Annotated in this window: 205 protein-coding genes, 1 pseudogene and 1 riboswitch (2 of these 207 cut by a window edge); of the genes and pseudogenes, 128 read left to right on the top strand and 78 right to left on the bottom strand. The window is 60.9% G+C overall.

Features of this window, described 5'->3' with window-relative positions:
* From AC1RO0_RS15685 to AC1RO0_RS15745, 13 genes are all read right to left on the bottom strand, one after another.
* Positions 1 to 41, bottom strand: partial view of a condensation domain-containing protein gene (locus AC1RO0_RS15685; RefSeq protein WP_498593814.1) — the 5' portion only. 1381 nt of this gene lie to the left of the window's left edge; 41 of the gene's 1422 nt are visible here — the first part of the coding sequence; it begins with the start codon at positions 39 to 41; its stop codon lies off the left edge, out of view.
* 126 nt (positions 42 to 167) lie between these two features.
* Complete coding sequence (locus AC1RO0_RS15690; RefSeq protein ID WP_498593815.1) at positions 168 to 1208, bottom strand: sulfotransferase; 1041 nt, start codon at positions 1206 to 1208, stop codon at positions 168 to 170.
* Between the two features lie 131 nt (positions 1209 to 1339).
* A complete protein-coding gene (locus AC1RO0_RS15695; protein ID WP_498593816.1) occupies positions 1340 to 2086 on the bottom strand; it encodes a TfuA-like protein in 747 nt (248 codons plus the stop codon).
* A complete protein-coding gene (locus tag AC1RO0_RS15700; RefSeq protein ID WP_498593817.1) occupies positions 2083 to 3336 on the bottom strand; it encodes a YcaO-like family protein in 1254 nt (417 codons plus the stop codon). The genes AC1RO0_RS15695 and AC1RO0_RS15700 overlap by 4 nt, the downstream gene beginning before the upstream one ends.
* Positions 3337 to 3669: 333 nt before the next feature.
* Positions 3670 to 5655, bottom strand: coding sequence for an AfsR/SARP family transcriptional regulator (locus AC1RO0_RS15705; protein ID WP_498594033.1), 1986 nt, complete (start codon positions 5653 to 5655; stop codon positions 3670 to 3672).
* A 708-nt stretch (positions 5656 to 6363) separates the two neighbouring features.
* Positions 6364 to 6801 (bottom strand): TadE/TadG family type IV pilus assembly protein, encoded by a 438-nt coding sequence (locus AC1RO0_RS15710; RefSeq protein WP_498593818.1) that lies wholly within the window; start codon positions 6799 to 6801, stop codon positions 6364 to 6366.
* Positions 6798 to 7397, bottom strand: a complete 600-nt coding sequence (locus AC1RO0_RS15715; RefSeq protein WP_498593819.1) for a TadE/TadG family type IV pilus assembly protein — start codon at positions 7395 to 7397, stop codon at positions 6798 to 6800. Before AC1RO0_RS15715 ends, AC1RO0_RS15710 begins: the two co-directional genes overlap by 4 nt.
* Positions 7394 to 9343, bottom strand: coding sequence for a TadE/TadG family type IV pilus assembly protein (locus AC1RO0_RS15720; protein ID WP_498593820.1), 1950 nt, complete (start codon positions 9341 to 9343; stop codon positions 7394 to 7396). The genes AC1RO0_RS15715 and AC1RO0_RS15720 overlap by 4 nt, the downstream gene beginning before the upstream one ends.
* A gap of 638 nt (positions 9344 to 9981) precedes the next feature.
* Entirely contained in the window at positions 9982 to 10566 is a 585-nt protein-coding gene (locus AC1RO0_RS15725) for a hypothetical protein (protein WP_498594034.1), read from the bottom strand.
* Between the two features lie 152 nt (positions 10567 to 10718).
* Positions 10719 to 11285, bottom strand: a complete 567-nt coding sequence (locus AC1RO0_RS15730) for a hypothetical protein (protein ID WP_498593821.1) — start codon at positions 11283 to 11285, stop codon at positions 10719 to 10721.
* A 358-nt stretch (positions 11286 to 11643) separates the two neighbouring features.
* The gene (locus tag AC1RO0_RS15735) at positions 11644 to 12312 is read right to left on the bottom strand and encodes a hypothetical protein (protein ID WP_498593822.1); all 669 of its coding nucleotides are present in this window, start codon (positions 12310 to 12312) and stop codon (positions 11644 to 11646) included.
* 182 nt (positions 12313 to 12494) lie between these two features.
* Entirely contained in the window at positions 12495 to 12845 is a 351-nt protein-coding gene (locus tag AC1RO0_RS15740; protein ID WP_498593823.1) for a helix-turn-helix domain-containing protein, read from the bottom strand.
* Between the two features lie 334 nt (positions 12846 to 13179).
* A complete protein-coding gene (locus AC1RO0_RS15745; RefSeq protein ID WP_498593824.1) occupies positions 13180 to 14082 on the bottom strand; it encodes a LysR family transcriptional regulator ArgP in 903 nt (300 codons plus the stop codon).
* 99 nt (positions 14083 to 14181) lie between these two features.
* Here AC1RO0_RS15745 and AC1RO0_RS15750 point away from each other — a divergent pair, with 99 nt between their 5' ends.
* Positions 14182 to 14790, top strand: a complete 609-nt coding sequence (locus AC1RO0_RS15750; RefSeq protein WP_498593825.1) for a LysE/ArgO family amino acid transporter — start codon at positions 14182 to 14184, stop codon at positions 14788 to 14790.
* Positions 14791 to 14868: 78 nt separating this feature from the next.
* Here AC1RO0_RS15750 and AC1RO0_RS15755 read toward each other — a convergent pair whose 3' ends face one another.
* Complete coding sequence (locus AC1RO0_RS15755) at positions 14869 to 15783, bottom strand: LysR family transcriptional regulator (RefSeq protein WP_498593826.1); 915 nt, start codon at positions 15781 to 15783, stop codon at positions 14869 to 14871.
* 145 nt (positions 15784 to 15928) lie between these two features.
* Between AC1RO0_RS15755 and AC1RO0_RS15760 the strand changes: the two genes are divergently transcribed.
* From AC1RO0_RS15760 to AC1RO0_RS15775, 4 genes are all read left to right on the top strand, one after another.
* Entirely contained in the window at positions 15929 to 16771 is an 843-nt protein-coding gene (locus AC1RO0_RS15760; RefSeq protein WP_498593827.1) for a DODA-type extradiol aromatic ring-opening family dioxygenase, read from the top strand.
* Positions 16772 to 16817: 46 nt separating this feature from the next.
* Positions 16818 to 17240, top strand: coding sequence for a DoxX family protein (locus AC1RO0_RS15765; RefSeq protein WP_498593828.1), 423 nt, complete (start codon positions 16818 to 16820; stop codon positions 17238 to 17240).
* A 98-nt stretch (positions 17241 to 17338) separates the two neighbouring features.
* Positions 17339 to 17953, top strand: coding sequence for an FMN-dependent NADH-azoreductase (locus AC1RO0_RS15770; protein ID WP_498593829.1), 615 nt, complete (start codon positions 17339 to 17341; stop codon positions 17951 to 17953).
* Between the two features lie 203 nt (positions 17954 to 18156).
* A complete protein-coding gene (locus AC1RO0_RS15775) occupies positions 18157 to 19800 on the top strand; it encodes a Na+/H+ antiporter (RefSeq protein ID WP_498593830.1) in 1644 nt (547 codons plus the stop codon).
* 103 nt (positions 19801 to 19903) lie between these two features.
* Here the strand turns inward: AC1RO0_RS15775 and AC1RO0_RS15780 are convergent, their stop codons facing one another.
* Together AC1RO0_RS15780 and AC1RO0_RS15785 are read right to left on the bottom strand one after the other, a co-directional pair.
* Positions 19904 to 20482, bottom strand: a complete 579-nt coding sequence (locus AC1RO0_RS15780) for a flavodoxin (RefSeq protein WP_498593831.1) — start codon at positions 20480 to 20482, stop codon at positions 19904 to 19906.
* Between the two features lie 78 nt (positions 20483 to 20560).
* A complete protein-coding gene (locus AC1RO0_RS15785; protein WP_498593832.1) occupies positions 20561 to 20782 on the bottom strand; it encodes a hypothetical protein in 222 nt (73 codons plus the stop codon).
* 498 nt (positions 20783 to 21280) lie between these two features.
* Here AC1RO0_RS15785 and AC1RO0_RS15790 point away from each other — a divergent pair, with 498 nt between their 5' ends.
* The 4 genes from AC1RO0_RS15790 to AC1RO0_RS15805 all read left to right on the top strand — a co-directional run bounded on the left by AC1RO0_RS15790 (position 21281) and on the right by AC1RO0_RS15805 (position 28029).
* Complete coding sequence (locus tag AC1RO0_RS15790; protein ID WP_498593833.1) at positions 21281 to 22492, top strand: efflux RND transporter periplasmic adaptor subunit; 1212 nt, start codon at positions 21281 to 21283, stop codon at positions 22490 to 22492.
* Between the two features lie 9 nt (positions 22493 to 22501).
* Entirely contained in the window at positions 22502 to 25657 is a 3156-nt protein-coding gene (locus AC1RO0_RS15795) for a multidrug efflux RND transporter permease subunit (protein WP_498593834.1), read from the top strand.
* A gap of 153 nt (positions 25658 to 25810) precedes the next feature.
* Complete coding sequence (locus AC1RO0_RS15800) at positions 25811 to 26536, top strand: response regulator (RefSeq protein WP_498593835.1); 726 nt, start codon at positions 25811 to 25813, stop codon at positions 26534 to 26536.
* Entirely contained in the window at positions 26533 to 28029 is a 1497-nt protein-coding gene (locus tag AC1RO0_RS15805; protein WP_498593836.1) for an ATP-binding protein, read from the top strand. The genes AC1RO0_RS15800 and AC1RO0_RS15805 overlap by 4 nt, the downstream gene beginning before the upstream one ends.
* 65 nt (positions 28030 to 28094) lie before the next feature.
* Here AC1RO0_RS15805 and AC1RO0_RS15810 read toward each other — a convergent pair whose 3' ends face one another.
* The 7 genes from AC1RO0_RS15810 to AC1RO0_RS15840 form a co-directional block, all read right to left on the bottom strand.
* The gene (locus AC1RO0_RS15810; protein WP_498593837.1) at positions 28095 to 28709 is read right to left on the bottom strand and encodes a thiamine phosphate synthase; all 615 of its coding nucleotides are present in this window, start codon (positions 28707 to 28709) and stop codon (positions 28095 to 28097) included.
* On the bottom strand, positions 28706 to 29479 hold the full coding sequence (locus AC1RO0_RS15815; RefSeq protein WP_498593838.1) for a thiazole synthase: 774 nt from the start codon (positions 29477 to 29479) through the stop codon (positions 28706 to 28708). Before AC1RO0_RS15815 ends, AC1RO0_RS15810 begins: the two co-directional genes overlap by 4 nt.
* A 3-nt stretch (positions 29480 to 29482) precedes the next feature.
* Positions 29483 to 29680 carry a sulfur carrier protein ThiS gene (gene thiS / locus AC1RO0_RS15820; protein WP_498593839.1) on the bottom strand — a complete coding sequence of 66 codons (198 nt, stop codon included), beginning with the start codon at positions 29678 to 29680 and terminating at the stop codon, positions 29483 to 29485.
* Positions 29677 to 30651: a glycine oxidase ThiO gene (gene thiO, locus AC1RO0_RS15825; RefSeq protein ID WP_498593840.1), complete on the bottom strand. Its 975-nt coding sequence runs from the start codon at positions 30649 to 30651 to the stop codon at positions 29677 to 29679. Before thiO ends, thiS begins: the two co-directional genes overlap by 4 nt.
* Before the next feature lies 1 nt (position 30652).
* A complete protein-coding gene (gene thiC / locus AC1RO0_RS15830) occupies positions 30653 to 32479 on the bottom strand; it encodes a phosphomethylpyrimidine synthase ThiC (RefSeq protein WP_498593841.1) in 1827 nt (608 codons plus the stop codon).
* Positions 32480 to 32572: 93 nt separating this feature from the next.
* Positions 32573 to 32704: riboswitch (TPP riboswitch) on the bottom strand.
* 96 nt (positions 32705 to 32800) lie between these two features.
* A complete protein-coding gene (locus AC1RO0_RS15835) occupies positions 32801 to 33823 on the bottom strand; it encodes a LacI family DNA-binding transcriptional regulator (protein WP_498594035.1) in 1023 nt (340 codons plus the stop codon).
* A 55-nt stretch (positions 33824 to 33878) separates the two neighbouring features.
* The gene (locus tag AC1RO0_RS15840; RefSeq protein WP_498593842.1) at positions 33879 to 34199 is read right to left on the bottom strand and encodes an EthD domain-containing protein; all 321 of its coding nucleotides are present in this window, start codon (positions 34197 to 34199) and stop codon (positions 33879 to 33881) included.
* A 327-nt stretch (positions 34200 to 34526) separates the two neighbouring features.
* Between AC1RO0_RS15840 and AC1RO0_RS15845 the strand changes: the two genes are divergently transcribed.
* From AC1RO0_RS15845 to AC1RO0_RS15865, 5 genes are all read left to right on the top strand, one after another.
* Positions 34527 to 35330: a transporter substrate-binding domain-containing protein gene (locus AC1RO0_RS15845; protein ID WP_498593843.1), complete on the top strand. Its 804-nt coding sequence runs from the start codon at positions 34527 to 34529 to the stop codon at positions 35328 to 35330.
* A gap of 70 nt (positions 35331 to 35400) precedes the next feature.
* Positions 35401 to 36105 (top strand): amino acid ABC transporter permease, encoded by a 705-nt coding sequence (locus AC1RO0_RS15850; protein WP_498593844.1) that lies wholly within the window; start codon positions 35401 to 35403, stop codon positions 36103 to 36105.
* Entirely contained in the window at positions 36102 to 36761 is a 660-nt protein-coding gene (locus AC1RO0_RS15855) for an amino acid ABC transporter permease (RefSeq protein WP_007689255.1), read from the top strand. The genes AC1RO0_RS15850 and AC1RO0_RS15855 overlap by 4 nt, the downstream gene beginning before the upstream one ends.
* On the top strand, positions 36742 to 37473 hold the full coding sequence (locus AC1RO0_RS15860) for an amino acid ABC transporter ATP-binding protein (protein ID WP_153363315.1): 732 nt from the start codon (positions 36742 to 36744) through the stop codon (positions 37471 to 37473). Before AC1RO0_RS15855 ends, AC1RO0_RS15860 begins: the two co-directional genes overlap by 20 nt.
* Positions 37474 to 37499: 26 nt before the next feature.
* Positions 37500 to 38435: a 2-hydroxyacid dehydrogenase gene (locus AC1RO0_RS15865; RefSeq protein WP_498593845.1), complete on the top strand. Its 936-nt coding sequence runs from the start codon at positions 37500 to 37502 to the stop codon at positions 38433 to 38435.
* Between the two features lie 74 nt (positions 38436 to 38509).
* On the opposite strand, the gene AC1RO0_RS15870 is transcribed toward AC1RO0_RS15865, so the two are convergent.
* Positions 38510 to 39400: an alpha/beta hydrolase family protein gene (locus AC1RO0_RS15870; protein WP_498593846.1), complete on the bottom strand. Its 891-nt coding sequence runs from the start codon at positions 39398 to 39400 to the stop codon at positions 38510 to 38512.
* A gap of 95 nt (positions 39401 to 39495) precedes the next feature.
* Positions 39496 to 40413, bottom strand: coding sequence for a LysR substrate-binding domain-containing protein (locus tag AC1RO0_RS15875; RefSeq protein WP_498593847.1), 918 nt, complete (start codon positions 40411 to 40413; stop codon positions 39496 to 39498).
* Between the two features lie 265 nt (positions 40414 to 40678).
* Between AC1RO0_RS15875 and AC1RO0_RS15880 the strand changes: the two genes are divergently transcribed.
* The 5 genes from AC1RO0_RS15880 (at position 40679) to AC1RO0_RS15900 (ending at position 45605) form a co-directional block, all read left to right on the top strand.
* Positions 40679 to 41518 (top strand): transporter substrate-binding domain-containing protein, encoded by an 840-nt coding sequence (locus AC1RO0_RS15880; protein WP_498593848.1) that lies wholly within the window; start codon positions 40679 to 40681, stop codon positions 41516 to 41518.
* Positions 41519 to 41585: 67 nt separating this feature from the next.
* The gene (locus AC1RO0_RS15885) at positions 41586 to 42248 is read left to right on the top strand and encodes an amino acid ABC transporter permease (protein ID WP_498593849.1); all 663 of its coding nucleotides are present in this window, start codon (positions 41586 to 41588) and stop codon (positions 42246 to 42248) included.
* Entirely contained in the window at positions 42245 to 43024 is a 780-nt protein-coding gene (locus AC1RO0_RS15890) for an amino acid ABC transporter ATP-binding protein (RefSeq protein WP_498593850.1), read from the top strand. Before AC1RO0_RS15885 ends, AC1RO0_RS15890 begins: the two co-directional genes overlap by 4 nt.
* A 75-nt stretch (positions 43025 to 43099) precedes the next feature.
* A complete protein-coding gene (locus AC1RO0_RS15895) occupies positions 43100 to 44221 on the top strand; it encodes an enolase C-terminal domain-like protein (protein ID WP_498593851.1) in 1122 nt (373 codons plus the stop codon).
* A gap of 109 nt (positions 44222 to 44330) precedes the next feature.
* Positions 44331 to 45605 carry an NAD(P)/FAD-dependent oxidoreductase gene (locus tag AC1RO0_RS15900; protein ID WP_498593852.1) on the top strand — a complete coding sequence of 425 codons (1275 nt, stop codon included), beginning with the start codon at positions 44331 to 44333 and terminating at the stop codon, positions 45603 to 45605.
* A 9-nt stretch (positions 45606 to 45614) separates the two neighbouring features.
* Here the strand turns inward: AC1RO0_RS15900 and AC1RO0_RS15905 are convergent, their stop codons facing one another.
* On the bottom strand, positions 45615 to 46046 hold the full coding sequence (locus tag AC1RO0_RS15905; RefSeq protein ID WP_047459850.1) for an Lrp/AsnC family transcriptional regulator: 432 nt from the start codon (positions 46044 to 46046) through the stop codon (positions 45615 to 45617).
* A gap of 127 nt (positions 46047 to 46173) precedes the next feature.
* Here AC1RO0_RS15905 and AC1RO0_RS15910 point away from each other — a divergent pair, with 127 nt between their 5' ends.
* Positions 46174 to 47277, top strand: a complete 1104-nt coding sequence (locus tag AC1RO0_RS15910) for a saccharopine dehydrogenase family protein (RefSeq protein WP_498593853.1) — start codon at positions 46174 to 46176, stop codon at positions 47275 to 47277.
* Positions 47278 to 47395: 118 nt separating this feature from the next.
* On the opposite strand, the gene AC1RO0_RS15915 is transcribed toward AC1RO0_RS15910, so the two are convergent.
* Complete coding sequence (locus AC1RO0_RS15915; RefSeq protein WP_498593854.1) at positions 47396 to 48172, bottom strand: transporter substrate-binding domain-containing protein; 777 nt, start codon at positions 48170 to 48172, stop codon at positions 47396 to 47398.
* A gap of 256 nt (positions 48173 to 48428) precedes the next feature.
* Here AC1RO0_RS15915 and AC1RO0_RS15920 point away from each other — a divergent pair, with 256 nt between their 5' ends.
* The 3 genes from AC1RO0_RS15920 (at position 48429) to AC1RO0_RS15930 (ending at position 51501) form a co-directional block, all read left to right on the top strand.
* The gene (locus AC1RO0_RS15920; RefSeq protein WP_498593855.1) at positions 48429 to 49424 is read left to right on the top strand and encodes an aldo/keto reductase; all 996 of its coding nucleotides are present in this window, start codon (positions 48429 to 48431) and stop codon (positions 49422 to 49424) included.
* A gap of 80 nt (positions 49425 to 49504) precedes the next feature.
* Positions 49505 to 50245 carry an SDR family oxidoreductase gene (locus tag AC1RO0_RS15925; RefSeq protein WP_498593856.1) on the top strand — a complete coding sequence of 247 codons (741 nt, stop codon included), beginning with the start codon at positions 49505 to 49507 and terminating at the stop codon, positions 50243 to 50245.
* Entirely contained in the window at positions 50245 to 51501 is a 1257-nt protein-coding gene (locus tag AC1RO0_RS15930; RefSeq protein WP_498593857.1) for a multidrug effflux MFS transporter, read from the top strand. Before AC1RO0_RS15925 ends, AC1RO0_RS15930 begins: the two co-directional genes overlap by 1 nt.
* A gap of 84 nt (positions 51502 to 51585) precedes the next feature.
* Here AC1RO0_RS15930 and AC1RO0_RS15935 read toward each other — a convergent pair whose 3' ends face one another.
* Entirely contained in the window at positions 51586 to 51975 is a 390-nt protein-coding gene (locus AC1RO0_RS15935; protein ID WP_498593858.1) for a (R)-mandelonitrile lyase, read from the bottom strand.
* Between the two features lie 137 nt (positions 51976 to 52112).
* Between AC1RO0_RS15935 and AC1RO0_RS15940 the strand changes: the two genes are divergently transcribed.
* The gene (locus tag AC1RO0_RS15940) at positions 52113 to 53018 is read left to right on the top strand and encodes a LysR family transcriptional regulator (protein WP_498593859.1); all 906 of its coding nucleotides are present in this window, start codon (positions 52113 to 52115) and stop codon (positions 53016 to 53018) included.
* A 21-nt stretch (positions 53019 to 53039) separates the two neighbouring features.
* Here AC1RO0_RS15940 and AC1RO0_RS15945 read toward each other — a convergent pair.
* The 4 genes and pseudogenes from AC1RO0_RS15945 to paoA all read right to left on the bottom strand — a co-directional run bounded on the left by AC1RO0_RS15945 (position 53040) and on the right by paoA (position 57817).
* Positions 53040 to 53826: pseudogene (locus AC1RO0_RS15945) on the bottom strand (carboxymuconolactone decarboxylase family protein).
* Between the two features lie 209 nt (positions 53827 to 54035).
* Positions 54036 to 56231 carry an aldehyde oxidoreductase molybdenum-binding subunit PaoC gene (paoC, locus tag AC1RO0_RS15950; protein WP_498593860.1) on the bottom strand — a complete coding sequence of 732 codons (2196 nt, stop codon included), beginning with the start codon at positions 56229 to 56231 and terminating at the stop codon, positions 54036 to 54038.
* 3 nt (positions 56232 to 56234) lie between these two features.
* Positions 56235 to 57185 carry an FAD binding domain-containing protein gene (locus AC1RO0_RS15955; protein WP_498593861.1) on the bottom strand — a complete coding sequence of 317 codons (951 nt, stop codon included), beginning with the start codon at positions 57183 to 57185 and terminating at the stop codon, positions 56235 to 56237.
* On the bottom strand, positions 57182 to 57817 hold the full coding sequence (paoA, locus tag AC1RO0_RS15960) for an aldehyde dehydrogenase iron-sulfur subunit PaoA (protein ID WP_498593862.1): 636 nt from the start codon (positions 57815 to 57817) through the stop codon (positions 57182 to 57184). The genes AC1RO0_RS15955 and paoA overlap by 4 nt, the downstream gene beginning before the upstream one ends.
* A gap of 352 nt (positions 57818 to 58169) precedes the next feature.
* On the opposite strand from paoA, the gene AC1RO0_RS15965 reads away from it, so the two are divergent.
* The gene (locus tag AC1RO0_RS15965) at positions 58170 to 59369 is read left to right on the top strand and encodes an MFS transporter (protein ID WP_498593863.1); all 1200 of its coding nucleotides are present in this window, start codon (positions 58170 to 58172) and stop codon (positions 59367 to 59369) included.
* 54 nt (positions 59370 to 59423) lie between these two features.
* Here AC1RO0_RS15965 and AC1RO0_RS15970 read toward each other — a convergent pair whose 3' ends face one another.
* Positions 59424 to 60176, bottom strand: a complete 753-nt coding sequence (locus AC1RO0_RS15970; RefSeq protein WP_498593864.1) for a Crp/Fnr family transcriptional regulator — start codon at positions 60174 to 60176, stop codon at positions 59424 to 59426.
* A 1345-nt stretch (positions 60177 to 61521) separates the two neighbouring features.
* On the opposite strand from AC1RO0_RS15970, the gene AC1RO0_RS15975 reads away from it, so the two are divergent.
* The 3 genes from AC1RO0_RS15975 (at position 61522) to AC1RO0_RS15985 (ending at position 64603) form a co-directional block, all read left to right on the top strand.
* Positions 61522 to 63405 carry an MFS transporter gene (locus tag AC1RO0_RS15975; protein ID WP_498593865.1) on the top strand — a complete coding sequence of 628 codons (1884 nt, stop codon included), beginning with the start codon at positions 61522 to 61524 and terminating at the stop codon, positions 63403 to 63405.
* A gap of 80 nt (positions 63406 to 63485) precedes the next feature.
* On the top strand, positions 63486 to 63620 hold the full coding sequence (locus AC1RO0_RS15980; RefSeq protein ID WP_498593866.1) for a hypothetical protein: 135 nt from the start codon (positions 63486 to 63488) through the stop codon (positions 63618 to 63620).
* A 206-nt stretch (positions 63621 to 63826) separates the two neighbouring features.
* Entirely contained in the window at positions 63827 to 64603 is a 777-nt protein-coding gene (locus AC1RO0_RS15985) for a hypothetical protein (RefSeq protein ID WP_498593867.1), read from the top strand.
* 116 nt (positions 64604 to 64719) lie between these two features.
* Here the strand turns inward: AC1RO0_RS15985 and AC1RO0_RS15990 are convergent, their stop codons facing one another.
* Both AC1RO0_RS15990 and AC1RO0_RS15995 read right to left on the bottom strand, forming a co-directional pair.
* A complete protein-coding gene (locus tag AC1RO0_RS15990) occupies positions 64720 to 65115 on the bottom strand; it encodes a hypothetical protein (protein ID WP_498593868.1) in 396 nt (131 codons plus the stop codon).
* 460 nt (positions 65116 to 65575) lie between these two features.
* Positions 65576 to 66391 (bottom strand): hypothetical protein, encoded by an 816-nt coding sequence (locus AC1RO0_RS15995; RefSeq protein ID WP_498593869.1) that lies wholly within the window; start codon positions 66389 to 66391, stop codon positions 65576 to 65578.
* Positions 66392 to 66797: 406 nt separating this feature from the next.
* Between AC1RO0_RS15995 and AC1RO0_RS16000 the strand changes: the two genes are divergently transcribed.
* Entirely contained in the window at positions 66798 to 66938 is a 141-nt protein-coding gene (locus AC1RO0_RS16000; RefSeq protein WP_498593870.1) for a hypothetical protein, read from the top strand.
* A gap of 32 nt (positions 66939 to 66970) precedes the next feature.
* Here the strand turns inward: AC1RO0_RS16000 and AC1RO0_RS16005 are convergent, their stop codons facing one another.
* Together AC1RO0_RS16005 and pepT are read right to left on the bottom strand one after the other, a co-directional pair.
* Positions 66971 to 67465 (bottom strand): GNAT family N-acetyltransferase, encoded by a 495-nt coding sequence (locus AC1RO0_RS16005; RefSeq protein ID WP_498593871.1) that lies wholly within the window; start codon positions 67463 to 67465, stop codon positions 66971 to 66973.
* Between the two features lie 11 nt (positions 67466 to 67476).
* The gene (pepT, locus tag AC1RO0_RS16010; protein ID WP_498593872.1) at positions 67477 to 68709 is read right to left on the bottom strand and encodes a peptidase T; all 1233 of its coding nucleotides are present in this window, start codon (positions 68707 to 68709) and stop codon (positions 67477 to 67479) included.
* Positions 68710 to 69039: 330 nt separating this feature from the next.
* Between pepT and AC1RO0_RS16015 the strand changes: the two genes are divergently transcribed.
* The 3 genes from AC1RO0_RS16015 (at position 69040) to AC1RO0_RS16025 (ending at position 72710) form a co-directional block, all read left to right on the top strand.
* Complete coding sequence (locus tag AC1RO0_RS16015; RefSeq protein WP_498593873.1) at positions 69040 to 71172, top strand: peptidase domain-containing ABC transporter; 2133 nt, start codon at positions 69040 to 69042, stop codon at positions 71170 to 71172.
* Positions 71169 to 72407: an HlyD family secretion protein gene (locus AC1RO0_RS16020; RefSeq protein WP_498593874.1), complete on the top strand. Its 1239-nt coding sequence runs from the start codon at positions 71169 to 71171 to the stop codon at positions 72405 to 72407. Before AC1RO0_RS16015 ends, AC1RO0_RS16020 begins: the two co-directional genes overlap by 4 nt.
* Before the next feature lie 63 nt (positions 72408 to 72470).
* Entirely contained in the window at positions 72471 to 72710 is a 240-nt protein-coding gene (locus tag AC1RO0_RS16025) for a Blp family class II bacteriocin (protein WP_498593875.1), read from the top strand.
* Positions 72711 to 72822: 112 nt separating this feature from the next.
* Here AC1RO0_RS16025 and derI read toward each other — a convergent pair whose 3' ends face one another.
* From derI to AC1RO0_RS16060, 7 genes are all read right to left on the bottom strand, one after another.
* Positions 72823 to 73278 carry a D-erythrulose-4-phosphate isomerase gene (gene derI, locus AC1RO0_RS16030; protein WP_498593876.1) on the bottom strand — a complete coding sequence of 152 codons (456 nt, stop codon included), beginning with the start codon at positions 73276 to 73278 and terminating at the stop codon, positions 72823 to 72825.
* A complete protein-coding gene (locus tag AC1RO0_RS16035; protein WP_498593877.1) occupies positions 73275 to 74060 on the bottom strand; it encodes a triose-phosphate isomerase in 786 nt (261 codons plus the stop codon). Before AC1RO0_RS16035 ends, derI begins: the two co-directional genes overlap by 4 nt.
* Before the next feature lie 8 nt (positions 74061 to 74068).
* A complete protein-coding gene (locus AC1RO0_RS16040) occupies positions 74069 to 74833 on the bottom strand; it encodes a DeoR/GlpR family DNA-binding transcription regulator (RefSeq protein WP_498593878.1) in 765 nt (254 codons plus the stop codon).
* Between the two features lie 115 nt (positions 74834 to 74948).
* Positions 74949 to 75887: a sugar-binding transcriptional regulator gene (locus AC1RO0_RS16045; protein WP_498593879.1), complete on the bottom strand. Its 939-nt coding sequence runs from the start codon at positions 75885 to 75887 to the stop codon at positions 74949 to 74951.
* A 62-nt stretch (positions 75888 to 75949) separates the two neighbouring features.
* Positions 75950 to 76882 (bottom strand): sugar phosphate isomerase/epimerase family protein, encoded by a 933-nt coding sequence (locus AC1RO0_RS16050; RefSeq protein WP_498593880.1) that lies wholly within the window; start codon positions 76880 to 76882, stop codon positions 75950 to 75952.
* A gap of 29 nt (positions 76883 to 76911) precedes the next feature.
* Positions 76912 to 78423, bottom strand: a complete 1512-nt coding sequence (locus tag AC1RO0_RS16055; RefSeq protein ID WP_498593881.1) for a glycerol-3-phosphate dehydrogenase — start codon at positions 78421 to 78423, stop codon at positions 76912 to 76914.
* A 67-nt stretch (positions 78424 to 78490) separates the two neighbouring features.
* Positions 78491 to 80041: an FGGY-family carbohydrate kinase gene (locus AC1RO0_RS16060; protein WP_498593882.1), complete on the bottom strand. Its 1551-nt coding sequence runs from the start codon at positions 80039 to 80041 to the stop codon at positions 78491 to 78493.
* Between the two features lie 913 nt (positions 80042 to 80954).
* On the opposite strand from AC1RO0_RS16060, the gene AC1RO0_RS16065 reads away from it, so the two are divergent.
* The 7 genes from AC1RO0_RS16065 (at position 80955) to AC1RO0_RS16095 (ending at position 89616) form a co-directional block, all read left to right on the top strand.
* Complete coding sequence (locus AC1RO0_RS16065; protein WP_498593883.1) at positions 80955 to 81611, top strand: DUF2291 domain-containing protein; 657 nt, start codon at positions 80955 to 80957, stop codon at positions 81609 to 81611.
* A complete protein-coding gene (locus tag AC1RO0_RS16070) occupies positions 81608 to 83152 on the top strand; it encodes a sugar ABC transporter ATP-binding protein (RefSeq protein WP_498593884.1) in 1545 nt (514 codons plus the stop codon). Before AC1RO0_RS16065 ends, AC1RO0_RS16070 begins: the two co-directional genes overlap by 4 nt.
* A 22-nt stretch (positions 83153 to 83174) precedes the next feature.
* A complete protein-coding gene (locus AC1RO0_RS16075; protein ID WP_007689332.1) occupies positions 83175 to 84227 on the top strand; it encodes an ABC transporter permease in 1053 nt (350 codons plus the stop codon).
* 114 nt (positions 84228 to 84341) lie between these two features.
* Entirely contained in the window at positions 84342 to 85289 is a 948-nt protein-coding gene (locus AC1RO0_RS16080; RefSeq protein WP_153363358.1) for a D-ribose ABC transporter substrate-binding protein, read from the top strand.
* 148 nt (positions 85290 to 85437) lie between these two features.
* Positions 85438 to 86280 (top strand): DeoR/GlpR family DNA-binding transcription regulator, encoded by an 843-nt coding sequence (locus AC1RO0_RS16085; protein ID WP_498593885.1) that lies wholly within the window; start codon positions 85438 to 85440, stop codon positions 86278 to 86280.
* Between the two features lie 43 nt (positions 86281 to 86323).
* On the top strand, positions 86324 to 87853 hold the full coding sequence (locus AC1RO0_RS16090; RefSeq protein WP_498593886.1) for an FGGY-family carbohydrate kinase: 1530 nt from the start codon (positions 86324 to 86326) through the stop codon (positions 87851 to 87853).
* Between the two features lie 23 nt (positions 87854 to 87876).
* Entirely contained in the window at positions 87877 to 89616 is a 1740-nt protein-coding gene (locus tag AC1RO0_RS16095) for a glycerol-3-phosphate dehydrogenase/oxidase (protein ID WP_498594036.1), read from the top strand.
* Between the two features lie 30 nt (positions 89617 to 89646).
* On the opposite strand, the gene fba is transcribed toward AC1RO0_RS16095, so the two are convergent.
* Positions 89647 to 90711: a class II fructose-bisphosphate aldolase gene (gene fba, locus AC1RO0_RS16100; protein WP_498593887.1), complete on the bottom strand. Its 1065-nt coding sequence runs from the start codon at positions 90709 to 90711 to the stop codon at positions 89647 to 89649.
* 405 nt (positions 90712 to 91116) lie between these two features.
* On the opposite strand from fba, the gene accB reads away from it, so the two are divergent.
* Genes accB through AC1RO0_RS16135 form a run of 7 tightly spaced genes read left to right on the top strand, consistent with a single transcriptional unit; the run spans position 91117 to position 97146 of the window.
* Positions 91117 to 91560: an acetyl-CoA carboxylase biotin carboxyl carrier protein gene (accB, locus tag AC1RO0_RS16105; protein ID WP_498593888.1), complete on the top strand. Its 444-nt coding sequence runs from the start codon at positions 91117 to 91119 to the stop codon at positions 91558 to 91560.
* Positions 91560 to 92933 (top strand): acetyl-CoA carboxylase biotin carboxylase subunit, encoded by a 1374-nt coding sequence (gene accC / locus AC1RO0_RS16110; RefSeq protein ID WP_498593889.1) that lies wholly within the window; start codon positions 91560 to 91562, stop codon positions 92931 to 92933. Before accB ends, accC begins: the two co-directional genes overlap by 1 nt.
* Positions 92933 to 93385: a hypothetical protein gene (locus AC1RO0_RS16115; protein WP_498593890.1), complete on the top strand. Its 453-nt coding sequence runs from the start codon at positions 92933 to 92935 to the stop codon at positions 93383 to 93385. Before accC ends, AC1RO0_RS16115 begins: the two co-directional genes overlap by 1 nt.
* Positions 93382 to 94092, top strand: a complete 711-nt coding sequence (gene pxpB / locus AC1RO0_RS16120) for a 5-oxoprolinase subunit PxpB (RefSeq protein ID WP_498593891.1) — start codon at positions 93382 to 93384, stop codon at positions 94090 to 94092. The genes AC1RO0_RS16115 and pxpB overlap by 4 nt, the downstream gene beginning before the upstream one ends.
* The gene (locus tag AC1RO0_RS16125; RefSeq protein ID WP_498593892.1) at positions 94089 to 95087 is read left to right on the top strand and encodes a 5-oxoprolinase subunit C family protein; all 999 of its coding nucleotides are present in this window, start codon (positions 94089 to 94091) and stop codon (positions 95085 to 95087) included. The genes pxpB and AC1RO0_RS16125 overlap by 4 nt, the downstream gene beginning before the upstream one ends.
* Positions 95088 to 95124: 37 nt before the next feature.
* Positions 95125 to 95892 (top strand): 5-oxoprolinase subunit PxpA, encoded by a 768-nt coding sequence (locus tag AC1RO0_RS16130; RefSeq protein ID WP_498593893.1) that lies wholly within the window; start codon positions 95125 to 95127, stop codon positions 95890 to 95892.
* Positions 95893 to 95943: 51 nt separating this feature from the next.
* Complete coding sequence (locus tag AC1RO0_RS16135; RefSeq protein WP_498593894.1) at positions 95944 to 97146, top strand: pyridoxal phosphate-dependent aminotransferase; 1203 nt, start codon at positions 95944 to 95946, stop codon at positions 97144 to 97146.
* A 49-nt stretch (positions 97147 to 97195) separates the two neighbouring features.
* On the opposite strand, the gene nac is transcribed toward AC1RO0_RS16135, so the two are convergent.
* Positions 97196 to 98101: a nitrogen assimilation transcriptional regulator NAC gene (gene nac, locus AC1RO0_RS16140; RefSeq protein ID WP_498593895.1), complete on the bottom strand. Its 906-nt coding sequence runs from the start codon at positions 98099 to 98101 to the stop codon at positions 97196 to 97198.
* 279 nt (positions 98102 to 98380) lie between these two features.
* On the opposite strand from nac, the gene AC1RO0_RS16145 reads away from it, so the two are divergent.
* The 6 genes from AC1RO0_RS16145 (at position 98381) to AC1RO0_RS16170 (ending at position 103049) form a co-directional block, all read left to right on the top strand.
* On the top strand, positions 98381 to 99139 hold the full coding sequence (locus AC1RO0_RS16145; RefSeq protein WP_498593896.1) for an SDR family oxidoreductase: 759 nt from the start codon (positions 98381 to 98383) through the stop codon (positions 99137 to 99139).
* Between the two features lie 4 nt (positions 99140 to 99143).
* Positions 99144 to 99851 (top strand): amino acid ABC transporter permease, encoded by a 708-nt coding sequence (locus AC1RO0_RS16150; protein ID WP_498593897.1) that lies wholly within the window; start codon positions 99144 to 99146, stop codon positions 99849 to 99851.
* On the top strand, positions 99848 to 100606 hold the full coding sequence (locus AC1RO0_RS16155) for an amino acid ABC transporter permease (protein WP_498593898.1): 759 nt from the start codon (positions 99848 to 99850) through the stop codon (positions 100604 to 100606). Before AC1RO0_RS16150 ends, AC1RO0_RS16155 begins: the two co-directional genes overlap by 4 nt.
* On the top strand, positions 100603 to 101367 hold the full coding sequence (locus AC1RO0_RS16160) for an amino acid ABC transporter ATP-binding protein (protein ID WP_498593899.1): 765 nt from the start codon (positions 100603 to 100605) through the stop codon (positions 101365 to 101367). Before AC1RO0_RS16155 ends, AC1RO0_RS16160 begins: the two co-directional genes overlap by 4 nt.
* Positions 101368 to 101396: 29 nt before the next feature.
* The gene (locus AC1RO0_RS16165; protein ID WP_498593900.1) at positions 101397 to 102233 is read left to right on the top strand and encodes an ABC transporter substrate-binding protein; all 837 of its coding nucleotides are present in this window, start codon (positions 101397 to 101399) and stop codon (positions 102231 to 102233) included.
* A 141-nt stretch (positions 102234 to 102374) separates the two neighbouring features.
* A complete protein-coding gene (locus AC1RO0_RS16170; protein ID WP_498593901.1) occupies positions 102375 to 103049 on the top strand; it encodes a 4-carboxy-4-hydroxy-2-oxoadipate aldolase/oxaloacetate decarboxylase in 675 nt (224 codons plus the stop codon).
* Between the two features lie 68 nt (positions 103050 to 103117).
* On the opposite strand, the gene AC1RO0_RS16175 is transcribed toward AC1RO0_RS16170, so the two are convergent.
* A complete protein-coding gene (locus AC1RO0_RS16175; RefSeq protein ID WP_498593902.1) occupies positions 103118 to 104026 on the bottom strand; it encodes a LysR family transcriptional regulator in 909 nt (302 codons plus the stop codon).
* 260 nt (positions 104027 to 104286) lie between these two features.
* Here AC1RO0_RS16175 and AC1RO0_RS16180 point away from each other — a divergent pair, with 260 nt between their 5' ends.
* From AC1RO0_RS16180 to AC1RO0_RS16200, 5 genes are read left to right on the top strand one after another with little or no spacing between them, the layout of a single operon-like run.
* Positions 104287 to 105087, top strand: coding sequence for a 5-oxoprolinase subunit PxpA (locus tag AC1RO0_RS16180; protein ID WP_498593903.1), 801 nt, complete (start codon positions 104287 to 104289; stop codon positions 105085 to 105087).
* On the top strand, positions 105080 to 105322 hold the full coding sequence (locus AC1RO0_RS16185) for an acetyl-CoA carboxylase (RefSeq protein ID WP_498593904.1): 243 nt from the start codon (positions 105080 to 105082) through the stop codon (positions 105320 to 105322). Before AC1RO0_RS16180 ends, AC1RO0_RS16185 begins: the two co-directional genes overlap by 8 nt.
* Positions 105319 to 106704 (top strand): acetyl-CoA carboxylase biotin carboxylase subunit, encoded by a 1386-nt coding sequence (locus tag AC1RO0_RS16190; RefSeq protein ID WP_498593905.1) that lies wholly within the window; start codon positions 105319 to 105321, stop codon positions 106702 to 106704. Before AC1RO0_RS16185 ends, AC1RO0_RS16190 begins: the two co-directional genes overlap by 4 nt.
* Complete coding sequence (locus tag AC1RO0_RS16195) at positions 106704 to 107579, top strand: 5-oxoprolinase subunit B family protein (protein WP_498593906.1); 876 nt, start codon at positions 106704 to 106706, stop codon at positions 107577 to 107579. Before AC1RO0_RS16190 ends, AC1RO0_RS16195 begins: the two co-directional genes overlap by 1 nt.
* The gene (locus AC1RO0_RS16200; protein ID WP_498593907.1) at positions 107569 to 108540 is read left to right on the top strand and encodes a 5-oxoprolinase subunit C family protein; all 972 of its coding nucleotides are present in this window, start codon (positions 107569 to 107571) and stop codon (positions 108538 to 108540) included. Before AC1RO0_RS16195 ends, AC1RO0_RS16200 begins: the two co-directional genes overlap by 11 nt.
* Before the next feature lie 74 nt (positions 108541 to 108614).
* Here AC1RO0_RS16200 and AC1RO0_RS16205 read toward each other — a convergent pair whose 3' ends face one another.
* Positions 108615 to 109625, bottom strand: coding sequence for a GntR family transcriptional regulator (locus AC1RO0_RS16205; RefSeq protein ID WP_498594037.1), 1011 nt, complete (start codon positions 109623 to 109625; stop codon positions 108615 to 108617).
* Between the two features lie 560 nt (positions 109626 to 110185).
* Here AC1RO0_RS16205 and AC1RO0_RS16210 point away from each other — a divergent pair.
* From AC1RO0_RS16210 to AC1RO0_RS16355, 30 genes are all read left to right on the top strand, one after another.
* Complete coding sequence (locus AC1RO0_RS16210; protein WP_498593908.1) at positions 110186 to 111259, top strand: ABC transporter ATP-binding protein; 1074 nt, start codon at positions 110186 to 110188, stop codon at positions 111257 to 111259.
* Between the two features lie 48 nt (positions 111260 to 111307).
* Positions 111308 to 112207 carry an ABC transporter permease gene (locus AC1RO0_RS16215; protein ID WP_498593909.1) on the top strand — a complete coding sequence of 300 codons (900 nt, stop codon included), beginning with the start codon at positions 111308 to 111310 and terminating at the stop codon, positions 112205 to 112207.
* Between the two features lie 2 nt (positions 112208 to 112209).
* Positions 112210 to 113055: an ABC transporter permease gene (locus AC1RO0_RS16220; protein WP_498593910.1), complete on the top strand. Its 846-nt coding sequence runs from the start codon at positions 112210 to 112212 to the stop codon at positions 113053 to 113055.
* Positions 113055 to 113795, top strand: coding sequence for an SDR family NAD(P)-dependent oxidoreductase (locus tag AC1RO0_RS16225; RefSeq protein ID WP_498594038.1), 741 nt, complete (start codon positions 113055 to 113057; stop codon positions 113793 to 113795). Before AC1RO0_RS16220 ends, AC1RO0_RS16225 begins: the two co-directional genes overlap by 1 nt.
* Before the next feature lie 13 nt (positions 113796 to 113808).
* A complete protein-coding gene (locus AC1RO0_RS16230) occupies positions 113809 to 114576 on the top strand; it encodes an SDR family NAD(P)-dependent oxidoreductase (RefSeq protein ID WP_498593911.1) in 768 nt (255 codons plus the stop codon).
* Between the two features lie 105 nt (positions 114577 to 114681).
* The gene (locus AC1RO0_RS16235; RefSeq protein WP_498593912.1) at positions 114682 to 115917 is read left to right on the top strand and encodes an ABC transporter substrate-binding protein; all 1236 of its coding nucleotides are present in this window, start codon (positions 114682 to 114684) and stop codon (positions 115915 to 115917) included.
* Between the two features lie 86 nt (positions 115918 to 116003).
* Entirely contained in the window at positions 116004 to 117113 is a 1110-nt protein-coding gene (locus tag AC1RO0_RS16240) for an ABC transporter ATP-binding protein (RefSeq protein ID WP_498593913.1), read from the top strand.
* A gap of 30 nt (positions 117114 to 117143) precedes the next feature.
* Positions 117144 to 118025 carry a polysaccharide deacetylase family protein gene (locus AC1RO0_RS16245; protein ID WP_007689414.1) on the top strand — a complete coding sequence of 294 codons (882 nt, stop codon included), beginning with the start codon at positions 117144 to 117146 and terminating at the stop codon, positions 118023 to 118025.
* Positions 118026 to 118060: 35 nt separating this feature from the next.
* Entirely contained in the window at positions 118061 to 118393 is a 333-nt protein-coding gene (locus AC1RO0_RS16250; protein ID WP_498593914.1) for a hypothetical protein, read from the top strand.
* Positions 118383 to 119435 carry a CobW family GTP-binding protein gene (locus tag AC1RO0_RS16255; RefSeq protein ID WP_498593915.1) on the top strand — a complete coding sequence of 351 codons (1053 nt, stop codon included), beginning with the start codon at positions 118383 to 118385 and terminating at the stop codon, positions 119433 to 119435. The genes AC1RO0_RS16250 and AC1RO0_RS16255 overlap by 11 nt, the downstream gene beginning before the upstream one ends.
* 16 nt (positions 119436 to 119451) lie before the next feature.
* Positions 119452 to 120672, top strand: coding sequence for an ABC transporter substrate-binding protein (locus tag AC1RO0_RS16260; protein WP_498593916.1), 1221 nt, complete (start codon positions 119452 to 119454; stop codon positions 120670 to 120672).
* Positions 120673 to 120685: 13 nt separating this feature from the next.
* On the top strand, positions 120686 to 122056 hold the full coding sequence (locus AC1RO0_RS16265; protein ID WP_498593917.1) for an amidase: 1371 nt from the start codon (positions 120686 to 120688) through the stop codon (positions 122054 to 122056).
* A 138-nt stretch (positions 122057 to 122194) separates the two neighbouring features.
* Positions 122195 to 124888: a LuxR C-terminal-related transcriptional regulator gene (locus AC1RO0_RS16270; RefSeq protein ID WP_498593918.1), complete on the top strand. Its 2694-nt coding sequence runs from the start codon at positions 122195 to 122197 to the stop codon at positions 124886 to 124888.
* 120 nt (positions 124889 to 125008) lie between these two features.
* Positions 125009 to 126703 carry a hydantoinase B/oxoprolinase family protein gene (locus tag AC1RO0_RS16275; protein ID WP_498593919.1) on the top strand — a complete coding sequence of 565 codons (1695 nt, stop codon included), beginning with the start codon at positions 125009 to 125011 and terminating at the stop codon, positions 126701 to 126703.
* Entirely contained in the window at positions 126700 to 128763 is a 2064-nt protein-coding gene (locus AC1RO0_RS16280; protein WP_498593920.1) for a hydantoinase/oxoprolinase family protein, read from the top strand. Before AC1RO0_RS16275 ends, AC1RO0_RS16280 begins: the two co-directional genes overlap by 4 nt.
* Positions 128763 to 129848, top strand: coding sequence for an ABC transporter ATP-binding protein (locus tag AC1RO0_RS16285; protein ID WP_498593921.1), 1086 nt, complete (start codon positions 128763 to 128765; stop codon positions 129846 to 129848). Before AC1RO0_RS16280 ends, AC1RO0_RS16285 begins: the two co-directional genes overlap by 1 nt.
* 64 nt (positions 129849 to 129912) lie before the next feature.
* On the top strand, positions 129913 to 131091 hold the full coding sequence (locus AC1RO0_RS16290; RefSeq protein ID WP_498593922.1) for an ABC transporter substrate-binding protein: 1179 nt from the start codon (positions 129913 to 129915) through the stop codon (positions 131089 to 131091).
* Between the two features lie 62 nt (positions 131092 to 131153).
* Entirely contained in the window at positions 131154 to 132023 is an 870-nt protein-coding gene (locus AC1RO0_RS16295; protein ID WP_498593923.1) for an ABC transporter permease, read from the top strand.
* On the top strand, positions 132020 to 132838 hold the full coding sequence (locus AC1RO0_RS16300; RefSeq protein WP_498593924.1) for an ABC transporter permease: 819 nt from the start codon (positions 132020 to 132022) through the stop codon (positions 132836 to 132838). Before AC1RO0_RS16295 ends, AC1RO0_RS16300 begins: the two co-directional genes overlap by 4 nt.
* Before the next feature lie 321 nt (positions 132839 to 133159).
* Entirely contained in the window at positions 133160 to 134638 is a 1479-nt protein-coding gene (locus AC1RO0_RS16305; protein WP_498593925.1) for a sugar ABC transporter ATP-binding protein, read from the top strand.
* A gap of 56 nt (positions 134639 to 134694) precedes the next feature.
* Entirely contained in the window at positions 134695 to 135699 is a 1005-nt protein-coding gene (locus tag AC1RO0_RS16310) for an ABC transporter permease (protein ID WP_498593926.1), read from the top strand.
* A gap of 85 nt (positions 135700 to 135784) precedes the next feature.
* Entirely contained in the window at positions 135785 to 136774 is a 990-nt protein-coding gene (locus AC1RO0_RS16315) for a substrate-binding domain-containing protein (RefSeq protein WP_498593927.1), read from the top strand.
* Positions 136775 to 136834: 60 nt separating this feature from the next.
* Positions 136835 to 137608: an SDR family oxidoreductase gene (locus tag AC1RO0_RS16320; RefSeq protein ID WP_498593928.1), complete on the top strand. Its 774-nt coding sequence runs from the start codon at positions 136835 to 136837 to the stop codon at positions 137606 to 137608.
* 33 nt (positions 137609 to 137641) lie between these two features.
* Positions 137642 to 138634 (top strand): dihydroxyacetone kinase subunit DhaK, encoded by a 993-nt coding sequence (locus AC1RO0_RS16325; protein ID WP_498593929.1) that lies wholly within the window; start codon positions 137642 to 137644, stop codon positions 138632 to 138634.
* Between the two features lie 13 nt (positions 138635 to 138647).
* Positions 138648 to 139289: a dihydroxyacetone kinase subunit DhaL gene (gene dhaL / locus AC1RO0_RS16330; protein WP_498593930.1), complete on the top strand. Its 642-nt coding sequence runs from the start codon at positions 138648 to 138650 to the stop codon at positions 139287 to 139289.
* A 166-nt stretch (positions 139290 to 139455) separates the two neighbouring features.
* Positions 139456 to 141552 carry a bifunctional sugar-binding transcriptional regulator/dihydroxyacetone kinase subunit DhaK gene (locus tag AC1RO0_RS16335; RefSeq protein WP_498593931.1) on the top strand — a complete coding sequence of 699 codons (2097 nt, stop codon included), beginning with the start codon at positions 139456 to 139458 and terminating at the stop codon, positions 141550 to 141552.
* Between the two features lie 58 nt (positions 141553 to 141610).
* Positions 141611 to 142258, top strand: a complete 648-nt coding sequence (gene dhaL / locus AC1RO0_RS16340) for a dihydroxyacetone kinase subunit DhaL (RefSeq protein ID WP_498593932.1) — start codon at positions 141611 to 141613, stop codon at positions 142256 to 142258.
* Positions 142259 to 142561: 303 nt separating this feature from the next.
* Positions 142562 to 143656, top strand: coding sequence for a patatin-like phospholipase family protein (locus AC1RO0_RS16345; protein ID WP_498593933.1), 1095 nt, complete (start codon positions 142562 to 142564; stop codon positions 143654 to 143656).
* Positions 143657 to 143793: 137 nt separating this feature from the next.
* A complete protein-coding gene (locus AC1RO0_RS16350; protein WP_498593934.1) occupies positions 143794 to 144258 on the top strand; it encodes a DUF1801 domain-containing protein in 465 nt (154 codons plus the stop codon).
* A 259-nt stretch (positions 144259 to 144517) separates the two neighbouring features.
* Positions 144518 to 146053 (top strand): glycosyltransferase family 39 protein, encoded by a 1536-nt coding sequence (locus tag AC1RO0_RS16355; RefSeq protein WP_498593935.1) that lies wholly within the window; start codon positions 144518 to 144520, stop codon positions 146051 to 146053.
* Between the two features lie 69 nt (positions 146054 to 146122).
* On the opposite strand, the gene AC1RO0_RS16360 is transcribed toward AC1RO0_RS16355, so the two are convergent.
* The 4 genes from AC1RO0_RS16360 to AC1RO0_RS16375 form a co-directional block, all read right to left on the bottom strand.
* Positions 146123 to 146725: a 2-hydroxychromene-2-carboxylate isomerase gene (locus AC1RO0_RS16360; protein ID WP_498593936.1), complete on the bottom strand. Its 603-nt coding sequence runs from the start codon at positions 146723 to 146725 to the stop codon at positions 146123 to 146125.
* A complete protein-coding gene (locus AC1RO0_RS16365) occupies positions 146722 to 147306 on the bottom strand; it encodes a TetR/AcrR family transcriptional regulator (protein ID WP_498593937.1) in 585 nt (194 codons plus the stop codon). The genes AC1RO0_RS16360 and AC1RO0_RS16365 overlap by 4 nt, the downstream gene beginning before the upstream one ends.
* A gap of 14 nt (positions 147307 to 147320) precedes the next feature.
* Complete coding sequence (locus AC1RO0_RS16370; protein WP_498593938.1) at positions 147321 to 148508, bottom strand: acyl-CoA dehydrogenase family protein; 1188 nt, start codon at positions 148506 to 148508, stop codon at positions 147321 to 147323.
* A gap of 63 nt (positions 148509 to 148571) precedes the next feature.
* The gene (locus tag AC1RO0_RS16375; RefSeq protein WP_498593939.1) at positions 148572 to 149672 is read right to left on the bottom strand and encodes an LLM class flavin-dependent oxidoreductase; all 1101 of its coding nucleotides are present in this window, start codon (positions 149670 to 149672) and stop codon (positions 148572 to 148574) included.
* A 446-nt stretch (positions 149673 to 150118) separates the two neighbouring features.
* Here AC1RO0_RS16375 and AC1RO0_RS16380 point away from each other — a divergent pair, with 446 nt between their 5' ends.
* From AC1RO0_RS16380 to AC1RO0_RS16400, 5 genes are all read left to right on the top strand, one after another.
* Positions 150119 to 151075, top strand: a complete 957-nt coding sequence (locus AC1RO0_RS16380; protein ID WP_498593940.1) for an ABC transporter substrate-binding protein — start codon at positions 150119 to 150121, stop codon at positions 151073 to 151075.
* Complete coding sequence (locus tag AC1RO0_RS16385; protein WP_498593941.1) at positions 151072 to 151878, top strand: ABC transporter permease; 807 nt, start codon at positions 151072 to 151074, stop codon at positions 151876 to 151878. Before AC1RO0_RS16380 ends, AC1RO0_RS16385 begins: the two co-directional genes overlap by 4 nt.
* Before the next feature lie 114 nt (positions 151879 to 151992).
* Positions 151993 to 152832, top strand: coding sequence for an ABC transporter ATP-binding protein (locus AC1RO0_RS16390; RefSeq protein ID WP_498593942.1), 840 nt, complete (start codon positions 151993 to 151995; stop codon positions 152830 to 152832).
* A 105-nt stretch (positions 152833 to 152937) separates the two neighbouring features.
* On the top strand, positions 152938 to 154755 hold the full coding sequence (locus AC1RO0_RS16395; RefSeq protein ID WP_498593943.1) for a sensor histidine kinase: 1818 nt from the start codon (positions 152938 to 152940) through the stop codon (positions 154753 to 154755).
* Positions 154752 to 156104 carry a sigma-54-dependent transcriptional regulator gene (locus tag AC1RO0_RS16400; protein ID WP_498593944.1) on the top strand — a complete coding sequence of 451 codons (1353 nt, stop codon included), beginning with the start codon at positions 154752 to 154754 and terminating at the stop codon, positions 156102 to 156104. The genes AC1RO0_RS16395 and AC1RO0_RS16400 overlap by 4 nt, the downstream gene beginning before the upstream one ends.
* A 26-nt stretch (positions 156105 to 156130) precedes the next feature.
* Here the strand turns inward: AC1RO0_RS16400 and AC1RO0_RS16405 are convergent, their stop codons facing one another.
* On the bottom strand, positions 156131 to 157201 hold the full coding sequence (locus tag AC1RO0_RS16405) for a LacI family DNA-binding transcriptional regulator (protein WP_498593945.1): 1071 nt from the start codon (positions 157199 to 157201) through the stop codon (positions 156131 to 156133).
* Positions 157202 to 157375: 174 nt separating this feature from the next.
* Here AC1RO0_RS16405 and AC1RO0_RS16410 point away from each other — a divergent pair, with 174 nt between their 5' ends.
* The 3 genes from AC1RO0_RS16410 to AC1RO0_RS16420 are packed head-to-tail and all read left to right on the top strand — an operon-like array spanning position 157376 to position 160698.
* Positions 157376 to 158734 (top strand): MFS transporter, encoded by a 1359-nt coding sequence (locus AC1RO0_RS16410; RefSeq protein WP_498593946.1) that lies wholly within the window; start codon positions 157376 to 157378, stop codon positions 158732 to 158734.
* 37 nt (positions 158735 to 158771) lie between these two features.
* A complete protein-coding gene (locus tag AC1RO0_RS16415) occupies positions 158772 to 159764 on the top strand; it encodes a phosphoglycerate dehydrogenase (RefSeq protein ID WP_498593947.1) in 993 nt (330 codons plus the stop codon).
* Between the two features lie 4 nt (positions 159765 to 159768).
* The gene (locus AC1RO0_RS16420; RefSeq protein ID WP_498593948.1) at positions 159769 to 160698 is read left to right on the top strand and encodes a dihydrodipicolinate synthase family protein; all 930 of its coding nucleotides are present in this window, start codon (positions 159769 to 159771) and stop codon (positions 160696 to 160698) included.
* A gap of 88 nt (positions 160699 to 160786) precedes the next feature.
* Here the strand turns inward: AC1RO0_RS16420 and AC1RO0_RS16425 are convergent, their stop codons facing one another.
* The gene (locus AC1RO0_RS16425) at positions 160787 to 161680 is read right to left on the bottom strand and encodes an SDR family oxidoreductase (protein WP_498593949.1); all 894 of its coding nucleotides are present in this window, start codon (positions 161678 to 161680) and stop codon (positions 160787 to 160789) included.
* Between the two features lie 124 nt (positions 161681 to 161804).
* On the opposite strand from AC1RO0_RS16425, the gene AC1RO0_RS16430 reads away from it, so the two are divergent.
* Positions 161805 to 162779: an AraC family transcriptional regulator gene (locus AC1RO0_RS16430; protein ID WP_498593950.1), complete on the top strand. Its 975-nt coding sequence runs from the start codon at positions 161805 to 161807 to the stop codon at positions 162777 to 162779.
* Positions 162780 to 162784: 5 nt separating this feature from the next.
* Here the strand turns inward: AC1RO0_RS16430 and AC1RO0_RS16435 are convergent, their stop codons facing one another.
* From AC1RO0_RS16435 to AC1RO0_RS16450, 4 genes are all read right to left on the bottom strand, one after another.
* A complete protein-coding gene (locus tag AC1RO0_RS16435; RefSeq protein WP_498593951.1) occupies positions 162785 to 163243 on the bottom strand; it encodes a GNAT family N-acetyltransferase in 459 nt (152 codons plus the stop codon).
* Positions 163244 to 163373: 130 nt separating this feature from the next.
* Positions 163374 to 164642 (bottom strand): glycerate kinase type-2 family protein, encoded by a 1269-nt coding sequence (locus AC1RO0_RS16440; protein ID WP_498593952.1) that lies wholly within the window; start codon positions 164640 to 164642, stop codon positions 163374 to 163376.
* A gap of 11 nt (positions 164643 to 164653) precedes the next feature.
* Positions 164654 to 165727: a tartrate dehydrogenase gene (locus AC1RO0_RS16445; protein ID WP_007690526.1), complete on the bottom strand. Its 1074-nt coding sequence runs from the start codon at positions 165725 to 165727 to the stop codon at positions 164654 to 164656.
* A gap of 24 nt (positions 165728 to 165751) precedes the next feature.
* Positions 165752 to 167062, bottom strand: a complete 1311-nt coding sequence (locus AC1RO0_RS16450; RefSeq protein ID WP_498593953.1) for an MFS transporter — start codon at positions 167060 to 167062, stop codon at positions 165752 to 165754.
* A gap of 124 nt (positions 167063 to 167186) precedes the next feature.
* Between AC1RO0_RS16450 and AC1RO0_RS16455 the strand changes: the two genes are divergently transcribed.
* The 23 genes from AC1RO0_RS16455 to AC1RO0_RS16565 all read left to right on the top strand — a co-directional run bounded on the left by AC1RO0_RS16455 (position 167187) and on the right by AC1RO0_RS16565 (position 195631).
* Positions 167187 to 168101, top strand: coding sequence for a LysR family transcriptional regulator (locus AC1RO0_RS16455; protein ID WP_498593954.1), 915 nt, complete (start codon positions 167187 to 167189; stop codon positions 168099 to 168101).
* Between the two features lie 223 nt (positions 168102 to 168324).
* Complete coding sequence (locus AC1RO0_RS16460) at positions 168325 to 168828, top strand: RNA polymerase sigma factor (protein WP_498593955.1); 504 nt, start codon at positions 168325 to 168327, stop codon at positions 168826 to 168828.
* Between the two features lie 94 nt (positions 168829 to 168922).
* The gene (locus tag AC1RO0_RS16465) at positions 168923 to 169876 is read left to right on the top strand and encodes a FecR family protein (RefSeq protein ID WP_498593956.1); all 954 of its coding nucleotides are present in this window, start codon (positions 168923 to 168925) and stop codon (positions 169874 to 169876) included.
* 127 nt (positions 169877 to 170003) lie between these two features.
* The gene (locus AC1RO0_RS16470) at positions 170004 to 172397 is read left to right on the top strand and encodes a TonB-dependent siderophore receptor (protein WP_498594039.1); all 2394 of its coding nucleotides are present in this window, start codon (positions 170004 to 170006) and stop codon (positions 172395 to 172397) included.
* Positions 172397 to 173656 (top strand): MFS transporter, encoded by a 1260-nt coding sequence (locus AC1RO0_RS16475; protein ID WP_498593957.1) that lies wholly within the window; start codon positions 172397 to 172399, stop codon positions 173654 to 173656. The genes AC1RO0_RS16470 and AC1RO0_RS16475 overlap by 1 nt, the downstream gene beginning before the upstream one ends.
* Before the next feature lie 20 nt (positions 173657 to 173676).
* Positions 173677 to 174750, top strand: a complete 1074-nt coding sequence (locus AC1RO0_RS16480; protein WP_498593958.1) for a siderophore-interacting protein — start codon at positions 173677 to 173679, stop codon at positions 174748 to 174750.
* Between the two features lie 163 nt (positions 174751 to 174913).
* Positions 174914 to 176116 (top strand): M20 aminoacylase family protein, encoded by a 1203-nt coding sequence (locus tag AC1RO0_RS16485; RefSeq protein ID WP_498593959.1) that lies wholly within the window; start codon positions 174914 to 174916, stop codon positions 176114 to 176116.
* A 194-nt stretch (positions 176117 to 176310) separates the two neighbouring features.
* Entirely contained in the window at positions 176311 to 177945 is a 1635-nt protein-coding gene (locus AC1RO0_RS16490; protein WP_498593960.1) for a TIGR04028 family ABC transporter substrate-binding protein, read from the top strand.
* 60 nt (positions 177946 to 178005) lie between these two features.
* Positions 178006 to 178950, top strand: coding sequence for an ABC transporter permease (locus tag AC1RO0_RS16495; RefSeq protein ID WP_498593961.1), 945 nt, complete (start codon positions 178006 to 178008; stop codon positions 178948 to 178950).
* Entirely contained in the window at positions 178947 to 179861 is a 915-nt protein-coding gene (locus tag AC1RO0_RS16500; protein WP_498593962.1) for an ABC transporter permease, read from the top strand. Before AC1RO0_RS16495 ends, AC1RO0_RS16500 begins: the two co-directional genes overlap by 4 nt.
* On the top strand, positions 179858 to 181543 hold the full coding sequence (locus AC1RO0_RS16505; protein WP_498593963.1) for a dipeptide ABC transporter ATP-binding protein: 1686 nt from the start codon (positions 179858 to 179860) through the stop codon (positions 181541 to 181543). The genes AC1RO0_RS16500 and AC1RO0_RS16505 overlap by 4 nt, the downstream gene beginning before the upstream one ends.
* Positions 181544 to 181547: 4 nt before the next feature.
* The gene (locus AC1RO0_RS16510; protein WP_498593964.1) at positions 181548 to 182597 is read left to right on the top strand and encodes a putative FMN-dependent luciferase-like monooxygenase; all 1050 of its coding nucleotides are present in this window, start codon (positions 181548 to 181550) and stop codon (positions 182595 to 182597) included.
* Positions 182598 to 182627: 30 nt separating this feature from the next.
* Positions 182628 to 183236 (top strand): CMD domain protein, encoded by a 609-nt coding sequence (locus tag AC1RO0_RS16515; RefSeq protein WP_498593965.1) that lies wholly within the window; start codon positions 182628 to 182630, stop codon positions 183234 to 183236.
* Positions 183237 to 183258: 22 nt separating this feature from the next.
* Complete coding sequence (locus tag AC1RO0_RS16520; protein WP_498593966.1) at positions 183259 to 183861, top strand: alkylhydroperoxidase domain protein; 603 nt, start codon at positions 183259 to 183261, stop codon at positions 183859 to 183861.
* Between the two features lie 318 nt (positions 183862 to 184179).
* A complete protein-coding gene (locus AC1RO0_RS16525) occupies positions 184180 to 185184 on the top strand; it encodes an MsnO8 family LLM class oxidoreductase (RefSeq protein WP_498593967.1) in 1005 nt (334 codons plus the stop codon).
* Between the two features lie 99 nt (positions 185185 to 185283).
* A complete protein-coding gene (locus tag AC1RO0_RS16530) occupies positions 185284 to 185847 on the top strand; it encodes a GNAT family N-acetyltransferase (RefSeq protein WP_498593968.1) in 564 nt (187 codons plus the stop codon).
* 47 nt (positions 185848 to 185894) lie between these two features.
* Positions 185895 to 187529 carry an ABC transporter substrate-binding protein gene (locus AC1RO0_RS16535; protein ID WP_498593969.1) on the top strand — a complete coding sequence of 545 codons (1635 nt, stop codon included), beginning with the start codon at positions 185895 to 185897 and terminating at the stop codon, positions 187527 to 187529.
* Positions 187530 to 187584: 55 nt separating this feature from the next.
* Complete coding sequence (locus tag AC1RO0_RS16540; RefSeq protein WP_498593970.1) at positions 187585 to 189210, top strand: ABC transporter substrate-binding protein; 1626 nt, start codon at positions 187585 to 187587, stop codon at positions 189208 to 189210.
* 56 nt (positions 189211 to 189266) lie between these two features.
* Positions 189267 to 190268 carry an ABC transporter permease gene (locus AC1RO0_RS16545; RefSeq protein ID WP_498593971.1) on the top strand — a complete coding sequence of 334 codons (1002 nt, stop codon included), beginning with the start codon at positions 189267 to 189269 and terminating at the stop codon, positions 190266 to 190268.
* 10 nt (positions 190269 to 190278) lie between these two features.
* Complete coding sequence (locus tag AC1RO0_RS16550; RefSeq protein ID WP_498593972.1) at positions 190279 to 191151, top strand: ABC transporter permease; 873 nt, start codon at positions 190279 to 190281, stop codon at positions 191149 to 191151.
* Positions 191148 to 192830 carry a dipeptide ABC transporter ATP-binding protein gene (locus AC1RO0_RS16555; RefSeq protein WP_498593973.1) on the top strand — a complete coding sequence of 561 codons (1683 nt, stop codon included), beginning with the start codon at positions 191148 to 191150 and terminating at the stop codon, positions 192828 to 192830. Before AC1RO0_RS16550 ends, AC1RO0_RS16555 begins: the two co-directional genes overlap by 4 nt.
* Before the next feature lie 63 nt (positions 192831 to 192893).
* Positions 192894 to 194246, top strand: a complete 1353-nt coding sequence (locus AC1RO0_RS16560; RefSeq protein WP_498593974.1) for an LLM class flavin-dependent oxidoreductase — start codon at positions 192894 to 192896, stop codon at positions 194244 to 194246.
* A 47-nt stretch (positions 194247 to 194293) separates the two neighbouring features.
* Positions 194294 to 195631, top strand: a complete 1338-nt coding sequence (locus AC1RO0_RS16565) for an NtaA/DmoA family FMN-dependent monooxygenase (protein WP_498593975.1) — start codon at positions 194294 to 194296, stop codon at positions 195629 to 195631.
* A gap of 30 nt (positions 195632 to 195661) precedes the next feature.
* On the opposite strand, the gene AC1RO0_RS16570 is transcribed toward AC1RO0_RS16565, so the two are convergent.
* Genes AC1RO0_RS16570 through AC1RO0_RS16585 form a run of 4 tightly spaced genes read right to left on the bottom strand, consistent with a single transcriptional unit; the run spans position 195662 to position 200249 of the window.
* Complete coding sequence (locus AC1RO0_RS16570; protein ID WP_498593976.1) at positions 195662 to 196609, bottom strand: Csu type fimbrial protein; 948 nt, start codon at positions 196607 to 196609, stop codon at positions 195662 to 195664.
* A gap of 15 nt (positions 196610 to 196624) precedes the next feature.
* A complete protein-coding gene (locus tag AC1RO0_RS16575; protein WP_498593977.1) occupies positions 196625 to 199039 on the bottom strand; it encodes a fimbria/pilus outer membrane usher protein in 2415 nt (804 codons plus the stop codon).
* Positions 199011 to 199730, bottom strand: coding sequence for a fimbrial biogenesis chaperone (locus tag AC1RO0_RS16580; RefSeq protein ID WP_498593978.1), 720 nt, complete (start codon positions 199728 to 199730; stop codon positions 199011 to 199013). Before AC1RO0_RS16580 ends, AC1RO0_RS16575 begins: the two co-directional genes overlap by 29 nt.
* 21 nt (positions 199731 to 199751) lie before the next feature.
* Complete coding sequence (locus tag AC1RO0_RS16585) at positions 199752 to 200249, bottom strand: Csu type fimbrial protein (protein ID WP_498593979.1); 498 nt, start codon at positions 200247 to 200249, stop codon at positions 199752 to 199754.
* A gap of 494 nt (positions 200250 to 200743) precedes the next feature.
* Between AC1RO0_RS16585 and AC1RO0_RS16590 the strand changes: the two genes are divergently transcribed.
* Positions 200744 to 203305, top strand: a complete 2562-nt coding sequence (locus AC1RO0_RS16590) for a GcvT family protein (protein ID WP_498593980.1) — start codon at positions 200744 to 200746, stop codon at positions 203303 to 203305.
* A gap of 111 nt (positions 203306 to 203416) precedes the next feature.
* Here the strand turns inward: AC1RO0_RS16590 and AC1RO0_RS16595 are convergent, their stop codons facing one another.
* The 5 genes from AC1RO0_RS16595 to AC1RO0_RS16615 form a co-directional block, all read right to left on the bottom strand.
* The gene (locus AC1RO0_RS16595; protein ID WP_498593981.1) at positions 203417 to 203917 is read right to left on the bottom strand and encodes a GNAT family N-acetyltransferase; all 501 of its coding nucleotides are present in this window, start codon (positions 203915 to 203917) and stop codon (positions 203417 to 203419) included.
* Positions 203918 to 203936: 19 nt separating this feature from the next.
* A complete protein-coding gene (locus AC1RO0_RS16600) occupies positions 203937 to 204830 on the bottom strand; it encodes a carbohydrate ABC transporter permease (RefSeq protein ID WP_498593982.1) in 894 nt (297 codons plus the stop codon).
* 5 nt (positions 204831 to 204835) lie between these two features.
* Positions 204836 to 205726 carry a carbohydrate ABC transporter permease gene (locus tag AC1RO0_RS16605; protein ID WP_498593983.1) on the bottom strand — a complete coding sequence of 297 codons (891 nt, stop codon included), beginning with the start codon at positions 205724 to 205726 and terminating at the stop codon, positions 204836 to 204838.
* Positions 205723 to 206823, bottom strand: coding sequence for an ABC transporter ATP-binding protein (locus AC1RO0_RS16610; RefSeq protein WP_498593984.1), 1101 nt, complete (start codon positions 206821 to 206823; stop codon positions 205723 to 205725). Before AC1RO0_RS16610 ends, AC1RO0_RS16605 begins: the two co-directional genes overlap by 4 nt.
* Before the next feature lie 113 nt (positions 206824 to 206936).
* A complete protein-coding gene (locus AC1RO0_RS16615; protein WP_498593985.1) occupies positions 206937 to 208193 on the bottom strand; it encodes an ABC transporter substrate-binding protein in 1257 nt (418 codons plus the stop codon).
* A 207-nt stretch (positions 208194 to 208400) separates the two neighbouring features.
* Here AC1RO0_RS16615 and AC1RO0_RS16620 point away from each other — a divergent pair, with 207 nt between their 5' ends.
* The gene (locus tag AC1RO0_RS16620) at positions 208401 to 209153 is read left to right on the top strand and encodes a GntR family transcriptional regulator (RefSeq protein WP_034522229.1); all 753 of its coding nucleotides are present in this window, start codon (positions 208401 to 208403) and stop codon (positions 209151 to 209153) included.
* Positions 209154 to 209200: 47 nt separating this feature from the next.
* Here AC1RO0_RS16620 and AC1RO0_RS16625 read toward each other — a convergent pair whose 3' ends face one another.
* The 6 genes from AC1RO0_RS16625 to AC1RO0_RS16650 all read right to left on the bottom strand — a co-directional run bounded on the left by AC1RO0_RS16625 (position 209201) and on the right by AC1RO0_RS16650 (position 217597).
* Entirely contained in the window at positions 209201 to 210232 is a 1032-nt protein-coding gene (locus AC1RO0_RS16625) for a glycoside hydrolase family 25 protein (RefSeq protein ID WP_498593986.1), read from the bottom strand.
* A 180-nt stretch (positions 210233 to 210412) separates the two neighbouring features.
* Entirely contained in the window at positions 210413 to 211600 is a 1188-nt protein-coding gene (locus tag AC1RO0_RS16630; protein WP_007690404.1) for a galactarate dehydratase, read from the bottom strand.
* A gap of 80 nt (positions 211601 to 211680) precedes the next feature.
* Positions 211681 to 213402: an ABC transporter ATP-binding protein gene (locus AC1RO0_RS16635; RefSeq protein ID WP_498593987.1), complete on the bottom strand. Its 1722-nt coding sequence runs from the start codon at positions 213400 to 213402 to the stop codon at positions 211681 to 211683.
* A 7-nt stretch (positions 213403 to 213409) separates the two neighbouring features.
* Positions 213410 to 214531, bottom strand: a complete 1122-nt coding sequence (locus tag AC1RO0_RS16640) for an ABC transporter permease (RefSeq protein ID WP_498593988.1) — start codon at positions 214529 to 214531, stop codon at positions 213410 to 213412.
* A gap of 9 nt (positions 214532 to 214540) precedes the next feature.
* A complete protein-coding gene (locus tag AC1RO0_RS16645) occupies positions 214541 to 215527 on the bottom strand; it encodes an ABC transporter permease (protein WP_498593989.1) in 987 nt (328 codons plus the stop codon).
* Positions 215528 to 215656: 129 nt separating this feature from the next.
* Positions 215657 to 217597, bottom strand: coding sequence for an ABC transporter substrate-binding protein (locus AC1RO0_RS16650; protein WP_498593990.1), 1941 nt, complete (start codon positions 217595 to 217597; stop codon positions 215657 to 215659).
* Between the two features lie 212 nt (positions 217598 to 217809).
* On the opposite strand from AC1RO0_RS16650, the gene AC1RO0_RS16655 reads away from it, so the two are divergent.
* From AC1RO0_RS16655 to AC1RO0_RS16685, 7 genes are all read left to right on the top strand, one after another.
* Complete coding sequence (locus AC1RO0_RS16655; protein WP_498593991.1) at positions 217810 to 218523, top strand: FadR/GntR family transcriptional regulator; 714 nt, start codon at positions 217810 to 217812, stop codon at positions 218521 to 218523.
* 98 nt (positions 218524 to 218621) lie between these two features.
* Positions 218622 to 219521, top strand: coding sequence for a dihydrodipicolinate synthase family protein (locus AC1RO0_RS16660; protein WP_498593992.1), 900 nt, complete (start codon positions 218622 to 218624; stop codon positions 219519 to 219521).
* Between the two features lie 78 nt (positions 219522 to 219599).
* Positions 219600 to 221186 carry an ABC transporter substrate-binding protein gene (locus AC1RO0_RS16665; RefSeq protein ID WP_498593993.1) on the top strand — a complete coding sequence of 529 codons (1587 nt, stop codon included), beginning with the start codon at positions 219600 to 219602 and terminating at the stop codon, positions 221184 to 221186.
* Positions 221187 to 222290 (top strand): ABC transporter permease, encoded by a 1104-nt coding sequence (locus AC1RO0_RS16670; RefSeq protein WP_498593994.1) that lies wholly within the window; start codon positions 221187 to 221189, stop codon positions 222288 to 222290. It begins immediately after the preceding gene.
* Positions 222291 to 222295: 5 nt separating this feature from the next.
* The gene (locus AC1RO0_RS16675) at positions 222296 to 223231 is read left to right on the top strand and encodes an ABC transporter permease (protein WP_498593995.1); all 936 of its coding nucleotides are present in this window, start codon (positions 222296 to 222298) and stop codon (positions 223229 to 223231) included.
* A complete protein-coding gene (locus AC1RO0_RS16680; protein ID WP_498593996.1) occupies positions 223228 to 224085 on the top strand; it encodes an ABC transporter ATP-binding protein in 858 nt (285 codons plus the stop codon). Before AC1RO0_RS16675 ends, AC1RO0_RS16680 begins: the two co-directional genes overlap by 4 nt.
* On the top strand, positions 224082 to 224840 hold the full coding sequence (locus AC1RO0_RS16685; RefSeq protein WP_498593997.1) for an ABC transporter ATP-binding protein: 759 nt from the start codon (positions 224082 to 224084) through the stop codon (positions 224838 to 224840). The genes AC1RO0_RS16680 and AC1RO0_RS16685 overlap by 4 nt, the downstream gene beginning before the upstream one ends.
* Before the next feature lie 56 nt (positions 224841 to 224896).
* Here AC1RO0_RS16685 and AC1RO0_RS16690 read toward each other — a convergent pair whose 3' ends face one another.
* The 5 genes in view from AC1RO0_RS16690 to AC1RO0_RS16710 are tightly spaced (at most 38 nt apart) and all read right to left on the bottom strand, a layout consistent with a single transcriptional unit that may run on beyond the window.
* Complete coding sequence (locus AC1RO0_RS16690) at positions 224897 to 225685, bottom strand: inositol monophosphatase family protein (protein WP_498594040.1); 789 nt, start codon at positions 225683 to 225685, stop codon at positions 224897 to 224899.
* Entirely contained in the window at positions 225685 to 226557 is an 873-nt protein-coding gene (locus tag AC1RO0_RS16695; protein WP_498593998.1) for a glycerophosphodiester phosphodiesterase family protein, read from the bottom strand. Before AC1RO0_RS16695 ends, AC1RO0_RS16690 begins: the two co-directional genes overlap by 1 nt.
* A 38-nt stretch (positions 226558 to 226595) precedes the next feature.
* Positions 226596 to 227459, bottom strand: coding sequence for an ABC transporter permease (locus AC1RO0_RS16700; RefSeq protein ID WP_498593999.1), 864 nt, complete (start codon positions 227457 to 227459; stop codon positions 226596 to 226598).
* Positions 227459 to 228313 (bottom strand): ABC transporter permease, encoded by an 855-nt coding sequence (locus AC1RO0_RS16705; RefSeq protein ID WP_498594000.1) that lies wholly within the window; start codon positions 228311 to 228313, stop codon positions 227459 to 227461. Before AC1RO0_RS16705 ends, AC1RO0_RS16700 begins: the two co-directional genes overlap by 1 nt.
* Positions 228313 to 228317 carry the 3' portion of an ABC transporter ATP-binding protein gene (locus tag AC1RO0_RS16710; protein ID WP_498594001.1) on the bottom strand. 1036 nt of this gene lie beyond the right edge of the window, so the window shows 5 of its 1041 coding nt (coding positions 1037-1041); its start codon lies off the right edge, out of view; its stop codon occupies positions 228313 to 228315. The genes AC1RO0_RS16705 and AC1RO0_RS16710 overlap by 1 nt, the downstream gene beginning before the upstream one ends.

Consider the following 228317-nt stretch of genomic DNA (forward strand, 5'->3'; position numbering starts at 1 on the left):
CCCGGAGACAGACCGAGTGATGGCATGTCAATGAACTTCATGATGCGTCGCGCCTAATCTGCGAGAAACGGAAACGGTGGGTATGGAGGAAGGAGGCCGTCTGGCCCGCGGGAAGAAGGTAGAAGCCGTTGGGGGGTGTCTTCGGGGTGTTTCGTAAGGCTCCCATGTCACCCCGCTCTCCGGGAGGCCGGCCTCGACAGCTCGTAGCCCAATTGTTCCAGCTCCTTCCCGGCGATCCGCTCGAATTCCTCGATTTCTCCGGGTGTGAGATCTTCCAGGTACCGTCCGCTACGTCCGGTATACAGCGGCTTACCCGCGGCTTCCGCGGCGGGATGGCCCCAGGGGTTGTCGAACAGCGCGTGTGCGTGCTCCGCGTGGTGCAAGACCGCCTCGTTCCATGGCAGGCCGAGGTGGTCCAGCATACGCTCGATGATCTCGCGGGGACGGGTGACCAGATCTTCATACCGCACTTCCAGATAGCGGCCGTCAGGCGCGGCCTGGCGGGGTCGGGTGACGACATCCAGCCAGCCGTGCGCGGCCTCCGCGACGGTCCGGTAACCCCAATCGGGGACGGTCTTGAAATGTGAGGCAGTCAGGTCGCGGCCGTCGCGGATGATGTGGATGAAATGGGCTTGTGGCCAGATTGCAGCGTAGGTGCCGATGTCCTGAATCTTCCGCTGAAGCTTCAGGCCCCATCGTCGAGCTCCCGTCTGTTCACGCCGGAATTCGCCGATGGCGTTAATGAGCAGGCAGCGGTCCTCGAGGGTGGAGAGATCGGTACCGCGCTCGGCCATCAGGCTGGTTACCACGCTCCGCACATTGTCGCGATCGAGACCGAAACGCTCGCACTGCACGACGAAGTGACCGCCATCGAACCACTCCGGGTCAACGGTGTCTTTCGTCTTACCGGCGAGCCGTGGATCGCCGAGGTCCATCATGTCGCACACCGCAAGCATGTGCGGGCCGAGGTTGACGGGTTCGGTGAAGTCGATTTCGGGTCCGACGACGAGATCGGGGTGCGAGTCGAGCAGAATGCTGAGCAAAGTGGTGCCGGAGCGGTTTTCACCGCCGAGCAGGATAGGGTCGGTGGCGATAGATCCGGATGCCGCCGTGAATTCGTTGGTTAAATTCGATTTGATCTCGCGGCCCTTACAGTCCGATCGTCCGTTTTCGGTATCCAAAGTCGAGCGTGTTACTGTGTGAGACATGTGCGTACCCGATCAAGTGTTTCGAGAGCTTCGACAATTCCCGCTATAGTCACGGCGGTGGTGGAGGCTTCACCGCTGTGGTTCTCGAATTTGGCCTTGGGGTTGCGTGCCGTCAGAGCGACAGCGCAAACTCAAGCATGGTGAATGACCTGCTGTTCTTGGCGAGTTTCGAGCCGCAATTTTTCCCAATGCGACGTGGCTGAAAATGTCCAGGGAATCTCTTGTGCGCCCACTTCGGCCGTATCGAGCCACTCGACCACAAGGCTTGCGTCCTTCTGCTTGAGTTGGACCTTGCAATGTTCGATGGTCTTTAAAAGCCAGCTTTTCCGTTGCTCATCCAGAAAGGCGCAGGCCGCCACGATTGAGCGATAGGTGCGCCGTGAATAGTGGATATAGCCGGCCGTCAGGAGCAACTTCTCCCGCTCGATAGCGGATATGAGATCCAATGACGACAGGTGCTCGAAGGTGGCCTCATAGTCCACCCGCGGAACAGACAGTGGCAGCCAGTCCAACTCGTCGGGGCCATGAATGAGCGCCACGGCTTCGTCGTCTGTTAAACTTCCCTCCGAATAGCGCGCAAAGATCTTGCCAATGCCGATCATGCCGAAGGTTTCACATTCTGCAGCCCGCAGTGCACCCATGCTGGCACCGCCGCCAACGACGACGCCCCTACTCAGGGCGAAGAGAATCTCTTTGTGCCAAACTGACGCTCTGTCGTCGAAATAACCGTCGATGAGACCAATAGCTTTTGCGCCCTGATCCACTGCCTGAAGTATGCAACCGCGCTCTGCCGGTGGCGCAAAGACCAGATGCGGAAAGCGCTTTTGAAGAATGCTTCGACTGCCGCTGAGGCTTGGACCCGCGAATACGATCTTCAATGGCGGGTCCCCCGCAAGGTCGCCGCAGCTCTTGAGCCGAGTTGAACGTATTGGCCGTGAAAGTCCACTTCGAGACCCGGGATAATCATCCGGATCACGGAGACGGGTAACGTCTCGTCTTGCAGCGGAATTGCAATGATCTGCCCGACACCCCTGGCTTTGATGCTGTCGACCATGCCGTGGGCCATTTCATCGATCGAGAATGGTCGTGGGATGGGATGACTGTGCGGCATGCCGCGTTGTTCCGCCAACCCAATCACGTCAAGCGTTGCGCGCCCTGGCGCAGCCTGCTCGTAGACCTTCGAGGAAAAATCGTCGCGGCTGCCGGCAATAGCGGTCAGTCGACTTTGCGCTGCTTCCATGATTGCTTTGAGCGCGGCTCTCACGGGGTCTGGATGGCATCCGCACCCGCAACAAATCTGGCTCTGACGCACCTTAGCCTGCTTTCCCGCAGACCTCGAAAATAACACGGCAAGAAACGCCGGAACGCCTATGTCTGTCGTCATGTCGATCAGCACAAGGCGCATATCTGCAGCCCTTATCCGTGCCAGGACGATATTGAAAACCGCATCGTCCATGCTGAGCGGATCCACGAGGCGCTCATATAGTTCGTCGATGGACCTGAGTTGAGCCAGCGTCCACGCGTCTCGTTCGACCAGCTCGCAAACGCCGTGTAATATTGCCTCCGCAACACTATTGCCTGATGCCAAGCCGTCGCTGGATTGCTCGAAGCCGGGAGAGTTCAGCCTATGATCCATGCCGACAAGCGCCCAGGGAACATAGATGCGTGAACTTGTCAGGAGGTCAAATCCCTCCACCCAAGACAGCGGCTTATGTCCCACGTCTTCGGGGCTGCACCGCGCGGTCGATGACAAATCGATACAGGGAGCGCCGCAGTTGGCCATTTCGGCGACGGTCGCCGTAACGAACGTGTCGGGCTGGATCTCTGCGAGCCTTGTTTCGAGCGCTTCCATCGCCGCCGAAACCATGGCTGCCTCGTTGTCGAGGCCTTTGCCCTGAAACACGGAAAGCGTGTAGCTGTTGGGACGCGTCGCAAAAGCAACGGGGATCTCGAGAGTGTCGAGGCCGGTCAGTAGACCGACGCGGGTAATGCCAAGACCGGGAAAATGCGGTCTGATCGCCTCCAATGTTTCCGTCGGAGCCACGCGCCGGTCGTAGTAGTTGCTGCAATTGCGGTCACTTCGCCGCCACTCGGCAGCAAGCCGTTCTATTGCTCTCGATGCAATCATGTTGAGAACCTGAGAAGTGTGGGGGAGACAGACATCAATTGGTACGGAATGGCTCGACTTTGATAAGAGCCATGGGCGACATCGCGGAGCCGCTTATCGCAACCGCATCGCGTGAACAATTTCGGCGAGCGCGTTTACAGTTGTATCCGGGAGATGGGATCCAAGAGTCTTTTGGCCTGCTTCGGAAAAGCGAAGCGGGCGGCTCTCAACGGAAATCTTTGTTGTTTGTTTCTCGGAAATACTCATTATTTCTCCAGCCTATCCAAAAGGTTGACGACGGGAGAAGGTCATCATGGTGGGCGTTATACAATCGTTACATAAGAGACTACAAACTTAAGCAAGGCCGGCCAGATGCAGCCCCTGGATCAGGAGCTCAGTGCGGGCGGGATCCCGATCCGGAACAAAATGGCGTATGTCTTCACTGCGAAAGCTGGGGAAGTTCTCGCGCACGACCGCAGCGTATTGCGCGGCCATAGCATGATCCTCGGCCATGGCATGACTTGCTGCAAGAAGGCGGGCAGTTGCTTCCTTCGTCTTGACGGGTTCAAGGGTTTGGATTGCTCTTTCGAATTCACCACGGACGTAGTGAATAGAGCCGAGAATCCAATAGTAATATTCTGGTGGCAGGGGATTCAGGCGGAAGGCCTCGTGGCTCAATGTCAGAGCCATGTCGAGATCCCCACTGTGGGAAAGAGCGTCGGAATAGTCGATCAAGACATCCGCGTCGCTTGGGTTTAGCTCTTCTGCCTGCCGAAAATACTCAAGACTCTCGTCGAATCTGCGGCGGTAAAGCGCGATGAAGCCTAGTTCTCGAAACGCCCGTCCGCTGCCGGGATCCACCGTTCTTGCCATTTGCGCGGATTGGTTGGCAATATCGAGCAGTTCGCTCTCTTTCATACCACGGACGAGCCACTCCATTGCCAGTGAGCGGGAGATTCCCGCATGCGCCGGAGAGAAGCGATCCCAGCGCTTTACTGATGACTTGAACCATCTGCGTGCCTGCCGTAAATGCGGCAAATCAGTCGTGCTAAGATACCGCTTGCCTTCGAGATACAAGCGATATGCCGATGGAGCGACTTCATCTACTGGCACGCCGAGCTCATGCAGTTCGATTGAGTCGGTAACTGATTTGGAGATGCGCTTGGCAAGCTGATTGAATGACGCACTCATCCTTTGTACGTCGAGCGGTAGATCAATTGCCCATAGGACCTCGGACGTGCGTATTCTCGTCAGCCGGCACGTTGCAAAGATCTCGTCATCTTGCCCCTGGATGGTTACGTACACCGAATAGTCGAAATGCATTTCTTCCGGAAGATCTGCAGTATAGTTTGGGGTCAGCGACCGGTGTGCCATTTCGATGCTGGTGTGAGCTGCTATCACCTTGAATACCCGCTGGTGACTTAATCCTACGGTCACGTCCTCCAAGAGGGCTTTCCCGAGCCGTGATATCAATGGGTCATCGAGGATAGCATCGGGTGGTAGGATAATGACGCGTGGCTGTTCACTAAGCGTGAAATCGTAGCTTTCTAGCCGCTGTGCATCCGCCGTCTGAACCGTTGGTCCATCTTGTGAAATTCCGAGACTACGCGCCAATTGGATTGTCGGCTGATCGGGTTCTATGTGAAAATCTGCGCTCAGTTGACGTTTGCAACGCAGGTATACTTTTCGGGCAGCGGCGAGATCGCCTAACCCTGCATAAGCTGCCATGAGAGCACGCCAACCAATTTCGTTGGCAGAATCGATCTCCACCAATCTCTCTGCAAGAGCAGTAGTCTCATGTGGCTTGAGCGTATCAGGTCGCATGAGCAACTGCTCGATAGCAAGAGCCCTCGTCTCGTCCAACCTTTGGCGCTGGAAAGTCAACCACTCCTCGGCGTCCGCCGTGGGCGCCGAAATGCCCTCGAGGAATGCACTGTAAAACGCGCGCCAGTCCTCTTTTTTGAGTGGCGCTTCCCAGTGGGCCATCGCCAGTAGATCGATGTCCCATGCTTCCTTATTCAGCACTATATGAGCACCGCTGGTCGTCATGACTGGCGGAAGACCATTGAAATCCAACGCGTGGAGCCGATTGATCAACTGACGGAGATTGCCGGCCCTCTTAACAGAATCGGCGCTATTCCAGAGCATCTGCCGCGCGATTTCCCGTTCGATCCGGCAATCTGGAGCGAACGCAATCAGTCCTGCGAGTAAAAAGGCTTTCTCCGGAAACGCGATCTCACGGTTTCCGACCCTCAGCATTGGGCGACCTAAAAGATTAAGGCTTCCCTTCGAAAATGGCACTTGCTGTTCTACGAGTATCAAGGAAGGGGTAGTCAGCACCAAGGCGTCTCCCGATTTCGAGACCTCAAAAGGCACCGAGCGCCAAGCCGGTACAACGCACCCTTGGCACCATCATATTCGATGACGGTGGTAGGGTAGGATAGCAACACAGCCTCGAACTTCGGGTGCGTGTCATCGACTTTTCCACGCAACAGAGAATATTGCCTTGCAAAGGTTGTTGTCTTCCGCAGCCTTTCGCAATGCCGTCCGTCTGCTTCAACTCATTGAGGAAAAGCCTGCAAACCGGATATGGGCATTTCACTTGATCCATTTTGTCAGCCTCGGCTAAGGTCGGTCACGGCTTGGATATCGCTACTCTGGATCGTGCCAACCAAGCCGCAATGAATTCAATAGGGAATATCACAGCCTGGCCGTATCAGTTGGGTCGATCCTGTCCTGCGCTATCCATTTTACGCTGAAAAAATGCGCTATGCGCAGCTGATTGCCGCACACTTTGGTTGCTGGAAATCCAGCTGTTGCAACTAATGATTGCGATGTGGATTTGCGTGACTGGCCTGTCCTCTGGGAGATGTGAATCGGCCCTTTAATTGCGGGTATGTTGATTCCGCCGTGACCTAACGAGTTGGATATGCGGCGATGCATGGGGCAGCGGCGTTGCCGCTGCCCTGGTCTGAACCCGGAAAACTCTAGCCTCAGCTGGTCCAGAAGCCTGGGGCGGTTCAGTGCCGCTTGCACCGCGCCCTGGCGTCAATGGTTTGTGTAGCATGCCTGAGCTACGAGATCGGTTCCGCCGGCCAGTGACGTCAGGAGACCCGGTAGCGCTGTCGTAAACTGATGGGTGAGATTGACCTGGGAAAAGCCCGCCAGGCCATAGCAGCTTGCGTTGCGATCGAGCGCGATTGAGGCGGCGTCGAGATTTACGAACCAGCCCGCAGCCTTGGTCTCTGCAAACGTGATCGCCTTGGAGGCGCTGTAAACTCCCCCGTCTTCGCATTCAAGCTGCGGGATACCCATACATCGGGCGGTCGCAATTGCTGTTTCGTGGAGAGCGTGGCTTGTCCAGAACAGGCGACCGAACTCTATGATGCCAAACAGCATCAACAAGAACACCGGCATGACCAGTGCGAATTCCACGGCGCTGGCGCCAGATTGGGACTGCCAGAGTTTCCGGACTCGGTCGATCATTTTGTCTGAACCACCGCACTGGCGTAGATGAAGCCGTCGTTGACGATACCGTAGCCGGAAAACAAAGGCGCATAGGATTGCTTCGCGGCAATCACCACGTATTTGCCTGCATTGGCACCATCAGGACAGGACGAACTGCAGGTCTGTTGAGAACCCCAGTCGAAGGCCGATGCCGCCCCGGTTGGGCAGTAACAGGCACCCGTCGAACCTGGCGTGCCATCGATCTTTATCGCGGCGCCGTCATAGTCGGCTTGTACACCATTGTTGACCATGATCGAGGCGCTTGCATCACCGGAATTGTATTGGCCGGCAATCATAAGGGCTATGTTCTTGGCCAATTGATTGTCGTTCGTCCCGTCGATCTGGTCGGCATGGACGATTGCATAGCTTGCACCGTTGGAAATAGCCGCCTCCAACTGGAACCGCGCAAAGATCAATGCGCCGATATCGAAACTGACCGCCATGATGAGTATGAAGATCGGAGCCAGCACTGCGAACTCAATGGCGGCGTTGCCTCTTGCGTCCTGCCTCAGGGCATCTGACTGGCGAGCCGTCTCATGAATGGCTTTTTGCAAAGCGAGCTGAACAAGTCTCATTGGATCAAGGCCACCTTACCGCTGCCGGTTGACAGAGTGCATTCTGACATGGTCTGGGAACCACCGGACAACGAAATACTGGCGCCAATCAATTGAAGGCAGCCGCCCGGCACATTGCCAAGGGAGCCGCCACCGCCGAAATCGATTTTCCCGTTCGGAAAGTAGAATGCGCCGGAGATCTTACCCGTGCCGCCCGAGGTGATCTCCGCGCCAGTGGTATTGCTCGACGACTGCGGGCCGATGACTGCCAGGTTGGCATAGGCGCCGGATTGGGGCGCCGTAAGAGTAATGGCATTGCCGCCGGTCAGACAGAATGATTTTCCATTGCATTCCCAGTCGGAGGGTGTGGCGACACCTGAAATGATGATCGTCACATCTTTTCCGGAAACCGCGATGGAATCGCCGCAACTCGCGCCGCCCGTGTTGACCGAGAAATATCCATCGACCGTATAGACGCCGGCTCCAAGCCTGGCACCTCCCGCCAAGTTGACGTTGCCGGAAATGTCATGCTGCGCGCTGGCGGGAATGGTAATGCAACTGCCACCGCCGCCACCGTTTATGCTGCCGTTCACACGGAAGCTGGCTGTTCCCGAATTCGCGTCCGCCATGTAAGTGACCGATCCACCGCCGACCCCGATGCCATTACTGCCGCTGGACTTGCCGATCGTATAGCTATTGGTCGTACCTGCTCCGAGTTTCAAGGTAGCGCCGTCGCCTGTATAGAGACCCGCATCCAGTACAAAAGTGCTAGGTCCACCGATGGTGAGCTTCCCGGAGCTGCAGAGACTGTAGCGCGCATCGCCGCAAGTCTGGTCACCCACACCGAAATGGAAGGTACCGGCTCCAAACGTCAGGTCTGCGCCATAGACACCCTTTGCAACATTGAAAGTGCCATCTCCAAAGACCAGCTTGGTGCCGAAATCATTCTGAATGCTGCCGGAGAAGCTGTAGGTTGTGTTCTTGCTTCCAGCGGTGTTGAAATTAACCTGCACATTGCCGTGCACCAGGAGCGAACCGATACCGATCTTCGAACCTGAACAGGTGATGTCCCATTTGGTCGTCCAATACTGATTATAGTTGGCAGGATCATAGCTGCACCCGACGGCCCCAATTGCCGCCGCGGTGGCTCCCGGTGAGGTGTTGCCACCAAATTCGATGTCTGGGCCATTGCCTGTCGAGACCTTGCTTGGCCATGATGCCCCGCGAATTGTGTCGAAGCGACTGCTCAGTGCATCCACTCCGGCGTTGCCATCGAGAGGGTCGCTGGTGTACTGCTTGGTAACCGGCGCCGGGCTGCCGTCCGCCTGCACGATGTTCGTCGACCACGGGCAAGGCTGTGAGGAGCCCTCATAGTAAGTCGCGCTTTTGGCCGTGATCTTCGTGCCGCAGGGGGCAACCAGATTGCTGTTGGAGGCCACGTAGCAATTGCTGGCGTTGGCTTGGACGCCGCCTGACAACGTTACCCCCGATGCCGATTTGTCTAGGGCAATGATGCAACCGCTCTCGGTCGCACCTAACGATGAATAGGCTTCGGTGGCGATACTGAGCTTTGAAGCGGCACCCAGAATAGGCGCCAGGAGCAGCGTGTTTGTGGTCGTCACATCGACATGAACGGCCTGAACCCGCGAATCTTTCGGGGACGTGGTCAACGATACGACGACGTTTGCGGCGTCGACACCATTGAGTTTTGCCACGCGCAGAGCCGCGTCCTTCATCTGATCCTCGGAGTTTGCATTGCTGTAGGCGAGCGCTCCGGCGTAGGAGGCGAGATCTGCCGTTCGCTGGTTCTGATCCCGCACCAGCAGCCCATAGCCGTATTCGATCGACAATGCGGCGAAGCCGATGACAACGGGTAAGCAAAAGGCAGTCATGATGGCAATGCCACCTTTATGATCATTACAAAACAGCCTGAGATAGCGCAGGAAAACTCTGATTGATCGGTTCAATGTCTTCCCTTTACAAATCGCGAGCAGCAGATCGGATGCTTCCCGCGTTCAAAAATCCTTCGCTTGCTCATCCTGACTTGCATCAGTCAACAGATGGCCAGCAGGCCGCCAAGCGGCGGACGCATCAGAGTAAATTGTCAATGCGAGACCATGCAGAAGCTGTCCGCTGTTTTGCAGGAGCGGTCAGTCGGTGCACGTACCGACGCAGTATGGAATTACCGGTGGGATCATCCCACTCATGCGAACGGTAACGAACGCATTTGCCCCACCGAATCTTAGATATGGGGAGCAAGACTCCACTACATCGCGATGAGGCTCGTCATGGCATGAGCCAAAAGACCGCCTGTTCATCAATAGAATCTTAATAGTCAGGGGATGTACACGCTATCCTGCGCAGAACGGACGTAGTCGGCCTAATTTGGATATTTGATCTGGCCGGGCGGGAGGTGTTTACCGCTCATGCCTTCGCCCGTAGCTTCAACATGGCCACAACCCTGGTAACGGGGTCGCGCACGGACTTTGCTCCAACGGGTCGGTTTCAGCCGAATTGGCATGGGGAGACTGGTTAAGCCGACATCGGAGGGCACAACCCCTCGCAAATGGTTTCCACAGGCTACCGCCAACGTTCTGCGGCGTCTTCAGCGCGACGAGATTGCCATCACAAGCCAATCGTCGTCCCTGATTGGGGCTTGCATCGCGCGCGCATCGTCCAGCGCCTTGCTTTTGTTGAGCAGGCTTCGTGCCTCATGCGCCGCCTCGTTGGCTCTCGAGGGTGGACCGAGCGCCAGCTTGTCGAGTTTCGCACTCAGCTCCGATGCGTTGCCTGGAGGTGTCCAACCACCCGTCATGTGGAACCCGCTTGGCTTCCATTCGAGGGGAGAGCTGGCGTAGTGAAGCAGCATCCTCTCAATCGTCTGCCGAAGGATGAGAAGATCGCTGTCTTCGGCCGTCCAGCCAAGCGCCGGCAGATGCTTTTTCAGCAGGAAATAGTTATTGTTGTTGGGTGCACTTAATGTGGGCAGAGGAATGAAGCCCTCGGCAAGCACCATCAACGCGGCAAGCCCGGGGCTGATAGTTTGCGGCCGCAGGGAGAGCTGTCCGTAGTTGTCCAGAGCTAAACGAAAAGCGGCGTGGATGTCTTTGCGTTCTGTCAGCAGCGGATACCCATTTATCGCCATGGCTGAAAGCTTTGTCCGGTCGCCGGCTTCCCATGCCGCCAGCACGTCCGAAATCTTCTGCCTGAAGGCTGGAGTGACGGCACAACGAAAGGCGTGATGAACTCCCGTATCGAATTCTCCCGAAAAAACCGCCGGACCAAGAATGCCGGCGGTAAAAGATGCTGTGCCTACAAAATTAGTTTTTTCTAAAGTTAAGTCTATTGGGCACTGCAATCGTTCCGAGTGCCGTTGATGACGGTAACACCAGAGCCTCGCGTGTTGGCGAGGCTTTGGAAAGCTGCGGCCGCTACTCTGCCTGCCTCCGCATTCGTCGTTATCGGACCTTGGATCTGTGTCTTTGCAATACTCCAGTGATTGGGGGGGATATTGTCGAAGGTGATCTTCCAGGGGAACGCCGTTGGATTGTAGCCACTAACTCCATTGATTGGAAAATTGACGTTCCCGACTGGAACCCCGAAGCTGACCGCTGGATTGAACAGATCGCCGAGATCCACTTTGACGAAGCAATGCTCAGTAGGCCGGCCGAGGCGCGCAGCAGCGTCATCGGCATAGTGGAAGAACGATAGAGTCGGGAGATTCGGTGGAGCCAGAGCAGGGCCTGCACTAACGCCGAAGTTCGCCGAAGTCCAAATGACGATTCCCGTTCCATTTGCATCAACGCCGCGATAGACGGAATAGGCATGCGCCGAACTTGTCGCGTAGAGGGCAGCGAGGCTGGTAAGCGTCGCAGCAAGGATGCGGCTGCGTAGTTTGGTAATTTGCATAGCGGTTCTCCTTTTCACGAGAGGGGGACGAACGTTCCCCGCGGCATGCGGGGAGCGCTGACCGGCGACGCATGCCGCCGGACCTGCTGTGGCGGTGAGCGCATTCGCGCCGTGCGCCGTGTCTGTGAGTGCTCGGGGAGGCGCGCTGAGGCCGCCTCCGGGCATTTGAGCGAACGGCGCGTCGGCGCCCTGCACCATGGTCCTACGCTGGATGTTTCCGGCGTCGGGATCAGGTGCTGCTCGAGTGGATGGGGGTCCAGGCTGTCCGCCGCCCTGTTGGGGGGGCGGCGGACATCATGTGGCTTATGCGGGTGAAGGGGTGTTGGGGCGGCGCTTCACCGGCATGACCACATGAGGCTTATCCGAGTTCAACGCTCCACCTGCCGGTCGAATCGAGTTCGACGTCGCAGACGGTGTAACCGCCGGTAAAGTCGCAGCCAGCGGCAGACCTGCTCGACTGTGTGAAGTTCATGACGTTGCCAGGCGTATACCAACCGGTCTGGACGTAATATTTGAGGATCGGCTGGCAATCGGTGTGGCTGTTCGGATTTGCCTGGACGAAGTTGGAAAGCACGATGCCACCATTGACGGCGACGGCTGAGCCGACATTGTAGTAGGGCGGCGAGCCGGCGATGGGTGTGTTGATGCGGAAGGCGCCTGTCTGCACGTCTTCCTCATATTTCGCTCTGGAAAGACCAAGCGGAGTGACCGTCGCGTCCGTCGAGTTGTTCGGCGAGTTGCCTGACGACCTCGGTGTAAGATCGACGGCGCGGCTGGCGGATGCGTAGCCGGAGGCGGATCCGACTTGTGGCAGCGTGTGGGCCTGCTGGATGCCGGCATAATATTGCAGATTGACCTCGAAGGTCAGGATTGCGCCGGTATCGTCATGGTTGCCGAGGGACAGCGAATAGAGGCTGTTCGAATAGACCGGCCCGCCGCCGGTGTAGATGGCCGGCTCCTGGAAGAAATAGAAATTCTGAGTCTGTTTCTGGTAGTTCTTCACGTTGATGGTCAGCAATGTAGACATGGTCAACAATCCTTTTGCGTTGAGAGTGAAGCAAGGGTTCCGGTTGCGGCGAAAGCTGTGCTGGTCTGGCTTTTCTGTGCCGGCGCCGTGACCAAAACCCTGATTAGAAAGATCTTTTGTATTGGATTCTTAATCAACCTAAAGCTGTTGACCTGAGGTTGATAAGCGCAGAGGAATTACGCTCAGCGTAATGGCTGTTCCGGAGGAATGGCTTCAAGCAGGTCGAGGAGGCGGGATCGGATGGTCGCGGGCCGGCTGCGCAGCGCCAGCACCCATTGCAGTTCGGTTACGGAGATCGTGCTATCCCTGTGCCAGTCCATGGTGCCGCGCCCGAGCAGGAGCCAGTCGAGGGAAACATCGAGCAGGCGGGCCAGCGCAGTGGCGCTTTCCAAAGAGGTGTGACCGCCATTCTGCCAGCGTGAAACGGCGGCGACTGACACGTTGAGCTCGGCGGCGAGGGCATGCACTTTCCGGATCTTACGTTGAGATATTGCCTGTCGAATACGTCTGCCGCGAGCGGGGTCATGAGCCATGTGGATTCTTCCTATGGTTGGGTTGGAAACGGCCCAGCCATAGGGAATTTTAGATGTATCAAATATTAGATACATCTTATGGTTAGTGGAGGCACAACGGTGGGGCGTCAGGTATTTCTCTGCCCGGTACGACGACGTCAAACTGTTGATTTTGATCCGTGCTGGAACACAAGAGAGAGCGTGCGAAGACGCGCCTTGAAGCGGCAGCGATCGGCGGCCCAGGGCTGTTTTCGCGACCGCGAATCAAAAAATGATCCTGTTTGGGTTCATGCGACTTGATCTCGCGGCTAAGGTGAATCCGCCACAAATGGAAACGGGTGATGAGACCCGTTGATCAAGGACCCAGCAGATGATGCTTGGCGACCGTCGTGACTTCGCGCGTCAGGTCAAGCAGCCGGTCAGCGGCAAGGCGGTTCATCTGCCAATAGAGGGGGACGTCCAATGGCGTCTCCGGGATAAGCTCGACCAGCCGTCCGGACGCCAGGTGCTCACGCACGAGGGCCGTCGGGTTCATGCCCCATGCCATGCCGGAAAGGCTGGCTTCGATAAAGCCCTGCGTCGACGGCAGCCAATGGGCCGGAGGGCTGAGGTCTTCCCCGAACACCTGACGCATCCACCGGCTCTGGAGCCTGTCCTTTTGGTTGAAGGTCAGGGCGGGCGCGTTGCCAATGGCCTGCGCCGTGACGCCCTGCGGGAAATGCCGGGCAATGAAATCCGGGCTTGCGGTTGCATGATAGCGCAGCGCACCGAGAGACATGCGCCGGCAGCCCTGAACCGGCTTTTCCAGACTGGTGACCGCAGCGACCACCTGACCTCGCCGTAGCCATTCGGCGGTATGGTCCTCGTCATCGATCGCGATGTTCAGCAGATATGGCGAGCGGCTGGCAAAGTTCGACATGGCCGTCAGGAACCATGTTCCGAGACTGTCGGCATTGGTCGCGATGTGCAGCGTCATCCTCGGTTCGGATTCCGTCGGATCGAGGAGGGCGGGCAGATGATCGAACAGCTCGGTTTCAAGCATGCCGACATTTTCCATGTGCCGGCAGAGCCATTCTCCCTTTTCGGTCGCGGTGCAGGGATTGCCCCGTACGATCAGGACGATACCGAGGCGCTCCTCAAGCTGTTTCACGCGCTGCGAGACGGCCGAGGGCGTCACGTTGAGAAGGCCTGCTGCTTTCTCGAAACTGCCTGTTTGAACGACCGCCGAAACGGCGCGGAGAGCGGAATAGTCGAGCATGGATTAGTTTTGCTTAATTGGAGTTAGAAACATTAACTACCCTAAATAGTCGAGATGCGATAGCGGACGGCTCTTGATCTCCAGGGAGCATTTCAAAGCATGAACTTTCCGGTTTTTGGAACAGGCCTGATGATGGGGCTCAGCTTGATCGTCGCGATCGGTGCGCAGAACGCCTTCGTGCTCCGTCAGGGGCTGCGCAACGAGCACATATTCGCCGTCTGCTTCGCATGTGCAGTGTCGGATGCCATGCTGATCACGCTGGGCGTGAGCAGTTTCCGGCAGATCGCCGCCTTGCTGCCCTGGCTCGATCCGGTCATGCGCTATGGAGGAGCGGCGTTCCTGATCTGGTACGGTGCGAAAAGCCTCTATTCCGCGTTTCGCTCGTCAGGCGCGCTGGGAGTTCAGGAGGCGGGTGCATCGAACTTTCGGGCGACCCTCCTCACCTGCCTTGCTCTCACCTGGCTCAATCCGCACGTCTATCTCGATACGGTCATGCTGCTCGGCACCATCTCGACCCGCTTTCCGGGGTATGAGGTCTCCTTCGCGGCGGGCGCTGTCACCGGTTCGTTTCTGTTCTTCTTCTCGCTCGGTTACGGCGCGACCTGGCTGCGGCCGATCTTTTCGAGGCCGGCATCCTGGCGGATCCTGGAGACGCTGATTACGCTGACAATGTGGATGATTGCCTTCAATCTGTTGAGGCGGATGTAACCGCGCTCTCCAGTGAGCATGTGGCAAGATAGGATCGGCGGCAGCAGCTTGTCACAAATCCTGCCTATAATTATCCGGCTAATTATTGCCGCTTGCTGATCGGCAGAGGTTTTTGCGCGAGGCCAGGAAATCGATGAAGGTGCGGACCTTGGCGGACAAATATTTCCTGCTGGGATAAACGGCGTGGAGGGTGGCGCTGAATGTGACCGTATCGGGCAGGACCAATTCCAGTCGGCCTTCGGCAAGGTCGGTTTGCGTCATCCATACAGGCAGAAAGACAAGGCCCATGCCCTCCAGCGCCGCCAGATGCAGCATATTCTCGTTTTCACTTTGCATGACGGGTCGGAAATTCACCGTCTCCGGCCCCTTCGGCCCATTGAACGTCAAGCTGCCGTTGGCGTTTATGCCGCTATAGAGCAGCAGCGAGTGGCCATTGAGATCGGCCAGTTCGACCGGGCGGCCAGTGCGCGACAGATAGGCGGGAGCGCCCACAAGATGAAAGCCGACCTCCATCAATGGGCGTGCGATGAGGCTGGGGTCTAGCCGCTCGGGTGTCGTCGCCCGCAGCGCGAGATCGAAGCCTTCGTCCACGAGATTGACGATCCGGCCGCTGAGATCCATGTCGAAGCGCACATCGGGATAGCGCTGGTGATATTCGGCAATCGTGCGTGCGATGAGTGTATTTGCGATCCAGACGGGAGCGCTGAGCTTCAAGGTTCCGCGCGGCGTGACCGTGACGTTGCTGACGGCTGCTTCCACCTCGTCCAGACCGTCGAGCATCTGTCTCGTCTGATTGAAATAGAGCATGCCGGTTTCGGTCATGCTGACATGACGGCTGGTTCGGTTCAGCAGCCGGGTTCCGAGGCGGTTTTCCAGGTGCATCACATGCTTGCTCGCCATCGCTGGCGAGAGACCAAGACGATCCGCGGCAGCCGTGAAGCTCTTAAGCTCCGCCACCGTACAGAAGACCTGCAGGCTCGTTAACGTATCCATCGATCATCAACATAGAGGAAATGTTGTTTCAATGTAAGGTGCATTGATCAACCTGTGTGAAAAGCTCACTTTCGGTGACGAACAGGAAAAAACCTTCCCGTCGGCTTCACGCCCGTATCACAGGCGTGCTTCGCAAGGATAGACTATGACCACCGAGCTTCGCCTTCCGACCTATTTCGTCAGTCATGGCGGCGGTCCTTGGCCGTATATCACCGACGATTTCCGCCGTAATTTCGACAGGCTCGAGCAATCGCTGATCGAGATGCGGGCGGAGCTCGACAACGCGCCCAGGGCGATCCTCGTGGTCTCCGGTCATTGGGAAGAGCCGGGCTTCACCATCTCATCCGGTGCCAGGCCGGGCATGGTCTACGACTACCACGGTTTTCCGGACTATCTCTATCAGATCAAATATGACGCCCCCGGTTCGCCCGAGCTTGCAAAGCGCGTGCAGGATCTTCTGCAGGCACGCGGGCTCAAGGCGGGGCTTGATCCGGCTCGCGGCTTCGATCACGGCACGTTCAGCATCATGAAGCCGCTCTACCCGGACGAGGATATTCCGGTCGTTCAGCTTTCACTGGATGCCAGCTACGATCCGGCGCTGCATCTTGAGGCCGGGCGGGCGCTGGCGCCATTGCGCGACGAGGGCGTGCTGATCATCGGCAGCGGCCTCAGCTATCACAACCTGCGGGAAATGCGGGGCAATAACGGTCATGAGCCGTCCCGCCGTTTCGACGCTTGGCTCCAGCAGACGCTGGTTCATTCCTTGCCGCATGAGCGCGCCGAGCGGCTGCTCGAATGGGAGAAAGCTCCTTTTGCCCGTGCCGCGCATCCACGCGAGGACCATCTCATCCCGCTGATGGTCGCGGTAGGTGCCGCCCGGGACGAACCCGGTGCCGTAACTTACCACCAGACGGATTTCGCGGGCGGGCTCACCGCATCCAGCTTCCGCTTCGGCAATGTGCCGGGAGCGGCATCCAAAGCGCGCTGAAACCACCACCGCTTGACCCTTTCAATGCTTATCCAGGAGAAATACCATGCCTAACACGGCCAAATGGACACCTCACATCCTCGCTATTTTGCGGATCGTGACCGCACTGCTCTTTCTTGAGCATGCGACGATGAAATTCTTCCAGTTCCCGGCAGCGATCCCGGGCGTGCCCTATCCGCTGCCCGCCATCATGCTTGTCGCCGGCGCGATCGAGATCGTGACCGGACTGTTGATGACGGCCGGATACTACACCCGCATCGCCGCCTTCGTCGCTGCGGGCGAGATGGCGGCTGCCTATTGGATGGCCCACGCGCCACAGAGCTTCTGGCCGGCGCTCAATATGGGCGAGCCCGCCATCATGTTCTGCTTCATCTTCCTTTATCTCGCCTTTGCCGGTGCAGGCAGCTGGGCGCTCGACAATGTCCTGCGCCCGTCCACGAAAGAGGTGCTGCTCGCCAAAGGCGCGTGACCTCCAATCAATGCGCTCCCCTAACCCGGGGAGCGAAACCGTTCATCGTCAAATCGATCAGACACGCGCTCCGATGGGAGCCTTTAAAGGACGCCTCGATGAAACTGTTACACATAGATTCCAGTGTTCTCGGTGATAACTCCGTCAGCCGCATTCTCTCGGCCGAGATTGTCGCCCGCCAGAAGGCACTGCGCCCTTCGATTGATGTCATCTATCGCGATCTGGCCTTGGATGTTGCGAGCCACCTTTCAGGCGGTCACATCGCCGCCCGACACGGTGCGCCGATAGAAGAACAGGGCCTGCGTGGAGACATTGCCAAAGGCGACGAATATCTGACCGAGCTCCTCGGCGCCGATATTATTGTCATCGGAGCCCCGATGTATAATTTTTCGGTCTCTTCGCAATTGAAGGTTTGGATCGACCGTATTGTCGTCGCGGGTCGTACGTTCACCTACAACGATACCGGTGAGGTTCAGGCCCTGGTCTCCCCGTCGAAGAAGATCTTCATTGCCTCCACACGCGGCAGTGCCTATGCGCCGGGTTCGCCTTATGCCGCATTTGAACATCATGAAAGCTACCTCAAGGGCGTTCTTGCCTTTCTCGGACTGCATGATGTGACCATCGTTCGGGCAGAAGGCCTGGCCTTCGGCCCTGAAGCCAGGGATGCTGCTATTTCCCAGGCTCGCGGCGAGATTTCGTCAATCTCGGCCTAGGCATTCGAGCTCGGCAATCATCCTCAAGCACGAAAATTCCTACGCAAATAGGCTGCCCGGTTGGGCAGCCTATTTGCGTTCCTCGCCCGTCCAACAAGAGACAGACTTCAATTTTCGACGGATATGTTCTCAATTATGCGCCGGAATTGATTCTATCCGGTATTCTGATTGAACGCGCCTACGACCCACGACAAGGACATGTGATGCAAGGAATAACGATCGCGCTGGCGCTTTTGGCCATGGTGGTGGTCAGCGGGACGGTGACCCGGATTCTGCCGATCGCGGTACCTTTGCCGCTGATCCAGATCGGACTGGGGATGCTGGTCGCCGTCGTGACGGGCCGGGCGGTCGAGCTGGACCCGTCGATCTTCTTCCTGCTCTTCTTGCCGCCCCTGTTGTTTCTGGACGGCTGGCGCATCCCGAAGGAGGGGTTGCTGCACGACAAAGGCGTCATTCTCGAATTGGCGCTCGGCCTTGTGCTTTTCACGGTTCTTGGGGTCGGCATCTTCATTCACTGGATGATCCCTTCCATGCCTCTGCCCGTCGCTTTCGCGCTGGCGGCAATCCTGTCGCCCACCGATCCCATTGCCGTTTCAGCGATATCGGCGCGCGTTCCGATCCCGAAGCGATTGATGCACATCCTGGAAGGCGAATCCCTCCTCAATGATGCATCGGGCCTTGTCTGCATGCGTTTCGCCGTGGCCGCCGCGGTGACAGGAGCCTTCTCCGTCGGCGAAGCGGTCACGACATTTCTGTGGCTGGCGCTGGGCGGGATCGCCATCGGTGTCGGCCTGACATGGGCTGTCACGCGTGCGCGCGACCTTGTTTCGCGCAAACTCGGTGAGGATACCGGCTCCCATATCCTGATCAGCCTGCTGATACCGTTCTGCGCCTATCTCGCCGCGGAGCATTTTCATTGTTCGGGCATTCTGGCCGCCGTCGCCGCGGGGATTACCATGAGCTATGTCGAGCGCCGCGGCAGGGCGCTCGCCGTGACCCGGGTTCGGACGCAGACCGTCTGGGATACGATCCAGTTCGCGATGAACGGCATGGTCTTCGTGCTTCTTGGACAGCAGTTTCCAAACATCGCCTCCAGCGCGGCGAAAGTCGTGGGCGAGACCGGTCATGGTCACACGATCTGGCTGATCATCTATGTTGTCGCCATCACGGCGGCGCTTGTGATCATGCGGTTGACCTGGGTCTGGATTTCCCTTCGTTTCACGCTTTTTCGCGCGGCAAGGCGAGGGGAAACCATAAGGACACCGAGCTGGAGGCTCGTGGTTGCGACATCGCTTGCCGGCGTTCGCGGCGCCATAACCCTTGCCGGTATCCTGACGCTGCCTTTGGCACTGGACGATGGCAGCGCGTTTCCGGCGCGCGAGCTTGCGATCTTCCTAGCCGCAGGCGTCATCATCACTTCCCTGGTCCTGGCGAGCGTTTTTCTTCCGTTTCTGCTGAAGAATCTCGATCTGCCGCCCGAGCCCACACATCGGCAAGAGGAGGACGCGGCACGGATCGCTGCGGCAGAGGCGGCCATCAAGGCGATCCAGACGGCCCAGCACCGAATGGGCGCAGGGCAGAGCGATGCCGATTTCTACTCGGAAGTCGGGGCAAGGCTCATGGAGTTTTACCGCGAACGCATCGACGGGCGCTCCAAGACGGGCGATGAGGCCGAGCAAGCGCAGAGAATGGAGGATATCGAACGCGCCCTTCGCCTATCGGGGCTTCGTGCCGAACGAGATGCGATTTTCGGGATGGCACGCGCGAGAAAGCTTCCCGAGGCGACAGCCAAGACACTGGTTCGCGAGATAGACCTGCTTGAGGCACGTTTGGTATCCAGCACGTAGTCGCTTTCGGCCGGGCACCCACCATCGCCTTACATTTATCATCTGCGCTGCTTCACCGAAGCGATCGCCCGCGGCGACTTTCCTGATACGCAGCCTATGCCGTTTACAACGTCTTTGCTCCGCCCTTTGACCCGGTTCGGATACCCCAGGAATCGATCGCGTCGCCAGCCCGTCCGCTTGCAAGATCAAATTCGTTGACCATCAGGCCCGGCAGAAAGAGTGCGTTGTGCGCCTGAGCCGCGAAGTTGCTCTCATAGTGTGAAGGGGTGAGTGCATAGGTGGCGAAGAGGCCGACGCTCCGGCCGCGAAAGTCCGTCCGCTCGAGAAAGCTCATGACGGGAGCCGCGACCGTGTTCCACCACACCGGGCCGCCGACGAGGATCAGATCATAATCCGATACGTCGTAGGGATCGCCGAGCAATGCGGGAAGCGTGCCGGTTTCAAGCTCGTATCTCGATCGCTCCGCCGCCTTGCGGATATCGGAGGGGTAGGGATCTGCCATTTTGATCTCAAGAAGCTGGGTGCCAGCTTGCGCCCGGAGCTTCTCCGCAACCGATCTGGTGTTCCCCGTATAGGAATAATAGGCGAGCAATATCCTGCGGGGTTCTGCTGCGAAGCTCCAGCTTGGAACGACCGCTATTGCGGCCATCGAGGTGAGCATAGTACGGCGAGACAGCTGCATGCGCTTACTTCCTTTTCAGAGGTTCGTCGTGAGCTTTAGAACACGAGCCGCATCGATCGAACGTCGTTGAACACCGGCTCACGCCCTTGCGGATTGTGGTTCGCGATGAAGATGCGAGGGCATCGTCTCGTTGAGGAGGAGTGCGAGATTTGCGGGATCGCTTTCACCTTCGTCCGCAAATCTCATGAGTTCCCGCGCGGCGATGATCGCGGGCTGGTCGGAAAGCCGCAGATCATGGCGGGAGCAGAAGTCTTCCAGCACTCTGCGCAATATTGCGATTTGCGATAGCTCGATGGCCAATTTCCTGTCCTCCTGTTGGTTTCGACATTGCCGAACGTGCAGTGAATTTCAAACCGGAAGATAGGCCAGGCATGTCGCAGCTTTGTGCCGAAGATGTAGACGCATGTCGCGGAGCATGACGTGGCTCGGCCAAGGCATGAAGACAGGCTCATCCTGACAATGCCCTGAGCGATGCGGCGACAAGCACCATGTTTTCAGGGGCTCGGCTCCGCTTTGGCCCTTGCCGTCACGGTGCGCGGCTCTTGCTGCGTCGCAGCATCGGCGCACGCGGCAGATGCGATAAAGCTGCGACAGCTTGTTACAAATTGGCCCGTGCCGGGCACATCCTTGCGACAGCCGCCGTGTAGTTTGTCGCCTCCAAAGTCCCCAAGACGCCGACGGAGTTGAGCACGATGGTTCCGACCTCACACCCTTTGAAATGCAATGTATCGGCCGCGATCGCCGATGTTCGCCGGCTATCGCCGGTCGCCATCCTGTCCATCTGATATGGAGTTCCATATGCGCATGCTACTCGCCCGCTTGGCTGCCGCTTCTATAACGACCTTGAGCCTGACCGCGTGCGAGCGGGGCGAGGCTTCCGCTCCGCAGACCCCGCCGCCGCCAGCCGTCGGCTTCATCACGGTCGCCCCCGAGGCGCTGCCGATGACCACCGAGCTTCCCGGCCGGGTGACCGCCACGAGGGTGGCGGAAGTCAGGCCGCGCGTTACGGGCATCGTCACCGAACAGGTCTTTCAGCAGGGTGCGACGGTAAACCAGGGCGACGTTCTCTATAGAATAGACCCGGCGCCCTTCAAGGCCCAGGTCGACAGCGCCGAAGCCACCCTGCGCAGGGCGAAGGCGGTGCAACTGGATGCGCGACAGACTGCCGAGCGGCAGGAACAGCTCCGCAAGTCGAACGTCACCAGCCGGCAGGACTATGATTCCGCCGTCGCCCGGCTGGCGCAGGCCGATGCGGATGTCGCCGTCGCAGAGGCAGGGCTCGTCTCGGCCAAGCTTAACCTGCAATATTCCAATGTGACGGCACCGATCTCCGGCCGGATCGGGCGCGCTATGATCACCGAGGGCGCGCTGGTCTCGGCCAATAGCTCCGAGAACCTGGCGACGATCCAGCAGTTGAACCCGATCTATGCCGACTTTACGCAACCGGCATCCGATCTCATCCGTCTCCGCAAGGCTTTTGCCAATGGCAGCCTGACCGCGGGGTCCAACGAGGCTCGCGTCGGGTTGCGCCTCGATGACGGGACGGAATACCCGCATCCCGGGCGGCTCCTGTTCTCGGAGGCGGCCGTCGATGCGACCACCGGGCAAGTCACCCTTCGGGGCGAGTTTCCAAATCCCGACGGTGAACTGCTGCCCGGCATGTATGTGCGCGTCGAGGTCGCACAAGGGACCCGGAACGCGGGCCTTGCGGTCCCGCAACAGGCTGTCCAGAGGGACGCGGCCGGCAATGCAAGCCTTTTCGTCATCGCGAATGAAAACAAGCTTGAGCAGCGCAGCGTTGCGGTCGGCCGCGCGGTCGGCCAGCGCTGGATCATAGACCAGGGCATTCAAGCCGGAGACCGTGTCGTTGTCGACGGCTTCCAGCGGGCACGCGCCGGCGCAACGGTCGCGCCTCAGCCCTGGACCGATCCCGCCGTCGCCACCGCGAAACCGACAGCGGAAACGGCCGAGCGCGCGGCCGCCCAAGCCAACTTGCCCCTGCAACGATAAGGTGCCTCCATGGCCAATTTCTTCATTGACCGCCCGATCTTTGCCTGGGTCGTGGCAATCTTCATCACGCTTGCGGGCATTCTTACCCTGCCGCTCATGCCGATCGCGCGCTATCCGCAGGTCGCGCCGCCGCAGATCACGGTTTCGACCAACTATCCCGGCGCCACGCCGGAGGACATTTACCAGTCGGTCACCCGCCCCATCGAGGAAGAACTGAATGGCGTGCCCGGGCTTCTCTATTTCGAATCCGTGTCGGAAGCATCCGGGCGCATCGCACTCAACGTCACCTTCGAGACAGGCACGAATGTCGGCGAGGCGCAGGTCGAGGTGCAGAACCGCATTGCCCGCGTCGAGCCGCGCCTGCCGAGCGCGGTGACACAGCAGGGTATCAGGGTGGATCGGGCCGGTACCTCGTTCTTGATGATGGTCGTGCTGCGCTCGGAGGACGGGAGGACCGATGCCGTCGGTCTCGGCGACTATCTCAGCCGAAACGTCATCGGGGAATTGCGGCGCGTTCCGGGTGTCGGCAATGCGCAACTCTTCGCCACGCAGCGATCCATGCGCGTCTGGATGGACCCGGACAGGATGCTCGGCCTGAACCTGACCGCGGCGGATATCACCAATGCGATCACCGCGCAGAATGCACAGGTCACGGCGGGGCGAGTCGGCGCCGGCCCGAATTTGCCCGGCCAGCAGACATCGGCCATCGTCAATGTCCAGGGGCAGTTGCGGTCGCCGCAGGAGTTCGGCGAGATCATTCTTCGCGCCAATCCGGACGGTTCCGCAGTACGGCTGCGCGACGTTGCGCGGGTCGAAGTCGGCGGAGAGAATTATAATTTCGCGAGCCGCCTCAACGGTCAGCCAAGCGCGAATGTCGGGATACAGTTGACGCCGACCGGCAATGCGCTTGCCACGGCCGAGCAGGTCCGCGCGACCATGGAGGATCTCTCCCGTTATTTCCCGCCTGGCCTCAGCTATGAGGTGTCCTACGACACCACGCCTTTCGTCGAGGTCTCCATCGAGAAGGTCGTGCATACGCTGCTGGAGGCGATTGTCCTCGTCTTCATCGTCATGTTCCTCTTCCTGCAGAACATCCGCTACACCATCATTCCGACGCTCGTCGTACCGGTCGCGCTTCTCGGCGCCTGTGCGGTGATGTACGCCGCCGGCTTCTCGATCAACGTGCTCACCATGTTTGCCATGGTGCTGGCGATCGGCATTCTCGTCGATGACGCCATCGTCGTGGTCGAGAACGTCGAGCGCATCATGGCCGAGGAAAAATTGTCGCCGAAGGATGCGACGAAAAAGGCGATGTCGCAGATCACCGGGGCGATCATCGGCATTACCCTTGTCCTGACCGCCGTCTTCATTCCGATGGCGTTTTTCCCCGGCGCCGTCGGGGTCATCTATCAGCAGTTCAGCCTGACCATGGTCGTCTCCATCCTGTTTTCGGGCCTGCTGGCGCTGACTTTCACGCCGGCGCTCTGCGCATCCTTCCTGAAGCCGGTCTCCCACGGGCACGAACGCAGGACCTTCTTCTTCCGCTGGTTCAATCGTGGCTTCGACAGCCTGACGCGGCGATATTCGGTCGGCGTCGGGGCGACGGTCAGGCGTGCAGGCCGTTTCATGCTCATCTATCTTGCCCTGCTTGGCGGGCTCGGCTGGGCTTACCTGCAATTGCCGAACTCATTTCTGCCGAACGAGGACCAGGGCTATCTGATCGCCGAACTGCAGGCGCCTGCCGAAGCGAGCACCGACAGGACACGCGAGGCGATCAGGCAGATGGAAGGCATCCTTGGGGAGGAAGCTGCCATCAGGAACGTCGTCGCCGTCTCGGGCTTTTCCTATTCCGGTTCTGGACAAAATGCCGGTCTTGCCTTCATCACGCTGAAAGATTGGAGCGAGCGCGGCCCGAGCGATTCCGCCGCCGCGATCGCCGCGCGCGTGAATGCGAAATTCGCCTCGATCCGCGATGCCTCGGTGCGTGCGCTCTCGCCGCCGCCGATCCAGGGGCTCGGCACCTCGAACGGATTTGCCTATCGCCTTCAGGACCGATCGGGCGCAGGGCAGACGGCGCTTGCCGCCGCCTCGGCGCAATTGCTGAATGCGGCCCGGGCAAGTCCCGTTCTTGCCGGGGTGCGTGTCGAAGGACTGCCGGATGCAGCGCAGATCAACCTGATGATCGACCGGGAAAAGGCAAACGCCTTCGGCGTCGGCTTCAGTGACATCAATGCCACGCTGTCGGCGAATTTCGGGTCGTCCTATATCAACGATTATCCGAATGCCGGCCGCATGCAGCGTGTGACCGTGCAGGCGGATGCCGTGCAGCGCATGCAGACCCAGGATCTGCTGAGGCTGAACGTCAGGAACAGTCACGGCAGCATGGTTCCGCTATCCGCCTTCGCATCGATCGACTGGGTTCGCGGTCCGTCGCAGGTGGTCGGCTACAATGGCTATCCCTCGATCCGCATCGGCGGGCAGGCGGCGGCCGGATATTCCTCGGGAGACGCCATCGCCGAAATGGGGCGGCTGTCGCAGCAACTGCCGGCGGGCTTCGGCTTCGAATGGACGGGGCAATCCTTCCAGGAAATCCAGTCGGGATCGCAGGCGCCTTTCCTGATCGGTCTCAGCGTTCTCTTCGTCTTCCTCCTGCTGGCGGCCCTCTACGAAAGCTGGTCGATCCCCCTTTCGGTTATGCTCGTCGTGCCGCTCGGCGTGCTCGGCTCGGTCCTGGCGGTGATGCTGCGCGGGCTGCCGAACGATATCTATTTCCTCGTCGGCCTTATCGCCATCATCGGCCTTTCGGCCAAGAACGCCATCCTCATCGTCGAATTCGCGAAGGACCTCGTCGCCGAGGGATACTCGGTGCGGGAGGCCGCGATCGAGGCTGCACGGATGAGATTCCGGCCGATCCTGATGACCTCGCTTGCCTTCACATTGGGTGTCGTGCCGCTGGCGATCGCAACGGGCGCAAGCGCGGCGAGCCAAAACGCCATCGGTACCGGGGTTCTTGGAGGCATGATCTCCGCAACCCTGCTCGCCATCTTCTTCGTGCCGGTGTTTTTCACCTTCGTCGTCGGCTTTCTCCGCAAGCCGGAGAAGAGCCCGCATCCGCGTGAGCCGGAGCTTACCAATGTGGTCGGTTCCGGCGTTCATGAAACTTGATCGCAATGCCTATCGAGTGGCGCCGCCCGTTCCGGTTGGAACGGGCGCCGCGCTGGCCGCAACCGGGCGGTCGTTGTGAAACTTTGATACACTTTTTTCGATGCGGACGGGCCTGAGCTTTTGTAAAGTGGCTCAACATGGTGGAAACTGTATATGCAAAAAGCTGCGCATATCGCTGTTGTCGATGACCACGCGGACATAAGAGACCTTGTCGGCCAGTATCTTGAGCAGCAGGGCTACAGGGTAAGCGTGGCCGACAGCGGCGTCGCACTCCGGCGGATTCTTGAGCGCAGTTCGGTCGATCTCGTCGTTCTCGACGTCATGATGCCCGGCGAGGATGGCCTCTCCGTCTGCCGCCACCTGCGGGCGACGATGGATGTTCCGATCATATTCCTCACGGCGATGACCGAGGACACCGATCGCATCATCGGTCTCGAACTCGGCGCCGACGATTATCTCGTGAAGCCGTTCAATCCGCGCGAGCTGCTGGCCCGGATCAGGGCTGTCCTGCGCCGGGCAAACAGCGTGCCGCAGCAGCAGCGGGAAACGCTGAAAAAAGCAAAGGTCGTCCGCGTCGGGCAGTGGCGCGTCAATATGGGCCGGCAGGAGCTTTCTGGAGACGATGGTGTCGGCATTCCGCTCAGCACGGCCGAGTTCAGGCTTTTGAGAGTGTTCCTCGAACGTCCCGGGCTGGTTCTCAGCCGCGAGCAGCTTCTTGACCTCACTGTCGGGAAGACGGCCGATATTTTCGACAGAAGCATCGACAATCAGGTGAGCCGGCTGCGTAAGAAGATCGAGCCGGACCCGAAAAATCCGTCGGTCATCAAGACGCATTGGGGTGGCGGTTACAGCCTGTCGGTGGATGTGGGGTTCGAATGATCTACTGGTGGAGGAGAAGCCTTGCCGCGCAGTTCATAGGGTTCACGTTGCTTGCGCTCGTGGTCTCGCAGGCCCTGACATTCGTGATCTCCTGGGATGAGCGAACCAAGGCGCTGCATGCGGCGATGAAAAGCGAGTTCTTCAGCAGGTGCGCCTCGGTTACGCGGCTGATGGAATCCGTGCCCGAGCCGCTGCGCAACCAGGCTCTTTTCGCCAGCGAGACCAGCTATTCCCGCTTTTGGCTCTCCTCAGAAGAGCCGACCGATGCTAATGCATGGCGAGCACGCGCGGCAGCGGAACTGACCCGCCCGATCGAAAACTTCATCGATCTCACTGGAAAGTATGGTGTTCGCTCGAACCCCAAGGCCAGCAGCCTGATGTCCAAAGAGGTGATCGCGGCAGATGCGTCCATCAGATGGACCACACCGCCGCCGGTTCTGTGGAACTCGCCGCAACCTGCCAAGTTCGTCTATTTCGGCGATCACAACGGATATGGGCTGGCGATCAAACTTGGAGATGGCGTTTGGTTGAACACGGCTTTCTACAAGCCCGATATCGACCAGTGGTGGAGTGTGAAATCGCTCACGTCCCTGGCGACAACCGCGCTCATTCTGTCGCTGATCGGGGTGTTCATCGCCAGCCGGATCGCACGCCCGCTGAGACGTCTCGCGCTCTCGGCTGAGGCTTTGGGCAGGGGTGAAAACCTCCCGCCTTTGCCAGAAACCGGCCCCGACGACATCAGGCGCACTGCCGAGGCATTCAACAAAATGCAGGAGCGTCTTCATCGCTTTGTCGATGATCGCACCCGGATGCTGGCGGCGATCGGCCACGATCTCAGGACGCCGCTGACTTCGCTGCGGCTCAGGACCGAATTCGTCAAGGACGCCGACATCCAGCAGAAGATGCTGTCGACGATCGATGAGCTTCAAAGCATGACGGAGGCCGCCATTTCCTTCGCACGCGGCGAATCCACGGCGGAGGAAACGCGGGCCATCGAACTGGAGGCGCTGGTCGGTAGCATCTGCGACGACCTCGCCGACCTTGGTCTGCCGGTGGAATATATCGAGGGACCGAAGACGACCTACCGGTGCCGGCCGGACGGGCTGCGCCGCGCAGTCCGCAACCTCACTGAAAATGCGGCGCGCTACGGCGGCCATGCGAAGGTCTATATCCACCATTCAGCCACCACCATCGACATCGTTGTGGAAGACAATGGTCCGGGCATTCCCGAGAGCATGACGGAGAAGGTATTCGCGCCCTTCTTCCGCCTGGAGGCGTCCAGAAGCCGGGACACCGGCGGTGTTGGGCTGGGCCTGTCGATCGCTCGCGCCATTGCAAGGCAGCACGGCGGAGACATCCAGCTCACTCCCAATGATCCCGGCCTCAAGGCGGTTATCTCTCTGCCGCAAGAAGGCCATGTGCAAACACCCGCAAGGGTAAGCCGGCGAAAGAGGCGGTCGGGACCGTTCAAGCTCGCCAGTCAGGAAGGATAGGCGCAAGCGCGCAAGTGCTTCTTGAGGGATGGCTTGCTTTGACAGGTGGAGCTGCCGATATCTGTTTATTGATCGGTGGCATAGATGCGGGTCGCGGCGATCCATTCCAGAGTTCGCGCCTCGGGATCGGCGTTCAGCGTGATGTCGGTCACGACGGCGGCACTGTCGGCGCCGTGCTGGAATACGCCCGCGATGCGATCCAGGTTCAGCCCGCCGATGGCGACGAGCGGCAGCGATCCGATACTGTCTCTCCATGCGCGCAGCCGGTCGAGGCCCTGCGGCGCCCATGGCATTTTCTTGAGGATGGTCGGATAGATCGGGCCGAGCGCGATATAGTCCGGGCTGGCGGCAAGGGCTGTCGCCAGTTCGGCCTCGTCATGGGTCGATAACCCGAGCTTGAGGCCCGCTTTGCGGATGGCGCTGAGATCAGCGAGGGCCAGGTCTTCCTGTCCGAGATGGATGAAGTCGCACCCTTCTTCGATGGCAAGCTGCCAGTAGTCATTGATAATGAGCTGGCATTGATGCGCCGAGCAGATCGCCTTCGCTTTTCGGATTTCGGCGCGTATCTCGGTCGGCGTGCGATCCTTGACGCGCAGCTGCACCAGCTTGACGCCGAGCGGCACCAGCCGGGCGATCCAGTCGGCGCTGTCGACGATGAGATAGAAAGGGTCGAGCCTCATGCGAACACTGCCTTTCCGATCACCGGCGTCGATGGCACCGCCATGTCGCGCGGCTCCAGCATGCCGGCGCCAAAGGCCTGCCGACCTGCATCGATCGCCTTGGCAAAGGCGCGGGCCATGGCGACCGGGTCGCGGGCGCCAGCGACAGCAGTGTTCAAGAGCACCGCATCGAAGCCGAGCTCCATGACCGTTGTCGCATGCGACGGTCGGCCGATGCCGGCATCGACGATCAGCGGCACATCGGGGAAATGCGCTCGCATGGCCCGAAGGGCGGACAGATTGAGCGGCCCGGCGGCAGAGCCGATCGGCGCGCACCAGGGCATCAGGACCTTGCAGCCTGCCTCCAGCAGCCTCTCGGCCACCACCAGATCATCGGTCGTATAGGGAAAGACGTCGAACCCTTCGCTGGAAAGAATGCGTGCGGCTTCTACGAGCCCGAACACATCCGGCTGTAGCGTGTCGTGATTGCCGATGACTTCGAGCTTGATCCAGTTGGTCTGGAACACCTCGCGCGCCATCTTGGCCGTCAGCACCGCCTCGGAAACACCATGGCAGCCGGCGGTATTCGGAAGCACGCGGACGCCGAGCGCGCGGATCATTTCGAAGAACGCGCCGCCATTGCGCCCGCCGGCGGTCTCACGGCGCAGCGACACCGTTACGATCTCCGTTGCCGATTGTCTGACGGCCTCGGCGAGAATGGCGGGAGAGGGGTAGCGCGCGGTGCCCAAGAGAAGGCGTGACGCGACCTCGGTTCCATAAAGGGTCAGCATGGGTCAGCCTCCTTGCATCGGGGTCAGAATTTCGATCCTGTCATTGTCATCGAGGGCGTGGTCGGCGCGATCCTCGCGATGAACGAGTTCGCCGTTGACGGCGGTTGCAAGCCAGTCGCCCTCATAGTCCAGCGTGACCAGCAGCTCGGAAAGCGTCGTGACAGTGATGGTCTGGGGCTCGCCATTGACGATCAGTCTCATGGGGCATGCGCTCCTATGGTGGTTCGGGAGAAGACGAGATCTGCGGCCTCAGCGGCCATGACCGGTGCCAGCAGGAAACCGTGGCGATAAAGGCCGTTGAGGATGATCGCGTTTCCCTCACGCCTGACACGCGGAAAATTATCGGGGAAGGCCGGGCGGATACCGGCGCCGGTCTCAATGACGGTGGCATCCGCGAAAGCCGGGTGCAGCGCATAGGCTGCGTTCAGCAATTCCATCAACGAACGCGCCGCGATCGGCCCGTCGAACTCGGTCTCGATCATCGTCGCGCCGACCATGAAAAGGCCGCCGCCGCGCGGGACGATATAGACGGGAATGCGCGGATGCAGCAGGCGAACGGGCCGGGTGAGTTCGACCTCATCGGTCTGAAGGTAGAGCATTTCGCCTCGCACACCGCGCAGGTCTGGGGTCTGTGCGATGCGCGCGCTGCCGGTGCAATCGACAATATCGTCGAAACTCTGTTCGCTTGCAGTCTCGCTGACGAAGGTAACGCCCTGCCTGCCAAGCTTTTCCTGCAGTGCTCTCAACACTCGCCGGGGATCGAGATGGGCTTCGCGCGCAAAGAACAGGCCTTGCCGGAAGCGCCCGGCAAGCGCCGGTTCGAGCACGGAAACCTCGCCTTCCTCCACCCATTCATAACCCGTTGTGCGGCTGGAGAAGCGCTTCAACTCTCCATGATCGCGCGCCGGCGCCACCACCAGTGTCCCGCTTCTGTGTACCTCTCCAGGCAGGATCGAGTCCCACCGGTCGGCGGCATCGAACCCGCGGGTCAGCACGGCCTCTTCGGCGCTTTCACGCTCGCACCAGGGCGCCAGCATGCCGCCCGCAAGCCAGGATGCGGCATGGCCGAACCCTGGACGCGGGTCGAAGACCGTGACGTCGGCACCACGGGCATGGAGTTCATGCGCGACCGTGAGGCCGGCGACGCCGGCCCCTTTGACGAGGATACGCATCTCAGCCGGCCGAAGGCTCGGCGGCATCGACGGGCATGTAGAGATCGCCGCCCTCGCGGTATTTTGCCGCCATCGCCTCCAGGCCTTCCTTCTGTGCCTCGGCGCGGATGTCGTGCGAAATCCGCATCGAGCAGAATTTCGGGCCGCACATGGAGCAGAAATGCGCGACCTTATGTGCCTCCTTCGGCAGCGTTTCGTCGTGGAAGCTGCGGGCGGTTTCCGGGTCCAGCGAGAGGTTGAACTGATCCTCCCAGCGGAATTCGAAACGAGCGCGGGAGAGCGCGTCGTCGCGCAGCTGCGCGGCCGGATGTCCCTTGGCAAGGTCGGCGGCGTGGGCGGCGATCTTGTAGGTGATGACGCCGGTCTTGACGTCGTTGCGATCCGGAAGACCCAGATGCTCCTTCGGGGTGACGTAGCAGAGCATCGCCGTGCCGAACCAGCCAATCATCGCCGCACCGATGCCTGAGGTGATGTGGTCGTAGCCGGGCGCGATGTCGGTCGTGAGCGGCCCGAGCGTATAGAAGGGCGCTTCGCCGCAGACGGCGAGCTGCTTGTCCATGTTTTCCTTGATCTTGTGCATCGGCACATGGCCGGGGCCTTCGATCATCACCTGGCAATCCCTAGCCCAGGCGATTTTGGTCAGCTCGCCAAGTGTTTCCAGCTCGGCGAACTGGGCGGCATCATTGGCATCGGCGATCGAGCCGGGGCGCAGGCCATCGCCGAGCGAGAAGGAAACGTCATAGGCGCGGCAGATGTCGCAGATCTCCTCAAAATGCTCGTAGAGGAAGCTTTCGCGGTGATGATGGAGACACCACTTGGCCATGATCGAGCCGCCGCGCGAGACGATGCCGGTGACGCGGTTGACGGTGAGCGGGATGTAGTGAAGCCGCACCCCGGCATGGATGGTGAAATAGTCGACGCCCTGTTCGGCTTGCTCGATCAGCGTATCGCGATAGACCTCCCAGGTGAGGTTTTCGGCAATGCCCTCAACCTTTTCCAGCGCCTGGTAGAGCGGCACGGTGCCGATCGGCAGCGGCGAGTTGCGGATGATCCATTCACGGATATTGTGGATGTTGCGGCCGGTCGAAAGGTCCATGACGGTATCGGCACCCCAGCGCGCCGCCCAGACCATTTTCTCGACCTCTTCGGCCATCGACGAGGTGACGGCCGAGTTGCCGATATTGGCGTTGATCTTCACCAGGAAATTGCGGCCGATGATCATCGGTTCGGCTTCCGGGTGATTGATGTTGGCCGGGATGATTGCCCGTCCCGCCGCCACTTCCTGGCGGACGAATTCCGCCGTTACATGGTCCGGAATATGGGCGCCGAAGCTCTCGCCGTCGCGGACCATGGCTTCCGCCTGCGCCTTGCGGCCAAGGTTTTCGCGGATGGCGATGAACTCCATCTCGGACGTAATGATGCCGGCGCGCGCATAGGCGAGCTGGGTGACGGCCTTGCCGTCCTTGGCGCGCAATGGCTGGCGTAGCGAGGGAAATTCGGGCGTCAGCCTCTCGCCGCTGGCAAAGCCATTGTCTTCCGGGCGGACATGGCGGCCCTGATAGGCTTCGACATCGCCACGGGCGAGCACCCAGTCACGGCGCAGATCGGCAAGGCCCTGCTCGATACGGATATCGGCGCCCTCGATCGTGTAGGGGCCGGAGGAATCATAGACGATGACGGGCGGCTCGCCCGATGTCGGGTGGAGGCTGATTTCGCGCATCGGCACGCGGATATCGGGGTGGATGTCTCCGGGAATGTAGATCTTCCGGGATGCCGGTAACGGGCCGGTGGTGACTGTCGGGGTTACATTCTTTGCGGCGATATTCATGGTTTGAGGCTCCAAGTTGCGATTGGAGACCCAGTCCTTAGCCGGAATGATGAAAAGACTCCGGCTCGGATTCCACGCGTGAATCCATAAGCCTTTCGAGCGCTTGCACCGTCCCTACGCCAGTATGAACTGGATCAGGTTCAACGGGTCACTGCGCCACAATCGGCAAAGCCGAGTTGTCCAGCAGTATCTCAGCCCCTTGACGGGACCCCCCTGGTGAATGTCTTGAAGGCTATGCTCTCGGTTCGGGTGATGTCAACCCCGCAGGTGAGGTGATGACACCGACGCTTGGCTGCGAGACGATCCGGCCAACTGGCAAGGCTATGTTTTCGGCGCGCTCGTCGTTTCACGGGTCACGAGCTCGAAGCCGACATTCAGGCGGCTTTCCATCGGTTGCCCGGCGGCGCCGTCCGGCTCCAGGATGGATAGCAGCAACTCCCCGGTCTTTCGGCCGATCATCGCGGCATCGACGCGGATGGTCGACAGTGCCGGTACGCATTGGTGGGCAATATCGAAATCGCCGAAGCCGAGAATGGAAAGGTCGTCCGGAACGGCAATCTTGCGGCGATGACATTCCATCAGCGCGCCGACGGCGGAAATGTCGGAAACCGCAAAGATGGCCTGAACGTCGGGCGCTCGTTGGAGAAGCGTGCTCAGCGCCCCCGCCCCATGATCGTAGGACGAGGGCGCGGCATTCTGGCGAATGATGTAATCATCTGAAAGATCTGCTTCGCGAAGGGCCGAGGCAAATCCCAGCAGGCGGCTTTCGCCGCGAAAGTCGGTGGCGTCTGCCGTGACGGCCGATCCGATGGCGCCGATGCGGCGATGGCCGAGAGAGATGAGATGCCGGGCGGCCAGGCGCCCGACCTCGTAGTTGGAAAAGCCGACCGCATGGTCAACCGGGTGTTCCGATACGTCCCAGATTTCGACGATCGGAATGCCCGCCCGCAGCAGCATCTCGTTGGTCGCCTTGGTGTGGACCGCGCTGGCGATGACGATGGCGTCCGGACGTCGCGCCAGCATTGCGCGAACGATGCGCTCTTCCTCCGTCAGGCTATACATGGTGTAGCCGATCAGGAGCTGATAGTCGGCGGCGCGGAGCGCACCCGCAAGGCCCTGCGCGGTGTCGGCGAAATTCGCGTTGGTCAGCGTCGGCAGGATCGCGGTGATGAAGTTGGTCCGGCGCGAGGAAAGTGAGCTGGCGGTCCGGTCCGGCACATAACCGAGTTGCTCGATCGCCGTCATCACGCGGTTGCGCGTCGGTTCGGCGACCAGCGTCGGGTCAGTCAGCACGCGCGACACGGTCATCTTCGAAACGCCGGCGAGCCGCGAGACGTCGCTCATGGTCGCCTTGCGGGAAAAATCTGAAGGATGCGCCACGGTTTCCCCTGTTTTCGGCTCACGCAATCCGCTGGTAGACGAGATGGTAGAACCGGCCATCGCACATGCTCATCATCTCGTCGGTGATGACGCGGCCCTCCAGGCGAACGGGTGAGGCGAGCGCCTCTTCCACGGCTTCCATCGACGGATAATCGATTTCCTGGACCATGATGATCGGCGCGGCTCCGGGGTCGCTGCGCCCGGTTCGCATCACACGCACGGCCTGGGCATTCGGCATGCGCTTCCACACGGGTAGCAGCTTTTCCTCGACGATGCGAAAGAATTCCTCTTCGCGGCCGGCATGGATTGCGCCCTCGAAAATCGCGGACCGTGTGAACATGAATCTTCCTCCCTTGAAGCTCTGTCGAAATTGCAGTGTCGTATCCGACTTGCAATGATACCGGTAACATGTTCTATTGCAACCACCAACCGAAATGGTGTGAACCGGATCGGGAGTGGCGGAAGAATACGAACGTTATCGTTTTGAATTCTGTGGGAGCGGAACAATCGGTCCAAAACTATTGGTTTTGGCAGGATAGTTTTCTCATCCATTTTCCCTATGTTACCGCAAACATAGGTGCCGCGAACAAGGTAGTGGTTTCTGTCGCGAGAGCTCCGGGGAGTGGGCCGCGGCGGAGTGTGACAAAGCACCAGATGGAGGAGCATCATGAACATTTCGAAATCCCTGCGTGGGATCGTGGCAGCAGTTGGTATTGTGGCCACTGGGCTGCTGGCGACGACACAGGCGCATGCGACGACGCTGAACGACATCATCTCGCGCGGCAAGGTGCGCATCGGCGTTTTGACCGGCGCGCCGCCGATGGGCATGATCGATGAAAAGGGCAATCCGAGCGGTTATGACGTCGACGTCGCCAATCTGATTGCCGGCTATCTCTCGCTGCCGGTGGAACTGGTTCCGCTGACGCCGCCGTCGCGCATTCCGGCGCTTCAGACCGGCAAGGTGGACTTCCTCGTCGCAACGCTGGCGCCGACCGGCGAGCGGGCGAAGACGGTAATGTTCACCCAGCCCTACAGCGCCTTCAACATGGATATCATTTCCGGTCCGGACCAGAAATTCGCCAAGTTGTCCGATCTCGAAGGCAAGCGCGTGGCGGTGAACCGTGGTTCGTCGCAGGAAACGGCGCTGCGCAAGGCGGCGGTTCCCGGTCTCGAAATCGTTGTCTATGAGGACGATTCCACCAGCGCGCAGGCGCTGATCGCCGGCCAGACCGACGCGGCGGCCGTGCCGTCCACGGTTGGCGAAGCGATCATCAAGCAGCGCCCGGATGCGGGTCTGCAGGTGGGCTTCACCTTCTTCCAGCAGGGCAACTCCATGGCGACGAAGATCGATGATTTCGAACTGCGCCAGTGGCTGAATACCTCGATCTATCTCATGAAGGTCTCCGGTGATCTCGACAAGATCTCGGTGAAGTGGACCGGCCGTCCGATGGCGCAGCTTCCGTCCTTCTGATCGGGTTTGCGTCCGAGCCTGCCGGCGGAGCATTCGCCGGCGGGCCGCGAAACCTCAACGGAGGTCCTCCATGTCCTATACATTTCAATTCAGCGCGCTCGCGCAATATCAGGGTGAATTCCTGAGCGGTCTCTGGTTGACCGTCAGGCTTTCGGTTCTGTCGATCATCCTCGGCTCCGCCTTCGGCATCGTGCTTGCCTCTCTGCGTTCCGTTCGGGGCAGGTGGGTGCGGTTTCTGGTCGACGCCTATGTCGAGGTCATCCGCAACACGCCCTTCCTGGTCCAGCTTTTCATCGTCTATTTCGGGCTGCCTGGCATCGGCCTCAGGGTCGGCGCCGATACCGCGGCGCTGATCGGCATGACCATCAATCTCGCGGCCTATTCGACGGAAATCATCCGGGCGGGTATCGAGGCGGTGCACAAGTCGCAGATCGAGGCGGGCGAGGCGCTCGGCTTCACGCGGTTCCAGATCTATCGCCATGTCATCATCGTGCCGGCCGTTGCCAAGGTCTATCCGGCGCTGTGCAGCCAGTTCGTGCTGATGATGCTGGCATCGAGCATCTGCTCGGCGATCTCGACCCATGAACTGGCCGCCTCGGCTGCTTTCGTGGAATCGCAGACCTACCGGTCCTTCGAGGTCTATATCGTCGTCACGCTGATGTATCTGGCGCTGGCGCTTGTGCTGCGCGCCGGCCTCGCGCTCGTCGGAATGTGGCTCTTCGGCCGCCGCGTCGCGCGTCGCACGATCACGGCCCTGCCGGAGGTACAGGCATGACACTCAGAACATTCGGCATCAACGAATTCACCTTCCTGCTGCAATCGCTGCAATGGACTGTCGTTCTGACGATCATTGCGCTGATCGGTGGCGGGCTCCTTGGCTTTGCCGTCGCGCTCGCCCGCACGTCGTCGATCAAGGCTGTGCGCATTGCCGCAGGCACCTATATCCAGGTGATCCAGGGCATTCCGGTCCTGATGATCCTCTTCCTGTCCTATTATGGGCTGAGCCTTGCCGGCTTCGAATTGCCGCCGCTGATTGCCGCGGGCGCGTCGATGACGATCTATGCCTCCGGCTATCTGGCGGAGATCTGGCGGGGCTGCATCCAGGCCGTGCCCAAGCAGCAATGGGAGGCGTCCGAATCGCTCGCCATGACCCGGTTGCAGCAATATCGCTACGTCATCCTGCCGCAGGCGGTGCGGATTTCCCTGCCGCCGACCGTGGGCTTTGCCGTGCAGGTGGTCAAGAACACCTCGATCACCTCGATCATCGGCTTCGTCGAACTCGCCCGTGCCGGGCAGCTCATCAACAATGCGACGTTCCAGCCGTTCCGCGTCTTCATCGCCGTTGCGGCCCTCTATTTCGTCGTCTGCTACCCATTGTCCCAGCTGTCGCGTTGGCTGGAAAGGAGGCTTCATGCCGGAAGTAATCGTTGAAAATGTTCACAAGAGCTTCGGTGCGCTCGAAGTTCTCAAAGGCGTGTCGCTGAGCGTGGGACGAGGCGAGGTCTTCGCGCTGATCGGCCGCTCTGGCTCCGGAAAGAGCACGCTGCTGCGCTGCATGAACGGGCTGGAGAAGATCAATTCCGGTCGGATCGAGATCGCCGGCCACGCGCTTGGCGGCGATGCCAAGTCGCTTCGGGATCTCAGAACCGATGTCGGCATCGTCTTCCAGAGCTACAATCTCTTTCCGCACCTGACGGTTGGCGAAAACATCATGCTGGCGCCGCGCATCGTTAAGGACGTCAAGAAGGCGGCAACTCGCGAGATCGCCCGTGAAGTGCTGCAACTCGTCGGCCTGTCGGAAAAGTTCGATGCCTATCCCGATCAGCTCTCCGGCGGCCAGCAGCAGCGCGTGGCCATCGCCCGCTCGCTTGCCATGCGGCCGAAGGTGATGCTCTTCGACGAGGTGACCTCCGCGCTCGACCCCGAACTGACCGAGGAAGTGCTGCTGGTCATGGAGCGACTGGCGCGCGACGGCATGACCATGATCCTCGTCACCCACGAAATGAGCTTTGCCCGGCGCGTCGCGACTCAAACCATCTTCATGCACAAGGGCACGATCTGGGAGCAGGGACCATCGGCGGAACTGTTCGCCAACCCGCAAACGCCGGAACTGCGCCAGTTCGTGAAATCCGACGTGAAATGACCCTCGTTCAAAGTTTGAGTCGACCCATGCCCGTAGACATTTTGCAACTCTGCCCGCTGACGCCCTTTCTCGAAGCGGAGTTGGTCAAACGATTTGCCGTCCACCGCCTCTTCGAGATGGAGGACAAGGCAGGCTTCCTGGCGGCCAATGGCGATAGCATTCGCGCCGTCGTCACCGGCGGTCACCTCGGTATTCCTACCGATCTGGCCGCTGCCCTTCCAAAGCTCGAAATCGTCGCGATCAACGGCGTCGGCTTCGACAAGGTCGATTTGGCCGAGGCAAGGCGGCGGGGTATTCGCGTCTCCAACACGCCGGATGTGCTGACGGCCGATGTCGCGGATCTGGCGCTCGGTTTGATCCTTGCTTTTGGCCGGCAATTGCCGCGTGCCGACGCCTATGTCCGGGCCGGCAAATGGCTTTCGTCGGATATGGGGCTTTCGACGCGGGTCGCCGGCCGCCGATACGGCATTTTCGGGCTCGGCCGCATCGGCATGGCGATTGCGAGGCGCCTCGAGGGTTTCGACGCCCGCATTTCCTATTCTGCCCGCTCGAGGCGGGATGTACCCTACGACTATCATGAGACGCTCGCAGCGCTTGCCGCAAATTGCGATGTCCTGATCCTTACGGCCGCCGCCACGGCCGAAACCAGGCATATCGTCAATGCCGAGGTGCTTGATGCCCTCGGGCCGAACGGCACGCTCGTCAACGTGGCACGCGGCTCGCTGGTCGATGAACAGGCGCTGGTCATTGCCTTGCGGGATCGGCGGATCGGTGGCGCGGCGCTTGACGTCTTCGAGGACGAACCGCTCGTGCCGGAGGAACTGTTCGACATGGACAACGTGCTGCTGGCGCCGCACCTCGGCAGCGCCACGCACGAGACCCGGCGGGCAATGGCCGATCTGGTACTTGCCAATCTCGACGCCCATTTCGCCGGCACATCGCTGCCGACAGCTGTCGTCTGAAGAGCTGAAGCTGGATCTCGATGGAGCAAAGATGAGCGGACGCAACGCCGCTCATCTGACCCGATGATCCCCCATCAGGGATTGAATTTCTTCAGCCATTCCAGCGTTGCCGGAACCAGGTGGCTATCGATCGTCTCCGGCCCGGTAAAGGCGTTGAAGACGTGATCCATGTCGAAAATGTCCAGACGCTCTTCGCCGTCGTGATAGTCGAGAAGGACTTGGCCGGATGCCGGCTGAGGTGTGACCGTCGTATCCTTGCTGCCAACAATGACTTGCAGCGGGCCGGGGTAATGCGCGATTGCCGCGATCGTGCTGGTGGTCGGCATTTCTTTGAAGAAGGACGCCTTCAGCGTGGTGTCGACGCCCCACGGCAATCTGGCGGTGATCTCCGTGTCCGGCGGGCTGGTCAATCCTTTCGCGACATTGTCCGCGCCGAGGACGTTGCCATAGGTGTAAAGCGGCGTCACCACCGGCGCCCATAAGGTCACGGATTTGACGTCCGGTCGCGCCCTCGCCACATGGGCACCCACAAGGCCGCCCTGGCTCCAGCCGATGATCGAGATCCTGGAGCCGTCGACCTCGTCGCTGGCCTTCAGCCAGTCCACCGCCGCGATACCGTCCTTGATCTGGCCAGAGAAGGTGGTATCCGCCCATTTGCCGTCGCTCCTCCCGGACCCGCGAAAATCGATCCGCAGGCTTGCATAGCCGCTTTCGGCAAGAAGCCGGGCGCTGCGCGAAAACACCCCGTCCTTGGTGTCCTTGATCGCCAGTTCGTCGCGCGAGCCACCAAAGCCGTGGAACATGACGACGACGGGCGCTTTGGGATTGTTATCGATCGTCGATAGGGTGCCGATCACCTTTTGCCCGTCGACGCTAAAGGAAACCTTCGTCTCGGCGGCGGAAGCGAAACTGGCGATGGTGACCACAGTCAAGCACACGAGCCCAAATTTGCTCGCCTTCGTCATTCCAAACATCTTAAATCCTCAGCGGCCACGGTGTTGCAAATACCCATGGAGACTAGAGAAAAAGGCAGTGCGGTCAAGGACAGGCCGGGGCGTTCTTACGCCGAAGTGCCGCCCGTCACCTGGCGGCTTTTCCGGCTCTCGTGCAACAGCCAGTCCCGGAATGCGATGACGCTGTGCTTTTGCGACTTACGCTCCGAATAGACGGCCCAATAGGATTCGCTGGAGCGAACCGGCTTTCCGAGCGGCAGATGCAGCTCACCGCTTTCCAGTTCCCGCTCGACATATTGCACCGGCACGACCGCTAGACCGAGACCGCTGACGGCTGCGCTGATCAGCATCTCGCTATGGGCAAAGCGGACCCCCTGGATAGCGCCGCTGTAGCTCAGATTGGCGGCCCGCAGCCAGTTGAGCCAGAGGCTGGGTCTGCTGGCATTCTGAAGCGTGGGAAACCGGGCGAAATCGAGCCAGTCGAGTTTCGTCGTCGCCGGGATCAGCTTCGGGGAGGCAACGACGGCAAGCTCCTCGGGGAACAGCAATGAGGCGCGTGCATTCCGCCAGGAGCCGACGCCGCGCAGGATGGCGATATCGATCCGGCTATGATCGAAATCGAGCTTTGGATCGACCAGCATGATCTCGATCGGCATATCGGGATTTCCCTGCACAAAACCTTCGAGCCGGGGTGCGAGCCACCGCGCGGCGAGAGTGGGATAGGCACCGATCATCAGCGATGCATCCGCCTTGCGCCCGCGCACGACGTCGATGGAGACCTCCTCGAGCTTGTTGAGCGTCTGTTCGATCTCCTGAAAATATTTGGCGCCCGGATCGGTCAGCACCAGCCGCGATCCGGAGCGTTCAAACAACCGGACGCCGAGATAGTGCTCCAGACTATGAACTTGACGGCTGACGCCGCTCTGGGTGATGGCAAGTTCCTCCCCCGCCTTCGTAAAGCTCATGTGGCGAGCCGCTGCCTCGAAGGCCTGCAGGGCTGATAATGAAGGAAGGAAGCGACGCATGTTTCACTGGCTCGCAGAATTTCGTCATGACAAATAGTCATGACGAACCTATTTTTTCAAGTTTTACATTCCGTAGCCGCATCCGTCATTAATGGTCGGTTGAATACGCAACGTGAGGGCTGAATGCTCGCGGCAAAGGCAAGGCTTCGCCAGCCGGAAATCTCGACTGACGGAAAAGCAGACGGGATGAAAACCGCCTTACAGCCGCAGCAAAACCTGCTCACATCGGGACGGCAACAACCACAAAAACGAAAAAGGGAACTTCATGATAACGCGTAGAGCATTTGGAAAACTCATTGGCGTAACTGCGATCGGCGCTTCGGCCGGTTTGGCTTCACTTCCGGCACGCGCGCAGACGGCAAGTTCGCTTGAGCGCGTCAAGGCCTCGGGCGTGCTGCGCATAGGCGGCATTGCCGATGGCGCTCCTTATTATCAAAAGGGTCTCGCCGACGGTCAATGGCGCGGTTTCTATGTCGATATCTGCCAGAAGCTGGCCGACGACCTCGGTCTGAAGCTGTCGATCCTCGAGACCACCTGGGGCAATTCCGTCCTCGATCTGCAGGCGGACAAGAGCGACGTGTTCTTCGGCCTGAACCCGACGCCCGAGCGCCAGAAGGTCATCGATTTCTCAGGCCCGGTGTTCAAGAACTCCTTCACGCTGATTGCCAAGAAATCCGTCACGGCCAAGACCTGGGATGAATTCAACAACCCGGAGATGCGAATTGGCGTCGATGCTGGCTCCTCGCATGATGCGGCGGTCACGCGGCACGCGCCCAATGCGCAGATTTCGCGCCTGAAGACTGCCAGCGACGTGACCGCCGCCCTTCAGGCAGGCCGCATCGATGCGCAGTGCCTCGTCATGGTCCTGGCGCTGACGCTGCGGGCCAAAAATCCCGCAATTGGCGAACTCGTCGTCCCGACCCCTGTGGATTTCACCACGTCGAATGCCGGCTTCCGTCGCGAGGAAGATCAGTCCTGGCGTCAGTTCGTCGATCACTGGATCAGCGAGCACCGCGACAACGGCTTCATCAAAGCAGCAATCATCCGCAACATGGCACTGGTGGGCGTGACGGAAAGCAGTTTCCCGGCTGGGTTCGAAATCTGACGCGTCACCATCGCGGCCCGTAGGGCATGTCTCTGCGGGCTCCTTATTCTAAACGCGGGATTTCTCCATGTATGAATGGGATTTTTCCATACTCTGGGGCTACCGATGGGTGCTGCTTCAGGGGCTCGGCGTCACGGTCGGTTTCACGGTTGCGATCATCGTGGGAGGACTGTTGATCGGCCTGATCGCTGCGATGTGCCTTCTGTCGCGCTTTCGGCTGATAAGAGGCGTCTCGCTCGCTTTCATCGAGGTCTTTCGCTGTACTCCGATCCTCGTTCAGCTCATCTGGTTTTACTATGCGCTGCCGATCCTTGCCGGAATCGAGATGACACCGATAACGGCCTCGTTGCTTGGCCTCTCGTGCTACGGCGGTTCGTTCTATGCCGAGATTATCCGCGGCGGTATCGTCTCCATCGATCCGGGTCAGTCGGAAGCGGCGGCGGCGCTCGGAATGACGCCCGGGCTCGCCATGCGGCGTATCATCTTGCCGCAGGCGCTCAAGCGCATGGTGCCGGCGTTGATGAACCAGTCGATCATGCAGTTCAAGAACACGTCGCTCGTCTCCGTGCTTGCCGTGCCGGACCTGGTCTATCAGGGCCAGATGATCGCGCATGACAGCTACCGCCCGCTTGAATCCTACACGGCCATCGCCGTCGCCTACTTCGTGATCCTGTTCCCGCTGACCCTCTACGTGCGTCACCGCGAAAGAAAATTCGGAGCCAATCGATGAGCGACAATGTGCCAAAGATCGAAGTCACGGCTCTTCGCAAGAGCTTCGGCCCGCTGGAGGTCCTCAAGAACATCAACTTCAGTGTCGAGGCCGGTCGGGTCGTCGCACTGATCGGTCCCTCGGGATCGGGAAAATCCACGTTGTTGCGCTGTATCAACCTTCTGGTCGTCCCGGACGATGGCGCCATCAGGGTCGGCAACACATCCTTCTTTTTCGGACAGGGACATCAGCCGCCACGGACGAAAGCGCTGGCTGATTTCCGGTCGCGTACCGGCATGGTGTTCCAGAACTTCAACCTCTTTCCCCACATGACGGTCCTGCAGAACGTCATGGAAGCGCCGGTCCATGTCCGCAAGCTTGACCATGGCACTGCCCGCAGCCTTGCCATGGCGCAGCTGGAGAAAGTCGGGCTCGCGGATCGTGCCGATCAGATGCCGAACACGCTCTCGGGAGGGCAGAAGCAACGGGTTGCCATCGCACGCGCGCTGGCGATGGAGCCTGAGGTGATGCTGTTCGACGAGGCGACCTCGGCTTTGGATCCTGAACTCGTCAGAGAAGTTCTCTCGACGATACAGAAGCTTGCCGCCGACGGTATGACGATGGTGATCGTCACTCACGAGATTGCTTTTGCTCGCGAGGTTGCGGACCGCCTTGTCTTCATGCGCGACGGTGTTGTCGTCGAGGATGGCCCGGCGCGGGAAACGATCGATTCCCCAAAGATGGAGGCGACCAGAGCCTTCCTCAGTCATTTCCACCAGGGCAACGCATCGCATTAAGCCCCGATCCGCCACGCTGACCTCAGCCGGCAAAGGCTACACTGTCGCGGATCAAACAGAATTCGGAGACCGGAAATGGAACGCATCGAGCACCTGAACGTCTACCTCATCGAAAGCCCCATCAAGATGGCGCGGCTTCAAGGGGTGGGGAATATCAAGGGCACCGTCAAGCGGGTGCTGGTCAAACTCACCTCGTCCTCGGGCACCACAGGCTGGGGCGAAGCTGCCCCATGGGAGGTTTTCACCGGCACGGCAGAAGGCGCTTTTGCCGCCATCGACATCTATCTGCGTTCCCTGGTCATCGGCGCGCCTGTCAAGGAAATCCGCAAGCTGACGATTGCGATGGACCGGGCGCTCGTCGGTCATGGCGAGGCCAAGCTTGCGATTGAGACCGCCATGTTCGACATCCTGGGCAAATCCAGCGGCCTGTCGATCGCCGACCTTCTCGGTGGTCGCGTCCGCGATGAGATCCCGCTCTCCTTTTCCATCGCCGATCCGGATTTCGAGGCCGACATGGTCCGGATGCACGAGATGGTGCCGAACGGGAATACCATCTTCAAGGTCAAGACCGGGGTAAAGCCGCACGCCGAAGACATGGCACATCTGGAGGCCATGCGCGACGCCTTTGGCGACGGCATCGACCTGCGGCTCGACTACAATCAGGCGCTCCAACCCTTCGGCGCGATTTCCATTCTGCGCGACGTCGATCGGTTTCGTCCCACCTTCATCGAACAGCCGGTGCCGCGCGATTGCCTGCAGGCAATGACCTCTTTCGCCGATGCGCTCGACACGCCGATCCTGGCCGACGAGAGCTGTTTTAATCCCCGTGACCTGATGGAGATCATCCGCTTGGGCGCGGCCGATGCGATCTCGGTGAAGTTGATGAAGGCGGGTGGCATTCTCAAGTCTCAGGCGCTGATGGCGATTGCAGACACCGCGCATATACCAGGCTATGGCGGCACGCTCTGGGAAGGAGGCGTCGCCTTGGCGGCCGGCACCCAGTTCATAGCGGCGACACCGGGCGTTTCGCTGGGTTGCGAATTCTACATGCCGCATCACGTCCTGACGGAGGATGTTCTGGAGGAGCGTATCGCGAACCGCAACGGGTGCGTAATCGTACCCGACGGTCCTGGCCTCGGCATCAGCGTCAGCGACGCATCGCTGCGCGGCAATGCCCGCATTCTTGCCGAGCGATAAGAGGGTTACGCCCCGTCTCCCATCAAGCTCAGTGTACGCCCCTGAGATCGGCTGACCTGGCCGGAGAGAGGGGACGTTACAAGCACCGCTGTAACATCAGGAAACCAGAATGCCGAACACCGCCCCAAAGCACATCGCCGTCATCGGATGTGGCATCGTTGGCGCCTGCAGCGCGCTTGCGCTGCTGAAGGACGGGCATCGTGTGACGATCATCGAACCGGGCGAGCCGGGTGACAGGCAGGCGGCGAGCTATGGCAACGGCGCCTTCCTCAGCCCGGCCTCGATCATCCCCATGTCGGTTCCTGGCCTCTGGAAGAAAGTGCCGGTTTACCTCCTCGACCCCGAGGGGCCGTTGACCATCCGCTGGAAGCATCTTCTCCCCCTTGCGCCGTGGCTGCTGCAATTCCTCAGCGCCGGCTCAACGCTTGCCAAGGTACAAAGGACGGCGAAAATCCTGTCCTCGCTGTTGTCGGACGCGCCGATGCGCCATCGCGCCATCGCGGCCGATTGCGGGCAGGCGGATATGATCCGCCAGGACGGCCTGCTCTATGTCTATCCCGACCGGGCAAGTTTTGAGGCCGACGCTTTCGCCTGGCGGCTACGGCGCGACAATGGCGTTGCATGGCGGGAACTCTCGGGCGAGGAACTGCATGCTTTTGAGCCCTCCCTCAACCGACGCTATACGTTTGCCGCGCTCGTCGAGGCCGGTGGGCATTGCGTGGACCCCGGTGCCTATGTTTCGTTGTTGGTGCAGCGCGCGCTTGGCGAAGGTGCTCAGCGGGTGAAGGCAGGCGCAACCGGCTTCCGGATAAAGGATGGTCGCCTGACGGCGGTCGACACCGATGCCGGCCCAATCGAATGCGACGGCGCCGTCATCGCGGCTGGAATTCGCTCGAAGGCGTTGGCGAGAATGGTCGGCGACCGCATCCCGCTTGAAAGCGAGCGGGGCTATCATGTCGAGGTTGTCGATCCGAAAGCGGGTCCGCGCATTCCGATCATGCCGAGTGACGGCAAGATGGCCAATACCATGATGCCTGGCCGGTTGCGGGCATCGGGGCAGGTGGAGCTGGCAAGCGTCGATGCCGCGCCCGACTGGAGGCGGGCGGATATCCTGCTGCGGCAGCTTCTCAGCACCTATCCGGATCTCGGGAACAATCCGGAGGATCTGACCGTGCTGCGCTGGCAGGGCAACCGCCCCTCGACCCCCGACGGCTTGCCCGTTATCTCGCGTTCGAGCGCGACGGCCGACATCGTGCATGCCTTCGGCCATGGCCATGTCGGCCTCGCGGCCGGCCCGAAAACCGGAGAGTTGGTGGCCGCCTCGTTTTCCAGACGGCCGCTACCAATCGACATCGGGCCTTTCGCGGCATCACGCTTCCGATAGGCCTTGTCGTCAGCGGTCGATCCGCGTCGATAAGATGATCGACGACAGTGTTTTTTCGACGCCATCCATCTCGCCGATCCTGTCGATCACCTTGTCCAGTTCGCTGATCGACGCGGCGGCGATAATCGCGATCAGATCGAAGCTGCCGCTGACGGAATAGACCGACCTGACGTGAGGGATCGCCTGGAGTTCCTGCGTCACGCGGCCGAGCATTTTCGCCGTCAATGTGATCAGCACATGCGCCTTCACGAGGCCGCTTTCATAGCCATCCGATAGACGAACACCGTAGCCGGCGATCACGCCATCGCGCTCAAGGCGCTCGATTTTCGTCTGCACCGTCGTGCGCGACAGCCCGAGCTTGCGGGCGAGCGTGGCGGTTGGAATCCGGGCGTTTTCGCTGAGGAAGGACAGGAGCTGCCGGTCTTTTTCCGATAAGGTCATTCTGATCAAATCCAACGGCATTTAGTACAAAATTGCCGTTCATTTCTATCATTACAGCGCTGTGAATCAACCAAGCTGTCGAGAATAAAAAAACTATAAAAATTACGATCACTGTTTGGGGACTGATATGAAAAACATCGTTGTTATCGGCGCTGGTAAGATCGGATCGACGATTGCCCGCCTGCTTGTTCATTCCGGCGAATACCATGTAACGGTTGTTGATCGCAGCGAGGACCATCTTGCGCAGATCGAAACCAGTGCCGCGCTGCGGGTGGCCAAAGTCGATATCGCGGACGCTTCGGCGCTCACTACGGTTCTTTCCGGCAGCTTCGCTGTTCTTAGCGCCGCGCCGTTTCATCTGACGATAGCCATCGCGGAAGCGGCAGCAAAGGCTGGCGTTCACTATCTCGATCTGACCGAGGATGTCGCGTCGACCAGACGGGTGAAGGCCATCGCCCAAACCGCGAACACCGCCTTCATTCCGCAATGCGGGCTCGCGCCGGGATTTATCTCGATCGTCGCCAATGATCTCGCCAGCCGCTTCGACAGCCTCGATAGCGTCCGCCTGCGCGTCGGCGCGCTGCCGCAATATCCGTCCAACGCTCTGAACTACAATCTGACCTGGAGCACCGACGGCGTCATCAACGAATATATCGAGCCCTGCGAGGCGATTGTCGAGGGGAAGCTCGTTCAGGTTCCGGCGATGGAAGAGCGGGAAGAATTCTCGCTGGATGGTGTCACCTACGAGGCCTTCAACACATCCGGTGGGCTCGGCACCCTTTGCGAAACATTGGAGGGCAAGGTCAGGACGCTGAACTATCGCACGATCCGTTATCCCGGCCATGCGGCGATCATGAAAGCGCTTCTGAACGACCTCGGCCTGCGTCATCGCCGCGAAGTCCTAAAGGACATCCTCGAACATTCGCTACCATCAACCCTGCAGGACGTCGTCATCATCTTCGTCACCGTTTCCGGCTGGAGAAACGGCCGTCTGGTGCAGGAAACCTATGCGAACAAGGTCTATAGCGCGGTGGTTGCCGGCCGCCCGATGAGCGCCATCCAGATCACCACTGCGTCGAGCATTTGCGCCGTGCTCGATATGCTTAGCCACGGACATCTGCCCAATCGCGGTTTTGTCCGTCAGGAGGATATTGGGCTCGACCTGTTCCTGAAGAGCCAGTTCGGCCATTATTACGAACAGGCGGCGGATACGCGGAAGATGGCAAGCTGATTTGATCAGGGATCGTCGGCCGTTACTCTCCGGGCGATTGCAAAGGCAAGACAAATAGTCTTGCCTTTGCAGCATGTTTTCATAGCGCAAAGTATGGCTTGAGCCACCCCGAGCGTTTCTATTGGATCGCGGCGTCGAGCTTCTTCTTCCAGTCGCCGCTGTCCAGTTGCTTGCGCATAAATGCGTCCACGGCTGCCTTCAATGCCGGGTCCTTGCGCAACAGATAGGCATTGTCGAAATGGGTGAAGGGCTCCTTGACCGCAACCGGGCACAGCACGCCGGGATGCAGCTTGGATTGAATATCCACCTCTATGCCGTCGGTGATCATGACGTCGGCCTTATTCGCCGCGATCTCGTCGAAGATCGCCTTGTTGTCCGCAAACTCCTCGATCGGCGCCTTGGAGAAGTGCTCATGGGCGAACTTGTCGTTGGTGCCGCCCGGATTGACAATCACGCGGACCGAAGGCTGGTCGATCGCTTCCAGCGTCGCATATTTGTCCTTGTCTTCGCAGCGGGCGATCGGGCGTTTGCCGTCGCTGACGTTGGGCACGGAGAAGTCACCGACTTCGGCGCGCGCGGGGTTGACCGTAATGCCGCCCAGCGCGACGTCGAACTTGCCGGCCTTGAAATCGTCCAGCATGGTCTTCCATGTCGTCATGACGAATTCCGGCTTGACGTTGAGGCTTGTGGCCAGATCCTTGCCCATGGCGATATCAGCGCCGGTCAAGGTGCCGTCCGCGCCCTTGTAGCTGAAGGGCTTGTAGTCGCCCGTCGTACCGATCTTGATCACGCCCGCCTTCTGGATTTCCGCCAGCGCGCCGTCTTCGGCTAGCGCCATGCTCGCCGTCAAATTCAACGCCGCGAACATAGCCGCCAGGAAATACGCTCTCTTCATTGTTCTCTCTTTCTCTGCATGCTCGAACATGCGTGACGGAAGCAAGAATCGTTCCGAACGGGACAGAGAATAAACCCGTTCCCACGCATCACGACAATCTACCGGCGTCGCCTGTCTGATGCACCTCGCCGGCATTCATGAACCACAGACATAACTTCATGCCAATTCCGCCGTCTAATCGGGATGCATGGCGTCGTCTATTTTCTCTTCATCATAAAACCGAACGCTCACGACGGGTGGGCCAAGAGGAAATACCATGAAGAAGCGTATACTCGGCAAAAGCGGCCTGGAAGTCTCCGCCATCAGCTTCGGCTGCATGGGTCTGAACTTCGGCTACGGTCATGCACTGGGCAAGGAGGAGGGCGTCACGCTGATCCGCCAGGCGGTCGAGCGCGGTGTCACCTTCTTCGATACCGCGGAGATCTATGGTCCGTTCACCAACGAGGAGATGGTCGGGGAGGCGCTGGCGCCGGTTCGCGATCAGGTGGTGATCGCAACGAAATTCGGCTTCGCGATCGATCCGGAGACCAGGAAGTCGAACGGCCTGGACAGCCGGCCGGAAAACATCCGCAAGGTGGCGGAAGCCTCCCTCAAGCGGCTGGGTGTCGAAGTCATCGATCTTCTCTATCAGCATCGCGTCGACCCCAATGTACCGATCGAGGATGTGGCCGGCGCCGTCAAGGACCTGATCGCCGAGGGCAAGGTCAAGCATTTCGGCCTGTCGGAACCCGGTGCGCAGACGGTTCGCCGCGCGCATGCCGTACAGCCGATCACGGCGCTGCAGAACGAATATTCGCTCTGGACGCGCGGCCCGGAAACCAACGGTATCCTTCAGGCCTGCGAAGAGCTCGGCATCGGCCTGGTCGCCTACAGCCCGCTCGGCAAGGGCTTCCTGACCGGAGCAATGGGCAAGGACACCAAGCTTAGCGAGAACGACTTTCGCAAGCTCCTGCCGCGCTTCACGCCGGAGGCAATGGAGAAGAACCAGGCGCTGATCGACCTGCTCAAGAGCATCGCCGAAGCAAAGAGCGCGACGACTGCCCAGATCGCCCTTGCCTGGCTGCTGGCGCAGAAGCCCTGGATCGTACCGATCCCCGGCACCACCAAGCTGCACCGGCTGGAAGAAAACCTCGCCGCTGCCGACATCGAGCTAACGCCAGATGATCTGGCGCAGATCCAGCTCGCGGCCGCCGAGATCGGTGTCGAGGGCGAGCGCTATCCCGAGCATCTGCTGAAGACCGTCGGTCTCTGAGACGCCAGGAATTCCTATTGTGATCCGAGCCCGTGCGCCTGTCGCGCGGGCTCCGTCCTTTTCAAGAGTGGAGAATAGTCATGTCGCAGAATATCGACGGCAAGGTCATCGTCATCACCGGCGCAAGCAGCGGTCTCGGCGAGGCGACTGCACGGCATTTGGCAGCCGAGGGCGCCAAGCTCATCCTCGGCGCGCGCCGGCTCGACAGGCTGCAGGTGCTTGCCAGGGAACTGAAGCTGGCCCCAGAAGCCGCTGTCCAGACGGATGTTGCCGACCGCGAGCAGGTCAAGCGCCTCGTCGATGCGGCGGTCGCCGCGCATGGCCGGGTCGACGTCATCATCAACAATGCCGGCCTGATGCCGCACTCGCCGCTGGAGCGCGGCAAGGTGGACGATTGGGACCGGATGATCGATGTCAATCTCAAGGGCGTGCTCTATGGTATCGCCGCGGCACTTCCGTATATGAAGGCGCAGAAGAGTGGGCACATCATCAATGTGTCCTCAGTCGCCGGCCATAAGGTTCGCCCCGGCAGCGCCGTCTATGCCGCCGCCAAGGCAGCGGTGCGTATGCTGTCCGAAGGACTGCGCCAGGAGGTGAAGCCCTACAATATCCGCACCACGATCATCTCGCCGGGCGCCGTCCAATCGGAATTGCCGCAGAGCATTACCGAGGCCGACGTCGCCAAGGGCATTCAGGATTTCTACGAGAGCTACGCCATTCCCGCCGAAAGCTTCGCGCGCATGGTGGCCTTCGCCATCAGCCAGCCAGACGAGGTCGACGTGAACGAGATCCTCTTCCGGCCGACGGCACAGGAGGTCTGATGTCGAACCAGGCAAATACCAGCCGGAAATTGGATGCGGCACCCGCTGAGACCGGCCCCACGACGCCATCCAGGGCGGCAAGCCACGGATGGCGTGTGCTCGCGGTTCTGAGCGCGCTGATGGGCTTCGCATCGATCTCGACGGATCTCTATCTCCCGGCCATGCCGGCGATGGGCCGGGATCTCGGCGCCGACACAGGCGCTATCGAACTGACGATCTCCGGTTTCCTCATCGGCTTCAGCCTCGGGCAGCTTCTCTGGGGTCCGGTCGGCGACCGTTACGGCCGTCGCCTACCGGTGGCGATCGGGCTCGTGCTGTTCGTCATCGGTTCGGCCGGATGCGCCATGGCCGGCAGCGCCTCGGCGATGATCTGCTGGCGTGTCGTGCAGGCGGTCGGGGCCTGTGCCGGGGTCGTGCTGTCGCGGGCGATGGTGCGCGATCTCTACGAAGGCAGCCGTGCGGCGCAGATGCTGTCGACGCTGATGACCGTGATGGCGATCGCGCCCCTGCTGGGGCCGGTTGTGGGTGGACAGATCCTTGCGTTTGCCGGATGGCGGGCAATCTTCTGGACACTGGTGGGTGTCGGCCTGTTGACCCTTACGGCGCTGTTCACGCTGCCGGAGACATTGCCGGTCGAGCGGCGTAACCTCCAGCCGCTCGGGCGCGCGATTATGGGATATGGCACGCTTCTGCGTCATCGCCGCCTGCTAGGCTATGCGGGCACCGGCGGCTTCCTCTATGGCGGCATCTACGCCTATATTGCCGGCACACCCTTCGCCTATATCACCTATCATCATGTGCCGGCCGGACTCTATGGATTGCTGTTCGCCATCGGCATTGTCGGGATCATGATCGCCAATATCGTGAATTCGCGGCTGGTGTCCCGCTTCGGCGGCGATCGCCTGCTGATCCGTGGCGCCGCCGCCGCCGCGCTTTCCGGCGTCGTGCTTGCCGTGGCGGCATGGACGGACTGGGGTGGGCTCTGGGGCCTGGTCGTGCCACTCTTCCTGTTCGTTTCGGCGACCGGTTTTATCGTCGCCAACTCGATTGCCGGCGCGCTGACCGATTTTCCAGAGCGTGCCGGCACCGTGTCCGCGCTGGTGGGCGCGCTCCATTACGGCAGCGGCATCTTCGGCTCGGCCCTGGTCGGCACCTTTGCCGACGGTACGCCCTGGCCGATGGGCTGGGTGATCGCCCTTGCCGGGATTGGAAGCTTCGTTTGCGCACGGTCGCTTGCCTCCAACCGGAAGGTTTGATCCGCGCTATCGAGTGAAAAAAATCAGCCGCGGGCGCTACTGCACCCGCGGCTGATCTCATTCATGCGTTGTCGAATTGTGCCGTCAGTCGCCATACTGTCCGTCGGTGACCTTCTCCATCCAGTCGGTGGCCTTGCCATCCAGCATTTCGACGATGGCGACATGCGACATCGCGCAATCGGGTGCGGCGCCGTGCCAGTGCTTTTCGCCAGGCTCGAACCAGACGATATCGCCGGGGCGGATCTCCTCGACCGGCCCGCCTTCCCGCTGTACCCGGCCGAGGCCGGACACCACCAGCAGCGTCTGGCCGAGCGGATGTGTGTGCCAAGCGGTTCGCGCGCCCGGTTCGAAGGTGACGGTTCCTCCGCTCAGATTGCCGCTGCCGCTGAACGGGGCGTCGACGCGTACCGTCCCGGTGAAATAGTCCTCGGGTCCCTTTCGCGAGGGCTGCGCGCCGCTGTGTTTGATCTGCATTTTTAGTCTCCTTGCAATGAGGCGGCAGGCCGTGTCGATGGCCGCTAGCCTCCAAAAATCGCAAAGCTAATCTAGTCGTGGGACATTCCGACAATTAGCCACTATAAGTCGCATGTAGTCATGTCTGGAGTTCATGAATGCGACGCGAGGAACTGGTCGATCTCAATGCCTTTCTGATCGTGGCCGAGGAGCGGAGCTTTACCCGCGCCGCTGCGAAACTCGGCACCTCCCAATCCGCCTTGAGCCATACCATCCGGCGGCTGGAAGCGCGGGTCGGCGTGCGCCTGTTGACCCGCACCACCCGAAGCCTTGCGCCGACCGAGGCCGGGGAGCGGCTGCTTGCCACGTTAAAGCCGGCGCTCGACAGCATTGGCACGGAACTCTCCTCGCTCGGCGAATTGCGCGAGAAGCCGGCCGGTACGATCCGCATCACCACCTCCGAACATGCGGCCAACACCGTCCTGTGGCCGGCGCTTGAGAAATTTCTGCCGGATTATCCGGATATCCATGTCGAGCTGAGCATCGATTCCGGGCTCACCGATATCGTGACGGAACGGTTCGATGCCGGGGTTCGTCTGGGTGAGGCGCTTGCCAAGGATATGATCGCGACACGCATCAGCCCCGATGTCCGCATGATCGTGGTCGGCTCGCCCGCCTATTTCGAGCAGAGAAAAATCCCGCTTGTGCCGCAGGATCTGGCTGAGCATCGTTGCATCAACCTACGCCTGCGCAGTGCCGGCGGTCTTTACGCCTGGGAATTGGAGAAAGATGGACGCGAGGTGCGGGTGCGTGTCGATGGACAGCTCGTCTTCAACAACAGCAACATGATCGCCCGCGCCGCCGTCGCCGGCTTCGGTCTGGCCTTCGTCATGGAGGACCATGTCAGAGAACATCTCGCCGACGGCAGCCTGATGTGCGTGCTGGAGGACTGGTGCTCGTCCTTTCCCGGCTATCACCTCTATTACCCGAGCCGGCGCCAGCCCTCGGCCGCCTTCGCACTGCTGGTGGACGCATTGCGCTATCGGGATCGAGGGCCGGCTTAATCCGGACGTTTCTTCTCCGGCTCAGCTTCCGCGTTCTTCGAACACTTTCCTCACGACCGGTGCCGCCGACATAGCGTTCGGCCAGCCGGAATAAAAGGCCAGATGCGTGACCACGCCGGAAATTTCCTGCTTCGTCAGGCCATTGTTCATGCCGATATTGGTGTGGCCCGTGAGCTGGGCGACGCGGCCGGTGGCGACCAGGGCGCTGATGGTGACGAGGCTGCGGTCACGCGGTGCGAGCGCCGGGCGTAGCCACAGGTCCTTGAACAGGACGTCGGTCGTGTATCCGGCCAGATCCTTGAAGTCCGGCCCCAGTGCTTGATCGACCATCGCGGACCCGCCGTGCTTCCGCCTCTTCGTTCAGGGAGAGGGTGGCGTCCTGGGCGGGCGGAAGCTGGTCGGCGCCGATGCCGTGGCTCTGGAAGACATGCCTGGCGACCTTGAGCGCCGACATCGCATTCGGCCAGCCGGTATAGAAGGCGAGATGGGTGATGGTCTCGGAAATCTCGGCCGGCTTCACGCCGTTCTCCAAGGCCGTATCCATATATTGCGGCAGCTCGCCCGATTGGCCGGTGGCAATGAGCGCGGCCACTGTAACGAGGCTCCGGTCGCGCAGGTTGAGATCCGTGCGCTTCCACAGATCGGCGGCAAGCCGTTCTCTAGCATAATGTTCCAGGGCGGGAGAGACGGCTTTCATCTCCTCGATCGATGTCGTCGGCATGTCGAACCTATTCGTTGATTGTTCTGATTGGGCCAAGGCCAGTGCAGGCAGTCCCATGATGACGGCGGTGGCGATAAGATGCTTCATCGACAAGTCCTTTCGTTGGGTATCCGGATATCCTGCTCCGTCCGTTCCGCCGAGCAGTATAGCGGGCGCCCGATCCCGCGATTATATCACCCGGACCGCATGGGCTTATGCGACCAGTTCATGAGTGGGCCAACAGCCTCACGGCCGCCGGTCTGCTGTTGGAGCAGGACAGGCAGCGGAAGCTTTCCGCCGCCTGTCTGAAGGGTCGGTCAGCTCATCTCGGGCAGGTCGTGGATGAGTTTGTCGAGCGTAATGGGATAGTGACGCACCCTGACGCCGGTTGCATTGTAGATGCCGTTGGCGATGGCGGCGGCGACGCCGCAAAGGCCGAGTTCGCCGACGCCTTTTGCCTTCATCGGCGATGACATCGGGTCGGTCTCGTCGAGGAAGATGACGTCCTGATGCGGAATGTCGGCATGGACAGGCACCTCGTAGCCCGCGAGATCATGGTTGACGAAGAAGCCCCTTGTCGTGTCGACGGCGAGTTCCTCGGTCAGTGCCCCGCCGACGCCCATCGTCATCGCGCCGATCACCTGGCTGCGCGCCGTGATCGGATTGAGGATGCGCCCCGCCGCGCAGACGGCCAGCATGCGCCGGACGCGTGTCTCGCCGGTCGCCATGTCGACGCCGACCTCGACGAAGTGGGCGCCGAAGGTCGACTGCTGGTGTGTCTTGTCGAGATCGCCGTATTCGATGCTGTCCTCGCCGACCAGCCCGTCTCCGGCGGCCTCGGTGAGCGGAACGGATCGGTTGCCCGAGCGGACCTGTTCGTCGGCAAAGACGACATCGGCCGAATTGAAGCCCAGCTTCTGGGCTACGGCCTCGCGCAGCTTCACGCAGGCCGCATAGACGCCCGAGGTGGAGTTGTTGGCGCCCCATTGCCCGCCGGAACCGGCCGAGACGGGGAAGGAGGAGTCTCCCAGCCGGACCTCGACCTTGTGCATGGGCAGGCCCATCATCTCGGCAGCCGTCTGGGCGATGATGGTGTAGGTTCCCGTGCCGATGTCGGTCATGTCGGTCTCAACGGTGACGACACCGCGTTTGTCGAGCCGGACGCGCGCGCCTGACTTCATCAGCAGGTTGTTGCGGAACCCGACGGCGACACCCATTCCCATGAGCCAGCGTCCGTCGCGCCGGCTGCCGGGCCTCGCATTGCGGTCGTTCCATCCAAAGCGGTCGGCGCCGGTTTGCAGGCATTCGATAAGTCGACGTTGCGAGAAGGGTCGCTCAGGGTTTTCCGGATCGACCTGAGTGTCGTTGAGGATGCGGAACTGGACCGGATCGAGGCCGAGCTTCTCCGCCATCTCGTCCATGGCGATTTCGAGCGCCATCAGGCCCGGCGCCTCGCCCGGCGCGCGCATGGCGTTGCCTTCGGGGAGGTTGAGAATGGAAAGGCGCGTCGCCGTCATCCGGTTGGCACCGGCATAGAGCAGCCGCGTCTGCTGCACGGCATTCTCAGGCCCGCCGCCCTCCAGATTGGCGGACCAGCCCTCATGGCCGATCGCGGTGATCTTGCCGTCCGGCGTTGCGCCGATCCGGATCCTCTGGATGGTTGCCGGCCGATGTGTGGTGTTGTTGAACATGAATGGCCGCGTCAGGGCCACCTTGACCGGACGGCGAGCGGCACGCGCGCCAAGCGCGGCAAGGATTGCATCCGTGCGGACGAACAGCTTGCCGCCGAAACCGCCGCCGATGAAGGGCGAGATCAGGCGAACCCTGTCCGGTGCGATGCCGAGCGTCGTCGCCACGTCACCCTTGCTCCAGTTGATCATCTGGTTCGAGGTCCATAGCGTCAGGTCGTCGCCGTTCCAGGCCGCGATCGAGGCATGTGGCTCCATCATCGCATGCGCGTGGTCGGGTGTGGCGTAGGTTTCGTCCAGCTTGACGGGGGCTGCTGCAAAGGCGCCGGCAAAGTCGCCGACGGCGGTATCGGGTGTGCCCCGGTCCGGTGTCCCCGCCCTGTCCTTTGCCCCGGCAAGCGCGTAGGAAGCATTTTCGGCGGCGTAGCCTATGCGGACGAGCTGTGCCGCCGCGCGGGCCTGTTCGAAGGTCTCGGCGACGACGAGGGCAACGGCCTGATGGTAGTGTTCGATATCAGGTCCGCCCAGCAATTTGGCGGTGTTGAAACGGCCCTTGCCGAGCTTGCCGGCATTGGCCGCCGTCACGATGGCAATGACGCCGGGTGCCGCGCGCGCTTCGGCGAGATCGTAGGATGTGATCCGCCCCTTGGCGATGGACGAACCGACGACATAACCATAGGCCTGGTTGGGCACGACGTCGTGTTGCTCATAGGCGTACCGGGCCGTGCCGGTCGTTTTCAGCTGTCCATCGATGCGCTCGATTGGCTGGCCGACCACCTTGAGCTGGTCGATCGGATTTGTGGTTGCTGGTGTGTCGAATCTCATCTCTTATCCCCTTGCTTCGGCAAGAACAGCGCCGAGCGTGCGCTCGACGAGCGTAACCTTGAAGGCGTTCTGTTCGGTGGGATGTGCGCCGGCGAGCAGCGTATCCGTGACTGCTCTTGCGCCTTTCGGAAGATCGGCTTCGGCCGCTTCGACGCGCCAGGGCTTATGCGCGATGCCGCCGACGGCGACGCGGCCAGTTCCATCCGGCTGCACGATCGCGCCGATCGAGACCAGCGCGAAGGCGTAGGAGGCGCGGTCGCGGACCTTGCGGTAGATGTGCTTGCCGCCGACGGGCTTGGGGAGCGTCACGGCGGTGATCAGCTCGCCGGGTTCGAGTGCCGTTTCCACATGCGGGGTGTCTTCCGGAAGACGATGGAAATCGACGATCGGGATGCGGCGTGTGGCGCCATCGGGCCGCACGGTTTCGACGGTCGCGTCTAGGGCGCGCATGGCGATTGCCATGTCGCTCGGATGCGTGGCGATGCAGGCGTCGCTGACGCCGATCACCGCATGCTGGCGGCTGAAGCCGCCAATGGCCGCGCAGCCGCTGCCGGGCTGGCGTTTGTTGCACGGCTGGTTGGTGTCGTAGAAATAGGGACAGCGCGTGCGCTGAAGCAGGTTGCCCGCGGTCGTCGCCTTGTTGCGCAATTGGCCGGAGGCACCTGCAAGCAGGGCGCGCGACAGGAGGCCGTAGTCGCGGCGGACCCGTTCGTCGGACGCCAGATCCGTGTTGCGCACCAGCGCACCGATCCGAAGCCCGCCCTCGGGCGTTGCCTCGATCTTGTCGAGCGCCAGGCCGTTGACGTCGATCAGATGCGTCGGCGTCTCGATTTGCAACTTCATCAGATCGAGTAGGTTGGTGCCGCCGGCGATAAATTTGGCACCCCTAGTACCTGCTGCCGCCTTTGCGGCTGCCTCCACCGAGGAGGCGCGTTCGTAGCTGAAGGCTTTCATGCTTGTCTCCCCGCAACTTCGCTGATGGCATCGAGAATGTTGGAATAGGCGCCGCATCGACAGATATTGCCGCTCATGCGCTCGCGGATCTCGTCGGGGCTCACCCTGGCCTCGATGGTCAGGTCGCCGCTGACATGGCTCGGCACGTTGGCCTTGATCTCTTCGAGCACCGCGACGGCCGAACAGATTTGGCCCGGTGTGCAATAACCACACTGGAAGCCGTCATGCTTGACGAAGGCTGCTTGCATAGGATGGAGGTCGCCGGGCCTGCCCAGCCCCTCGATGGTGGTGATGGTGTCGCCCTCGTGCATGACAGCGAGTGTCAGACAGGAGTTGATGCGTCGGCCGTCGACAATGACGGTGCAGGCGCCGCACTGGCCGTGGTCGCAGCCTTTCTTGGTGCCGGTCAGATGCAGATGTTCTCGCAAGGCGTCCAGCAGGCTCGTGCGCGTGTCGATATCGAGGTCGCGAACCTCGCCGTTCACGGTGAACGAGACCTTGGAGGAGAAGGGCGTTTCCGGGGTGGGCGTCTGAGCGCCCGCCACAGACGGTGCAGCGGTGATCGCCACGGACGCGGCAGTCGCCACCAGCAGGTCGCGTCGGGAGATTTCGAGGTCGACAGGATTGTGCATATCAAGCTCCATGTCATGATGAGGTGAAGCGCATAAAGCGCGGCTCATGCGGCAAACGCTGTTGCAACAGCTTCGACACTTGTCGGGCACACCCGCTCGGCCCAAGGGACCTGAACGGACTACTGACCCGACTTAAGAAGTAGGGTGCGGTAGCCCCGTCGATTAGGGATCGATTTCTGATAAGGCCTATGAACTGAGTTCATGAATGGACGGCATGTCGAAAAAATTGGCCCGTACGAGAAAAATTGAGAGGGAGATGTCGAAATCGGGTGGGGTCGAACGTCATTAGATCATAGTCGGTACGGCGATGGCCGAGTCGAGGGTTGATCTCGTGGGCAGGGGAGTTGAGCGGATGGGCATTTCCTATCGTTGGGTGATCGTGGGCGCCGGTGCGCTGATGACCTGTGTCGCACTCGGCGCGATGTTTTCGTTGGCGATTTTCCAGGTGCCGATCGTGGCCGCCACCAATTGGTCGCATGCCGGCATCGCGAGCGCCATGACCCTCAATTTCCTGGTGATGGGGCTGGGCGGTTTCATGTGGGGAGCGGCGAGCGATCGTTTCGGCCCTCGCATCGTTGTCCTGATCGGAGCGGTATTGCTGGGGCTGGCGCTCGTGCTTGCGAGCCGGGCGACATCGCTCCTGCAGTTTCAGTTGACCTACGGTATTCTCGTCGGGCTGGCCGCCAGCGCCTTCTTCGCGCCGATGATCGCGACCACGACGGCATGGTTCGATGAAAATCGCGGCCTCGCCGTGTCGCTGGTCTCCGCCGGCATGGGTGTCGCGCCAATGACGATCTCGCCCTTCGCCCGCTGGCTGATTTCCGCCTATGACTGGCATACGGCGATGATGCTGATCGGCATTCTTGCCTGGATATTGCTGATACCGGCGGCGCTTCTGGTGCGAGGGCCGCCGATGGTAGCAGACAATCCATCCGTCGATGCCGCCGCCGATGGCCCGAGCGTGCCGCTCGGACAGGTATTTCGCTCGCCGCAGTTTCTTGTTCTCGGCGGCACCTTCTTTGCCTGTTGTGCCGCCCATTCGGGGCCGATCTTCCATATGGTGAGCTACGCGACGATCTGCGGTGTCGCGCCGATGGCGGCGGTCAGCATCTACAGCGTCGAAGGGCTGGCGGGGCTCGGTGGCCGGCTTCTCTATGGCACGCTCGCCGACCGGATCGGCGTCAAGCCGGTGCTGGTCGCTGGGTTGCTGGTACAGGCCGCGGCGCTCGCAACCTATCTTCTCGTCAGCCAGCTCGGCGAATTCTATGCGCTCGCCGTCATCTTTGGCAGCGCCTATGGCGGGGTCATGCCGCTTTACGCGGTGCTGGCGCGCGAATATTTCGGGCCTCGCGTCATCGGCACCGTCTTCGGCGCGGCGACAATGCTGTCGAGCATCGGCATGGCGTTCGGCCCGCTGGCCGGCGGCTGGATCTTCGATACGTTCGGGAATTATTCCTGGCTATTCATCGGGTCGTCGATGGTCGGACTTGGGGCCGTGGCCATCGCGCTCGCCTTTCCGCCGATGCAGCGTCTCAGGCTTCGTCCGGCGTGATTACGGATCAGAAAAGCGGGAAGAGGCGCGCAGGGCGGCCCTTCTGCCGCTTCGCTATTGCAGGTACGACGAATCAAAATCAGCCAGACGCTCCAGTCGTTTGGAGTCGAGGAGTTCGACCCATCCTTCATGAAATCTCATCGCGTTCAGCTCGCGTAATTGCCTGAGAACGCGATTGAAATGAACTGCGGTCAAACCCAGTGCGTCGGCGATCAGCGATTGGGTTAGGGGACATTGATATGCCGTCTTCGTGCCCAGGCCCACGAGGTTCAATCGCGAGCTCAGCTCAAGGAAAAAATGGGCCACCCTGTCGATGGGTCTCCGCCGGCCGACGTCAACCAGATGCTGGACGAGAATGGCCTCGTCCCGCAACGTGGACCAGAGTATCGACATGGCGAGGTGGCCGTTGCCGTGAAATGCTTCGGCCAGCTCTTCGAGATTTATCTCTCCGACCTCGACGCGCGTTATGGCGCAAAGGCTGTCATCGCAATTGGGAAGCAGAATTCGTCGGATGCCTATGAGGTCGCCGGGGACATGGAAATTGATGACCTGCCGTGTTCCATTGCGCATCAGCTTGTAGGAGCAGGCCCAGCCCGCGCAGAGGATATAGGCACTTTGGAGTGATTGCCCCTCATGGGTGATGTCACTTCCTTTCGCAAAGACGCGCTTGTGGATTTCGAGCGAGGCGAGAGCCGCCTTGTCTTCAGGCAAGAGGGCGATATGCGTCTCAAGCTTACGCGCAATCGGGCTTGTCAGGAGAGGGGGAGATTTCGGTTTGGCCCCGAGCAGAGATAGATCATGTGGCATGGACGATGCCTTTTAGGTTCGCGATTGATCGAGATCGATGCACACACCCTTCGACGACATATCGTACAGAAGCACTCCGCTCACAAGTTTAGCCGGATTAACAAATGGTAAGGGAAGCAGGAATCCTTACATCCCCAATGGCGTTGATTCATCAATATTTATAAGGTGTTGGAGATCCGTTCGTCTCTTTCACGCTATCTCGCCGATCGCGCACTTCTTAGTGAAACAGACGTGATCGGACATATTGATTGAGATCATATCGAGGTCACCCGAAACGCGTCATGACTGAGGCGTGCGAGAGTTTCTACAAACCGGCACACTTTTGGAAACATGGAACCATGCCGGTTCAAGAAGACCGGCAACAGCTCCTAGTGGAGATTGAGATGTTCAAAACGCCCAAACCAACGATCGTATTCGCTCTCTTGGGAACGACCCTTGCGACTCTTGCTGTTTCAACCGCTCCTGTCTTTGCCGCGACCACCTGTGCGGGAGACCTTAAGCTCACCAGAACGGAATTGGACGGAACCCCGGCCAGCGTCCAAAAGGCTGAAGCCATGGGGCTCTATTCCTCGGCGATCAACGCACGCTCCAATGGCCAGGACAGACAATGCGTGGGAGACCTCAATAGGGCCTCCGCGGTGCTTGCCTCGGCCGCCCCTAACTGGGTCTGGACTGATGCCGGTAGCGTTGGCGTGAATCCGGCATCCACTTCAAGTGAGGGTGATCACCATGGCGGACATAACCACGGCCACAGGGCTCGCTAGGTTCACATCGTGAAATGCGTGCAAACCCATCGGACGCAGCCTGTGGCGCGAGTTGCCGAAATGTCGATTGGCCACTGGTTTGAAATTGGTGTTTGCGGATCATGTCGGCCACTTCGATGCCATCCAGTATTGTTGATACAGATTGGATGGCATTGAGGCCCTTGCAGGCGATCAAGGGCGAATATTTCACAACTCATCCGTTCAGCGTCGCATGGTCAATGGCAACGCTGCGCTCGGCCATAAACCTGGCCATGCCACCAGATCCCACAGTGTGATTGCTGCCCGGTGAACATCACGATGGAGCTTGAACCCCGCTTCGGGGTAATCCTGTCGTCTTTTGGCACCTTACACACAATTTTAGACGGTGGACGCAAGTTGCAGCCATTGCATTTTTCAATTTTTAGCCAACACTTCCCCTGCATCGGATGCATGACCTCTCGGGGAGGAAATCTGGAGGGCATCCATCGGCGCAGGTTTCCCGCGCCAGAAGGGCCGGGAGACCCACGCGCAATGTGAGTGTTTGGGGGCCATGACGCGGGCATTGTCCGTCATGTGCTAGGTGCAACTGGGAGGAATTAGGAATGGTAGCCACGTCCGTGGATCAGACTTCTGGTCGAGCGATGACCAGGGAAGAGAAGAAGGTGATCTTCGCCTCTTCGCTCGGAACTGTTTTCGAATGGTATGACTTCTATCTCTATGGTTCCCTGGCCGTCTTCATCGGCGCGACCTTTTTCAGTGAATATCCGGAGGCGACCCGCAATATTTTCGCATTGCTCGCCTTCGCGGCAGGCTTCCTCGTTCGGCCCTTTGGCGCGCTGGTCTTTGGACGGATCGGCGACCTCGTCGGCCGCAAATATACGTTTCTTGTCACTATCCTGATCATGGGCCTGTCGACCTTCCTGGTCGGTATTCTGCCCGGCTCGGCCAGTTGGGGCTTCGCCGCCCCGGTCATTCTGATTGCGCTGCGTATGCTGCAAGGCCTCGCCCTTGGCGGCGAATATGGCGGTGCGGCGACCTATGTCGCCGAACATGCGCCCAACGACCGGCGCGGTTTTTACACATCCTGGATCCAGACGACGGCAACGCTCGGGCTGTTCCTGTCGCTGATCGTGATCCTGGTGGTGCAGAACTGGCTCGGCAAGGAAGCCTTTGCTGCCTGGGGATGGCGCATTCCCTTTATCCTGTCCTTCGTGCTCCTTGGCATTTCCGTCTGGATCCGGCTATCCCTCAGTGAATCGCCGGCTTTCAAGAAGATGAAGGAAGAGGGCAAAGGCTCCAAGGCGCCGCTGTCGGAGGCCTTTGGACAATGGAAGAACGCCCGGATCGCGCTGCTGGCACTTCTCGGTCTCACCGCCGGCCAGGCCGTCGTCTGGTATGCGGGCCAGTTCTATTCGCTGTTCTTCCTGCAAAACGTGCTGAAGGTCGATGGTCAGTCGGTCAACATCATGATCGCCATCGCGCTCCTGATCGGCAGCGGTTTCTTCGTGTTCTTCGGCTGGCTCTCCGACAAGATCGGCCGCAAGCCGATCATCATGGCCGGTCTCGCCCTGGCGATCCTCACCTATTTTCCGCTGTTCAAGGCATTGACCTACGCCGCAAATCCGGCGCTTGCCCAGGCGGAGCAAACCATCCGTGCCACTGTCACGGCGGCACCCGGCGATTGTACCTTCCAGTTCAACCCGGTCGGCACGGCGAAGTTCAACAACTCCTGCGATATTGCGACCTCGTTCCTGTCCAAGACCTCGGTTCCCTACGCAGTCGTTGATGGTCCCGCCGGCCAGCCGGCGACGGTCAAGGTTGGCGACACCACCGTGACTTCCTATGACGCTGTCGCTGCCGGGGCGACTGCCGCGGCAAAGAGCGCCGCCTTTGCGCATGACCTGAACCTTGCCCTGCAGAAGGCCGGGTTCCCGCTGGCGCGCGATCCGGCCAAGGTGCCGGACGCCAAGCTGGACGGCTTTATCGCCGCAAACCCCGAGCTCAGCCTGAACGCGGCAACGGTCCGGGCCGGTGAGAAGACGGTGACTCCGGTTGCCGATCTGATCAAGGCGAAGCTGCTCACGGCGGAACAGGCCGCCGGCGCGACCGATATGCCGGTCTACACGGTGCCGAACGGCGGCGCCTTCAAGATGGTTGCCGATCCCGCCGCGATCAACTGGCCGCTCACCATCGCCATTTTGACCATTCTCGTCATCTACGTGACCATGGTCTATGGCCCGATTGCCGCAATCCTGGTCGAGATGTTCCCGACCCGCATCCGCTATACCGGCATGTCCTTGCCCTATCATATCGGCAACGGCTGGTTCGGCGGCCTGTTGCCGGCAACGGTCTTTGCGATGAGTGCCGCCAAGGGCGATATCTATTACGGCCTCTGGTATCCGATCGCGATTGCCGCGATGACGCTGGTCATCGGTCTTATCTTCATCCGTGACACCAAGGGCGTCGATCTCAACGCCATCAAGTAAACTGCGGAAGGCAAGCCCGGCGCGAGCGATCGCGCCGGGCTTTTTCTTTTGGTGTTTCGATTTCCTGATGGCGCTGTCTCATGTTCGCCCACTCGCCGGGCGAGCCGGCACTGAAGCCGCGTGCCGGCACCGGGATCCTGACTGTGCGGTATGGAACCGGCGGCATCCAAAGACGGATCGGCCGCTACCGTCGCATTCTCGTCGTCACATTTTGAAATAACATTTCCCATAAATTGCACTGGTCGGAAATATTCAGACACAATTAGGGGTTAGCTATCATCTCGTCATTTCAGAGCAGGAGCCACTGAAACGACACGGTTCACCCATAGCCGGTGACGATCGATATCAATTTTGTCGCGGAGCCTGATCTTCCATGCCTTTCCCGTATTTCTGGCGGCAAAAACAGCTAAAGCATGTCGTCGTGACGACCTTTCATGAAAAGGGGTATCGCGACTACGGCAAGAAGTGCATCGAGACATTTCTCAAATATTGGCCCAAGGACATCTCGCTCGTGGTCTACGCCGAGAATGTGCACATCGAGGAAAAGGATGAGCGGCTCCAGGTTTTCGACCATAATGAGAGCCTGCCGCGCTTGCTCGAATTTCGGAAAGACTTTGGCGAGAACCCGCTGGCCAACGGAGTCCGTCTGTCTACGAATAGCCTGGAACGTGATTTCCGGTGGGATGCCGTTCGCTTTTCCAACAAGGTCTTTGCCGTTACCGATGCAATCCAGCGATACCGGACCGAGGCGGATCAGCTGATATGGCTTGATGCCGATACGGTCACGCACAGCGAAATTCCGCGCAGCCTGATCGATAAAATTGCCCCGAGGGGCAATCAGCTCGCTGCCTATCTGAACCGTAAAATATATCCGGAATGCGGATGGGTCGGATACAATCTGCGCCACCGCGAAATATTGACCTTCGTCGAGCGCTTCGAAAGCACCTATTCGTCCGGCTATTTCCTGGCGCTAAAGGAAAGCCACGACAGTTTCGTCTTCTGGAAGATCGTCCAGCAGATGGAGCAGGATAAGGAAGCAAGTTTCAAGTTTCTGGGCTCGAGCCGAACCAAGTCCCACGTTTTCATTAACAGCGTCCTTGGAGGTTACATGGATCATCTCAAGGGAGACAGGAAAGCTGCAGGGAAAAGCCGCAAGAGCGATCTGTCCTGGCGCCGGCGCGAGGCGTGGTGGAGCTGATAGGGCGCGATACGGCCCAAGCTTAAACTTGTTTTTTTGCCACGTATCGCATGAGAAATATCATGGGTAAGGAATAACTTACCCATTATCCGATCCCCGTAACGCGGCGTCAATCGTCAGACATAGGCGGCTCGAGCGCCGAAATCCGTATTCTCATCGAAATTCGTCGTGCCGATGCGATCGCTTTCGCCAGACAGCGGTGATTGCGCATTGCTCTGCGACGAACTGGAACCGGAGGCCGTGTTGGCCTTTGCGGTTTGGCTGGTGGTGCTCGACTGGCTGCTTGAGGATTTCTGCAGCTTGGCTAGTTTGGCCTCAAGAGCGGTCAGATCCTTTTGAAGCGTGGCCGCTTCGTCGGGGTCTTTCGTGCTGGCGAGTTCCGCCTTCTTTGCCGCGATTTCGACCTGTATTTTCGCGGCGTCGTCTGAAGTCGACGAGCTCGATGATGTTGATGTGGTGGACGATGTGCCAAACAGGGATGAGGCCGTGGAGGAGGATATTGCGGTAACCATTTTTGACGTTGCCCATTGTTGTGTCGTGCGGATGTACAATTGTGGCAGCGGCTAGATTAAGCGGTCGTAAATGGCCTTTTGCGCATGACCCGAAGTCAATGGTAGAATAGCAGTGTGATGACCCCGAAATGCGGGCGGCTTTATTGTGATTTCCGACGATAAAAGTCTATGAAATCATAACGCTAAGATTTCTGGCGGCGAAGCACGCAATATTTCCCTTGGGGAGGCGGTTTGCGCCTGGAAATGTCGCGACAAGAAATTCCTTGATAATACCTTTGTTTAGCAATGTTCGGAAATGTCTGCGGCGGGATCTGGTGCCGATTTGCTGCGGAGGATTGCTATGCCGTCACTGTCAGCGTCTTGCCGGGAGCACCCGCTGCTGGCCTGAGGGGAAGCAGCGGGCGTCGTTGGTAATGGTCCGCCCTTGGCGGGATGGACCGGATGTCAGCCGCACAAGGCTTCATAAGCCGCCTGCGCTCGCTGTGCTGCGCAGGAGTTTGCAGAGACTGACAAGACCGGCATCGAAATTGCCGGAAGCCGTCACCTGACGACAGGCTATGAGCATGCGCCTCTGCTCGGCGTTGGACATGGTGCGGAACGCCGCAAGCGTGCTTCTGCTCGATCCGATACCCTGGCCGCTGCCCGATCCGGAGCCGCCAAGGCCGCCGTTTCCGCCGCCAACGCTGCCGATACCGCCAGATCCACCGGAGCCGCTAGACCCTCCAGAGGATCCACCCGAGCCGCCGGAACCGCCTGTTCCGCCGCCTCCGGTCCCGCCGCCACCGCTGCCGGAGCCGCCGCCGATACCAACGCCGACACCCACGCTCGCGCCGCCACCGCCGAGCGACACGCCGGCACCGGCATTGATCCCGCCGGAACCACCGACAGACGCGCCCACGCCGGCATTGACGCCACTGGTGGTATTTGCAGACGCGCCGAGACCGGCGTTAACACCATTGGTGCCACCAACCGATACTCCCGCTCCGGCGTTGACGCCGCGGCTGGTCGATGCAGAGGCGCCGACACCGGCATTCACGCCATTACTGCCGCCGACAGATGCGCCTGCGCCCGCATTGAGTCCGCTTGAATTCAAGCCAAGACCTGCTCCTGCATTGATGCCGCCGACGGAAACGCCAAGGCCCACGCCGAGCCCGCGTCCGCTTGTGGATTGGCCTCTGCCATGATCCGTACCGCCACCAGGCTCCGCATAGGCTGTCGAGGCCAATAGTAGGAATGCGGATGCGACGACCGCTATCCGTGAAGATTGTATTCTCATGACTTGTCTCCGTTTCAGTTCAGGCCAGCAAAGCGGGCCAGTTTCTGATGTCGGAGCGCGCGCACCGTAGAGTTGGAATGAACGGACGAGTTCTAGAGCCTTTCCTCCCAAGACTGCACATTAGGATAGTCTTAATTTTTAACTCGGCAATAAAAATTTCACGGATGGCTTGTAGAGTACAAGCGATGCTGGCAATAGGCCGGGCGATTTTGAATATTGTAGTCGGAGACAGTCTACCGATCGCAAATAGGACCGGTGCTTCTTTAGTTGAAAAGATCACTAAGGAAACTTGAAGACAGATCTATGTATTCTTGCTGATCGATCACCGCTCTATCGAAGGTAAGCAACGCGCTGCTCCGCAGACCGGTTATCTATGCCAAGGACATCGACGAGACGGCAAAGCTTTATGAGAAGCAATCATGCCTTGCCCATGCCGAAGACGCTGATCTTCGGCAGCTGGGCTCTGCCCGATCCCGATGCGGGCCGTTCCATCGCGTGGGACAATCCCGCAGGTCCGGTGAATGCGATAGGGCGGGCGATCGCTTGAGGTTCGCGCGGCGCCTGGGAAGAGACGCTTAACTAATGTCCGAATGCCGGCGCAAATTGCAGCGCTCCGCTCGGGATGGGGCCTCGAAGAACGAACCTCTGAACGTATTTCGTATCCAGGTCCTGATAGGTAAGCCGCCCATCGCTTTCGAAGCCCGCGCGGCTGTAGATATCGGGATTGCCGACGAGCACGCATCCGCTTGCGCCCATTCCGTCCAGAAGTTCCAGCCCCTTGGCGATCAGCGCCTTGCCGATGCCTTGGCGCTGTCTTTCGGGTGCGACCGATATCGGGCCTAGCCCGAACCAACCGTTATCTACGCCATCGATCATCACCCGCGAAAAGGCGACATGGCCCAGAATCTTGCCGTCTTCCTCGGCGACCAGCGAGATCGTCAGGTCGCCGGCCGCACGAAGCGCCCGGAGAATACCCGCCTCGGTATCGTCGCTGAACGGCATCGGCTTGAATGCGGTCCATGTCAGATCATGGATCGCGTCTACATCTGCCGGTGCTTCGTGTCGGATAAGCATCTGCATCAATCCTAAGTGCGTTCCGCCCAGATTTTAGAGAGTTCGACGATCGTCTTGATGGCCTTTTCCATGTCCTGCCGGCTGATCCATTCGAGCGGCGAGTGGAAGGCGTGCCCGCCCGCGAAGATATTGGCGCAGGGCAGGCCCATGAAGGATAGTCGCGAACCGTCGGTGCCGCCGCGAATGCTGCCGCGCACCGGCGTCATGCCGGCACGCCTGACGGCCTCCATGGCATAATCGACGATCTCCGGATGCCGGTCGAGGATGGTCTTCATGTTGCGGTATTGCTGCTTGACCTTGAACGTATAGGAGGAGCCGGGATAGCCGGCCATCACGTCCTTGACGATCGCCTCGAGCATGACTTCCTTGGTCGTCAGCCCCTCGTCGTTGAAGTCACGGATGATGAAGCTGAGGGACGCCTTTTCCATCGAGCCGGTCACGCCGGTCGGATGAATGAAACCGTCACGGCCTGCCGTCGTTTCCGGCGCCGTATCCTTGGGCAGCCGGTCGATGATGGCACCGGCGATCTTGATGGCGTTTTCCATCTTGTCCTTGGCGAAGCCGGGATGGATGGCCACGCCCTGGATGGAAATCTCGACGCCATCGGCGGAGAAGGTTTCGTCCTCGACATGGCCGGCCGTTTCGCCATCCATGGTGTAGGCGAAAGCGGCGCCGAGCTTTGCCAGATCCACCTTGTCGACCCCGCGGCCGATCTCCTCGTCGGTGGTGAACAGGAGCTTGATGGTTCCGTGCTTGATGTCGGGATTGTCGAGAAGGAACTGCGCCGCCGTCACGATCTCGGCCAGCCCGGCCTTGTCGTCGGCGCCGAGCAACGTCGTGCCGTCGGAGGTGATGATGTCGTTGCCCATCTGGTTGTTGAGTTCCGGATTGTCGCTGACACGGATGATCTGCTGCGGGTCGCCCGGAAGCTGGATGTCGCCGCCGCTATAGTTGCGCACGATCTGCGGCTTCACGTTCGTTCCCGTGAAGTCGGGTGCGGTGTCCATGTGCGAGCAAAAGCAGATAGCCGGGACCGGCTTGTCGACGTTGGATGGAATGGTCGCATAGACATAGCCGTGCTCGTCGAGATGCACGTCAGCGAGACCGATCGCCAGCAAATCCTCCACCAGGATACGACCGAGGTTCTTCTGCTTCTCAGTGGAAGGCTGGGTCGATGAAGTGGCGTCGGATTGGGTGTCGATAACGACATAACGAAGGAAGCGATCGGTGACAGTGTCGGTCATGAGCTCGGGTCCAATATGTGGGCGTCGGTTATCGACAGCTATAGCCTCCGACAGCGTCATCGTTAATCCATTTTCGCTTTGAGACTGCGTTTTGTCTGCGTGGCGGGCAGCCAGCGGCGCATCCGCCTTGTCAGAGCATGAGCTCGATACTCGTCCAAATGTGGCCGGTTCGCGGCGCGTTGTAACATCTCTCAACATAACGAGACCCAACACAATAATTGGATCTGGCATGTATTTCCTCGCGTCGGGTTCGATGGCCGCGCCGCAAATCATGGACGCCGCGATTGAACGCCGGCGACAACGTCGGTACCTCCAGCGAGGGATAGCCAATTGCTTCTGACAGCCCTTCAAAATCGCTCGCGGATCGAGCCTCTTCTGCAGTCTGAAGCTGCCGAATGCGGACTTGCCTGCCTGGCGATGGTGGCGGGCTATCACGGCCATCGCGTGACACTGTCCGAGCTCAGGCGACGCCATGCCGTGTCTTCGAAGGGCACGACGCTGAAGAGCCTCATCTCGGTTGCCGACGATCTCGGCTTTACCAGCCGGCCCCTGAAGCTGGAGATGGAGGACATCGGCAAGCTGAAGATGCCCTGCATCCTGCACTGGGACATGTCGCACTATGTCGTCTTAAGCCGGGTAACGCCAAGCCGGATCGAGGTGCATGATCCGGCCAGCGGCCAGCGGCGCTTGTCTCATGCCGAAGCATCGAGGCACTTTACCGGCGTGGCGCTGGAGCTGACGCCGGCTGCCACCTTCCGCAAACGCAAGGTGGTCGAGCGGGTGCGTCTGGCCGATCTGTGGTCGAGGAGCGCCGGCTTCATTCCGAGCCTGTTGCAGATCCTGACGCTCTCCGCCCTGTTGCAGTTCTTCGCCCTGCTGTCCCCGCTCGTCAACCAGATGATCGTCGACGAAGCCATCTCCAAGGGCGATCTCAGTCTTCTGAACGTGATCGTCATCGGTGCCGGATTGCTGCTGCTGATCCAGAGCGCCACGACGCTGTTGCGCGGTTACGTGCAGATGCATTTCAGCACTCTTCTGACCTTCCAAATGCGCGGCAACCTGTTGCGCCATGCGCTGCGCCTGCCGGTGCCGTGGTTCGAAAAGCGGCGTCTCGGCGATATTCTGTCCCGCTTCAACTCCCTGCAGCCGGTGCAGGACCTTCTGACAGGCGGCCTTGTCTCCGGCGCCCTGGACGGGCTTATGGCCATCGTCACCCTGGCGGTGATGCTGATCTATGCGCCATATCTGGCAAGCGTGGTACTGGTCTCGCTGACGCTCATCATCTGCATCCGGCTCGGCACTTTCCCCTGGCTGCGAAGCCTGACCAATGAGGGCATCCAGTACCAGGCCAAGGTGGACGGCGTCTTCCTCGAAACCATTCGCGGCGCCCGCGCCTTCAAACTGTTCGGCCGAGAGCTTGAGCGCCACGGTGTCTGGCAGAACGCCTATGCCGATAGCATCAACAACAATGTGCGGCTCCAGAAAGTCAGCCTCAAGGGTTCGGCCGGCCTCTCCTTCCTGACGGGAGCGGAGATGCTGCTGGTATTCTATCTGGGCGCCGGCGCTATCATCCGCGGAGAGATGACGCTCGGCATGCTGCTGGCGTTCCTGTCCTATCGCGGCCAGTTCAGCACGGCCGCCCTGTCGCTCGTCGATCAATATTTCAAATTCCGCATGACGGGCCTGCATCTGGAGCGCCTGGCGGATGCCGTGCACCAGGATCCCGAGCCGGATCTGGACGCCAAGGCGCACAAGGATCGTCTGCTTGCCGGAGCGCTCGATGTGCGCAATCTTTCCTTCCGTTATGCCGAGCGCGAAGCCTGGGTGCTGAAGGATGTGTCCTTGAGCATCGAGCCGGGGCAGTCCGTGGTATTTGTCGGGCCTTCGGGCGGCGGCAAGTCCACACTCCTGAAGCTGCTGATGGGCCTCTACCCGCCGGGCGAAGGTGAAGTGCTCGTGGACGGTCTTCCGTTCAACGCTCTGGGCATGCGAGCCTATCGCGCGCGGATCGGCGTGGTGATGCAGGACGACCAGCTCTTCGCCGGCACGATCGCCGACAATATCGCCTTCTTCGATCCCGACATGGATCTGGCGCGCGTCGAAGCGGTTGCCGGCCTCGTCGGCCTTCACGACGAAATCCTGCGCATGCCGATGGGCTACATGACCCTGGTGGGCGATCTCGGATCGACCCTGTCGGGAGGTCAGCAACAGCGTGCACTGCTGGCGCGGGCGCTCTACAGAAAACCCTCCATATTGTTCCTCGATGAGGGGACGGCCAATCTTGACGTCCTTGCAGAGCGTCGCGTCATGCAGGCGCTGAGCAGGCTCGGTATTACCCAGGTGATGGTCGCCCATCGTCCTGGAGCCATCGAGGGCGCGGCGCGTGTCTTCGCCGTGGAGAACGCTCATGTGCGTGAGCTTATGCGCGATGTACCGGCACAGCCTTTGCAGGTGGTGCCATGAGCGACGCATTGTTCCGCACCGAAGCCATAGAACATCGCCGACGGCTCCGTGGCGAGGTAATGATCGCACAGCCGGTGAGCCACGGTGTCATGACGGCGATCCTCGGTGTCTTCGTGGTCGTCGGCGCGACCTATCTCATGACTGGCACCTATGCTCGCAAGGAGACCGTGCAGGGCTATATTGCCCCGACCGGCGGCCTGGCGCAGCTCTACGCCACCAAGGGCGGTATCGTGACCAGGGTGCTCGTCCACGAAGGAGACGTTGTCACCCAGGGCCAGCCGATGGTGGAACTGTCGCTGGAAACGACCGGTGCCGACGGTCAGGTCGGAGAAAAGCTGCGCTTGGAGACGCAAGCCCGTATCCAGTCGATCGACACGCAGATCACGGCGGCGAAAGCCCGCTTCGACGAGGAGGGGCGGCGTCTGTCGGCCCGCGTCGAAGGGCTTGGCGGAGAGCTGGCGAGCCAGGAACAGCGTCTGGAATCGGAACGCCGCCTGCAAGCGCTGCAAACCGACGATGCCGGCCGTTATGCGCAGATGCAGATCAAGGGCAGCGGCACGCGCTTCGAGCTGTCGCGCCGACAGCAGCAGATCCTCGCGCAGGAAAGCGTCATCCACGAGCTGGAGCGGCAGAAAGAGCAGCGGCAGGGCGACCTCAACGATGCCCGGTCGCAACTGGCAGGCCTGCCGGCCGAGCGGGATGACAAGCTGGCGCAATTGCAAGGCCTTCGCAGCGAGCTGGAGCAGTCCCTCGCGCAACTGCAGGTCAACCGCGCCTACGTCATGGTCGCGCCGGTGGCCGGCCGGGTCGCTGCGTTGCAGGCGCAGCCGGGGCAGACGGCGGTGGCGCAGTCGCCGCTTGCGGCCCTGGTGCCGGCCGGCAGCAATCTCGAGGCCAACCTGCTGGTGCCGCCGCGCGCGGCCGGCCTGATCCAGCCGGGGCAGGAGGTTCGGCTCAGGGTCGACGCCTTCCCGTATCAGCGCTTCGGCGTGGTGTCGGGCCATGTCGTGCAGGTGTCCCGCGCCACCTATCGCGAGGGCGAGCTTCTGGCTCCCATCGCATTCAAAGATCCCGTCTACCGCGTGACCGTCAGCCTGGAGCGCACCAGCATCGCCGCCTACGGCGAAGAGCGCCCGCTGACCCCCGGTATGACCCTCATCGGCGATGTCATTACGGATCGCCGGCACTTCACCGACTGGGTATTGGACCCCTTAAAGGCCATAGGCAGTCGGTGACAACAAGAAGAGGGGAGGACCATCCCGGTCAATCCCTCGCCCCTAACCCAATAGGAGACTAACATGAGCAACATCACTGAAATCAACACCGACATGCTCGATCTCGTCAGCGGCGGCGCTTCCACGGTCGCTTCGACGGTCACCATTGCCGCCAATGGCGCCGTCAGCGGCAGCTACACCTTCGGCAGCCGCTCGGGCACCTTCTCGGCAACGCTGCCGGCAGAAGTCGTGCAGAAGGCTGGGACGTTCTCGTTCAGCAACGCCTCCGGCTCGTTCAGCTTTGACAGCTCGTTCGCCGGCTAATCCGATCTAGTCGGATGTGAATTCCGGCAGCCGGTTTCCGGCTGCCGGTCTTTTATTTCAAAGGTCGCCAATCTCGCGACCGGAGCAACCACTTGCGGTTCGCTCTCAAACCTCAGCGCGCGTTATACTTCGCGTCGACGTCGTTGATGGCGTCCACATTGCCGGCCGAGCGGCCCCCAGCATCGAAGGTCTGCCCAAGGAAGGCGTCGGCGATCGCTTTGGCAAGTTCGGTGCCGATAACGCGAGCGCCCATGGTGATGATCTGGGCATTGTTGGAGAGCGCGGCGCGCTCTGCCGAATAGGTATCATGGGTCAGGGCCGCGCGAATGCCCGGCACCTTGTTGGCCGAGATGCTGACGCCGATGCCGGTGCCGCAGACGAGGATGGCCTTGTCATAGGTGCCGTCGATGACGCCCGAGGCGACGCGGTCGGCAAGATTTGCATAGAATGCGTCCGGCCCGGCATCGGTGCGCGAAACCTCGTACACGTCGTAGCGGTCCTTCAGATGATCGGCGAGAACCTTTGCCAGGCCTTCGCCCGCGCTGTCTCCTGCGATGGCAAGTTTCATTTCGTGTCTCCTCTAAGTTTGGCGGCGCATTTGGCGAGAATGTCGAGGTAACCTTCGACGTTCCAGGCCGAACGGCCGATGAAAAGCCCGTCGATATGCGGGCATGAGATGAGTTCTTCGCAATTGTCCGGATTGACCGATCCGCCGTAGAGGCAGGGGATCCGGCGACCAAGCACGCTTTCGGCAACCGCAATGATCTCGGCCTGGCGTGCATCGGCATAGGAGGGTTCAGCGGGAATGCCTTTTTCGCCGATGGCCCAGACGGGTTCGTAGGCGAGCAGGATTTGTGCCTGTTTCTGCGAGCCGGTGAGCTTGGAGAGGGCGCCGATAACCTGATCGCTCAGGATTTCCGCGGCGCGGCCGCTTTCCCGGTCGCTCAGCGTCTCGCCGATGCAGATGAGCGGGACGAGGCCGTGGCGGACGGCCGCCTCGGTTTTCAGGCCGACGGTCTCATTGGTCTCGCCGAAATGTTCGCGGCGCTCGGAGTGGCCAAGCTCGACGATATCGAGATTGCAATCCTTGAGCATGAGGGGAGAAATTTCGCCCGTCCATGCCCCCTGATCGGCCCAGTGCATGTTCTGCGCGCCGACCTTGACCGAGGTCTCCGACAGGATCGCCTTGACCTCGCGACCGGCGGTGAAAGGCGGGATGATGAAACGCTGGATCGCAGGATCGCGCAGGGCGTCCGCGTCCCGCAACGCTTCGGCGAAGCTGCGGGCTTCCGCCAGCGTCTTGTTCATTTTCCAGCTGGTTCCAATCCAGTAGCGCGGTGTTGCTGTCATTTCAAATCCTAGGTCGAGGCAATGGTGAGAGTGATGCCGTCACGGCTCAATTGGTCGAGAATGGCGGCGTCGGGCGCGCGGTCGGTGATGACGGCGTCAAAATCTGAGAGATCGGCCATCACATGCAGGGCGGTGTGGCCGATGCGCTGGTGGCTAACCAGCAGGCAGGTCTTGGCGGCCGACGCGATCATCGCCCGTTTCGTTCGCACGATGTTGTCGTCCATATGATAGACGAGCCCGCCGGACACGGCCGGCGTCGAGACGAAGGCGATATCGGCGCGCAGGCGAAACAGCGCCTCTTCCGTCACCACGCCCAGAAAGGCATTGAACTTGGCGGAATAGATACCGCCGAGCGCGATGAGGGTAATGCCGCTTTCGTTTTTCAGCCGGTCGATGATGGCAGCATTGTTGGTGATCAGCGTCAGGGGCCGCTTCTGGAGCAGCATTTCCCCGAGGACGGCCGCCATCGAGCCATCATTGACCATGACCGTCATACCGGGCTCGACAAGCTCGAGGGCGGCGCGCGCCATGGCGAGCTTTTCCTCATGCCCCTGGCGTTCGCGGAAGCGGAAGTCGCTTTCGAATTGGGTGCCTGCATCGATCGTCGCACCGCCGCGAACCTTGCGCAACACGCCAGCCTGTTCGAGATCGTCCAGATCGCGGTGAATGGTCATTTTCGACACGACGAAACGATCGGCCAGATCGTCAAGGTCGACGGTCTTCTGCTCCACCAGCAGGTTGATGATCGATTGTTGACGCTCTTCCCGTTTCACTTTGCGCTCCGGTCCTGGGCAGGATTGAACGTATCAAACTTAACATTAATGTCACATAATTCAACATCAATATTGTTATGTTGAGATGAAATTATGTTTCTTGATTGCGATGAGTTCAGCTCTTCAGCAGCGCTTGCGCCGTTCGCTCGTCGGTGATCAGCCCATAAAGACAGTGGCTGTTGAGGACCGCGCGGATGGCGTCCACCTTCGGTAACCCGCCAGACAGGGCGACAAGCTTTTCCTTCTTCGATCGCGGTAAAGAGGCGGAAAGAGTTCTGGCCGACAGCATCGTTTCCAGGATGCGTCCGTCGGCATCGAAGAAATGCCCGAGGATTTCGCCGGCCCCGCCCATGGCAGCGATCTCCTTGATCTCGCGCGGCTCCACCATGCCCGACAGGACGAGCTGGGCGTCGATGTCGACTGTGCCGAGGCCGACGAGCTTGAGTTCGGCATTGTTGGCGAGGTCGAAGACTTCCTTCACGCCGCGTTGGGCCAGCAGTACGTCGCGGTCTTCCCTTGTGTTGGCGAAGAACGGCACCGGCATCACATAGGCCTGCGTGCCCGTCTTTTCGGCGATGCGATGCATGACGTCATAAGGGTTGGCCGCGTAGTTTCGCGTCAGCCCGCCGAGCAGCGAAACGAAGCGCACGCCCTTGGCATTGACGCGTGACATGTGATGAACGGCGGAAGACAGCGTTCGACCGTGCCCAAGACCGATGATCTTGTGCTTGCCGCTCTCGATTTCCCGCCGCAGGAAGCTGGCACCGGCCTGTCCCAGGGCACGAAAGTCGAAACCCTCCTCGCCGAGATCGGGCGCGACCTCGCAATATTGCAGGCCGAACCTTGCCGCAAGCTTCGTCTCGAGCTCGACGCATTCGACGATATCGCCATCAATCGTGACCTTGACGACGCCGTCGGCGACAGCCCTTGCGATCAGTCGATGCGCCTTGACCGAGGGCACGCCCAGGCGCTTGGCCACTTCCGACTGCGTAAAGCCGCCGGCATAGTGTAGCCAGGCTGCGCGCACCGCAAGCGACTCATCCGCATCCGCCATCAATGGTTCCCTTTCCACTTGGTCATGCATTTACCGCAAGACAGCTTGATCGGCGCTTGCGGCTAGATATGCAAGTCGTCAATCCCGGTATCGATGTGCGGCGCCCAGAAGGCGATGCTTTCGGCAATCTGCGAGACGACCTGACGGTCGTTGGGTTCGCGCTCCTTGAATGACAGTTCGAGGCAGATTTCATTGTCCCGAGCGCCGCCCTCGGCAAAGGCTGCGAGCAGGGGATCGGGGTGGATGCGGCCCTTGGCGTTGAACTCCGCCGTAAACGGCCGGTGACCGCCCTTGTCCATCAGGCTCTGCTTGATGTGAATGATCGGGGAAATCTTCGGAACCGCGCGTGCCCAGGCATAGGGATCGAAGTCATTGGGATTTGCCGAGGTGACGTCGCCATGATCGATATCCGCCATCATCCACATCGGCACGGCGAGATTGGCCGCCGTCAGGCGGGATTGCAGCTTGAGGCATGCGTCGATGGTCTCGCCGAATTCGCGGCCAATGCTCATCGGCTCCCAGAAGACGTAGGAAAGGCCGGCGGACTTGGCGTGCTCGGCCACCTCGGCCCAACAATCGATGGCAATCTTGATCAGGTCTTCGCGCCGGATCGGATCGTCGTAATCCTTGTAGGTGAAGATGGCGAATTGCGTACCGACCGAATGCCCGCCGAGATCGGCGGTGATGTCGGCAAAGGTTTTGAACCAGTCGACATAATAGCGCCGGACGTCGGCATCGGGGTGGCCGAAGTGGTTCAGGCGTCCGTAAGGCCCGGTCATGCCGGATGTCACGCGAACGCCGGTGCGCTGAAGCGCTGCCTGCATCGTCCGGGTGAGGCGACGGATGACGGACGCCTGCCAGCTCGGGTTGATGAACTCATGCGTCAGCTGCAGGTCACGGATTTTCAGGTCCCGCGCCACCGTTTCGATCAGGTCGTCAGGGTCGGCGAAGCGGTTCACCAGCGGATTGGTGTTGAGGGAAAGCGTCAACGGCATATGGGTCTGCTCCTTCAAGGGCGGATAGGTCAGGCGGCAAGCGCCAATTCGCTCTCGAACCAGGCCGAGAAATTCGCTTTTTCCTGCGCCGTCATATGCAGGCCTTCCTTGGTGCGCCGCATGAGAACGTCGTCCGCCGACTGCGCCCATTCCGAAGCTGCGAGATAACGGGCCTCGGCCTCATAGAGATTGCCGCCGAAATGACGCCCGAGGTCGGCAAGCGACGTGGCGTTGCCAACGACCAGTTCGGTTCGCGCGCCGTAAAGGTGGCCGTAATGGTTCACGAGCTGGCGCGGCATCCACTGATAGGCGCTGCGCAGGCTGTCGGAAAAGGCGATATAGTCGGCATTCGGAATATCACCGCCCGGTAGTGCCGCCGCGCGCGTCCAGTCGCTACCCATCTTCGGGAAGAACTTGGCGAGCTTCTGCAAGGCGTGCTCGGACAGTTTGCGAAATGTGGTGATCTTGCCGCCGAAGACGTTGAGGAGGGGCGCACCACCGGTCTCGTCGAGATCGAAGACATAGTCGCGAGTGACCGCCGAGGGGTTGCCCTGGCCGTCATCGAACAGTGGGCGAACGCCAGAGAAGCTTTCGATCACGTCGGAGCGGCGCAGCTTCTCCTTGAAGTAGCGGTTTACGGCGGAAATCAGATAGTCGATCTCCTGCTCGTCAGCCTTTACCTCCTCCGGTTTGCCGTCATAGGGAATGTCGGTCGTGCCGATCAGGGCCATATCGCCCTCATAGGGATTGATGAAGATGACACGCTTGTCGTGGTTCTGGACCAGATAGGCCTGCTGCCCGCTCCAGAATTTCGGAACGATGATGTGGCTGCCCTTGACGAGCCTGACATTGCGGCGGCTGTTGGAGCCGGCAACGCGGCCGATGATGTCGTTGACCCAGGGGCCGGCGGCATTCACCAGCACCCGCGCCCGCACAGTGCGCAGCTCGCCGGATCGCTGGTCGCGCATCTGGACGACCCAACAGCCCTCGTCACGTCGCGCGCTGACGCAGGCCGTGCGTGTCAGGATCTGCGCGCCCTTGCTGGCGGCGTCGAGCGCGTTCAGCAGGACAAGCCGGGCATCGTCGACCCAGCAGTCCGAATATTCGAAGCCTTTGGTATATTGGTCGAGGATGGGCGCGCCTTCCGGATCGCGGCGAAGGTCGAGCGAGCGCGTGCCAGGCAGCCGCTTGCGACCGCCGAGGTGATCGTAGAGGAAGAGGCCGAGGCGGACGAGCCAGGCCGGGCGATCCGTCGGGCTGTGCGGCAGCACGAAGCGCATCGGCCAGATGATGTGGCTTGCGGAATTCAGCAGCACTTCCCGCTCGATCAACGCTTCGCGGACCAGGCGGAATTCGTAATATTCGAGATAGCGCAGGCCGCCATGCACCAGTTTCCCGGAGCGCGACGAGGTCCCCTCCGCCAGATCGCCCTTTTCGCACAGCATGACGGAAAGACCCCGACCCGCGGCATCGCGCGCGATCCCGGCGCCATTGATGCCGCCGCCGATCACGAAGAGATCCAAGATTTCGGATTCAGTCATTTCATGCTCCTTGGGATGCCTTCTGCATCGTCACGTCATTTTGCTTCTGTGGGCACTCGCTTGCCGCTCAGGGCGTAACGAGCGTGTCCCAGGCAGGCGCAATCGCCTGTCGAATTTGTACGTAGGCTGCGAACAATCGGTCGTAGCGGCGAGCCTGCTCGGCATCCGGCGCCTCGGCGTCGCCGAGCAGCGGCGTCACCCATTCGGCGATGCAGTCGTCCATGTTCGAATAGGCACCGATGGCGACCGCCGCCATCATGGCGACGCCGGCGGCTCCCGCTTCCTCGCGGCGCGAGACCCGAACCGGTGCGTTGACGGCCGCGGACAGGGAGCCGCGTAGTGCACGCGAACGTGCCGCACCTCCGGTGATCCGCAATTCGGCGGGCATACTGCCCATGGCCGCGTAACAGTCGCGGGTCGCCATGCCGAGTCCCTCGACGACGGCCCGCAGCATGTCGGCAAAGCCGTGCCGCGTCGAAAGGCCGGTGAAGCCAGCGCGTGCATGGGCATTGACGAAGGGGCCGCGCTCGCCCGCCTCGGAGATATAGGGGTGATAGAGCAGGGCGCCCGGCTTGCTCTCAGCGAACCATCCGTCGATCCGCGAGATGAGATCGGAAGGCGCGACGGGCTTGCCCGTGTCCGACATCAGTTCGGCGGCGACCTGCAGGATCCAGTCGATATTGATCGTCGCGCCCATGTTCGTTTGGACCTGCGTGACGATGCCGGGGATGGGCAGGGCGATCACATAGCCCGTTCCCTCGGCATTGAGCTGGACGTCCGGTACCGGCTTTGCGCGCATGTGTACGCCCGTCGAGCCGATGGTCGAGCAGGCTGCGTTCTCACCATCGCTGCGGACGCCGGCACCGAGCGCGGTCATCACCATATCCACATAGCCGAGGCAGACCGGCGTGCCGGCCAGCAATCCGGTCGCCTTCGCCGCGTCGGGCGATAGCGGGTGGGTGATCTCCGTTCCCTCGATGATCTCGGGCAAAAGGGATCGCCGGTGGTTGAGCCCGAGCGCGTCGATCACGACGGGATCATATTGGCGAGTGCGGAAATTGCCGAAGGTGAAGCTCGCTTCCGAGGGATCGGTGGCGCGAATACCGGTCAGGTTGAGATAGAGCCAGTCCTTGCAATGCAGCGCCGTCTCGGCCCGATCGAGGACCTCCGGCGTGAAGCGATCCATATGGGCAAGCTGCGCGCCCTGCTGGCAGGTATTGAGGCCGGTGCCGGTCGCCTCGAAGCGTGCGCGGCTCTCCGGGTGGCCGTCGAGACGGGTTACGGTTGCAGCGGCGCGGGCGTCGAGCCAAAGCCAGGCATCGCCGACCGGCGCGTTGCCGGCGCCGACAAGCCAGGTTCCATCCCCTTGACCGGTCACGGCGATGGCGGCCGTGCGCGTTGCGAGATCCGGCACTTTGTCGCTCAGGCCCCACAAGGCGCTGACGCAGTCGGCCCAGGTGCGGCTGAGGGATTGCGTGGCGGAGCCGTCTTCGCCCATCGCATAGTGATTGCGCGCCGATGCCGAGGCGATCTGGCGGCCGGACAGCTCAAAAGCCACGGCTTTCAACACCGAGGTTCCCGCATCAATGCCGATGATGATCTTGTCGCTCTTAGGCATCGTGGGCCAGTCCTGCCGCGATGGGGCAAGCCGTCGCGTGCGATGCATCCGTCAAAAACATTCTGCTCCTCCCTCCCAGGTCGAGATCGGGCGGAGGTTCGCCATGGTGCGATCAGACCCCATGCGCCGGGCTCCCGTCATCCACGCCATTCTACCCCCACCGCTCACGCTCTCAGAGCACTCTTCATTCCGGACAGGCGAGCCGTCCCGATTCATGTGCTCAGATCATCTTTAAATTATAACATAGAGATATCACAGATGTGTAATATTTTTCTAGTAATGTAATTTTTTTCATATAAAATAGGCGATGTCAACCTCGGGGAGGCAGGTGGGTCGTTGCCGGCGCAAGGCGCGCGGCCGCGATCGCTAGAATATCGCGATCAAGATGTAGCTAATTGCTCGGTCCGCAACCGATTTTTTAAAATCATGAATATTCAATGGCTTAATGGCGATTGATTTTACGCGATTTTCGATCCGCAAGACTGCTTTTCCCGAGGTTGGCGCCTTCAATGGCTGCCAGCTGGAATTTTGTGAAGTGCTCTCCTGCAGAGTCGATGGCTGCAAAATGAAATTCCGGAGCGATAGAGGCCTGTTGACAGGGTCGATAAATTATAACATAGATTACGAAGTTAATAACGCTCTTATATCACTACCCGTATGGGTTGGGTGATAAACGGCGACAGCGGGTGGCGGAGGAAACGAGCGCCCGCACTGAGGAGGCTCCTATGAACACTCTTTTCCCAGGCCATGGTTTGGTCTTGCGCCGGCAGCGCTTCGGGCAGCCTTTCTGCATCTCCATGCGCGGGACTTGGCCGGGTCTCCGATAGAGCGCCATCGGGATCGTATCCGCGCCGTCCTCCTTTCTTTCCAGCAAACGGGCAATCCGGCCAGAAGCGCCGAAGGTCATTCGAATATGAATACACAGACTGAATACGCAGCTTTCAAATCCGGCGGCACAAGGTTCACGATACTGGCAAGTGTCGCGGCGGCCGTGATTGTCATCGGCGCGATTGCCGCCGATACCAAGGTGGTGAAGATCGGTTCCGCGCATGACGTGCGCGAGCAGTCATTCTCGCCCGAAACCTTTGGCGCCCAGGAATTCCCGAAGATCCAGGCGGATGTCGAGAAGCGTGCGGTCGATGCCGCGACTTTGTCGGGCGCCGTCATTGCCGACAAGAAGGCGGCGGGTGACAAATACGGCGTGGCGACGAGTACCGGCGCGGTCGTACCTGTTTTCCTCTCCGGCACCTTCGGCGCCCGCAAAGCCAACTATAGCGAGATCAAGGTCGACGGACTGCCGGCCGACGTTACCGTCCGCGTCCAGACCGGTCCGGCGATCAACGGCACCGACCTGCGCGACGCCACCGGCGCCATCCAGTTCGGCCAGTTCACCAATCAGATCGAGTATCAGGATGCCGGCTCGGCGATCAACAACGAGATGAAGAAGGCTGTCCTTTCGGGCTTCGACGCCGAGACGCTGACGGGCAAGACCGCGACCGTCGTCGGTGTCTTCAAGCTCATCAACCCGAAGAACTGGCTCGTCACTCCCGTCAAGGTCGACGTCAAATGATTGAGGCGACGCAGAAGCAGGGCGCAAACGGCGAGGTCGTTCTTGCCGCCCGTAACATCAGCAAGTCCTATGGCAATGTTCATGCCCTGAAGGGCGTGAATTTCGACATCCATCGCGGTCAGGTCACCACTTTGTTCGGCGAGAACGGGGCGGGCAAGTCGACCCTGATGAAGATCCTGTCCGGCGTCGTCCAGCCGACCGGTGGCGAGATCGTCCTCGATGGCAGCCCTATTGCTTTTTATTCTTCCACGCATGCGCGGGCCTGCGGAATTTCCATTATCCATCAGGAATTGAGCCTCGCGCCCAATCTTAGCGTCCGCGACAATATCTTCATGGGCCGCGAGATCATCAAGGGCGGCGTCGTCGATTTCGCCGAGGAGGAGCGCCAGACACGCGCCCTTATGGAGGAGCTGGAAGAGCACATCGACCCGCTGACCCTGGTGGAGGATCTGCGCCTCGGCCAGCAGCAGATCGTCGAGATTGCGCGCGCTCTGTCGGTCAATTCGCGCATCCTGATCATGGACGAGCCGACCTCGGCGCTGAGTGCCACGGAGGTGGAGGTTCTCTTCAAGGTCATCCGCGACCTGACGGGCCGGGGCGTGTCGATCGTCTATATTTCCCATCACCTCGAAGAGGCGTTGCAGATCACCAATCATGCCGTCGTGCTGCGCGACGGCGCCATGACCGCCTATGCCGAGCGCAAGGACATCGATCTCGAGTGGATCGTGCGCAACATGGTCGGCGACAATTTCGATCTGGGAAGCCCGCCCACAGGCCACACCATCGGCGATGTCGCGCTGACCATCGACAATCTGACCGTTCCCGGCCCCTCGGGTGCTGCCTATAACGCGGTCGACCATATGTCGTTGCAGGTCCGCGCCGGCGAAATCGTCTGCATCTATGGCCTGATGGGCGCTGGACGTACGGAACTGCTCGAATGCGTCGCCGGACGCTTGCGATCGAGTGGTGGCCGGGTTCTGCTCGGCGGTCGCGACGTCGCTCGTCTCAGTATCGCCGGTCGCATTACCAATGGCCTCGTCCTGGTGCCGGAGGATCGTCAGCGCGATGGCCTCGTCCAGACCATGACGGTCGGCGCCAATCTGTCGCTCGCCAGCATCGGCGCCTTCACCAAGGGGCTCTTCACCTCCGGCGGACGCGAACGGGAACTGGTGGGTGAATCGATCCGCAAGGTCCACATCAAGACTGATGGCGGCGAGGCGGTGATCGGCTCGCTTTCCGGCGGCAACCAGCAAAAGGTCGTCATCGGCAAGATGCTTGCCACCAACCCCCAGGTCATCCTGCTCGACGAACCGAGCCGCGGCATCGATATCGGCGCCAAGGCGGAAGTCTTCAAGCTGCTCGCCGAGCGCGCCAAGCAGGGTCTGGCGGTGATCTATTCGACGTCGGAAGTCGCCGAATGCCTCAGCATCGCCCATCGCATCATCGTCATGCACCGCGGCAAAATATCTGCCGAATTCGGTCCCGATGTCACCAAAGAGAAGATCATGGCCGCCTCTGGCGAAGCAGTGGTCGCGCACTAGCCGCATTCATGGAGCACTGATTATGTCAGTCACGAATATCACTGAGAAGAAATCAATTTCGAACGGCCAGCGGCGGAACTTCAGTCTCGTGCGGTTGATTCTGGAAGGCCGCGCCTTCTTCGCGCTGATCGTCATCATCGCGGTCTTCTCCTTCCTGTCGCCCTATTATTTCTCGCTCAGTAATTTCCTGACCATGGCCTCGCATGTCGCGATCTTCGGCATCCTGGCGATCGGCATGCTGCTGGTGATCCTGAACGGCGGCATCGACCTCTCGGTCGGCTCGACGCTCGGCCTTGCCGGCTGCATTGCCGGCTTCCTGATGCAGGGCGTTACACTCTCGAGCTTTGGCGTCATCCTCTATCCGCCGGTCTGGGCGGTCGTCGTCATCACCTGTGCCGTCGGCGCCATCGTCGGCGCGGTGAACGGCGTGCTCATCGCCTACCTGAAGGTTCCGGCCTTCGTCGCCTCGCTCGGCGTGCTCTATGTCGCACGCGGCATCGCGCTTTTGATGACCAACGGCCTCACCTACAACAATCTCGGCGGCCGTCCGGAGCTTGGCAATACCGGCTTCGACTGGCTTGGTTTCAACCGCCTGGCCGGCATCCCGATCGGCGTCATCGTGCTGGCGGCGCTGGCGATCATCTGTGGCCTGGTCTTGAGCAAGACCGCCTTCGGCCGCTGGCTCTATGCCTCCGGCGGCAACGAGCGCGCGGCGGATCTTTCGGGTGTACCGGTCAAGCGCGTCAAGATCCTCGTCTACGTGTTTTCCGGCGTCTGCGCCGCGATCGCCGGCCTGGTCCTGTCCTCGCAGCTCACCTCGGCTGGCCCGACCGCCGGCACCACCTATGAATTGACGGCGATCGCGGCCGTCGTCATCGGCGGCGCAGCGCTGACGGGCGGACGCGGCACGGTGCGCGGCACCATGCTCGGCGCCTTCGTCATCGGCTTCCTCTCGGATGGTCTCGTGATCATCGGCGTGTCGGCCTATTGGCAGACCGTATTCACCGGCGCGGTGATCGTCCTGGCGGTCCTCATGAACAGCATTCAATACGGACGTCGGGTCAAGGCGAGCTGACGGACGAACTGAACTTCTCCACGACGGCGGATCTGGTTCGAACAGCCAGCCGATTGCGGAAAGCACCACCGGTTCGCCGGTAACATCAGAGCTCATCAAAAAGGGAGAGAGACTATGTTTAAGAAAGGCATGCGCTTAATTCTGGCGGCTGTTGCCGTTGCCCCGATCTTCGCAAGCTCCGCCTGGGCGGCCGGCCAGATGACGATCATCGTCAACGATCCGTCCAACCCCTATTGGCTGACGGAAGGCAATGTCGCCAAGGCAACAGCCGAAAAGCTCGGCTATACCGCCTCGGTCAGCGCCCATAAGGGCGACACCAACACCGAGAGCAACCTGATCGACACCGCGATCACCAACAAGTCGGTTGCCATCATCCTCGATCCGGCCAATGCCGACGGCTCGGTCGGCGCGGTGAAAAAGGCCGTAGCTGCCGGTATCCCGGTCTTCCTGGTCAACGCGGAAATCAACCAGGAAGGTCTCGCCAAGGCGCAGCTCGTTTCCAACAACGCCCAGGGTGCGGCAATCGGTGCCCAGCAATGGGTCGAAGCCGTTGGCGACAAGGGCAAGTATGCCGAACTGTTCGGCGCTCCCTCGGACAACAACGCCGCAACCCGTTCCAACGGTTATGAAACGGTGCTGACGCAGTATCCGGATCTGCAGAAGGTCGCAAAGGAAGTTGCCAACTGGGATCGTACCCAGGGCCACAATAAGATGCAGTCCATGCTGCAGGCCCATCCGGATATCATCGGCGTAATCTCCGGCAATGACGAAATGGCACTCGGCGCCATCGCAGCGCTGAAGGAAGCCGGCAAGCTTGCCAACATCAAGGTCGGCGGCTTCGATGGTTCTCCGGATGCCGTTGCCGCCATCAAGGCTGGTGAACTTCAGTACACCGTTCTGCAGCCGGTTGCCGTCTTCTCGGCAGAAGCCGTCAAGCAGGCCGATAGCTTCATCAAGACGGGCAAGACCGGTGCCTCGAGTGAAAAGCAGCTCTTCGATTGCTTGCTGATCACGAAGGACAACGTCGATAAATACACGGGTCCGTTCGTTCTGGCGCAGTAAATGACAAAGTGGGGACGCCGAAAGCGGCGTCCCCCATCACTTGCCGTTTCATGGATATGGCAAAGGATTGTTCCATCACCACTTTTTGCCTTCGCTCGGCATTCGCAGTACGAAGCTGATACCCCCAGAGTCAGCATCAGAGGCCACAGTGACACAGAAGACGAATATCGGAGCATTCCTGTCCGACGAACTGCCAAGTGACAGCCGGCATAGCCGCCAGCTCGCTCGCCGGCAGATGATCGCCGAAGCCGTCATGGCGGAGGGCTCCATGCGTATCGAGGATCTCACCGATCGCTTCGGCATCAGCCTGATGACGGCGCATCGCGACGTCGACGAACTGGTGAGCCGAGGCCTTTTCCGGAAGACGCGCGGCATTGTCACGGCGGCTGCCACCAGCCTGATCGAGTCGAGCGACGTCTACCGCGCGAACCGCCAGTCGGCGGAAAAGAAGATGATTGCGGCGGCGGCGATGCAGTTCGTCGAGCCGGGGCAGGCTATCTTCCTCGACGATTCCACCACCGTGCTGCAAATGGCGACGCATCTGCCGGCCAAGGTTCCGCTGACCGCGATCACCAATTCGCTGACGCTGATGAACGCGTTGAAGGACATGCATGACGTCACGCTTCTGGCCCTCGGCGGCCAATATTACAATTGGTGCAATGCCTTCATGGGGCGCATGACCATCAATGAGATCAACAGGCTCAGGGCGGATGTCGCTTTCATCTCCATGTCTGCCATCACCGATGACATCGTCTTCCATCAGTCCCCGGAAATCGTCGATATCAAGCGGGCGATGTTCGATAGCGCCGCCAAACGCATTCTTCTCACCGATCACACGAAATTCGAGCGGCGCGCTTTGCACAGCTTCGCGGCCTTGAGCGAGTTCGATGTGGTCATCGTCGATGAGAAGACGCCGGCCGATCATCTCGATCGGATGCGAAACAAGAATATCAATGTGGTCGTCGCCAGGAGCGACGGGGATCGGTCATGAGGGCCACGCCTGAGCGGCCCTTCCATCAGTCGGAGTAATCAGAATGCCGAGTCTGCTCGGAATCGATAGCGGTCTCACCGTCACCAAGGCCGTTATTTTCGATGTCGACGGCACGCAGCTTGCCGTGGCGCGGCGGCGGGTGACACAATTCATGCCCAAGGCCCGCCATATCGAGCGGGACATGGACGAACTCTGGAGCGCCACCGCCGATGCGATCGCGGAGGCGATCAGCCTCAGCGGGCGCCCGGCGAGCGATATCCAGGCGATCGCTGCGACAGCTCATGGCGACGGCATCTATCTGCTCGACCGGTCGAACAAGCCGCTCGGCCGCGCCATCCTGTCGCTGGACAGCCGGGCAGGCGCTATCGTCGACCGCTGGCTGGAAAGCCTGATCGCCGACGAGGCCCTCGATCTCACCGGCCAGCTTCCGCATGTCTCTGCACCCTCGGCGCTTCTCGCCTGGATCAAGGAGAAAGAGCCCGCCCGTTTCGAGCGCATCAGCCATATACTGAGCTGCAAGGACTGGCTGCGCTTCTGCCTGACGGGGGTGATCGGCACTGACCGGACGGAGGCGAGTACGTCCTTCACCAACGTCAAGGACCAGGACTATTCGCAGGATGCGCTGAAGCTCTTCGGGCTCGACGGGTTGTCGGATGCCCTTCCGCTTGCCTCGCGTTCCGACGAAGTCGTCGGCCGTGTCACCGCCGCTGTTGCGAGCCGCACCGGCCTTGCGGAGGGAACGCCCGTGGTTGCCGGGCTCCACGATGTCACCGCATCCGCTCTGGGTGCGGGTGGCTACGCGTCCGGCGTGGTCGCGGTGATCGCCGGGACCTATTCGATCAACGAGACGCTGTCTTCGGAGCCGCGCGTCGACAAGCGGTGGTTCTGCCGCAATGCCATCGCACCCGGCCAGTGGAACAACATGTCGATCTCGCCCGCATCGACCGCGAATTACGACTGGTTTCTCGACACGCTCTGCGCCGGCGAGCGCGCCGGCACAGAGGCCGCGGGACTGTCGATCCATGCGCTGCTGGCGCCCGAGATCGAGGCGGCCTTCAATCGTCCCTCGACGGCGCTCTTCCATCCCTATCTCTTCGGCTCCCCCTACGGTGCCTCGGCGAGCGCCGGCTTCTTCGGTCTTGGCGGCTGGCATGATCGCGGCGATATGCTGCGTGCGGTGCTGGAGGGCATTGCCTTCAATCACAAGATCCATGTCGATGCGCTGGGCGACGGCTTTTCCTTCAGCGAGGCAAGGCTTGCCGGCGGGATTTCCCGCAATCCTGTCATCGTCCAGATGTTTGCTGACGTGCTCGGAATGCCGGTGACGGTGACCGAAACGGACGAGGCGGCGGCCTGGGGTGCGGCGCTATGCGCCGGCGCGGGCATCGGTCTCTATGTCGACCCACAGAGCGATCCCCGCGATGTCGGCGCCATTGCGAAGACCTATCATCCCGATGCCGGACGCAGTGCCGATTATCGGCGCCGATACGACCTCTTTAGGGAAATTGCCGACGCGATGACGCCGCTTTGGCCCAAGATCGGCAATCTTGTGCCGGCGGAATCTGAAGACTAGACATGCAGCAGGACAATCATGCCATGACCGATACCGCCGCCGATCTGGAACAGCGCTTTTCGAAATTGCAGGACACCGACATCGATGTCGTCATCCTCGGCGCGGGCGTCAATGGCGCCGGGCTGTTTCGCGACCTCTCCGTCCAGGGCGTCAATTGTCTCATCGTCGACAAGTCCGATTTCGGCTCGGGCACCAGCGCCGCGCCGTCGCGGCTGATCCATGGCGGCCTGAAATACCTCGAGACGGGGGAGTTCGGACTGGTGGCGCAGTCGACATTGGAGCGCAATCTGCTTCTCAAGAACGCGCCGCATTGCGTCGAGGCGCTGCCGACATTCGTGCCGATCTTCTCGTGGACGCGCGGTATCTGGGCGGCGCTGCGGACTCTGACGGGTTCGACCACCGCACCGAGAAGTCGTGGCGCCGTTCTCATCAAGATCGGGCTTGCCCTTTACGATTTCTTCGGCTCCCGCAGCCGCGTCATGCCCCGTCACAGGTTCATACTGAAGAGGCGAGCGCTCACGGAAATGCCGTATGTCACGCCGAAGATCGTCGCCGGCGGCATCTACTACGACGCCAAGATCAGCCGGCCGGAACGGCTCGTCTACGAGCTGATCAAGGATGGGCTGGAGGCGAACGGTAATGCGCTTGCGGCGAACTCCACGATGCTGATCTTGTCATCGGACGGAACGTTGACCTTCCGGCGCTCCGACGACAGCACTTTTTCCGTGACGCCGAAGCTCGTCGTCAACGCCGCCGGCCCCTGGATCGACCATGTCAACGAAGCGCTCGGCGCGCCATCGCATCTGATCGGCGGCACGAAGGGCTCGCATATCCTGCTCGATCATCCCGAGCTCGTACGCAGCCTGAACGGCCATATGATCTACTTCGAAGCGGATGACGGGCGCATTTGCCTGGTCTACGGCTATCTCGGTCTGGCGCTGGTTGGCTCGACGGATATTCCAAGTGCTGATCCCGACAATGTTCGCTGCGAAGAGCCGGAACTCGAATATTTCCTGGACAGCCTGAGATCGCTCCTGCCGGGGCTTCGCTTCGGGCCGGAGCAGGTGGTCTATACCTATAGCGGCATCCGCCCGCTGCCGGCCTCCGACGCCTCGTCCCCGGGGCTGATCAGCCGTGACCATTCCGCGCCGGTGATGGAACCGCAAGCCGGCCGCCCCTTCGCGATCATCTCGCTGGTGGGTGGCAAGTGGACCACCTTCCGAGGCTTTGCTGAGGAGGTCACTGACACCGTTCTCGCGCGCTTCAAGCGCGTCAGGAACCAGTCGACGCAGCAATTAGCCATCGGCGGCGGACGCAATTTCCCTGCTGATCCCGTCGCAAGAGCGGAATGGGTGCGCGCGGTCGCCGGAAGGAATGGCATGGACCCGAAGAGGGTCGACGAGCTGCTGGCACGCTATGGCACCACGGCTTCAGCGATTCTCGACTACCGCTCGGCTCATAGCGACACCGAACGTCTGTCCGGCGCTTCCCACTATAGCCATCTGGAAATCGACTGGATCGCCCGGCAGGAAATGGTCGTGCATCTCTCGGATATCGTCTTCCGCCGCACGACGCTTGCGATCGAAGGGACGCTGACAATGGAAGGTCTGCGCCAGATCGCCATGATTGCCGGCGCGGCCTTTGGATGGAACGGGCAAAAGCTGCTGATGGAGATCGACGACGTCGTCACATCGCTGGCGAAGTTCCACGGTCTGCGATTGTCCGACACGACCGGGCGCCAGCCGGCGGAAGCGCGGATCTGAAGAGATCCGGCTTCCGACTAAGGCTATTCCTTAAGAAAAAACCGGGTCCAGCGAACCGGCCTTGTAGCGCTTGGCCATGTCCGAGACCGGAAGCGGCTTGATCCGGGAGGCATGGCCGGCCGTTCCGAATTGCTCGAACCGCTCCTTGCAGAGCTTCGTCAGTGCGGCCATGGCCGGCTTCATATATTTGCGCGGATCGAATTCGCTCGGGTCTTCCTGCAGCACGCGGCGGATCTGGCCGGTCATCGCCATGCGGCCATCCGTGTCGATGTTGATCTTGCGCACGCCGTTCTTGATGCCGCGCTGGATTTCTTCGACCGGCACGCCCCAGGTCGGCTTCATCTGGCCGCCGTACCTGTTGATGATCTCCTGAAGATCCTCGGGGACCGATGAGGAGCCGTGCATCACCAGATGGGTGTTCGGCAGCTTGCGGTGGATCGCCTCGATGACCTCCATCGCAAGCACCGATCCATCCGGCCTGCGGGTGAACTTGTAGGCGCCGTGCGAGGTGCCCATGGCGATCGCCAGCGCATCGACCTTCGTTTCACGCACAAATTTGACCGCTTCGTCGGGATCGGTGAGCAGCTGGTCGTGCGAGAGCTTACCCTCGGCGCCGTGGCCGTCTTCCGCTTCGCCCATACCGGTTTCCAGCGAGCCCAGCACGCCGAGTTCGCCTTCCACGGAAATGCCACCGAGATGTGCCATCTCGGTGACCATCTTCGTGACGCCGACATTGTAGTCCCAGTCGGCGGGCGTCTTCGCATCCGCTTTCAGCGAGCCGTCCATCATCACCGATGTGAAGCCGGCCTGGATGGCGGTCATACAGCTCGAAGCGTCGTTGCCATGATCGAGATGCACACAGACCGGAATGTGGGGATAGATCTCGACGACGGCATCCATCATGTGCTTCAGCATGATGTCGTTGGCATAGGCTCTGGCACCGCGCGAAGCCTGGATGATGACAGGCGCATCGGCGGCATCCGCCGCTTCCATGATGGCCAGGGCCTGTTCCATGTTGTTGATGTTGAAAGCGGGCACGCCATAGCCATTTTCCGCAGCGTGATCGAGCAACTGTCTCAGCGTAATGCGTGCCATTCAACTCTCCTTTGATAATAGCAGACGGCGATGATCATCCGATCATCGACTGAAATATCGGCGCTTTCGACGGCATGAGAACGGTGATTTCGCAAACTGACGACACCCACAGGCGCTTGCCTCAAGTTTTTCAAACCATTCCCCCACACACGAAATCCCACTTAAGCGCACATCAACATATCCAGCTAGATAACAATGTAAAACGACAAAATCACATTATTTATGACGTTTTGTTTCGATGCACCCTTCGCGCCTCGACTGGTGCTCCATTGAAACTTTGTCTGCCCCCATCAGCCAAGGCGTTGTGTAACTATCCTGATCGCTTCGACTGGTCGGCCACGCCTTGCACTTGCCTCCAGTCCGACGCGGAGAGGCAAGTCGAACGCCGTGGATGGTGGAGAGAGTATGGATCTGCAAAAGATCAAAACGCTGATCGAATTTGTCGGTCGGTCACGCATTTCCGAACTGGTCGTGAGCCAGGACGGGACGACCGTGCGGATCTCGAACGGCATGTCCAGGCAGGCGACCGCCACGGAAAATTCGACCGTTGCACGGCAACGGCCTGCGCGCTCCCCCGTCGTCACTGAAGCTATAGCGCCTGAAGCCGATAAGGCCGCCCAAATGCTGGCCGCGCCTGTTTTCGGGCTGCTGCACCGTTCGCCAAGCCCCGGTGCGCCTCCCTTCGTCAAGGTGGGCGATGTTGTCGAAGCGGGCCAGAGCCTCTGCATCATCGAGGCGATGAAAGTTTTCAATACGGTGTCGGCGCACAAAACGGGGCCGATCCTGCGTATCCTGGCCGATGACGGTCAGGAAGTGGAAGCCGGGCAGCCTTTGATGGAGATCGGCTGATGTCGGCGTGCGAAAAGGACCGCCGGTTCGGCACGGTGTTGATCGCCAATCGCGGCGAGATCGCGTTGCGCATTCAGCGGGCATGCCGTGAGCTGGGCCTGCGTTCGGTGATGATCTGCTCGGAAGCCGATCGGGATGCGCCTTACGGGGCGACGGCCGATGAATTCGTCTGCATCGGGCCTTCGGCGCCGGGTCAAAGCTATCTCAACCAGGCCGCCATCCTGCTTGCCGCGCGAACGACGGGGGCAGAGGCTATCCATCCGGGATACGGGTTCCTGTCGGAGAATGCGGGCTTTGCCCAAGCCGTGGAGGATGCCGGCTTGGTGTTCGTCGGGCCGCCTGCCTCGGCGATCCGGATGATGGGCGACAAGATCGCTGCCAAGCGGGCCATGATCGAGGCTGGCGTACCCTGTGTGCCTGGCCCGGATACGGCGCTCCCCGAGGATATCGCGACAATCAGGGAGATTGCGCGCGACATCGGCTATCCGGTGATCGTGAAGGCTGCGGGCGGCGGCGGGGGGCGCGGCATGCGCGTCGTTTGCGACGCCTCGGCGCTTGAAGATGCCGTGTCGGTAACGCGGGAAGAAGCCAGAAGAGCCTTCGGCACGCCGGAGCTCTATCTCGAGAAATTCCTTGAGCATCCCAGGCATGTCGAGATCCAGGTTCTTTGCGACAACCACGGCAACGCCGTATGGCTCGGTCACCGCGATTGCTCGACGCAGCGACGTCATCAGAAGGTAGTGGAGGAAGCGCCGGCGCCCGGCATACCGGCGGAGATCGCGGCGGCTGTCGGCGAGCGTTGCGTGGAGGCATGCCGCCGCATCGGTTACCGGGGCGTGGGTACATTCGAGTTTCTCTATGAGAACGGCGCCTTCTATTTCATCGAAATGAATACGCGTCTTCAGGTCGAGCATCCGGTCACGGAAATGACCTCGGGCATCGATATCGTCGGCGAGCAGCTTCGCGTCGCCCAGGGCCTGCCGCTCGAGATTTCCCAAGGGGATGTTCAGACATCGGGCCATTCCTTCGAGTGCCGCATCAATGCGGAAGATCCGTTCACCTTTGCCGCGTCTCCAGGCAGGATCACCAATGCGCGGTTTCCGGCAGGTCCCGGTGTCCGTGTCGATAGCCATGTTACGACCGGCTACAAGGTGTCGCCCCATTACGACTCGCTGATCGCCAAGCTGATCGTGCATGCGCCGACGCGCGACCAGGCGATCCGTCGCATGCAGATCGCGCTGGCGGATACGATGATCGAGGGCATCGCGACCAATCTTCCGCTCCATCGGGAAGTTTTCGAGGATCCGGCTTTCAGAGCCGGCGGAACGGACATCCATCATCTTGAGCACTGGCTGAGCGAGCGGAAGCAATGATGAAGCGAGCAAAGCGACAGGCCAAGGCGATGACCGAAGACTTCACCGACCCGGCGGTCATGCAGCAGATTGCCACCTGGCTGGAAAGTGCCGGCGCAAGCGCGATCGAGATCGAGGCGGAGGACGGCCGTCATGTTCGGATCGTCATGGACGACCAGGTTTCTCATCATGTCGATGATGGATTGCGCGGCATGGTTCCGACGGCACCTGCGAGCGTCGCAGCCGCCAAGGCGCCTTTCGCCGGACATTTTCTCGACGCGCATCCAGCTCGCGGTGTGCCTGCGGCAGACACCGCTGTTGCCGCCGGGGATATCGTCGGCTTCGTAAAGGTGGGACCGCTCCTGCTGCCGGTTCGCACGCCCGAGGTCGGCACGCTGAACGAATGTTCGGTCAAGGCCGGTGATCTCGTCGGCTATGGCGACACCATTTTTTCGATCGAGCCAGCACAATGACCGACATGCAAGCTACAGCTCTCTCAACACCAGGGCTCATCTCTCCCGTCCTTGCCGCTGCTCCGAAAATCTCCGTCATCGGCACCAGCGCCTATCTGGTGGAAGCGCCGGGGGATTTCGATCTTCCGACCCAGAGGCGGATCTGGGCTTTGGCCAAGGCGGTGGAGACGTGGTCCGAGGTTCGCGAAATCGTCCCAGGGGTTACCAACCTTCTGGTGATCCTCAGGCAGACGCCCGAGGAGCCGGACCAGGTGGAGGCTCGGCTGAGGCAGGAATGGGATCGTGCCCGTGGTATCGATCTTGCCGGCAAGACGATCGAGATTCCGGTGACCTATGGCGGTGAGCATGCAACGGATCTCGCGGCCGTTTGTGACTTCTCCGGCCTGAGCGACCGTGAGGTCGTCCAACTGCATGTTGAAGGCAATTACACCGTTTTCGCGCTCGGAAGCGCCCCGGGGTTTGGCTATCTGCACGGCCTTGATCCGCGCATCTACATGCCGCGCAAGACTGTGCCGTCGCTGAGAATGCTCAAGGGCACGGTGACGATCGGCGGTATGCAGACGGGTGTGTCAGTGCTGACGGGTCCGAACGGCTGGAACTCCATCGGTTTCGCGGAGCTTTCCGTATTCGATCCCGCGAGGACGCCGCCGGCGCTGCTGGCCCCGGGCGACAAGGTTCGCTTCCTTCCTGAAAGGATCGAGCTGTGATCGAAGTTCTTCAAACCGGACCACTGAACACAGTGCAGGACCTCGGCCGCTTCGGCTACCGGAACATCGGCGTCACGTCGAGCGGCGCGATGGACAGGCTGGCACTCACCGTCGGCAATCTGTTGCTTGGCAATGAGGACGGGGCGGCGGCCCTTGAGATCCAGACCTTCCCGTTTCGCCTTCGGTTCGAGAAGGACACGGTCGTTGCCGTCACCGGCGCGGATTGCGACGCGCGCCTCGACGGGCGGCCGCTGCCGCCCTGGTGGGCAATGCCGGTTTCGGCGGGACAGGTGCTGGAGCTCGGGACACCTCTCCAGTCTGCTCGCGCCTACCTCTGCTTTGCCGGTGGACTGGACGTTGAGCCGGTGATGGGCTCGCGCAGCACCTCGCTGCGCGGCGGCTTCGGTGGACTGGAGGGCCGCTTTCTGGCGGCGAATGATTGCTTGGGTATCGCCGATATGGCGGGCAGCGCCGTGCCGGATGCCGGCTTCGGTGCCATGCCGCCGGAAACGGCGCTTGCCGCGCATTTCCCGGCTCCGGAAGACGGCGTGCTTCTCGTTCGGGCCATCCCGGCCGGAGAATATGCGCTTTTCGGCGACGAGGCGGAACGCTTCTGGACGCAGACATGGAAGATCTCGTCCCAAAGCGATCGCACCGGCTACCGGCTTTCGGGCGACCCCATCGTGCTTGCCGCGCCCATGGAGATGCGCTCGCACGGCGTTGTTCCGGGCGTCGTGCAGATGCCGCCGGCGGGAGAGCCGATCATCCAGATGAGCGATGCCAATACGGCCGGCGGCTATCCCAAGATTGCCGGCGTGGCGGAGGTCGATCTCTGGCGGCTGGGCCAGGCGCGCATTGGCAGCCGCATCCGGTTCATTCGCTCCGATGTTGCCGAGGCGCGCGCTGCCGAACAGGCGGTAAAATCCTATCTCGACGATATCAGACGTACGGTACCGATGCTCGCTCAGGCGCTCGCAGCCATGTCGCGCCGATAGCGTTCAAATAGAGCAAAGCAAGACAGGAGAGGAAACGATGAAGATCGATCTCAACTCGGACATGGGCGAGGGTTTCGGACCCTACCGGCTCTGCGACGATGAGGCGCTGATGGACGTGGTCTCGTCGGCGAATATCGCATGCGGTTTCCACGCCGGCGACCCGGAGACCATGGCGCGCATGGTGCGGCTGGCGAAGGCTCGCGGCGTAGGTGTCGGCGCGCATCCGGGCTTTCCCGACCGCCTCGGTTTCGGGCGCCGGGAAATGCCGGTCGAGGCGGATGAGATGCGCCAGCAGGTCCTCTATCAATTGGGGGCGCTGACGGCTATCGCCAAGGGCGAGGGGGTTCCGGTCGCCCATATCGGCTTCCACGCCGCCATGGGCAATATGATCAACCGAGATGCAGCACTCGCCGACCTGATCATGCAAGCGATCAGCTCCGTGGATCCCGATCTCATCGTCTTCTCCATGCCCGACACGGAGATAGAGCAGGCCGCGAAACGCGCGGGATTGAGCACGCTGACGCTCTTCCTCGCGGATCGGGCCTATGACGCCGCCGGCCAACTCGTGTCGCGCAAGCTGCCGAATTCCGTCATCAAGGAAGAAGCCAAGGTCCGCGCGCGCGTGCGGCAATTTCTGGAGAGCGGAACGGTCACGACCATCGACAACCGGACGGTCGAGGTGCGGGCACGCTCGATCCTGGTCCATAGCGACACGCCGGGATCACTCGAACTGGCAAGGATCGTCCGCAGCGAGATCGAGGCCGCCGGAGCGACGATCGCGCCGGCCCGCGATGTCCTTGCCTGAACAGCCCGGCCGCAAGCCAACATTTCAACGATCACCGAAAGCAGCAAAACAATGCCGACCTTAGCCGACCGCCTCAAGAATGTTTCTATATCCGCCTCCGCCGCCATGACACAGCGCGCCCGAGACCTTGCATCGAAGGGGATCAATGTCGTTTCCCTGTCGTCCGGCGAGCCGGATTTCCCAACGCCGTCTCATGCGATCGAGGCCGCCCATGCCGCGGCGCTTGCCGGCGATACCAAATATCCGCCGCTCGACGGCACGCTTGCCCTGAGAACGGCGATTGCGCGCAAGTTCAAGCGGGAAAACGGGCTCGACTATGATCCGAGCCAGATCGTCGTCGCCGGCGGTGGCAAGCAGGTGATCTTCAACGCCATTCTCGCGACCTGCAATCCGGGAGACGAGGTGGTGATCCCCGCGCCGGGCTGGATCAGCTATGCCGACATCGTCCGCTTCGCGGGTGGCGTGCCTGTTCCCGTCGCATGCAAACAGGAGAACGGTTTCAAGCTGCGTGCTGAGGATCTGGAGGCGGTGATCACGCCAAAGACGAAATGGCTGTTCCTGAATTTTCCCAATAATCCGACGGGTGCTGCCTGCTCGCGGGCTGAGATGGCCGCGATCGCTGAAGTCATGCTGCGCCATCCGGATGTGTGGATCATGACCGACGACATCTATGAGCATCTGATCTACGACGATTTCGAATTTTGCACGATCGCCGAAGTCGAGCCGCGTCTCTACGACAGGGTGCTGACCGTCAACGGCGCGTCCAAGGCCTATGCCATGACGGGATGGCGGCTGGGCTACTGCGGCGGACCAAAGGATTTGATCTCCGCCATCAGCAACGTCAACGGCCAGAACAGCGGTGGAACGTCCACGATCACCCAGGCCGCCGCCGTGGCGGTGCTGGACGGCCCGCAGGACCTTCTGAAGGAGCGGGCGGCGATCTATAAGCAGCGCCGCGATTTCGTTCTCGACAAGCTCGCCGGTATCGAAGGGCTGACATGCCACAAGCCGGAAGGGGCGTTCTACATTTTCCCCAGCGTTGCCGGCCTTATCGGCAAGACCAGCAAGTCCGGCCGTAAAATAGAAAACGATGCGGACTTCGTCATGGGGCTCGTCGATGAGCAACATGTGGCGACCGTGCAGGGCGCGGCCTATGGCATGAGCCCGTTCTTCCGCATCTCCTACGCCACCAGCATGGAGAAGCTTGCCGACGGCTGCGCGCGCATCGCGCAGTTCTGCCATGATCTGAAATAGGATGGGACCTGAAATAGCATGATGAGGCAGGCAGGGCGGCGACGGGCATTTACTGCTTCAGCCGCTCGGTCAGCTCCCGGAGAATGTCCTGCACGGTGGCGGCGGGGTCGGAGAGCGATGCGTGTTCGGACACGCAAAGCGACAGCGTCTCCTCGATCTTCGGCGAGATGCTCCGGGAAACGATCGGACCGGTGCCCTCGGACACGATGCGGTCGGCGACTGCCTTGGGCATGATGGTTGCGCCGAGGCCGGTGCCGACGGCCCGCGCCAGCGTCCGGATGACCTCGACCTCGCCGATCACCGTCAGATTGGTGCGGCTTCGCGAGAAGGCGGTCTCCACTGCCCGGCGCACGAAATTGTAGGGCGGCGGCAACAGAAACGGCAGGGATTCGAGCGCTGAAATGGCAATCGGGCCATCGCTGGCTTCGATGCCGAATTTCTCATGCGCGACAAGGTAGAAATCCTCCCGGAGAAGGGGGGAGAACCGCAGGCCTTTCATCGGGCCGGCGCCATGGATCAGCGCGATTTCGAGCCGGTTGTTCATCAGCATCTGACTGTACGTCTGCCCGACGCTTTCGGTGAGGTGAAGCATGATGCCCGGATGGCGACGCCTTGTTTCGGCCAGAAGCTCGAAGGAGAGTGTTGCTGCACCGCTGAACGGCGTGAGGCCGACGGAGACCCGGCCCGCGAGGTGCTTGCCCGCCGCGACCACATCGGCGTGGGCCTGTTCCATCTGGCGCAGGATGATCTGGGCGTGCCGGTAAAGCTCGGCGCCGGCATCCGTCATGACGACGCCTTGCTGGCTTCGAATGAGGAGCTTCGTTCCGAAGTGTTCCTCGAGGGCTGCGAGCTGCTGGCTGAGTGCTGGCTGTGCGATGTGGAGTATATCGGCAGCTCTTGTGATGCTGCCGGTATCAACGATCACAACGAACGATTTGAAACGCCTGATATCCATTCGAGATTGATGCTCACCATTGCAGCCGACCGGCATGTTACAGCCTGACTGTTAGTTTACAACAGATTCCCTCCCAAGCCCTTTTTACGCGGAAAACGCTACGACGGAAGCGCCGCCGGCCGGCCATCGGCTATGAAAACATGTGGATTCATCCAATGGAATCAATGTCCGAATGCGGCCGGATACCCTTCATAAGATAGGCTTATCCCTCCAAAGATAATCGGAATTATCGCACGACGGAAAGGTCGGCTAAGGTTTCGCAAACAAAAGGGAACAGTGATGCCATTCTCCGATTATAAGACCGCACTGGTCACGGGTGCCTCCTCCGGAATTGGGGCGGCTATCGTCGAGCGCCTTTGCGCCGAGGGGCTTGAGGTGCACGCGGTGGCGCGCAATGGCGAGCTTTTGCAGAAGCTGGCGGAACGCACCGGCTGCATCGCGCATGTGATCGACGTTACCGACAAAGCGGCCCTTGCGGATCTGACGAAGCGCATCCCGTTCGACATTCTGGTCAACAATGCCGGCGTCGATCGTCCCAAGAAATTCCTGGATGCCGACGAAGGTGACATCGATCTCCTTGTCGACGTCAACCTGCGCGCCGTCCTCCACCTCTGCCGGATGGTGGTGCCGGGGATGGTGGCGCGCGATCGCGGTCACGTCATCAACATCTCATCGATCGCTGGCGCTTATAATTTCGGCGGCAACTCCTCCTATCACGCGACGAAGGCGGGCGTCAGCATGCTGTCGAACCAGCTGCGTCTCGACGCCTTCGGCAAGCGGGTGCGCGTGACGGAAATCTGCCCCGGCCGCGTCGCCACCGATATCTTCGCGCATGTCCATGGCGACAGCCCTGAGGTGCGGGAACGCTTCATCGATGGTTTCGAGCTCCCCCAGGCAAAAGATATCGCCGATGCCATCGCCTTTGCGATCGCAGCACCAGTTGCCGTGAACATCGGCCATATGGAAATCACGCCGACCCTTCAGGTGATGGGTGGCTTGCAGACGGCAAAGCCCCAGTCTCCGAAGCACGGGGAATAAGGCGGTGGGCAAGCTCGATCTCTCCGCGATCCTGAGCAATCCGGAATATGTCTCGATGCTGCTGCACGGGGTCGAGATGACCTTTGTCGTGGCGATCGGTTCCTGGCTTCTGGCGATGACCCTTGCCATGCTCCTTCTTGGCCTGCGATATGCGCCCGGGCCGGTCGGTAATGCCGTCGTCACCGCCTATGTTTCCTATCACCGGAATGTCCCGACGCTGGTGCAGCTGATGCTCTGGTATTTCGGCATTTTCGCCCTGATGCCGCAGCCGGTCACCGATTGGCTGAACGATCACAATGCCGAGGCGACCTTTGCGATCATCGGGCTAGGCCTGTGTCAGGCAGCCTATTTCAGCGAGGATCTTCGCTCCGGCCTGCGCTCGGTGAGCCCCGGTCAAATGGAGGCGGCGCGCGCGCTCGGCCATGGATATATCTCGGCTATGCGCTTCGTGATGATCCCGCAAGGGATCAGAAATGCGCTGCCGGCCCTGATCAATCATAGCGTTTCCCTGTTCCAGAACAGCAGCCTGGCGGTGGCGATCGGCGTCGCGGAGCTGACCTATGCCGTCAAGGAAGTGGAGAATCTCAGCTTTCTGACTTTCGAGACCTATCTGCTGGCGACGGTTCTCTACCTCGTCTTCTCGCTGATGATCATGACTGCCGGCGCATACGTCACTCGGAGAACCGATCCGGTCAGGAGTGGACGGTCATGATTGGCGACATCATCAACATCATCCATGACTACTGGCTGCTGCTGCTTATCGGGCAGTATCCGAAGGGCCCGATCGGCGGGCTTGCCGCGACGCTGATCCTATCGGTCCTGGCCATCGCCTTCGCCTTTCCGTTTAGCATCCTCCTGGCGCTTGCCCGGCTTTCGAAGTCGCCGTTTCTCAACTGGCCCGTTACCGCGCTTGTTTATTTCACGCGCGGCGTACCTCTGCTGATGCTCATTCTCTGGGGCTATTTCCTTGTTCCCCTCCTGACCGGTGCCGACGTTCCGAGCTTCGTCACCATGCTTGTGACGCTGGTCATCTATCAGGGCGTTTTCCTGAGCGAGGTCGTGCGCGGCGGTATCCTTGCGCTTGGGCACGGCCAGCTGGAGGCGGCCCGCGCGCTTGGGCACAGCTACTTCGGCGCCATGCGCTACGTCGTCCTGCCGCAAGCGCTGTACAATGTCATCCCGAGCATCCTTTCGGTTCTGGTGTCGACCATCAAGGACACCACGCTTGGATACGTGATCAACGTGCCGGATCTCACCTTCGCGGCCAACCAGATCAACAATCAGCTCCTGACCCAGCCATTCCAGGTCTTCTTCATCCTGGCGGCCGTCTACTACGTGATCTGCTGGTCGTTGTCCCAGGTGGCATCGGTTCTGGAGCGTCGGATCACTCGCAAGCGCGCCGGCACGGCTGCACAGAAGCCCGAGAACGTCCTGCAACTCAAAGCTCTTACGGATCAGTCGCTATGACCCTCACCCAGTCCTCCCAGAATCCGCCCATGATCCGGCTGTCCGGAGTGCGCAAGTCCTACGGCCATTTCGAAGTCCTCAAGGGGATCGATGCCGAGGTCGGGCGCGGTGAGGTTGTTGTCGTCTGCGGTCCTTCCGGTTCGGGAAAGTCCACCCTGATCCGGACGGTGAACCGGCTTGAGGAGATCGCCAGCGGATCGATTACCTGCGACGGCAATGACATGCATGGCTCGGTGCCTGCCAGTGAGATGAACCGCCGACGCAGCCGCATCGGCTTCGTGTTCCAGAACTTCAACCTGTTCCCGCATCTGTCGGTTATCGACAATATCGCGATGTCGCCGATCCGGGTGAAGGGTGTTGCGCGCGATGTCGCCCGCAACAAGGCGAAGCAACTTCTCGACAGGGTGGGGCTGGCCGACAAGGCTGGCGCTTTTCCCGCCCAGCTTTCCGGCGGGCAGCAGCAGCGGGTGGCGATCGCGCGCGCTTTGGCGATGGAGCCGCCGGTGATGCTGTTTGATGAGCCGACAAGCGCGCTGGATCCGGAAATGGTCGGCGAGGTGCTTGCGGTCATGAAGACCCTGGCAGCCGACGGCATGACGATGATGTGCGTCACCCATGAGATGGGATTTGCCCGCGATGTCGCGGATCGCGTCTGGTTCATGGATGACGGGCTGATCCTCGAGGCGGCGCCACCGAAAGAATTCTTTTCCAACCCGCAACATGCGCGTGCTCAGCGGTTTCTCGCTGATTTGCGGCATTGATTTTCGTCCAACCCACAGGAGACTTTGCAATGAACATGAAGTCATGGACCCTAGGCCTCGCGCTCGCAGCAACCGCGCTGGCCGGGTCGGCGAATGCGGATCAGCTGGCCGATATTATGACGGCGAAGGTGATCCGTTGCGGAACCTTTGCCGACGTTCCGCCCTTTGCATCTCCGGATCCGAAAACGCGCGAGATGGTCGGCTTCGACGTCGATCTCTGCGACGCGATCGCCCAAGCGCTCGGCGTGAAGCCGGAAATCAAGCCGGTTTCCGTCGAGGCGCGCGTTCCCGAAGTCAAGCTCGGCCATGTCGATATCGCCGTTGCCAATCTCGCCTATACTGTCAGCCGCTCCGAGCAGATCCAGTTCAGCGACCCTTATTACCTGGCTAAGGAAATGCTGATCGTCAAGGCGAGCGATGCCGGACAGAAGAAGGCCGATTTCGCCGGCGTTCGCCTGGCATCGACCAAGGGCTCGACCTCGGAGCTCTCCATCCGCCTCAACAAGTCGCAGCCGCTGACCTTCCAGGATACGGGGTCGGCCTATCTCGCCGTCCAGCAGGGCAAGGCGCGCGGCATGGTCGCCAACACGATGACGACGACGAAGATCGTCAACGAGTCGAAGACCAAGGGTGCCGAGATGCGGATGATCGAAGAGCCGATGCTCTATCAGCCGATCGGCATCGGCATGAAAAAGGACGAACCGGCCCTGACCGCGAAGATCAACGAAGTCCTGGTCTCGCTCGACAAGTCCGGCGAGATCAACAAGATCTGGGACAAGTGGCTCGGCCCGAACACCGAGTACAAGATGACCCGCACGGACAAGGTCGTCCCGATCACCGAACTGAAGTTCGATCCGATCCCGTAATTTTGCGAACGGGGCGCGAATGCCCCGGCGCACCTGGCGATGCGGCCGGCGTCTTGCCGCGCCGTATCGCGATCATGCGACGTTTTCAGCCTGCCCGATGAAGCAGGCGTGCAATTGCTAATTTGTCTGGAGGACCATGAAGTGGTGATACTGAAGCAGAAGATCGATCGTCCCAGCCAGGAAGAGATCGCGGCCATCGCGAAATTTTCGCCGGCGACCCTTCACGAAGCGCAAGGGCGCCGCGGCGCGCTGTCTTCCCGGATTAAGCCGGTCGATTACCGGATGAAACTCTGCGGCCCCGCCTTCACCGTCAAATGCGCGCCGCGCGACAACATCATGCTTCAGGTGGCGATCAACTACGCGCAGCCCGGCGACATCATCGTCGTCTCCGCCGGCGAATATGAAGAGGCCGGCTCGTTCGGTGATGTCCTCGCCAACGCCTGCCTTGCCAAGGGCATCGGCGGCCTGGTGACCGACACGGGCGTGCGTGACACGCTGCAACTGCGCGATCTGGGCTTCCCGGTGTTTTCGCTCAGCGTCTGCATCAAGGGCACCGTCAAGGAAACGCTCGGCGCCACCAACGAACCGATCCTGATCGGCGACGAGATCGTCCACCCGGGTGATATCATCGTTGGCGATGCGGACGGTCTGGTCGTCGTGCGCAAGTCGGAGGCCGTTGAGGTTGCGAAGCTGGCGCAGGCCAGGGAAGACGCCGAGGCGGGCTATATTGCGGCCTACAAGGCTGGAAAGTCGGTCGTCGAGGTCAGCAATCTCGAAGCCGTGTTGAAGGCCAAGGGTCTGGTGATCGAAGGCTGAAGGACTCGGCCCGCTGCCCACATAGGCGCGGCGGGCCTCTCGACCGGCAGACCGGAAACTCGCCCGAATTAAGCGTTCGTTCCCGGCAGCCCGAAAGCCTGTTGGAAATATCGCCTGAAGGCGAGCATTTGGGGTGAGAATTCGCTGTTGGCCCGCCACGCCAGCCCGACATCCATCGGTGGAATGGGGTCCTGGATATTGACCGTTTCGATGCGCCGGCCCTCCAGCGACCAGGGTCTGTGAACCATATCGGAGAGGATGGCGACGCCGAGGCTGTTGGCGACCATCGAGCGGACTGCCTCGATGGAGCTCGTCCTCAGCAAGACCTTGGGCTGATAGGGCGTGCCGCTCCAATATTTCAGCGAGGAATGCGCCGCCTCGTCAACGGTCAGCATGATGTAGGGTTCCTCGGCAATCTCGCGAAGGCCGACGCCGTCGCGCCTTAACAGGTTATGCTGCGCCGGCACCCAAAGGCGGCGAACGGAACTTAATAGTGTCTCCGTGGTCAGCATCGGGTTCAGGATATTCGAGGTCAGAAGCACCGAGATATCGTAGCGGTTGGACAGCAGCCCTTCCTCGATGGTCTCGCGATTGACTTCATATAGCTGGATGCGCAGCCGCGGATAGAGGCGTCGCATGCGTTCGATATGGAGAGGCAGGAAGTATCCGATCACCGTATAGGTCGCGGCGACGACCAGTTCGCCTTCGATATCGCTGCTGACGAGATTGAGATGCGTGGCCTCGTCGACCTTCGCCAATATTTCATAGGCATGGGAGAGAAACTGCCGACCGGCGGCGGTTAATTCCATACCCTGCGGTGTCCTGTTGAACAGCATGACGCCCACCGTCAGCTCGAGATCCTTGATCGCTGCCGTCACCGCAGACTGCGAGATCGAAAGGTTCATCGCGGCATGGGAGATCTGACCGTATTCGGCGGTGGCGACGAAGTATCGAAGCTGGCGCAGGCTGAGACTCAACGTCGTTCTCCTCTATCGGTTAATCTGAAAAATTCCCGAATTAAATCAGATATCGCAGCCACAACTGCTGGCGGGCGATGATGTAATTCAATGCAATCTGACTAACTATCTGAAATAAATTGAATAATTCTGACGCCTTTTTGTGCGGCGGTATCAATTTATCAGATAATGCCATATTGAAAATTGTATTTTTCAAATCCTGATTTTCCTCCTAGCGTTTCGTTGCGGCCGCAGCTGAGAACAAGCATGAGGAAATACGCTTGAAAGAAGTCGTCGACATCAATTGTGACATGGGAGAGGCCTTCGGTCGGTGGCGTATCGGCGATACGCGCGACGAACATCTCATTTCGCTCATCAGTTCCGCCAATATCGCCACCGGCTTTCATGCCGGCGACCCGAACCTTATGGATGAGACGGTGCGTCTTGCCGCCGAGCACGGGATCGGCGTCGGCGCGCATCCGGGCTATAACGATCTGCAGGGCTTCGGCCGGCGAAAAATCAGCGGGACCAGCAAGGAGATCGTCAACGACCTGATCTATCAGGTGGGCGCGCTTCGCGAGTTTGCCCGCCGTCATGGCGTGCCGGTGCAGCATGTAAAGCCGCATGGCGCGCTCTACATGGAACTGGCGGCTAGTGCCGAGCTCTCCCGGATTTTCATCCAGTATATGCGAACGGTGGCGCCGACTACGCCGGTCTTCTGCATGGCAGGTTCTGAAACGCATATCGCCGCTCTCGAAGTCGGACAGCCGGCGGTGCGCGAATTCTACGCGGATCGCGACTATGGCGACAATGGCTGGATCGTTTTCACCCGCGACGCCGGTCGGCCCGATCCCAAGGCCATTGCGAAGAAGGTTCTGCGTGCCTGCACCGAAGGCAAGGTCCGCACGGTGACCGGAGCCGACATCGACATCGAGTTCGAATCCATTTGTTTTCACTCGGACACGCTGGGAGCGCTGGAGATCGCCCAAGAAATGCGGGCCGCGCTTGTCGGTGCGGGGCTTCGGATAGCTCCGGTTTCCCAATTCCTGAACAACGAAATAGCGCGGAGGCCACATGAGTAAGCTTGAGATCAAATCGCCCCTTCCGGGAACTTTCTACAGGGCTTCCTCTCCGGACGTGCCGGCCTTCAAGGCAGATGGCGATGCCGTTTCGGCCACTGACACGATCGGCCTTATCGAGGTCATGAAGACCTTTCAGCAAATTCCCGCCGGCCTTAACGGCAAGAACATCAAATTTCTTGTCGACAACGAAGAGCCCGTCATGGCCGGGCAGGTCATCGCGGAGGTCGAGGAATGACCATTCGGTCCGTGCTCATCGCCAATCGCGGTGAAATCGCCGTGCGGATCATCAAGGCGGCGAAGGCACTCGGCATTCGCACGGTTCAGGTCCATAGCGCCGCCGACGCGGATATGCTGGCGGTCAGGCTTGCGGACGAGGCGATCGACATCGGGTCGCCTGCGCCGAAGAAATCCTACCTGAACATCGAGGCGGTCATCGCCGCCGCTAAAGCGGCCGGCGTCGACGCCGTGCATCCTGGCTATGGGTTCCTCTCCGAAAACGGTGAGTTCGCCGATGCCGTCGAGGCGGCGGGCATGATCTTTATCGGCCCCTCCGGCGATGCGATCCGCATGCTGGGCGACAAGGTGGCGGCGCGTCAGGTGGCGGCGAAAGCCGGCGTTCCGACGGTGCCGGGAAGCGACGGGCGGGTCGCCGGCCTTAACGAGGCGCGGGCGCTGGCGGCAAGGATCGGTTTTCCGGTGATGATCAAGGCGGCGGCGGGCGGTGGCGGGCGCGGCATTCGCATCGTCGCCGATATCGCTGAGCTGGAGCAACAATTTCCGCTTGCCTCGGCCGAGGCGCTCGCCGCCTTCGGCGATGGCGGCCTCTATATGGAAAAGGTCATCACCCGCGCCCGGCATGTCGAGGTGCAGATCTTCGGCGACGGGCAGAATTTCGTGCATTTCTTCGAGCGCGAATGCTCGCTGCAGCGTCGGCGCCAGAAGGTCTGGGAAGAGGCGCCTGCCTTCCTGCTGCCCGCCAATGTACGCGAGCGGCTCTGCGGAAGCGCCGTGGCGCTCGCCCGCGAGGTGGGCTATCGCGGCGCAGGCACGGTCGAATATCTCTACGACGACGAGACGGGCGACTTCTACTTCATAGAGGTCAACACCCGCATCCAGGTGGAACATCCGGTGACCGAGATGATTGCCGGTTTCGACCTGGTGCAGGAGATGTTCAAGGTGGCGGGCGGCGCGGCCCTTTCGGTATTGCAGGGGGATATCAGGGCGAGCGGCCATGCGATCGAGTGCCGTATCAACGCCGAAGACCCGTTCAAGGCGTTCCAGCCGTCGCCGGGAACGATCACGAAACTCTCCATTCCCGAGGGCGAGGGCATAAGGTTCGATACGATGCTCTACGAGGGCTATACGATCCCGCCCTTCTACGATTCCCTGCTCGGCAAGCTGATCGTGCATGCCGAGACGCGCGACGCCTGCCTTGCAAAGCTGGGCATCGCGCTTCAGGCGCTCGTCATCGAAGGCGTGCCGACCACGGTGCCGCTGCACCTGGCGCTGGCGCGCGATGCGAGCGTCGCCAAGGGCGCTTTCCACACCCGCTTTCTCGAACACTGGCTGGACAATGATTTCGTTGCTCTGGCCGGCCGGACCCAGGAGGTTGCCTGATGCCTGCACGCTATACATTCGGAGGCGACGAACATCTCTTCGTCGAATGCAGCGATGAGATGTCGCTCGAGGCCTTCTTCAAGAGCCTGTCGATGGCAACCGGCGTTCGGGATAGCGCCATCAAGGGCGTCACTGAGATTTGCCCGGCCAATGCCTCCTTCCAGATCAAGTTCAACCCGGATCTGATCAAGCCCGACGATCTTCTGAAGGAGGTGCGGGCGATCGAAGGGGTGGCCGAGAAGGCCGAGCCGGTAATCAAGACGCGGATCGTCGAAATTCCGGTCTTTTACAACGACCCCTGGACGCATGAAACCCTGATGCGTTTTCGCGAGCGCCATCAGGAGCCGTCCGGCACCGATCTCGACTATGCCGCCGGGATCAACGGCTACGGCGCGGTTGACGATTTCATCGCCGCCCATGCCGGCTCGCCTTGGTTCGTTTCCATGGTCGGCTTCGTCGCCGGACTGCCGTTCATGTACCAGATGGTCGAGCGGCAGCGGCAGATCGAGGTCCCCAAATATCTGCGCCCTCGCACCGATACGCCACGGCTGACGGTCGGCCATGGCGGCTGCTTCGGCTGCATCTATTCGGTGCGCGGCGCGGGCGGCTACCAGATGTTCGGGATCACGCCGATGCCGATCTTCGATCCGACGCAGACGACAAGCTATCTGCGCGACTTCATGGTGTTCTTCCGCCCCGGCGATATCGTCAAGTTCAAGTCGATCGATCGCGACGGTTACGACAAGGCGGTCGAGGAGGTCGACAAGGGCCTGTTCAGCCCGCCGATCCGCGAGGTCAGCTTCGATCTCCGGCAGTATCAGACCGATATCGATGGCTACAATGCCAAGCTGGAGGGCGTGCTCTATGGCCATTAAGGTTCTTCATCATGGCCTGGCGACCACCGTCCAGGATCTCGGCCGGCCGGGCTATTTTCACCTCGGCATTCCTGTCGGCGGCGCGATGGACCGCTATGCCATGCGCGCGGCAAACCGTCTCGTCGGCAACGATGAGGGTGCTGCGGGCCTTGAAGCGGTGTTCATGGGGCCACAGCTTGAATTCCTGGATGATGCCGTGATCGCGGTAACGGGTGCCGACATGCCGGCCAAGATCGACGGCGTTTCCCAGCCGGGATGGACGACGCTGAAGATCAAGGCTGGCCAGGTCCTGAGCTTCGATTTCCTGAAGTCCGGGGCGCGCATCTATATCGCGGTGTCGGGCGGCATCGACGTGCCCGTGGCGCTTGGCAGCCGCTCGACCTATCCGATCGGCGCGCTCGGCGGCTACAAGGGCAGGGCGCTGGCGGTGGGCGACGAGCTTCCGGTTGGGCAAGGCGCCGTTGTGCAGGAAGGCAGATCGGTCGAAGAAGGTCTGCGCCGCAAACCGGGCACACCCGCTGAGCTGCGAGTCCTGCCCGGCCTCTATTGGGATCGCCTGACGGACGAGGCCAAGACGAGCTTCTTTGCCGATCCATGGAAAGTCGCACCCGAAGCCGACCGCATGGGCTATCGGTTTCGTGGCGGCCGCAAGCTTGAATTTGTCGAGCGCAAGCAACCCTTCGGCGCCGGTTCGGATCCCTCCAACATCGTCGATAGTTGCTATCCCTACGGCTCCATCCAGGTGCCCGGCGGCACTGAGCCGATCATTCTGCACCGCGATGCCGTCTCAGGCGGCGGTTACTTCATGCTCGGCACGGTGATCTCCGCCGACATGGATCTGATCGGGCAATTGCAGCCGCATACGCCGACCCGCTTCGTCGAGGTGACGATGGAACAGGCGCTTGCGGCAAGGGCCGAGCGGCAGGCGCTGATCGAGCGCATGCGCGCTTCCCTGATGTGAGGGAAAAAGCGATGGTGGTCTTGTCAGTACCGCGCCGAAGACAGAGCATGCAGCCGCTTGGCGGCCGCCTGCTTCTATTCGAGAACGCGCGTCAGATAGGCGGCCGTCACGCTTGGGCCGGGAATGATCGCAACAATCTTCATCTGGGCGATCATGCGTTTCACCGAGGCGTCCAGATGACTTTCCATCATCGCGGCGGCGGCGGTCACTGCGCCGCGCAGCAGCAGTTCCGTTACCAGGCGCAGCTCGGTGATGACGGCGGGGTCGCCCGGCAGGCCAAGCCGCCGCAACAGCCGCTCGGTCGCCGTCACCGGCAGAAGATTGTTGCGGATCGATTCCTTCAATCGCTCATTCGGCGTCGCCAGAATGCAGATATCGACGAAATCCGCATAAATGGCTTCCAGCGCCTTGAGATGATCGGCGATGTCGTGCCTTTCCAGTTCGGACAGGCGCTGAAAAAGCTCGCTCAGCCGGTTGCGGTCAACATGCCCAGCCCCGGCGATCAAGGCCTGGGGTTCGAGCATTCCGCGCAGCACGAAATGATCCTTGATCATTTGCGCGGTCAGCGGTCCGGCGATCCAGTGGGACGACTGGTTCTTGCGCACGAGACCGCGCTCGCGCAGGCGCGTCAGCACGTCGCGCACCACGGTGCGGCTGACGTTGAAATGATTGGCCAGTTCGATCTCGATGATGCGGTATTGCCCGAAGACGACGCAGCCGGCCACGTCGGCCTCGACGGTGTTGTAGATCCGTTCCCAGGAGGAGCGGCTTTGCAGTGCCTCGTCGGCATGGCGCGGGATGGTCAGGCCCAGCGTCTTGATGTCGGTTCGGTTCGGCTCGATGCCCCGATTGGCAGGCCCGACGAGATAGCCGCGACCATTGAAGCGATGCACGAGCCCTTCGCTTTCAAGGGCCTGAAGCGCACGCTGCACGGGCGCACGCGAAATTTGCAGGATTTCAGCGATCGGGCCTTCGAGAAGCACGACGCCGAGCGGCAGCGTGCTGTCCTCGATGTTGCTGCGCAGGACATCCTCCGCGATCTCATAGCGCTTCTGCGCGTTGGGTCGTGCGCCGTATTCGGTCATCTGATTCAATGTGCCCACATCACTCCGATGCCTCACTCTTACGCTATTTATAGCGGTAAAGTAGCTCAAAAATAAATGGTTATTGAATACAAAGTCTGATTTTTATACGGTGCTTATGCGAGTGGATGGCGCGACCGGATTGCGGTGCCATGCCCGTATGTGCCCGATTTTACGGAATTTTTGCGCGAAGGTCGCGTCCGTCGACTCTTCGGTTGGTGCTGTATGCACTGAATTCTAGCGAATTCACCGGTTGTGGCTCGTGCGGTTCGGTCTGTCGCGATGCCTGTGGTTCAGCGTTCGCAGTTTTAATCATTGCCGCATTTCATTTTGTCAGAAAAAGTCTATTGAATACAAAAATCATTTATGCAATGCTTCGGGACATCAAGGCGCTCGTCAGAAGCGCTACAGGTGGAACTCGTTGAAACGCCAAGGAACATCTCTTTGAAGCGCATGTGATGCATGCGTGACGGCTGACGTCCAGCGCTCGGATCGATCCGATTCCGAGCCGCGGCGGAGCTTTGTCCAGAGGATGGTCCTTGCCTGGAACTGGTAGGAAATCGGTGTCGACTGTTCTTCAACTCAAGCAAGTCGCCAAGTCCTATGGCGGCGTACCGGCGCTGGCCTCGGTGGATTTTTCCCTGCCGGGTGACGCTTATATCTCGCTGCTTGGCCCCAGCGGTTCGGGCAAGACGACGCTGCTGCGCGTCATCGCCGGTTTCGAGGAGCCCGATTCCGGTTCGATCCTGTTTCATGGCGAACGTCTCGACGGGGTCGAGCCGCATGCGCGCGGCATCGGTTTCGTCTTCCAGAATTTTGCTCTTTTTCCCCATCTCTCGGTCACCGATAACGTCGCCTTCGGGCTGCGCAACAGGAAGGTTGATCCGGTCACGGATCCCGCCATCGTCAACGCAAGGGTCCGCGATATGCTGGCCCTCGTCGGACTGAAAGGGTTGGAGGATCGCGCCGTCACGCAGATATCGGGTGGCCAGCGCCAGCGCGTTGCACTGGCACGTACCTTGGTGACGGAGCCGAAGATGGTTCTCCTGGACGAGCCGCTTGGTGCGCTCGACGCCAATTTGCGCAGCCGCATGCGAACCGAGCTGAAGACGATCCGCGAACGCTGCGGCGTCACCTTTCTGCATGTGACGGGCAGCGAGTCCGAAGCGCTGGCGATGGGCGACATGGTTTTGGTGCTCGATCAGGGCCGCATTGCGCAGGCGGCGACCTCCGATGTGATCTATAATCGTCCGGCCTCGGCGGCCGTGGCGCGCTTTCTCAACTGCTACAATCTGTTTGCCGGCGATGTCGTCGACGATCAGTTCGTCAGCCAGGCGGGACGTTTCCCGCTGAACGCTTCGCTGAGGAAAGCGCCGCAGCCGGGCTATGCCATCCGCCATGATCGCGTCGCCATCCGCCCTTTCGATGCGGTAATTTCCACCGAAGAAATCCGCATCGACGGCGATTTCATCGCCAGCGAATATTCCGGCGCGGCCATCAACTCCTTCTTCGCGCTCAATGACGGGCGCGTCTTCGAGGTCGAGTCGCATCTCAGCCATTCGCGCCCGCCCGCCTTTGTCGAAAAGAGCCGCTACGCGCTGGTCTGGAAAAAGGAGGATGCCCTTGTCTTCGGCTGACGCGCGCTTCCTGCACCGACCCCACGGACCTGCCCAGGAGAACGAGAGATGACCATGGTCGCAACGAGCGAGGATGCCGTGCAGGAGACGACGGTCATGCGCCGCCCATCGAGAAAGGCCCTGTGGCTGCTGGCGCCGGGCGTGCTGTGGATGCTGCTTTTCCTGGTGCTGCCGCTCCTGATGATGGTCTACGTCTCCTTCTGGACCCAGACGACCTTCAAGATCGAGCCGACGCTCACCCTGCAAAGCTGGATCACCTTCTTGACGAGCCCGACCTATCTCGGCGCGCTTTGGACCACCGTCCGCATCTGGCTTCTGGTCCTGTTGTCGACGCTCGTCGTCGGCTATCCGGCAGCGCTCTTCGTCGGCCTTCTCGTCAAGAACAAGACATTGCAGACCGTCCTTCTCGTCCTCTGCGTGATCCCCTTCTGGACGTCGTTCCTGATCCGCGTTCTCGCCTGGCGCCCGATGCTCGGCACCGAAGGCGCGATCAACATGATCCTGATGAACCTCGGCATCATCCGTCAGCCCATCGAGGTGCTGCTGTTTTCCGAGCTGTCGGTGATCATCGGCATGACGCAGATCTATTGTGTCTTCATGGTCGGCCCGATCGCCTTCATGCTCGGCCGCATCGACGCTTCCGTCATCGAGGCTGCCCAGGATCTCGGCGCCGGTTTCTGGCGCATCTTTCGCACGATTATCCTGCCGCTCTCCCTGCCGGGCGTGGTTGTCGGCGCGATCTTCGTATCGGTCATGGTTCTCGGCGAATTCGCTACCTCGGCGGCGCTGTCCGGCCGCAAGGTCAACCTCTTGGGCAACATCATTGTCACCCAGGTCGGCTCTCTGAAATGGGCCTTTGCGGCGGTGGCCGGCGTCGTGCTGACGATCATCATGGGGGCGGTCGTTGCCGTACTTCTCAAGATCGTCGATCTGAGAAAGGAGCTCTGATCATGAACGCAAGCGGTATCAAGCTCGGCCTCGGCGTCTACACAACTCTCTTCCTCGTCTTTCTTTACGGACCGCTGGTGGTTCTGGCGATCCTGTCATTCCAGACCGGCCCCGAGGGCGGCCCGCAATTCCCGATCATCGAATGGTCGACCTATTGGTATCGGCATCTGTTCGGCCTGACGCCGCCCTCTCGCATCGCGCCGCTGCCGATCGATCAGTCCCTGATCCGCTCTCTGGCCCTTGCGGTAATGACCATGATCGTCTCCACCGTGCTTGGCGTGACCTCCGCTCAGGCCTTCCGGCGCAAATTCCGCGGCTCCGGCGTCGTCTTCTACCTGATCGTCCTCGGCATGATGGTGCCGGGGGTGCTGGTCGGGCTCGGCATGGCGTTGGTTGCCAATACATTCGGTATCGACCGCCACTGGTGGAGCACGGCATTCGTCCTCCATGTCGTCTATACCTTCCCCTTCGCCTTCCTGGTGATGCTGGCGATCTTCAACAGGTTCGATCCAAGCATGGAGGAAGCCTCCTGGTCGCTCGGCGTGACGCCGGCGCAGACCTTCCACAAGGTCACCTTTCCGCTGATTTTTCCCGGCGTGCTCTCGGCCATGCTGTTTGCCTTCACGCTCTCCTATGACGAATTCTCGCGCACCTTGTTTGCGTCCGGTCGCGAATTGACGCTGCCGCTGGCGATCTACGGCACCTTCTCGGTCGAGGTTCATCCCAACGTCTTCGCCTTCGGCGTTCTGACGACCCTGTTTTCCTTCGCGCTGCTTGGCACCTACGCCACCCTCATGGGGCTATCGGTTCGCCGCGCCCGGCGCATCCGTGTTCAGGAGGACGCATGATGGTGAGAAAACCTTCGGCGATCGTGACGGGTGCGGGTTCGGGCATCGGCCGGGCGATTGCGCTCAGGCTTGCCGCTGATGGCTACGGCGTGCTGGTGAATGATCTTTCGCTTGATCGCGCCCAGGCCGTTGCCGACGAGATTGGCAAGGCGGGTGGCTTGGCCAGTGCTGCAGCCGGCGACGTTTCCCGACCGGAAGACGTGGCCGCGATCCATGCGGCTGCCGTGGCGCAACATGGCGAGGTCGATCTCCTCGTCAACAATGCGGGCATCGTGCATCAGGCCTCCTTCGAAAACCTCGCGCTTGAGGATTTCGACCGGATGTTTGCCGTCCATGTGCGCGGCACGTTTCTGATGACCAAGGCGGTTCTACCGTCGATGCTCGAACGCGGTGAGGGGGGCATCATCAATGTCGCCTCCCAGCTCGGTCAGATCGGTGGCATCGAGCTGGTTCACTATTCCGGCGCCAAGGCGGCGATCATCGGGATGACCAAGGCGCTTGCCCGCGAGGTTTCCAATCGCGGGGTGCGCGTCAACGCCGTCGCCCCCGGACCGATCAACACGCCGCTGGTGCTTGGCCTTTCCGATGAATGGCGCGAACGCAAGAAGCGCGAATTGCCGCTTGGCCGGTTCGGCGAGCCGGAGGAGGTGGCGGCGACGGTTGCCTTCCTCGCGTCCCCCGCCGCCAGCCTTTTCGTCGGCCAGACGCTCGGACCGAACTCCGGCGATGTGATGCTCTGAAAGGAAGATGGATATGACAGCGACTGAAAAACGCATCGTGATCGTCACTGGCGCCGGCATCGGGATCGGCCAGGCGACGGCGAAGGCCTTCGCGGCTCTCGGGGATCATGTCGTCGTGACGGATATCTTGAAGAGGGAAGGCGAAGAGACCGTCCGCGACATCGTCGCCTCCGGCGGCTCGGCCGAATTCCAGTTCTATGACGTCCGCTCGACTGAGGCCGCCAATGCGCTGGTCGCGGATCTGGAGGCGCGGTTCGGCAGGATCGACGTCATCGTCGCGAATGCGGGCATCGCCCATCGCACGCCGCTCGAAGAGCTCAGCGATGACAAATGGGACCTGACATTCGATATCGATCTCAAGGGTATCTTCAGGCTGGTGCGCGCCGCCGCAACCGGCATGAAGCGCCGCAAATCGGGGAGCATCGTCGCGCTCTCCTCCATCATGGGCGTCGCCTACGGCTGGGATGAGCATGTGCATTATTCCGCCGCGAAATCCGGCGTCGTCGGGCTCGTGCGCGGACTGGCGGTGGAACTCGCCAAGGACGGCGTGCGGGTCAATGGTGTCGCGCCTGGCTACATCCGCACCGCGCAACTGCTGTCCGAGGAAAACTCGCTGGGTGCCGAAGGCGCCGAGAGGGTTCCGGAATTGGTCCCCTTGGGCCGGATCGGCGCTCCCGATGATATCGCCGACGTCATCGCATTCCTCGCCTCGAACGGTGCGAGATACATGACCGGCCAGGTTCTGGTCGTGGATGGCGGCCTTCTCGTGGGCCGTTACTGATCGCGGAGATCCCGGCGGCAACAAGCTGCCGGGCGGCTGGCGATACGACAATGAAAGAAGCCCACAGCGGCTTCAGGGAACAGCAAACAACACTGGAGAACAGAAATGTCCAAAATGGAAATAAATAGACGCTCTCTGTTGAAACATTCCGCCGGCGCGATGGCTCTTGCCGCCATCGGTGGCGGGACGTCCTTGCTCTCGTCGCGCGCCGCCTTTGCGCAGGCTGCCAATCTTGCCAGCGAGCAGCTGCGCACCATCGGCCTGTCGGTCACCGTGCAGGAGCGCATTCTCGCCGACTTCCGCAAGGCAAGCGGTGTCGGCCAGACCTCCGGCACGGCGGCGACCTTCCCGGATGCGCAGACGAAAATCCTGTCGGGTTCCAAGGATTACGATTGCTGGGAGATCATCGCCGAGCGCCTGCCGTCGATCGTCATGACCAACAATGTCGAGCCGGTTCCGGCGGCGTCGCTGAAGAACTGGGCCAACATTCGTGACACCTTCACAAAACCCTCCGACAAGTGGGGCGCCAAGCAGCAGATCGTTGGCCAGATCTGGGCCGACGATGCCCAGACCACGCTGAACATGGTTCCGGCGGTCTATAATTACGACTCCATCGGCTACAATCCCGATGTCCTCAGCGCCGAGGAAGCCAATAGCTGGGCTGCACTCTTCGATCCCAAATGGAAGGGCAAGTCGGGTCTGAATACCGATCCGCTGATCGCCTTCGGCCAGGCCATCATGGCGATGAACACGCTCGGTCTGTTGAGCGTGAAGAACCCCGGCAATCCGAGCACGGCGGAAATCGACGAAGCCGCCAAGTTCCTCGTCTCCAAGAAGAAGGACGGCCAGTTCCGCGCCCTTTGGGGCGATTTCGGCGAGTTGGTCAACCTGATGGCCTCCGGCGAAATGGTTGTCTGCGACGCATGGCAGCCGGCCGTCATGGCCGTCAAGGCGCAGGGCAAGCCCTGCAAATATGCCGTGCCGAAGGAAGGCTATCGCGGCTGGGCGATCGGCCCGTCGATGATCGCTGGCACGACCAACAAGGAGGCTGTGATCGCCTATGCCGATTACTGGCTCTCAGGCGAGCCCGGCATCACCGTCTCCGAGCAGGGCTATTACTCGCCTTCCACCAACATCAAGAACGTCATGGCGCCGGATAAATATGCCTTCTGGTACGAGGGCAAGCCTTGGGTCGGTGCGGCGGAACGCGGGATCAAGGAAGGCGACCTGCGCGACGGCGGCTCGCTGGAGGAGCGCGCCAAGAACGTCGCCTATTGGCACCAGTGGCCGGACGAATACGACCATCTCGTCCAGAAGTGGGACGAGTTCCTGAACGCCTGACGCAATGCCGGAGCGGCCTGCCGCTCCGCACCTGAAACGCGAGAAGACCGGCTGGCGGTCTTCTCGCCCGCGCCTGGAGAATGGTTATGATTTACGACCTGGAACTCATCAATGTCGGCAAGGTCTACGACAACGGCACGCCGGCCGTCGCCGATTTCAATCTGACGGTCACCAAAGGCGAATTCATCGCTTTCCTCGGTCCGTCGGGCTGCGGCAAGACGACGACCCTGCGCATGATTGCCGGCTTCGAGACGATTTCCTCCGGCGACATGATGATCAAAGGCGAGCGGATGAACGATGTCCGGCCGCAGAACCGCCCGACCTCGATGATCTTTCAGAACTACGCACTCTTTCCGCACATGACCGTTCGCCGCAATGTCGGTTACGGCCTTGAGATCAAGGGTATCGCGAAGGCCGAGCGCGATGCCCGTGTCGACCGGATTCTGGCGACGCTCGGGCTGGAGGATATTGCGGAGCGCAAGCCGGACAGGCTTTCGGGCGGCCAGCGCCAACGCATAGCCCTTGCGCGCGGTCTTGTGGTGGAGCCCGACGTTCTCCTCTTGGACGAGCCGCTCGGAGCCCTCGACGCCAATCTGCGCAAGGCGATCCAGAACGAATTGAAGCTCCTGCAAAAGAGGCTTGGCGTGACCTTTATCTTCGTTACCCATGCCCAATCCGAGGCGCTGGCGCTCTCCGACCGGATCGTGGTGATGAATCAGGGTCGGGTCGAGCAGATCAGCCCGCCACATCAGCTTTATACGCGACCGAACACGCCATTTGTCGCGCAGTTCATCGGCCGCAATACGATCTTCCACGGTGAGATCGCCGGCAGCGAGGGGGACAACACCGTCGTCAACACTCCCCTCGGCTTGTTGTCGGGTCGCCCCAATGGCGCGGTTGCCGGCAAGGGGAAGGTCGATATTGTCATCCCGTCCGAGGCGATCGAGGTGCATGCGAGTGAAGGCGCGGACCGCCAGCGCATTGCCAGCGCTTTCGGCGGCAATGTCGTCGGTGCCCGCATCGAGCGTTTCGATGTCGTCGGCCATATCTCGCATCTGACCGCCAGTCTTCCCGACGGGCGTTCGCTCGCGCTCGAGGCGCATGTCGACAAATACCGGCCCGGCGCCTTTGCCGTCGGCGCTGGTGTGCTGCTTGCCTGGAACCCGGCGGAAGCAACCGTCATTCCCGCCTATTAAAACCTTAAGAAACCCAAGGAGGTACTTCCCATGGCGAAAGAAATTCTCTGCAGTTTTGGCGTCGACGTTGATGCCGTGGCCGGCTGGCTCGGCTCGTATGGCGGCGAGGATTCGCCGGACGATATTTCCCGCGGCCTTTTTGCCGGCGAGGTCGGCAGCCCGCGACTGGTCAAGCTGTTCGAGCGCTTCGGCATCAAGACGACCTGGTTCATTCCCGGCCATTCGATCGAGACATTTCCCGAGCAGATGCAGGCGGTGGCCGATGCGGGCCATGAAATCGGCATCCATGGCTATAGCCATGAAAACCCGATCGCGATGACGCGCGAGCAGGAGACCGAGATTCTCGACAAGTGCATCGAGCTGGTGACCAAGCTCTCCGGCAAGCGCCCGACGGGCTATGTCGCGCCTTGGTGGGAATTCTCCAACGTCACCAACGAGCTGCTGCTCGAGCGCGGCATCAAATACGACCATTCGCTGATGCATAAGGATTTCACGCCCTACTATGTGCGTGTCGGCGATAGCTGGACGAAGATCGACTATTCGAAGAAGCCGTCCGACTGGATGGTACCGTTGAAGCGCGGACAGGAAACCGACCTGATCGAGATCCCCGCGTCCTGGTATCTCGATGACCTGCCGCCGATGATGTTCATCAAGAAGGCCCCGAACAGCCATGGCTTCGTCAATCCGCACGATATCGAGCAGATGTGGCGCGATCAGTTCGACTGGGTCTATCGCGAGATGGACTATGCCGTCTTCCCGATCACTATCCACCCCGATGTTGCCGGACGTCCGCAGGTGCTGATGATGCTCGAGCGGCTCTATGCCCATATGATCAAGCATCCGGGCGTGAAGTTCGTTACCATGAACGAAATCGCCGACGACTTCGCAGCGCGCTTTCCGCGCAAGAAGTAGTCGCAGGCTAGGCTCGTCAGGAGGTAGACACCATCATGTGCTCGCTCTGCGGTGTTCTCGGCGGCAATGAACACTGGACCGACGCTGCGGCGCGGCCGGGGGTGTTTACGCGCAATGACAGCCGTCTCGACCGGCGGCGGGAGCGGGCCAACCGCGTCGCCGCCGCCAATCGCATGCTTTCGGCCTTCGGCCTTGTTCTGTCGGACTGGCAGGGCGCTTCGTTCGTCCTTTCCACGAAAACCGGCAAGAACGAGATCGTCGAGGATCTGGGGCATCTCTGGCCGGCGGCCGAGCGGCTTATCGGCCGTCCCTGCGATCCGCTCGATCCCGGCCTGATCGTCCGAATGGAGGCCAGCCGTGACGCATGATGAGCCCGGCTTCGTAACCGTCAACCTCCTCACCGGCTTTCTCGGATCGGGAAAGACGACGCTGCTCAGGCGCCTGCTTGCGGAGGAAGCCTTTGCCGATGCCGCCGTGCTGATCAACGAATTCGGGGAGATCGGCCTCGATCATCACCTGATCGAGCGGATCGATGACGAGATCGTGCTGCTGCGCTCCGGATGCGTGTGCTGCACCGTTCGCGGCGAGCTCGCAGATGCGCTCAAGGATCTCTATTCCAAGCGCGAGCGGGGGCTGGTCCCGCCGTTCCGGCGTGTCATCATCGAGAGCACCGGGCTGGCCGATCCTTTTCCGGTCCTCTCGACCATCAAGGCGGATCCGATCCTCCGGCATCATTTTCGGCCCGGAAGCGTCGTGACGGCGGTGGATGCGGTCAATGGGCAACATCAGTTCGATACCTATATCGAATCCAACCGGCAGGCGGCGATCGCCGATCGGCTTGTCATCACCAAGACCGATCTTGCTACCGACGGCGAGAGATATGCCCTGGAAAGCCGTCTGCGGCGCATCAACCCCGATGCGCTCCTCGTCTGTGCTGGGGATGACGATCTGGATTTGTCCTCGCTGTTGCAGGATGTCGCCACGATGCGCGGCGATCACGTCCAGTCGCCGAGCGGCTTTTATTGCGAGGAGCCGGTCTGGCTTACCAATGCCGACGGCGCTCCGCATCGTGCCGCGATCTCCTCCGTCGCCATGACTGTTGACCGCCCCATCGACTGGACGGCGTTCGGCATATGGCTGACCATGCTGCTCAATCGCCACGGCGAGCGGGTCCTGCGGGTCAAGGGCATTCTCAATCTTGCGGGCGAGGAGCGGCCGGTTGCCATTCATGGCGTGCAGCATCTTGTCCACACGCCCGTTCACATGGAGGCTTGGCCCTCGGACGATCGAAGCTCCCGTCTGGTCTTCATTCTGGACGGCCTCGACGGAGAAGTGTTGAAACGGTCCTTCGAGGCTTTTACGTTGGCGGATGCGGAAGTTAGGCCACCTCTGGCCATCCCGGCGGAATAGGATAAGTCATTCCTTCATGAACAAGCATCAGTCTCCGGCAAAGGCCACTTCCGCACCTGCGCTGCATCTAGCCGGCCGGCCGAAACTGCGCATTCTCGGGACGGCCATTTCCCTGCTTGATGAGCTGCGGATTCGGGCTCAAGCCGATCTCGGCATCGAGGTGACGTTCGACAACAATGATTTCCTTACAACCCAGTACAAGGCGGCGAGGGAGCCCGAGACTTACGATATCTACGATCAATGCTTCCACAATCTCGATATCGTCTGGCATTGGCGCGCGATCCAGCCGGTCGACACGAAGCGCATTGCCTTGTGGGACGAGATCAACGACCTGACCAAGACCGGCCATATCGGCCCCAACCCGCGGCTGGGGCTTGGCGATGTGCCAGCGCGCAAGCTGTACGTTCAGCCGAACCTGGCGCTCGGCGACACGCCCTCGCGTTTCGTCTCCATGCTGCCGACGACGCATAATTTCGACAGCTTCGCCTATCGGACCGATCTCGTGGACAATGCCGTCGCCATGCATTCCTGGGGCGCGCTTTTCGATGAGCGATGGGCGGGCCGGGTCGCTCTGGTGGACGAACCGGCCATCGGCATCTTCGATGCCGCATTGGCCGCGCAGGCCGCCGGCCTGATGTCCTTCGACGATATCGGAAACATGTCGATCGCGGAGATCGACCGGTTGATCGACCTACTGGAGGAGCGGAAGAAGGCGGGTTTCTTCCGTGGCTTCTGGCAGACGGCGGAGGATGCGGCCCGCCTGATGATGGCAGGCGACACCGCAGTTCAAAGCATGTGGTCGCCAGGCATCGGCATATTGAATTCCAAGGGCATTCCGGTCGAACAGGCGGTGCCGGCGGAGGGCTATCGCGCCTGGCACGGCGGCCTGTGCCTTTCGAAGAGCCTGAGCGGGCGCCTGCTCGATGTTGCCTATGACTATCTGAACTGGTGGCTTTCCGGCTGGCCGGGAGCGGTGGTTGCCCGCCAGGGCTATTATATCTCCACCCCGCAGCGCTCCCGCCAATTCATGACGCCGTCGGAATGGGATTATTGGTATGAAGGCCTTGTCGCCGCCGAAGATTTGCCCGGCCCTGACGGCCTGACGCGGATAAGGGCGGGCTCGGTCAGGAGCGGCGGATCCTATTGGCAGCGTGCCAATTGCATTGCGGTATGGAACACCACTATGGATGAGCACAATTATCTCGTCCGCCGGTGGATGCAGCTCGTCGGTCGATAAGGAGAAGAGGGTCATGGCATATTCACATCTGGGAAAATCGATCGCGCAGCTGTCCGTTCTGATGCAATCGGGAGAACTCGATCCCGTCGCGCTTACCGAGGAGAGCCTGGACGCGATCCGGTCCCATAAGGACCAGGCCATCTTTATCAGCCTGCTTGAGGAGCGGGCGCGCGAAGAGGCTGCTTCCGCCTCGAAGCGGCTGCGGGACGGCCGGTCGCGCGGGCTTCTCGACGGTATTCCCATCGCCTGGAAGGATCTCTTCGCCATCCGCGGGCTGCCGACGACGGCCGGATCCACCGTTCTTGCGCGTGAAGCCCCTGCAGCCAAGGACGCCGATGTTGTCCAAGCGCTGGCGGAGGCGGGCATGGTGAGTGTCGGCCGGGTCAATATGAGCGAGTTCGCCTTTTCCGGCCTTGGCCTTAACCCGCATTACGGCACGCCGCTCAATCCGCTATCCGCGGATGTCGAGCGGGTACCGGGCGGATCCTCCTCGGGTTCGGCCGTTGCCGTCGCCGCCGGCCTCGTGCCGGTATCGATCGGAACGGATACGGGGGGGTCGGTGCGTATTCCATCCGCCTTCAATGGTCTGGTCGGTTACAAGGCAAGCCGTGGCCGCTACAGCATGGCCGGTGTTTTTCCCCTGGCGACCAGTCTCGATTCGCTCGGCCCTCTCTGCCGTAGCGTTCAGGACGCCATCTGGGTCGATGCGGCCATGCGGCGGCTTACGGCGCCGGAGGTCGTGCGCGCCAGCCTGGCGGAGATTTCATTGGTCGTGCCCGAAACGGTGGTCATGGACGATATCGAAGATGGCGTCCGTCAGGCTTTCGACGCTGCTATCGAAAGATTGCAGCAAGTTGGAGTGCGGGTGCGCCGGGCAGCATTTCCGACGTTCAGCGGTGTCTTCGAGCTGATGGCGAAGCACGGCCCGATGGTGACGGCCGAGGCTTACGCACTTCATTACGACCGGCTTTCCGGACCTGACGCTGCGGCCATGGATCGCCGTGTGGTGGCCCGTACATTGCTGGGCGAGAAGATCGGCCTGGTCGACTACATCGCGTTGTTGAAGGGACGTGAACGGCTGATCGAGGCGTTTGCGGCAGCCACCGCGCCGAACGAGTTCATCGCCTATCCGACGGTCGCCCATGTAGCGCCGCCGCTTGCGCCATTGCTTGATGACGACGACCTTTTCGTCAAGACCAACGGAAAGACCCTGCGCAACACGCTGATCGGCAATTTCCTCGATGGCTGCGGCGTATCTCTGCCTTGTGGTACAGGCGATGGTGGCATGCCGGTCGGCTTCCTATTGTCGGCTAAGAGGGATAAGGATGAAACATTGTTGGCGGCGGCCCTCGCCGTCGAGCAAGTCGTTCGTTCCAGGCCCTGATCGGTTAAGCGACAAAGCGGCTATCGTTCGCCTAAGGGAACGGCAGTTGCTCAAATCTTGGTGCGCAAATCTATTAAAATTATCGTCTTTTTGATTTCCGCAACTTGCAAACTTGCTTTACCACCGCAATCATAAGGAATGATCATCAGTCAAACTCGTTTTCAACCGCCGAGTGCCGGCAATGAACATGTCAGGCGCCGCGGCCTGTTGGCGCTGCTGCAACGTTCGGGGCTACGGCGGCTAACCACGATCGTCGCCCCGGCGGGATATGGCAAGACCTCGCTTGCCGCGCAGTGGTACGAGATGTTCAAGAGCCAGAGTGCTCAGGCGGTCTGGATTCCCCTTGATCCCGAGGATGGTGACCAGAGCCGCTTCCTTTTGGCCTTGCTGGAATCGCTTCAGAAACTGCTTCCTGACGAAAGGAAGGGGTCCGATGCCAACAGCATGCCGGTTGCTTCGCTTCTTTCGGCGCTGGTCACGCGGCTGCGCCGGATAAGGGAGCCGATCGTTCTTTTCCTCGACGATTATCACTTCGCCCAGAACGATGCCACCGAATCACTGATGGCAAAATTGTTGGCGGCGAGCGATCTCGGGCATGTGAAGTTCGTGCTGATTTCGCGCAGCCCGCCCCGATTCCCGACATCCGCCCTAAGGCTCAATAGCGAATTGAAACAGATCGGCGTCGCCGATCTCAGCTTTTCCGACATGGAGGCTCAGGAGTTTTTCGGTAGCCGGGCAAAGAAGCTGACAAGCGAGCAGATCAGCGAACTCAACCAGCGCACGGAAGGCTGGGCGGTCGCGCTGCAGATGGTTCGGGTTCTGGTGAACGACAATATGGACAGCAGTGCCATTCTCTCGTCGTTCGATGGCAGCAATGCCGAGATGGGTCGTTATCTCTCGGAGCAGGTCTTTTCCAGTCTGCCGGAGGACATCCAGCATTTTCTGACCGAAAGCGCGGCACTTCCCGCTGTCAGCCGCCCACTTATCGGCGCGGTTTCGGGCCAAGGCAACGCGGTGGCATTGTTCAACCGGCTTGGCGACTACGCGCTGCCCATTGCCGTTCTCGATGGGCAGGGAACATGGATCCGGTATCATCCGGTGTTCAACAGCTACCTCAAGGAGGAAGCGGAGCGCCTCGGCATCGATACGAGACAGATATTGCGAAAGGCGGCGCACTGGTTCGAGTCTGGTGGTGACTGCGATGCGGCGGTGCGTCACGCGCTGTTGGCGGCGGACGCGACGCTTGCCGCCCAGATCATCGAAAGAGCGGGCGGATGGCGGCGCGTCTATGCGAAGACACGCGGCGGCACGGCGCTGTTCCAGACGTTGATCGCCAAGGCGGCCGATATCAATCTGGCGGACTTCCCCCTGACAACATTGGGATTGTCGGTGATCAACGCCAAGGCGGGCCAGCTTGATGCCGCCAACCACTATCTTGCGCTGGCCGAGCGCACCGGCGCCACGATGAGCGAAAAACTGGCACAGGACCTGCGCGTGGTTCGCGTGCTGCTGTCGCTCTATACGGACAGGTGGGCGACGGAAGCCGATCTCTTGGCGCTGGAAGCGGATCTGTCTCAGGACAGCGGCATGGAGCTCATTCATCGGGCGCTGGCGCTCAACATGCTGTCCTACAATTTCTTGATTCGCACGGATCTGGAACGCGCGTTGCATTATGGCCAGCTTGCCCTGCGTACCTTCCGCGACGCCGGCGCGGATTTCGGCGCATTGCACCTTTACACCCATATCGGGCAGGCCGCCTTCTTCAGCGGCGATTGCGCCAGCGCCGCTGACGCCTATCAAAGCCTCATCACGGAAGCGCAGGCCAATATCGGCAAGGGCAGCGATCAGGATGCCCTTGGGCAAGTGCTGCAGAGCGAACTGCTTTCGATGCGCGACGAACGCGAGGCCGCCTCCGCCGTGCTTGCCTGGGTGCTGCCGCATCTGGAGCGGCATGACACCTGGTTCGACCTTCTCGCCGCCGGCATCATGGCGCAACAGCGCATCTTGCGGCTGAATGGCGAGATCATGGCGGCCCACGCGGCGATCGATAGTGCGCGCTCAGCGGCCAAACGACGTGGTTTCGATCGCTTGATCCGGTTGATCGACGGTGAACGGACGGCGCTTCTTCTTGCATCGGGCGATATCGACGAGGCGATGCGTTACGCCGAGGCCAGCGGCTTCGGTACCGAGAGTGTCAATTCCGACAGTGCCAATGATTTTTCCGTCAATCTGCGTGGCAACGTACCCGCGCTGTTGTGGACGCGGATCTATCTCGCGCAGGGCGAGACTGCTCGTGCGCGTCACGTCTTCGATCGCCTGATCACAAGCCAGTCGCAGAAATTGCATGTTCCGCGGCGCATTGAATTGGGTTTCCTCGATATACGTCTGTTGCTCGCCGAAGGCCAAGAGGCGACAGCCGCAGCTAGGCTTTCCGAGATGATGCTGTCATTGCCCGTGGCGGACTACCGCGCCATTCTGCTGATCGAAGGCCCGGAATTCGGCAGCCGCTTGTGTCAGCTGGCCGCCAGCCGAGGCGTGCCTGATGTTGTGATGCAGCGGCTGGAGCGCCTGCAGGATGTTGTGGTGGGGCCAAGTGCCCAGGGCAGCGATCTGCTCTCCGATCAGACTGCCACGACCGGCGGCCTGACCGACCGCGAGCGCAGCGTCATTCGGTTGCTCAGTGCCGGCCTCAGCAACAAGGAAATCGGCCGCAAGCTCGACCTCAGCAACAACACGGTCAAGTTCCACCTGCGCAATATCTACGCCAAACTCAACGTCACGACCAGAACGGCGGCGGTGACCACGGCGCGCGATACCGGCATCCTTCTCTAATCCAGACCCTACCCGAACGGGTAGGGTCTTTAAACCCACCCCACCCTTCTGACAGGCTACCTGCCTCCGGGGATCCCGCCTAGTCTACCCGCAACGTCAATGATGAGGGTGACTGAGACGATGACCATTGAGGAAATTTCCGTCGATCCCGTGACTCAGGAAATCATCGAGGGCAAACTGACAGCCGTCGTCGACGAGATGGGGATCGTCATGGCGCGCACCAGCATGAGCCCGGTGATCTACGAGGTTCTCGATTTTGCCTGTGGGCTGCTCACCTCCGAGGGCGAACTCGTCGCGCAGATGAACGGCATCACGCTGTTCACCGGCACTTTCGGCGTCCAGGTGAAGGCGCTGATCGAGAAATCCGCCGGCAATCTCTGCGATGGTGACGTTCTCCTCTCCAACGATCCCTATGCCGGCGGAACCCACGCCTGCGATTTCGCCATCGTCAAGCCGCTGTTCGTCGATGGCGAGATTCTCGGCTACGCCATCAATGTCGCTCATTATCTCGATGTCGGCGGTTCTGTACCGGGAAGTCTGGCTCCGAATGCCACCTCGGTTTTCCAGGAGGGAATACGTCTGCCGGGCGTCAAGATCGCGCGATCCGACGTTTTTTCGAACGATATCCTCAGTATCATTTGCGAGAATGTGCGCCTGCCGGAAATCGCGCTCGGCGACCTCAATGCGCAGGTGGCGACCGTTCGGGTTGCTGCGCGGCGTCTCACTGAACTCGCGGCGAAATACGGGTCCGATGTCGTCAGGGCCGCCTTCGCCAACCTGTTGGCAGTCAGCGAGAAGCGCAGCCGGGCAGCGATTGCCGCCCTTCCCGATGGTCGTTATGAAGCGAGCGATATCATCGATGGCGATGGTATCACTGACGCGCCGATCCCCGTGCAGGTGGCGGTCACCATCGACGGCGACAGCATCATCGCGGATTTCACCGGCTGCCCGCCGGCCGTGCCTGGCCCCATCAACTGCGCGCGCGGTGCCTTGCAGTCGGCGGTCAGAACCATCGTCAAGGCGTTGGTCGGACCGCAGGAGCCGTCCAACGAAGGATGGTTCCGGCCGCTGACCGTCATTGCGCCGCCCGGAACGATCTTCACCGCGGAAAAGCCTTCGCCGACGGGCTGGTACTATGAGGGGTCTGTGCATGCGTCCGAGCTCGTTTGGAAGGCGCTCGCCCCCCTGGTGCCGTCGCGCTTCTCCGCCGGTTCCTATTCGAGCCTCTGCGTCGTCTACATTTCCGGTAAGGATCGCAACGGCCAACCCTTCATCCATATCGAGCCGCAGCATGGCGGTTGGGGCGCGAGCGAAGAGGCCGACGGCGCCGGCGCGCTGATAGCGCTGACGGATGGAGACACCTATAATTATTCGGTTGAAGCCATCGAGGCGCGGTTTCCCTTGCGGGTCAAGAGTTACGGATACAATATCAATGCCGGCACTGGTGCCGGTCGCAGGCGGGGAGGGTTCGGCATCGTGCGTGAGTATGAAATCCTCAGCAAGGACGCATCTGCCTATGGCAGTTTCGGGCGCACCCGCACCCGCCCCTGGGGTATGGATGGCGGCGGCAGCGGAACGGTGAATGCGCTGCAAATCGCTTCCGCCAGCGATGGCAGGGTGCGGACTTACGGCAGGATTGCCCATATCGATCTCAATGCCGGCGATATCCTGCGCGTCATCACTGGCGGCGGTGGAGGGTGGGGCGACGCGCGCCAGCGTGAGCCGCATCTGATTGAGCGGGATTTGCGTAATGGCTTCATTACCGAAGCACAGGCCGTGAAGCTTTACGGTTACCAAACGAAAGTGGCAGTATGATCAGGCTGGCAACGGATGTCGGTGGCACGTTCACCGACCTCGTCGGATATGATGAGCGCAGCGGCGAATTGTTTACGGCCAAGAGCCTGACGACGGTACCCGACCAGTCTATTGGAGTGCTCGATGCGATCACCTCGGCGGAAACCAAGGACGGGCTTCGCACAAGGGATGTCACGTTTTTCGCCCATGGCGGCACGACGGTCATCAATGCCATTACCGAGCGCAAGGGTGTACGAACCGCACTGGTAACGACCGCGGGCTTTCGCGACGTTCTGGAAATCGGTCGCGGCAACCGTCCCGATCTCTACAATCTGCGATTCCGCAGCCCTGCGCCCTTTGTTCCCCGAAGCTTACGCTTCGAGGTGCGGGAGCGGCTCGACGCTTCGGGGAAAATCATTACGCCGCTGCACGTCGAAGACCTCAAGCCGATCATCGCCCAGTGCAAGGCGGAAAAGATCGAAGCGGTCGCGATCCTCTTCCTCCACAGCTACACGAATCCCGAGCACGAGATTCTTTGCGCCGATATTCTGGCCGCCGCCTTGCCGGATGCGACCGTCTGCGCCAGCTATGAAGTCTCGCGTCAATGGCGCGAATATGAGCGTTCGAACACTGTCGTGCTCAATGCCTATGTCCAGCCGATCATCCGCCGCTATTTCGCGCGGCTGGAAGATGCGTTGATGCGGCGTGACCTGACGTGCCCCTATTACGCGATGCAGTCGAACGGCGGTATCGCCACCTTCGAACAGGCGGTCAGCAGTCCGTTGACGCTGGTCGAATCCGGGCCGGCCGGCGGTGTTGCGGGTGCGGCGCGGATCGGCAATGCTCTCGGCGAGAGCGAAGTCCTGTCTTTGGACGTCGGCGGCACGACCGCCAAATGCTCGCTGATCCACGGCGGGCGCCCGACGCTGAACGTCGAATATAAGCTCGAGCATACCCGTATCGAGCCGGGTCATCCGATTCAGGTGCCAGTGGTCGATATTGTCGAGATCGGCTCCGGCGGTGGTTCGATTGCCTGGCTCGACGAACGCGGCGTCCTTCGTGTCGGTCCAGAAAGCGCCGGTTCCATGCCGGGGCCGGCTTGTTACGGTCGTGGCGGCACGAGACCGACGCTGTCGGATGCCATTCTCACGATCGGGATCTTCGATCCCACCAATTTCGCCGGTGGCTCCATGCACCTCGACAAGCAGAAAGCGGCCGAGGCGATCGCCACCATCGCCGCGCCCCTCGGCTTGAGCATCGAGGATGCTGCGATCGCAATTATCGATATCGCTCATGCAAGCATGATCAATGCGCTGAAACTGGTGACGGTCCAGCGCGGGCATGATCCGCGCGAAGTGGCTTTCGTCATCAGCGGCGGTGCCGGCCCGGCGCTTGCAACCAGGCTCGGACGGGATCTGAGCGTCAAGTCTACGGTCGTTCCGCTCCACCCAGGCCTTTTTTCCGCCTGGGGCATGCTTGCCGCCGAACCGCGTGCCGATTTTCGCCATACCTGGTTCTCGGCACTGACCGCGGAGGCGATCAAGGCGCTGCTGGCACGCTTCGACAAGCTCGAAGAAGAAGCGATCGCCTATTTCGCCAAGGGACAGGACGCCGATATCCGCTTCACCTATCAGGTCGAGGCGCGCTATCGCGGGCAGGAACACGGGGTTTTTGCCCAGTTCCACCGTGGCGACGATCGTGAGGTCTTTGCCGAGCGCTTTCATGCCGTCCATGAGCGCGCCTATTCATTCCGCCTGCCGCATGCGGCCATCGAGATCACCACATTGCATCTCGAAGCGGTTCTGAACGGCCCTGTGATTGCCCTGCCAGCCTTGTCCAAAAACGGACGCAGTCTCGAAGCTGCGTTGACAGGACGGCGCAATGTATATTTTGGTGCTGTTCTCGGCTGGGTCTCTTGCCCGGTCTATGAGCGGAGCCTGCTGGCGCCCGGTCAGTCGATCGAGGGGCCGATGATTGTCGAGGAGGCAACGGCGACGACGCTCGTACAGGAGAGACAGCAACTGAGCGTCGCCGATAATGGCGTCCTGATCATTCGCGAAAGCGTCTCCGAGGCAGGCTAGTGGCTATATCCATTCAGATCGAGAAGGTCAGCAGGGAATACGGGCCGGTCAAGGCTCTGGACGATGTAACGCTTGATATCGCTGCTGGTGAATTCTTCACGCTGCTCGGGTCGTCGGGTTGCGGAAAGAGTTCGCTGTTGAAGCTCATCGGCGGCTTCGACAGGCAGACCTCCGGCCGTATTTCCTTCGACGGCAAGGATATGAGCGACGTGCCGGCCAACAAGCGCCCGGTCAATACCGTCTTCCAGAGCCTTGCGCTTTTCCCGCACATGACGGTCGCGCAAAATGTCGGCTACGGCTTACGGCTGCGGGGGGTGTCGGGAGGTGCATTGACGGCCAGGATCAACGATGCTCTCGATCTGGTCGAACTCTCCGGTTTCGGCCCGCGCGACGTCAATCTTCTGTCCGGCGGCCAGCGCCAGCGTGTCGCCCTTGCGCGTGCCCTGGTCATGGAGCCCGGCATCCTGCTGCTCGACGAGCCGCTGACCGGCCTCGACGAGCGCCTGCGCCAGCAGATGCGCGACGAATTCGGACGGTTGCACAAGCGCACCGGCGCGACCTTCGTCCTCGTCACTCACAATCAGGACGAAGCGCTCAGCCTATCGGATCGCATGGCCGTGATGCACAAGGGGCGCATCGAACAGGTGGGCGCACCCGCCAGCTTCTTCGAGGCACCGGCCAATGCTTTCGTCGCCCGTTTCGTCGGCATCGATACGCTGGTGCGCCCGGAGGAGATCGCGACGTCCGACGGGCAGACCTACGCCGTCATTGCCGGGCAACGGGTGCCGGTGCGCGTCGCCGGGCCGACGGACCCGGCTCAGTCAGTCGTTGCCATCCGTGCCGACAGGCTGTTTCTCGCCGCTGCGGATGCACCCGGGACGCTGATGTTGACCGTGGTCGAAACGACGTTCCGCGGCTTGTATCACGAGCTCAAGCTCGCCTTCTGGGATGGCCAGACATTGACCATGGCGATTGAGGAAGAGGCGGGGTTTGGCGGGTTCGAGGCCGGAAGATCCGTTCGTGTCGGCCTGAAGCAGGATGCCGCTATTCTGATTTCCAATGCGGGACTATTGCCTATGAGCTGAATGGCTGCTTTGTGGTGTGTTGCGAGTAGTTAGTGATTCAACCTAGCCACGAAGGGGAGTGACAATGGCAAAGCATGGTAGAATATTTTCATCGGCGCGGCATAGCAATGTGCAAAGGCGCGAGTTTCTGAAGCTTATGGGTGCAGGAAGTGTCGCCCTTTCTGCCGGTAGTCTTGGTTTGACCTCGAGCGCTGCCGCGCAGGATGCCGCGACGGTCGCCTTCTGGGCAACCGCGACGCTCGATATCGGCGACAAATGGAAGGCCTTCGCCACGCAGAACGGTGTTGCTCCCGAGTTCACCGACAACGGCAACGATATCGGCCCCGTGATTGCGCGCCTTGCCGCCGGCAATGCCAATGATCTCTTCGACGTCGGCGGCTTTCAGGGCGGTGCCGAAAAGGAACTCGCGCGCCAGGGTGTCATCATCCCCTGGGATCTGACGAAGATCCCGAACTACGAAAGCGTCTGGCAGTGGGCCAAGGATATTCCTTACCTCAAGCATGACGGCAAGCAGTACAGCATCCCGACGGTCGTCAATGCCGACTCGATCATTTATCGTCCCGACAAGCTCGGCAAGGTCGATAGCTACGGCGTAATCTTCGATCCCAAGCTCAAGGGCCGCGTGGCCATGGAGGATGCCTGGATCAACAGCGCCATCTTCACCGCGATGTATCTGAAGGAAAGCGAAAACAAGCCAATCGTCGAGCCGGGCAATCTGACCGAATCCGAACTCGGCCTGGTCATGGAATTCCTGATCAAGCACAAGAAGGACGGCCAGTTCCGCACCTTCTGGAATGGCTGGGAGCAGGGCGTCCAGCTGGTGGCCGATCAGGAAGTCGACGCCATGACCGGCTGGGAGCCGATCGTCTACGAAGGGCGCAAGCGCGGCCTTCAGGTCGAATATGCAGCGCCCGTCGAAGGCTATGAGGCCTGGGGCAACAATACGGTGCTCCTCAAGGGTGCTGGCGATCGCGGCGTTACCGATGCCGCGCATAAGTTCGTCAACGGCCTGCTCGGCGGGTTCTACGGTTGCGAACTCGGCCAAGCCCGCGGCTATCTGGTGCCGACCGACAACAATCTGACCTATGCCAAGGCCCATCCGGACGAATACAAGCCGGACGAGGTCGCGAAGCTGGCCGAGCATGTCAAGGCCAAGTTTGCCGGCAAGGTCTATTGGCAGAACACCCGGCCGGATAATTTCCAGCTTTACGAAGAGTGGTGGCAGAAGCTGCGCAACGCCTGAGTTATCAATCATGGGCAGCGGCGATTTTTTCGCCGCTGCCATCAGTCCCTTGAAGGCCCAATATGTCCAGAGCACGCCTGCCGATTTCGTCGATGCTGATGGCCCCGCCGTTGCTAGCGATCCTGGCATTCGGGCTGGTGCCCCTGACCATTGTCGTCGTCTGGAGCTTCTGGAGCTGGGATCCGGTGACATACTGGATCAAGCCGGACCTCAGTCTCGTCGGCTATGCCGGCATCCTCGAGGCCGGGCGCTGGACAGTCATCGTCTCGACCTTGATCAAGGCGTTCGGCACGGCGCTGCTATGCCTGCTGATCGCCTATCCGACCGGCTATGCGATCCATTTCCTGGCCGGGCGGCGGCTGAACGTCATTCTCCTGGCGCTGATCACCATACCTTTTTTCACATCCTATCTGATCCGGTCCTTTTCCTGGCGGCTCGTGCTCGGGCGCACCGGAATTATCAACGAATGGCTGCAGGGCATCGGTATCGTCGACGCGCCGCTCGACTGGCTGTTGTTCAGCAATTTCGCCGTTATCGTCGGGTTGGTCGCTTCCTATCTGCCGTTCGCGATCTTCCCGCTGCTCTTGTCCATGCGCCGGGTCGATCCGACCTATCTGGCGGCCGCGCAGGATCTTGGCGCGGGATTCTGGAAAAGCCTGACGACGATCCTTTTGCCGCTGACAAAATCGGGCATTTTCGCCGGTTTCCTGTTCGTCTTCGTCATGGTGGTGGGTTCCTCCACCGAAGTGCAGATGCTGGGCGGGGCGGGCGCATCGATCGTGTCGGTGATGATCAACGACGTCATGCGCGTTGCCAACTATCCGATGGCCTTCGCCATTTCGACCATCGTGCTCGTCGTGATCTTCGGCCTCGTACTGATCGGCAATCGCGTCTTCGGCCTCGCGTCGCTGTTCGAGGACCAGTCACCATGATGTTGCGCGAAGGTCTTGCCAACCGGGTTTTGCTTTGGGCCATCACGATCGCCGGCCTGCTCGTGATCTATGCGCCGCCGCTCTATCTGCTGGCGATCTCGTTCAATCCGGCCCTGCAGCCGGGCTTGCCGAGCCTCTCTCAACTCAGCCTCAAATGGTACGCATCGCTGCCGCAGGAGACGGCACTGATCGGTGCCTTGGAGCAGTCGCTGATCATCGCCACGGTGACGGCGGTTCTCGCGACCCTAATGTCGCTGCTGGCGGCGCTTGCCTATTTCGAATTGCGCTCGCGCCGGACAGCATGGCTTGTGACGGTAATTCTGCCGATGTTCGTGCCGGGTGTGATCCAGGGGCTGGCTCTGTCGGCGGTGTTTGCGCGCGCTGGCGTCAAGGCATCGATGCTGACGGTCATCGCGGGCCATTTGCTATGGGCCATGCCGTTCGCCTTCATCGTCATCCTGACGAGTTTTGCGGCCGTGCGGCGATCCTATCTCGTTGCGGCGGCCGATCTGGGGGCGGACTGGTGGCATCGGTTTTTCGATATCATCCTTCCGCTGATCCGCCCCGGCTTGATCAGCGCTTTCATCTTTTCCTTCCTTCTGTCGCTCAACGAGTTCACGCGCGCCTTCTATCTGGCGGGACGGCAGAACACACTGCCGGTGGTGCTGTTCGGCAAGATGAACTCCGGCGCGTCGCCGGTGATCTACGCCATGTCCGGCGCCATCTTCCTGATCTCGGTCCTGTGCGTCGCACTGATTGCGCTCCGCTTCCTATGGCAGGCCCGGATAGAGGATTCTGCGCAGCGCAGCGGCTGAGTTTGCCAGCACCTGGCGGGTGCTGAGGCTCCCATAGCGGTTCGCCAAAAACAGTAAGCCGCGACCACTTCTCCATCGATAGCTCTATCGCCCTGACCTTCGAATTCTCGGCATGATCCCGCTTGGCTTGTCTCTCACAAGGGCTGCATTCCCATGTGAGCGAAGGCTCTTTCGTGCGATCGGCGCCCGACATATCGCATCTTCATTTGGTAACTTGACATTTGTCGATACTGAGTCGAATAATGTCAAAATAAGCCAACCGAGGAGGCGATGGGTATCTCTGGACTCCATGCGTCGGGTTGCGCTTGAGGAGGCGAAGTCGTGGAATTCCTGCTTGAGGTAGATGGGCTCCAGAAGTCCTTTGGTGGTGTCGCGGCATTGCGCGATGGCCGCTTTCAGCTGCGGGCGGGCTCCGTTCACGCGTTGTGCGGCGGCAATGGCGCCGGCAAGTCGACCTTCCTCAAAATCCTGATGGGTATTCATGCGCGGGATGCAGGCCTGATCCGCCGTCGCGGCAAGGAGGTCGATTATGCAAGCCCCGCGGAAGCGCTGGCGGCCGGCATTGCCATCATCGAGCAGGAGCTTAGCCCTATCCCGCACATGACCGTGGCTGAAAACATCTATCTCGGCCGTGAGCCGTCGGCCCGCTTTGGCGGCATCGATTTCAAGACGATGAACCGTGGCGCTCAGGCCCTCCTCGATCGGCTGGAGTTCAATATCCGCGCCACGCAATTCATGATGAACCTCTCCGTCGCGCAGGTGCAGTTGGTGGAGATCGCCAAGGCGCTCAGTCATGATGCGGAAGTGATCTTCATGGATGAGCCGACCTCCGCCATCGGCGAAAAGGAGGCGCAGCATCTGTTTGCGGCGATCGGGCGACTGAAGGCCGAAGGCAAAGGCATCGTCTATGTCTCGCACAGGCTGTCGGAGATCTTTCAGATCGCCGATTCCTACACGGCGTTCCGTGACGGATCCTATGTCGGTAGCGGCGCCATCGCCGATATCGACAGGGCAGGCCTGATCAGCATGATCGTGGGCCGTGAACTCGGCGAGGAATATATTAAGACCAACACGCCGACCGCGACTGCCGGCTTCGAAGTCTCCGGCCTGACCGCTCCCGGCAAGATCGACGATATCTCCTTTGTGGCGCACAAGGGGGAAATCTTCGGCATCTACGGTCTGATGGGCTCCGGGCGAACCGAGATTTTCGACTGCATATTCGGCCTCGATGCACCGACGAGCGGCAATATGAAGCTTGCCGGACAATCCATATCGGTCAGAAAGCCGGCCGAGGCGATGCAGTATGGCATCGCTTTCGTGACCGAGGATCGCAAGCTGACGGGGCTCAATCTCAGCGACAGCGTTCGCAACAATATCTGCCTGGCCAGCCTGCCGGAAATGAGCCCGCAATTTTCGATGGACCGCCGCGCGGAAGCCGCCGCCAGTGCGGCGATGATCGAGCGCTTCGGTATCAAGGCGGCGCGCGACAGCATGGCGGTTTCGGGCCTGTCTGGCGGCAACCAGCAGAAAGTCGTGCTTGGCAAATGGTTCCTGCGCAAGCCGAAGGTGCTGTTGCTGGACGAGCCGACCCGCGGCGTCGATGTCGGCGCCAAGCGCGAGATCTACCGCATTATCTGCGACTTCGCCGCCGAAGGCGGCACGGTCATCATGATCTCGTCCGAGATCGATGAGGTTCTCGGCATGTCCGACCGCATCCTGGTGATGCGTCAGGGGCGCTCCGCCGGGATCCTTGAACGGAAAGAGGCCGACGCACAAGCGCTCGTCCACCTGTCGACATGACCGCGACAGGTAACGACGAGCGACAGGGTCGCGTCCGGCAACAAGAGGTGTTTCATATGTCCGCCACAGACAATAATCGGTCCAGCGCATGGTTCAGTTCGGATCGGCGCCGGGTGATCATGCAGGAATACGGGATCTTCCTGGCATTCCTGCTGCTCGCCATCATTCTGTCCGTTTCGAACGAATATTTCCTGACGCCGGGCAACATATCGAATGTGCTGTTGCAGACCTCGATCAACGGCGTCCTGGCGATCGGCATGACCTTCGTCATCCTGACGCGGGGCATCGATCTCTCAGTCGGCTCCGTGGTCGCGCTCACCGGCATCATCAGCGCGAGCTTTGCGACGACCTCCGCGACGGCGGGCATTGTGGGCGCACCCTATCCGCCCTATGTGGCGCTCGCCGTCGGGTTGCTGGTCGGTGTCGCCTGCGGTGCGGTGGTGGGATTAATCGTCTCGCGCTTCGCCGTTCCGGCCTTTGTCGCAACGCTCGGCATGCTTTCCGCGGCCCGCGGCCTGACGCTCATCTATGGCGGCGGCAAGCCGGTTCCGGCACTCACCCCCGATTTCCGTTGGATCGGCACCGGGACGGTTTTCTCCATCCCGATGCCTGTGATCCTGCTTGCCATCGTCTTCGCGGTTTCCTGGTGGGTGCTCAATCGCACGCGATTTGGCCGGTATATCTATGCCGTCGGCGGCAATCCGCATGCGGCCAACACATCGGGCATCAACGTCACCCGGCTGCGCTTCCTCGTCTATGTGATTTCCGGCGGTCTTGCCGGTCTTGCGGGCATGATCCTCTCCGCACGCACCGGCTCCGCGTTGCCACAGGCCGGCATTGCCTATGAGCTCGATGCAATCGCGGCCGTCGTTATCGGGGGCACCAGCCTCTCGGGCGGTGTCGGGCGCATCACCGGCACGCTCATCGGAGCGCTGATCATTGGCGTGATGAACAACGGCCTCGATCTGATGGGGATCCAGTCCTACTACCAGCAGGTCCTCAAGGGTGCGCTCATCGTGGGGGCGGTGATGCTCGACCAGAAACGAAATCTGGGCGCTTGAGCCCGAAGACATTCGGGTGCCGCGCACCCGGAAACCAAACGGCGCGCCAGAATGGTCGCCGGAATTCCAACGGAGGAGATTTACAATGAAGAAATTACTGATTGCGCTTGCCGCCGCAACTGCGCTGCTGGCTTCACCGTCCCTGGCGCAGGACAAGAAATTGAAGATTGGCGCTGCCCCTTACGGCCTCAACGCCGAGTTCATGCAGATCTGGTCGGCCGCGCTCCAGCAGCATCCCGCCGTCAAGAGCGGCGAAGTCGAGCTGACGATCTTCGATGGCCGTTACGACGCTCTCGTTCAGCAGGAGCAGTTCAACACGATGATCACGCAGAAGTTCGACGCTATCATCTTCGCGCCGATCGATATCGACGCGGGCGCGACGGCGGTTCAGGCGGCGCATGATGCCGGCATCCCGGTCGTGGGCTCCAATACAAGGGTGAATTCCGACCTGCTGTCCGCCTATGTCGGTTCCGACGACAAGGTTTCCGGCTACATGGAAGCCAAGACCGTACTCGACAAGATAGGTTGCAAGGGCAATGTCGTGATCCTCGAAGGCCCGATTGGCCAGTCGGCGCAGATTTCCCGCCTTGAAGGCAACAAGAAGGCGCTTGCCGAGTGCCCCAACGTGAAGGTCATCGAGGACCAGACCGCGAACTGGTCGCGTGCCGAGGCACAGACGCTGATGGAAAATTGGCTGACGTCGCATCCGGGAGAGATCAACGGCGTGATCGGCCAGAACGATGAAATGGCGCTCGGCGCGATCGAGGCGATCAAGGCGGCAAAGCTCAATGTCGGCGATTTCGCCATCGCAGGCATCGATGGCATCACTGATGCGCTTCATGCCGTCAAGCAGGGCACCATGACGTCCATCCTGCAGGACGCCACCGCACAGGCGCAGGGTGCGCTGGATCTGGCGATCTTCAACGCCAAGAAGGGCAACTACAAGCCGGAATCCCCGATCTGGGCCGAGTATCCGCAAATGCCGTTCAACGACGGCAAGGACAAGAACTACAATGTTCCGTGGACCCCGGTGACCACAGAGAACGTCGATAAGTTGCTTGAAACCCGTAAGTGAAATCGATCCGGTGGGGCGAAAGCTTCGCCCCACCCTCCACCCTATCGAGGCTTGAACAAGATGACCGATAAAGCTCCAGACATTGATTTGAATTTCCAGCTCTCCGGCAAAGTCGCCGTCGTGACAGGCGGCGGATCCGGGATTGGCGCCGCGGTGGCCGCCGCCTTTGCCTCGAAGGGCGCAAAAGTCGCAGTTCTGGACATCAACACGGATATTGCCAGCACAAAAGCTGCCGAACTCGGCGGCGATGCCAAGCCGTTCGCCTGTGATGTTGCAGATGCAGCCTCTGTCAACAAGGCGATCGCCGATGTCCTGTCGCACTTCGGCCATATCGATATCGCGGTGAACAGCGCCGGCGTCGTCTTTCTCGCACCGGCTGAAGACCTGTCGCAGGATCACTGGGATAAGACCATTAATATCAACCTCAAAGGCACCTTCCTGGTGACCCAGGCGGTTGGCCGGGCGATGATCGCCGCCGGCAGGGGCGGCAAGATCATCAACCTCGCCTCGCAGGCCGGCACCGTCGCGATCGAGGAGCACGTCGCCTATTGCGCCTCCAAATTCGGCGTCATCGGCATGTCCAAGACCTTTGCCGCCGAATGGGGCAAGCACGGCATCTGCGTCAACACCATTTCCCCGACCATCGTCCTGACCGAACTCGGCAAAAAGGCCTGGTCCGGGGAAAAGGGCGAGGCGGCGAAAAAGCGCATTCCCGTGGGCCGTTTCGCATTCCCGGAGGAGATCGCGGCGGCGGCCGTTTTCCTCTCCTCGTCGGGAGCAGACATGATCAATGGCGCCGATCTCTTGATCGATGGCGGCTACACAATTCTCTGAGCGCAGGCGCTCGGGCATCCTACAGGAGACATTATGCAACGGTTCATCAACAATCCCGATGAAGTCGTCGAAGACACCGTAAAGGGCTTCGTCAAGGCGCATTCGGGGACCGTACGCCTTGCCGAAAATCCGCGCGTCGTCGTCGCGAAGAACGCGCCCCATGCCGGCAAGGTCGGCGTCATCACCGGCGGCGGTTCCGGTCATGAGCCCGCCTTCATCGGCTATGCCGGCAAGAATATGCTCGACGCCGTCGCTGTCGGTGAGCTCTTCTCTTCGCCGACGGCCAAGAGCTTCTACGACGCCGCTCGCGAAGCCAATGGCGGTCGCGGCGTGATCTGCCTTTATGGCAACTACGCGGGCGACAACATGAACGTGAAGATGGCGATCAAGCTCGCAGCCAAGGACGGCATCGAGGTTGCGACCGTCGTTGCCAATGACGATGTCTGCTCGGCTCCTCCGGAGGAACGTGAGAAGCGTCGTGGTGTCGCCGGCGAAATCTTCATGTGGAAGATCGGCAGCGCCAAGGCGTCGACGGGCGCCAGCCTCGAAGAAGTGCGGGCCATGTCCCAGAAGGCGATCGACAATTGCCGTTCCGTCGGCATCGGTCTCGGCCCCTGTACGCTGCCGGCCGTTGGGCATCCGAATTTCAAGATCGAGCCCGGCACGATGGAAGTCGGTATCGGTCACCATGGGGAGCCGGGGGTTCGCGTGGAACCGCTGAAAACGGCCGAGGAAATCGCCAAAACCATGAGCCAGATCGTTCTGGACGATCACAATCTCGCCGCCGGCACCGAGGTGGCGGTCCTGGTGTCGGGTCTCGGCGCGACGCCTGTCAACGAGCTCTACATTCTGAACGACACGATAGAAACGCAGATCACCGCGCGCGGCCTCAAGATCTACAAGACCTATGTCGGCAACTATTTCACCTCGCTCGAGATGGTCGGCGCGACACTGACGGTGCTGGCTCTCGACGACGAGATGAAAGAGCTTCTCGACGTCGAAGTCCAATGCACGACGTTGCTTTGAGGGAGACAGGTGCATGCAGACATTTAGCAACGCAACGGCTGGCGATATCGTCCTGGCAATGGCCGACCGGATCGTCGAAAATCGTGCCTATCTCAGCGAGATCGACGGCAAGATCGGCGATGGAGACCACGGCGTCAACATGGCCAAGGGCTTCGGCATGGCCGCGGAGCGCATGAAGGGCAAGTATCTGTCGCTTGCCGCATCGCTCGATACGCTGGGCACCGTCCTGATGACCGAGATCGGCGGCTCGATGGGGCCGCTCTACGGTGTGATGTTCATCGAGTTTGCCGAGAAGCTGGAGGGTGTCGACGCCATAGACAGCGCAACCTATAGTCGGATGCTGCATGCGGGCCTTGAAGGCATCCAGGCAATCGGTTCGGCGAAGGTCGGCGACAAGACGCTCCTCGACACGCTTGTTCCGGCGATCGAAGCCTTCGATGGCGCGATTGCCGCCGGCAAGTCGTTTGTCGACGCGCTCGATGCGCTGGTGGCGGCGGCCGAAGCTGGTCGGGATTCGACGCTCAATCTGGTGGCGAAGATCGGTCGTGCGAGCCGTCTTGGCGAACGCTCGCTGGGCGTGCTGGATGCCGGGGCTACCTCCTGCGCGATCATATTGAAAGAACTCTCTTTCGGAGCGCGCGATCGGCTTCAATAGGCTTCGTGATCTCAAGGGCTCTGTGCGCCCACAGATGGACCTCCCAAGGCTGCGCGATCCCTTTATTGTCGAAGGGGTCGCGCGCCGCCCCTTTCTCTGAAGAAGCATTTGCAAACATGCTCTATTGCTTCCATCTTCGGACGACAAAAGGGAACCGCGGACAGTCATGACAGGCAAGACATCTTCAGTCGGAAAAACCGGTGTAGGCAAGGCGGGCGTGCCGGAAACATCCGACGCCATGCCGCTGCGCTACGGCGACGATCCTTACGTCTGGGCCTGCTGGCTCTACTATGAGGATGGCAGGACGCAGGGCGATATCGCCGAGATCATGGGTATTTCCCGCGCGACGGTGAACAGCTATCTGGCCGATGCGCGCAGCCGCGGGATCGTGAATATCTCCCTTGAGCCTTCACGGCTGAGTTCGCTGTCTATCGCCATGGAATTGAAACGCCATTTCGGCCTGCATGACTGTCTGGTCGTCCCCAGCGACGACGGAACGCGGCCGTTGATCGATCGTCTCGGGACGGCGGGCGCCCAGGCGATCGCCAAGCTCTTGAAATCGGGTGATACGCTGGCTGTCGCCTGGGGGCGAACGGTCCTGGCGATCGCCGAGCAGGCGTCCGTACCCAATCTCCAGGATGTTACCATCGTCCAGGCGACCGGCGGCACGCGGGCGCGCTTTGCCTATACGCCGGAACTCTGCGCGGCGGCTTTTGCCAATGCGGTCGGCGGAAAGCTGATTAATATCACCGCGCCGGCCATCGTCTCGACCGGAGAGGTGCGCGACATCCTGCTGCGCGAACCACTGGTGGAAGACCAGTTCGCCACGCTTTCCAAAGCCAACAAGGCGCTGTTCGGCATTTCGTCGCTGCGCCCGAATTCGACAATCCATAGCAGCGGATTCTTTGAATCCGTCTCGCTCCAGGACTATCTGGCGAAGAACGCCGTCGGGGTCGTCGCCGGCCGCTTCATCGATCCGAAGGGAGAGCCGGTTGCCGGTCCACTCGATGACCGGACCATCGGCATATCCCTCGATATGCTGAAGGCGATCGGGCTGCGCATCGCGGTTGCGGGTGGTTTTGACAAGGTGCCTGCAATCCTTGCGGCGTTGCGCGGCGGCTATATCAATGTCCTGATCACCGATGCTGCCACCGGCCGGGGTATCCTCAACGCCGATGGCGTGACGGAAATCGATCAGAAGATTTCGCAGCGCGTCCGAACGGACAATACCGTAGCCCTGCCCAGCAGCTTTCGCACCCATATCAAGAAGTTCCTGAACAATCCCGATGACGTCGTCGACGAGATGCTCGACGGCATCGTGAAGGCGCATGCCGGTCACGTCGCGCCCATCAAAGGCTCCAACCGGGCGCTTGTTGCCCGAACAGGACCAAGGCCGGGGAAGGTCGGGCTTGTCATCGGCGGCGGCACCGGCCATGAACCCTGCTTCGTCGGCTATGTCGGTAAGGGCCTCGCCGATGCGGTTGCCGTCGGCAACATCTTTTCGTCGCCGCCGCCCACACCGATCCTTCAATGCGCCAGGGCGGCATCCGGCGGCAAGGGCGTGCTTTTCGTCTATGGCAACTATGCCGGCGACGTGATGAACTTCGAGATGGCGGCCGAGATGGCGCAGGACGAACGGATTGATGTCCGTACCATCCTCACCACGGATGACATCGCTTCCTCTCCGGTGGAGGACAGGGAAGGCCGTCGCGGTGTTGCCGGAAACTTCTTCATTTTCAAGATCGCGGGAGCCGCTTGTGATCGAGGACTGTCGCTCGATGCCTGCGAGGCCGCGACGCGCAAGGCCAATGATCGAACCTATACGATGGGCGTGGCGCTGGAACCCTGCTCGCTGCCCCAGACGCGGCGGCACAATTTCGAGATCGGTCCCGATGATATCGAGTTCGGCATGGGCATCCACGGCGAGCGCGGCGTCATACGCGAGAAGATGATGACCGCGGATGAGATTACCGACCGGGTGATGGACCGCATTTTCGCGGAAATGAAGCCGGCGCCCGGTGACCGTGTCGCCGTGCTGATCAATTCCTTCGGTGCAACGCCGCTGATGGAGCTCTACATCCTGTTCCGGCGCGTCGAACAGCGGCTGAGCGCGAAGGACATCAGGATAGAAGCGAGCTGGGTGGGGCATTACTGCACGTCGCTCGACATGGTCGGCGCGTCCATATCGATTTTGCATCTCGATCACGAATTGACCGAGCTGTTGTACCATCCTTGCGATACCGCCGCTTTGAAGGTGGGATGAAGATACGAGACGCGCGCCGGAGAAAACCGGCGGCGATCTCCTGACTGGGAGGAAGATTATGCCGGAAAACGCGGCGCGACGTTTGAGCAGCATGTTTCAGCGCATATCCATAGCGATCACCGCGGAGAAGGACCACCTCTCGGAGCTCGACGGTGCGATCGGAGATGCCGACCACGGGATCACCATGGCGCTCGGCTTCATGGCCGTGAATGCCGCGCTGGCAAAGCTGGATCTTGAGCAAGCGCTGCCTTCGGAGATCTTTACGGTTGCAGCCTCGGCTTTTCTCGACGCCGTCGGCGCCTCCACCGGCCCGCTCTATGCGACGGCCTTCCGAAGAGCGGCGCAAGCCCTCAAGCAGGATGAATCCCTTTCGGTCGCTGGCCAGGTTGCAATCGTCGAAGCGATGACGGCCGGGATAAAAGAGCGCGGCAAGGGCCAGCGCGGCGACAAGACCATGCTGGACGCCTGGATTCCCGCAACGGAAGCAGCCGTCAATGCGCGGACGAAGCAATGCGGAACCCGGGAACTCTGGAACAGCATCGTGGAGGCTGCGGAAACCGGCGCGACTTCGACCCGCTCGATGATTGCCGCGCGCGGCAGGGCGGCGAGGCTGGGAGAGCGTTCGCTGGGCCACGTCGACCCAGGCGCGGCATCTGCCGTGATCATCCTGCGCGCCATGGGGGATAGTTTTTCCTCGAGCAGCTGACCTGGCGGGTCATTTTGACCAGCGCCGGCTTGCCGAGTTTGGCCACGGTTTGGTCACACGGCATTCACCCATGGAAATATGCGGAACATATCCGCGCCAACAGCCGGCGCTAGAGAGCGGTTCACACATAACGCGACAGCTTTCCCCGGAGTATCCGCGTTGCCGAACCGCGACCAAGCCTATTACAGGCATCTTTGCTTGTTGATCATCCTGCTTCTTCCCCTTGCAGGCTGCGTGACCACATCTCGCCCGCAATACCGTGCCGACCAATCCTCCTCAGCGGAGGTTCCCGGGTTTCCGGGAGTGAGATCGTATCTCGACGAAGGCTCCAAGTCCTGGGAAGAGGCCTTTGACTGGCAACCTGCCGCCGCACAAGGAGACGTCAACTACCTGATGATCTCGGGGGGCGGGGCTGGGGGTGCCTTTAGTGCAGGCGTGCTATCGGCATGGACGAAGACAGGCAAACGCCCGCGCTTCGACATCGTTAGCGGCGTCAGCACCGGCGCGCTCATCGCTCCCTTCGCCTTTCTTGGATCATCCTATGACGATCTGATCGACCGGCTCTACACCAGCGGCGTTGCAAAGAACCTCGTCGATCGCAGGCTGCTGCCAAATCAGATGCTCGGGAAGAGCCTTCTGCGCGGACGGACGCTTCGCAGCATGGTGGATCAGTACATCACGCAGGACGTCCTCGACGCGGTTGCGAGAGAGCATCGAAACGGGCGCCGGCTCCTGGTTCTCACCTCCAATCTCGACTCGCAAAGAGCGGTGGTCTGGAATATGGGCGCGATCGCTGTAAGCGACCGGCCGGGTGCCCTTCAGCTATTCCGGGACGTGCTTGTCGCCTCCGCAAGCATTCCCGGCGTATATCCGCCAGTGTTGATCAAGGCGCAGGCGGGAGACCGGCATTTTCAGGAGCTCCATTCCGACGGCGGCTCTTCCTCGCAAATTCTCACCTTCCCGAGCACGGTGCTGGCGTCGGCATCCCGCGCGCCTCGGCCGAAGTCTCGGAAACTCAATATTTTCGTGCTCGTCAACAATGCGCTCATGCCCGAATTTTCCAACACCTCGGAGCGGACCTTGCCCGTCATGGCGCGGGCATATGCCACGCTCATCAAGGCACAGGAACGCGATGCGTTGATGGCGCTATACGGCTGGGCACGCCGAACCGGCGCGACATTTCACGTTGCGTCGATCGATTGCCAAATTCCCTATGACATCGCCGACCCCTTCAACGATCGTTATATGCGGACGGTATTCACTCTGGGTGCGCGCGAGACATTGAACGGAACCCTTTGGAACGACGTTCCGCTCTTTACCACCGCCACGTCGAATCCCGAGTGCCAATCGGTGCCCTCGCCATCGGTCGCGATGGCCGCTCAGGCCTCGTCCAATTGATGCTTGGCAAAGCAAGGCATGAGGGTAAAGGCTAAGTTCCGGACACTCCTCGAGAGAGATGTTGATCCGGTCGGGAGTTGATCGGCAGACTCTGCTGTGGTTCAGTCGCCAAGTGTCTTGGCGAGGAGAACGTAGCGATGAGGAAAGCGACGGGGGCCACGGAGAACAGCGATCCGAAGGAAGGCGAGGGCGGCGGCTCTCCCTCTCAATTGATCGATGCGAGGATAGAGGAGCTGGGCGATTGGCGGGGCGATATGCTCGCCCGGGTGCGAGCGCTCATCCAGCAGGCCGACCCCGAAGTGGTCGAGGAGTGGAAGTGGAAAGGCGTTCCGGTGTGGTCGCACGACGGGATCATCTGCACCGGTGAGACCTACAAGACTGTGGTGAAGATGACCTTTGCCAAGGGGGCTTCATTGCAGGATCCTTCAGGCCTCTTCAATGCCAGCCTCGAAGGCAATACCAGGCGTGCCATCGATTTCGAGGAGGGCGCTACGATTGATGAAGGGGCGTTGAAGGCGCTCATTCGCGCCGCCGTGGCCCTGAATGCGTCGGTGCTAGCTACCGCTCGCGCTCGTTCCCGCAAGAGTCCGAAGAGTGCTTGACGAGCGTCGTGAGATGACTGCAATTCGTCACCCTCTATGCCCGATGGCGATATAGCGAGCGGCAATAGACCTCTTCAGACAATGGGCATGCGCGGTCGAAAGCCGAGGGCTGACGCGGGTGCTCTGCGGCCGCCCCCGTCAGTTTTCCCCTGCTATAGCCTTTGCCTTCGTCAAGGTGACACACTATACCGCTTACCTAAATAAGGCGCGGGTGTATGCCGTCGTCACTCGCGAGATTTTTCCACCAGAAGGAAAAACGATGGATAGCGTTGAGGGCGGCGAGCGTTCCGCCAAGTTGGGGTTGTTTTCCGATCTGCGATGGGTGCCATGGGCTCTCGCCGCCTATTTCCTCGTCCAGGCCATCGTTCGCATCGCGTTGCCGAATTCGTTGCGCGTCGATGAGGCGCAACAATTCGTCGTCGCGCAATGGCTTGACTGGGGCTATGACGCCCAGCCACCTCTTTACAACTGGATTCAGCAAGGCGTGTTCGCCGTTTTCGGCACCACATTGGCGTCGCTGGTGCTTTTGAAGAATGTTCTGCTTTTCCTGGTTTACTACACCTACCACCGGCTGGCCCGATTGCTGCTCGCCGACAAGGGGCTGGCGGCCATCGCTACCCTGTCGCTGCTGACGATGCCGCAGATGTTCTGGCAGGCGCAGCGGGACCTGACCCATACGGTCGGAACGCTGCTGGCAATCTGCCTGTTTCTGCACAGCGTCGTCTCGACGTTGCGAAAGCCCAGCTTCATATCCTACGCCTCGATGGGGGTGTGGGTCGGCGTGGGGATGCTGACGAAATACAATTTCGTCCTGATCGTCCTTGCCACTTTCGTCGCCGTCCTCAGGCATCCCGATGGGCTGAAGAGAGTTCTCGACAAGCGGCTGCTGCTGACGATCCTGTTGGCGATCCTCGTCTTCCTGCCCCACGGCCTCTGGATGACCTCGCATATAAGTGCGGTCATCGATCAGACCACGCGGACCATGTCCGAACAGGGAGAGGGCGGTAAGCTTTCCGACATTGGAAATGGGCTCAAGGAGTTGTTCGAGACCGGTATCGTCATTCTTTTGCCGACGGCCGTCATCTTCCTCATCTTTTTCCGCAAGGCGTTCCTGCGGAGTTTTCGTGCAAGAAGCGAATGGTCGGATTTCGTGGGCACGATTCTCGCCGCGACGCTTGCCATACTGTTGTTGATGATCCTGGTGGTTACGCTGACGGAATTCCGCGATCGCTGGCTGCTGCCATTCCTGTTCCTGGCGCCGCTTTATTTCTGCCTGAAACTGGAGGCATCGGGGGTTGGATCCGCTGAGGTGTTCCGGAAGTTTCTGTATGTGCCGCTCACGATGATGGTGGCGCTGCCGCTCATCATCGCGGGAAGCGTGCTCGTTCCAAAACTCTTCGGCTCCTATGAGCATCTGAATACGCCCTACACCCCGTTTCTCGAGCAGGTCGTCGCGGTCGAGGGACGAAAGCCGGCGGCGGTGGTGACAACGACGTGGCAGAAAGCCGGCAATGTCCGCATCAACATGCCGGATACGCCCGTCATCTCGATTGCTTACCCCCTGTTCGACATCGATCACGCCAGCATTGGCCATCAGCCTCTGCTGCTGGTCTGGAACGAACGGGACGGCAAGTCGTCGACCATGCCCGTCTCGCTTACGGCGTGGTTGAAAGAGAAATACGGAGAGGCGCTGTCCAATCCGGAACAGCACGACATGGCCGTGCCTTACTATTACGGCCGCGAACCCGACCGCTATCATTTTGGCTATGCCTGGGTCTATCCAAACGGGAAATAGCAGGCTGGCGGTGATATGCCGGCCACTTCGTCGAGACGAAAGTGGCCGGGGAAGCGCGGGAGTTTCGTGTCAGGCGATCAGCTTCTCGCCGCTCAGGTGGCGCTCCAGGAAGGGCAGGCTGTCCTGTCCCCAATAGAGTTCGCCGTCATAGCGGAAAGTGGGAAAGCCGAAGACGCCGGCAGCCTTTGCGATGTCATAGTTCGAACGCCAGAGTTCCTGCACGTCGCTTTGCTGCGCCCGTGCCTCGAGTGCCGCCCCATCGAAGCCTGCGGCCTCAGTGATTGCCTTGCGAACATCAGCATTGCCGATATCCTCGGCGCGGGACCAGAAGGCCTCCTGCAGGGCCTTGGTCAATCCGATCCAGTCCTTGCCGTCGAGCTGTGCGGCAATCACCATCAGACCCGCGGGCGTCGGATCGGAAAGGCCGGTCCTGTTGTCCAGATCGAGGCTTTTGCCGCGCAGCGTCGCCCAGCGCTTCAGGTCCTTGAACCAATAGGCGCGTCGCGGCTCCGGTCGGTTGCGCGAAAAGATCGCGCCGTTTTCTTCGACCAGGGGGATGACATAGGGTCGGATGTCCGCGCCGAAGCGCGCGGCAAGCGCCGTGAAGGGTTCGAGCCCGATAAAGGCCCAGGGGGAGCCGATGCCGAAGAAATAGTCGATCGTCTTTGTCATTTTCCATTCCTGCTTTGAAGTCCACGGGACACCGCTGCCCCGTCAAAAACCGTCAATGCGCAATCCCTGGCGACCAGCACCGCATTCGGATCGCGGTCGACGGCAACCGTGGCAAGCGCCCCTTCATAAAGAAGCGCAAGATGCGCAGCCGGTTGTTCCGATATTGCTCCGGCGCGCAGCATGATCGATTTGAAAATCGCGCGCACGGCGCTCTTGTGTTCGCGGGCGACGAAAACCACACGCTCGGAATCGCCGTGTTCGGCGACCGCCAGCGCAAAGGCGCATCCCCGGAATTCCGGGCTGTCGGCCTTTTCGAAGAGCCTGTCGAAGATGGTGGCCAGCTGATCCCTGGGCTCTCCGATGGTTCTCGTCACCTCATCAAGCGAGTTCATCACACGGTCGTGGCGCTGGCTCAGATAGGCGGCGACCAGATGATCCTTGGAGGGAAAGTGACGATAGAGGGTCGCCTTGGCGATGCTGGCCTCTTCGACGATCCTGTCGATGCCGACGGCGCGGATGCCCTCCTTGTAGAAGAGCGCTCCGGCGACATTCACGATCTGCTCGGATATGGACGTTGTCATGATGCTATGGTCGATCAGCCGGTTTTGAGAATGGATCGGGAGACAAGCGCGGGGGAAAGCTCCGGTGGGCGTTGTGTCTTTGCGCCTTGGTCGAGTGCGGCGCGTCCGAGGATGGAAATGGCCGTATCCTCCTGCGGGGCGTGCACGAGGACGGACTGGATATCGCGGAAGTGTCGCTCGATGCCCACATCTGCGCTAAGACCGGGATTACCGAGCGCGCCGACGGCAAGCTGCACGGCCTGGCGAATTTGCCGTCCGGCCAAAAGCCGGGCGCGGATCAGTCTTTCCGGGCTGTCGAGGCCGTAATCCAGGGTGTCGAAGATGATCTGTCTTGCACCGGAGACCAGAAGATCGATCTCTCCGGCAAGCGTCACGAAGCGTTCCGTGCGGGCAATCGGATAGCCGAGATTGGACGGCACACGCTCATGGGCGAAACGGACGAAGGCTTCCTGGGCCGCCTCGGCCGCGCCGAGATAGATGGCGGTGAGCGCAAGGGTCATGCTGGCATGGGCGCGATTGTCCTGCGTGCCCGCGGCAATATCCGTTAGGTCGAGCACATCCTCGCGCGGGATCTCGACATTGGTGAACTCCACATCATGCGAACCGCTGGCCCGCATGCCGAGGCTCCGCCAGTTCTCGATGACATTGATCCCCGGCAAGCCCGAGGGTACCACGAAGGTGCCGACGCGTTGCGGCTCTTCGTCGGTGCGCGCCCAGACGAGAAAATGCGTCAGTCCGAGAGCGCCAGTGACGAAGCGTTTCTTGCCGGTGATGGACCAGCCATGCGGCGTGCGCCGCGCCAGCGTATCCGGCAGGCCGCCGCGCGCGGGCGATCCGAGGTCAGGCTCCACGCGCGCCGCGTTGAGCAGGATGGGGCGCTCCTTCGCCTCGGCCAGCAGACGGCGATAGAGGCCTTCCGGCCATCGGTTGCGGCTGGCCTCGCCGAGATGTGTGAAGATCGTCATCGCGCTGATCAGCGCCACCGAAGGATCTCCGCGCCCCAGTGCCGCGAGTACCCGGCCGGTCTCGGCGAGAGAGGCGCCGGTGCCACCGAAGCGCGTCCCAACGGTGCTTTCGAGCAGCCCACTCTTGTGCACTGCCTGGATACCCACCCAGGGAAAGGCACCGGTCGCGTCCGCAGCAGGTGCCGCGTCGGCCAGGGTACGGGTAAGATCCGTCAAATCGATCGTGCTATGGGACACTCTGATGAGCCCTTTCCGATTGAAGAAATGCGCGTTGCTTCATGTGTGTGGTCGCCGCCGCCCTCAGGCAACGTTTCGCTGTTGCGCAGCACGCTCATCTATTCCGGACCTGACCAGCGGCAGGATATATCGGCCATAGTCGATAGCATCGTTGAGGTTATCGTAGCCACGGATCGAGATCAGATCGGCGCCAAGGTCGATATAGTCGAGGATCGAGTCGGCGATGGTCTGCGGGGAGCCAACCAGCGCCGTCGAGGCGCCACGCGCATTCGTTGCCGTCACGGTCGGGTACCAGAGCGCCCGGTCATGCACCTCGCCGCGTGCGGCGATATCGAGCAGGCGTTGCGAGCCGACATTTTGCGGCGGCGGTGCCGATGCCGGGGCCTTACCGAGGCCCTTGGCGCGGTTCCCCTGCAGAGATTCCAGCACCCGATGCGCCTTGGCCCAGGCCAGTTCATCGGTTTCGGCGACGATCGGCCGGAACGTCACCCAGATGCGTGGGCGGTCGGTGCGCCCTGCGCGCTTGGCTTCGGCGTTGATGCGGTCGATCTGCTCCTTGGTCTCGGCCAAAGGCTCGCCCCAAAGGCCGAAAATATCCGCCAGTGCACCGCCGATCCGGTAGGCCTCGTCGGACGAGCCGCCGACCGAAACCGGGATCTTGCCGCTCACCGGACGGACCTGATTGCTGAATTGCTTGAACTGGTAATAGCGCCCGTCGAAATCGAAGGGCTCGGACGATTCCCAGGCGCGCCTGAGGATGCGGATATATTCCTCGAGCCGCTCGTAGCGTTGCTCCTTGGTCAGGAAATCGCCTTCGCGCGCCTGCTCGACATCGCTGCCGCCGGCGATGAAGTGAACGACGACCCGGCCTTCGCTCAGCTGATCGAGCGTGGCCAGCGCCTTCGCTGCCACCGTTGGATAGAGCGTGTTCGGGCGTAGCGCGATGATGATCTTGATATTCTTCGTATGGGCCGCGATGGTCGCGCCGATCGTAAACGGATCGAATGACGAGGAGTCGTAAGGGACCAGCGTATAATTGAAGCCGTAGTCGTCGAGCGAGCGCGCATATCGCACCAGAAAACGCGGATCTATCGCGGGCTGCGGCAGCGGATTTAGTTCGGTGGAGGGGTTGGTGAACGTAACGCTTATGAATTCCGCAGACATATTTCTTCCTCGCCTGTCTCATCAATCGATCATGCCTGAAACGTAGTCCGCAGTGATGCCGACTAGAAAGACCAGTCTTTCTGTTGTCTAGTAATTTTATAGAAATTATTTTCACAAGATGTGGCGCATGGAAAGGACCTCATTACATAGGGAATGTCGGGAGGAGATGCTCGCTTTGGGCGAGCAATATCTTGCTCGACATAGATCGAGGCTGGCAATTTTTTGCCGGAAGCACCGGTCGCCAGGATAAGAAGCAATGTCGGATCGATTTGATGCCGTCTTCCCGGTGAAGAAGAAAACAAACATAATTTCAAGATGTTAACATCCGCGTAAGGTGCAAGGAGGCCGTATCTTGCTGTCGTCCAACCATCGCGGTGGCAACTGGCACGCCCCTTGCTCCCAATTTACTAATCCGACTGTCGGATTGGTGTTTTTGGGAGGAAAACATGAGACATTTGAAGCGCCGGCTGCTGCTGGCCGCCGTTGCCCTTATGGCAGCAACATCCGTCAACGCCGCCGACAAGGTGCGGCTCGGCAATCTTAAATTCGCCCATTACGGCGCGATCTCCTACATGAAGGAGCTGGCTCCGAAATACGATCTGGAAATCGAGGAGCGGTTCTTCGCCAAGGGTATCGACATCCTGCCAGCCATTGTGGCCGGCGAGGTGGATGTCGCCGCAAGTGCTGTCGATGCGGCGATCGCCGGCCGCGCCAAGGGCGTGCCGATCTATGCTGTCGCTGGTTTCGCCAAAGGCGGCGCCCGTATCGTGGCCGGCACAAAGTCCGGCATTACGTCGATCGCCGAGTTCAAGGGTAAGAAGGTGGGCGTTGCCCGCGGCGGCGCCCAGGAACTGGTGCTGCTCGCCGAACTCGACAAGGTCGGCCTGACCTGGTCGGAAAAGCCCGGCAAGGATGTGCAGATCCTCTATATGGCCTATGCCGACCTCAACCAGGCGCTGATGGCCGGTGATATCGATGCCATGAGCCAGTCCGAGCCGCAGGCAAGCCAGGCCATCAACAAGGCCTTCGGCGTCGAGATCCTCAAGCCCTACGACACGCCGATGGGAATGCCCGTCCGCTCACTGGTCTTCTCGGAGGAGTTCTACAAGAAGAGTGACGTTGCCGAGCGCACCATGAAGCTCTTTGTCGAGGCGACCAAAACCTTCATCGACAAGCCGGACCTGGCGGAGAAATATGTCATCAACGACATGTTCAAGGGCCAGATCACGCCTGAGGACTTCAAGGACGCTATCGGAAACTCGCCCTACAGCTACGAGATCACGCCCGAACACGTCCAGATCACCACCGACCTGATGGTGAAATACGGCGTCGGCAAGCTCGTCAATCCGCCGAAGGCGACCGATTGGGTGAAGACGGACCTGCTGGAAGGAGCACTGAAATGATCAAGCGGCTGTTGCAAAACCTTGCCGTTCCGGTCGTCCTTTTGACCATATGGCAATTGATGTCCGTCTTCGGTCTGGTCAGGCCGGAGATCCTGCCGTCTCCCGTGGCGATCATTGAACGGCTGTGGCTTTACCTGATCCCGGAGGAAACCTTCCAGGAGGCCGGCAGTATCGGTGCCTGGATCATGTCGAGCGAGCTTCTGGGCGATCTGCTAGCGAGCCTCCAGCGCGTCGTTCTGGGCTTTGCCGTCGGGGCAGGGCTCGCGCTTCCCCTCGGATTGCTGATGGGCACGGATAAGACGATCGAGCGATATCTGAACCCGGTCATCCAGTTCCTGCGGCCGATCCCGCCGATCGCCTATATTCCGTTGGCGATCCTCTGGTTCGGTCTCGGCAATCCGCCCGCTATCTTTCTGATCGCGATCGGGGCCTTCTTCCCGGTGCTGATCAACACGATCAGTGGCGTGCGCAATGTCGACAGCATCTATGTCCGCGCCGCCACCAATCTCGGCGCGGACAGGCTCACTCTGTTCAGGCGCGTCATCCTGCCGGCCGCCACGCCCTATATCCTCACCGGCATGCGGATCGGTATCGGCACGGCCTTCATCGTCGTCATCGTCGCTGAAATGATCGCGGTTAACAGTGGCCTTGGATACCGAATTCTTGAGGCCCGGGAATATATGTGGTCGGACAAGGTGATCGCCGGGATGATCGCGATCGGGCTGCTCGGCCTTGCCATCGATATCGGCGTCAACAGGCTGAACAGCCACCTGTTGCGCTGGCATCGCGGGATCGAATCCTAGCCGGACCTGTGAGCTAGAAAGTCTTCAACCTGCCGGTCCGCCTGTCCCCGATGGATGGGGCGCGGACCGGCCCGATGGCATTGAGCCGTCAATGTCCGCAATGGGAGGAATTTTATGTCGATCATTCCCGTAAACCTTGCTCCACTCGCAAGTGCTGTTTCCGCGCCGCAGATTTTTGCGCGCGGCGTAAACAAGATCTTCGGCAAGGAGCCGGCCGCCGTCACGGCGCTGAAGGGCATTGATCTTGAAATCAATGCCGGAGAATTCGTCTGCCTTCTTGGCCCTTCCGGCTGTGGCAAGTCCACGCTGCTCAACGCCATCGCAGGTTTCTCCCTGCCGACCGCGGGGACCCTGGAAGTCTCCGGCAAGGCCGTTACGGCCCCCGGTCCGGATCGTGGCATGGTGTTTCAGGAATATGCCCTGTTTCCCTGGATGACGGTCGAACGCAATATCGCCTTCGGGCTGGAAATACGCGGGCTGGCGAAGCAACAGATTGCCGAGACTGTCACGCAGCTTCTGGATCTGCTAGGCTTGAAGGAGTTCCGCCAGCGCTTCCCCAAGGATCTCTCCGGCGGCATGCGCCAGCGCGTGGCGATCGCCCGTGTTCTGGCGCTCGATCCGCCGATCATGCTGATGGACGAACCGTTTGGCGCGCTCGATGCGCTGACACGGCGCTCGCTGCAGGATGAACTTCTGCGCATCTGGCAGGCAGTCGGCAAAACCATCGTTTTTGTCACCCACTCCATCGAGGAAGCCATCTATCTTGGCTCGCGCGTCGTCATCCTTACCTATCGGCCGGGCACGATCAAAAGGGATATTCGTATCGAATTGCCCTATCCGAGGGACACCAATTCCGTCGAATTCAACGAGATCAAGCGAGAACTGGCGCAGATCGTCCACGCTGAGCAGGATCGCTTTGCATCGGACGAGCGCCAGGGTCTTACCTTGGACTGACGGATCGTCAGGTCGCGCGATCAAGGACGTGTCACGGATACTGCTTTGCCGCGCGGCCGATCCTGCTATGGTCACGAGATCGGGGTACAGTTTGGGGGAGCACCATTGCGATGGAAATACCTGATACTCGCACTTGTGTTCATGGTACTCGGTGTCGGCATACCGGGGCTTGTTCAGGACGCGACGCGGAAATATGGGCTGCGTGAGGCGGCCGCTCAGTCGCAGGAGCGGCTCAGGCTCATCTCGGCCACCTTGTCGGCCCGCATCGAGCGGTTTCGCTACCTGCCGGATGTCGTGGCACGCTCCAGCGAAATCGAGGATCTGTTCCGCGCTGGGATGGCCGAGGCCAAGCGGCCGGACATCAATCGCTTCCTGGCCCGCTTGTCGAACGCATCCGGTGCGGTGGCGCTCTACGTCACCGATACGAAGGGATTGACGATCGCCGCCAGCAACTATGACACGCCCGACAGTTTCGTTGGCCATGATTATAGCTACCGGCCGTATTTTCGCGATGCGATGGCCAATGGCAACGGCAGTTACTACGCTATCGGCACGACCACAGGGCAACCTGGTTATTTCCTCTCCGTCCCCATCAAGGTCGACGACCGGGTTGTTGGCGTCTCCATCGTCAAGATCGATCTCCTGCCCGTCGAAAAGCAGTGGCGCGATGCATCCGAGCATGTTGCCATGGCGGATAGCGAAGGCATCATTTTCCTGTCGTCGCAGCCGGATTGGCGATACACGGCCACAGCCCAGATTTCGCCCACGGCCCTGGCCCAACTGAAGCAGGAACGCCGCTATGGAGATGCGGCGCTCACGCCAAAGATCAGGGTTCAGCAATCATCGGGTTTCGATCTGGCGACGGTTGAAGATGACGACAGGTCAGAACAACGCTTGCAGGTTACGGTGCCGTTCGGTGAAAAGGGCTGGACGCTGATCTACTTCGCGGATCTGACGGACATCAGGCGCCAGGATGATATCGTCGCCATTGCCACGGCGCTTGCAGGCCTGCTGGTTCTGGCTGGCATTACCATCGCCGTGCAAAGGCGACGCGCCCGGCAGGCGGCAAAACGTGCTTTCGAGCAGCTTGAACACCGTGTTGCCGAGCGCACCCAGCAATTGAAGCTGAGCCATGACCGGCTGGAGCTAGAGATTGCCGAGCGCAAAGAGGCCGAGCGGCAGCTGAGCGTCACACGCAGCAATCTTTCGCAGGCGGAAAAGCTCGCGCTGATGGGCCAGGCCTTTGCCGGGCTTGCGCACGAAATCAATCAGCCGCTGGCGGCGCTGTCGACCTACATCGCCTCGACCCGGTTGCTGCTTAAACGCCGGCAATACGCGCCCATCGGAGAAAACATCGATACGATGAACGAGGTCATCGGCCGGATCTCCGATCTTACCGGCCAATTGAAGCGCCTGGCGCGCCGAAGCGATGACGACTTCGAGGATGTCGACCTTGGAGCCATCATCGGGCGTACCCTGAAACTGCTGAAATTTCGTTTTTCCGACCTTGGCATCGAGGTTTCGCAGGAGATTGGCTCCGGCCTCAAGGTCCAGGGGAGTGCGGCGCAGCTGGAGCAGGTCATCCTCAACTTGCTCAGCAATGCGATCGACGCTGTCAGGAACCGGAAAGAGCCCTGTATCCGTGTCAGCGGTGCCGCAGAAGGGTCATTTTGCGCGATTGCCGTCGACGACAATGGCCCGGGGATTGCCGCCGATACCGGCACGCAATTGTTCGAGCCGTTCTATACGACCAAATTGCCCGGCGAGGGCCTCGGCCTTGGTCTGGCTACGGCCCATCGCATCGCAAGTGATCACGGCGGCACATTGTCTTTCGATCAGTCGCCGCTCGGCGGGGCCAGGTTCATTTTGCGCCTCAGGCAGAACGGTAAGAGCGCATCGCGCCCGGAAGGGGAGGTTGCATGACGGATGCATTGCCGGTCGTATTGCTGATCGAGGATGATGTCGCGCTGCGGCATTCGCTCGCCCAATGGCTGTCGCTCAATGAACTCTCGGTGATCCAGGCCGCCAACGGCAATGAAGCACTCAAGGTTCTTCGTTCGGATACGGTCGATGTCGTGATTTCGGACGTGCGAATGCCTGGTATCTCCGGCCTGGAGCTGCTCGCCGTCATCAGAAAAACCTGGCCGGAGCTGCCGGTGATCATCCTTAGCGGTCATGGAGATGTTCCCATGGCGGTTGCCGCCATTCAGGCCGGGGCGTTCAATTTTCTGACGAAGCCCTACGTGCCGGAGCAGTTGATCGGCACGCTTCAGAATGCGCTCGAACAGAGCCGACTACGCCGGCGGGTTGTCTCCCTGGAACAAAACAACGCAACCCAGGCCAGGCTTGAACGACAATTGCTGGGCAGCGATCAGGCGACCACCCGCTTGAAGTCCGCCATCGAGCAGCTTGCTCCCTATCACGTCGACGTGCTGATCAAGGGCGAAACCGGTTCGGGCAAGGAGGTCGTGGCCCGGTTGCTGCATGAGTGCAGCCCGCGCCAGGCCAGCCCCTTTGTCGCGATCAATTGCGCCGCCTTACCGCTCGACATAGTCGAAAGCGAGCTGTTTGGTCACGAGACCGGGGCGTTTACCGGCGCTTCGGGCACGCGTATCGGCAAGTTCGAATTTGCGAATGGCGGTACGATCTTCCTGGATGAGATCGAAAGCATGCCACTTTCCATGCAGGCGAAGCTTCTGCGCGCCCTGCAGGAGCGCACGGTCACCCGCCTGGGATCGAACCGGGAAATACCGATCAACATACGCATCCTGTCCGCGACTAAGGAGGACCTTCGCGATCTCGCCACGCGGGGGCTTTTTCGGGAGGACCTCTACTATCGGCTGGCAGCGGCGGATGTCGCAATTCCTCCCTTGCGGGATCGCGGTCACGATGCGCTGCTGTTGTTTGAACACTTCATGATATCGATGGCGGAACGCCTTGAGCGGAAGGCGTTGCCTTTGGCGGACGAGGAGACGCGCTTCCTTCTTGCCTATGCGTGGCCCGGCAATGTCCGGGAGCTCAAGCACCTGGCAGAGCGCCGTGCGCTGGGGCTGGATTGGCGCCCCGACACCGATCAGGAGGACGATCTGACGGTTGAGAACGCCTCCCTGGCCGATCTCGTCGATCAGTTTGAACTCAAGGTCATCGAACAGGCTCTGAGGAGCGCCGGCGGCAGGGCCAGCCTTGCGGCGGAACGGCTGCAGCTTCCCCACAGAACATTGAATGAGAAGTTGAAAAGACTGAGCATGAAGAGCAGAGACGACCGCTCGTAACGGCTAAGTCGTCCTGTGTCGTGCATTCAGACTGGCCCTGTGCTCTCCCGGATCTTCATTTGCGGATGCACCTCGATCGAGTGCGGCGCATCGCCCGTTCCGTCAATGGCGGAAAGCAATTGACGGGCTGCAAGTATGCCGATCTCCTGATTGTCGACCTTCATCGTCGTCAGGCGCGGCGACAGTCTTGACGAGATCGTCAGGTCGTCGAAACCAGTGATGGAGAAATCCGCGGGCGCGCTCAATCCCATTTCGGCGGCTGCGGTCAACGCGCCAAGCGCGATGTTGTCGTTGCCGCATATGATGGCTGTTGGCCGCGATCGTGCCGGTCGCTTCATGAGGCGGGAGAAGCTCGACGCGCCGAAATCCATCGTCGATGGTCCGATCATGAGGTTGTCGTCGTCCATCGCGACGCCTGATGCCGCGAGCGCGCTGCGGACGCCGTCCAACCTTGCCTTAACACGATCGTTCTCCGTTTCCGGCTGGAATATCGCTGCAAACCGCGTGTGTCCGAGCGACAGGAGATGGCCGACAATCTGTTGAAACGCCGCTTCGTTGTCAAAGCCGATGCACGGATGCGGCGAGGATGCCCGATAGGAATAGGTGAGGATATAGGGAACTTTTCGCTGCTGGAGTGCTGCGAACAATTCCGGAGGATGGTTCTCACCGACGATTGCCAACGCTTCGACGCCGCGCGCCAGCATGGCTTGAACTTGTTTCAATCCCTCTTCCGGATCGTAGTTGGAACAGCCGAGGAAAAGCGTAAAACCGCGCTCGGCGAAAATGCTCTGCATGCCGCTGATCTGGTGGGCGAAAATCTCATTGTCCAGTGTCGGGATGATGGCGCCGGCGATGTGCGTCCGGCTGGAGGCGAGCGCCCGTCCGGCGGCATTCGGAATCCAGTTCAGTGCCCGGGCAGCCTCCAGCACGCGTTCCCGCACACTCTGAGATACTTTTTCCGGCTCGTTGAAGGCGCGTGAAACTGTTGCCGTCGAAACGCCCGCCCTTTGGGCCACTTCCTCAAGTTTCACACGACCGCTGCTGCCGCGCGCGCGGCGCGCGCCCAATTTCTGCGAGCTTTCAATCGGTTCGTTCATATGAGCCCCTTCGCCATCTCTCTTATGGCTGCGGAAATTCCCGATGAAAAGTCATTTCGCATGCTTGACATGCAAACATGCTTTCTACATGTAAGCGCTTACATTTTGCGGGTCTGGATGAGTCCGCGATAAAACAGCAGGCCTTGAATAGGGCCGATGGGATGGAGAACTCGATTGAGCAAGACTGACAACACGACCGGCCCAACCCGAGGGCAGAAGACCGATCCGGTAGTCCTCGCCCGGGCGGTGTCGCGCGCGAAATGGCGCATCCTGCCGTTCCTGATCCTGATGTACATGCTTGCCTATCTCGACCGCGTGAATATCGGTTTCGCCAAGCAGTCCTATCAGGCGACGACTGGCGTGACCGAAGCCGCCTTTGCCTTTGGCGCCGGTGTCTTCTTCCTGACCTATGCCCTGTTTGAACTGCCCAGCAACCTGATGCTGCACCGGGTCGGCGCCCGCAAATGGCTGGCCCGCATCATGGTCACCTGGGGCCTGATTTCCGCCCTGATGATGTTTGCGTACAACGATACGACCTTCTCGCTGATCCGGGTGGTGCTCGGCGCCGCCGAAGCCGGCCTTTTCCCCGGTGCGATCATGTATCTGACGCTGTGGTTTCCGCGCGAAGCACGCGGCAAGATCCTGGCGATCTTCTATTTCGGTTCGCCATTGGCGCTGATCTTCGGCGGTCCGATCTCGGGATTGTTCCTCGATCTCGACGGGTTGTTCGGCCTGCATGGTTGGCAGCTGATGTTCCTGGTCGAAGGCGGCATCACCGTTCTGGTCGGAATCTGGGCCTATTTCTATCTGACCGACAGCCCGCAGGAAGCCAAGTGGATGCCGGCGGACGAGCGGCAGGCGCTGGCCACGACGCTTGCGGCCGAACAGGCGGAGAAGGCGCGAACCGGCGAGGTGAAGTTCGGCAAGGCGATCCGCAATCCGAAGCTCTTCTATTTCGCCGCGATCTATTTCCTCATCCAGATCACCGGACTTGGCGTAGCCTTCTACCTGCCGACACAGGTTGCTGCCCTGCTTGGCGTCAAGGTCGGCCTGCTTGTCGGCTTCGTCTCGGCCATTCCGTGGATCTGCGCGCTGATTGCGGGTTTCTTCTATCCGGACTGGGCCGTCCGCACTGGCCGGCGCCACATCTGCTTTCTGTTTTCGCTGGCTGCTATCGGCCTCGGCCTGATAGCCTCTGCCCATGCGAGCCCGGCGCTGGCGATTGTTGCCCTGTGCTTTGTCACCATGGGCATCATGACGGCGCAGCCGATCTTCTGGACCTTCCCGACGCAATATCTCGGCGGTGCGGCGGCGGCCGGCGGCTTTGCGGTGATCAATTCGCTCGGCGCGCTCGGAGGTTTCGTCGCTCCCAACGTCCGGGCCATGGCCGTCAGCTGGTCCGGTTTCGAGCAGTACGGGATATACGCCATCGCCTCGGCGGCATTCCTTGCCTTCATCCTTGTCCTCTTCGTCACCAAGGTCGGGGGAAAGCAATTGGAAAATACGGTTTCAACCACCGCCGTCCGGACCTGATCCGGCGGTACCCTCTCTGATATCGGTAAGATACGACATGACAAAAGCACGGAAAATTCTCGTCAATACGGAGCAGTTCAAGAATGGCGATGCGCTGTTCGAGCCGTTGATCGCCGCCGGCTATAGTGTGGAGGTCAACGAGACCTTCCGCTTGCCGAGCGAAGCCGAACTGATCGAGAAGTTGAAGGACGGCGTCGTCGCCACCATCGCCGGCGGCGAGCCCTACACGGCGCGGGTGCTGGAAACCGCGCCCGATTTGAAGATCGTCGCCCGCTGGGGTGTCGGCTACGACAAGGTTGACGTCGCCGCCGCCACCAAGGCTGGCATTCCCGTGGCCATGGCTTTCGGCGCCAATCACGAGAGCGTCGCTGAATATGCCTATGCCATGGCCCTGGCGCTTGCCTGCCGCATCGGTCCGCGCGACGCGATGGTCAAGGGCGGCAAATGGTTCTTCGACGGTTTCCACCCAGGCCTCTGGGGCCGCACGGCGGGCGTCGTCGGTCTCGGTCGCATCGGCGGCGCCATGGCGCGCCGTTGCGTCGCCGGCGGCATGACGGTTCTCGTCTATGATCCCTTTGCCTCCGACGAGCAGCTTGCGACCCTCGGCGCGCAGCGTGCCGAACTGAACGAGCTTTTTTCGAGAGCAGACCTGATCTCAGTTCATGCGCCTTCGACGCCGGAAACGCGTCATCTGGTCAATGCCGAGCGCCTGGCTTTGGTCAAGCCGACCGCGATCCTCGTCAACACCTCGCGCGGGCCATTGATCGACGAAACCGCACTTGTCGCGGCCCTCGATGCCGGTCGTATCGGCGGTGTCGGCCTCGACGTCTTCGAGATCGAGCCGCTTCCTGAAGCGTCGAAGCTGCGCAGCTTCGACAATGTGCTGCTCTCGCCGCATGTTTCCGGCATGGATCGCATGGCGGAACGTCTTGTCACGGAGCGCTGCGTCAGCAATATCCTCGAATATCTCGGCGGCCGCCCGCAGGCGATCGTCCCCTATGTCGTTAATCCGCAAGTACTGGCAGGCTGACACAATGCTCAAGAAGATCGAAGGTATCGTTCCCGTCATGATCACGCCGTTCACCGAGAGCGGCGCGATCGACTATCCCGGTGTTGCACGGCTGGTGGAATGGTACATCGCCAACGGCTCCGATGCGCTCTTTGCCGTCTGCCAGTCCAGCGAGATGCAGTTTCTCAGCCTCGAAGAGCGCGTCGAGCTTGCGGCCTTCGTTAAGGCGGCCGCGGCCGGCCGCGTGCCGGTCATCGCCTCCGGCCATGTCAGCGAGAGCCTGGAAGAGCAGCTTGCAGAGCTGAGCGCGATCGCCGCCACCGGCGTCGACGGCATGGTGCTCGTCACCAACCGTCTCGACGTCAAGCAGCAGGGCGGCACGAAGTTCATCGATGATCTCAACTGGCTCCTCGAGCGCCTGCCGAAAGATCTGACGCTCGGTCTCTACGAATGCCCGGCGCCCTATCGCCGCCTGTTGAGCGATGACGAGCTGTTGTTCTGCGCCCGCAGCGGTAGGTTTGCGATTCTGAAGGACGTGTCCTGCGATCTCGAAACGGTCAAGCGTCGCGTGGCGCTGACCAAGGATACGCCGCTCGCCATCGTCAACGCCAATGCGGCGATCGCCTATGACGCCATGAAGGCGGGATCGCGCGGTTTCACCGGCGTGTTCACCAACTTCCATCCGGATCTCTACAAGTGGATGCTGACGAAAAGCGCCTCCAACCCGGCGTTGGCGGACGAGCTCTCCGTTTATCTCGCTCTTGCCGCCATGGCCGAGCCGATGGGATATCCGAAGCTGGCAAAGCTCTATCACCAGCGCCTCGGCACATTCTCCTGCGCCGACAGCCGCGTGATCAACTTCGATATCCGCGAGCGGTTCTGGGCGCTCGACGCGCTCATGGACAAGATCGTCGAAGGTACCGAGCACTTCCGTCGTCGGATCGCCGCCAGCTAAAGGCTGGAGCGATCAGCGGACGGAAGAGGCTCCTGGCGGGCTATGACCGCCGGGAGCCGTTGTGCCTTTCGTTGCTGTGCCATCCCAATCAGGCTTCGAAATAGGCCGGGTGGTCGATATCGGCGATGAGCCCGGGCTGTGTCGGCTCCCAGCCCAGCAGCTGGCGTGTTCGCGCGCTGGACGCTGGAACGTCCCTCCCGACGAAATGCCCGATCCAACCGAAATGATCTAGCGCTTCCTCAGCGGTCTTGCTGACGACGGGTATGTTCAGGCGGCGGCCGATCACTTCGGCGATGTCCTTGAACGGCACGCCTTCTTCAGCGATTGCATGATAGGGGCCGTCTGCGGCGCCGCGTTCAAGTGCGAGCCGATAGACACGGGCAGCATCCAGCCGGTGCACGCCCGGCCAGCGGTTTAGCCCTTCGCCAACATAGGCCGAAACGCCTTTCTCCCTGGCCGTGCGGATCAGGATCGGCACAAAGCCATGGTCACCGTGGCCGTGAACCGATGGCGGGAGACGCACGACCGCGGTGCGAAGCCCGCGCAATGCCAGGGCAGCGGCGGCTGCTTCCGAGGCGCGGGGGAGATTGTCGGATGGCTGAACAGCCGGATCGCTTTCGACTGCGGTGCGGCCCGGCGCCACCAATGCCGTTCCCGAAGTGACGATCAATGGCCGGCCCGTTCCCTCCAGAGCGGCGCCAAGCATTTCGATGGCGCGGCGGTCCAGCTCGCAGTTTGCCGCGAATTTTGAAAAGTCATGATTGAAGGCGGTGTGGATGACGCTGTCGGCGGCGGCCGCACCCAGGCGAAGGCTCTCCAGATCCTCGAGCGAACCATGATGGACCTCGGCGCCTGCTGTGGCGAGAGCCGCAGCTCCTGCATCCGAGCGGGTAAGGCCGATCACTTCATGCCCGGCGGCAAGCAGCTCCTTGACGACAGCAAAGCCGACCCATCCGGTGGCGCCGGTGACAAAGACACGCATGATGATTTCTCCTGATTTTGGTCGATGGCCGCGTTCGCAGCCAGCAAGAGACAAGCTAGGAGATTGAAGGAGAACGATCTATGCTATAAAGTTCGCATTATCTTCGCGATCGTTCGGAAAAATCATGGATCCGCTCTCAGACGTTCTGTCGCTCCTGAAACCGCGCAGCTATATGTTCGGCGGCTTCGAGGCGGGCGGCGATTGGTCGATCCGGTTCGGCCAGCATGAAGGCATCAAATGCTATGCTGTGGTGTCCGGTGAGAGTTGGCTCTCGGTCGAAGGCGTTCCCGAGGCCGTGCGCCTGAAGACGGGAGACTGTTTCGTTCTGCCGCGCGGACGGCCTTTTCGCGTTACCAGCGATCTGGCCTTGGCGCCTGTCGACTATCGCACCTTGTTCCCGACCAGACCGAACGGCAGCATTGCCAAGCTCAACGGAAGCAGCGACTTCTCCATTGTCGGCGGGCACTTTACGCTGACCGGCGGGCATGTCGATGTCCTCTTGGCAATGCTGCCGCCGATCGTCCATATCCGGACGGAGGCGGATAGGGAGTCGTTGCGCTGGTGCATGGAGCGCATGCGGCTGGAATTGCGTGAACCGCAGCCGGGCGGCTTCCTCATCGCCCAGCAACTTGCCTATACGATGCTGGTGCAGGCGCTGCGGCTGCATCTGGCGGAAGGAATAACGGGTGGCGTCGGCTGGCTCTTCGCGCTGGCGGACCGGCAGATGGCGGCGGCGATCACAGCCATGCACGAAGATCCGGCGCATCGCTGGACATTGGCGTCTCTGGCCGAGCGCGCCGGCATGTCGCGAACGACCTTCACCCTGAAATTCAAGGAGATGGTCGGGACGTCGCCGATGGACTATCTGACGCGCTGGCGGATGATGGTGGCCGGCGAAAGGCTGACGCATTCCAGCGATTCCATTTCCGCCATCGCGCTCTCGCTCGGCTACGAATCCGAGAGTGCTTTCAGCACGGCTTTCAAGCGGATGATGGGCTGTTCGCCACGTCAATATGGCCGTGGCGTAGACCCCGCAACCTCCTTGCATAATCGGAGCGAGACCGTCGGTGCCGATCGCCGTGAAGCCATGGCGAGCTAGGTGCGCTATAGCGTAAGCTTGTAGCCGATATGGCTGCCGACGAATCCCAGCTTCTCGTAGAAGCGATGGGCATCCGGCCGTTCCTTGTCCGTCGTCAGCTGGACGAGATCGCAGCCCTTGGCCCTGCATTGACCGATGGCCCATTCAAACATCTGCTGCCCCACGCCGGATCCCCGGTGCGCCGCTGCGATTCTGACCCCTTCGATCTGTCCGCGCCAGGCGCCCTTGCGCGCCAATCCTGGGATGAATGTGAGCTGGAGAGTCCCGATCACTTCCTCATGTAAGGTCGCGACTACCTGAAGCTGGTTGGGATCGGCGAGAATAGCCTGGAAGGCGTCGATATAGCGCGGGTTCGGCGGCGAGCTGGGACCCTCTCGTTGTTGCCCCAGGACGTCATCGGAAAGGAGGGCAATGATCGCCGGAAGATCGGCGGCTTGCGCAGGGCGAAAAATAACGTCTGTCATCGAGATCATCTCCACAGGGGGATGGTCGCAGATATCATATCTTGAGCGCGTCGCACCAATGTTGAACGCCGGACAACTCGACTCGCGGGCCGGTCGGCGACGAGATCGCGCAGGCTGCCATCTGCCACCTTTAGATGATCATGATCGCCCTGACATCGTTGACATTGGTGAGCGTCGGGCCGGTTTTGACGAGATCGCCGAGTACTGAAAAATAACGATAGCTGTCATGGGCAGCCAGATAGGCGCGTGCATCCAGGCCAAGCAACCGGGCGCGGGCGAGCGTATCGGGTGTTAAGATCGCGCCGGCGGCGTCCTCGGTGCCGTCGATGCCGTCGCTGTCGCCGGCGATTGCATAGATGCCCTCCATGCCGGCCAGCCCGACCGCAAGACCAAGCAGGAATTCCGTATTGCGCCCACCGGCCCCGGCCGGCCCCTTGCCGATGGACACCGTCGTCTCTCCGCCCGAAAGCAGAACCGCTGGAGCACGGACCGGGAGTCCTTTTGTTTTCGCGGACCGCGCAATACCGGCCATGACGATACCGGCCTCTCTTGCTTCGCCTTCTATGGCATCGCCAAGAATGAGCGGCGCGAGCCCGCTTCGCCTGGCCTCTTCAGCGGCGGCCGCAAGAGCGAGGGAGGGGGCTGCAATGATCGTCACGTCGCTGGGCAGGGCCTCGGGTTTCGGCGTTTCCTCTCCAGCCTCGATCACCGCGCGCGCCGCTGGCGGCAGATCGAGATCATAGCGGCGGATGATATCGCGGACATCGGCCATGGTGCTGGTATCGCCGATCGTTGGGCCTGAGGCGATGGCGGCGGGATCGTCGCCCGGCACGTCGGAGATCACCAGCGTCACGACGCGGGCAGGTTGCGCGGCCTGCGCCAACCGTCCGCCCTTGATGGCGGACAGATGTTTTCGCACAGCATTCATGTCCCCGATGGTCGCGCCACTTGCCAGCAGGGCGCGATTGACGGCCTGCTTGTCGGCAAGCGTCATGTTGCCAGCCGGCGCAACCATGAGCGCCGAGCCGCCGCCGGAGATGAGCGCGACCACGAGGTCATTCGGCGTCAGGCCTTTGACCGCCGCGAGAATGTCGCGAGCGGCCGTCTCGCTCATCGTATCCGGCACCGGATGCGATGCCTCCAGGATGCGGATGCGCCCGGCCGGAACGGCATGCCCGTAACGGGTGACAACGACGCCTGAGACATCGACATCAGGCCAAGCCGCGTCAAGTGCCGCCGCCATGGCGGCGGACGCTTTTCCCGCTCCGACGACCACGCAGCGCCCCCTGGGCTTCTCCGGCAGGTGCCGCAGCACCGCGGCAGCGGGATCGGCACTTGCCACGGCGGCATCGAAGAGGCGGCGCAGGACCGCGCGGCTCTCTGCATCTGTCCAGCGCATGTTTTTGCCCGCTAGACGTTCGAGGAGTAGATTGCGTCCACCACCGCGTCGGTGACGTCCTTGGTGGTTGCGGTTCCGCCGACATCAGGGGTGAGGATGCCCGCACCGGTGACACGTTCGACGGCGCGCATCAGGCGGGCGGAGGCGTCCTGTTCACCGAGATGATCGAGCATCTGTGCGGCGGTCCAGAAGGTCGCGACCGGATTGGCAATGCCCTTGCCGGTGATGTCGAAGGCGGAGCCGTGGATCGGTTCGAACATGGAGGGGAAGCGGCGTTCGGGATCGATATTGGCCGTCGGCGCGACGCCGAGCGATCCGGCAAGCGCGCCGGCGAGATCCGAGAGGATGTCGGCATGCAGGTTGGTGGCGACGATGGTGTCGAGGCTCTGCGGCTTCAGCGTCATGCGAACGGTCATGGCGTCGACCAGCATCTTGTCCCAGGTAACGTCGGGGAATTCCTCAGCCACCTCGGCGGCGATTTCGTCCCACATGACCATGCCGTGTCGCTGGGCATTGGATTTGGTAACGACGGTCAGGAACTTGCGCGGGCGCGATTGGGCGAGCTTGAAGGCATAGCGCATGATCCGCGTGACGCCGACGCGGGTGAAGATGGCGACCTCGGTGCCGACCTCTTCGGGCAGGCCGCGGTGCGCGCGGCCGCCATGGCCGGAATATTCGCCTTCCGAGTTCTCCCGCACGATGACCCAATCGAGATCGCCGGGACCGCAATTGCGCAGCGGCGGCGTTATGCCTGGCAGGATCTTTGTCGGACGGACATTGGCATACTGATCGAAGCCCTGGCAGATCGGCAGGCGCAGCCCCCAGAGGGTGATGTGGTCGGGGACATCAGGTGCCCCGACAGCACCGAAATAGATGGCGTCGAACTTCTTCAGCTGGGAAAGGCCGTCCGCGGGCATCATCACGCCATGCTTCTTGTAATAGTCGGAGCCCCAGTCGAAGTTTTCGACGTTGAACCTGATGCCACCGTCACGCTTTTCGAGCGCGGCAAGAACGGTGGTGCCGGCGGCGATGACTTCCGGGCCGATACCGTCGGCGGGGATGGTTGCAATTGCATATTCGCGCATTTTTCTCTCCGTGAGATCTGAAGTTTAGGACTGCTGGCCCGCAGCCTGGATTGCCGATGCCTTGGCAGCGGCGCGGGACAGGATGAGCGTCAGTGCCGCCGACAGAACCAGAAGGCCGGCAACGAAGCAGAGCCCGCCGGCAAAACCGCCCGTCAGATCCTTGATCCAGCCGATCATCGAGGGGCCGACGAAGCCGCCGAGATTGCCGATGGAGTTGATGGTGGCGATGCCCGCTGCCGCAGCCGGCCCGGACAGGAACAGTGTCGGCATGCTCCACAGCGGCGGCTTCGAGCAGCTGATACCGATATTGACGAGGGTAAGGGCGATGAGGACCGCAAGTACGCCGGTCGCCCCGGCGGCAAAGGCAAGTCCCGCTGCCGCCAGCAGGCAGGCGAGTACGACATGCCATGTGCGCTCGCCGGTCCTGTCCGAATGCCGCGCCCAGAGGACCATGGCGACGACTGCAAAAGTCGCGGGGATGGCGTTCAGGAAGCCAACTTCGAGCGAGGAAAGACCGAATTCCTTGATGATCTGCGGCGCCCAGATGCCGAGCGTATAGAGACCTGCCGACGTGCCGAAATAGACCAGGGCGAGTGCAAGGACGCGTATGTCGACGAGGCCCGCCCAAATGCTGTGGCTTGCCTTGACGCCTCTGGTCTTCTGCTCGTCTTCCATGGTTTTCACCAGCCAGTTGCGCTCCTCGTCGGACAGCCATTTTGCTTTGGCCGGGCGATCGGTCAGGTAGAACAATACGACGACGCCAAAGACCAATGCTGGAGCTGCCTCGATCAGGAACATCCACTGCCAGCCGGCCAGCCCCATCAATCCGTGCATCTGCATCAGCGCGCCGGAGATCGGCGAGCCCAGCACCGTCGAAAGCGGCGCCGCGGCCATGAACAGTGCGGTGACGGCGGCGCGGCGGCGAGCCGGGAACCAGAAGCTCAGATAGAGGATGATGCCCGGAAAGAAACCGGCTTCGGCAACGCCGAGCAGAAAACGCAGGACATAGAAGCTGGTTGCTCCCTGGACGAAGGCCATCAGGCCCGAAACGATGCCCCAGGTGATCATCACCCGGGCGATCCAGATGCGGGCGCCGACCTTGTTGAGAATGAGATTGGAGGGCACTTCGAACAGGAAATAGCCGAGAAAGAAGATGCCGGCGCCGAAGCCGAAGACGGTCGACGAGAAGCCGAGATCCTTGTTCATCTCCAGTGCTGCGAAGCCGATGTTCACGCGGTCGAGGAACGCGATGAGATAGAGCAGCATGATGAAGGGAACGATGCGAATTGTTATCTTGCGCAGAACGCGCGTCTCCAGCTCATTGGCCACGGCCATTTCCTCCCAGAATGATGACGTTGGCGCACCTCCTGCGCCGTCACCAAAACGATGGGGGAGAAACCGCTCATGGACAATGAAACCGAAATTATATAAATTATCGATATAATAAGAGGGCAAGTCTTTGGAATTGCAGCAGTTACGCTGTTTTGTGGCGGTCGCGCAGGAACTGCATTTCGGTCGGGCCGCGCGCACGCTGGGCATCCTGCCGGCCTCGCTCGGGCGGCAGATCCGGCTGCTTGAGGATTTTCTCGGTACGCGCCTCATGGAGCGAACGACCCGCAACGTCATGCTCACGCGGGACGGAACGGAGCTCTTGAAGGAGGCGAAGCAGGTTCTTGCGCAGGCCGATGCCATGACCGAGCGGTTCCGTCATCGCCGGCATCTTCCGCGCACGGGGATCAGGATCGGCGCGATCGACAGCGCGGCGGCCGGGCTGATCCCGCAGCTCCTTCATGATCTGAAGCTGGAGCACCCCGAAATCTCCGTGCAGATCTCGGAGGAAAAGACCGTTCGCCTGCTCCCGAAACTGATATCAGGCCGGCTCGATCTCGTATTCATCAGGCCTCCCGAAATCGTGGACCGGAAGATAAAGCTGCTTCGGCTTTTCAACGAAACGGCCGTTGTCGCGATCTCCGACCGTCATCGGCTTGCCGATCGCAAGAGCATAGCTGTCGAGGAACTGGAGGATGAACCGCTCATCGTTCCCGATCGCCGCTCGAGACCGCATAGCCATGACATGACGATCAAACTCTTCACCGAGGCTGGATTGACGGTCAGGATCGCACAGATGGCCGACGAGAAGCAGACGATCGTCAATCTAGTGGCCGCCGAGATCGGCCTGGCGATTGTCCCCCAATGGACATCGCGGCTTGCGGTCTCCGGTGTGCGTTACATTCCGCTTCGTCCCGGTCGGGAACGGACGACGGGGCAGCTTCCCCTCTCTGCGGCCTGGCTGAAGGGGGTGCGCGATCCCCTGCGTGATAGCCTGGTCGGCACTCTCATGAAGCATCTGGCGGTCTATTCGGAAAACGCCTGATAGGGGCCGGCATGGTCTCGTGTCGCTCGTGATGCCCATGCATCAGTTCTGCTCCTTTCCCCGATTGAAGACGTTGCAAGCCGGCCCGACATGGGGTAGTCAAAACATGATAATAAAACTCAAGAAATTTGAGGGGCAGAGCGCGAGGGTCGCAAGCTTCAGGCGGATGCGGCGGGCGCAGGACCCGATATGAGCTGTTGGATCGCCAGGACTTGGACATGTGATGACCGATATGTTGCATTCCCTTCACGCGGGCGAGGAAAAACGGCTTCATCGCTTTTTCCATCGACGGCTGAAGAACCGGGATGATGTCGCGGATGCGACGCAGGAGACATTCCTGCGGATGCTGGAAGCCTCGCATGCGACACTCATCGAGAATCCACAGGCCTATCTTTTCCAGGTGGCGCGGTCGGTGGCGCGTGTCATCCTGACCCGGCAGACCAGGGAGCAGGCGATGTTTGCTCCGGACGAGGCGGGCATGGAAGAGCCCGACGATTTCCCCCTGCAGGACCGCATCGTCAATGCCCGGCAATGCCTGCTGATCATGGCAAAGGCGATCGAGGCGCTGCCGACGCGCTGCCAGCAGGTCTTCATTCTCAGCCGTCTGCGCGGACTTTCCAATGGCGAAATTGCCGCCGAGCTTGGCATATCCCGCAACATGGTCGAGAAGCATATCATCAAGGCGCTCCTGCATTGCCGGAAGGTCCGCGCCGAAATATTTTTCTGAACCGACGTCAGGAGATGTGCATCGTTTTGGCTCTTAGGAAGAGACCCCGAACTGATGCACGCTTTTGTTGAGCCAAAGACAGGCCGATGGAACCATGAGCCACAGTTGCGACGAAGAAATCGAAGACCGGTTGGCGGAAGCCGCAGCCGGCTGGGTCGCGCGGCTGCAATCCGCCGATGCGACGGAGCTGGACAGGGCCGATTTCCAATGTTGGCTGCGCGCTCATCCCTCTCATACTGTTGCCTATGACGAGATGAGCGCGCTGTGGGGCAGCCTCAAGGATGCACCGGTCTCTCTCGAGAGCTTGAAGGCGCGGCGCTCGTCCGGGGCGAGGGCGGTTGGATTGGCGATGATGCTCGGCATGATCGCGGCCTCATCCTATACGATCCAGCAGATGGGCCTGATCGACCGCTGGCGCGCTGACTATTATACCGATGTCGGAGAGGTGCGATCGGTCGTGCTGGAGGATGGCACGCAGGTGGATCTCGATACCGACACGGCTATCGCCGTGCGCTATTCGGCCGGAGAGCGGCGTGTCGAACTGTTGCGCGGTCAGGCTTTCTTCGATGTCACCAAGAATCCGGCACGACCGTTTATCGTCGATGAAGGCCAGCTGAGCGCGACCGCACTCGGCACGCATTATTCCGTCCAGGCCCCGACCGGTTCGCTGCCTCAAATGGTCCAGGTGGAGGAAGGTGTGGTCGAGGTCAAGGCAGGTGGCAACGATACGATCCTCAGGGCGGGTGATGCGATTACCGTCGATGCTTCCGGCAAGGCGACGCTCGCAAAGGCGGATGTCGCGAACGAAACCGCCTGGCGACAGGGGAAGCTGGTGTTCTCGGCGACGCCGCTGGGCAAGGTGGCGGCAACGCTCGCCCGATATCGTCGCGGACGCGTCGTCATCGTCGACGCACAGGCGGCAGACCGAAAGGTCTCCGGGGTCTTCGATCTGTCCAATACCGATGAGGCGCTTGCCATCATAGAAAGCAATCTGCCGGTTTCCGTGACCCGGGTCACGGACGCGCTGGTGTTCATTCGTTCGAAATAATCGAATTTTTTTCAAACGCGACGTCAGGAGGTCCTGGCCGTTTTCACTCTTTGTAAAGGAATGGCGCGTCCGGGCGGCGCGACGTTGTTTAAGCCTAGGGATGATCAAGGGGGCCTGTGTGGCATCGATGAATTGGAAAGTGAGACGCGGCGCGTTCGCGGCGACGGTTTTTGCGGGCATTTCGGCATTTGCAGGCGCCGGCCTGGCGCAGACAGCTAATAGACCCGAGGCGAATGCCGGGCAGGTGACGGTCAACGTCTCCATACCGGCAGGGCCGCTGGAAAGTGCCATTCTGGCCTTCGGGCGCCAGGCGAATATCCGGCTGCTCTATCCCACCGCGCTCACCGCTGGAAAAACCACGCGCGGCGTGAGCGGAAATCTCCCGGCCAAGGCTGCGGTCGCGCAATTGCTTGCCGGTTCGGGACTTGTCTACAGCTTCACCGGCGCGAACACCGTCCGCATCTACGACCGGGCCGACCAGTCGGCCCGGGCCGGCGGTGTTGCGGCGGATGGATCGACCATACTTGAGCCGCTGGTCATCCAGGGCCAGGACCAGGGCATCAAAGGTGTTCTCGAGACGGACGGCTACGTTGGAAAATCCGGCCGATCCGCGACGAAGACCGATACCCCGATCGCCGAAACGCCTCAGTCCATTTCCACGGTCTCGCAAAAGCAGCTGCAGGATCTGCGGCCGCAAAACCTCTCCGAGGCGTTGAACTATACGCCCGGCGCGCGCCTCGGCCAGTATGGCGCCGAGCCGCGATATGATGCGTTTAAGGTCCGCGGCATCGATCTGACCTATACCGGTATCTTCCGCGATGGGCTGCGTCAGATCGCTAGCCCCAACGGCCTGTTCCGGCTGGAACCCTACGGTGTCGAAGCCATTGCCACGCTGCGCGGTCCTTCGGCCTCCGTCTATGGTGCCAGCAGCTCCGGCGGCATCGTCGACATCATTTCCAAGCGGCCGACGGAAGAAAAGCTGCGCGAGATCGAAGTCCAGTACGGCTCCTATGGCCGGCTTCAATCCGCCTTCGACTTCTCCGGCCCGGTTAACGACGATAATACGCTGCTCTATCGCGTGACCGGCCTGGTGCGCGACGGGCGCAACCAGATCGCGGCGATCAAGGATGATAGGCAGTATATCGCGCCGGCTCTTACATGGCAGCCCGACGAAGACACCAAGCTGACGCTGCTCGGCGAATACATGAACTCCACGACCGGCGGGACCTGGGGTTACATCAACAAATACGGGCTTGCAGGCACATCGATCGGCGCGACGTCTGAGTATGGCAGCGATGCCCGCTTCAACGATTTCAAGCAGAAGCAATGGCGGATCGGCTACGAACTGGAGCAGGCGCTGAGCGATTCCGTCACGCTCTATCACAAGCTGCGCTATTCCGACATTTCCGCCAGGCAGGAGTGGGTCTTCGCTGATTATCCCGGCATCGTCCGCGAGGACAATAGCGGGCTTGCAACCGACACCTACCTGAAGACCGATTTCGACACCGGACCGCTCCAGCATCAGCTGATCACCGGCGTCGACTACAGCTACATGAAATACACCTCGCGCCAGGGCAGCGGTCCGGACCTGTTTACCGACAGCTACTCCTACATGCCGGACATCAACTACAGCGAAACCCAGAAGCAGAATTCGCTCGGCATCTATGTGCAGGATCAGATCGAATATGATGCCTGGCGCTTTACCGCCGGCCTTCGCCATGACTGGCACAAGAGCGATTACACGCCCGGCGGCACGAGTTATTCCCGCGACGATAGCGAAACGACGTTCCGCGTCGGCCTCGGCTACGTCACGCCATGGAACGTCATGCCCTATGTCAGCTATGGCACGTCCTACGTTGCCAATCCGGGCGTGATCCAGACCTTCAACAGCGTTGCGCAGCAGGCAGACCCCACGCTCGGCAAGCAGATCGAAGTCGGCGTCAAATATCAGATCCCAGACCGCAACATGTCCATCACCGCCGCGCTGTTCAATATCGATCAGGAGAACGCCACGGTTTACGAGACCTCTTCCGGCCTCAATCTGCTGCGGCAGCTCGACCTGAAATCCCGTGGCTTCGAACTTGAGGCAACGGCGTCGCTGGACAACGGCCTGAACCTCATTGCCGCCTATTCCTATAACGACGTTGAGATCACCAAGCTGACCTCGGAAACCAAGGGCAATACGCTCAATTCCTCGCCGTACCATATGTTCTCGCTGTGGGCCGATTACGAGGTGCAGAGCGGTGCGCTGGAGGGGCTGGGTATGGGTGCTGGACTTCGCTATGTCGGCTCGAGTTTCGGCGACAACGTTCACACGCCGGTTCTCGACAACAAGGCGCGCACCTTCGTCGATGCCTCACTTCGCTATGATCTCGGCAAGATCAATCCCTCGTTCGAGGGCGTGCGGCTGCAGGTCAATGCGACGAACCTCCTGAACGAAGTCAAGCAGGTCTGCACCACGGGCTTTTGCTACTGGGATGAAGGCCGCAAGGTTGTCGCCAGCGTCCGGTATCGCTTCTGATGACAACGGTTCCATCCATTTTGCGCTCTCCGTCTCCGGCCGCGGTCTTTATCGCGGTCGGGGGCCTCTATATCGCCCAAAGCGTCATTGGCGGTGTGACCATGCTTGGCCTGCCGGCGGTCTTGCGCGCGCAGGGACTGCCGCTGGACCAGATCGGCTTGCTCTATCTCACCGTCATTCCCTGGGCGCTGAAATTTCTCTGGTCGCCCTATGTCGAGCGCTTCCGCCTGCCGGCGCAGGGGCGTAACCGGTCCCGGCTGATCGTATTTGCCGGCGGATTGCTGTGCGCCGCCGGCCTCGGCGCCATCGGCCTGACCGGCCCTTATCCGCTGGCGCCAGTGCTGTGCGTGCTCCTGCTGGTCGCGCTGGTGACATCCACAGTGGATATTGCCTGCGACGGCTATGCGGTCGAGACGCTTGCCAAGGAACATCAAGGTTGGGGAAACACCGCGCAGGTCGGCGGCTCCTATCTCGGCTCGGCGATCGGCGCCGGCCTGTTTCTCGTGCTGGTGGACAGCATAGGCTGGAGCTACGCGGCCTTTGCCTTGGCGTTCCTTGTCATCATCCTAGGAGTGCCGTTCGTCTTCGGGCCGGCGACCCGCAGCACAATCGAGACGCGGCCGCACGCGCCATCGCTGCTTCTGGCTCTCAAGCGTCCCCAGGTGCAGAAAGGCCTGATGATCGCCGCGATCTACGTGGCGGGACAGAAATGGGGGCTCTCGATGCTCGGCCCCTTTCTGATCGATCGCGGTTTCGATCTGGCCACCATCGGTGCCCTGAACGGCATCGGCAGCATGGTCGTCGGCTTTAGCGGCGCGCTCTTGGGCGGCCTGCTGGTGCGGCTCTGGGGTGCCACCACGGTGCTGACCCTTGCCATCCTGCTGCAGGCTGCACTCCTCGCGGGCCTGGCGCTCTTCAGTCTCGACGACAGTCTGCCGAGGGTGTTCATCATGCCGATTGCCATTGCCAGCTCGTCTGGAGTGATGTCCGTCGGCTTCGTTGCGCTCTATTCCCAGTTCATGGGCTGGTCGGATCCGAAGCAGGCCGGGGTCGATTTTACGCTTTTCCAGTGCGCCGATGGTCTGATCAGCATGGCCGGCGGCCTTGGCGCTGGCTGGATTGCCGAACATCTCGGCTACGCCGTCTTCTTCACCACGGCTGCCGTCATCGCGGTCCTCGCCGTACCGGCCATCGGCCTGCTGATGCGTGGCGCCAACGGCAACGCGGTTGCGATAGTGCGACCTGCGGATAGCCTCTAGCAACAGAACCGGAGAACGAATTGCAAGCCAGCACCATCATCAGGAGCGACCGGGCGGGGGCGCTTGTCGCAGATTTTGCCGAGCGCTTTCGCGATGTCGCTAATGTCGAGGCCGAGGGTGGGAAAGTAACGCTCATTTCCCGCTATGGCCGCGCTGATCTCACAGCGAAAGTCGATGAAATCTCGATTACCGTGGCCGCAAAGGACCAGATCGATCTTTGCTATATCAAGATGGTCGTGGCGGAATATTTCTCTTCGTCTGCTGGTTCTGATGCTGTGCGCTGGTCCGGCGATGGCGAAGCAGAGAGCAGTCTGCCGCCGTTTTTCCGCGAGATGAGGGTGGTTTCGGCGGAGAACGTAACGCCGCAGATGCGACGGCTGCGTTTGAGTGGGGCGGAGCTGAACCGCTTTGCCGCCGATGGGCTGCATGTTCGTTTGCTGTTTCCCCGGAGAGGATCGACGCCGGTATGGCCGGCCTTGGGTGCCGACGGCAGGATCGTCTGGCCGGGTGGAAACGACAGGCTCGTGTCGCGTGTCTATACTATCCGCTCGCGGGATAGCGAGCGCGGCGAAGTCGAGATCGATTTTGCCCTGCACGACCATGAAGACGGTGCCAGCCCCGGCGCCTCCTTTGCGCTGCATGCACAGTCGGGCGATCTTGTCGGATTGTTTGCGCCGGCCGGTGGCGAGATCCCGGGGGCACAGTCGCTCGTTCTCTGCGGCGATGATACCGCCTTGCCGGCGATCGCGCGGATATTGGAGGAAGTTCCGCCGTCGGTCCGCGCCAGGTTGTTCATCGAGATCGACAATCCGGATTGCCGTTATGAATTGCGCAGCACCGACAACATCGAGCTCAACTATCTCTACCGGCAAGGTCGACCGGCGGGAACGACCGGCCTGCTGCCCGAGGCGCTGAGCCGCCTTGATGTTGATAGTCTGGGAGAGGATACGTATTTCTGGGCCGGCTGCGAATTCGGAGACTTCGTCGAGCTGCGCAAGCTCGCGCGGCGGACTTGGAAGCTGCCACGCGAGCGGCATCTTGTCGTCGCCTTCTGGCGGCGGGGTTTTGCGGAAGGAACGGCGAAGGAAGCCTGACCGTGAGCGCCGCCCATGGTCAAAGCTCGATCTCAGGAGTCCTGTCTGTTTCGTCACGCTAAATAATCTACTATTTTTGTAGATTGCTTATGCATTCGATGCTTAAGTAGCGGTCGCCGGTTGTTCCGATCCGGTGCCTGTTTTCCCATTCCGAGATGCTCCCATGACACAATCGAACACCACCGCCAACGACGCTCCCGCGCCGAAGGTCATCGACCGCATTGCTGGTTATGTCCCTGAACTCGTTGCGATTCGTCGTGACATTCATACGCATCCGGAGATCGGCTTCGAGGAAGTCAGGACCTCCGGCATCGTCGCCGACAAGCTGGCGTCCTGGGGCATCGAGGTACATCGCGGTATCGGCAAGACCGGTGTCGTCGGGCGCCTGACCGGGCGGCATCCGGGCAATCGGTCAGTGGGGCTCAGGGCCGACATGGATGCGCTGCCGATGCCGGAAGAAACCGGCTTGCCCTATGCTTCCATCTATCCAAACCGTTTTCACGGCTGCGGCCACGACGCCCATACCGCCATTCTTCTCGGGACCGCGCGTTACCTTGCCGAGACCCGTGATTTCGCCGGCACCGTCACCTTCATCTTTCAGCCCGCCGAGGAAGGCCTGGGCGGCGCTCGTGCGATGATCGCAGATGGGCTGTTCGATCGATTTCCCATCGACGAGATCTATGGGCTCCACAATGCGACCTTTCTGGCACCGGGTCATCTGCATGTGACGGCCGGAACGGTGCTTGCCGGCGCCGACTTCTTCGACGTGACGTTCAGGGGCAAGGGCGCGCACGGGGCTCATCCCGATGTCGGGCGCGATCCGATCCCGGCAATCACCGAACTTGTCCAGGCGCTTCAGACCATCGTCAGCCGAAACGTCCCGCCGACCGAGCCCGCGGTTCTGTCGGTCACCAAGATAGGGGCCGGCTCGGCCTACAACGTCATCCCGGAGATGGCGAGTGTCGGTGGTACGATCCGAGCCTTTTCCGACGGGATCAGGGAGTTGATCCGCTCGCGGCTCACCACTATCGCCCGGAATGTCGCGGCTGCTCATGATCTGACCGCCGAGATCGACATCCGCGATATCTTTTCTGTCCTCACCAACCATGCCGAACATGTCGATATCGTCGCCGATATCGGCCGCGAGGTTCTGGGGCCGACGCGGGTTTCCACAGCGCCGAAGCGGGCGATGGGCAGCGAGGATTTCGCGGATTTTCTGTTGCATGCGCCCGGAGCCTTCTTCACGCTCGGCCATTCCGGCACGGTTCCGGCGCACAATCCCGGCTTCATCGTCGACGACGCCATTCTGCCGGTCGGCGCGACATTGTTCGCCCGTCTCGTCGAAAGCAGGCTCAAGGCCGCGTGAAAAGTCCGAGCGCACCAATGGTGGGGCGCGCAATGCAACATCCAGTTGCCGTGGACGGGAATTGCCCGAGGCCGGGACAGGCCGAAGGTTCATTCTCCGCAGCAACCCAAATATAGCATAGTAATTCCATAAACAATATTGAATGAACTGGCGGGTGCGATACCCTCTGGATGCATTTCAGTTCGAGGCATCAGATGACAATCGTACGCAATTTGAAGACATTGACGCTTTTGGGGTTCGTCTCCTTTGCGCTTCCCCAGGCCACTTTCGCGGCTGACGATAACAAGCCGGTGCAGGGTGGGACGCTGATCTATCTGGAGCAGCAAGCCCACACGAACCTTTATCCGCCGGCTGGGGGCTTCTATCCGAACGGCGGGATCCTGAACCAGATCACCGACAAGCTGACCTACCAGAACCCCAAGACGCTACAGGTTGAGCCTTGGATCGCCGAATCCTGGACCGTCAATGACAGCGCGACGGAATATACCTTCAAGATCCGCAAGGGCGTCACCTTTTCCGATGGCACACCGCTTGACGCCAGCGCCGTCGCCAAGAACTACGATACCTTCGGCCTTGGCAATAAAGAGCTGAAGCAGCCGGCCTCCGAGGTCATCAACAACTACGATCACAGCGAAGTCGTAGACCCCTACACCGTGAAATTCTATTTCAAGAAGTCGTCACCCGGCTTCCTGCAGGGCACGTCCGTGATCGGTTCCGGCCTCGTTGCCTTGAAGACGTTGGCGCTGCCGTTCGATCAGTTCGGCGATGCGACAAAGATCATCGGTTCCGGCCCCTTCGTCGTCGAAAGCGAGACGCTCGGTAAGCAGCTCGCTCTGAAGGCCCGCATGGACTACAATTGGGGTCCGGCCAAGCTCGAACATCAGGGCCGGGCCTATCTTGACGGCATCAAATACATCATCACCGGCGAAGACAGCGTCCGCATCGGAGCGCTGCTCTCCGGCCAGGCCGATTTCATTCGTCAGCTCCAGGCCTATGACGAAAAACAGGTGAGCGACCAGAGTTTCGCGATCTATGCCGCGCCGACACGCGGCGTGAACGACAGTGTCGCCTTCCGGCCGGACAATCCGCTCGTCGCCGACATCAAGGTCCGGCAAGCGCTGCTGCATGCCACGGATAACAAAGAGATCGTCGAAACGCTGTTTTCGGCGAATTATCCGCAGGCAAAGTCGATCATCTCATCTGCGGCCGCCGGTTATGCGGATCTCTCCTCGAAGCTCAGCTACGATCCGGTGCTTGCCGAAAAGCTCCTTGACGAAGCTGGCTGGACCAAGGGTTCGGGTGGCGTGCGGCAGAAGGACGGCAAGCCGTTGGCGCTTGCCGTCTATGAATCCCTGCCGCAGCCGCAGAACAAAGCCGTGCTGCAACTCGTTGCTCAGCAATGGGCCAAGATCGGCGTCAAGCTGCAGGTGCTTGCCGGTACGTCCGGCAATCTGGTGACGGACAATGTCGATCCGGCAAAGACGCCGCTGGTCGTCGCTGAAGTCGGCCGCGCCGATCCCGACGTCATCAAGAGCCAGTTCTATCCGAAGAACCGCGATGCGCTGTTGCAGAAGGGCGGCCTCAATCCAAAGGCCACCTTCTTCGACGAAAAGCTGAATGGCATCCTCGAGACCGTCGCCTCCGAGACGGACAACAGCAAGCGCCTGGCGGCAGCGAAGGCAGCACAGGAATATCTGCTGGATCAGGCCTATGTCATTCCCTTCTTCGAGGAGCCGCAGGTGTTTGCCGGCGCGCCCTATGTGAAGGGGATTGCTTTCGAGGCCGTCGGCCGGCCGGCGTTCTACAGCACCTGGCTCGCCGAACATTGACGATGGCGCTCGGCCCGGCATTTCGCCGGGCCGATGCTTCTTGAAGACATGGTAATCGGCATGACCAAATACATATTATCGCGGATCGGACAGTCGCTGCTGGTTCTCTGGGCGGCATTCACGATATCCTTCGTGTTGCTGCAATCCATGCCGGGCGATGCGATACTGATAAAATTCCAGAGCCCGGACTATGGGCTGAGCCCCGAACAACTTGCCGATATCAGGGCCGCCTACGGCGCCGACGGATCGATCCTGCAGCAATATGTCCATACGATCTGGAATTTCCTCACCGGTCATTTCGGCTATTCATTGCAGGCAGGCGTCGCCGTCAGCACTCTGATCGCCACCAATCTGCCATCGACGCTGTTGCTCGCAGGCTTCGGCTTTCTGGTTGCCGCCATCCTCGCCGTCCTTATCGCCGTATTGTCCAATCTCCCACGTCTTGTCTGGCTACGCGGCGTCATCCAGTCGCTGCCTTCGCTTTTCATTTCGGTGCCGACCTTCTGGCTCGGTATCATGTTCATCCAAATATTCTCGTTTCGGTTCCGGCTGGTCCCGGTGATCAATCCGGGACCCTGGGAAGGATTGATCCTGCCAATCCTCACGGTGGCCGTACCGATTTCCGCGCCGCTTGCGCAGATCCTGTTGAAGAATATCGACGAGGTCCTGACGCGTCCCTTCGTGCCGGTGGCGCGCGCCAAGGGTCTTTCGCATATGCAGGTTCTCTGGCGGCATGTCGCCAAGAACACGCTCCTGCCGGTTCTGACGGTTGCGGGATTGTTGTTAGGACAGTTGATCGCAAGCGCGGTCGTCACCGAAACGGTCTTCGGCCTGAACGGCATCGGCGGGCTCACCAAGCAGGCCGTGGATAGCCAGGACGTTGCCGTGCTGCAAGCGATCGTCGTCATCGCGGCGACAGCCTTCGTCACCATCAATCTCGTCGTCGATCTGCTCTATCCGATCCTCGACCCACGCCTCAAGGCGAAGCTGGGAGCGACGCGATGACGATCCTCGAAACCGCTGAACGTCATCGCGATACAGATGCCCCCGATCCGGTCGGTGGAGCGCCCGTAGTGCCGCTGGACGGCGGTGAAGGGCAGGCCGAGACACGCCGCATCTCGCTGCGCATTCAGCCGGGCCTTGTTCTCGCTTGGCTGGTGCTTACCCTGGTCGTGCTATGGGCGCTCGTGCCCGGCGTTTTCACTGTCTATGATCCGGTGCAGGGACTGCCCGGGCAGCATTTGCGGCCGCCGAGCACCGCGCATCTTCTCGGCACGGATTCACTGGGCCGCGACCTTTATGCCCGTATCGTCTATGGATCGGTGCATTCGCTGTCAGGGGCGCTTGCTGCCGTCGGCATTGCGCTTGTCGTCGGAACGACGCTGGGGGTTCTCGCCGGCTCGCTCGGCGGAAGGCTGGAGACGGCCATCATGCGGCTGGTGGACGTCATGCTGTCGATTCCAGACCTGCTGCTGTCGCTCAGCATCATCGTCCTGCTCGGCTTTGGCACGGTCAATGCGGCGATCGCAGTCGGCATCACCCTGATTGCGAAGTTCGCGCGGCTGGTGCGCTCGGAAGTCGTGACCGTGCGGCGAAGCGATTACGTGGAAGCCGCGTTCGGTAGCGGCGGCACCTTCTTCAAGGTGCTGTGGCGCCATATCCTGCCGAACTCGTTGACCTCGGTCATCGCTTTTGCGGCGATCCAAGCCGGTTGGGCCATTCTTCAGCTCTCGACACTCGGCTTTCTCGGCTACGGCGCGCCGCCGCCGACGCCGGAATGGGGTCTGCTGATTGCGGAGGGACGCAATTACATCGCGACCGCCTGGTGGCTGACGGCTGCCCCCGGCGTCGTCGTCGTCCTGGTCGTCATCTCCATCAACCGCATCAGCCGGGCAATCGGGAGTGTCGATCGATGACGATTTCCGCAGCGAACACATCGGGTGAAACGGTAGTACCCGTTCTGGAGGTGTCCGGCCTGACGATCGCCTATCGCGACCGGAGCGGGTCATGTCCGGCCGTTCATGGCATCGATTTCAAGGTGAATGCTGGGGAAGTCGTGGCGCTGGTGGGCGAATCCGGCTCCGGCAAGAGCTCGACGGCCCAGGCGCTGATCGGCCTACTGCCCGAGGGCGGGCTTCTGCAGCAGGGTAGCATCCGGTTGAATGGCCAGGATATTGCCGGCTGGCCGCAGAAGCGGCTGGACGGCATTCGCGGATCGGTCATCAGCCTCGTTCCACAGGATCCAGGCAGTTCCCTCAATCCGGTGAGGACGATCGGCGATCAGGTTGCCGAGATCCTCGTCATTCATGGCAGGGCATCCGGGGCTGCCGCCTATCTGCAGGCGATCGAGCTTCTGGAGCGGGTCGGTCTCAACCAGCCGCAGCTTCGCGCGAAACAATATCCGCACGAGCTTTCCGGCGGCATGCGGCAGCGGGTGCTGATCGCGATTGCCATTGCGCTGAAGCCTTCCCTTATCATCGCCGACGAACCGACAAGTGCGCTTGATGTCACCGTGCAGAAGCACATTCTCGATCTCATCGATGACCTGCGCCGGGAATATGGCACCGCGATCCTGCTGGTGACGCACGATCTCGGCGTCGCCGCTGACCGATCGGACAGGCTCATCGTCTTGCAGCACGGCCGCATTCAGGAGCAGGGGCGCACCGTCGATATCGTTCGAAACCCGCAGAGCGCCTATACGCGTCGCCTGCTCGCGGATGCGCCGTCCCTGAACGCGCGCGTGCCCCGCGCCACCGCCCGTCCGAACAGCACGATATCCAAGCCGGCTGACGACATTATCGTCGTCGACGGGCTGGTGCAGGATTTCGGTCCCGGCGGCAAGGGGGGCAGTTTCAGGGCCGTGGATGGTTTATCCTTCCGCGTCCGGCGCGGTACCACGCATGCGATCGTCGGCGAATCCGGTTCCGGCAAGACCACGGCCATACGGATCGTCTCCGCCTTTCAGCGGCCGACAGCAGGCAAGGTCGTGATCGACGGGCTCGATCTGTTGTCGTTGCGCGGCGAGACGCTGCGGCTTTTCCGCAAGAAGATCCAGCTGGTCTATCAAAACCCCTTCAGCTCGCTCGATCCGCGCCAGACGATTGCGAGGATCGTCGAGGAACCGTTGTTGAATTTCGAGCGGCTGCCACAGGCCGATCGGTTGGCAAGGGTGACTGCGACGATCGAAAAGGTCGGGCTCCCGGCCGATGTCCTGCAACGGCGGCCGCATGCGCTTTCGGGCGGTCAGCGCCAACGCGTTGCGATTGCCCGCGCGCTGGTGCTCGGCCCGGAAATCCTTGTGCTGGACGAAGCCGTCTCCGCGCTCGATGTTACTGTTCAGGCACAGATCCTGGCGCTTCTCGACGAGCTTCAGCGCGAACTGGGCCTGACCTACCTGTTCGTCTCGCATGATCTTGCTGTGGTCAGGCAGATCTCCGACACGGTCTCCGTCCTCAACGATGGCAAGCTGGTCGAGGGCGGCCCGATTGACGACGTCTTCGGCAATCCGCAAAGCGCCTATACGCGCGAGCTGATCGATGCCGTTCCAGGCAAGAAATTTCCGCGGCTTCTCGAGCCTACCCCCAGCAATGCAGGATGATCCCATGAGCACGCCAGCATCACCGAAAAGACTGGGTTTCTTCAGCCGTGTCCTCGATCAGGTGGATGTGGCGACCCGCTACAGGCTTGTCAGCGAGCAGATCATCCATGCCGAGGCGCAGCGCTTCGATAGCGCCTGGGTGGCGCAGCATCATTTCAATGGCGAGGAGGGCGGCTTACCGTCGCCTCTGGTTTTTCTGGCGGGACTGGCCTCGCGAACATCCCGCATCCGTCTTGGAACGGGCGTCATCACCTTGCCGATGGAAGACGCGGTGCGTGTCGCCGAGGATACCGCCGTGCTCGATATTTTGCTCGATGGACGGTTGGAGGTCGGTGTCGGCACTGGCGGCACGCCGCAAGCCTTCCTGCCATTCGGTCTTGAGAGTGCCGATCGCGGGCTGGTCTACGGCAAGCATCTGGCATTGCTTCGCGACGCATGGGCCGGCCATGAACTTGCAGGCGGCAATCGCCTCTATCCCACAGCGCCGCATCTGCGCGACCGGGTCTGGCAGGCGACATTTTCCGTCGGTGGCGGCGAGCGCGCAGGCCTTGCCGGTGACGGATTGATGCTGTCGCGCACGCAACCGCGACCACCGGAGGCCCCGGATACTGAGCTCTGGGATCTGCAAAATCCGATCATCGACGCCTATCTCGCCGCACTGCCGGACGGGCGTATCCCACGCATTCTCGGCTCCCGTAGCCTCTTCGTGGCCGACAGCCGAAAAGAGGCCCTGCATTTTGCCGAAATCGGCTTGAGGCGCAGTGTCGAGCGCTTTACCGCGAGCGGCTTCACGATCCGGGGCGAGACGACGGCCGACCTGATCAAGGCCTTCGATGTCCATGTCGGCACGCCGGAGGATGTCATCTCATCGCTTCAGGCCGATACCGCGCTTGCGCGGGTGACCGACCTTGTCTTCCAGGTGCATTCCGTCGATCCGCCGCACGAGCATATTCTCCGATCCCTGGAACTCATCGCCGCCCATGTGGCACCCGCCCTTGGCTGGACACCACAGACGCCGGCTTTAAGCGAACGCCGTTTCGCGACCAAAGCCTGAAAACCGACACTTGAAGAGAAGGCCTCGACCATGACTTCGCCGACCACTGACGTCATCGATCTTCTGGTGGGAATTACCGCCGGATCCCCGCTGGACCGGCTGCGCGCCGAAAGGCCGGAAACCCGCCTCAACGCGCAGAAGAGCTATCAGGCACTGTTTGAACCAGCCCATCAAGGCGATGTCACGCAAGACGAGCGGTTCGCGGTTGCCGTCTTCGTTGCGGGCCTGCACGCGGCGACCGATATCAGCGGCTTCTATGCCTCCGGCCTGGCGGACAAGGCGCTGGCCACAGCCGTTGGGGTCGAAGTGGAAAAAGGCCGCACCCACGGACCATACGGTCGTTACCCGGCCGGCCCGCTTTCCAGCGAGGATCGCGCCGGCCTCGTCTATGAGGTGTCCGGCGATAGCCACGATGCTCTCGGGCAGAAGCTCGCCGCGGCGCTGGAACACAGCCATCTTCTCGTTTTCCGCCCGCGCGAGGCGAATGCTGGAGCCTTGCAGAAACTGCTGGACGCGGGTTGGACGACGACTGGCGTTGTCACGCTCTCGCAGATCGTCGCCTTTCTGGCGTTCCAAATCAGGGTTGTCACGGGACTGAAGGCTCTCGCAGCCGATATCGCGCAGTCCGCGTCAGCCTAGCCGAACAGAAGGTAAATCCGATATGACCGAAACCGTCATTCATCCCGAGATCGAAAACCGTCCAAATGTCTTTACCCAGGCCGAAATCGGCTGGACGCCCTGGCTGGAGCCGCTCACTGAGGTGGAGCTGACCGAGCGCCATTGGGCGGGGCTGGTCGACGCATCCCGCTCAAAATCGCCCTATTTCATGCTGCTCGCGCGCGATCCCGAGATCTTGCAGGCGCGCACGAAAACGGACAAGGACATTTTCTACAATGTCGCGGCGGGCCTGCCGCGCGCCGATCGCGAGCTTGCCGCAACGGCGGCTTCGCGGACGAATGGCTGTATCTTCTGCGCCTCCGTGCATTCCCGCTTTGCTTCCCATCATTCGAAGCGCACGGAGGATGTGCAGCGCCTGCTGGATGAGGGAACGGAAACCGATCTTGGCAGCCGCTGGAATGCGCTCGTTTCGGCCTCGTCGGCCTTGACTGAAACGCCTGCGGCGTTTGAAGCAGCTGATATAGGTAAGCTGCGGGAGGAAGGCTTGAGCGATCTCGAGATTGCTGATCTCATCCACGCGGCGGCCTTCTTCAACTGGGCGAACCGGCTCATGCTGTCGCTCGGGGAGCCAACGCCCGTAAAATGATTGTTCGCCAGGTTTTTCCGCCTCCAACGAGGGTTGGTGCAAGTCTGGCATTCCGGATATAGGCGAGGCGGCTGGGGAGCCGCTGATCCGCGGCGGCACGCTCAATTGAGCATACTATCCTGACCCGACATCGCTGATCGCCATCAATACCTCTCTGGCGACCAAATGGTCGGTGAGCGGGGCTGGCCTGCGCTCCTGCCAGATAGGCCGAAAGACATTCTTCGCCACCTGCTCATATTGGAATTTCGTTCCTCGGCAATTTAGACCATTAAACATATAGATTAAGTAGATAATTGAAAATGTTTGATGGCGGATTAGATGGGTTACGCGTTGAGTTTGCTCGACAAAAGTCCGATTGATGGACAGGAGGAAGCGAGTACAGCATTGGCCAGGACGCTTGCCCTGGCACAGCGAGCCGAGCGCTGGGGCTTCCACCGTTTCTGGGTGGCCGAACACCATAACAATGCGCGGCTGGCGAGCTCTTCCCCGGAAGTGCTGATCGCCTTCCTGCTCGCACATACATCCTGCATCAGGATAGGCTCCGGCGGTGTGATGTTGCAGCACTACAGTGCCTACAAGGTTGCCGAGAACTTCAATCTCCTGGCGACGCTGGCGCCAGGCCGCGTCGACCTCGGTGTCGGGAAAGCGCCCGGCGGGCTTCCGCTGTCGACGCGGGCGCTGCAGGGCGCCTATGATCCAGCGCGCAAGCCGACATTCGCCAAGCAGTTGGCCGAACTCGGCGCCTTCCTTGGTAATGAGGCGGCTGGTGAAGATTCTGGGGCCGACCTTCGAGCCTATCCGGTGCCGGCCACTCCGGTGAAGCGCTTTCTGCTGGGCGCCAGCATCGAGAGCGCGGAACTGGCGGCTACCCATGGTTGGGACTTCGTCTATGCGGGCCATCTGAACGGCGACGAAGCCTTGCTCGACGAAGTGCTGGCGACCTATCGCGACGCTAGCGGCGGCAAAGTCCCCGTGCTTGCCATCGGCGTGATCGCCGCGGAGATCGATGCGGCGGCAGAGCGTCTCGCGGGTGACTTGCGGCGCTTCAAGGTGGAGGTGAAGGACGGCCAGAGCGTCACCGTCGGCAGCCTTGCTCAGGCGGAAGAGTATGTCCGGCAGGCGGGCGTGACCGACTACCGAATCGAGGAAAAGATGCCGGGTGTCATCCGTGGCACGGCCGCGCATATCCATGGCGAACTCGATCGGCTTCACCGGCGCTATGGGATCAGTGAATTTATTCTCGATTGCCCCGTCGTCGATGCGCGGGCGCGTCTCGCTTCATTCGACCTTCTGGCGGCAGCGCATCTCGCCGTTGCCGCATGACGCATCTTTTCCAACGGCAAACCAACCACCGGGCGGCTGGATCCGCTGGATCAAGGGCGGCAACAGCGCAATCCGCGCGGCACGGGAGGCCGCCCAACGATGAGTGACAGCATTCGTATCGCCACGGTCGACGACGCACCGGTTTTGCATCGCCTGTTGCAGGCGGCCTATCAGCCATTGCGCGAGATGAACATCCAGTTCACCGCGACCACGGCTGATGTCGATCTGGTTCGCGAGAAGGTTCGCCGGCATACGACTTTCGTTGTCGAGCGTGATGCGGCGATCATCGCCACGGTTTCCGTCCGCTTTCCCTGGCCGATGGGCGAAACGCATCTGACGAGCTATCCGTTCATCCACTGGTTTGCCGTCTCGCCGGACTTCAAGCGGCAATCGATCGGCAGTGTTCTGCTCGATCATGTGGAGTTGACCTTCCTACGCGACCAGATCAAGGCACCTGCCGTCTATCTCGCGACCGCCACCCGGCATCCATGGCTTGCCGGCATCTACGAACGCCGGGGCTATGAGGGTTTCTACAAGCATACCAAGAACGACGACGAGGAGATCGTTCTTCTGCGCAAGATCCTCAATCCGGACATCTACGAAACGCTGGAGGTCGCCGAATACAAGCGCTTCGAGCCGCAACTGCTGGCGCAGGCACAATAGCGCGATCTCATTCGGCAATCGACATTAAGGGCATTGGGGACTGGGGCATGGCGGTAACAAGAAGAGGCTTTATGGGGACGGTAGGCATCGTCGCATTGACGGCGACCATCGGTCCGCGAGCGGCGTGGGCTGGAGGCAGTGCGGTTCCGGTCAAGGGCGGTTCGCTGGTCTATGGCGTCGAAACCGAGCCGAACACGCTGAACCCGCATCTCAACGGCCAGGCCAAGGCCAAGCTCGTGCTGCGCAACGCCTATGAATCCCTGCTGGCGCGGACCGCCGACGGCGGCTATGTCCCCTGGCTCGCGTCCGCTTACGAGATTTCCGAAGACGGCAAGACCTATACGTTCAAGCTGCGCGCCGACGTTACCTTCAGCGACGGCGAAAAGCTCGATGCCGCCGCCGCGGTGCTGAATTTCACCAAGCTGAAGGAGCCGCTCTATTCGGGCAGCATCAGCGCCGGCTATCTCTCCTATGTCGTTGAGGCCAAGGCGGCAGATCAGCACACTGTCGTCTTGAAGCTCGATCGGGTCTACGCGCCGTTTCTCGACGGCGTGGCCAGCATCGATATCCTGTCGCCGCGCGCCTTTGCCTCCACGCAGATCAAGTCCGGCGGTCCGGAGATCGCCGGCACCGGGCCTTTCATCCTCGACCGTTATGTCAGGGGTCAGGAGATCCATTTCGTCCGAAATCCGGATTACAAATGGGCGCCGGCAAGTGCCGGGCATCAGGGGCCGGCCTATCTCGATGAAGTGACCTATCGTTTCCTGTCGGAATCCTCGGTTCGCACCGGCGCGCTCATCTCCGGGCAGGTCGATGTCATCGAGGGAATTTCCGGCAATGACGCCGCTCTCTTCAAAGACAATTCCGATTTTACCTACCAGAGCGCGCTCAATCCCGGCACGCCCTATACGCTCTATCTTAACACCACCTACGGCCCAACTAGGGATGTGAGGGTGCGCAAGGCGGTGATCGCCGCGACGGATGTCGGCCAGATTGTCGACTCCGTCTATCGCCGCGAGCGCACACGCGCCTGGGGCGTGCTGACGCCGGCGGACAAGGATTTCTACGACGCGAGCATCGAGGGCAGCTACGGCTTCGATCCGAAGCGCGCCAATCAATTGCTCGACGAGGCCGGCTGGACGGCGCGCGATGCCGATGGCTTCCGCACCATGGACGGTATGCGCCTGTCGATCGAAATCGTGCAGGCGCAGGTGACGCTGCGCGATCAGCGCGATGTGCTGTTGCAGGCATTGCAGGCCCAGGCACGGCAGAGCGCGGGTATCGAACTCATTCTGAACAATGTTGATTCCGGTACTTATAGCGAGCGGCAGAAGAGCGGAAAATACGGTGCCATTCCCAACTCCACCACGAACCAGGGGAATGCGGTCACCATCTATTTCCACTACCTGCCGCCGGACCAGGGCGGCTCGATCAACTACAGCCGGACCGAGGCGCCTGAGGTTCTGGTCTGGCTGAACAAGGCAGCCTCGACGCTGGATGCCAAGGCACGTTTCGCCACCTACGCCGACCTCCAGCGCTTCGCCATCATAGAGCAGGCTTATGGCCTGCCGCTCTACGTCCCGGAAGACCAGATCGCCTCATCGACACGGGTGCGCGGGGTCGGGTTCCGCCCCTTCAAGCAACTGCCCGAAAATGCCTACGACATCTGGCTGGAAGTTTAGCCGAAGACGAAGCCGCATCCGGCTTTCTTCTTTCATCATGGAGATAATGCGCAATATGTTTTCCCGACGATCTTTCCTGAATGTTACGGCGGCCACGTTTGCAACAGTTCTGCTGCCCATCACCGCGCATGCGCAGGACGGGAACCCTGTCAGCGGCGGCAAGCTCGTCTGGGGCGTGGAGACGGATCCGGCAACGCTCAATCCGCAGCTCAATGGACAAGACAAGACCAAGCTTCTGCTGCGCAACGTCTACGAATCTTTGCTGGCCCGCACGGCGGACGGCGGATACGTCTCTTGGCTTGCCACCGGTTACAAGATCTCCGATGACAGCAAGACCTATACGTTCACGCTGCGCGATGGCGTCACCTTCAGCGATGGCGAGAAACTCGATGCCGCTGCCGTCGTCACCAATTTCACCAGGCTCAAGGATCTCTCTTATTCGGCAGGCAGCGCCAGTGCCGCACAGGCCGCAAGGATAGTCGATGCCAAGGCCGTGGACGATCACACCATCCAGCTGACGCTGGGTGAGGTCTATGCGCCGTTCCTCGATTTCGCCGCCAGCCTCGAAATCCTGTCGCCAAAGGCCTTCGCGTCCTCGCAGCTGAAGTCCGGTGGAACGGAGATTGCCGGCACCGGCCCATTCATCCTTGAGCGCTACGTCAAAGGCCAGGATATCCACTTCGTCAAGAACAAGGCCTATAACTGGCCGCCGAAGACCGCGTCCCATCAGGGGCCGGCCTATCTCGACGAAGTTACCTACCGCTTCCTGCCGGAATTCTCCGTGCGGACAGGCGCTCTGACCTCCGGTCAGGTCGATGTCATCGAGGGCATTTCCGGCAATGATGCCGGGCTGTTCAAGGACAATCCGGACTTCAGCTATCAGACCGCCTTGAATACCGGCACGCCCTATTCGCTGTTCCTGAACGTCACCTACGGGCCGACGCAGGATATCAAGGTGCGCAAAGCGCTAGCTGCCGCCATCGACGTCGATGCCGTGCTCAAGTCGGTCTATCGTGGCGAGCGCACCCGGGCCTGGGGCATTACCTCGCCGATCGATACGCAATTCTATGACAAGACCATCGAAGGCGTCTATGGCAGCGATCCGAAGCTTGCCAACAGCCTCCTTGATGAAGCCGGATGGACGGCCCGCGACGCCGACGGTTTTCGCACCAAGGACGGCAAGCGCCTGACGATCGAGGTGGTGCAGGCACAGGCGACGGTGCGCGACCAGCGTGATGTGCTGCTGCAGGCTCTTCAGGCCCAGGCACGGCAGAATGCCGGGATCGACCTCCTGATCAACTATGTCGACGCCGGTACTTATACCGACCGGCGCAAGACCGGCATCTTCGGCTCGATCGCCAATTCCAACACGCCGACGAACGCGATCGATATCGAATATCACTATCTGCCGCTCGATAAGGGTGGCTCGATCAACTACAGCCGCGTGTCGGCGCCGGAGCTTCTCACCTGGCTGAAAGCCGCCGCCTCGACGCTCGACGATAAGGAGCGCTTCGCTCTCTACGCCAAGCTGCAGCGCTTCGCGATCGTCGATCAGGCCTATGTGCTGCCGCTTTACGAACCGGAAGACCAGGTCGCCGCCGCGTCCTACGTGAAGGGCATCAGCTTCCGTCCATTCAAGCAATTGCCCGAGAGCGCCTACGACATCTGGCGCAGCGAATGACGATCTGAACCCGAGCCGCCTTCCGCATCCCAGCGGAAGGCCAAGGAGCAAGAGATATGGACGTTGAGAATGTGACAGCCATCCGTCAGGCGCCCGTTTCCCGGGTGTCCCGGCGGCTCTTTCCGGCGCGCGGTACGTTGCTATCGCAGATCCTTGGGCGTGTCGGCTCCGGCATCGTCGTGCTGTGGGCGGCCGTGACGCTCAGCTTCGTCAGCCTGCATATCGCGCCCGGCGATATCGTCGATCTCCTGATCGGAGAGCGGATCCGCACGCCGGCGGTTGAGGCGGCGATCCGCGCCGAATGGGGCCTCGATCAGCCACTATACTCGCAATATCTTTCCTATCTCGGGCGCATCCTGCACGGCGATTTCGGCCGTTCCTATATTCTCCAGACTGATGTTTCGGCGCTTGTCCTGTCGCAGCTCCTACCGACGTTAAAATTGACAGCCGCAGCCTTGGTCGTTGCTATCGTCTTCGCCGTGGTGAGCGCGGTCGCCACTGCCGGCCGACGCTGGCCCCGACGCATTGCCGGCGGCATGGAACTCGTGCTGATCTCGACACCATCCTTCTGGCTCGGCATCGTCCTGCTCTTCGTCTTTTCCTTCACGCTCAAGCTCTTTCCGGTCGCCGGCGATCGGACGTTCTCGGCTCTCGTGCTGCCGGCTCTCGCTTTGGGCCTGTCGCTCGGTGCGGTGATCGGCCAGGTGCTGCGCGAAGGGTTGGAGCGGGCGCTCGAGGAACCCTTTGCACTCACCGTGCGCAGTTGGGGAGCAAGCAGTCTCACCCTGCGGCTGCGTCACGGGTTACGACATGCTGCGCTGCCGGCGGTGACGCTGACGGGCTGGCTCGTCGGCGGTCTCCTGTCCGGCGCCGTCATCACCGAGCAGGTGTTCGGACGCCCCGGCCTCGGCAAGGTCACTGTCGATGCCGTGCTCGGCAAGGACCTGCCGGTGGTGCTGGCGGTCGCGATCCTGTCCGCCTTCATCTACGTCGTGCTCAGCACGCTGGTCGATGTGCTTTATCTGTTTCTCGATCCGCGTCTGCGGTCGCGTGCGTGAGAGATCCGACATGAGCCTCACGACAACAATCTCGCCCGCCGCCGGTCTCAATCTCCGGCGCATCCTTGGGGTTGCCGTTGCCCGTCCCGGCCTTCTGGCCGCGGCAGCCTTCCTCCTGCTGGTCGCTCTCGGAGTGACCTGGCCGCATCTCTTGAGTTCTTATAATCCGATTGCCGCCGATCCGCTCCAGGCGCAATTGCCGCCGGACGCAACTCATTGGTTCGGCACGGACCAGCTTGGCCGCGATGTCTTTTCCCGCGTCGTCCATGGCGCGCGCTATTCCATCCTGATCGGCGTCAGCGCCGTGGTAATCGCCGCGACCGTGGGATCGATCCTGGGGCTTGCCGCCGGGTTGGCGCGAGGGCTCGTCGACGAAGCGATCACCCGCTTTCTCGACGTCGTCTCCGCCTTTCCTGATCTGCTGCTGGCGCTGGTCCTGATTTCCTTTACCGGCCCTGGCACCTACAACCTCATCTTTGCCCTCGGCGTCGCCTCCATTCCGCGCTTTGCCAGAGTGGTACGTGCCCAAACCTTCGTCATCGCCGAATCCGGCTATGTCGAACAGGCGCGGACATTCGGTCTTGCGCCGGCTGTGCTCATCCTGCGGCATGTCCTGCCGCATGCGATCGCCCAGGTACCGATCCTCGCCACCATCGGCCTCGGCACCGCGATCATCAGCGCCGCCGGCCTGAGCTTCCTCGGTATGGGGCCGCAACCGCCGACGCCCGAATGGGGCGCCATGCTGGCGGAGGGCCGCAACTATTTGCGCGTCGCCTGGTGGATCGGTGTCTGGCCGGGCGTCGTGATCACGCTCACGGTCATCTCCGTCAGCGTCCTCGGGCGCCAATGGCAGGCAGCTTTCGAAGGCAGGAGGCGTGCATGACCTCGCTTGTTCACGTCCGCAACCTGAGCATCGCCTTCCCGGGCGCAGAGGATGCGAATGTCGTCGTCCGCGGTCTCGACCTGACCATCCATCGCGGGGAATCGGTGGCGCTGGTGGGTGAGTCCGGTTCCGGCAAGTCCGTGACCGCCCGCTCGCTCGTCGGATTGAGCGGTCCCGGCGCGACGGTGACCGCCGATGTCTTCAATGTTGACGGCGAGAGCGTACTCGATTTTCGCGAGCGAGACTGGCGGCGCCTGAGAGGGCAAAAGGTCGGCTTCGTGCTGCAGGATGCGCTGGTGTCGCTGGATCCGCTGCGCCGCATCTCTCAGCAATTGTCGGACGCGATCGGAAACCGCAGCCTGCTGCGCCGTCGCGAACTGCGGGACGACAGCATGGCGCTGCTGCGCTCCGTCGGCATTGGAGATCCGGAACGACGCCTGCCGCAATATCCGCATCAGCTTTCCGGCGGGCTGCGCCAGCGCGCCCTGATCGCCACCGCGATTGCCCGGCAGCCGGCCCTTGTCATTGCCGATGAGCCGACGACGGCGCTCGACGCGACCGTGCAGAAGCAAATCCTCGACCTCCTGGCGGAGCGCCGGCGCGCCGGCAATACGCTGCTGCTGATCAGCCATGACTTGGCAGTCGTCTCGCGGCTGGCGGACCGGGTGCTGGTCATGCGCAATGGCGAGGTCGTGGAGGAAGGGCGCACGCAGGAGATCCTCTCCGCACCGCGCCACCCCTATACGCGCCAGTTGCTCGATGCGATTCCTTCGGCACATTCCCGTGGCTATCGGCTGGCGCCGGCGAGCGACGAGGCCGGCAAGTTGCAAGCAGAGGGCCTGACAAAGGTGTCGGCGCAGGCAAAGGGTGCCGAACGGTTAAGAATTCCTCTTCCCGTGAAGCAGATTGATGTGCGGCGAAGCATGCTTGTCGCCGAACACCTGTCGAAACGCTATGGCAGCGGCGCGTCGGCATCCCACGTCGTCAACGACGTCTCCTTCAGACTGGCCGCAGGCGAAGCCCTCGGCATCGTCGGCGAATCCGGGTCGGGAAAGACGACCGTCGCGCGAATCATCCTCGGCCTCGTTGCCGCTGATGCCGGAAGGGTCCTCATCGACGGGCGGCCCTGGAGCGGGCTGACCGAGGCACAGCGCCGGGCTCAGCGCGCCGGCATCCAGCTGATCGCACAGGACGCGCTGAGCTCTTTTGATCCACGATACACGGTCGAGAAGATCGTTGGCGAAAGCCTGGATTCCGTCGGCGTCTTCGGTGCCGAACGCAAGGCGCGGGTCATCGAGATTCTTGATGCGGTGCGGCTGGGGACCAGTTTCCTTGGCCGCTACCCGCGCGAGCTTTCCGGCGGCCAAAGGCAAAGGGTCGCGATTGCCCGCGCCTTTGCTCCACGTCCGAAATTGCTGGTTGCCGACGAGCCGGTCAGCGCGCTCGATGTTTCCATCCAGGCGCAGATCCTCGATCTGCTCGCCGAGCTTCAGGCAGCCTCCGGCACGTCGCTCTTGTTCATCTCGCACGATCTCGGCGTCGTCCATCATCTGACCGACCGTGTCGTCGTGATGAAGGAAGGGCGGATTGTCGAGACAGGCGATGTCGGCACGGTCTTTTCGACGCCGCGGCACAGCTACACTCAGGCCCTCTTGGAGGCCATTCCCACCCTGGCGTGAATTGCTCGCCGCAACAACGCGGCAAGCGGCTTGCGACATTGACGACCATCAAGGAACGTGACGATGAGTGACAAGACGAACAAGCGGCAGATCAGGCTCGGTGCCATCATCCAGGGGGCGTCCGGCAATATGTCCGCCTGGCGCCACAAGGATGCGATTGCGGATGCCAGCATCAATTTCGATTATTGCAAGGCGCTCGCCAAAAAGGCGGAAGAGGGCAAGATCGATTTCCTGTTCATCGCCGACGGGCTCTACATCAATCACAAGTCCATTCCGCATTTCCTCAACCGTTTCGAGCCGATCACCCTCCTGTCGAGCCTCGCCTCGACCACATCGCGCATCGGCCTCGTCGGCACGCTTTCGACCTCCTACAGCGATCCCTTCACGGTCGCGCGTCAATTCTCCAGCCTGGATCATCTGAGCGACGGCCGCGCCGGATGGAATGTGGTGACATCACCGCTCGAAGGCTCGGCCAAGAATTTCTCGCGGGCGGAGCATCCGGAGCACGGCAAGCGCTATCACATCGCGACGGAGTTCCTGCAAGTGACCAAGGGTCTCTGGGATTCCTGGGAAGACGATGCCTTCGTGCGCGACAAGGAAACCGGCGTCTTCTTCGATCCGGACAAGCTTCATACGCTCCATCACAAGGGCGAGTATTTCTCAGTCGAAGGCCCGTTGAACGTAGGCCGGTCGAGGCAGGGCCGCCCCATCCTGTTCCAGGCCGGCGCTTCGGAGGACGGCAAGAAGCTGGCTGCCGGTGAGGCAGATGCGATCTATACAAGGCAGGAGACGATCGAGTTGGCGCGCGAGTTCTACCTGGACGTCAAGCGGCAGCTCGTCGAGAACGGTCGTAGTGAGGACGATCTGCTGCTCTTCCAAGGCATCAGCATCATCGTCGGCGATAGTGCCGAGGATGCCGAGCGCAAATATTGGGAAACGGCTGAATTGGTGACGATCGAAAATGCGCTCGATTATCTCGGGCGCTATTTCGAGCATCACGATTTCTCGCAATATCCGCTGGACGCGCCGTTCCCGGATATCGGCGATCTCGGCCAGAACAGTTTCCGCAGCACAACCGATACCATCAAGAGCAATGCGCGCGAGCGCGGCCTCACCTTGCGCCAAGTCGCCCTGCAGGCGGCAACGCCGCTTCCGAGCTTCATCGGCACCGCCGAGACGGTCGCCGACGGATTGCAGCAATGGTTCGAGGCCGGCGCCACCGACGGCTTCATCGTCAGGGGAGGAACGCCGACCGCCTTCGACGATTTCGTCGATCGCGTGATCCCGATCCTGCAGGCGCGCGGCCTGTTCCGCCATGACTACGAAGGCGAAACCCTGCGCGAACATCTCGGATTGCCTTTTCCAGTCAATCGTTATGCCGCGACCACGAAAGAAGAGCTCGCGAGCGCCAGCTAGGCGCAGGCGAGATCCGCACCGCCATTGAAAAAATCAGGAGTCCCCGTATGACTATCGCCCGTCCCCGCCGCCTGAAGACGCTGGTTGGCGCCGGCAATTTTGCGTTTGCGTCCAATGATGAGAGCCCAGTGGCCGGTGCACGGCGGTCCGCCGAGCTTGCGCGCAAAGCGGAAGCGGAAAAGATAACCGGTCTGTTCACGGCCGATCTTCTTCATGCCGATCCCGACGGCCTTTCCGGTACAACGGGGACGCAGGAACCCATCGTGGCGCTGGCCGCGCTCAGTCAGGTGACATCGCATATCGGCCTGATAGCGACGGTATCGACCACCTACCATCATCCCTATAATCTCGCTCGTCTGATCGGAACGCTGGATCACGCAAGCGGCGGCCGAGCGGCGTGGAACGCAGTGACGTCTTCCGTCGGCGAGGAGAATTTCGGGGGCGACACGCTGCCGGATCCGGCAAAGCGCTACGCGCGCGCTACGGAATTTATTGAGGTGGTCAATGCGCTTTTCGATGCCAACGATCCGGAGGCTGCACGGCGGGGCTTGAGTGGATCGATCAGCGTCGATCCTTCCAAGCTGCACCGCATCGACTATCGCGGCGAGCATTTTCAGGTTCAAGGACCGTTGAACGTTCCGCCGCCACCGCAAGGCCGGCCCGTCCTGTTTCAGGCGGGCCAGTCCGCCGAGGGCGTGACGTTGGGCGCCCGCTATGCCGAGGTGGTCTATACGTCGCAGCCGACGCTGGAGGCTGCCACTGCTTTCGTCACGGAACTAAGACGGCAGGCGCGCGGCTTCGGTCGCGGCGGCGATCTGCCGCTGGTGATGAATTCCTTCCACTCCGTTATTGGTGACAGCGAGGCTGACGTCGCACGCCGCCTTCGCGAGAAGCACGAAAAGATCGACTATCAGAAGGGCCGGCTGAAGCTTGCCGACATGCTGGGGGGCGATATCGAGCTATCGGACCTGCCGCTTGATCAGCCGCTGCCCCAGAGCCTGCTGCCGGAGATCGACAGCGTCAACCGCCGGCGCGGCCGCGTCGAGATTTTCCGTCGTTATGCGCAGCAGGGGCTGAGCCTTCGTGAGCTGATCATCCAGGCGCAGGAAACGGGTCATTGGTCGGTCGCCGGGACCCCGGAGCAGCTTGCCGATGCCTTGGAGGAGCGTTTCCGGGCAGGCGTGCTCGACGTCATTTCGCTCCACGGGCTCGGTAATCCGGATCAGGAGGACCTGCTGCTGAACGGGCTCCTTCCGGAACTGCGCAAACGCTCGCTGTTGGACGCTGACTATTTTGACGGGGACTTCCGCGCCAATCTCGAACTGCCGAAACCGTGGGCCAGTCACGGGGCGGAGGCGATCGCCCGCCAGGTGAACCGACGATAAGCCGTTTCGACGATGCGAAACCGTCTTTGATCAATAGGTCAGTGTCACGACCACCGTATCGGTATAGGTTCCAGGCGTTGGTGTGGTCTGGGGAGGCACGCGGCCATAGACAGTCAAGACCTGGGCGGCGCCGGTTCCGGTGCCCGCCACCGTGCTGCCCGGCGTGGTCGCATCGCCCCAGGGCTGCGATCGGTTCATATCCTTGTAGAGCCCATAGGTCACGGTTTCCGCTGCCTTCGACATTTTGCGCGCCGTGGGCGCGGCATTCGCGAGGCCGCCGCCCAAGGAAATCGTATAGGTCGTTCCAGCCGTGCAGGTCGCTGTCACCGAGCCTGTGGCGTCGATATTGGCGCTCAGGACGCCCCTGGTGCCGAAATCGACATTCCCCACGCTGATCAGACAATTGGGGGCAACGCTGGCGGTAACGTTGAAGGACACGCCGGTCAGCGTTCCCGCGGGTGCATCGCAAGTGGTGTCGGCGCTGTAGCGATAAATGAAATAGGTGTCGGCTGTCGCAAAGGTCGAGAGATAAGGCCCCGGCGCCGCTGCGCCCTGGCTGCCCAACACGGTACCATAGAGGGTTGTGGAGCTATTGACGAACCCAAGCAGGTTCAGGTTCACGGCGTAAGCGGGTGGCTTGGCCGGGTAAGCCCAGTTATTCGAGCCCCATATGATGCTCCGCCCGGAATCGGAATAGAGTTGATAATTCAGGGTATGGGTTCCATTCAGCATCTGACGCGCCGCTGCCGAAGACGCGCCGCCGCTGCCCGCGTTAATGCCGGGGCAAATCAGGATACGCCGCGACGTCAGAAGCTCTCCGGTGCAGCTGACGCTTATCGTCGCCATCGAGTTGACCGGACCGCCGGTCAGAGTATCGACCGCACCGAAGCTCATGTCGGTGGCTGTGAAGCTGCAACTTTGCGCAAGGCACAGGGAAGGCAATAGCGAGAAAAGCAGGAAACCGATTGCGCGTAGCATTCCTTGATCCTTGGCTCACAAACATTTCACGTCATTGATGACGATTTGTTTGCCCGGTTGAGGCTTGTAGGGAAATTCGGCGTGACATGTGCTGCCGTCCTGGAGCGCAATGTCGATTGCGTTTCGCGCGCCCAGGCCGCGGAGATAGACTTGGCCGTCATAGCCGGTGACAAACTCTTCGCCCGTCGCTTGCAGTTTGCCGTTGAGGCCGGCTTGAAGAGGCGCCCCGTTTTTGTCGGTGATGGTTATCAGCGCAGCTTTCGGGGTTTCGGAGACGCCGAATTTTACAACGACGCCGCTACGGGCCGCCGGAACCACGACCTCCTTCGTCGCCGGCACGTCGGCATCGACGGGAAGATTTTTCGGATCGATGGATACGGTATTCGGTTCATAGGAATTGAGGTTTGGCACGAGGATACGGCCGCTGTTGTTAGTCTTGCCGACCGGCCGGTTCTGCTGCTGGACCTCGACCCCCGGCGTGCCGACATCGACGACGGCAAAGGCGTCATCGATGCGGGTCGAGGCAAAGACATCACCGCCGGCAACGGCAATCGCGCCGTCCATTTGGCCGGTGGCGCGGACATTCCCGTCATACTGCTGAACGCCGGCCTCGAAACGCGCGAAAGGCGCGCGATAGCTCATCGACGCTTGCCGGTTTGCGTTTTTACCTTCCGAGGTCCGCGCGCGCCAGCCAATGCTGCCGTCTTCCGGCTGCTCCGACTTGGAAATATCGGCGACGACATTGAAACCATCCGGGCCGCTTTCGATGCCGGTGCTGGCGGAGATGTTGTTTCCGAACGGGATGGAAAGGCCGGCGAAAATCCCGAAACTCTTGCGGTCGTCGAGATCGGCGAAGGCCGTGGCGTAAAAGCTCGCCCGCTTGAAGGTCTGGCTATAGGAGAGGCCGGCAATCTGGCTCTTCCGGCCATCGGCATTTTCAAATCTGGTATAGGAAAGGTTGAGGCTGGATAGATCCAGTGGCGTGGGAACACTTAAGGTGACCTGGTCGATGGCGCGGGGCACGCCGGCGCTGAGCACGGTGAACTGACCGGAGCCGTTGTAAGTCGGCTCGGCCGTAACGGATGCTATGTCGTCGTAATTGTCGAAGGCGCGCTGCATGCGGGTGTAGATCGACCAATCATTGTAGCTCATTTCCAGCGTGGCGTTGAACAATGCACCTGAGCGGCTGCCGCTCGAGCTTCCGGCGACGGCGGCCGATGCGACACCCCAGGCACCGATGGGAAAGGCGGCGCCGATGCCGCCATTGAGCAGGTTGGCGCCGCCCTCGAAATGGCTTTCCAAGGTCAGCCAATCGGTTACTCCGTAGCGTGCCGTGGCGACGCCCATGATGCGGCCGTCATAGTCGCTGGATTCTATCCCGAAGTTGCGGCGGGGAGCGCCGACCTCGACCGAGAAATCGTACAGGCCCTGACGCAAGAGCCGGTTTGACGAATAGAACGGCAGTGTCGCGGACGTCTCACGCCCGAGACTGTCGCGCAGTACGACGCGAGCCTCGCCGGCACCGGAAAATACCGGCAGGTTGGTGACCTGGTATGGACCGGCGGGAACGTCGCCCGAATAGGATCTGACGTTCTGGGTGTAGATTTCGAGCGTGGAGGGAACCGCAGCCGTTCCCTCGAATGCGGGCAAGGGTTCCGTCACCAGATCGGACCGCAGCGCGAAATTGCGCTGCGCCTGGATGCCGCCGAAATAGACGGGGCGGGTCCATGAAAGACCTCCGGTGGTGAAGTCGCCCACCCGGTAGGTTATCAGCCTCTTGGGGTCGGAGTAGCTCCAGGTCGTATTGAGCCTGGTTATGCCGTCAAGGCTGCCGTCGGAATAGCCGGCTATGAACGACTGGCTCAGCGCCCCATAGGGACTGAAGATGCGGGCATCGAATGAGCCGGAAATGCCCTGAAACAGGCCGGCATCGCTGTTGCTCAGGCTGTTGGAACTGGCAAAAAGGGAGTAATTGAGCACGCTTCCGTAGCCGGATTGGGGTTCCGGGATACCATTCCTCTGATTTTTCCCGATATTGATGACGCGCGCCGCACGGCCGCTATTTGTCGTTGTCACGTAGATTTGCTGGTTTTGCGCATCGACGCGGTAGGACAGGCCAGGCAGCTTGTCGAGCTCAATCAACTCGTCGTCGGCAGCGCCTGCCGGGGGCTTTATGCCGACTTCGCGAAGCTCTCCGGCGCTTGCCTTGAGCGAGCCGTCAGGCTGCTGCTTGAAGTTGCCAATCATCTTCATCGAAGCATCGTTGATGAACACCTCAAGAAAAAGATCCTGTGCGTCGGCAGGCATGTCACCGGTATTGGCCGTCGTCGGCTCGTTGGGCACTTCTTGCGCGCGCGGCGCGGAAACGCAGAAAATGGAGCATGCAATGGCGATCCAGAGGCTAGCGCTTCGTGATTGCGATGTTGGCATTGAACGGCCCAAGATCACTCTGGCCTTGTAGGGTTACTGCGCCGCCGGAAAGGGATTTTGCGCTCCCGATCGGCCATTGCATTGTTGTGCCGCCAAGGACGTACCCGACGAGGCCGTTTCGACTGCCGATTTTCGTGGCTCCTTGCTTGAGGGTGACGTTCGATAGACGAAAACGACTGCCGCCGTTGTTCTTGCCGGTCAGGAAAAGGCTGTCGCCCTGCCGGCTCAAATTCCAGGTGACATCGGCCGCCTTGGCATCGGCATTCTTGAAAAAGACGGGGATGGAGTGGCGCACGATCAGGGTCACGGTGCCGGCTTTTGCGCGGGAGGGATCCGGTAGCTCATCAACGATGACGCGATAGGTCTCCTCGGTTCGCACCGGCGCCTTGGTCGTTCTGATCACCCTGACCGTATAGCCTGCATTCGGCGCCATCTTGGTCGCCGGCGGGCTGGCCACGACGTTTGTTGTCGGTTCCAGCTTTTCGACGCCGCCTGTCTGGCTCCACTTGAACACACGTACCTGCACATTGATGGGATGGTCGCCGTCATTGGTCAGGTTGAGCACCCCGGTGCTGTCAGGCGCGATGAGTTCAAGATTGGTGGGCGCCGCGCGCAGGGAGGCGGCGTTTCCAAGGCAAGCGTTCAAAAGAACAAGCGCCGTCGTGGCAAGGCATGTAAACATGCGTTGCATAGCAGCCTCCTAGCAATGAATTCAGTAGGTGACGGTAATCGCCACCGTGTCGGTATAGGTGCCGGCGGCCGGTGTGGTTTGCGCCGGGACCCGTCCATAGACCGGGATGTTCTGTACGTTGCCGTTACCCGTGCCTGCGACCGTATCCGTCCCGACCGTCACGCCCCAAAGAAGGGTGTGTCCGCTGTCGCGGTAGATAGAGTAGTTGACCGTCGCCGATGCCGGGCCGGTCATTTGGCGAACGGCCGTTGTCGCGCTAGCCCCCGCACCGGCACTCAAGCCGACATTGTAGGTCTGCCCCGTCGTGCATTGAACACCGATGGAGCTGGTCTGGTCGTTTGTGGCGTCGAGGACGCCCTTGGTGCCGAAATCGAGATCGCTGGCGCTCTGGACCTTGCACTCTGCCTGGATGACGATGCGAACCGTCATATTGCCGGACGCGGTGGCAGCCATGACGGGTGCCTCTGTGATGAAGATTGCAGCACCGACGAGTAAGGCACCGCGTAGCGCTTTCAACATGTGTAGTCCCCTCCGCAGCTTCCCCACGAACCTGCTAATATCCTAAATTAATCATATATGGATCATGATGGCAACAAGGCAAAAAGATATTGAGTTCTTTTCTTTGGAAGTCGGAGATTTTCCGCAGTAAAATAATATTTATTGGAGAATTACCGGACTATATGTGTTTCGCTTTCGTGAAAAAGTTAACAAAATATAAACTATAGTGTTGCGACTCGGTTGGAGCGGATGAGGAGCCTTTTTGCTTCGGCTTTGCCAATTGAAGACTGGAGCGTCGTTCGCTCGGCAAACCGATTCGCATCTGTCAGGGTCGAACCCGACGTGCTCAGACGATCTATCGCTATTCGACATCTGATGTCAGAACTTGAAAATCTTTTGCGGCCATATACCCGTGGGCTGGTCGTGATGCATTTTGATAATGTCGCAGAAAAGCACCGATGACGTCGCCGCTCGCGCTAAGGTCTCGGCAAATCCAAAGTTCGGAGTCGCAAGCAATGGCAGAGTTTCCCCAGAAGGCCAAGGTCGTCATCATCGGCCTCGGCGGTATCGTTGGCGCATCGATCGCGCATCATCTGATTGAGCGCGGATGGGACGATATCGTCGGTATCGATAAGTCCGGCATCCCGACCGATATCGGCTCGACGGCGCATGCTTCCGATTTCTGTTACACCACCAGCCACGACTATCTCTCGGTCTGGACCACGCAGTATTCGATCGATTTTTTCGAGAAGATGGGACACTACGCCCGCATTGGCGGTCTTGAGGTTGCCCGCACGGGTGACGACACCTGGATGGAAGAGATCAGGCGCAAGGCTTCCTCCGGTAAGGCCTTCGGTACCAATGTTCGGCTCGTCACCCCTTCCGAGATCAAGGAAATGTTCCCGCTGATCGAGGAAGATCAGGTGCAGGGCGGTATGTTCGATCCGGATGCCGGCCTCGTCGTCCCGCGCTCGCAGACCGTCGCCGGCAAGCTGGTGGATGCGGCCGAGAAGTCCGGCAAGCTGAAGGTATTTGGCAACACGCCCGCGCAGTCGTTGATCGTCGAGGGTGGCCGCATCAAGGGGGTGGTCACGCATCGCGGTACGATCATGGCGGACCATGTCATCGTCTGTGCCGGCATCTGGGGCCGCCTGATCGCCGAGATGGTTGGCGAAGACCTGCCGGTCATGCCGGTGGATCATCCGCTCACCTTCTTCGGTCCTTATAATGAGTTCGAAGGTACGGGTAAGGACATCGGCTTTCCGCTGCTCAGAGACCAGGGCAATTCCGCCTATATGCGCGACACCGGCGATCCGAAGACGACGGAAGGCGGCCAGATCGAGTGGGGTTATTACGAGACCACCAATCCTCGCCTCTGCCACCCGCGCGACATTCTTGAAAAGCACGAGGCCCGTCTGTCGCCGTCGCAGCGCGACCTTGAGATGGAACAGATCATCGAGCCGCTCGAGCGCGCCATGGAACTGACGCCGATCCTCGGCGAGCTCGGCTATAATGAGGGCCATTCCTTCAACGGCCTGCTGCAGGTTTCCGCCGCCGGCGGTCCGTCCTGTGGCGAAAGCCAGAAGGTGCGCGGCCTCTGGTACTGCGTCGCCATCTGGGTGAAGGACGGTCCGGGCTACGGCAAGCTCATCGCGGACTGGATGACCGACGGTCGTACCGAGATCGACCACAACAGCATCGACTACGCGCGCTTCTATCCGCACCAGCTGACCGAAGAGTTTATCGAGAGCCGCTGCTACGAAGCCGCCCAGAAGATCTACTTCCCGGCCGTGCATACGCGCGAACCCTACGCCTCGGGCCGCAACGTCAAGCGTTCGCCTTTCCACGAGCGCGAGAAGGAGCTTGGCGGCTATTTCATGGAGCTCGGGGGCTGGGAGCGCGCGCATGGTTATGCCGCGAACGAGCACCTGCTAGAGAAGTATGGCGATCGCGTGCCGGTGCGTCAGAACGAGTGGGACAGCCGCCACTTCTGGCGCGTCTCCAACGCCGAGCATCTGGCGATGAGCGAAGATTGCGGTATCGTCAATCTCTCGCATTTCCACATGGTCGACATTGAGGGGCCTGATCATGTCGAGCTGCTCGAATGGCTTTGCGCCGCAAAGATCGGCGGCGATGGCAATATCGGCAAGGGTATCTACACCCACTTCCTCGACGACGAGGGCATGGTGCGCGCCGACTTTACCGTCATCCGCATGGCCGACCGCTGCCGGTTGATCAACGGTGCCGATGCCGGCCCGCGCGATTTCCACTATATGCGCCGTGTCGCCGAGGACCGGGGACTTGACGTCACCATCACCGACGTCACCGAGAAGTTCATCACCGTCGGCATCTGGGGGCCGAATGCCCGCGAGACGCTGAAGAAGGTGGTGGCCGATCCAGCCGGGCTCGATGCGGAAAACTTCCCCTTCGCGGCGATCAAGCAGATTGAGATCGGCGGCAAGACCGTTACCGCCTTCCGCATCTCCTATGTCGGTGAGCAGGGCTGGGAACTGCACATGAAGTACGAGGACGGCCTTGCCGTCTGGGATGCTCTACGCTCCACCGGCGTGATGGCCTTCGGTGTCGAGACCTATGCGAATTCGCGTCGCATGGAAAAGAGTCTGCGCCTGCAGAACGCAGACCTCTTGACGCAGTACAATCTGATCGAGGCGGATCTTGCCCGTCCGAAGGTCAAGGAAGCTGACTTCCGTGGCAAGGCAAAGCATCTGGAGTACAAGGCTCGCGAGCATCAGCCGGCCATGCTTTGCACGCTGGTCATGACGGAGAACACCGACAAAAGCGGCGTCAAGCGCTATCCGCTCGGCAATCTCCCGGTCATGGACCCGGAAACAGGCAAGGTGCTGATCGATGAGCTCGGCCGCCGTTCCTACACGACCTCCATCGCCTTCGGCCCGACGATCGGCAAGAACATCGCGCTTGCCTACCTTCCCTGGGCCTATTGCCAGGAAGGCCGCAAGCTGAACGTCGAATATTTCGGCGAGACCTATCCGGTCGAGGTTGTGAGCATCGGCTACAAGCCGCTGTATGATGCGGAAAACCTGAAGCCGAGAAGCTAAGCGGAGCGATCCGTACTCCGCCTCTCAGGGCTCATGTATGAAACAACGCCGCCTGGATGAGACCTTCGCCAGGCGGCGTTCATTTTTTTTCCAATCGTGGTGGCATCGATGTCAGTCGGATTTCGACACTTCGCTCGGATTGGCAAGTGGCAGCATGCCGCGATAAATGCCGGGGACTGAGCCTTCGATCTGGATCGCGCCGACGCTCCGGCGATAGAACTCCATCGGGCCGGCGCCGCCGATCACGCCATAGGCGTAACCCTGGGCATGCATGTCCAGAAGTGTCGCTAAAAGGAGAGCTTGGCCGATGCCTTTGCCGCGCATCGACAGGTCAACGCCGGTCGGCCCGAAGAAGCCCTTCGCGGTGGCGTCATGGCAGGCAAAGCCAACCAGCACGCCATCCTTGACGGCGATAAAGCAGGTCGGCGGCTGGCGCATGGTGGCGGCCGTCGCCTCCGCCGCCCAGCCCGCGCCGAACAGCGGCTGGATCCAAGCGGTCAGCGCGCCAAGTTCCGGCGCCAGCACGCGGCGGATGACGATCCCCTCGCTCTCCATACGCTTCTGCAGCGCCGGGTCCGGCTTCAATTCGTAGAGCTTAACAAGCATGTCCATCGGTCGATCCTTTGTCTCATCAGCCTTTTACGGCACCGGCCGTCAAGCCGGCGACGATCCGCCTCTGGAAGAGCAGGACCACGATGATGAGGGGTAGCGTCACTGTGACCGAGGCTGCCATGATCTGCCCGAAGGGATATTCGAAGCGGCTGGTGCCAGCAATCAGGCCGATGGCGACCGGCACGGTGCGGTTTTCGTCGGTGAGGGTGAAGGTGAGGGCGAAGAGGAATTCGTTCCAGGCGAGGATGAAGGCGAGGATGCCGGTGCTGGCAAGCGACGGCCCCATCAGCGGCAGGAGAATCTTCATGAGAATCCGGAAATGCGAGCAGCCGTCGATGATCGCCGCCTCCTCCAACTCGCGCGGGAATTCGCGGATGAAGGTCGTCAGGATCCAGGTGGTGAACGGCACGGTCGACAGCAGATAGGTCAGCACCAGCGCGCTCGGGCGATTGAAGAGCCCCAACCAGTTGATCAGTTCGAACATGCCCGACAGCACGACCACCTGCGGGAAGATCGAGACCATCAGCACGATCATCAGCATCGCGCGCCGCTGCGGAAAGTCGATCCGGCCGAGCGCATAGGCGGCGCTCAACCCGATGACAAGCGACAGGAAGGTCGTTGTCGTAGCGACATAGACGGAATTCAAAAGGGACCGCATGAACACCGGATTGTCGATCAGTTGCCGGTAGTAGGTGAAATCGAAGGCCGGCAGAAGGGCCGAGTGGTAAAGCGCAGCACCTTGCTTGGTCGAGGAGACGAAAGCCCAGTAGTAGGGAAAGAGCGTGTAGAAGAGCACGAACAGGAGGGCCACGATCTGCAGGCCTCTGACGCACCGTCGTCTCATTCGATAATAGGAGGACGATTTGCGCTGGGGTCTTTCGATACCGGACCTTTGCGTAATTGCGTCTGCCATTTGCGTCAGTGCCCCGCTGCCCGGTCGAGGCGAAGCACCCCGATGATGATGATCGCGGCAAGTGCCACGAGCAGGAATACCCAGGTCGATGCGGCCGAACCGACGCCGAGTTCCTGAAAACTGATCAGCCTGTCGCGGGCGTAGATCGATACGGTCATGACATTCTCGTTGCTTGCGGCCATGACATAGGCAAGGTCGAACATTCTGAGCGCATCGAGCACGCGAAACAGCACTGCCACGCCGATTGCCGGCCGTAGCATCGGTAGGGTGATCGACCAGAAGCGTTTCCAGGCTGGAATGCCATCCACCTCCGCTGCCTCGAAGATCTCCGGCGAGATCAGCTGCAGGCCGGCGAGGATCAGAAGCACCATGAAGGGCGTGGTCATCCAGACATCAACGAAGATGACGGCACCCATGATGAGCGAGCTGTTGGCCGTCCAGGCAATGCCATGGTCGATCAAGCCCAGTTCTATGAGCAGCTTGTTGATCACGCCGAACTGGTCGTTGAGCATCCATTCCCAAATCTTGGTCGAAACGACGACGGGGATCGCCCAGGGAACGAGAATGGCGGCGCGGGCAAGCCCCCGGCCGGGAATCGCCTCGTTGACGAGAAGCGCGATGGCGATGCCGAGAACCGTTTCGATCGCAACGGAAATCACCGTGAAGACGAGGGTGTTTTTAACGGCAACCCACCAGCCATGATCCTGGATGACCTCGATGAAATTATCGAAGCCGATCATGGAATAGGCGGAGGGATTGTCGAGGTAAGCGTCGGTGAAGGCGAAGAAGAAGGTGCGGGCGAGCGGCCAGAGGGCGACGACCAGCATCACCACGATGATGGGAATGAGAAACAGCCATGCGGCCCGGTGATCCCGGCGGGCAAGTCGAGCACTCATCGATCGGTTGCCTCCGGACTATCCAGCGCCAGGCGCTTGCCCTCGGCATCGAAGACAAACATCGCCGTGTCGGAAAAATCCAATCCGACCGGCTTGCCGATGAGATGCTGCGCAGGTGCTGTCGCAAGCCGGATCACCCAGATGACATCGTCCGCGATGCGGCAATAGCCGAAATGCTCGTGCCCCAGATCCTCGACACGCTCCAGCGTGCCGACGATGCGACCCTCAAGCGCGTCGACGAGGCGCAGCGCTTCCGGCCGGATACCGATCGCGGCGACGGGCTCGGCCGATGCTTCTACCGCCGCGCCGATGGAAAGGCCGCCGGGGCCTTCGATCCGGTCGGCACCCGCCGCCTGACGCATCGCGACGGGCAGAAAATTCATGCGCGGACTGCCGATAAATCCCGCCACGAAGCGATTGTCCGGCGCGTGATAAAGCTCTTGCGGCGTTCCGATCTGCTCGATACGGCCATGGTTGAGAACGACGATCCTGTCTGCGAGCGTCATGGCCTCCGACTGATCATGCGTCACATAGATCATCGTCGTCTTGAGATCGTCATGGAGCTTGGCGATCTCCATACGCATTTCCATCCGCAAGTCGGAATCGAGGTTGGAAAGCGGCTCGTCGAAAAGGAATATCTCCGGCTGGCGCACCAGCGCCCGGCCGATCGCCACACGCTGGCGCTGGCCGCCGGACAGTTCTCGCGGCCGGCGCTCGAGCAGATGATCGACCTTCAGCATGCGCGCGACCGACGACACTTTCTGCCGGATCGCCTCGCGACCCATGCCCAGGGTTTCCAGGGCAAAGCCGATGTTGCGCGCAACGCTCATATGCGGATAGAGCGCGTAGGACTGAAAGACGAAGGCTACGCCGCGCCTGGAGGCGGGCACATCGGTGACGTCGTCGCCCCCGATACTGACCACGCCCTTCGATGCCGAGATGAGCCCGGCGACGATACGCAGAAGCGTCGACTTGCCGCAGCCGGAAGGACCGACGAAGACGACGAATTCGCCGTCGTTGATCTGGAGGTTGACGTCTTGAATGACGCTATGCGTACCAAAGTTCTTCGAAACGGATTCAAGCGAAACCGATGCCATTTTACACCCGGGCCTTATGATCATGGAAGGCTCGCCACCTCCAGGTGGCGGCGAGACAGCGGCGCGTTTGGCGGGCGGGAAAACAGATCTTCCCGCCGGTGCTCAAGCTGGTGTCAGCGGCTTTCCTTGAGTTTTTCAAGTCGGCCTGCAAGCGACGTCAGGCCCGGTTTGATGTCGGCGCCACCGGACAGCATGTCATGGACGGTGCGATAGAAGGCCTGCGACACCCGGTTGTAGCTGGTGCCGGTGTAGCCCGACGGGCGCACGGCGCTGTCGGCGAAGGCCTGCTGGTTGTCCTTGAGGAAGGGGATCTTGGCCAGGATCTCGGGATCGCTATAGAGCGCCGGGATGGACGGATTGACCGCATCCTTGAGCGCCCGCATCTTCTGCATGTCGGGGCCGGTGATGAAGTTGACGAAGTCGGCGGCGACCTTCGGCTTGGCGGAGTATTTCGACACACCGTAATACATCGGCCCCAGGCAACCGCTGGACTTCTGGCCTTCCTTGCCGACCGGCAGCGGCATGACGCCGACCTTGTCGATGATGGCGCTTCCCGCCTGGTGCGATGTGCCCCAGACATAGGGCCAGTTGCGGTGGAAGACTGCGTTGCCGGATTCGAAGATCGCTCGTGATGCTTCCTCGTCATAGTTCAGCACGCCATCCGGGCTGATCGAGCCTATCCAGCCCTTGGCCTTACCGATCGCTTCGGCGGCCTGGGGATTGTCGATCGTCACCTTGCCGTCGTCGGAAATGATCGTGCCGCCGCCATTCGAGGCGATGAGTTCGATGGCGTCGCAGGTCAGCCCTTCATAGCTCTTTGCCTGCCAGGCATAGCCCCACATGTCGCCGTGGCCGGTCGCGCGCTCCTTGTCCTGAATTTCCTTGGCGGTCGCCGCCAATTCATCCCAGGTCTTGGGCGGCTGCTTGCCGTATTTCTCCAGAAGATCCTTGCGGTAGAACATCAGCCCGACATCCATATAGGCGGGCATGGCGACGAGATTGCCGCCCAGTTTCGCGGCATTGAGCGTCGAGGCGAAATGCTTGTCCTGATCGGCCTGTGGGACTAGCGTCTTGAGGTCGAGCAGGTTGCTCTTGAACATGCCGAGCCAGATGACGTCGAGAAACAGGACGTCGACATCGGTCGATTTCGCCGCAAGCAGCTGCTGATAGAGCGGGATCGCATCGTCCAGCAACGCGGGCATCTTGTTGATCTTCGCCTCGTTGCCTGTCTTCTCCTTCCAGGCATTGGCGACGTTGGTGCACAATTCGAATTCCGTCGGGGCGCAGAAGACGGAGATCGTCTCGGCGTGCGCCGAGACCGTCCAAAGGCCGGCGCAGAGCGAGAGGGCAGCAAGGCTTTTCTTAAACATGAACTGTTCCCTTGATTGTGATAACGCTTCGGCATCGTGCGGAACTCTACGGCTCCTTGACGTTAATAGGACTGGTTATGACCAGTCATGTCAATATGGACTTTCATGAGATTTGCGTCAAAGATGGCGAAGGCCTGAATGAGGTCGCGAGGGAAACGGCATTTGAACACGCGCCAGAGCAAGGGAACGTTGATTGAAACACAAGACATGGTTGATCGAGGCGATCCGCGCCCGCTTCATAAGCAAGTCTACGAAGCCCTGCTGGCATCCATCCGCGACGGCAAGCTTCCCTTGCGCGGCAAGCTGCCGTCCGAGCGCGAGCTTGTCGATCTCTACAATGTCAGCCGCATCACGGTCCGCCATGCGATCCGCGAATTAATCCAGCAGGGCGTGGTGCAAAGCCAGCCGGGCAAGGGGCTCTATGTCACCGAGCACGGCGGCGGCTTCGAGTTGCAGGTTCTGAAGAGTTTTACCAGCACCGCCTTGGCCAACGGCCGCAATCCCGGTCATCGCCTGATCGAAGCCAGCATCGTTCGTGCGCCGCTTGACATAAGCCGCCCGCTGTTCCTCGCGCCCGGTGCGGAGGTGGTCGTGCTGACCAGATTACGTCTGATCGACAATATACCGGCGGTCATCCAGACCGACTGGATTCCCGCCGGCCGCGTCGCCGGCCTTCTGGATCTCGACTGGGGCGTTGCCAATCGTTCTCTCTATGCGGAATTGCGCGAACGCTACCGGATTTATCCGAAGCGTGGACAGACGACGCTGAGCGCGCGCATCGCTACCGATGAAGAAACGGCTATCCTGGAGCTTACGCCGCCAGCCGCTGTTCTGACCGTCGACCAGATCGCCTTCGACGATCGCAATCGGCCGGTGAACATGACGGCGCTCGTGCACCATCCGGCCCGCTATCCGTTGACGTTGTTGCAGTCGGAAACCGGCGATTTCACGCAATATTGAGGTGGTTGGCTCGACTGTCGTCCGTCGCTACCGGATGGTTGCCTGGCTTAGTTCGTCGCTACCCATTTGTGCCATTCTTCCTCGCTGCCGTGGAAGGCATTGAGGTCAATGCGACCTTCGACGCCGTGTGACAGGCCGGAGCCTGAATATTGCCAGAACAGCCATTTGCGGCCCGGATAGACCTTTGACGGATGTTCGGCCACCGCGCGCAGCCAGAAGGGATAGTTGAGAAACGCGCCCCTCAGATTGTCGCGATAGAAGTCCGGCGCGGTGTAGATGATCGGACGCTGGCCGTAGTACCGCTCCAGCTTGTCCATGAAGACCTGCATCTTATCGAGGACACGCTCGCGCGAGACGCGCTGCTTGCAGCTCGATTCGCCGTTCCACTCGACGTCGATCACCGGCGGCAATGCGCCCGCTTCCCTCGGAACGTTGCGGATGAACCAGTCTGCCTGTTCGCCTGCGGTCCGGCACCAGTAGAAGAAGTGATAGGCACCGCGCTTCAGCCCGGCTTCCTTGGCTCTGCGCCAGTTCTTCATAAACATCGGGTCGAGATGATCGCCGCCGTCGGTTGCTTTGATGTAGACGAAGTTGGCGCCCTGCGTTCGCAGTGTCCCCCAGTCGATCTCGCCCTGCCAGCGAGACACGTCGACGCCGTGAACGGCGAGCTTTCTCGGTGAAGAAGGGCCAAAATTGATGGGTTTTGCGTCGCGGAAACGGTGGCTATAGATCGGCGAACGCGCTTGCGGCGCTATGCTGCTGATCCTGGGGTTGGCGGGCATCAACAAGGCCACCGGCCTTTCCGCGGGAAGCGGGGTGCTCTCCGTCTTGCTCACCGACAGGAACGCTTGCGGGCGTGGGCCTGGCGCTGGCGCAGCATATAGGCCCTGCTGCTGTTCCGCCTGCGCAATCACCTCGCCGATACTGACCGAAGGGACAGGGCCGCTCGCCCGAGTAATGGAATTTGTCGTTTCGGCTGATGGTAGACCGGCTGCGAGGTCGTCCGCACCGGAACTGGTGGAGCAACCTGACAATGCCAGGGCGGCGAGAAGGATTGCTGATACAGCCGAAATACGCATAGGAGCCCGCACGCAAAACAAGGATCGACAGCACAATCGATGCCGTCGGGAGTTCACCAGCTCGTATTGCTAACGGACAATTACCAAAAAAGACTGAATCCAATCTTTACAGGCTCGCTTTAGGTGCGAGCCGAGCCGGCATGGTGGCCATCGAGGCAGCATGCCGGCCCAACCGATCACTTAGGCAAAGGCATAGGAGCCGTCAGGGCGTTTCGGGACACGGCGCTGCCAATGGATGTAGCCTTCCTCTTCCATTGCCTTTTCATCCATCTCGACACCCCAGCCGGGCCTATCGGGCCTGAGCTCCAGATAGCCGTCTTTCGGCAGATAGGGGTCGACGACATAGCGCGTTTCGCCCTGTCGCTTTTCGATATCCTTGCCGCCATAGACATAGGCTTGGCCCTTCGGTAGGCGGTATTCGAGGATGCGGAAGTTCTGCGTGGCGGCCGAGAAGTGCACGTTGACGGCGGTTGCCAGCGGCCCCATCGGATTGTGCGGCGCCACGCCGACGAAATAGGCTTCGGCAAGGGTCGCGATACGCCGCATTTCGCTGATGCCGCCGACGACACAGATGTCGGGCTGGATCAGGTCGGCACCCTTGACCTGAAGCAGGCGCAGGAATTCGTTGCGATTGTAGAGCGACTCCCCGGTAGCGAGAACGCAGTTCAGCCCCTGCTTGAGGTCGCCCCACATGTCGATATTCTCCGGACGCAGCGGTTCTTCATAAAACAGCGGATCGTAGGGTGCCAAAGCATTGCCGAGCTGCCTTGCGGCGACCGGCTCGAAAATCTGCGCATGCGCATCGAAGGCGATCTCGTAGTCGTCGCGCACGGTCTCGCGTAGCGAGCGGAAATAATCCGCCGACGCCTTGACGACATTGCCCCAGCGATGGGCGTGGATGTCGACGCGCCAGGGGCTGAGCTTGAAGGCGGTGAAGCCCCATTCGGCGTTGAGACGATCGAATTCGTCGCGGGCGGCGGGCGCATCCGGCGCGGTATAGACGCCGGCATAGACCTTGACGCGGTCGCGCACGGCGCCGCCGAGCAGCTTGTAGACCGGAACATTCGCGGCCTTGGCGGAGAGATCCCACAGGCAATGATCGAGCGCCGAGATGGCGGAAAGGCCGAGCGCGCCCGGCGGAAAACGGCTTTGCTGGATCAGCAGGTTCACCAGATAGTCGATGCGCGTCGGGTCCTGGCCGGAGAGGAAACCGTAGAGATAATCGAGAATGGGTGGCAAGGCCTTATCGGGACCGTGATTGTAGCATTCGCCCCAGCCCGTCAGGCCATCATCCGTGTCGAGTGCGACGATAACGCGGGGGCGGTCCTTGTCCCGGGTCATGAAAACCCGCATGCGGTCGATCTTCATCTGTCTGTCCTTCTATCAATTGCAACAGTCATGGTGCGGAAGGGAGCTCCGCACATGAGGGGGTATCGGCGCGATCCTTGTCACGCGGCACTGCCGTTTTTCAGCACGTCCGGTTCGACGTAGCGGAAACGGCGCGAGTGATCCCGATCACGCGGATCTGGGCGGGGAATGGCGGAGATGAGTGCTTGCGTATAGGCGTGCTCGGGCGTGTTGCAGACCTTGTCCGCATCGCCGACTTCGACAAGCCGGCCCTTGTACATCACGCCCACGCGGTCGCACATGTAGCGGATGACGCCGATGTCGTGGCTGATGAAGATATAGGCGAGGCCGAGCTTGTCCTGCAGCCGCATCAGGAGGTCGAGCACCTGGGAGCGGACGGATACGTCGAGCGCCGATGTCGCCTCGTCGGCGACGATGATCCGTGGGTTGAGGGTGATGGCGCGGGCAATGCCGATGCGTTGGCGCTGGCCTCCGGAAAAAGCATGCGGGTATCGTTCGCGCGTCTTCGGGTCTAGGCCCACCTGTTCCATCAGGTCGCAAACGCGCTCGTCCAGCGCCCGGCCCTTGGCAATACTGTTGACGAGCAGCGGCTCGCCGATGATCTGCGAGACGGTCATGCGCGGATTGAGGGAACCGAAAGGGTCCTGGAAGACCATGCGCAATTCGCGGCGCGCAGCCGCCAGGCTTTCCCCCTTCGCGGTCGCCAGATCGACGATACCGCCATCGGCGCGGCGATAGAGGATTTCGCCCGCTGTTGGGTCGAGAAGGCGCATGATCGAGCGGCCCATAGTGGTCTTGCCCGAGCCGCTCTCGCCGACGATCCCCAGCGTTTCGCCGGGGAGCAGCGATATGGAGATATCATCGAGCGCCCTGACTTCACCGAAGGCCATCGACACATTGCGCAGCTCAAGAATGGGCGCTGCCGTCCTGTCGAGCGGCGGCCGCGCCAGCCTGATCTCGGCCTTCTCCTCAAGCTTCAGGACGGAGCCGATCAGCATGCGCGTATAGTCGTCCTTCGGCGCGTGAAAGATCTGCTCGACCGGCGCATATTCCTTGGCGACGCCATTGTGCATGACCAGCACGTCATCGGCGATCTGCGCCACGACGCCCATGTCATGGGTGATGAACAGCACCGCCATGCCATAGGCCTTTTGCAGTCGGGCGATCAGGTCGAGGATTTCAGCCTGGGTGGTCACATCGAGCGCCGTGGTCGGCTCGTCGGCGATCAGAAGCTGCGGTTTGCAGGCAAGCGCCATGGCGATCATGGCGCGCTGGCGCATGCCGCCCGAATACTGAAATGTGTATCGGTCCACCGCTTTGTCCGGAGTTGGAATCTCCACCTGACCGAGCAGCGATATGGCTTCCGCGCGAGCTTCCGCCTTGCTCATTCTGGTGTGCAGGCGAAGCGCCTCGATGATCTGGTCGCCGACCGTGTGCACCGGCGAGAGCGAGGCCATCGGCTCCTGGAAGATCATGGCGATGTCGCGGCCGCGGATAGCGCGGATCTGTCGGCCGCGCGGATTGAGGCCGACGATATCGATGGAGCTTCCGTCCGAACCGTTCAGGACGATGGAGCCGCTGGCGATGCGGCCGGGCGCATCGACGATCTGCAGGATCGAGCGCGCCGTCACCGACTTGCCGGATCCGCTCTCGCCGACGACGCAGAGCGTCTTTCCCGGTTCGATCGAGAAGGAGAGGTTGTCGACCGCGCGGAAATTGCCGGTGCGCAAGGGAAAGTCGACGCTCAGGTTCTTCACCTGAAGAAGCGGCCTGACGCCCGTCATGGAAACGATATCGGTCATGCCGGCCTCATTTGTTATAGGGGTCGGCCGCATCGCGCAGGCCATCGCCGAGAAGGTTGAGCGCCATGACGGCGATGACGACGGCAAGGCCGGGCATGAAGAGCCATGGCGCCGTGGCGATCGAGCGGATGTTCTGGGCCTCGCGCAGCAACACGCCCCAGGAGATGGTCGGCGGTTGCAGGCCGAGTCCGAGGAAAGAGAGCGATGTCTCCGCAAGGATCATCGCCGGCACGGCGAGCGTGATCGAGGCGATGATATGGCTGGCAAAGCTCGGCAGCATGTGACGAAAGATGATCCGGCTCTCGCGGGCGCCGTCGAGCCTTGCCGCGGCCACGAATTCCTCCGTGCGAAGCGACAGGAAACGGCCCCGGACGACGCGGGCGAGCTGCGCCCAGCCGGTCAGCGACAGGATGATGGTGATCATCATGTATTGCAGTGCTGCGGGCCAGCCCTGCGGCAGTGCCGCGGCCATGGCGAGCCAGATCGGGATCGTCGGCAGCGACAGCACGAAATCGATCAATCGCTGGATGAGGAAATCGAGCCGGCCGCCGTAATAGCCGGAAATGCCGCCGAGCACGATGCCGAGCAGCAGCGAGAAGAAGACGCCGACCAGGCCGATCGACAGCGAGATCTGCGAACCCTGCACTGTCCGGCTGAAGACATCGCGGCCAAGCCGGTCGGCGCCGAAGAGCAGGAGAGGGGTGGTTTTGTCGGAGGAGGCGAGCAGATGGATGTTGGAGTTGAAAAGGCCCAGCACCGAATATTCGTAGCCGCGCCCGAACAGGCTGACATCGACCCGCTTCGTCCTGTCTTCCTTGAAGATGGCGGCCAGCGTTTCCGGGTCGCGGGTGAGCTTCAGCGGATAATAGTGCAGGCCGAGAGAGAACCCGTTGTCGGTATCGATGAAATGCAATTGCTGTGGCGGATGAAAGGTCGCCCGCGCATTTTGCAAAGTCGGGTCGTTGATGGCGAAGAAACCCGGGATGATAGCGACGATATACATGATCACGGTGACGACGAGGGCCACCATGGCAAGCTTGTGCCGGCGGAAGGCCCACCAGATCAGCTGCCATTGCGAGGCGACGGCGGCGCGGTCCGGCTGAATGTTTGTGATGGCGATGTCGGCCATGGGCGGCTCCTATTCCAACCGGATGCGGGGATCGACCAGCGCGAGCAGGATGTCGCTGATCAGCGAGCCGATCAGCGTCAGTGCGCAGATCAACAGCACGAAGGCGCCGGCGAGATACATGTCCTGCGCCATCAGCGACTGCAGCAGCAGCGGTCCCGCCGTTGGCAGATTGAGGACGATCGCCACCACGACGGAGCCGGAAATCAGGTTGGGTAGCAGCCAGGCGATCGTCGAGATGAACGGATTGAGGGCGATCCTGAGAGGATATTTCACCAACAGCCTGAATTCGGAGAGACCCTTTGCCCGCGCCGTCGTCACATAGGGTTTCGGCAGCTCATCGAGCATGTTGGCGCGCATGACGCGGATGAGGCTCGCCGTCGAGGAGACGGCAAGGATGATGACCGGCAGCCATAGATGCGTGAGAAGATCGAGCATCTTGGCGATGCTCCAGGGCGCGGTCTCGTATTCGGAGGAAAACAGGCCTCCGACATCCTGGCCGAACTCAACGGCCGCGACATACATCAGCACCAGCGCCAGCAGGAAGGACGGAATGGCAAGGCCGAGGAAGGTGAAGGCGGTGAAGAGATAGTCGCCGATCGAATATTTCTTGACGGCGGAATAGACGCCGATCGGCAGCGCAATCCCCCAGGTGGCGATTAATGTCGCCAGCGCCAGAACCAGCGTCAGCGCCATCCGTTCCCAGATGAGACCGGAGACCGGCTGCTGCCATTCGAAGGAGATGCCGAAATCGCCGCGCGACAGAATGCCCCATATCCATTTGATATATTGCACGATCATCGGCTGATCGAGGCCGAAGCGCTCTCGCAATTGAGCCGCCGTATTCTGATCAACGATTTCATTCGAGGAGGCGAGTGTGGCGATATAGGTCGTCACGTAATCGCCCGGCGGCAACTGGATCAGCACGAAGGCGAGGAAGCTGATCGCAAAAAGCGAGGGGATCATCCATAAAAGGCGTTTGGTGATGAAGACCAGCATGAAGCGTCCCTAACCCTGCATTAAACGCCGCTCTTCGAAACTGGTGTAGCCAGGAAGGCCCATCATTCGCGTTGAGCGGCGCGCTTGAAAATAGTGCCGCCCGCTAGGGGCGGCGCTGGGTCGGCAAAATCAGCTTGTGAAGGTAAATTGCTGCGGCAGTGCCGGCCCGGGATTTGGCCAGGACCAGCTGTCGGGCTGCTTCTCCGGCACATTGCGCAGATTGTTGCGGATGATACCGAAGCCGCCGACGGCAAGGCACAGGCCGACGGTCTCGAATTCCTCTGCGGCGATATCGAAGATCTGCTTCATGGCCGCACCGCGCTTGTCGAGATCGGCGGTTGAGCGCGCTTCGTCGAAGAGCTTCATGCGCTTCTTCTGGCTCTCCGGCGGTTCCTCGCCCTGCTTGCCGTTCGAGGTGTACCAGACTGACCATGGAATGGCGTAACGCGAGCCTTGCGGGTGGAAGGCGAAGAAGTCGCGCGGGTCGAGCATCGGGTCGAGGCCGCCCGGCCCCGGCCAGACCTGCGCATCATGGGCGTTGTCGTCGCCGCGCGTGTAGTAGAGCGCGCGCTCGATCGTGTTGACCTTCATGTCGATGCCGATCTGTGCCCAATGCGCCTTCACCAGCTCCAGCGCGTCGACGAGATCTGGATAGAGCGTCGGGATGACGTCGATGGCAAAGAAGATTTTCTGGCCGTCCGGCCTCAGACGGAATCCGTTGCCGTCCTTTTTGTCGTAGCCTGCCTTGTCCAGCATCGCGCCCGCCTTGTCGGCATCATATTCGGTGAATTGGCGCGCGAGCTTTTCGTGGTACCAGGGGTGCTCGGGGCGCGGCCCGGCCTGATAGCCTTCGCTCTGGCCGAAATAGACGATGTCGATCACCTCCGGCCGGTTGATGCCGAGTGACAGCGCCTGCCGGAACGACTTGTCCGCGAACATCTTGCGCATCGCCGGGTCTTTGTGGGTGATGTTGAAGTAGATCTGGCATTGCTGCGAGGTGGAGGGCACGAGCGTTAAAAGGCGATAATCGCCCTTCTTCATGTTCTGCGAGAGCGTCGGCTTGTTGGCGAGCACGCTGATATGGCGTTCTTGAATGTCGATCTTTCCCGAGATGACGTTCAGCATCAGGGATTCGACGTCCTGCGAAATGCCGAAGTTGATCTCGTCGATATAGGGAAGCTGGTTACCCTCGGTGTCGACCTGCCAGAAATAGGGGTTGCGGGTCATGACCACGCGTGTCGCACCGCCGGTATAGGGCTCCTTGACGACCCAGGGATCAAGCGTCGGCTTGTCGACATTGCCCCAGCGCGACGGGATCTCGATATCGCCGCAGCGTGCCCGGAAAAGCTCGGGCCAGCTGCTGGCGCCCGCCTTCTTCGCGTCCTCGGCGACGTTCGGATTGTATTTCGGCAGGAACTGGCTGCAGTAATGTTTCGGAAACAGCGTCGGATGCTGGCCGAGCGGCGTAGCAAGGTTTTCCAGATAGAGCGCATTCGGCGCTGCAAAGGTGAATTTCACCGTGAAGTCGTCGATCTTCTCGACATTGACCACCTTGCCCGCAACCGACAACTGCGCCGGTGCTGCGCTATAAAGATCGGTGTTCTTGACGCAGTCTTCGATGGCGAAAACGACGTCGTCGGCAGTAAAGGGATGACCGTCCGACCAGCGCGCGCCTTCGATCAGGTGGAAGGTGAATTGCGAGGCGTCGTCATTAACGTCCCAGCGCTCGGCAAGATTGGGCAGAACCTTGGTGAATTCCATGTTCCAGCGCACGAGGCTTTGATTGCCCACCATGCGCAGGATGCCGTTATGGTCCGACGAGCCTCTGAGGCCGCGGCGAAGGGTTCCGCCATAGGTGCCGACCTTTTCGAAGGGTGTCACGACCATCGGCTTTTTCGGCAGCCGGTCGGCGAGCGGCGGCAGCTTTCCGCCCTTGACGAGCTCGGCCAATGCGGGGGCTTCGCCGCCCGCGGCAGCGGCTCGACCGGCAAGGGACAAGGCCGCAACGCCTGCCATGCCCCCGAGAACGGCGCGACGTGTCACGCCGCGAGACAGTATTTTATCGCGCATCCATATCCCTCCCGTTTGATGCCGGCATGACTTTGTCTGAACCGGCGCGACAGGCTCCCAACCCATCGCAAGGCGTCCTTTTGGCGCCGCGAGCAGACCATAGATACGTTCTCAGATAATTACAAGAGTTGACAGATATTGACAGATTTAGTAGCCCTGCCGCCTAGAAATGGGTTGAACCTTGTCGCCGGGCGGCAAAACAAAGGATGATGATGACATTGTCGGCCGTCACTGAATCGGACGGGGGCGCAACGCGCTTCGGCGACATCATCTACGAGAAGATCGTGGGCATGATCGCGGACGGAAACTTCCCGGTGAACGAAAGATTGCCGTCGGAGGAAAAGCTTGCCGTCATGTTCGGGGCATCGAGGCCGGTCATCCGCGAGGCGCTGGAGCGCCTGAGGGGCGATGGCCTGATCGTTTCGCGCAAGGGGTCGGGTTCCTATGTGCGGCAACGGCCGGATTCGTCCGTGCTGAAGATGGTGCCGGTCGGCTCTCTTGCCGATGTGCAGCGGTTTTTCGAGTTTCGCGCCGGCCTCGAGGCGGAAGCGGCCGAACTGGCCGCGCGCAACTGGCAGCCGGCGGACAAGGAACGAATTTCAGCCGCTCTTTTCAACATCGAGCAGTGCCTGAGTGACGGCAAGCTTGGCGCCGAGGAAGATCAGGCGCTGCACGACGCGATTGCCATGGCAACCGGAAACCAGTTTCACATCACGCTTCGCGAATGGTTCAAGCCGCATTTCGCCATTGGGCATTCCGTCACGCGAAGCCTGAGCCTCAAGCGCACGGCCGAGCAGATACGCACAGTCCAGGACGAGCATGCGGTGATCGTCAAGGCGATCTTCGAGCGACAGGAGACAGAGGCGCATGACGCGATGAAGCGGCATATATTGAACGCTCGCGCCCGCATGTTCCAGGGGGTCTGAGCAGCAGTGGGAGGAAGGGATGATGCGACGACCGGCTGTGACCGGCCCCAGCGCCCTTCCATTTCAATCATCGGCGGAGAGCCAACAAGGGGAAGAAGATGAGTATCGCAACCATACGTCAGGCGCTGAAAGGTGTGTCGGGCGTTCCCGTGACGGCTTATGACGATAGGGGCGAGGTCGCCCCCCGGATCACGGCGAAGGTCTATCATCGGGTCGCCGCTGCCGGCATCCACAATATCGTCGCGGCGGGAAATACCGGTGAATTCTATGCCCTGACGCCCGAGGAAATCCGCCATGTCCACGAGGCGGCGGTTGCGGGCGTCGACGGCAAGGCGCCGGTGACGGCGGCGATCGGCAGATCCTTGCGCGAGGCGATCGCAATGGCAAAGAATGCCGCTGTGATCGGTGCATCCGCGGTCATGTCGCATCAGCCCGTCGATCCCTTTGCCGCACCTGCGGCCCAGATCGACTATTTCTGCGATCTTGCGGAAGCCTCGCCCTTGCCGCTGGTGGCCTATGTGCGCGCCGACGGTTTCAGCGTCGACGACATGGTGCGCCTTGCCGGTCATGCCAACATTGCCGGCATCAAATTCGCGACGACGGATCTGATGCTTCTCTCCAGGGCGATCGCAGCCTCGGACCCGGCCGGCGCGCTCTTCGTCTGCGGTCTCGCCGAGAGCTGGGCGCCGACCTTCACCGCCGCCGGCGCGCGCGGCTTTACCTCTGGCCTGGTCAATGTCGCGCCGCAATTGTCGCTTGCCGTCCTCGATGCTCTGGACAGGGGCGATTTCGCTGCGGCGCGCGCGATCGTCAACAAGCTCGAGCCGTTCGAACGCATGCGTACGAAATTCCGCAACGGTGCCAACGTTACGGTGGTCAAGGAGGCGGTGACCTATTCGGGTCTCGATGTCGGCCCCGTGCGCGTGCCGGGATTGCCGCAGCTCGATCAGAAGGACCGGGAGGAACTGCATCGTCTGCTGAAGGACTGGGAGGGGTAAGCGCGCCGAGCCTGTCCGCTGCTACAGACTGCAAAAGGCGTGGGTGCTGCCCATGCAAAAAGATTGGGAGGTCTTGAAATGTTGAAGAGCTTGCTGACATCTGTCGCAATCGCCAGTGTCTTGATTGCCGCGCAGCCGTCCCTCGCGGCATCGCCGCCAAACATGCTGGTGATCGGCACCAATCTCACAGGCATCCGCACACTTGACCCGGCGCAAAACAATGCACGCACGGTGTCGGAGCTGATCTCCAATCTCTACGACAATCTGGTGCAGCTCTCTCCGGACGATCTCCAGACGCTGAAGCCGATGCTCGCCACGAAATGGAGCGTTTCGCCCGACGGCAAAGTTATCACGCTCACCCTGCGTGACGATGCCGTCTTCCAGAGCGGCAATCCGGTCACGGCGGAAGATGCCGCCTGGTCTATTCAGCGTGTCATCAAGATGGGGCAGGTCGGCTCCACCGATATCGCGCCCTGGGGCTTCACGACCGAGAACGTCGACAAGCTGATCCGCGCCAAGGATGCCCACACGCTGGAGATCGAGCTGCCGCAGGCCGTCAATACCGATCTCGTGCTCTATTCGCTTGCCGGATCGTCGATCGGCATCATCGACAAGAAGACGGCCCTGTCGCATGAGGCCAATGGCGATTTCGGCGGCACATGGCTCTCGGCTAATTCTGCCGGCAGCGGGCCGTTTGCGCTGGCGCAGTGGCGGCCGAACGATGTCGCGATCTTCAATGCTCGCAAGAATTATTGGGGCGGGGCTCCGGCCATGACGCGCGTCGTTGCCCGCCACATCCCGGAATCGGGCAATCTGCGGCTGCAGATCGAAGCCGGCGACGTCGATATCGGACAATATGTTTCAAGCGGCGATCTCGATGCGCTCGCCACCAACAAGGCCGTGGTGATCGACAATGTGCCGGGGCTCGGCTTCTATTATATCGCGCTCAACCAGAAGGACCCGGACCTGCAGAAACCCAAGGTCCGCGAGGCGTTCCAGCATGCCTTCGACTGGAAGGCGATTTCCGGCAACATCATGCGCTACACCGGCTTTCCATGGCAGTCGATGATCCCGCGCGGGATGATCGGGGCGCCGGAGGATGCGACGTCGCGCTATGACTACGATCCGGCGAAGGCCAAGCAATTGCTGGCCGAGGCAGGCTATCCGAACGGTCTGAAAAAGGTGCTTAATCCATCGGGGGCGGCGGCCTTGCCCTTCACCGAGGCACTGCAGGCAAGTGCCCGCACCGCCGGTATCGATCTCGATCTGGTGCCGGGCGAATTCATTCCCGCGTTCCGCGAGCGCAAATACCAGGTCCTGTTCGGCAATTCCGGCGCCCGGCTCCCCGATCCTTTCGCCGTCGCCACGCAATATGCCTATAACCCTGACAACAGCGACGATGCGCGTCTCGGCAGCTACTATCTTTGGCGGGCCGGTATGAAGGTGGACGAACTCAACACGCTGGTCGATCAGTCGATGAAGGAGCGCGATACCGCCAAGCGTACCGACCTCTTCAAGAAGATGGACGGCATCTATGGCGGCATGGACTCGCCGCTGATCATCTTCTTCCAGCGCACCGACCCCTATGTCATGCGCGCCAACATCAAGGGCTACCATGGGCATACGACCTGGTCGACGCGCTGGCATGACGTGACGAAGGAGTAGATGCTGGTGACGAGCGTCGAGCTGACATCGAAACGCGATTCCCGCGGCAGTGTGCATCAGGATGCGTTCGCGGATACGCCGCCCCATCCGCTGATCGCCCTCCTGCGGCGATTGGCAGGCCGTGCCGTGGCGATCGTCACCACGCTGCTCGGTCTGCTGTTCCTCACTTTTTCGATGGGGCGCCTGCTTCCCGCCGACCCGGTGCTTGCCATCACAGGGTCGGAAGTGAGCAAGGCGGTCTATGATCGCGTCTATAATGAGCTGGGGCTAGGCGAGCCGATCTGGATGCAGTTCCTCACCTATGTGCGCAAGATCGCGACAGGCGATCTCGGCACCTCGGCCACGACCGGCCAGCCGATCCTGACCGATCTCATGAGCATTTTCCCGGCGACCATCGAGCTTGCCATCATCGCCATGATCATCGGCATTCTCGTCGGCGTTCCGCTCGGGATTACCGCAGCCGTCCGACGCGGCACTGTCATCGACCACGTCGCGCGCATCGTCGCCCTTGCCGGCCATTCCATTCCGATCTTCTGGATGGGGTTGATGGCTCTCTTCATCTTTTACGCCAAGCTCCAGCTCGTCGGCGCGTCGGGCCGGGTCGATGTGTTGTACGAGGGGCTTGTGACGCCAGTTACCGGCTTTCTGCTGATCGATTCCGCCATGGAAGGGCAGTGGGACGTGTTCCAGAGCGCGCTCAATCACATCATCCTGCCGGGCGCGATCCTTGGCTATTATTCCGTCGCCTATATCTGCCGCATGTCTCGCAGCTTCATGCTGGAGCAGCTCGGCCAGGAATATATCGTGACGGCCAGAGCAAAGGGGCTTGGACGGCGCAAGGTCGTCTGGCGCCATGCCTTCCGGAATATCCGGGTGCAGTTGCTGACGATCATGGCGCTGACCTTCGGCGGACTGCTGGAGGGCGCGGTGCTGATCGAGACGGTTTTCGGCTGGCCCGGCCTTGGCCAGTACCTGACGCGCGGCCTGCAGATGAACGACATGAACGTTGTCATGGGTGCGGTGCTGACGATTGGCGCCGTCTTCCTCACCATCAACATCATTTCGGATGTGCTCTATCGCATTCTTGATCCAAGGACACGGTGACGCCGATGACGATCTCCGCCGAACACACAGATCGCCCCAGCGGCAACGGCTTTCGCAAATGGCTGCTTGCGCCGGAACCCCAGGGCTGGTTCCAGTCGTCCGTGCAGCAATTCCACCAGGGCTGGCTGAAGTTCCGCCTGCATCCGCTCGGCCTTCTCGGGCTTGCTATCATCGTCCTGCTGATCCTTGTCGCCATCGCAGCGCCCTTGCTGACGCGATATGATCCGATCGTGCAGGACATGGCGGGACGGCTTGCGCCGCCATCGGTCGAACATTGGCTCGGCACCGACAATTTCGGCCGCGACGTCTTTGCCCGCATCGTCTATGGCGGGCGCACGACGCTCTATATCATCATGCTCGTCTCGGTCATCGTCGCGCCCCTGGGCCTGCTGATCGGCACCTGCTCCGGCTATTTCGGCGGCATTGTCGACGAAATCCTGATGCGGATCACCGACATCTTCCTGTCCTTTCCAGGCCTGGTGCTGGCGCTGGGGTTCGCGGCGGCGCTCGGCCCCGGCATCACCAATGCGATCATCGCGATCTCGCTGACGGCATGGCCGCCGATCGCAAGGCTCGCGCGCGCCGAAACGCTCAGCCTGCGCAAGGCGGATTTCATCGCCGCCGTGCGTCTGCAGGGCGCGACGCCCTTGGCGATCATCACCCGCCACATTCTGCCAATGTGCATTCCCTCGGTGATCGTGCGCGTGACGCTCAACATGGCCGGTATCATCATCACCGCCGCCGGCCTCGGCTTTCTCGGCCTCGGCGCTCAGCCGCCCTGGCCGGAATGGGGGTCGATGGCGGCCACCGGTCGCGAGTTCATGCTCGACAGCCCCTGGGTCATCGCAGCTCCCGGCATCGCCATCGCGCTGGTGAGCCTTGCCTTCAACCTCGTCGGCGATGCGCTGCGCGATGTCCTTGATCCGAGAGGTGCAGAATGAGCTCTTCCCTCATCGATATCCACAATCTCGAGATCGCCTTCGGCGGCGGTTCCGTGCGGGCCGTGCGCGGCGTCAGTTTTTCGCTCGGGCAGGAAAAGCTCGGGATTGTCGGCGAATCCGGCTCGGGCAAATCGACGGTCGGCCGTGCCATCATGCGGCTGCTGCCGCCGACGGCAATGTTCAGCGCCGAGCGGATGAGTTTTCGCGACGTGGACCTGCTGAAAGTGGACGAGCGCAAGATGATGACGATCCGCGGACGGCGGATCGGGCTCATTCTGCAGGACCCGAAATATTCACTCAATCCGGTCATGCGGATCGGAGAGCAGATCGCCGAGACCTATCGCCTGCATTATCCCAAGGCGAGCGCGAAGCAGGCCTACGGTCAAACGCTCGAGATGCTCGATGCGGTGAAGATCCGCGATGTCGAACGGGTGGCCCGGCTCTATCCGCACGAGATATCGGGCGGCATGGGCCAGCGCGTGATGATCGCCATGATGCTGATTGCCGAGCCTGAAGTTCTGATCGCCGACGAGCCGACATCGGCCCTCGATGTCACTGTGCGGCTGGAAATCCTCGCCCTGCTGGACGAACTTGTCGCGCGGCGCAATCTCGGCCTGATCTTCATCAGTCATGACCTGAACCTTGTGCGGAATTTCTGTGACCGCGTGCTGATCATGTATGCCGGGCGGGTCGTCGAGGTCCTGGAGGCGCGAGACCTCGACAAGGCCAGGCACCCCTATACGCAAGGGTTGCTCGCCTCGCTGCCGTCGATCGACGATCCGCCGGCCCGCCTGCCGATCTTGAAGCGTGATCCATCCTGGCTCGACGGCAAGATCCTGGAGAGAGCGCGATGATCGAAATCGACAATCTCACCATCCGTTTCGCCGCCGGCCAGAGGCCGGTCGTGAGGAACGTCAGCTTCGGCGTCGAGAAGGGCACGGCCTTCGGTCTGGTTGGTGAATCCGGCTGCGGAAAATCCACGGTGCTGCGCGCCATATCCGGTCTCAATCCGAATTACCAAGGCAGCATCGAGCTGGACGGCGACATTCTGGATCGACAGCGCGACCGGCCGTTCTTCCGTCGGGTGCAGATGGTGTTTCAGGACCCCTACGGATCGCTCCATCCCCGCAAGACGATCCGCTCTCAGCTCAAGGAGCCGCTCCGCAACCAGGGGATTGCCACCGGTTTGATGGATGTCGATGCCCTGCTGCGCTCCGTCGGCCTCGATCCGTCGCTCAGCTACCGGTTTCCGCATCAGCTCTCGGGCGGACAACGCCAGCGCGTCGCCATTGCCCGCGCGCTAGTTCTCAACCCCGCCGTCCTGCTGCTCGACGAACCGACCTCCGCGCTCGACGTCTCGGTCCAGGCCGAAATCCTCAACCTGTTGGACGACCTGCGCCGTGAACGCGGCCTGACCTATCTGCTCGTCAGCCACGATCTCGCTGTCGTCTCCCATATGTGCAGCCGCGTTGCCATCATGGAGGCCGGTGAGATCATCGAAGAGGTCGATATCGAAAGGCTGCGAAAGGGAGAGGTCGAGCACCCCTATTCGCAGCGCCTGCTGCGGGCGAGCCGGATGTATGGCAAACAGCGGGAAGTCCTCGCTTGATGGTCGGCGAGGCCCTTCGGACCTTAACCATGCTCTTCCCGCAGCCTGCTATTTGATCAAGAGAGACCCGTATCCGTCCTGATCTCCGGCCAGAGCGGTTCCGTTGCCGCCAACAAGGCCGGCGTCCCGGCTGCGATCCATGGGACGCGGCTTGCGGGGTCTTCACCGATCCGCACCTCGAGCCCGGCCTCCCGAGCAAGCACCGCGCCGCCGGCGATGTCCCACATCGTCGTCACCTTCTGCAAATGCCCATCGAAAACCCCGCGAGCGGCAAAGACGAGGGAGACGGAGGTCGAGTGGAAGGCTTCGACGACCCAGCCGGCACGCCTCAACCCCACTTGAAACCTGGCGGCATCGTCGAAATCCTCTGCGGGGTTGTCGCCAAGCGACATGACGCGGACGTCCTCCAAGGGGTTGGCGCGGACAAGCGGCTTGCCGTTCATCAGCAGGCCGGTGCCATCGGCGGCCGCATAGATTTCGCCCATGACCGGCATGGCAACGATACCGAGTTCGGGACGGCCATCGCGCACAAAGCCGAGCGAAATTCCCCAGAGTGGTGAACCACGGAGGAAGTTCGATGTACCGTCGATCGGGTCGATGATCCAATAAGAGCCTTCGGACTGCCCGCCGAATTCCTCGCCGACGATCGCTTCGCCGGGAAAGGCTTCGGCAAGCCGTTCGCGGATGAAGTTTTCGACGGTCATATCCGCCTCGGAAACGAAGTCCTGTACACCTTTGGTGAGGGTGGTGACCGTCTGGTGCGCTGCAAAGAAATGCAGCGCCTTATCGGCCGCCTCCTCGATGATGGCGCTTGCCTGTGACAGACGCTGGTTGGCGATGGGCATCATGCGTTCCTCTTGATCTCATGGTCGGCCAGCCATTGCTTGAATGGTACAATCGTATCCGTCTGGACGGCACCGGCGCCTACCTCGGCCAAGGCGCCCCAGACGCCTTGGGGGTCCACGAGTGCCCGACTGTCGTTGAAATCGAGATTGTGAGAGACATCGAGCGTATTGATCCACAGGCGGATATTCTGGCGCTCCAGTTCCTCACGCCCGGCGGCAAGATCGGCAATGTCGGAAAACTTGACCTCCACCATTGGTGCGCGCAATGGCTCGATCAGCTTCAGGTCTTCCGCGAACTGTCCGGGCCTGACGCGAAACATCGGCATATGCGGGATGGAGCCGAACCAGTCGGCGTCGATCACCGGGAAATGGCCGGATGCCGGCTCGATATCGGTCTTGATGATGATCTGATCCCGCATGTCGAGGCGCTTGATCGTGGCGATCACCAGCGGCAAGTCACGCGGATATTTTGTGTCGATATTGACGAAGATCCGACCGCGCGCCTCTTCCAGTGCTTCTTCCAGCGTCGGAATACGCTCGTCGGTCACAGTCGCCGTCTCTCCGCCGCCACCGGCGCGAAGGCGTGCGTTGCGGATTGTCGCGAGATCGCAGGCGCTAACAACGCCGGTGCCGGTCGATGTCCGGTCAAGCGTCGCGTCGTGAATGACGACAAGTTTTCCATCCGCTGACGCCTGCGTGTCGATCTCGACGATTTCCACATTGAGCGCTGCCGCGTCGCGGATCGATGTCAGCGAGTTTTCCGGCGCTGCGGTCCAGAGGCCGCGATGCGCGATGGTGAGAATATCCGGGTTGCTGCGTGACATGAGGGAGAAAATGTCTGCGAAACGGGAGGCAGCGGTCTGGCTGAGCATGGGGAGAACTTTCGGATGGTTGGGGTTTGGGACGAGGATCAGATTTTGCCCATTCCCGCTGCCATCAGGTCGTCGCGCAGGATGCGTCCGGCAAGAACGAAGATGATCAGGGCAGGAAGGAGCAGGATGAAGGCGATGATCGATGCCAATGGCAGCTGCATCGAATAGGGGTCGAGGAACATGTAGAGCTTGATCGGCAGCGTCTGGACGACGGGCGCGCCGACGATGAAGGACTTGTCGAACTCCTCGAAGCTGCCGATGAAGGAAAGCAGCCCACCGGCCAGCAATCCCGGCACGGCAAGCGGCAGGATGACGTGCGCCAGAACGCCGACGCTTCCCGCGCCAAGCGACCGTGCTGCGTGAATGAGGTCGTCCGGAATGGTTTCGAGCGAGGCGGTCATCAGCCGGATCATCAACGGCAATGTGCCGACGATCTGGACGAGAATGACGCCGACCATCGAATAGGAGAGGCCGAGCAGCAGGAAGATCTGGCCGATGCCGACGGCAACGACGAGGCCGGGAATGATGATGGGCGCGAGGATGAAGATTTCCACGACACGTTTCAGCCGGAACGGAAAGCGCGCCATGGCCCAGGCTGTTGGCAGGGCGATGATTGCGGTCGCGAAGGTCACGACGATGGCGATGACGAGGCTGTTCAGCGTCGCGCGCAACAGATTGGCATCTGCGAGAACGTCCAGCCAACGGCTGAGCGTGTAGTTCTGCGGCACGACATGCGGCGGAGCCCAGCCGTCGGCAATACTCCAGAGAAACATCAACGTCAGTGGCAGGGCGATGACGAGCGCCAGCATCAGGTAGAGCCCAACCGAGACCAGGACGCGATCGTCCTCGGTGAAGGTGCGGCGACGGGGCAGGGCGGGAGCGGTGTCGGCCAGCGTGCTCATCAGGTATCTTTCTGCGCAGAGCCGAGGCCGATTCTGGCGGTCAGCGTGTAGTAGGCAATTAGGACGGCGATCGCGAAGAGGCTCAAAATCATCCCCATCGCATAGACCTGGGGAAACCTGCCCTGGCTGAATTCGGCGACCATCAGCACCGAGAGTGGCCGCGCGACCGGCGGGCCGACGATGTCGGGAATGGCGTAGGAACCCATCGAGCCGATGAAGGTCAAAAGGATCGCCGCGGTGATGCCGGGCATGGCGAGCGGCACCTCGACGAAGAGGAAGGTCTTTGCTTGCGAGGCGCCGAGCGAGCGTGCCGCCAGGCGGATATCTTCCGGAACGGCGGCAAAGGCGCTGGTGATGATCAGCGTCATGAAGGGGATCTGCTTCCACACCGTCGAAAGGATGACGCCGACGCCCCAGTCATCGCGCACGAGCTTGGGCAGGCCGAGACCTAGCGGCGTGAGCAGCCGGTCGAGAAAGCCGCCGCGTTCGGCAACGATGATCACCATCAGAGCAACGATGATGCTGGGGACGGCCATCGGCAGCTTATAGAGCCCGTTGAAGAGTTTGCGGCCGAGGAAGCTTCGGCGCAGCAACAGCGCCAGCGGAATGGAGGCCAACAGCGAGACGATGACTGGGGCAACGCCGTAATAGATCGAGACCGACAGTCCGCGCAGCATTGATGGCCGGGTAAAGATGCGCGTGTACCATTGCAGCGTGAAGCTGCCGTCGTCCATGTGAAAGCTGCCGATCAGTGCCGACAGCAGCGGCCAGCCGAAGAAAGCGAGAAGATAGCCGACGCCGGGCGTCAGCAGCAGAAGGAGCCTTGCGCGGTCGCTGCCGAGGATCGGGCGCATCAGG

The sequence above is a fragment of the Rhizobium sp. GW821-FHT14E12 genome, from assembly GCF_058803745.1.

What these genes read in the sequence shown, in the direction of transcription:
- paoA (WP_498593862.1), bottom strand. Translation starts at nt 57,817, where the DNA reads ATGCACAATCCTGTCGACCTCGAAATCTCCCGACGCGACCTGCTGGTG.
- AC1RO0_RS15750 (WP_498593825.1), top strand. Translation starts at nt 14,182, where the DNA reads ATGAACTTTCCGGTTTTTGGAACAGGCCTGATGATGGGGCTCAGCTTG.
- AC1RO0_RS16390 (WP_498593942.1), top strand. Translation starts at nt 151,993, where the DNA reads ATGTCGATCATTCCCGTAAACCTTGCTCCACTCGCAAGTGCTGTTTCC.
- AC1RO0_RS16405 (WP_498593945.1), bottom strand. Translation starts at nt 157,201, where the DNA reads ATGAACGAACCGATTGAAAGCTCGCAGAAATTGGGCGCGCGCCGCGCG.
- AC1RO0_RS16135 (WP_498593894.1), top strand. Translation starts at nt 95,944, where the DNA reads ATGCCGACCTTAGCCGACCGCCTCAAGAATGTTTCTATATCCGCCTCC.
- AC1RO0_RS16240 (WP_498593913.1), top strand. Translation starts at nt 116,004, where the DNA reads ATGATTTACGACCTGGAACTCATCAATGTCGGCAAGGTCTACGACAAC.
- AC1RO0_RS15740 (WP_498593823.1), bottom strand. Translation starts at nt 12,845, where the DNA reads ATGGCTCATGACCCCGCTCGCGGCAGACGTATTCGACAGGCAATATCT.
- AC1RO0_RS16440 (WP_498593952.1), bottom strand. Translation starts at nt 164,642, where the DNA reads ATGCGCTGGACAGATGCAGAGAGCCGCGCGGTCCTGCGCCGCCTCTTC.
- AC1RO0_RS16525 (WP_498593967.1), top strand. Translation starts at nt 184,180, where the DNA reads ATGGGTTACGCGTTGAGTTTGCTCGACAAAAGTCCGATTGATGGACAG.
- AC1RO0_RS15880 (WP_498593848.1), top strand. Translation starts at nt 40,679, where the DNA reads ATGATAACGCGTAGAGCATTTGGAAAACTCATTGGCGTAACTGCGATC.
- AC1RO0_RS16475 (WP_498593957.1), top strand. Translation starts at nt 172,397, where the DNA reads ATGACAACGGTTCCATCCATTTTGCGCTCTCCGTCTCCGGCCGCGGTC.
- AC1RO0_RS15965 (WP_498593863.1), top strand. Translation starts at nt 58,170, where the DNA reads ATGGGCATTTCCTATCGTTGGGTGATCGTGGGCGCCGGTGCGCTGATG.
- AC1RO0_RS16670 (WP_498593994.1), top strand. Translation starts at nt 221,187, where the DNA reads ATGCTGGTGACGAGCGTCGAGCTGACATCGAAACGCGATTCCCGCGGC.
- AC1RO0_RS16185 (WP_498593904.1), top strand. Translation starts at nt 105,080, where the DNA reads ATGAGTAAGCTTGAGATCAAATCGCCCCTTCCGGGAACTTTCTACAGG.
- AC1RO0_RS15940 (WP_498593859.1), top strand. Translation starts at nt 52,113, where the DNA reads ATGCGACGCGAGGAACTGGTCGATCTCAATGCCTTTCTGATCGTGGCC.
- AC1RO0_RS15770 (WP_498593829.1), top strand. Translation starts at nt 17,339, where the DNA reads ATGAAACTGTTACACATAGATTCCAGTGTTCTCGGTGATAACTCCGTC.
- nac (WP_498593895.1), bottom strand. Translation starts at nt 98,101, where the DNA reads ATGGATATCAGGCGTTTCAAATCGTTCGTTGTGATCGTTGATACCGGC.
- AC1RO0_RS16690 (WP_498594040.1), bottom strand. Translation starts at nt 225,685, where the DNA reads ATGCCCATCGCCAACCAGCGTCTGTCACAGGCAAGCGCCATCATCGAG.
- AC1RO0_RS16510 (WP_498593964.1), top strand. Translation starts at nt 181,548, where the DNA reads ATGAGCACGCCAGCATCACCGAAAAGACTGGGTTTCTTCAGCCGTGTC.
- AC1RO0_RS16155 (WP_498593898.1), top strand. Translation starts at nt 99,848, where the DNA reads ATGATTGGCGACATCATCAACATCATCCATGACTACTGGCTGCTGCTG.
- AC1RO0_RS15930 (WP_498593857.1), top strand. Translation starts at nt 50,245, where the DNA reads ATGTCGAACCAGGCAAATACCAGCCGGAAATTGGATGCGGCACCCGCT.
- AC1RO0_RS16200 (WP_498593907.1), top strand. Translation starts at nt 107,569, where the DNA reads ATGGCCATTAAGGTTCTTCATCATGGCCTGGCGACCACCGTCCAGGAT.
- AC1RO0_RS16700 (WP_498593999.1), bottom strand. Translation starts at nt 227,459, where the DNA reads ATGAGCACGCTGGCCGACACCGCTCCCGCCCTGCCCCGTCGCCGCACC.
- AC1RO0_RS16130 (WP_498593893.1), top strand. Translation starts at nt 95,125, where the DNA reads ATGAAGATCGATCTCAACTCGGACATGGGCGAGGGTTTCGGACCCTAC.
- AC1RO0_RS16505 (WP_498593963.1), top strand. Translation starts at nt 179,858, where the DNA reads ATGACGATTTCCGCAGCGAACACATCGGGTGAAACGGTAGTACCCGTT.
- AC1RO0_RS15885 (WP_498593849.1), top strand. Translation starts at nt 41,586, where the DNA reads ATGTATGAATGGGATTTTTCCATACTCTGGGGCTACCGATGGGTGCTG.
- AC1RO0_RS16310 (WP_498593926.1), top strand. Translation starts at nt 134,695, where the DNA reads ATGTCCGCCACAGACAATAATCGGTCCAGCGCATGGTTCAGTTCGGAT.
- AC1RO0_RS16470 (WP_498594039.1), top strand. Translation starts at nt 170,004, where the DNA reads ATGAATTGGAAAGTGAGACGCGGCGCGTTCGCGGCGACGGTTTTTGCG.
- thiS (WP_498593839.1), bottom strand. Translation starts at nt 29,680, where the DNA reads ATGAGACTGATCGTCAATGGCGAGCCCCAGACCATCACTGTCACGACG.
- AC1RO0_RS16595 (WP_498593981.1), bottom strand. Translation starts at nt 203,917, where the DNA reads ATGGACATGCTTGTTAAGCTCTACGAATTGAAGCCGGACCCGGCGCTG.
- AC1RO0_RS15810 (WP_498593837.1), bottom strand. Translation starts at nt 28,709, where the DNA reads ATGAGGCTCGACCCTTTCTATCTCATCGTCGACAGCGCCGACTGGATC.
- AC1RO0_RS16435 (WP_498593951.1), bottom strand. Translation starts at nt 163,243, where the DNA reads ATGACAGACGTTATTTTTCGCCCTGCGCAAGCCGCCGATCTTCCGGCG.
- AC1RO0_RS16070 (WP_498593884.1), top strand. Translation starts at nt 81,608, where the DNA reads ATGATTGAGGCGACGCAGAAGCAGGGCGCAAACGGCGAGGTCGTTCTT.
- AC1RO0_RS15995 (WP_498593869.1), bottom strand. Translation starts at nt 66,391, where the DNA reads ATGAGAATACAATCTTCACGGATAGCGGTCGTCGCATCCGCATTCCTA.
- AC1RO0_RS16225 (WP_498594038.1), top strand. Translation starts at nt 113,055, where the DNA reads ATGGTGAGAAAACCTTCGGCGATCGTGACGGGTGCGGGTTCGGGCATC.
- AC1RO0_RS16325 (WP_498593929.1), top strand. Translation starts at nt 137,642, where the DNA reads ATGCAACGGTTCATCAACAATCCCGATGAAGTCGTCGAAGACACCGTA.
- AC1RO0_RS16215 (WP_498593909.1), top strand. Translation starts at nt 111,308, where the DNA reads ATGACCATGGTCGCAACGAGCGAGGATGCCGTGCAGGAGACGACGGTC.
- AC1RO0_RS15870 (WP_498593846.1), bottom strand. Translation starts at nt 39,400, where the DNA reads ATGACGAAGGCGAGCAAATTTGGGCTCGTGTGCTTGACTGTGGTCACC.
- pxpB (WP_498593891.1), top strand. Translation starts at nt 93,382, where the DNA reads ATGACCGACATGCAAGCTACAGCTCTCTCAACACCAGGGCTCATCTCT.
- AC1RO0_RS16550 (WP_498593972.1), top strand. Translation starts at nt 190,279, where the DNA reads ATGAGCCTCACGACAACAATCTCGCCCGCCGCCGGTCTCAATCTCCGG.
- AC1RO0_RS16035 (WP_498593877.1), bottom strand. Translation starts at nt 74,060, where the DNA reads ATGACAGCAACACCGCGCTACTGGATTGGAACCAGCTGGAAAATGAAC.
- fba (WP_498593887.1), bottom strand. Translation starts at nt 90,711, where the DNA reads ATGGCACGCATTACGCTGAGACAGTTGCTCGATCACGCTGCGGAAAAT.
- AC1RO0_RS16450 (WP_498593953.1), bottom strand. Translation starts at nt 167,062, where the DNA reads ATGGCCGTGGCCAATGAGCTGGAGACGCGCGTTCTGCGCAAGATAACA.
- AC1RO0_RS15860 (WP_153363315.1), top strand. Translation starts at nt 36,742, where the DNA reads ATGCCGGAAGTAATCGTTGAAAATGTTCACAAGAGCTTCGGTGCGCTC.
- AC1RO0_RS15935 (WP_498593858.1), bottom strand. Translation starts at nt 51,975, where the DNA reads ATGCAGATCAAACACAGCGGCGCGCAGCCCTCGCGAAAGGGACCCGAG.
- AC1RO0_RS16585 (WP_498593979.1), bottom strand. Translation starts at nt 200,249, where the DNA reads ATGTTGAAAGCGCTACGCGGTGCCTTACTCGTCGGTGCTGCAATCTTC.
- AC1RO0_RS15955 (WP_498593861.1), bottom strand. Translation starts at nt 57,185, where the DNA reads ATGAAAGCCTTCAGCTACGAACGCGCCTCCTCGGTGGAGGCAGCCGCA.
- AC1RO0_RS15700 (WP_498593817.1), bottom strand. Translation starts at nt 3,336, where the DNA reads ATGATTGCATCGAGAGCAATAGAACGGCTTGCTGCCGAGTGGCGGCGA.
- AC1RO0_RS16190 (WP_498593905.1), top strand. Translation starts at nt 105,319, where the DNA reads ATGACCATTCGGTCCGTGCTCATCGCCAATCGCGGTGAAATCGCCGTG.
- AC1RO0_RS16465 (WP_498593956.1), top strand. Translation starts at nt 168,923, where the DNA reads ATGAGCCACAGTTGCGACGAAGAAATCGAAGACCGGTTGGCGGAAGCC.
- AC1RO0_RS16400 (WP_498593944.1), top strand. Translation starts at nt 154,752, where the DNA reads ATGACGGATGCATTGCCGGTCGTATTGCTGATCGAGGATGATGTCGCG.
- AC1RO0_RS16315 (WP_498593927.1), top strand. Translation starts at nt 135,785, where the DNA reads ATGAAGAAATTACTGATTGCGCTTGCCGCCGCAACTGCGCTGCTGGCT.
- AC1RO0_RS16485 (WP_498593959.1), top strand. Translation starts at nt 174,914, where the DNA reads ATGACACAATCGAACACCACCGCCAACGACGCTCCCGCGCCGAAGGTC.
- AC1RO0_RS16520 (WP_498593966.1), top strand. Translation starts at nt 183,259, where the DNA reads ATGACCGAAACCGTCATTCATCCCGAGATCGAAAACCGTCCAAATGTC.
- AC1RO0_RS15875 (WP_498593847.1), bottom strand. Translation starts at nt 40,413, where the DNA reads ATGCGTCGCTTCCTTCCTTCATTATCAGCCCTGCAGGCCTTCGAGGCA.
- AC1RO0_RS16165 (WP_498593900.1), top strand. Translation starts at nt 101,397, where the DNA reads ATGAACATGAAGTCATGGACCCTAGGCCTCGCGCTCGCAGCAACCGCG.
- AC1RO0_RS15760 (WP_498593827.1), top strand. Translation starts at nt 15,929, where the DNA reads ATGACCACCGAGCTTCGCCTTCCGACCTATTTCGTCAGTCATGGCGGC.
- AC1RO0_RS16290 (WP_498593922.1), top strand. Translation starts at nt 129,913, where the DNA reads ATGGCAAAGCATGGTAGAATATTTTCATCGGCGCGGCATAGCAATGTG.
- AC1RO0_RS16445 (WP_007690526.1), bottom strand. Translation starts at nt 165,727, where the DNA reads ATGCGCGAATATGCAATTGCAACCATCCCCGCCGACGGTATCGGCCCG.
- paoC (WP_498593860.1), bottom strand. Translation starts at nt 56,231, where the DNA reads ATGAGATTCGACACACCAGCAACCACAAATCCGATCGACCAGCTCAAG.
- AC1RO0_RS16665 (WP_498593993.1), top strand. Translation starts at nt 219,600, where the DNA reads ATGTTGAAGAGCTTGCTGACATCTGTCGCAATCGCCAGTGTCTTGATT.
- AC1RO0_RS16430 (WP_498593950.1), top strand. Translation starts at nt 161,805, where the DNA reads ATGGATCCGCTCTCAGACGTTCTGTCGCTCCTGAAACCGCGCAGCTAT.
- AC1RO0_RS16705 (WP_498594000.1), bottom strand. Translation starts at nt 228,313, where the DNA reads ATGCGCCCGATCCTCGGCAGCGACCGCGCAAGGCTCCTTCTGCTGCTG.
- accC (WP_498593889.1), top strand. Translation starts at nt 91,560, where the DNA reads ATGTCGGCGTGCGAAAAGGACCGCCGGTTCGGCACGGTGTTGATCGCC.
- AC1RO0_RS16145 (WP_498593896.1), top strand. Translation starts at nt 98,381, where the DNA reads ATGCCATTCTCCGATTATAAGACCGCACTGGTCACGGGTGCCTCCTCC.
- AC1RO0_RS16080 (WP_153363358.1), top strand. Translation starts at nt 84,342, where the DNA reads ATGTTTAAGAAAGGCATGCGCTTAATTCTGGCGGCTGTTGCCGTTGCC.
- AC1RO0_RS15730 (WP_498593821.1), bottom strand. Translation starts at nt 11,285, where the DNA reads ATGCAAATTACCAAACTACGCAGCCGCATCCTTGCTGCGACGCTTACC.
- AC1RO0_RS16270 (WP_498593918.1), top strand. Translation starts at nt 122,195, where the DNA reads ATGATCATCAGTCAAACTCGTTTTCAACCGCCGAGTGCCGGCAATGAA.
- AC1RO0_RS15710 (WP_498593818.1), bottom strand. Translation starts at nt 6,801, where the DNA reads ATGATCGACCGAGTCCGGAAACTCTGGCAGTCCCAATCTGGCGCCAGC.
- AC1RO0_RS15915 (WP_498593854.1), bottom strand. Translation starts at nt 48,172, where the DNA reads ATGAAGAGAGCGTATTTCCTGGCGGCTATGTTCGCGGCGTTGAATTTG.
- thiO (WP_498593840.1), bottom strand. Translation starts at nt 30,651, where the DNA reads ATGCGTATCCTCGTCAAAGGGGCCGGCGTCGCCGGCCTCACGGTCGCG.
- AC1RO0_RS16245 (WP_007689414.1), top strand. Translation starts at nt 117,144, where the DNA reads ATGGCGAAAGAAATTCTCTGCAGTTTTGGCGTCGACGTTGATGCCGTG.
- AC1RO0_RS16685 (WP_498593997.1), top strand. Translation starts at nt 224,082, where the DNA reads ATGATCGAAATCGACAATCTCACCATCCGTTTCGCCGCCGGCCAGAGG.
- AC1RO0_RS16275 (WP_498593919.1), top strand. Translation starts at nt 125,009, where the DNA reads ATGACCATTGAGGAAATTTCCGTCGATCCCGTGACTCAGGAAATCATC.
- thiC (WP_498593841.1), bottom strand. Translation starts at nt 32,479, where the DNA reads ATGAATATCGCCGCAAAGAATGTAACCCCGACAGTCACCACCGGCCCG.
- AC1RO0_RS16075 (WP_007689332.1), top strand. Translation starts at nt 83,175, where the DNA reads ATGTCAGTCACGAATATCACTGAGAAGAAATCAATTTCGAACGGCCAG.
- AC1RO0_RS15890 (WP_498593850.1), top strand. Translation starts at nt 42,245, where the DNA reads ATGAGCGACAATGTGCCAAAGATCGAAGTCACGGCTCTTCGCAAGAGC.
- AC1RO0_RS16025 (WP_498593875.1), top strand. Translation starts at nt 72,471, where the DNA reads ATGAGCAACATCACTGAAATCAACACCGACATGCTCGATCTCGTCAGC.
- AC1RO0_RS16630 (WP_007690404.1), bottom strand. Translation starts at nt 211,600, where the DNA reads ATGAAGATCGACCGCATGCGGGTTTTCATGACCCGGGACAAGGACCGC.
- AC1RO0_RS16660 (WP_498593992.1), top strand. Translation starts at nt 218,622, where the DNA reads ATGAGTATCGCAACCATACGTCAGGCGCTGAAAGGTGTGTCGGGCGTT.
- AC1RO0_RS16265 (WP_498593917.1), top strand. Translation starts at nt 120,686, where the DNA reads ATGGCATATTCACATCTGGGAAAATCGATCGCGCAGCTGTCCGTTCTG.
- AC1RO0_RS15815 (WP_498593838.1), bottom strand. Translation starts at nt 29,479, where the DNA reads ATGCTGACCCTTTATGGAACCGAGGTCGCGTCACGCCTTCTCTTGGGC.
- AC1RO0_RS15850 (WP_498593844.1), top strand. Translation starts at nt 35,401, where the DNA reads ATGTCCTATACATTTCAATTCAGCGCGCTCGCGCAATATCAGGGTGAA.
- AC1RO0_RS15795 (WP_498593834.1), top strand. Translation starts at nt 22,502, where the DNA reads ATGGCCAATTTCTTCATTGACCGCCCGATCTTTGCCTGGGTCGTGGCA.
- AC1RO0_RS16115 (WP_498593890.1), top strand. Translation starts at nt 92,933, where the DNA reads ATGAAGCGAGCAAAGCGACAGGCCAAGGCGATGACCGAAGACTTCACC.
- AC1RO0_RS16360 (WP_498593936.1), bottom strand. Translation starts at nt 146,725, where the DNA reads ATGACAAAGACGATCGACTATTTCTTCGGCATCGGCTCCCCCTGGGCC.
- AC1RO0_RS16530 (WP_498593968.1), top strand. Translation starts at nt 185,284, where the DNA reads ATGAGTGACAGCATTCGTATCGCCACGGTCGACGACGCACCGGTTTTG.
- AC1RO0_RS15790 (WP_498593833.1), top strand. Translation starts at nt 21,281, where the DNA reads ATGCGCATGCTACTCGCCCGCTTGGCTGCCGCTTCTATAACGACCTTG.
- AC1RO0_RS15900 (WP_498593852.1), top strand. Translation starts at nt 44,331, where the DNA reads ATGCCGAACACCGCCCCAAAGCACATCGCCGTCATCGGATGTGGCATC.
- AC1RO0_RS15905 (WP_047459850.1), bottom strand. Translation starts at nt 46,046, where the DNA reads ATGACCTTATCGGAAAAAGACCGGCAGCTCCTGTCCTTCCTCAGCGAA.
- AC1RO0_RS16335 (WP_498593931.1), top strand. Translation starts at nt 139,456, where the DNA reads ATGACAGGCAAGACATCTTCAGTCGGAAAAACCGGTGTAGGCAAGGCG.
- AC1RO0_RS15800 (WP_498593835.1), top strand. Translation starts at nt 25,811, where the DNA reads ATGCAAAAAGCTGCGCATATCGCTGTTGTCGATGACCACGCGGACATA.
- AC1RO0_RS15970 (WP_498593864.1), bottom strand. Translation starts at nt 60,176, where the DNA reads ATGCCACATGATCTATCTCTGCTCGGGGCCAAACCGAAATCTCCCCCT.
- AC1RO0_RS15735 (WP_498593822.1), bottom strand. Translation starts at nt 12,312, where the DNA reads ATGTCTACATTGCTGACCATCAACGTGAAGAACTACCAGAAACAGACT.
- AC1RO0_RS15690 (WP_498593815.1), bottom strand. Translation starts at nt 1,208, where the DNA reads ATGTCTCACACAGTAACACGCTCGACTTTGGATACCGAAAACGGACGA.
- AC1RO0_RS16250 (WP_498593914.1), top strand. Translation starts at nt 118,061, where the DNA reads ATGTGCTCGCTCTGCGGTGTTCTCGGCGGCAATGAACACTGGACCGAC.
- accB (WP_498593888.1), top strand. Translation starts at nt 91,117, where the DNA reads ATGGATCTGCAAAAGATCAAAACGCTGATCGAATTTGTCGGTCGGTCA.
- AC1RO0_RS15920 (WP_498593855.1), top strand. Translation starts at nt 48,429, where the DNA reads ATGAAGAAGCGTATACTCGGCAAAAGCGGCCTGGAAGTCTCCGCCATC.
- AC1RO0_RS16535 (WP_498593969.1), top strand. Translation starts at nt 185,895, where the DNA reads ATGGCGGTAACAAGAAGAGGCTTTATGGGGACGGTAGGCATCGTCGCA.
- AC1RO0_RS16005 (WP_498593871.1), bottom strand. Translation starts at nt 67,465, where the DNA reads ATGCTTATCCGACACGAAGCACCGGCAGATGTAGACGCGATCCATGAT.
- AC1RO0_RS16065 (WP_498593883.1), top strand. Translation starts at nt 80,955, where the DNA reads ATGAATACACAGACTGAATACGCAGCTTTCAAATCCGGCGGCACAAGG.
- AC1RO0_RS16490 (WP_498593960.1), top strand. Translation starts at nt 176,311, where the DNA reads ATGACAATCGTACGCAATTTGAAGACATTGACGCTTTTGGGGTTCGTC.
- AC1RO0_RS15990 (WP_498593868.1), bottom strand. Translation starts at nt 65,115, where the DNA reads ATGGTTACCGCAATATCCTCCTCCACGGCCTCATCCCTGTTTGGCACA.
- AC1RO0_RS16375 (WP_498593939.1), bottom strand. Translation starts at nt 149,672, where the DNA reads ATGTCTGCGGAATTCATAAGCGTTACGTTCACCAACCCCTCCACCGAA.
- AC1RO0_RS16090 (WP_498593886.1), top strand. Translation starts at nt 86,324, where the DNA reads ATGCCGAGTCTGCTCGGAATCGATAGCGGTCTCACCGTCACCAAGGCC.
- AC1RO0_RS16050 (WP_498593880.1), bottom strand. Translation starts at nt 76,882, where the DNA reads ATGCCGTTGACGCTTTCCCTCAACACCAATCCGCTGGTGAACCGCTTC.
- AC1RO0_RS15805 (WP_498593836.1), top strand. Translation starts at nt 26,533, where the DNA reads ATGATCTACTGGTGGAGGAGAAGCCTTGCCGCGCAGTTCATAGGGTTC.
- AC1RO0_RS16220 (WP_498593910.1), top strand. Translation starts at nt 112,210, where the DNA reads ATGAACGCAAGCGGTATCAAGCTCGGCCTCGGCGTCTACACAACTCTC.
- AC1RO0_RS16570 (WP_498593976.1), bottom strand. Translation starts at nt 196,609, where the DNA reads ATGCTACGCGCAATCGGTTTCCTGCTTTTCTCGCTATTGCCTTCCCTG.
- AC1RO0_RS16060 (WP_498593882.1), bottom strand. Translation starts at nt 80,041, where the DNA reads ATGCCTAAGAGCGACAAGATCATCATCGGCATTGATGCGGGAACCTCG.
- AC1RO0_RS16280 (WP_498593920.1), top strand. Translation starts at nt 126,700, where the DNA reads ATGATCAGGCTGGCAACGGATGTCGGTGGCACGTTCACCGACCTCGTC.
- AC1RO0_RS16230 (WP_498593911.1), top strand. Translation starts at nt 113,809, where the DNA reads ATGACAGCGACTGAAAAACGCATCGTGATCGTCACTGGCGCCGGCATC.
- AC1RO0_RS16655 (WP_498593991.1), top strand. Translation starts at nt 217,810, where the DNA reads ATGACATTGTCGGCCGTCACTGAATCGGACGGGGGCGCAACGCGCTTC.
- derI (WP_498593876.1), bottom strand. Translation starts at nt 73,278, where the DNA reads ATGAAACTTGCCATCGCAGGAGACAGCGCGGGCGAAGGCCTGGCAAAG.
- AC1RO0_RS15755 (WP_498593826.1), bottom strand. Translation starts at nt 15,783, where the DNA reads ATGGATACGTTAACGAGCCTGCAGGTCTTCTGTACGGTGGCGGAGCTT.
- AC1RO0_RS16620 (WP_034522229.1), top strand. Translation starts at nt 208,401, where the DNA reads ATGGTTGATCGAGGCGATCCGCGCCCGCTTCATAAGCAAGTCTACGAA.
- AC1RO0_RS16695 (WP_498593998.1), bottom strand. Translation starts at nt 226,557, where the DNA reads ATGCTCAGCCAGACCGCTGCCTCCCGTTTCGCAGACATTTTCTCCCTC.
- AC1RO0_RS15835 (WP_498594035.1), bottom strand. Translation starts at nt 33,823, where the DNA reads ATGAGCGACGTCTCGCGGCTCGCCGGCGTTTCGAAGATGACCGTGTCG.
- AC1RO0_RS15975 (WP_498593865.1), top strand. Translation starts at nt 61,522, where the DNA reads ATGGTAGCCACGTCCGTGGATCAGACTTCTGGTCGAGCGATGACCAGG.
- AC1RO0_RS16000 (WP_498593870.1), top strand. Translation starts at nt 66,798, where the DNA reads ATGAGAAGCAATCATGCCTTGCCCATGCCGAAGACGCTGATCTTCGGC.
- AC1RO0_RS16580 (WP_498593978.1), bottom strand. Translation starts at nt 199,730, where the DNA reads ATGCAACGCATGTTTACATGCCTTGCCACGACGGCGCTTGTTCTTTTG.
- AC1RO0_RS15775 (WP_498593830.1), top strand. Translation starts at nt 18,157, where the DNA reads ATGCAAGGAATAACGATCGCGCTGGCGCTTTTGGCCATGGTGGTGGTC.
- pepT (WP_498593872.1), bottom strand. Translation starts at nt 68,709, where the DNA reads ATGACCGACACTGTCACCGATCGCTTCCTTCGTTATGTCGTTATCGAC.
- AC1RO0_RS16205 (WP_498594037.1), bottom strand. Translation starts at nt 109,625, where the DNA reads ATGACCGAATACGGCGCACGACCCAACGCGCAGAAGCGCTATGAGATC.
- AC1RO0_RS16650 (WP_498593990.1), bottom strand. Translation starts at nt 217,597, where the DNA reads ATGCGCGATAAAATACTGTCTCGCGGCGTGACACGTCGCGCCGTTCTC.
- AC1RO0_RS16460 (WP_498593955.1), top strand. Translation starts at nt 168,325, where the DNA reads ATGACCGATATGTTGCATTCCCTTCACGCGGGCGAGGAAAAACGGCTT.
- AC1RO0_RS15780 (WP_498593831.1), bottom strand. Translation starts at nt 20,482, where the DNA reads ATGCAGCTGTCTCGCCGTACTATGCTCACCTCGATGGCCGCAATAGCG.
- AC1RO0_RS16605 (WP_498593983.1), bottom strand. Translation starts at nt 205,726, where the DNA reads ATGAGTGCTCGACTTGCCCGCCGGGATCACCGGGCCGCATGGCTGTTT.
- AC1RO0_RS16540 (WP_498593970.1), top strand. Translation starts at nt 187,585, where the DNA reads ATGTTTTCCCGACGATCTTTCCTGAATGTTACGGCGGCCACGTTTGCA.
- AC1RO0_RS16160 (WP_498593899.1), top strand. Translation starts at nt 100,603, where the DNA reads ATGACCCTCACCCAGTCCTCCCAGAATCCGCCCATGATCCGGCTGTCC.
- AC1RO0_RS16260 (WP_498593916.1), top strand. Translation starts at nt 119,452, where the DNA reads ATGAACAAGCATCAGTCTCCGGCAAAGGCCACTTCCGCACCTGCGCTG.
- AC1RO0_RS15895 (WP_498593851.1), top strand. Translation starts at nt 43,100, where the DNA reads ATGGAACGCATCGAGCACCTGAACGTCTACCTCATCGAAAGCCCCATC.
- AC1RO0_RS16575 (WP_498593977.1), bottom strand. Translation starts at nt 199,039, where the DNA reads ATGCCAACATCGCAATCACGAAGCGCTAGCCTCTGGATCGCCATTGCA.
- dhaL (WP_498593930.1), top strand. Translation starts at nt 138,648, where the DNA reads ATGCAGACATTTAGCAACGCAACGGCTGGCGATATCGTCCTGGCAATG.
- AC1RO0_RS16415 (WP_498593947.1), top strand. Translation starts at nt 158,772, where the DNA reads ATGACAAAAGCACGGAAAATTCTCGTCAATACGGAGCAGTTCAAGAAT.
- AC1RO0_RS16610 (WP_498593984.1), bottom strand. Translation starts at nt 206,823, where the DNA reads ATGGCATCGGTTTCGCTTGAATCCGTTTCGAAGAACTTTGGTACGCAT.
- AC1RO0_RS16045 (WP_498593879.1), bottom strand. Translation starts at nt 75,887, where the DNA reads ATGGCGGATGCGGATGAGTCGCTTGCGGTGCGCGCAGCCTGGCTACAC.
- AC1RO0_RS16420 (WP_498593948.1), top strand. Translation starts at nt 159,769, where the DNA reads ATGCTCAAGAAGATCGAAGGTATCGTTCCCGTCATGATCACGCCGTTC.
- AC1RO0_RS16625 (WP_498593986.1), bottom strand. Translation starts at nt 210,232, where the DNA reads ATGCGTATTTCGGCTGTATCAGCAATCCTTCTCGCCGCCCTGGCATTG.
- AC1RO0_RS16295 (WP_498593923.1), top strand. Translation starts at nt 131,154, where the DNA reads ATGTCCAGAGCACGCCTGCCGATTTCGTCGATGCTGATGGCCCCGCCG.
- AC1RO0_RS16055 (WP_498593881.1), bottom strand. Translation starts at nt 78,423, where the DNA reads ATGACTGAATCCGAAATCTTGGATCTCTTCGTGATCGGCGGCGGCATC.
- AC1RO0_RS15715 (WP_498593819.1), bottom strand. Translation starts at nt 7,397, where the DNA reads ATGAGACTTGTTCAGCTCGCTTTGCAAAAAGCCATTCATGAGACGGCT.
- AC1RO0_RS15765 (WP_498593828.1), top strand. Translation starts at nt 16,818, where the DNA reads ATGCCTAACACGGCCAAATGGACACCTCACATCCTCGCTATTTTGCGG.
- AC1RO0_RS16385 (WP_498593941.1), top strand. Translation starts at nt 151,072, where the DNA reads ATGATCAAGCGGCTGTTGCAAAACCTTGCCGTTCCGGTCGTCCTTTTG.
- dhaL (WP_498593932.1), top strand. Translation starts at nt 141,611, where the DNA reads ATGCCGGAAAACGCGGCGCGACGTTTGAGCAGCATGTTTCAGCGCATA.
- AC1RO0_RS16680 (WP_498593996.1), top strand. Translation starts at nt 223,228, where the DNA reads ATGAGCTCTTCCCTCATCGATATCCACAATCTCGAGATCGCCTTCGGC.
- AC1RO0_RS15980 (WP_498593866.1), top strand. Translation starts at nt 63,486, where the DNA reads ATGTTCGCCCACTCGCCGGGCGAGCCGGCACTGAAGCCGCGTGCCGGC.
- AC1RO0_RS15845 (WP_498593843.1), top strand. Translation starts at nt 34,527, where the DNA reads ATGAACATTTCGAAATCCCTGCGTGGGATCGTGGCAGCAGTTGGTATT.
- AC1RO0_RS16365 (WP_498593937.1), bottom strand. Translation starts at nt 147,306, where the DNA reads ATGACAACGTCCATATCCGAGCAGATCGTGAATGTCGCCGGAGCGCTC.
- AC1RO0_RS16495 (WP_498593961.1), top strand. Translation starts at nt 178,006, where the DNA reads ATGACCAAATACATATTATCGCGGATCGGACAGTCGCTGCTGGTTCTC.
- AC1RO0_RS16355 (WP_498593935.1), top strand. Translation starts at nt 144,518, where the DNA reads ATGGATAGCGTTGAGGGCGGCGAGCGTTCCGCCAAGTTGGGGTTGTTT.
- AC1RO0_RS15925 (WP_498593856.1), top strand. Translation starts at nt 49,505, where the DNA reads ATGTCGCAGAATATCGACGGCAAGGTCATCGTCATCACCGGCGCAAGC.
- AC1RO0_RS16675 (WP_498593995.1), top strand. Translation starts at nt 222,296, where the DNA reads ATGACGATCTCCGCCGAACACACAGATCGCCCCAGCGGCAACGGCTTT.
- AC1RO0_RS15855 (WP_007689255.1), top strand. Translation starts at nt 36,102, where the DNA reads ATGACACTCAGAACATTCGGCATCAACGAATTCACCTTCCTGCTGCAA.
- AC1RO0_RS16545 (WP_498593971.1), top strand. Translation starts at nt 189,267, where the DNA reads ATGGACGTTGAGAATGTGACAGCCATCCGTCAGGCGCCCGTTTCCCGG.
- AC1RO0_RS16565 (WP_498593975.1), top strand. Translation starts at nt 194,294, where the DNA reads ATGACTATCGCCCGTCCCCGCCGCCTGAAGACGCTGGTTGGCGCCGGC.
- AC1RO0_RS16560 (WP_498593974.1), top strand. Translation starts at nt 192,894, where the DNA reads ATGAGTGACAAGACGAACAAGCGGCAGATCAGGCTCGGTGCCATCATC.
- AC1RO0_RS15865 (WP_498593845.1), top strand. Translation starts at nt 37,500, where the DNA reads ATGCCCGTAGACATTTTGCAACTCTGCCCGCTGACGCCCTTTCTCGAA.
- AC1RO0_RS16600 (WP_498593982.1), bottom strand. Translation starts at nt 204,830, where the DNA reads ATGGCAGACGCAATTACGCAAAGGTCCGGTATCGAAAGACCCCAGCGC.
- AC1RO0_RS15840 (WP_498593842.1), bottom strand. Translation starts at nt 34,199, where the DNA reads ATGTTCACACGGTCCGCGATTTTCGAGGGCGCAATCCATGCCGGCCGC.
- AC1RO0_RS16590 (WP_498593980.1), top strand. Translation starts at nt 200,744, where the DNA reads ATGGCAGAGTTTCCCCAGAAGGCCAAGGTCGTCATCATCGGCCTCGGC.
- AC1RO0_RS16515 (WP_498593965.1), top strand. Translation starts at nt 182,628, where the DNA reads ATGACTTCGCCGACCACTGACGTCATCGATCTTCTGGTGGGAATTACC.
- AC1RO0_RS16425 (WP_498593949.1), bottom strand. Translation starts at nt 161,680, where the DNA reads ATGCGTGTCTTTGTCACCGGCGCCACCGGATGGGTCGGCTTTGCTGTC.
- AC1RO0_RS16095 (WP_498594036.1), top strand. Translation starts at nt 87,877, where the DNA reads ATGACCGATACCGCCGCCGATCTGGAACAGCGCTTTTCGAAATTGCAG.
- AC1RO0_RS16500 (WP_498593962.1), top strand. Translation starts at nt 178,947, where the DNA reads ATGACGATCCTCGAAACCGCTGAACGTCATCGCGATACAGATGCCCCC.
- AC1RO0_RS16380 (WP_498593940.1), top strand. Translation starts at nt 150,119, where the DNA reads ATGAGACATTTGAAGCGCCGGCTGCTGCTGGCCGCCGTTGCCCTTATG.
- AC1RO0_RS16195 (WP_498593906.1), top strand. Translation starts at nt 106,704, where the DNA reads ATGCCTGCACGCTATACATTCGGAGGCGACGAACATCTCTTCGTCGAA.
- AC1RO0_RS16235 (WP_498593912.1), top strand. Translation starts at nt 114,682, where the DNA reads ATGTCCAAAATGGAAATAAATAGACGCTCTCTGTTGAAACATTCCGCC.
- AC1RO0_RS16645 (WP_498593989.1), bottom strand. Translation starts at nt 215,527, where the DNA reads ATGCTGGTCTTCATCACCAAACGCCTTTTATGGATGATCCCCTCGCTT.
- AC1RO0_RS16320 (WP_498593928.1), top strand. Translation starts at nt 136,835, where the DNA reads ATGACCGATAAAGCTCCAGACATTGATTTGAATTTCCAGCTCTCCGGC.
- AC1RO0_RS15910 (WP_498593853.1), top strand. Translation starts at nt 46,174, where the DNA reads ATGAAAAACATCGTTGTTATCGGCGCTGGTAAGATCGGATCGACGATT.
- AC1RO0_RS16635 (WP_498593987.1), bottom strand. Translation starts at nt 213,402, where the DNA reads ATGACCGATATCGTTTCCATGACGGGCGTCAGGCCGCTTCTTCAGGTG.
- AC1RO0_RS16300 (WP_498593924.1), top strand. Translation starts at nt 132,020, where the DNA reads ATGATGTTGCGCGAAGGTCTTGCCAACCGGGTTTTGCTTTGGGCCATC.
- AC1RO0_RS16615 (WP_498593985.1), bottom strand. Translation starts at nt 208,193, where the DNA reads ATGTTTAAGAAAAGCCTTGCTGCCCTCTCGCTCTGCGCCGGCCTTTGG.
- AC1RO0_RS15745 (WP_498593824.1), bottom strand. Translation starts at nt 14,082, where the DNA reads ATGCTCGACTATTCCGCTCTCCGCGCCGTTTCGGCGGTCGTTCAAACA.
- AC1RO0_RS16020 (WP_498593874.1), top strand. Translation starts at nt 71,169, where the DNA reads ATGAGCGACGCATTGTTCCGCACCGAAGCCATAGAACATCGCCGACGG.
- AC1RO0_RS16640 (WP_498593988.1), bottom strand. Translation starts at nt 214,531, where the DNA reads ATGGCCGACATCGCCATCACAAACATTCAGCCGGACCGCGCCGCCGTC.
- AC1RO0_RS16350 (WP_498593934.1), top strand. Translation starts at nt 143,794, where the DNA reads ATGAGGAAAGCGACGGGGGCCACGGAGAACAGCGATCCGAAGGAAGGC.
- AC1RO0_RS16555 (WP_498593973.1), top strand. Translation starts at nt 191,148, where the DNA reads ATGACCTCGCTTGTTCACGTCCGCAACCTGAGCATCGCCTTCCCGGGC.